We start from the raw sequence: 222,143 nt of genomic DNA, 5'->3' as shown, positions 1-222,143 counted from the left end.
GGAGCCCGGAGCCCGGAGCCCGGAGCCCGGAGCCCGGAGCCCGGAGCCCGGAGCCCGGAGCCCGGAGCCCGGAGCCCGGAGCCCGGAGCCCGGAGCCCGGAGCCCGGAGCCCGGAGCCCGGAGCCCGGAGCCCGCTTATGCCGTTACTCGGCGCGCCCCGGCGGTAGTTCGGGATGACCGTGGGCGCTAGGACGGCTCGGCCGCTCCGCGCGGTGGTCGGCGCGGAAGCGGCCCGGTGGAGAACGTTCCCCCAGGAGCGCACGATCGCCGTGGTCGCGCGGACGGTCACCTCGGTCGTCCGTGTCCTGGAGACGCTGCCGGCGGTGGTGCGCGGGGATCCGCGGATCGCGGTGGTCTTCGCCCACGATCCGGCTTCCGCCTTCCAGGACGGCGTGTTGCGGCTGCTGGAGGAGAACGACTGCCGTGTGCTGCCCGCCTCCCGGTTGGCGGAGATCCGCCCCGATCTGATCCTCTCGGCCAGCGAGAACGTCCCCGCCGAGACGGGCTCCTGCCCCGTGTTGGTCCTGCCCCACGGCGTCGGCTTCCAGAAGCTCGTGCCCGCACGGCGGGGCTCCGGTGTCAGGGTCTCGGGCGTCGTCTCGGACCGGCTGCTGGAGTCCGGGCGGGCGTGGCTGGCCCTCTCGCATCCGGACCAGCGCGCGCAGTTGGAGGAGAGCCACCCCGCCTCCAGGAACAGAACGCTGCTGCTCGGCGACCCGTGTTTCGACGAGTTGAGGGCGAGCCTCCCCCGGGCCTCGGCCTTCCGGCGGAGGCTGGGGGTGCCGGACGGCAAGCGGCTGGTGGTCCTGAGTTCGACGTGGGGTCGCGCTTCGCTGCTGGGCGACGACCCGCGCCTGCCAGGGCGGGTGCTGGCACGGCTGCCCTTCGACGAGTACCGGGTGGCGGCCATACTGCACCCCAACGTGTGGGCCGCGCATGGAAGTTGGCAGATACGTGCCCTGCTGGCGCCGGCGTTGGACGCCGGGCTGCTGTTGATGCCGACCGTGCACGCCTGGCGGGCCGCGTTGGTCGCGGCGGACGTGGTGGTCGGCGACCACGGCTCCGTCACCCTCTACGGCGCCGCGCTCGGCAAGCCGACGCTGCTCGGGGCGTTCGGCGCCGGCGAGGTCGTGCCGGGAACGGCCGTGGACCTGCTCGGCCGCGCGGCTCCCCGGCTGGACGGCCGTCGGGACCTCATCGCCCAGCTCGAACTCGCCCTGCGCGAGCAGGGTCCCGAGCACTACGCCGAGGTGCGGGACGCCGCGTTCGCCGAGCCGGGGAGCGCCGTGTCACGCCTGCGTTCGGCGGTCTACCGCCTCCTGGACCTCGCCGAACCACCCTCGCCACCGCCCCGGGGGACCGTGTCGGTGAGCGGACCACGCGCCACCGAGGTCAGGTCGTGGCTGGTCACCACCTCGCTGTCGACGCGGGAGGGCCACACCGTGGTGACCACGCGCCGCCACCCGGCACCGGCCGTCGAGGCGCACGAAGAGGCGTACGAAGGGGTCGTGCCCGAGCACGGCCCGGTCCGGCACCTGGCCAGCCGGGAGGACGAGCCGGACGAGCGCCTCGTCGAGAGCGCGTCCGTCGTGCTCGGCGAGGAAGCCGCCCGGGACGAGCGGGCGGCCGGCGACTGGATCGCCGCCACTCTCCGACGGCTGCCGGGCAGCCTGGCCGCAGCCGTGGCGCTCGCCTCCCCCGGCCGTCACCTGGTGGGCCTGCGCGACGGCCGGCTCGTCGAGGCGTCCGGCGACCTCGGCCCCGAGGAGACCGGTCTCGTGGCCGCGCTCGTCTACGCCCTGCTGCGGGCCGAGGCAACGCCTGACGGCCCGTTCCTCCTCCGGTCCACGCCGCGCCGCGTCCGCCCCGTGCGGCTGCGGATAAGCCCGCCGGCCCGGGCGCCGCGCTAGCCGTTCACGCCGCCGCCGTCCAGCCGGTCCCGCCACCGAGCGAGACGCCCGGCCTCCGGGTGACCCGTCTCCTCCCAAAGCCCCGCCGCGCGGGCCACGTACTCCCGCACGGTCGCCTGGTCTCCCCCGGTCCGTTCCACCAGCCGGGCCAGGCGCACCAGCGTCTCGGCCTCGTAGTGTCCGGCCTCGGCCGCCCGAAGCGCGTCAGCCGCCCGGCGCAGCACGGCGACCGCCAGGGCGTCGTCGCCGAGATGCCCGTGCACGGCGCCGATCGCCGCCTCGGCCCGGGCCGCCATGCGGAGGTCGTCCAGCGCGAGCAGCTCGGCGTGGGCCCTCTCCAAGGTGGCCTGGGCGGCGAGGTGTTCACCGGCGGCGTCCTGGGCGCACCCCAGGAAGAACGCCGCGATCGCCGCTCCCCGCTCCTCGCCGGCCTCCTCGTTCAGGGTGAGGGAACGCCGGTAGGCGTCGATGGCGCGAGGCGGCTCGTGCCGGTCCCAGTACCGTCCGAAGAACTCCGCGACGGAGGCGCGCAGAACGGTGTGACCCGACAACTCGGCGCAGCGCTCCGCCCGTTCGAGTTCCGTCCGTGCCCGCTCGTCCTCGTCGAGGTCCAGCAGCGGGCGGGAGAGCAGGCTGCGCAGCCTCGCCTCGGCCGCCACCTCTCCGGCCTCGGCCGCCGAGTCCGCGCCGAGCAGCAGGGTTTCCCGCCAGGCGCGCACGTCCCGGCGGTGCAGGAAGAGCGCGGTGAACGCCTCGGCCAGTGGCCACACCCACGCGTGGAGTCCGGCCCGGTTGGCCTCCCGCAACACGGCCAGCACCGTGTCGCGCTCCGCCACCAGCCAGGCCAGCGGGGGCGGGGCGGAGGGGCCCGTGAACGGATCGACGGACGCGTCCAGCAACTCGGTCAGCCGCGCGATCCGCAGCCGGTCGGCGCGGATCGCCCGGTCGGCGAAAGCGGTCAACGCCAGAAAGTGCGTGGTGACCCGCTCGACCAGGACCCGGCGCGCGCCCTCCGGTTCCTCGGCCTCGGCCCGCTCACGGGCGTGGAGACGCACCAGGTCGTGGAAGCCGTAGCGCCCCTCCTCCGTCACGTTCAGCAGGCCCGCCCGCGTCAGCGCGTCGAGCAGCCCGAGGGCCTCCTCCGCGTTGGTGCCGAGCGCGGCGGCGGCCGTGCCCCCGTCGAACGTGCGCGTCGGCAGCCAGCCCAGGACCCGGTAGGCGTGCGCCTGCTCGGGCGCGAGCTCACGGTAGGCCGTCGCTAAGACCACGGACACGGAGTTGCCCCTTCCGTCGGACAGACCTGCCAGTCGTTGGTTCTCGTCCTCCAGCTCCGCCGCCAGCGCGCCCCAGGTCAACCGCCTGTTGCGCCGCAGCCGGGCCCCGAGCACCCGCAGCGCGACCGGCATCCCGGCGCCCAGCTCCACCAACCGCACGGCCGCGTCCCGTTCCCCCTCCGGGACGGGACGGCCGGAGAAGTCGGACAGCAGCTGCACCCCGACCTCCGCGTCCAGCGGCTCAAGCGCGAGCAGCTCCGCGCCGTCCAGGGCCAGCTCCTCCATGTCCTGGTTGCTCGTCACCAGAAGCAGGCTCCCCGCGTCCCTGGGCAGCAACGCGCGGACGTGCGCGGGCTGTTGCACGTCGTCCAGCAGGATCAGCAACCGCTTGCCCGCCGTGCGCGAACGCAGCTCGTTCGCGCGCTCCGCCAGCGTGTGCGGCATGTACGCGTCCGCGACGCCCAGCGCGCGCAGACACATCGCCAGCGCCTCGGAGACATCGGCCCCCAACCCGTCCCGGAGACGGGCGAAGTCGACGAAGATCTGGCCGTCGGGAAAGGCGTCTCCCACCGACCGGGCCCAGTGGCACGCCAGCGCGGTCTTCCCCATCCCGGGCAAGGCCCTGAGCACCACCGGACGCGGCGACGCCCCCTCATCCCGACGCTCGTCCAAGAGCTCGTTCAGCCGACCGGTCTCGGTCCGACGGTTCCTGAAACGGCCCGAGAACGACGGCACCTGATCGGGGCGCACCCCCGGTGCCCGTGGCTCCTCACGCACCTGGAACGTGACCCCGCCGTGGATCTGCCCCACCTGGAACGCCGGCCCGTTGACCACCCCGGACAGATCGTTCCGCACGGACGGCGCCCCCGCCCCGCTCTCCGACCCACCACCCGCCACGGTGCCCCCTCAGCTCACGACTCGTCAGCAACGACGCACACGCCAGTATCGCCCATCCCCACGGCGTCCCCGGCCGAACCCGCGCGGGCGGGGCGGACATCGCGGCCCGGGCAGGGGATGGCGAGGACGGCGTCGACGCCTTCCCGGCGAACCCCACGCCCGCGCGTCTCGACGGCGTACCCGGCCGGGACACACGCCCGGCCGCCACGTGCCGCGCGGCCCCCTTCGGTGGCTGTCGTTCGCGGGCGTCAGGAGCTACCGTTCCTGCGGTCGTAGGCCTCACGCGCGGCCACTATGCGTTTCCGGTTGCCCGCCGCCCAGGCGGCAAGCGCGGCCAGCGGCTCGTGCAGCTCCCTGACCATGTCGGTCGCGGCGTACTCCACCCGCGGTGGCACCGTGGGGTAGACGGTGCGTTCGATGAGGCCGTCACGCTCCAGATTGCGCAGAGTCAGCGTCAGCATCCGCCTGCTGATGCCCTCGATGGACCGCTCCAACTCGGTGAAACGGACCGGGCCGTCGACGACCGCGACGATGATCTGGACGCTCCACTTCCCGCCGACACGATCGATGATCTCCCGAATAGGGCATGCCTCACTCCCGTTGACCTGCTCGGACACACGCATGTGACTCTGTGACATGAAAGTGCCTCCTTCCGTGACACTCCATAGTCACAGACCATGTCCTCTGTAACAAGACGTGCGCCAGGGGTGACCTGGCCCTAAGGAGGCAACGCGAATGTCCGCATCGGAATCGGCGACCACGCCGCCAGGCAGCGGTCCCCCCGCCTCGCCGGGGTTGCGGCGAGGATGGGTGCTCGCCCTCGCGGTCGTCTCGGGCTTCATGCTCATGCTCGACGTCACGGCGGTGAACGTCGCGCTGCCCAGCCTGCGTGACGATCTGGACGGCAGCTTCACCGACATGCAGTGGGTCATCGACAGCTACACGCTGACCCTCGCCGTCTTCCTGCTCACCGCAGGGTCGCTCGCGGACCGACTCGGCCGCAAGCGCGTCTTCCTCGTTGGCTTCCTCCTCTTCACCCTGGCCTCCCTGCTGTGCGGCCTGGCCTGGGACATGACGAGCCTGAACGTCGCGCGGGCGTTCCAGGGAATCGGTGGCGCCGTCCTGTTCGCGGTCGGGCCGATCCTCATCGGCCAGGAGTACCACGGTCTCGAACGCGGCAAGGCTCTCGGCATCTTCGCCGGGGGCTCCGGCATGGGCATCGCCCTCGGTCCGATGATCGGCGGCGCCATCACCGACAGCACGAGCTGGCGGTGGATCTTCCTGGTGAACGTGCCGCTCGGCATCGCCGCCGTCCTGCTGGGCAACCGTTACGCCAGGGAGTGGCGCGACACCAGGGCCCGCAGCATCGACTGGCTCGGGCTCGTCGTCTTCTCGGCCGCGCTCGCGATGCTCGTCTTCGCCATCTTGCGTGGCGAGTCGGATGGTTGGGGCAGCGCCCGCATCATCGGCCTCTTCGCCGGCTCCGTGATTCTGCTGGCCGTCTTCGCCCGCATCGAGGCCGTGCGCAAGGACCGGGCGATGCTGGACCTGTCGCTCTTCCGGGTCCGAAGCTTCAACGGCCTCGCCACGGTGAGCCTGTTGCTGACGGCCGCGGCGATGGGCGCCATCTTCCTCATGCTCGCCTACATGCAGAACGAGCTGGGGCACTCGGCCTGGGACACCGGACTGCGCTCGATGCCGCTCTACGTGGCGATGTTGATCACCGGCGGGGTCGCGGGCGTGCTGACGGCCAGGACGTCACCGCGTCACCTCATGGTGTGCGCGGGCGTCGGCGTCTCGGCCGGCCTGCTGCTGATGGCGCCGTTCCTTGAGGGGGACAGCGACTGGACGGCGCTGATCATTCCGATGACCGTCCTCGGACTCGGGTTCGGCTTCTACAACCCGACGCGTGCCGCGATGGCCATCAGCGTGGTCGAGCCGAGGAAGACCGGCATGTCCAACGGCATGAGCGAGACCTTCCAGCAGGTGGGCATGGTACTCGGCATCGCGGTCATGGGTGCCGTCTACGAGGCCCGGGTGAGCGAGCACTTCGGCCAGTCGGCGGTGGCCGAGCGACTCGGTGAGTCCGCCCACGACTTGGGCGAGCTGGTCGCCGTCGGCCAGGCCGGTACGGTGTTCGAGTCTCTGCCCGGCGGCACCGCCGCTGCCGCGTCGGAGGCCGCGAGCGCGGCGGTCGCCTCGGGGCTCGGCGACGTGATGGCCGTGGGCGGGATCGCTGCGGCCGTCGGCACGTTGGCGGCCATCGTCCTCATCCGCCGCAGGGACATGTACGAAAGTACACCGGAGGACCTGGCGCTGTTCGAGGACCAACGCGCCACCCCCGCCCCCGACTCGTCCCTGGCCTCCTGACCCGGGTGCGGCACTCCGTACAGGCCGAGCCGCCGACGGTGCGGGGGGCGCGCTCCGCCGCGACCGCGGGCGGAGGCTTCGGCGGCGCCTCAGCCGCGGCGGGGTTTGCGGCGCTTGGCGGCGCCCCGGCCGGCCGCCTTGGGGGCGCCCGCGCCGCGGCGAGGCCGGCCCCGGCCGGCTGTTCCGCCCTGGGCGCCACCGGCGGCGCCCTTCGCCTTCGGCTTCGGCTTCGGCTTCGCCTTCGGCTGGGGCGGGGTGGGGCGGCCTCGGGAGCTGTTGACCGTTCGGCCGCGGACGATGCCGATGAACTGCTCCATCAGCTCGGTGGTCCGGTCCTCCCGCCAGCACAGCCCGACGCCCGAGACGGGCACCTCGGTCAACGGGCGGTAGGTGAGATCCTTGCGATGGTGCAGGCGGGCGAGCGACTGGGGGACGACGAGCAGCCCCACCCCGGCCGCCACCAGCTCGACCGCGTCGGCCGTCGTCGCGGGCCGCTCGAACGCGGGGCGGCCCGGGGGCCGCTCCCAGGCGAGGGTGTCGTCGAGCGGGTGGAGAACGATCTCGTCGGCGAGCTCCTCGGCCGTCACCTCGTCGACCGCCGCCACCACGTGGTCCTTGGGGACGACGACCACCGTCGTCTCGGTGTAGAGCGGGATCACGCTCAGGCCGGTGCGGTCCAGGGGGGAACGGGCGAAGGCGGCGTCGAAGCGGCCTTCCCGCAGCAGGTCGGACGCCTCCGCGTCGGGCACGCCCGTGAGGACGAGGGGAACGTCCGGCATCCGCTCGTTCCAGATCCGCACCCACTTGGTGGGCGTCACGCCCGGAACGTAGGCGAGCCGGAACGAAGGGGACTCTTCGGCGCCTGTCACCTCGCAAGGCTATCCGGTGGCGTTCGAGGGTGTCGCACCCGCTCGTTACCCTGGTCGGCATGACGTCGCAACAAAGCACCCAGACCATGAAGCCCGCGACCGCGGCGAAGAAGTTGGGTGTGTACCTTCCGGCCACACCCGTCGAGTTCCAGGAGGGCGTGGTCTCGCGCGACGCGTTGCGGACCCTTCAGACCGACCCGCCCGAGTGGCTCAGGGACCTGCGCCGCGACGGGCCGCACCCCAGGCCGGTGGTGGCCTCGAAGCTGGGCGTCTCCATCGCGGGCCTCGCGCGCGGCGGTGTCACCGAGCCCCTGACCACGGAGCAGATCGACGCGCTGAAGCGGGACGAGCCGGAGTGGCTGGTCCGGGAGCGCGCCACGCAGGCCGATGTCCGCAGGGAGGCGGCGCGCCTCAAGGAGCGGCAGGCGGAGCGGGAAGAGCGGCAGAGCTGACCGCCCTCCCCGCCCCCGGCCAGCCCCGGCCGGGGGCGCGGCTCAGCGCAGCGGCCTGACGAGCACGCGTTCCCCGCTCATCCGGTGGGCCGGCGGCTCCCCCGGCGCCTCGGCCGGAACGAAGCCGTGGCGCCGGTAGAGGGCGAGCGCGGCCTCGTTGCCCGGGATCACCGCGAGCCGCAGCGTGGTGGAGCCCGCCCGGAGGGCCCACGTCGTCACCGCCTCGATCAGCCGGTCCCCGATCCCCTGGCCCCGGGCCTCGGACGCGACCCACAGCGACCTGAGCTCGCTCGTCCCGCCGTCGCCGGGAACGCCCCTGACCACGCCGACGGGGCGGCCGTCCCGCAGCGCGACGACGGGGTGCGTGCCCGGTGCGGTCAGCCGGGCGCGCCACTGTTCCCGCCCGCCGCTCTCCCAGTCGGCGAGCCGGGCCCGGAACGCGTGCGGCGCCTCGGTCAGCGCGGCGACGCGCAGGTCCCGCCACAGCGGCCAGTCGTCGGAGGTGGCGACGCGCAGGCTCACCCGGTTTCCCCTCACCGCCCCAGTCTGCCGCACGGGCCCGTGCGGGCGAGGGCGGGCACGGGCGGGCACGGGCGGGCACGGGCGGGGCGCGGGCGGGCACGGGCGCTCCGCTCAACGCCCCTGGCCTGTCCGATGGTTGGCCCGGTTCCGGTCCGGGCAGGATCCGTCCGACACTCGCGAGGGCGGTATGGGGCGATATCAGTTCTTCGGCGCCGGCGTTGCCCGGGCCCGCCTCCGCGAGAACACACCGGCGGCGACGCCCGGAGGCCGTTCAGGGCACCCGCGCCCGGTCCCGGGGCGCCCGCGTCGGGGCAACGCCCGGGCCGCCGCTCCCCCGCCGCTCCGTTCCCCTGTGCCGCGCCGATTTGGCCGCGCCGATCGCCGGCGACGGCGTGGGGACCGCCCCGCCCTCGCTCACACCGGCCCCGTCCGGAGGAGGTACCCGTGTGCTCGAATCCGCCCACCCCGACAGAGGGGGTGTCCCGTGGCGACCCCGCTGTCCGCTGACCGACTGGTCGCCGCGCTGAAGGCCGAGGGTGTCCGCGTGGTCGAGTACCGCAGCTGGCGCACCCACAACCGCAACCACGTCGGGGCGTGGGGTCCGGTGCACGGGGTGATGGTGCATCACACCGTGACCACCGGCACCGACGCCTCCGTCCGCCTGTGCTACGACGGGCACTCGACGCTGCCGGGACCGCTGTGCCACGGCGTCATCGCCAAGGACGGCGCGGTGCATCTCGTCGGGCACGGCCGGGCCAACCACGCCGGTTCCGGCGACGGCGACGTGCTCCAGGCCGTCATCGAGGAACGTCCGCTGCCGCCCGACAACCAGGCCAACACCGACGGCAACGCCCGTTTCTACGGTTTCGAGTGCGTCAACCTCGGTGACAACAAGGACCCGTGGCCCGCCGCCCAGGTGGAGGCGATCGTCCGCGCCTCGGCGGCGATCTGCCGCGCCCACGGCTGGGGCAAGAAGGGCCCGACCTCGGTCATCGGCCACCTGGAGTGGCAGCCGGGGAAGATCGACCCGCGCGGGCCCGGAGTCTCCATCGGCGACATCCGCTCGCGGGTCGCCGAACGACTGAAGCATCCGGCCGGCTGGAGCCCGGGAGGCTCGAACCCAGAGGAGACCCCAGTGCACACCTACTTCGAACGGAAGTCCGGCGTCACGCTGACGCCGGGCGAGTGGTACACGATCACCTGGGACCGCGTGTGGGCACCGGGGAAGGGCTGGTCCGACCGGGACAGGGAACAGACGCTGCTGAAGGGCGAGCACCTGTTCAGCCTGGACTTCGCCGTCCGCGCCGAGGGGCTGGCCCGCGGCCAGGAGATCCAGCTCCGCGTCGCGCGCAACCACAAGAAGCCGGGTCAGGAGTGGGCCCGCGCCAAGTCGTGGCCGATCTCCTCGCCCGTGCACGACGGCGGACGGCTCCACGCGGCACACCACTGGCAGGGCCATCTGCCCGGGTCCGACGACAACAGGCTGGTCGCCGAGGTGCTGGTCAACGGGGATTCCCCGGTGCCGATCGACGAGCTGACCGCCAGCCTGCTGGCCTGGCCCGTCTGACCTCCGAAAGCGACTCGGTCCCCTCCCGGCGCCGCCGGGTCGCCGGGAGGGGCCGCCGTCGCGGAACGGCTCAGCGCCGCTGCGGATAGGGCGTGAGCAGCTGGTCGACCGGCGCGAAGTCGTCGGTCAGCGTCGTCGCCTCACCGATCCACTCGGTCAGTTCGGCGCCCTCCACGACCCGCCAACCGCTGCCGCGTTCGGCGATCCGCTCGGCCCAGGCCGCCGTGTCGATCGGCGTCCCGGCGGCGGTCGCCACGAAGTTGCCGCCGCCGGCGCCCTCGAAGGCGCCCGGCTCCGCCGCCACCGCGACGTGCGTGAACTCCTCCCGCAGCGTGTGCACCGCGGCGCGGACGAAGGCGAGTTCGCCGTGGTCGACCATGTTCACCGTGTAGAGGCCGTCCTCGCGCAGCACCCGCCCGATGTCGGCGACCGCCTCCCTGGTGGTCAGGTGCCACGGGACGCTGACGCCGCCGAAGGCGTCGCCCACGACGAGGTCGCGGGAGTCGTCGTCGAGCGCGCGCAGGCCGAGCCGCGCGTCCTCGACCCGCACCCGGAGGTGGTCGCCGGTCTCCACGCCGAGCAGCTCGCGGTCGACCTCGACGACTCCGGGGTCGATCTCGGAGACCACGCTGGTGGACCCGGGGCGCACCGCTTCCAGATAGGTCGGCACGGAGAGCCCGCCGGCACCCAGATGGTAGGTGTCGAGCGGCTCCCCGGCGGGGTAGGCGGTGTCGACGACGGAGGCGATCGCTTGGACGTAGGCGAACTCCAGGTGTTCGGGGTCGTCCACGTCGACGTAGGAGTGCCGCAGCCCGTCGAGGACAAGGGTGCGCCCGCCCTCCCGTTCGGGGTCCTTCTCGACCACGGCGCAGTGGTAGCGGGTCTCCACGTCGCAGCCGTCGGGCACCGCGACGCCCGCGGCGACGCTGCCGCCGACCGCGACGCCCGCGAGCAGGACGCTCCGCCCGCGCCGCCGCCGTTCCCTGAGCGAGGCGTCGACGAGGACGCCGGCCAGCAGCAGGACCACGCCGAGGGCGATCAGGATGACGCTGACGGGCACGACCGAGACCAGCACGAACCCGGTCAGCACGGTGCCGGCGATACCGCCGGCGGTGCCGATCCCGGAGAGTCGGCCGACGACGGTGCCGGTCGCCTCCAGGTCGACCAGCAGCAGCTTCGTGACCATGGGGGTGACCGCCGTCAGCAGCGCGGCCGGCAGAAACAGGCAGAGGCCGCCGACGAGCAGCGCCAACGCCCCCTCGGACAGGCCGGCCAGCCGCACCAGGCCCGGCGTCAGCCCCACGACCAGGCCCGAGAGCGCCAGCAGCGGGCCGAGCGCCCGGCGCGGCGCCACGACGTCGGCGGCCCGCCCGCCGGCCCACGCGCCGAGCGCGATCGCCGTGAGGGCGATGCCGATCACCGTGGTGTTCATCTCCATGGTCAGCCCGACGTACGGCGCCAGCAGCCGCAGCGCGACCAACTCGACGACCAGCACCGCCGCCGACGACCCGAAGACCAGAACGGCCCCCGTGCGGGCCCCGATTCCCGTGGCCGGCCTCCCCCCACCGTCGTCCGCCGCGGGCGCGCGGCCCGCCGTTTCCGCTGACTGACCACTCATGTCGACCTACGCTCAGCTGTCGTGTGCACCGTCTCCCCGCGCCCCTCATCCTGCCAGCCGCCGGCGGGGGTGACGGCCGGGGAGGGGAGCGTTCAGGCGCTCGGCGCCGGGGTCCAGTGGGTGCCGTAGCGGGCGGCGAGCGCGGACGCCTCCGACGGGGTGAGGACGCGGTGCGGGTGCTGGCCGAGGAGCAGCAGGAGACGGCTGGTCTCCTCCAGTTCCACCGCGGCGGCCACCGCGGCGGCCATGTCGCCTCCGGAGGTGACCGGGCCGTGGTTCTGGAGGAGCGCGGCACGGAAGGGGAAGTCGAGGTCGGCCAGGGCGCGGGCCTGGTCGACGTCGCCCGGGGGCGCGTAGGGGATCAGCGGGGCCTGGCCGACCCGCATCACGAAGTACGGGGTGAGCGGCGGCAGCGCGCTCCGCGCCGACCAGGCGGGCAGGCAGGAACGCGCGGCGGCGTGCGCGCTGTGCAGGTGGACGACGGCGGTGGCCTCGGGGTCGCGCTGGTAGAGCGCCAGGTGCAGGGGGAACTCCTTGGACGGCGGCGGCCCCGCCCGGTGGGCCAGCGCCGCCGGCGTGCCGGGGGCGGCGTGGGCGTCCAGGACGGACAGTTCCTCGACGTCCAGGGCGTCCAGCGCGCTGCCCGTGGGCGTGAGGTACATGCGGTCGCCGATCCGCACGCTGAGGTTGCCCGAGGACCCCGGGCTCAGGCCGGCCTCGGTGAGCCGGCGGCCCGCGGTCACGAGGTCGGTGCGCGGGTCGGTCATGGTCGAACTCCTCGGTGGGGGCTGCGGGACGGGGCGGGGACCTCAGGCAAGGGCGTTCCAGCCGTCGGTGAAGATGTCGGTGGCGCCGAAGTTGCCTGACTTCAGGGCGAGGTTGTAGGCGTGCCCTTCGCCGGAGACTCCGTGGGCCCAGCTGACGCCGGGCGAGAGCTGTGGGCCGAGCTCCAGGCGGCGGATACCGAGGGCACGCACCACGCTGCCTGAGGTCTCGCCGCCTGCGACGATCAGCCGGCGCGCGCCGGCGGCGGCCAGCCGGCGGGCGCAGTCGGCCAGGGCGCGTTCGACCAGTTCCCCGGCGGGCGGCCCGTCGGCGGGGTCGTCCTCGCGGACGTCGTCGCGGCTCTCCACGGCGTGGATCAGGAACGGGGTGCGCGGCGCCTCCGCCCAGTGGGCGGTGACTTCGGCGACCAGCGCGTCGACGGCGGCGGCCGGGTCGGCGCGCAGCGCGTCGATGTCCAGCTTGCGGGCGGGGACGCCGGCGCGGCGGGCGTGGGCGATCTGTCCCTGGGTGGCGGTCGAGGCGCTGCCGGCCAGGATCAGCGGGTGGCCCTCCTCGACCGGCATCGCGGCGTGGGCGGGGGCGGTGGCCGCGGGCAGGCCGAGGGCGAGCCCCGAGCCGCCGGTAACCAGCGGGTGATCGGCGGTGGCCCGGGCGATCACCGCGAGGTCCGCCTCCTCCACGGCGTCGACCACGACCAGCGCGGGCGCTTCGGCCCGGCGCAGCCGGTCCAGCTCGGCGCGGAGCGCCGCCGCGCCCGCCCGCACCACGGGCAGCGGCACCGAGGCGACGCGGTGTGCCGTCTGCGGGCGCAGCAGCGCGGGCACGTCGGAGCTGGTCATCGGGGTGAGCGGATGGTGGCGCATCGAGCTGTCGGAGAGCAGCCGGTCGCCGACGAACAGGTGCCCCCGGTAGACGGTGCGCCCGGTGGCGGGGAACGAGGGCACGACGACGGCCAGACCGGTGTCCAACGCGCCCAGCAGGGCGTCGGCGACCGGGCCGATGTTGCCGGCCGGCGTGGAGTCGAACGTGGAGCAGTACTTTTGGTAGAAGCGGACGCACCCGAGGGCGCGGAGGGCTTCGAGCGCGGCCAGCGAGTCGCGGACGGCCTCCTCGACCGGCGCGGTGCGGGACTTGAGGGCCACCACCACGGCGTCGGCCTCGGCCAGGCGTGCCCGGTCGGCCGCGCCGGGGACGCCGAGCGTCACCACGGTGCGCAGTCCGCGGGCGACCCAGTTGCCGGCCAGATCCGTGGCACCGGTGAAGTCGTCGGCGATCCCGCCCCATGTGGCCATGCGTCACCCGTTTCCGTCGCGAAGGTCGTCTTCAGGTCGTTCAACGTCGTTCTCGGTCTTCCGAGGTCTTGCGAGGTCTTTCGAGGCCGTTCCAGGCGGTGCGTCACGGTCGCCTCGTGCCCGCCCCGTGGGGCCGGGAGACGGCGGGCGTCCCCGGAACCACCAGGCTGTGAATTTATGTTACTACAGTTGACGCAAGTGTTAATCGGAGTTACGTTCCCGCTTCAAGAGCGTGATGGTCCCGCTCAGCCGAGTCCGTCGAAAGGCACCCGATGACCCCGTCCCCCACCGGTACCGCGCCGCAGGCCCGCACGGTCGGCTACGCGCTCACCGGCGCGTGCGGCGGCTTCGCCCGCACGCTGCTCGCCACCACCCGCCGCACGGACGGGGTGCGCCCCACCGTGCTGTGCGACCGGGACACCGAGGGCGTGCACGCGCTGGCGCGCTCCCTCGGCCACGGCGCGGACGAGCTGGTCACCGCCCGCACCCCCGAGGAGGTGACCGAGATCACCGGGTCCGGGCGGATCGCGGTGGTCGGGGAGATCGACCTGCTCGCCGGCGCCGAGTACGACATCCTCGTCGAAGCCACCGGAAGCCCCGCGGCCGGCCATCGCGCCGCCCGCCGGGCCCTGCTGGACGGCCGCCACGTGGCCATGGTCAGCAAGGAGGTGGACTCCGTCGCCGGCGTGAGCCTCGCCGCGCTCGCCGCCGACCGGGGGCTGGTCTACACCCCGGCCGAGGGCGACCAGCCGGCCAACCTCATCCTCTGGTACGAGCGGCTGGCCGGGCTGGGGCTTGAGATCCTGGCGCTCGGCAAGTCCAGCGAGTACGACCTGGTCTACGACCCGGAGTCCGGCACCGTCACCCAGCTCGGCACCACGCTCCCCGCGCCCGCCCTCGGCGGGCTGCTGCGGCTCGGCGACGACGTGCCGGCCACCCTCGCCGCCCGCGCCGAGGCGGTCGCCGGGCTCAAGCGTTCCGCCGCCGCCGACCACTGCGAGATGGCGGTGGTCGCCTCCGCCACCGGCTTCACCGCCGACACCCCCGCGCTGCACTACCCCGTCGCCCGCGTCTCCGAACTGGCCGACGTCTACGCCCACCGCGACCACGGCGGCATCCGCGCCCGCGACGGCGTGCTCGACGTCTTCAGCGTCCTGCGCCTGCCGGAGGAGGCCAGCTTCGCCGGCGGCGTCTTCGCCGTGGTGCGCACCCACGACGACGAGACCTGGGAGACGTTGCGCGCCAAGGGCCACCTCGTCAGCCGCGACGGCCGCTACGGCTGCCTCTACCTGCCGTTCCACGCCATGGGCGTCGAGACCCCCGCCACGCTGCGCCGCGCGGTGCTCGAAGGCGCCGGCGTCTCCCCGCGCCCGCCCCGCCAGCACGCGGTGCTCGCCGGACGCGCCGCCACCGACCTGCCCGCCGGCGCGGAACTGACCCTGCACGGCCACCACCACGAGGTGACGGGCGTCGCCCCCGTGCTCTGCGCCCTCGACGAGGTGCCGGCGGACGCCGCCCCCTTCTACCTCGTGGCGGGCAGCCGCCTGGCCAGGAACGTCACCGAGGGAACGCTGCTCACCCTCGACGACCTCGACCAGCCCGACCCCGAGCTGCTGGCCGCCTGGCGCGCCGGCCGTTCGCTGCCCCGCGCCTGACGCGCCCCCGCGCCCGTCACACCGGCGCGCCGCCCCGTCCCCCCGCTCGCCCCCACCCCGTCCCCCGGTCCGCACCCCGTGGTCCCGGCCGCCGAGAGGTTCGCCATGTCCGACGTCTACACACTCACCGCCTTCGCGGTGGCGATCGCGGTGCTTGTGCTGCTGATCGCCCGATACAAGGTCCATCCGGTCGCCACACTCTTCATGGTCGTGGTCGTCCTCGGGCTGGCCCTGGGCACCGGCGGGGTGCGCACCGTCGACCTGGTCACCGAGGCGTTCGGCAGCACCCTGGCGAAAGTGGGGCTGCTGATCATCTTCGGCTGTGTGCTCGGCAAGATGCTGGAGCTGAGCAGGGCCGCCGAACGCATCACCCTCAGCGCGCTGCGTCTCTTCCCCGGCAAGCGCGTCCCGTGGGCGGTGGCCATCGCCTCCGTGGTGCTGGGCATCCCGCTGATCGCCGACACCGCCGTGGTCATGCTGATCCCCGTGGTCTCCGCGCTGGCGCACCGCACCGGCACGTCGATGATGCGGCTGGGCCCGATCCTCTACATCGGCGCCTACGTGATGACCTCGCTGGTGCCGCCAGGGCCCGGCCCGCTCGCGGCCACCAGCCTGCTCGGCGTCGACTTCGGCGAGGCGATGCTGTGGGGCACCCTCGTCGCGCTGCCCGGCATCATCGTCGCCACGCTGTACCTGCTGACCATCAAGACCCACGTGGAGCCGCTGCCCGAGCTGGTCGCCCACCTCGGCAAGCCGGGCACCGGCAGCGGCGGGGCCGGCACCGGCGACGGCACGGAGGACGACGGCCTGCCGCCCCTGATCCCCTCGCTGCTGCCCGTCCTGCTGCCGCTGCTCCTGATCGTCGTCAGCTCCTACGCGATCGACCTGTGGGAGCTGGACAACGCCGTCGGCGGCGTCATCGCCTTCCTCGGCAACCCGACCATCGCCCTCTTCCTCGGCTGCCTCTCCGCCCTGCCCCTCTTCCGCGGGAAGTGGCGCGACAAGGAGACCGTCAACGACCTCTTCGAGGCCGGACTGCGGCTGGCCGCCCTGCCCGTCGCGCTGACCGGTGTCGGCGGCGCGCTGGCCGCGATCATCCGCGACACCGAGGTCGCCGAGTCCGTCGCGGACATGATCCGCGACTGGGGCCTCTCCCCCATCCTGGTGCCCTTCCTGGTGGCCGCCGCGATCTGCACGATCACCGGCTCCAACATCCTGGGCGTCATGACGGCGGCTGCCATCATGGAACCGCTCGCCGAGGGGCTCGGCATCTCGATGCTCGCCATCTACCTCGCGTGCGGGACGGGTGCCCAGATCATGAAGCACGCCAACTCGTCGGGCTTCTGGACCACCGTCACCCTCTCCAACCTGACCGTGGGCCAGGGCATCCGGTCCGTCGGCGTGGCCTCGGCGCTCTCCGGGGTCACCGGATTCGCCGTCGTCTACCTGCTGTACGGTTTCGGCCTGATATGACGAAGCCCGTGTCCGCCGCCCCCGGGGCGGCGGACACCGAGGCGCTGACCCACCCCCGCCCGGCGTTCGTGACTGGAGGCACCATGCCGCCCGAGGAGGGCCGCGACACCCCGCTGATCCCCGACCAGCGCCGCGAGTTGCTGATCACCCTGCTCCGGGAGCACGCGGTGCTGAGCGTGCACCAGCTGACGGAGCTGCTGGCCGTCTCGCACATGACGGTCCGTCGGGACATCGCCGCGTTGGAACGCCAGGGGCGCGCGGTGTCCGTCCCCGGCGGGGTGCGGATCGCGGGCCAGCTCCACCAGGAGCCGAGCTTCGTCGACAAGAGCACCATGGACACCCCGGCCAAGCTCGCCATCGCCGAGCTGGCCGCGTCCTTCCTGCACGACGACACCACCGTCTACCTCGACGCCGGGACCACCTGCCAGGCGCTCGTCCCGCACCTGGCCAAGCGGCGCGGCATGACCGTGGTGACCAACGACTTCACCTCCGCCAACTCCCTGATGGCGACCCCCGGCGTCGAGGTCATCCACACCGGCGGCCGGGTCGAGCCCGCCAACCGCTCCGCCGTGGGCCAGCTCGCCGCCGCCACCCTCGGTCAACTCGCCCTGGACATCGCCTTCGTCTCCACCAGCTCCTGGGACCTGCGGCACGGCGTCACCACGCCGTCGGCCGCCAAGGTCGAGGTCAAGCGCGCCGCGATGGCCGTCGCCGCCCGCACGGTGCTGGTCGGCGGCAGCGCCAAGTACGGCTCCTTCGGCTCCTACCGGGTGGCCGGCCTGGAGGACTTCGACGCGATCGTCACCGACGCCGGACTGCCCGCCTCGGCCCGCGAGGCGCTGGCCGCCCAGGACGTGGACACGCTGATCGCCCCGGTCCTGGACCGGGGAGTGCCGGCGACGCGCCCCTGACGGGCGTAGGGGGGTGCCCCTCCGCCCGCCGTGCGGCGGGCCGTCGGGAGGCGGGAGTTGACGGAGCGGAGTGGGCCGTCAGGGGAGGTCTCCCCGGCGGTCGCCTGGGGGCTGTTGGCCGCGTTCGCGGTACATGATCTGGAGGAGCTGGCCACGATGCCCGGCTGGGCGGCGGCCCAGGTCGAGCGGCTGCGCGCGCGGCATCCCGACGTTCCCGAACAGGTGTGGTCCGCGCTGCGCGTGACGCCGGCGCACACGGCCACCGCGATCGGGCTGATGGGGCTCGTGGTCGGCGCCGCCGCGGCCGAAGGGGCCAGGACCGGGGGCCGTTCGCCGTTCTTCCAGACCGTGGTCGCCGGGTTCGGGCTGCACGCCGCCTCCCATGTCGCCCAGAGCGCGGCCCTGCGTCGCTACACGCCGGGCGTGGTCACCGCACCGCTGATCGTCGCCCCTTATGCGGCCTGGGCCTGGCGCGCGTCGCGCCGTGCGGGGGTGCTCCGCGAGGTCGACGCGCGCGGGGCCCTGACCAGCGCCCTGGCGTTCCCGCTGGCCATCGCCGGTGTGCACGCGGCGGCTTTCGGGATCGGGCGACTGGCCCGGGCCCGCCGCGGGTGGCGTCAGGCGACCGGTCGCACGGCCACGCTCCCCGCCCCTCCGGGGGGCGGGTAGAGCCGGGAGCGCGCGGCCAGCAGGGTGACCAGCGCCAGCAGCACGCCGATCATCGGCACGAGGAACCCGGCGCCGTCCCACAGCCGGTCCTCGAACTGCCCCGCCACGGTGGCCGCCCCGGCCTGGCCGAGGGCGACCGCGCCCGACAGCCAGGTGAACGCCTCGGTGCGCGCGCCGAGGACCATGTCGCCGACCAGCGTGAAGCCCGTGACGATGACGGGCGCGACGCACACCCCGACCACCAGGCCCAGCGCGCCGAGCAGGAACGCCGAGTCCGCCGCCCACAGCGCGGAGGCGGTGAGGCCGAGCGCCGCGTAGCCGGTCAGCAGGCGGGCTTGTGGGGCGGCGCGCCAGGCGATCGCGCCGCAGGCCAGGCCGGAGAGCATGTTGCCGGCGGCGAAGATCCCGTAGAGGACGCCGTTGAGTCCCGGCCGGTCGATCGCCTCGGTGAACGCCGCGAGCGAGACCTGCATCCCGCCGAAGACGAACCCGACTCCGAGGAAGGCGACGACCAGCACCCGCACGCCGGGGACGCGCAGCGCGGACGCCCGCTTCCCGCGGCTCCCTCCCGCCCGCTCCACCGGTGGCTGGCTGCGGCGCTGCGCGGCGAACAGCAGCCCGCCGACCAGGGTCAACGTCGCCTCCGCCACCAGCCCGGCGGCGGGTGTCACCGCGGTGCACAGGGCGGTCGCCAGCAGCGGTCCGATGACGAAGGTGGCTTCGTCGGTCACGGACTCGAACGCGGCGGCGGTGGAGGCCAGCGGCGAGTCCTTCAACGCGACGCCCCAGCGGGCGCGCACCATCGGCCCGATCTGCGGAACGGTGGCGCCGGTCGGCACGGCCACCGCGAACAGCGCCCACAGCGGCGCGTGCGAGAGGGCGAGCACCAGCAGCAGCGCCGCCGAGGCGGCGTGGGCGAGCACGGAGGGCACCACCACGGCGCGCTGCCCGTAGCGGTCGGTCAACCGGCCGGCCAGCGGCGCGGCCAGCGCCATCGACGTCCCGGTGACGGCCGCCACGGCGCCGGCGGCGCCGTAGGAGCCGGTGGTGTGCTGGACCAGCAGCACGAGGGAGAGGGTGAGCATCCCGAACGGCTGCCGGGCGGCGAAGCCGGGGAGGAGGAACGTCCAGGCTCCCGGGGTGCGGAGCAGTTGCCCGTATCCGGGCCGACGTCCTTCCGGCCGAGGTGCCGGACGCGGGGTGACCGTGGACGCCACGGCCTTGCCTTTCTGCCGCTTGGTAGCGCGCCGCCGCGGGCCCGCCGAGAGCTGTCCACGTGCGCTGGACTGCGGTAGATACCGGAACTCGCGGAGGGGAGTATCCGGCCGCCTTACGGTCGCGCCAGCCCTGCGTCAAGCAGAGAAGAAGTTCGATCGGTGGTCGAGAGGGTGGGGCGTCACGCGCCCGGCGTTATCATACACAGCTTGTACCGCCAGCCGTCCCCCCGCATCATGGGCCGATGACCTTGAACATCGAGGGCGATGCCGCGTAGGCCGCCCGGCGCCTCGCGCGCCCGACAGCGGCGCACGCCCCGGGGCGGCGCCCCCCGGCGTTTCAGCGAACTCCCCGGGCTCGGGGGCCCGGCCAGGGCCGCGGTGCACCGGCTGGAGGCCGAACGGTTCTGGCCCGGCTGCCTCCAGGACTCCCTCGCCCGGTTCGCCCGGCCGCTGCGGGCGCCGGGCCGGGTGCTCTACCCGCACGTGGCGAACTGCCCCTGCGACGACGCCCTCGACGGCCGCGACACCGTCGAGGCGCTGCTGCGGGCGCTGGCGCCCCGCCCGCGCCGCGAGGTGCGGGCGCTCGTCGCCCGCCTGGACGAGGAGTTCGCCGGCCGCACCCTCCCCGACCCGGGTGCCCCTCTGGAGCCGGGCGCCGGCTGGTGGAACCGGCGGCTGTCCGAGCCGTAGGGCGTTTCCGGCGGTCCCCCGGGGGTCGGCGCGCGGCGTCCGGCGGGCTATCGCTTCGTGACCATCGAGATGCCGCCGGTCGCCAGCACGAAGACGCGGGCGAGGGCCGCCCGGACATCCGGGTCCCGGTCGAGGCGGTCCAGCGCCGCGAGCCGCGAGGGGTGGACGTCCAACGTGGCGACGCCGCCTGAGCCCCCGCCGCCGGCCGAGGAGAAGAGCACGAGGCAGCGCACGGCGTGCGGGACCCCGTCGCGTTCCTCACGCAGCAGCGTCCGCAGGAGGATGCCTCCGCTCTCCGCCACCTGACCGCGGAGGGCCTCCACGGACGTCCAGCGGGTGGCGTACCCGCGTTCCTCCGCGTCCCGCTGCAGGGCCGTCAGCGCGCCGAGGCCGAGACGGCTCACGAGGAAGTCGGGGTCGGTGGGGCGTACCAGGCTCACGGCGGTCTCCTTCCGCGCCGGGGTGCGGCACCGGCGGCGACACCAGTCTGAGGTGCGGGCGCCGGCCTCAGACGTGGAAGGGGACCGTCGTGACGACGACCTTCGGGAGGGCGCGCAGGGAGCGGCGCAGCCGGCCGGCGACGCGGCTGTGCAGGAGCCGGTAGCGGCGGCGCCGGGGGACGATCTCGGGGAGGATCACCGTCATCGTCAGGTCGGGGCGCTGGCGGTGCAGCGCCTCGATGTAGTGGATCATCGGCGCGATGATCGCGCGGTACGGGGTGACGACGACCTCCAGGGGCAGATGGTCGCCCCACTGGTGCCAGTTGTCGCGGAAGCGGTCCGCCTCCTCGTCGCTGGGGCTGACGTGCAGGGCGAGGACCGGCTGGCGCAGGGCGGCGGCGTAGGCCAGGGCGCGCATTCCCGCCAGGTCGAGGACGGCGACCGGCACGATGGACAGATGGTGGATCTGCTCGGGCGCCTCCTCCCGTTCCGCCTCGTCGGTGTCCCCCCGGTCGTCCGCCTGCCGGCCCCCGCCCTCCGCCTCGGGGGCCGGGCCGGAGGCCGCGGGCACCGAGCAGGCGGTGGCGGGGAGTTCGAGGGCACCCGGGTGGAGCCGCAGCGCCTCGCCGACGCGGTCGTAGTGGCGCCGGATGCGGGTGGTCAGCAGCAGGAAGCCCCCGATGGCGAGGATCGCCACCCAGGCACCGGCCGCGAACTTGGTGACCACGGCGGCCACGAAGACGACGCCGGCCAGCACGCAGCCGGTCGCGTTCAGCAGCAGGCTGCGCCTCCGGTGGGGGTCGCGCGTGCGGTGCCAGTGCACCACCATCCCGGCCTGGGAGAGGGTGAACGCGAGGAAGACACCGACGGCGTACAGCGGGATGAGCGCGGAGGTCCGGCCGCCGAAGGCGACGAAGAGCAGCAGCGCCGCCCCGGTCAGCAGGATGATCCCGTGGCTGAAGGCGAGCCGGTCGCCGAGGCGCAGGAAGACCCGGGGCGCGTACCAGTCGCGGGCCAGCAGGAACAGCACCCGGGGGAAGTCGTTGTACGCCGTGTTCGCCGCCAGCAGCAGGACGGCGGCGGTGGCCAGTTGCACGAATACGTACCAGGGCCCCGAGCCGAAGACGTGGTGCGCGAGTTGGGAGAGCAGCGTCTCCTGGTGGTTCGGGGTGACGCCGGTGAGGTGGACCAGCGTCATGATGCCGGCGAAGAGGGTGATCAGCATCAGGATCATGCAGGTCAGCGTCGTGCGGGCGTTGCGCCACTCCGTCGGTCGGAAGATCGGCACGGCGTTGGAGATGGCCTCGATGCCGGTCATCGCCGTGGAGCCGGAGGCGAAGGCGCGCAGCACCAGGTAGAGGGTGACGGCCTCGGTGGCGTGTGAGGGGGCGGGGGCCTCGGCGGTGAAGCCGTTCCCGGCGGCCTGGTAGAGCCCGACGCCGATCAGCAGGGCCACGGCGAGCACGAAGGCGTAGGTGGGCACGGCGAAGAGCCGGCCCGCCTGGCGCACGCCGCGGAGGTTGCCGGCGAGCAGCAGCAGGATCACGACGACACCGAGCGGCACGGGAGAGCGCGCGGCGAGCGGGAGAACGGGGCCGATCGCCGCGACCCCGGCGGCGATGGAGACGGAGACGGTGAGCACGTAGTCCGTCATCAGCCCGGCGGCGGCCAACAGCCCCGGCGTGCGGCCGAGGTTGGCGCTGGCGACGAGGTAGGAGCCGCCGCCGTGCGGGTAGGCGCGGATGGTCTGCCGGTAGGAGAGCCCGACGAACACCATCAGCACGACGATGAGCGCCGCGAGCGGCGCCGCGTAGGCGAGGCCGGCGGTTCCGGCGAGGACGAGGACCGCGAGCAGCGCCTCGGGTCCGTAGGCGACGGAGGAGAGGGCGTCGGCGGAGAGCACGGGCAGCGCGACGCGCTTGCGCAGCCGTTCCCTGGCGATGGCGCTGCTGCGCAGCGGCATCCCCAGCACCGTGCGGCGCAGCAGGTGTGCGGCGCGGGCGCGGCGTGTGCCGCCGGCTCCCTGCTCCTCGTCCCACTCGATGGCGTCCGGCTGGCGGGGGTCGGACGCGTCGCCGAGCGAGGAGACGCGGACGTGCCGGCCATACGCGGCGGGCCGGATCTCGGCCGGGGCGGGGAAGCCGCCGAGGTTCGGCTCCACGGGCAGCGCGCGGCGCCACGCGGCCGGGTCGCCGGCCGCCTCGCCCCACTCCCGGCCCACCCGGCGCAGCACCTCGACCTGTTCCTCGTCGAGGGGCGGCAGCCCGGCCGAGGGGCTGGGCATCCCGCCGACGGCCGCGTCGTCCGGCGGCTTTCTCTCCCGCGACACCATGCGACCCAGTGTCATCGCGTGAACGCCCAACGCAACGAAGCGCGGCGCGGGCGCCGTCGACCGGTCGCGCCGCCGGGGCGCCCGCCCACGCGACGGCCGGGGTGCCTCAGCCGGGGGCGAGCCCGCCCAGCCGGCGCAGCGTCTCGTCCAGGCGCGCGGCGAGCGCGGCGTCCACCAGCGCCACCTCCGACAGCAGCGCCCGCGTGGTCACCGCGAACGCGCGGCGCAGCTCGTCCGGGGCGAGGGAGCGCGCCAGCGTCTCGGCGAACGGTCCGGTGACCTCCCCGGGCAGGTCGTCCACGCCCCGACCCTGGACGGCCGGCAGGCCGTGGCGCAGGCAGGCGAGGGCGAGCACCTGCTCACGCATCCCGTCGATCATGTGCGCGGCCTGCCAGACGCGCCCGCGCGCGAGGCTCGACCTGACATGCAGCGCGTGGAGCCAGGCCCGGCCGACAAGGTCGCGTGCCCGGGGCGGGCGGACGTGCGGCAGCTCCTCGTTGGCGGCGCCGAAAAGCAGCCGCCACTTCGGCCCCGTGGCCCCGAACTCGGCGGCCGGCCAGAAGGAGAGGTCCACCTGAAGGGTGTCGCGGAGCAGGAAGACGCGGAAGAGCGTGGCGCCGAGAGGGAGGTCCAGCCGGTCGACCACGCCGTGGGCCGCCATCCACGCGGTCCAGTCGGCGACCACCCGCCCAATGTCCGCGTCGGGAGCGACGGCCAGCGCCAGGTCGATGTCCGACCACCGGTCCTCCCGGCCGACGGCGGCGGAACCGACGAGCGCGGCGGCGGTGACACGCGGGTCCCCCTCCGCCGCGGCCACCAGCGCGTCCCGCAGTCCCGTCCGTCGCGCCTCGGTGAACACGCGCCGGACGCTAGCAGACCCCCGGGAGCCGCCCGAACGTGACGAGCGCCGGGTCGCCGGGCCCGCCGCCCCGGGCCGCGCCGGCGGTGTTCCGGCCACCCGTGGGGCGTCGACACGGAGCGCGACGAACAGTGGGGGGCGGCGCGCTCACGTCCAGTTGGCGCCGCCCGCGATGTCACACGCTGTCACCAAACGTCTCTCTGGCGTCGAGTGACATATTGTTGGTTGGTACGGTAGTCGACAAAGCATCATCTGTTCGCCGAACACGGGCGGGTGTTCGATCGCCCCGCCCGGCCGGTCCCTCCCGGAGGGCGGCCGGCGTCCTCGCTCCGAGGGGACGACGGGCGTGAGGGACCCGGCCGGAGGGCGCGGCGGACGGTGACACCCGTCGGAAGGGCACACGCCGAGAAGGGGAGGGACCCGCACGACCGTCTTCCAGGACGTGACACCCCACGCAGGTCAGCCCGACCGACCCGTTGACCGGACAAGGGAGTCCCAGGCCAACTCGCCCGCCGCCGTGGGCAGGAGACACCATGCGAGGCGCGCCCGGACACGCGCCCCGTGAAAGGAAGACATGTCCCAGACAGTTCGGTTCGCCACGCTGGGCCCCGTGGGAGCCTCGCGGGGGGAGCAGAGCATCAGCGTCGGCTCACCGCAGCAACAGGCGATGCTCGCGGTGCTGCTGCTGCGTGCCGGGCGGGCCGCCTCGCTCCAGGAACTCATCGACGCGGTGTGGGGCCCCACCTCGCCCAACTCCGCGCCGGCCACGATCAGAACCTACGCCTGGCGACTGCGGCAGGCGCTCGCGGAGAGCCGGACGAAGCCGAGAACCCTGATCTCCGTGGGCGACGGCTACCGGCTGGCCCTGGCCCGCAGGGACGTGGACGCGCTCTGGGCCGAGCAGCTGGCCTCCCAGGCCGTGGAGCACCGGTCGGCGGGGCGTCTGGCCAAGGCCGGCGAGCAGATCGGGCAGGCCCTCGCGCTGTGGCGCGGCGAACCGTTAGCGGGGGTGCCGGGACCCCATGCCGAGCAGCAGCGCCAGCGCCTCGGGGAGCTGCGGCTGACGCTGCTGGAGGAGCACTTCGAGGTACTCCTGCGCCAGGGCGCGCCGGCGCTCGCCGTGCCGGAGCTGGGGGCGCTGGCGAGCGCGCACCCGTTGCGCGAGCGGTTCCACGCGCTCCACATGCGGGCCCTGCACTCCACCGGCCGGCTCGCCGACGCACTGGCCGCCTACCACCGGCTGCGGGAGCGGCTGGTCGAGGAGTTGGGCGTGGAGCCCAGCCTGGAGCTGCGCGACCTGTACCAGCGGCTGCTCGTCGACGACGACCCGGCGACGCCGCAGCCCGCGGCGCGCGGGCGCGAGCAGAGCGCCCTCGCGCCGGCGGACCCCAGGTCCGCGCTCCCCGCCGAGGAGCCGCCCGAACCGTGGCGGGCGATCGCCCCCGAACCGGTCACCGCCGAGAACGGGGAGCGTGCCGCCCACGCCCCGGACGGCGACGAGGCGCCCGCCTTCGCGGTCGGCGCCCCGGTCCCCGCCCAACTGCCGAACGGCGCCGTCGACTTCACCGGACGGGTCACCGCGCTCGGCACGTTGACCCGGGCGCTGGTCACCCACCGCTACGACGCCCCGCCGGTGGTGCTGATCACCGGGATGGGCGGCGTCGGCAAGACCACCCTGGCGGTGCGCGCCGCGCACGAGGTGCGGCGGCGCTTCCCCGACGGCCAGCTCTACGCGGACATGCGCGGCACCCAACACGACGCGACGGCGCCCGGCCTGGTGTTGAGCGGCTTCCTCACCGCGCTGGGCGTGGCCGCGCGCTCCGTGCCGGAGAGCGTGGACGACCGCGCCGGGCTGCTGCGTTCGCTGCTGAACGGCAAGCGGGTGCTGATCGTGCTGGACAACGTCCGGGACACCGCGCAGATCAACCAGATACTTCCGGGCACGGCGAGCTGCGCGGTGCTGATGACCAGCAGGGCGCGGCTGTGGGGCCTGCCGACCTCGGCCCGGGTCGACCTGACGGGCTTCCGCACGGACGAGGCGGTCGCGCTGGTGGAACGGGTCGCGGGCCCCGCCAGCGTCAACCGGGACCTCTCCGCCGTGGTGGAGCTGGTCCACCGGTGCGGGCTGCTGCCGCTCGCGGTGCGGATCGCGGCCTCCCGGCTGGCGTCCCGGCCGCACTGGGGCGCGGCGGCGCTGAGCGCCCGGCTGGCCGACGAACGCCGCCGGCTCTCCGAGCTGCGCGCGGGCGACCTGGCCGTGGAGGCGGTCTTCGCCATCGGCTACCAGCAGCTGAGCGCGGAGCAGGCCAGGGCGTTCCGGCTGATCGCGACCGTCTGCGACCCGGAGATCGGACTGCCGGCGGCCTCCGCCGTGTTGGGGCTCGACGAGGACGAGACGGAGGCGCAGCTGGAGTCGCTGGTCGACGCCTCGCTGCTGGAGACCTCCCAGCCGGGGCGGTACCGCTGTCACGGGCTGCTGCGCGCGTTCGGCCAGCAGCAGACGTCGGCCGCCGAGCGGCTGTGCGCACTGGACCGGTTGATCGACTTCCTGGTGGCGACGACGGCACACGCCTTCCGACACGTGGTGCCTGGCGACCAGATCAGCCACGCGATCGGGCCGAACCGCAGCAGCGGGATGCGTTTCGACGGCGCGTGCGCGGCGCGCGAGTGGGTGACCGCCGAGGCGAAGGGCGCGTTCACCGCCGTGCTGGAGGTGACCCGCGAGGCGCGCGCCGCGCTGGCCGCCGCGTCGGAGCCGGTCGGCGCCGACACGGTGCGCAAGGCCGTCGGGCTGCTGATCGCGCTCACCGCCTTCGGCCCCAACGTGCAGCGGGAACGGCTGGCGCAGGCCGCGTCCGCGCTCGCCGAGGCGGCGGAGGCGCTGGACGACAAGCACACGGTGGGCCGGGCGCACTTCCTGTGCGGCAACATCGCGGTGCAGCGCACGCTGCTCGCCGAGGCCAAGGAGCATCTGCGGATCGCGGAGATCAACTGCCGCGCGACGGAGGATCTGCTGATCCTCTGCCAGGTGTTGAACGATCTCGGGCTGATCGCGCTCTTCGAGCACCACTACGAGGAGGCCGCCGAGCATCTGGAGGAGGCGGCGCCACTCGCCCGCCGGCTGGGACAGCGTTCGGGCGAGCTGGTGGCGACGTTGAACGCGGCGCTGGCCAGGCTACGAAGCGGCCGGGCGGAGGAGGCCAGGGCGGTGTGCGAGGAGGCGGTCACGACGCTGCGCGCCTCCTCCGACGGGCAGGGACTCGCGTACGCGCTGGTCGTGCTGGGGCTCTCGCTGCACGAGCTGGGGCGGTACGAGGAGGCCGTCGAGCGGTACACGGAGGGCCTGCGGCTCAGCCGCAAACTGGGACTGCGGGAACGGGAGGCGCAGGCGCACCATCTGCTCGCTGACACGCTCCGGGCCCTGGGGCGCCCGGCGGAGGCGGCGGACACGGCTGCGCGGGGCGTCGCGCGGGCGGCGGACGGCTGCTCGGAACGGGTGCGCGGCCACGCGCTGGTCGCCCTCGGCCGTGCGCTGGGCGATCTGGGGCAGGACGGCGAGGCCGCGGTCCATCTGACGGAGGCGGAGGAGATCTTCACCCGCCTCGGCCTTCCGGAGGCGAGGGCGCTGCGCGGCGCGGCGGACTGACGCGGCTCACCTCGCCGGTGCGGCATCGTGGTCGTCTGCGGCCCGCCACCCAGCACGCGCGCCGTTCCCAGCGCCCCAAGCCGCCCACCGGCAGTACAGGGGCGCGGGGAACTGCGCGAGCAACCCATCACCGGGCTCACGCCGACAACCCACCCAAGCCACGCACGTGAGTAGTCGACCAACCCCCGCCACACAGCACGCGCGTGACTGGTCAGTGACCGGGCGATGGCCGGGCGGTGCGCGGAAGTGGCTAGTTTCCGAGGGGAAAGCCCGGATATCCACGGGCTCAACCGGTTCGGAGGGACGCATGACTGATCGTCAGGAGACGGCAGAGGTTCTGGACCTGGTCCGCGCCGCTGTGCCCGTGATCGCGGCGCACGGCGCGGAGGCCGAGGAACGTGGCCAGGTGCCACGGGAGACGGTCAGGCTGCTCGACCAGGCCGGGGTGTTCCGCATGGCGGTGCCCGAGCGTTTCGGCGGCCTCGGCCGTCCGTTGGCCGAGCACGCCGAGGTGGTGAGCGAGGTGGCCGGTGCCTGCCCTTCGTCCGGCTGGAACATGACCATCTGGCTCACCGGCGCCGTCATGGCCGGCCTCTACCCGGACGAGACGCAGAAGGAGGTGTTCGACGGGGGCTCGGTCCGGGTGTCGCTCGGGTTCGCGCCGACCGGTCGCCTGCGGCCCGTCGACGGCGGCTATGTGCTCGACGGCCGCTGGAGCTACAACTCCGGTTGCCACCACGCCGACTGGAACTGTCTGGCCTCCGTCATCGAGCACGAGGACGGCAGCGAGGAGGAGGTCTTCGCGCTGGTCCCGATGCGGGAGCTGTCCATCGTCGACGACTGGGACGTCTCCGCCGGGCGTGGCACGGGCAGCGCGACGACCGTCGCCGAGGGGGTCTTCGTGCCGGTGCGGCGGACCGTCTCCTACGGCGGGGCCACCGTCGGGGAGACCGGTGAGCGCTGGAACGCGGGGCTGCCGGGACGCGAGTACGGGCTGGTCTCGTTCATCATGGCGCTGTACGCCTCGATGGCCACGGGCATCGCGCGCGGCGCCTACCAGCACTTCCTGGAGCGGATTCCGGGGCGCGGCATCACCTACACGTCGTGGGACGACCAGCGCCAGCACCCGCTGACGCAGCAGCAGGTGGCGGCGGCGGCCAACCGCATCGACGCGGGGGCGGCGCTCAACGGGCGGGTCATCGCGCTGGTGCAGGAGCGCACCGACGCCGGGGGGCAGCCGACCGACGCGGAGAAGGCGCAGGTCCGTGGGCAGACAGCGTTCGCCGCGGAGATGGCGAAGGAGGCCGTGGAGCTGCTGTACGCGCTCAGCGGCGCTTCGGTGATCAAGCGGAGCGTGCCGTTCCAGCGGTACCACCGCGACATTCTCGGCTTCACGCTGCACGCGCTGGCGCAGGTGCACACCAACCTGGAGGTGCAGGGCCGGGTGCTGCTGGGTCTTGACCCCGGCACCGAGATCCTCTGACCCACGGGGCCCTCTGGTCCACGCCGTGTGGAACGGGCCGCCGGCCGCCCCCGAGGGGGTGGCCGGCGGCCCGTTCCGTGGTGCCGTCAGTCCCGCGCGGGGGCGGGCGGGAAGTGGCCCTCCTCGACGAAGAACTCGACGTACCTGGCGAAGAGTTCACCGGTCAGCGGCGGGCAGACGATGCCGGTGCCCTCCAGCGCGGCCTCCGTCTCGCCGGTGTCCAGGACGGGGTAGAAGGCGTCGGTTTCGGTGGTCATCAGCTCGAACGCGTGCAGCAGCGGCAGCAGCGCGTTGTCCTTGTCGGCGCGCACCGCCTCGCGCCAGCGCCCGGGCTCCGCCTCGTCGAGGGGGTAGCCGAGCCGCCGCAGCTCGCGCACGCAGTCGGCGAGGGTCAACGAGCTGTCGTTGAACAGCTGGTAGGTGCCGCCGGCGCCGGCGGGGCGGGTGGAGATGCCCAGGATCGCGGCGCTGACGTAGTCCACGGGCAGCAGATGGAACCGGCCGCCGGGGTCCGCGGGCACCGACCCGGCCTGGATGAGGCCCTTGAGGCTGAGCCAGACGAAGTCGCGGGTCTGGCAGGCGCCGTTCTCCCGGTCGCCGGAGATGACGTCGACGCGGTAGACGGAGACCGGCAGGCCGCGTTCCCTGGCCAGCTCGATGACCTGCTCGGCGACCCACTTGCTGCGGAGATAGCCGCTGGGCAGCGCCTCGGCCGGGCCGGTCGGGTCGGTCACCCGCAGCGGCACGCCCGGGGTGACGGGCCCCTCGAAGACGCCGACGGTGGAGACGTGGTGGACGGGAACGGTGCGGTGCCTGGCGGCGAGCCGCAGGATCTCGCGGGTGCCGCGCACGTTGGCGTCGCGCAGCGCCTGGTAGGGCTTGAGCCAGTGGACGGAGGCGCCGGCGTGGTAGACGACGTCGACGGTGCGGGCCAGTGCGTCGAACCGCTCCTCGTCGAGCCCCAGTCGTTCCTCCGCGAGGTCGCCGACGACGACGGTGAGCCGCTCCTCCTCGATGTCCTCCAGGACGCGGTACCACTCCAGGCTGTCGCGCAGCCGCGCGCGGGCGGCGGCCTCGTCGGCGCCGCGCACCAGGCAGTGGACGCGGGCGGTGGTGGTGCGCATCAGGTCGCGCAGCAGGAACGCGCCGAGGAAGCCGCTGGCGCCGGTGAGCAGGATCTCCCGCGGGTCCTCGACGGTGCGGACCACGTCGGCGGCGGGTCGGATGTCGTCGTCGAGGCGGATGTCGGCCGCGTGGTCGACGGTGTCGGCGGCCGGCTCGGCCGCCTCGTCGGGGGCCAGCGCGGCCAGGAGGTGGTCGGTGAGGTCCCGCGGGGTGGGGTGGTCGAAGACCAGGGTGGCCGGGAGGGTGAGGCCGGTGAGGGCCGAGACCCGGTTGTGGAGTTCGACGGAGGTGAGCGAGTCCAGGCCCAGCTCGGGGAAGAGCCGGTCGGGCGCGATGCCCTCGGGCCCGGGGCGGCCCAGCACCCGGGCGGTCTCCTCCAGCAGGGCGGCGAGGAGCGTCTCCCGGCGTTCCCCGGCGTCGTGCGACGCGGCCAACCGGTCGGCGAGCGAGGCCCCTTCGGCGCCCGCGCCGTGGGCGGCGCTCCGCCGGGGGGCGGGGACCAGGGCGCGGAGCAGGGCGGGGACCCGGGGCTGCGCGCGGAGCGCCGCCAGGTCCAGCGGGCTGGCGACCGCGTCGGGCCGGCCGCCGCGCAGGGCGAGGTCGAAGAGGGCCAGGCCCTGGTCGGTGGCGACCGGGGGGAAGCCGCTCCGGGCCATCCGCGCGAGATCGGTCTCGGTGAGGTCGCCGGTGAGCTCCGACGCCTGCGCCCACAGGCCCCAGGCGAGTGAGGTGGCGGCCGTGGAGCGGGCGGCCCGGTGGTGGGCCAGCGCGTCGAGGAAGCCGTTGGCCGCGGCGTAGGTCGACTGCCCGGGCCCACCGACGGCGGCGGCGACCGAGGAGAAGACCACGAAAGCCGTCAGGTCGCACCCCCTGGTCAGGTCGTGCAGGTGCCAGGCGGCGTCGGCCTTGGGCCGCAGCACCCGAGCCAGCCGCTCGGGGGTCTGGGCGCCGAGGACGCCGTCGTCCAGGGTGCCGGCGGTGTGCACCACGCCGCGCAGCGGGTGTGCCTCGGGTATCGAGGCGAGCACCCCGGCGAGGGCCTCCCGGTCGGCGACGTCGCAGGCGGTGACGGTCACCGAGGCGCCCAGGGCGGCGAGTTCGGCGCGCAGCTCGGCGGCGCCCGGGGCCTTCGGGCCGCGCCGGCTGAGCAGCAGCAGGTGGCGGGCGCCGTGGGCCCGCACCAGGTGCCGGGCGAACAGCCCGCCCAGGGTGCCGGTGCCGCCGGTGATCAGCACGGTGCCCTCGGGGTCCCAGACGGGTGCCCCGGCGGCGGTCGGCCGTTCCTGGCGCACCAGCCGGGGCACCAGCAGCCGCGCCGACTCCCGTACCGCGCCCTGCGGTTCGCCGGAGGCGACCAGGGCGGAGAGGGCGGCCTCCAGGCCGGGCGCCGTCGGGTCGGGGGCGTCGGCGAGGACGATGCGGCCCGGCGCCTCGGACTGCGCGGAGCGCAACAGGCCCCAGGCCGCGGCGGCGCCGAGATCCCCGATGTCCTCCCCGTCGGCGGTGGAGACGGCGCCGCTGGTGAGCACGGTCAACGGGATGCCGTTGAGCGTGTCCTCGGCGAGCCAGCGCCGCGCCAGCTCCAGGGCCCGCCCCACGGTGGCGTGCGTGGACTCGGGGGGCGCGGCGCCGGCCGGGGAGGCGAGCCGGACCCGGACGGCGTCGACGCCGGCGCCGGACGCGACGGCGGCGGCGAGCGCCGCCAGCTCCGACTCGCCGCAGTCCGGGGCGAGTTCGGCCCAGCGCAGCGTCGCGGGCGGGAGCGGCGCCGGGGCCCAGGCGACGCGGAAGAGCGCGTCGTGGTCGCGGGTCCTGGCGGCGGTCAGCGCCCCGGGGGCGAGCGCGCCGAGGGTCACGGACTCGATGTCGGCGACCGGCCCGCCGGCCGGGTCGGCCAGCCGCAGCGTGTAACTCCCGGGCTCGGGGCGCGGGGTGAGCGTGGCGCGCACCTCGCGCGCGCCGGTGGCGTGCAGCCGCACGCCGGCCCAGCGGGTGGTGGCGGGCAGCGGGCCGAGCACCGGGCGCAGGGCCCCGTCGAGCAGCGCGGGGTGGATGCCGAACGCGTCGGCGCCCTCCGCCGCCTCGTCCGTCAGCCGGACCTCGGCGGCGAATCCGTCGCCGAGGCGCCAGGCGCCGGTCAGCACGGCCGTGCCCTCGGCGGCGGGCCGTTCCGGCGGCGCGTCCGCGTCGAACGGCTCGGCGCCGGCGGGCGGCCAGTCGGGGGCGGCGGGCGGCTCGGCGGTGAGGGGGCCCGCGGCAAGGCGGCCGTGGGCGTGGCGCAGCCACGAGGCCCCGGCCTCGCCGATCCTGGAGTGCGCGGTCAGCGCGCGCCGGCCCTCCGCGTCGGCGGCGCCCACCCTGAGCTGGAGCGTCAGCGCGCCCCTGGCGGGGAGCACCAGCGGCTCGTCCAGGGTCAGCTCCTCCACGACGGGGCAGCCGGTCTCGTCGCCGGCGCGGATCGCCAGCTCGGCGAGGACCGCGCCGGGCACGACGGGCTCGCCGCCCACCGTGTGCGCGGCGAGCCAGGGGTGGGTGCGGGCGGAGAGGGTGCCGGTGAACAGCGTCTCGTCGCTGTCGCCGAGCGGCGACGCCGTGCCGAGCAGCGGGTGTGCGACGTGGTCGAGGCCGAGCCCGGTGGCGTCGACGGCCGCCGCCGGCGCGTCCACCCAGTACCGGCGGTGCTGGAAGGCGTAGGAGGGCAACGGGACCCGGCGGGCGCCGGTGCCGGCGAAGAACGCCTCCCAGTCGACGTCCGCGCCGCTCAGCCGGAGTGCGGCCAACCCCTCGACGAGGGCGCGCTCCTCGGGGCGGTCGGCCCGTTGCAGGGTGACGGCGTCCGGGGCGCGCACGATGCGGGGGACCAGTGAGGTGAGGACGGCGTCGGGGCCGATCTCCACGAAGGTCCGCACCCCCTGCTCCTCCATCACCGACACCGCGTCCGCGAAACGCACCGACTCCCGCACCTGACGCACCCAGTAGTCCACCCCCGAGAACTCCTCACCCACCACCCCGCCCGTCAACGTCGACACCACGGGAACCCGCGCCGCACCGAACTCCACCCCCTTCAACACCGTCCGAAACTCCTCCAACATCGGGTCCATCAGCGCCGAGTGGAACGCGTGGGAGACCGACAACCGCCGCACCCGGCGGCCCAACCCGCCGAAGAACGCCGCCGCCTCCTCCACCGCACCGGCGTCCCCCGACACCACCACCGACGAGGGACCGTTCACCACACCCACCCCCACCTCACCCACACCCGAGAAGGAACCCAGCCACTCCCCCACCTCGCCCTCCGAAGCCTCCACCGCCACCATCGCGCCGCCCTCGGGCAGCGCCTCCATCAGCAGCGCCCGCGCCGCCACCACCCGACACGCGTCCTCCAACGACAACACCCCCACCACATGCGCCGCGGCCAACTCCCCCACCGAATGACCCGACACCCACCCCGGCCTCACACCCCACGACTCCACCAACCGAAACAACGCCACCTCAAAAGCGAACAACGCCGGCTGAGTCCACCCCGTACGACCCAAGTCCTCAGCCCCACCGAACATCACCCCACGCAGATCCCCACCCAACAACCCGTCCAGCACCCCGCACACCTCACCCAACGCCTCCGCGAACACCGGAAACGCCCGAACCAACCCCGACCCCATCCCCACCCGCTGCGCACCCTGACCGGTGAACAGGAACCCGATCCGGTCCGTGGGAACGGTCCCGTTCGCGGTCAGCGCCCGGGAGGGGTCGGCGGCCAACTCGCCCAGCGCGGCCTCCAGTTCCGGCCGGTCGGCGCCGGTCACCGCGGCCCGGTACTCGTGCGTGGTGCGGGTGGTGGCCAGGGAGAGCCCCACGTCGGCCGCGGTCAGCCCCGGGTGCTCGGCGAGATGGGAGAGCAGCCGCCGCGCCTGGTCGGCGAGGGCGCGTTCGCCACGTGCGGAGAGCATCCAGGGAACGGCGGGAAGGGCGGCCGTGGCCTCGGGGACACGCGCCGGCTCCTCGGGCGGCGCCTCCAGGATGACGTGCGCGTTGGTGCCGCTGACGCCGAACGAGGAGACCGCGGCCCGGCGCGGCCGGTCGGCGGCGGCCGGCCAGTCGCGTTCCTCGGTCAGCAGCTCGACGGAGCCGCTCGACCAGTCGACCATCGGGGAGGGCTCGTCCACGTGCAGGGTGCGCGGCAGGGTGCCGTGGCGCATCGCCTGCACCATCTTGATGACCCCGCCGACGCCGGCAGCGGCGACGGTGTGGCCGATGTTGGACTTCAACGAGCCCAGCAGCAGGGGACGTTCGGGGTCCCGGTCCCGGCCGTAGGTGGCCAGCAGCGCCCCCGCCTCGATCGGGTCCCCGAGCCGGGTACCGGTGCCATGCGCCTCCACCGCGTCCACCTCGCCGGGGGCGAGGCCCGCGTCCGCCAGCGCGGCGCGGATGACGCGCTCCTGGGAGGGACCGTTCGGCGCCGTCAGCCCGTTGGACGCCCCGTCCTGGTTCACGGCGGAGCCGCGCACCACGGCGAGTACCCGGTGCCCGTTGCGGCGGGCGTCGGAGAGCCGTTCGACGACGAGCAGGCCGACGCCCTCCGACCAGGAGGTGCCGTCGGCCGCCGCCGCGAACGACTTGATCCGCCCGTCGGGCGCCAGACCGCGCTGGCGGCTGAAGTCGACAAAGCCACCGGGCGTGCCGGTGACGGTGACGCCGCCGGCCAGCGCCAGCTCGGACTCGCCGCGCCGCACCGAGTCGACGGCCAGGTGGAGGGCGACCAGGGAAGAGGAGCAGGCGGTGTCCACCGAGAGCGCCGGGCCCTCAAGGCCGAAGGTGTAGGAGACGCGGCCGGAGGCGACGCTGCCGAGCTTGCCGGTCATCAGATAGCCCTCAAGCTCCTCGGGCCCCGAAAGGCCGAGATAGCTCTGCTCGATCACGCCGGCGAAGACGCCGGTGCGCGAGCCGCGCAGCGCCGCCGGGTCGATCCCGGCGTCCTCCAGCGCCTCCCAGGCGGTCTCCAGCAGCAGCCGCTGCTGGGGGTCCATCGCCAGCGCCTCGCGGGGGGAGATGCCGAAGAAGTCGGCGTCGAAGAGCGCCGCCCCTTCCAGGAATCCGGCCTCCCTGGTGTAGGAGGTGCCGAGGTGGTCGGGGTCCGGGTCGTAGAGCGCGTCCAGGTCCCAGCCGCGGTCCTCGGGGAACGGGCCGATCCCGTCCCCGCCCTCGGCGACCAGCCGCCACAGGTCGTCGGCTGAGGCGACGCCGCCGGGGAACCGGCAGGCCATGCCGACGATCACGACCGGCTCCTCGGCGGCCGACTCCAGCTCGGTGATCCGCTCCCGCGCCTTCTGGAGGTCGGCGGTCACCCACTTGAGGTAGTCGACCAGCTTCTCCTCCCTGCTGGGCGTGGACTGCGGCGAGGCGGTCGGAGCGGGCTTGTCAGCGGACATGCGAAGCAGCCTTTCGTGGATGCCGGGGCGCACGGTCCCCGGTCGCCGGGCGTGGCGCGCGGCTGAACGAACGAAGGGAGCGAGGGAAGGGCGCGGCGGGTCGGGTCAGTCGGCCGCCCGGCCGAGCCGGGAGTCGATGAAGTCGAAGATCTCGTCCGCGGAGGCGACCGCGATCAGCTCCTGTGCCTCGGCACCGTGGGAGCCGTGGGAGCCGGCAGCACCGTCGGAGCCGTCAGCACCGTGGGAGCCGTTGGCCGTGGAACCCCGCGCCGTGGAGCCGTGGGCGCCGCCGCCGAGCCGGGCGAGCAGGCCGCGCAGCCGGGTGCCGGCCTCGTCGCGGGCGCCGTGCTCCGACGGCAACGCCTCCAGCGCCGCCTCCAGTTGGTCGAGGCCGGCGAGCGCCTCGCGCGCCGGGTCGGCCGGCTCGGGCCTGGCGGCCCGCTCCACGAAGGCGGCGAGCGCGGCCGGGGTCGGGTGGTCGAAGACCACGGTCGGGGGCAGGCTGACGCCGGTGGTCCTGGTGAGCCGGTCGCGGAGCTCGACGGCGGTCATGGAGTCGAACCCCAGCTCCTGGAAGGCCCGGTCGGGGGCGATGCTCCCCGGGTCCGGGTGCTTGGTGACGGCGGCGACCAGACCGGTCACCAACTCCCTCACGTGCCGCTCCCGCTGTGTCCCGGTCAGCCCGCTCAGCTGCTCGGCGAGCGTCTCGGGCGCGGCGGGGGCCGGCTCGCCGGGGCCGGGGGCCGCGCCGGGGGCCGCGCCGGGCGCCGGGGCGGGGGCCGTTCCGGCGAGCGGGTCCAGCCAGTGGCGGGTGCGTTGGAAGGCGTAGGAGGGCAGCGGGACCCGGCGGGCACCGGTGCCGGCGAAGAACGCCTCCCAGTCCACGGGAACGCCCCGGCCGTGGAGTGCGCCGAGGGCCCGCACCACGGACTCGGGCTCCGGCTGGCGGGAGCGCACCGGAGCGAGCGCGGTGACGGCGTCCGGGCCGCGCACGATGCGGGGCACCAGTGAGGTGAGGACGGCGTCGGGGCCGATCTCCACGAAGACCCGCACCCCCTGCTCCTCCATCACCGACACCGCGTCCGCGAAACGCACCGACTCCCGCACCTGACGCACCCAGTAGTCCACCCCCGAGAACTCCTCACCCACCACCCCGCCCGTCAGCGTCGACACCACGGGAACCCGCGCCGCACCGAACTCCACCCCCTTCAGCACCGTCCGGAACTCCTCCAACATCGGGTCCATCAGAGGCGAGTGGAAGGCGTGGGAGACCCGGAGGCGGGTCTTCTTCCCCTCGAAGCGGTCGGCGATCCCGGTCACCGTGCCTTCGGCGCCGGAGACGACCACCGAGCGGGCGTCGTTGACCGCCGCGATCGCCACGTCGTCCCGGTCCCCGATCAGCGCGCGTGCGGTGGCCTCGTCGGTGGCCAACGCCACCATCGCGCCGCCCTCGGGCAGCGCCTCCATCAGCAGCGCCCGCGCCGCCACCACCCGGCACGCGTCCTCCAACGACAACACCCCCACCACATGCGCCGCGGCCAACTCCCCCACCGAATGACCCGACACCCACCCCGGCCTCACACCCCACGACTCCACCAACCGAAACAACGCCACCTCAAAAGCGAACAACGCCGGCTGAGTCCACCCCGTACGACCCAAATCCCCAACCCCACCGAACATCACCCCACGCAGATCCCCACCCAACAACCCGTCCAACACCCCGCACACCTCACCCAACGCCTCCGCGAACACCGGAAACGCCCGAACCAACTCCGACCCCATCCCCACCCGCTGCGCACCCTGACCCGAGAAGACGAACCCCAGCGCGCCGTCGCCCCGGGTGCGCGGGTCGAGAACGTTCAGCTCGTCGAGCAGCGCGGCACGGTCGCCGCCCACGGCCACGGCGCTGTGGTCGAGGGCGGCGCGGCCGGTGGCGAGGGTGTACGCCACGTCGAGGGGGGCGAGCGCCGGGTTCCGTTCCAGATGGGTGCGGAGCCGTTCCGCCTGGGCGGCCAGGGCGGCGGGCGTGCGGCCACTCAACAGCCAGGGCAGCGCCGCCAGTTCACGAGGGAGGGGCGGGGCGTCGGGCGCCGGCTCCTCGGCGGGGGTCTCGGCGGTCGGCTCCTCGATCACGACGTGCGCGTTGGTGCCGCCGAAGCCGAACGAGGAGACCGCGGCCCGGCGCGGCCGGTCGGCGGCGGCCGGCCAGTCGCGTTCCTCGGTCAGCAGCTCGACGGAGCCGTCCGACCAGTCGACCATCGGCGAGGGCTCGTCCACGTGCAGGGTGCGCGGCAGGGTGCCGTGGCGCATCGCCTCCACCATCTTGATGACCCCGCCGACGCCCGCCGCGGCCTGGGCGTGCCCGATGTTCGACTTCAACGACCCCAGGTACAGCGGCGCGTCCTCCCTCTCCCGGCCGTAGGTGGCCAGCAGCGCCCCCGCCTCGATCGGGTCCCCGAGCCGGGTACCGGTGCCATGCGCCTCCACCGCGTCCACCTCAGCCGCCCGCAACCCCGCATCCGCCAGCGCGGCACGGATAACCCTCTCCTGCGAGGGACCGTTCGGCGCCGTCAGCCCGTTGGACGCCCCGTCCTGGTTCACGGCCGAACCACGCACCACCGCCAACACCCGGTGCCCGTTGCGCCGCGCGTCGGAGAGCCGCTCGACCAGCAGCAGCCCCACGCCCTCCGACCAGCCGACGCCGTCCGCGTCCGCGCCGAAGGACTTGCAGCGGCCGTCGGGCGCGAGACCGCGCAGTCGGGAGAACTCGACGAAGGCGACCGGCGTGGACATCACCGTGGCGCCTCCGGCCAGGGCCAGGTCGCACTCGCCGTTGCGCAGGGCGCTCACCGCCAGGTGCAGGGCGACCAGCGACGAGGAGCAGGCGGTGTCGACGCTGACCGAGGGGCCCTCGAAGCCGAGGGTGTAGGAGAGCCGGCCGGCCGCGATGCTGCCGGCGCTGCCGCTGAAGAGATAGCCCTCGGAGTCCTCGGGGGGCAGGCCGGGCCGGGAGCCGTAGTCGCTGTACATCAGCCCGGTGAAGACGCCGGTGCGGGAGCCGTGCAGGGCGTCGGCGTCGAGGCCCGCGTGCTCGAACGCCTCCCACGCCGTCTCCAGCAGCAGCCGCTGCTGGGGGTCGACGGCCGCGGCCTCGCGGGCGGACATCCCGAAGAACTCGTGGTCGAAGAGGGCCGCGTCGCGCAGGAAGCCGCCCTCCCTCGCGTAGGAGGTGCCGGCGTGCTCCGGGTCCGGGTCGTAGAGCGCCTCCACGTCCCAGCCGCGGTCCTCGGGCAGCGGGCCGACGGCGTCCGTGCCGTCGGCGACCAGCCGCCACAGCTCCTCGGGCGAGGAGACCCCGCCCGGGTAGCGGCAGGCCATGCCGACGATCGCGATCGGCTCGTAGCGCCGCTCCTTCAGCTCGCGCAGCTGCCGGCGCGCGTCCCGCGCGTCGGCGACGGCCTTCCTGAGGTAGTCGCGCAGCTTCTCCTCGCCCGCCATGGTCGTTCAACTCCCGTTGTCGTGAGGTGTGTTCGGGTGTCCGGGTGCTTCGGGGATCAGGGAAGGGCCGGGTCAGTCGCGTTCGTCCACGAGGGCGAAGAGCTCCTCGTCGGTGGCCGCCTCCAGGTCGTCGTCGGCGCTCTCGGCGGCGCCGGCGGCGGAGTCGGCCGTGGCGAGCAGTTCGCGCAGCCGCGCGGTGATCCGGTCGCGGGCCTCGCCGTCGGCCGAGACCGAGGCGATGACGGTCCGCAACCGGGACAGCTCGGCGAGCACGGGCTCGTCGGGGGTGGTCTCCCCGATGTCGAGGTGCCCGGCGAGATGGGCGGCGACAGCCCTGGGGGTCGGATGGTCGAAGACCAGCGTGCTGGGCAGCCGCAGCCCGGTCTCGGCGTTGAGCTGGTTGCGCAGCTCCAGGGCGGTCAGCGAGTCGAAGCCGAGTTCCTGGACGGGACGTTCGGGGTCGACGGCGGAGTGGTCGGCGTGGCCGAGCACGGCGGCGACCCTCGCCCGCACCAGGTCCGTGAGCACGCGGTCCCGTTCGGCGGGCGGCAGCGGCGCCAGCCGCTCGGCCAGCGGGGGGCCGCCGGCCTGGGCGGCGCCGGCGGTCGCCCGGTTCCGCCTGGCGGGGGAACGGACCAGGCCGCGCAGCACGGCGGGGAGTTGGTCCCTTCCGGCGGCTTCCCGCAGGGCGCGGGGGTCGAGCCGGGTGACGGCCAGCACGCTCTCCTCCAGCGCGGGCGCGGCGTCGAGCAGGGCCAGCGCGTCGTCGGTCGCCAGCGGGAGCAGGCCCGAGCGGGCGAGTCGGCGCAGGTCGGTGTCGGCGAGATGCCCGGAGAGTTCGCTGGACTGCTCCCACAGCCCCCAGGCGAGGGAGAGTCCGGGCAGCCCGGAGGCCCTGCGGTGCGCGGCCAACGCGTCGAGGAACGCGTTCGCCGCCGCGTAGTTGCCCTGGCCCGCCGTCCCCAGCAACCCGGCCATGGACGAGTAGAGGACGAACGCCGACAGTCCCAGACCCCGCGTCAGCTCGTGCAGATGCCACGCCGCCTCGGCCTTGGGCCGGGCGACCGCCGCCAGGCGCTCGGGCGTCAGCCCCTCCACCGTGGCGTCGTCGAGCACGCCGGCGGTGTGCACCACCGCCGACAGGCCGTCACCGACGCGGCCGAGCAGCGCCTCGACCTGGTCGCGCTCCCCCACGTCACATGCCTCCACGCGCACCCGGGCCCCCGCGTGCGCGAGGTCGGCGACCAACTGCTCGGCGCCCGGCGCGGCCGAGCCGCGCCGGCTCACCAGCACCACCTCCCGCACCCCGTGCACCGCCACCACATGGCGCGCCACCCACGCGCCCAGCCCACCCGTGCCGCCCGTCACCAGGACCGCGCCGTCCCCGAAGGGCGCGGCGCCCCCGGCGGCGGAAGCGGCGGGTGCCGTGGTGGCCAGCCGGGGGACGAGGAGCGCGTCGCCGCGCACCGCGCACTGCGGCTCGCCCTCGGCGACGAGCCGGGGCAGCGCCTCGGCGGCCTTCGCCGGGTCGTCGAGGTCGACGAGCTGGACGCGTCCCGGGTGTTCGGAGGCGACGGAGCGCAGCAGCCCCCAGAGCGGGGCGTGCACGAGGTCGGTGACGTCCTCGTCCGGCGCGGCGGCGACGGCGCGGCGGGTGAGGGCGACCAGCCGGGTGGTGGCGAGCCGCTCGTCGGCGAGCCAGCCCTGGACGTCGGCCAGCGCGCCGGCGAGCGCGGCGTGCGCGGCCTCGGGCACGGCGGTGCCGGTGTCCCCCTCGTCGAGGTACGGCAGCAGCAGCACGCCGGGCGCGGGCGCGCCCTCGTCGAGCGCGCCCAGCAGCGCCGCGCGGTCGGCGTACACCGGGGTGCCGGCGGGGACCGTGGTCTCGGTGGCGCCGAGCACGGCCCAACCGTCGGTGCCGGCCGCTTCGCCGGCCTCGGGCAGCGGCGTCCAGTCGATCCGCAGCAGCCCGTCGGCGCGGGCGCCCGCGGTGGCCAGGACGTCGGCGGCCAGCGGACGCAAGGCCAACTCCTCGACGGTGGCCAGCGTCGCGCCGTTCTCGTCGGCGACGGTCAGGGCGACCACCGGGGAATCGGCCTCGCCGGAGCGGACCAGCCGCACCCGCAGGGCCGAGGCGCCGCCGGCGTCGACCCGGACGCCCGCCCAGGAGAAGGGCAGCAGCGCCGGCCCGGCGTCGGCCGCGACCCCGGGGAGCAGGGTGTGCAACGCGGCGTCGAGCAGCGCCGGGTGGAGCGCGAACCGGGCGGCGGCGGCGCGGTGTTCGGCGTCGAGCGCCACCTCCGCGTACAGCTCGTCGATGCCCTCGCCCGCGGTCCAGAGCCGGCGCAGGTTGCGGAAGGCCGGGCCGTAGGCGTAGCCGAGTTCGGCGATCCTGGCGTAGGCGCCCTCCAGGTCGGTCTCGGTGGCGCCGGGCGGCGGCCAGGCGGCCAACGGCGCGTCGGCGGCCGGCACTTCGGCGGGGCGAAGCGTGCCGTGCGCGTGCGGGGTCCACTCGTCCCCGTCGAGGGCGTCCTCGGGCCTGGAGTGGACCCGCACCGGGCGGGCGCCTCCGTCGTCGGCGGCGCCGACGGTCACCTGGAGCCGGACGCCGCCGCGTTCGGGCAGCGTCAGCGGGACGGCGAGGGTCAGCTCGTCGACGGTGGGCGTCCCGGCGCGTTCGCCGGCGGCCAGCGCGATCTCCAGCAGCCCTGTGCCGGGCACGAGCACGGTGCCGGCGACGGCGTGGTCCACCAGCCAGGGGTGGGTGTGGCGGGAGATCCGGCCGGTGAAGACGTGCTCGTCGCGGTCGGCGAGCGCGGTGCCGGCGCCGAGCAGCGGGTGGTCGGCAGCGGTCAGCCCGAAGCCGCCCGCGTCGCCGGCCGTGTCGGGGGCGTCCAGCCAGTAGCGCTGCCGCTGGAAGGCGTAGGAGGGCAGCTCGGTGGGCCGCCCGCCGGGGAAGAACGTCTCCCAGCGCGGCGTGGCACCGCGTGCCGCGAGCAGCCCGACGGCCGCGGTGAACGTCGCGCCCTCGGGCCGGCCCCGGCGCAGGGCGGGGGCGACCGCGCCCGGCTCGGCGGTGAGCGAGGCCTGGACCAGCGCGGTCAGCACGCCGTCGGGGCCGAGCTCCAGCCACTCGGTGACGCCCCGCTCCTCCAGCAGGCGGACGCCGTCGAGGAAGCGGACGGGACGGCGGATGTGGCGCGCCCAGTAGTCGGGCGAGGCGAGTTCCTCGGGGGTGGCGAGCGCGCCGGTGACGTTGGAGACGATCGGGACGCGGGGCGCCCGGTAGGTGAGGCCGGCGGCCAGCGCGCGGAACTCGTCGAGCACGCCGTCCATGTGCGGCGAGTGGAACGCGTGGCTGACCGGCAGGCGGCGGACGCGTCCGCCGCGTTCCCTGAAGTGGCCGGCCAGCTCGTCGACGGCGTCGTCGTCTCCGGAGACGACGGTGGAGGTGGGCGAGTTGACGGCGGCGATCGCGACCCGGTCGCCGTAGGGCGCGAGGGCCTCCCGCACCTGCTCCTCGGTGGCCTCCAGCGCCGCCATGGCGCCGCCCTCGCGGGCGGACTGCATCAGCCGGCCGCGCCCCGCGACCAGGGCGGCGGCGTCGGTCAGGTCCAGCACGCCCGCGAGATGGGCGGCGGTCACCTCGCCCACGGAGTGGCCGAGCAGGTAGTCGGGGGTGATCCCGTGGTGCTCGACCAGCCGGAACAGCGCGGTCTCCACGGCGAAGAGCGCGGCCTGGGTGTAGGCGGTCTGGTCCAGCAGCGCCGAGTCCGCGGAGTCCTCGGGCGCGAAGAGCACGGACTCCAGCGGCCGGACCAGCGCCCGGTTCAGCTCCGCGCACACCGCGTCGAGCGCGGCGGCGAACACCGGGGAGGCGGCGTACAGTTCGCGGCCCATCCCGAGCCGCTGGGCGCCCTGGCCGGTCAGCAGGAACGCGGTCCCGCCGCGGGCGCCGGCGGGGACGCGCGGCGCGTGGGGGGCGTTCTCGCCCCGGGCGAGAACGGCGAGCCCGTCGAGGAGTTCCTCGCGGTCGGCGGCCACGACCAGCGCGCGGTGTGCGTGCGGGGTGCGGGTGGTGGCCAGGGAGTGGCCGACGTCGGCCAGCGGCGTCTCGGGGTGCGCGACCAGGTGGGCGCGCAGCCGTTCGGCCTGGGCGGCCAGGGCCTCGGCGCTGTGCGCGCTGAGCGGCCAGGGGGCTCCGGTGGCGGGCGGCGCGGCGCCGGGCTCACCGTCGGGCTCGGGCTCGGGCTCCTCGATGACGACATGGGCGTTGGTGCCGCTGATGCCGAACGAGGAGATCCCGGCGCGGCGCGGCCGGTCGGCGGTGGCGGGCCAGTCGCGTTCCTCGGTCAGCAGCTCGACGGAGCCGTCCGACCAGTCGACCATCGGGGAGGGCCGCTCGGCGTGGAGGGTGCGCGGGAGGGTGCCGTGGCGCATCGCCTCGACCATCTTGATGATGCCGCCGACGCCCGCCGCGGCCTGGGCGTGCCCGATGTTGGACTTCAACGAGCCCAGCAGCAGGGGGCGTTCGGGGTCCCGGTCCTGGCCGTAGGTGGCCAGCAGCGCCTGGGCCTCGATCGGGTCGCCCAGCCGGGTGCCGGTGCCGTGCGCCTCGACCGCGTCGATCTCGGCGGGGGCGAGCCCCGCGTTGCCGAGGGCCTGGCGGATGACCCGTTCCTGGGAGGGGCCGTTGGGCGCCGTCAGCCCGTTGGACGCCCCGTCCTGGTTGACGGCGGAGCCGCGCACCACCGCCAGCACCCGGTGCCCGTTGCGGCGGGCGTCGGAGAGCCGTTCGACCAGCAGCAGGCCGACGCCCTCCGACCAGCCGACGCCGTCCGCGTCCGCGCCGAAGGACCGGCAGCGGCCGTCGGGCGAGAGTCCGCGCTGCCGGGAGAACTCGACGAAGACGTTCGGGCCCGCCATCACGGTGACCCCGCCGGCCAGCGCGAGGTCGCACTCGCCGTTGCGCAGGGCGTTGGCCGCGAGGTGCAGGGCGACCAGCGAGGAGGAGCAGGCGGTGTCGACGGTGACGGCGGGGCCCTCGAAGCCGTAGGTGTAGGAGAGCCGTCCCGAGACGACGCTGGAGAGGTTGCCGGCCAGCAGGAAGCCCTCGTACTCCTCCGGGCTGGCGGCCAGCCGCGAGACGTAGTCGTCGTACATGGCGCCGACGAAGACGCCGGTGCCGGAGCCGCGCAGGGCGGCGGGGTCCAGCCTCGCGTTCTCGAACGTCTCCCAGGCGGTCTCCAGCAGCAGCCGGTGCTGCGGGTCCATCGCGACGGCCTCGCGGGGGCTGATGCCGAAGAAAGCCGGGTCGAACCGGTCGGCCTCGTGCAGGAAGCCGCCGTGCCGCACATAGGAGGTGCCGGTGTGCTCGGGGTCCGGGTCGTAGAGGGCGTCCAGGTCCCAGCCCCGGTTCTCGGGGAACGGGCCGACGGCGTCCGTGCCGTCGGCGACCAGCCGCCACAGCTCCTCGGGCGAGGAGACCCCGCCCGGGTAGCGGCAGGCCATGCCGACGATCGCGATCGGCTCGTCGGTGGGGGTCGGGACCGGCCGGCGCGTGGCGGTGGCCGCGCCGGCGGTGGCGCCCGTCAGCCGGGACAGCAGGAAGTCGGTGACGGCCCGCGGTGACGGGTGGTCGAAGACGACGGTGGTGGGCAGCCGCAGTCCGGTGGCGGCGTTGAGCCGGTTGCGCAGCTCGACGCCGGCCAGCGAGTCGAAGCCCATCTCCTTGAACGCCCGACCGGCGTCCAGCCGGCGCGGGTCGGCGTGGCCGAGGACGCCGGCGACGGTGGTGCGCACCAGGTCGAGCACGGTCTCGGCGCGCTCGTCCTCGGCGAGTGCGGCCATCCGCTCGGCCCAGTCGGCGCCGCCCGCCGCCCCGGCGGCGGCGCGGCGGGGCCTGCCGCGCACCAGGGCGCGCAGCAGGGGCGCGGGTTCGCGGTCGGCGGCGCGCCGCGCGGAGAGGTCGAACGCGGCGGGGACGCGCAGGGCGTGCGGGCCGGCGAGGGAGGCGTCGAGCAGCGCGAGGCCGTGTTCGGCGGCCAGCGGGCGGAGGCCGGAACGGTTCCAGCGGGCCAGCTCGGTCTCGTCGAGGGTGGCGCCCATGCCCCGCTCACCGCCCCACAGGCCCCAGGCGAGGGAGAGCCCCGGCAGCCCGGAGGCCGCGCGGTGCGCCGCCAACGCGTCCAGGAACGCGTTCGCCGCCGCGTAGTTCCCCTGCCCGCCCGTCCCCAGCAGCCCCGCCACCGAGGAGAAGAGGACGAACGCCGACAGTTCCCGATCGCGCGTCAGCTCGTGCAGATGCCACGCCGCCTCGGCCTTCGGCCGGGCGACCGCGGCCAACCGCTCGGGCGTCAGGCCCTCGACCGTCGCGTCGTCCAGCACCCCCGCCGTGTGCACCACCGCCGACACCCCGTCGCCCACCCGGCCCCACAACGCGGCCAGCTGCTCCCGGTCACCCACGTCGCACGCCTCCACCCGCACGCGCGCGCCCGCCTCCTCAAGGTCCGCCACCAGCTCCCCCGCACCCGGCGCGGAAGCCCCGCGGCGGCTCACCAGCACCACCTCCCGCACCCCGTGCACCGCCACCACGTGGCGCGCCACCCACGCGCCCAGCCCACCGGTGCCGCCCGTCACCAGGACCGCGCCGTCCCCGAGGGGCGCGGCGTCGTCGGGGTCGGGGGCGGTGGCGCGGACGAGCCGGGGCGCGCGGAGTTCGCCGTCGCGGAGCGCGAGCTGCGGCTCGCCGGCGACGAGCGCGGCGGCGAGGTGCCGGTCGCCGGCGGCGAGTTCGCGGTCGGTGTCGAGGAGGATCAGGCGGTCCGGGTGCTCGGACTGCGCCGAGCGCGACAGGCCCCAGACGGGGGCCGCCGCCAGGTCCCCGACGTCCTCGCCGGGGACCGCCGCGACCGCGCCCTCGGTGACGACCAGCAGCTTCGCGCCGTCCAGGCGCGGGTCGGCGAGGAGGCTCTGGAGCAGCTCCAGGAAGGCCGTGGTCGTCCGGTGCGCGGCGGCGGGCGGCGCCTCCGGCCCGCCGGCCGGGTCGGTGAGCGCGGAGACGCGGACCACCAGGGCGTCCGCGGCGGGCGGTTCGGCCGGCGGCCCGGCCCGGTCGATCTCGACGAGTCGGGACTCGGCCCCCTCCGGTGCCGGCGTCGCGACCGGCGTCCACACGAGGTCGTACAGCCCCTCGGGGCGGCGGGCGGTGACGGCGGCGAGCCGTTCGGGGTCGATGGGCCGCAGGGTGAGCTCGTCCAGGGAGAGCACGGGCCGCCCGGCCGGGTCGAACGCGGCCAGCGCGTAGCTGTCGGGCCCGGTCGGGGTGACGCGGGCACGCAGCGCCGTGGCGCCGGTGGCGTGCAGCGTCGCGCCGGTCCAGGCGAACGGCAGCCGGACGCCGTCGGTCTCCCCGCCGGCGGCGGCGTGCAGCACGACCGGGTGCAGCAGCGCGTCGAAGAGCGCGGGGTGCAGCCCGAACCGCTCGGCGGCGGCGTGCTGTCGCTCCGGCAGCGCCACCTCGACCCACAGCTCCTCACCGGACCGCCACAGCGCGGTCAGTCCCTGGAACGCGGGGCCGTAGCCGTAGCCCAGCTCGGCGAGCCGGTCGTAGGCGTCGTCGACGGGCCGCGGTGTCGCGCCGGCCGGCGGCCACTGCGCGGGGGCGGCGGGCGTCTGGTCGGTGGCGGCGCCGCCGAGCACGCCGGAGGCGTGCCGGGTCCACGGCTCCTGGGCGCCGGCGTCGGTGTCGGGCCTGGCGTGGACGGCGAAGGCGCGTCCGCCGTCCGGCTCGGGGGAGCCGACGGACACCTGCACGCGCACGGCGCCGCGTTCCGGCAGCGTCAGCGGCGCCTCAAGCGTCAGCTCCGCTATCCGGTCGGTCTCGGTGGGGAGGCCGGCGGCGAAGGCGAGTTCGAGGAAGGCGGTGGCGGGCACGAGGACGGTGCCGCCGACGGCGTGGTCGGCGAGCCAGGGGTGGGTGTCGACGGAGAGCCGCCCGGTGAGCAGCACGTCGTCCCGGCCGGCCACCTCCAGCGTGGTGTGCAGCAGCGGGTGGTCGGCCGGGTCGAGGCCGAGCCCGCGCGCGTCGGAGCGGCCGGCGGGTGCCAGCCAGTGGTGCGCGCGTTGGAAGGCGTAGGTCGGCAGGTCGACGCGGCGCCCGCCCGGGTGGAGCGTGGCGCCGTCCAGCGGCGCGCCGTTGGCCCAGGCGAGGGTGAGCCCGGCGGTCAGCGTCTCCGGCTCGGGGCGCCCGGCGCGCAGCAGCGGCACGGTGGCGGCGCCGTCGCCGAGGGCGGTGCCGGCGAGCGAGGTGAGCACGGCGTCGGGCCCCATCTCGACGTGGACGGTGGCGCCCTGGCGGGAGAGTTCGCGGACCGCGTCGAGGAACCTGACGGGGCGGCGGATCTGCCGCGTCCAGTAGCCGGGGTCGGTCAGCTCCTCGGGGGTGGCGAGCGCGCCGGTGACGGTGGAGACCAGCGGGATGCGGGGGGCGCGCAGGTCGAGCCCGTCGACGACCTCGCGGAACTCGTCGAGCACGTCGTCCATGTGCGGCGAGTGGAACGCGTGGCTGACGCGCAGCCGGCGGGTCCTGCGTCCCCGGGCGCGCCAGCGTTCGGCGAGCGCGTCGACGGCGTCCGCGTCGCCCGAGACGACGACGGCGGTGGGGCCGTTGACGGCGGCCAGCGCGAGCCGGTCGCCGAACTCGTCGAGGTCGTCGGCGAGTTCGGCCTCCTCGGCCTCGACGGCCGCCATCGCGCCGCCGTCGCGGGCCGACTGCATCAGCCGGCCGCGCGCGGTGACCAGGCGGGCGGCGTCGGCCAGGTCGAGCACGTCGGCGGCGTGCGCGGCGGCGATCTCGCCGATCGAGTGGCCGGCCAGCAGGTCGGGGACCGTGCCGTGGTGCTCGGCGAGGCGGAAGAGCGCGGTCTCCACGGCGAAGAGCGCGGGCTGCGTGTAGGCGGTCAGGTCCAGCGCCGCCGCCTCGGCGGTGCCCTCCTCGGCGAACATCACCTCGCGCAGCGGCATGTCCAGGTGCGGGTCGAACGCGGCGCACACCTCGTCGAGCGCGGCGGCGAACACCGGGGAGGACTCGTACAGTTCACGGCCCATCCCGGGGCGCTGGGCGCCCTGCCCGGCGAAGAGGAAGGCGGTGCGGCCGGCTCCGGCGGCGCCGCCGGAGCGGACGGCCGGCGAGGGCGCGCCGGTGGCGAGGGCGTCCAGCGCGGCGCGCAGTTCCTCGGGGGTGGCGCCGGTGAGGACGGCGCGCTCGGGCAGCGCGGTCCTGGTGGCGGCCAGCGACCAGCCGACGTCGACGGGCCGCGTCCCCGGGTGGGCGTCCAGGTGGGCGCGCAGCCGTTCGGCCTGGGCGGCCAGGGCCTCGGCGCTGTGCGCGCTGAGCAGCCAGGGGCCGGGGGGTTCGGGGGCGGTCTCGGGCTCGGGCGTCGCGGGCTCCGTCTCCGGGGCCGCCTCGATGACGACATGGGCGTTGGTGCCGCTGATGCCGAACGAGGAGACCCCGGCGCGGCGCGGCCGGTCGGCGGCGGCGGCGGGCCAGTCGCGTTCCTCGGTCAGCAGCTCGACGGAGCCGTCCGACCAGTCGACCATCGGGGAGGGCTCGTCCACGTGCAGGGTGCGCGGCAGGGTGCCGTGGCGCATCGCCTCCACCATCTTGATGACCCCGCCGACGCCTGCCGCGGCCTGGGCGTGCCCGATGTTCGACTTCAACGAGCCCAGCAGCAGGGGGCGTTCGGGGTCCCGGTCCCGGCCGTAGGTGGCCAGCAGCGCCCCCGCCTCGATCGGGTCCCCGAGCCGGGTACCGGTGCCGTGCGCCTCCACCGCGTCCACCTCGCCGGGAGCGAGGCCCGCATCCGCCAGCGCGGCACGGATCACCCGCTCCTGCGAGGGACCGTTCGGCGCCGTCAGCCCGTTGGACGCCCCGTCCTGGTTCACGGCCGAACCACGCACCACCGCCAACACCCGGTGCCCGTTGCGCCGCGCGTCGGAGAGCCGCTCGACCAGCAGCAGCCCCACGCCCTCCGACCAGGAGGTGCCGTCGGCCGCCGCCGCGAAGGACTTGACCCGCCCGTCGGGCGCCAGACCGCGCTGGCGGGAGAACTCGACGAACATGCCGGGCGAGGACATCACGGTGGCGCCGCCGGCGAGGGCGAGCGTCGTCTCGCCGGAACGCAGCGAACGCAGCGCCATGTGGAGGGCGACCAGCGAGGAGGAGCAGGCGGTGTCGACGGTCACGGCCGGCCCGACCAGGCCCAGCTGGTAGGCGATGCGGCCGGAGAGCACGCTCGGCGTGGTGCCGGTGAGGACATGGCCCTCGACGGTCTCGGCCGCCTCGTGCATCCGGGGGCCGTACTCCAGGGCGGTGGCCCCGACGAAGACGCCGGTGCGGCTGCCCCTGAGCGCCGAGGTGTCCAGCCCGGCGCGTTCCACCGCCTCCCAGGCGGTCTCCAGCAGCAGCCGCTGCTGCGGGTCCATGGCCAGCGCCTCGCGGGGCGAGATGCCGAAGAACTCGTTGTCGAACAGGGCCGCGTCGTCGAGGAATCCCCCCGCGCGGACCGCGCCCCGGCCGTCCTCGCCGTCCAGCGGCGCGAGGTCCCAGCCCCGGTCGTCGGGGAGGCCGGAGATGGCGTCGCCGCCCTCGGCGACGATCCGCCACAGCTCCTCGGGCGAGGAGACCCCGCCCGGGTAGCGGCAGGCCATGCCGACGATCGCGATCGGCTCGTCGGCGGCGACGGCGGCGATGTCCTCCGTCCCGTCCTCGGCGGCGCCGGCCAGCATCGTGTCCAGGCGGGCGATCAGGGCGGCGGGCGTCGGATGGTCGAAGAGCAGCCCGCCGGGCAGCCGCAGGCCGGTGGCCGCGGCGAGCGCGTCGCGCAGCTCGACGGACATCAGCGAGTCGAGGCCCAGTTCCTTGAACGTGGCGTGCGTCTCCACCCGGCGGCCCTCGGGGTAGCCGAGGACGGCGGCGACCCGCTCCAGCACGACGGCGGTGGCGTCGGCCCCGACCATCCGCCGCCGCGCGGGCCGCGCGGGCCCGCCGGGCGCGGCGGGTCCCGCCTCGGTCAGGGTGGCGGCGCGGGCGGTGCCGTCGATCCAGTAGCGGTCCCGCTGGAACGCGTAGGTGGGCAGCGCCAGGCGCGGCGCCGGGCCTTCGTCGTCGTCGGCGTGCACGGCGGCCCAGTCCAGGTGGGTGCCCCGGACGAAGGCGGCGGCGAGGGCGGCGAGCAGGCGTTCCCGTTCGGGCTTGCCGGTGCGCAGCACGCCGAACGCCTTGACCGTGTCGGGGTCGCGCACCGAGTTGTTGGCCATGGTGGCGCAGACGGTGTCCGGCCCCAGCTCCACCATGGTGGTGGCGCCCTGGGCCTCCAGCGTCCGGACGGTCTCCAGGAAGCGGACCGGGCGGCGCACCTCCTCCACCCAGTAGTCGGGGTCGGTCCACTGGCCGGGGACGACGGGTTCGCCGGTGACGGTGGAGACGGCGGCGATCCGCGGCTCGTGGTACTCCAACTCGTGGGCGACGCGGCCGAACTCCTCCAGCATGGGAACGATCAGCGGCGAGTGGGAGGCCATCGGAATGGGCAGCCTGCGCACCCGGCGGCCCCAGGCGGCGACCTGCTCGGCGACGACGGTGACCCGTGCGTCCGCGCCGGAGAGCACTAGGGCGAGCGGGCCGTTGATGGCGGCGACGGCGGCCTCGTCCTCGTGGCCCTCCAGCAGCGGCAGCACCTCCTCCTCGCTGGCCTCGACGGCGACCATGACGCCGCCGGGCGGCAGCGCCCGCATCAGCCGGCCGCGGGCGGCGACCAGCTTGGCGGCGTCGGGCAGCGACAGCACGCCGGCGACGTGCGCGGCGGAGATCTCGCCGATGGAGTGGCCGGCGACCAGGTCGGCGGTCACGCCCCAGGAGGCGACCAGCCGGTAGAGCGCGACCTCGATCGCGAAGAGCGCCGGCTGGGCGTACGCGGTGTTGTCGATGCCGTCGCCGGTGGCGACGACCTCGGCCAGCGGCCGGTCGAGCAGCGGGGTGAAGGCGTCGCAGATCTCCCGGTAGGCGGCGGCGAACTCCGGGAAGGCGGCGCTCAGTTCGCCGCCCATGCCGGTGCGCTGGGAGCCCTGGCCCGAGAAGAGCCAGGCGGTGCGCCCCGGCCTCGCCTCGCCGGTGACGACGTGGCCGGCGAAGCCGCCGGCGGCCAGCGCGTCGAGCCCGTCGAGCATCCCGCGCCGGTTCTCGCCGAGGATGACGGCGCGGTGCTCGAAGACGGTGCGGGTGGCGGCGAGCGCGCGGCCGACGGCGGCGGGGCGCGGGGCGCCCTCGCCGTCGAGGGCGTCCCGCAGCCGTTCCGCCTGGGCCTGGAGAGCCTCCTCGCCACGGGCGGAGACCACCCAGGGCAGCGGGGCGCCCTCGTCGTCCCGGGGCCCGGTGGGCTCGGCCGCGGTCGGCGCGTCGGGGCTCTCGGCGAGCACGACGTGCGCGTTGGTGCCGCCCATGCCGAACGAGGAGACGCCCGCCACCAGGGGCCGCTCGGGCGCGGGCCAGTCGGAGTGGGTGTCCTGGACGGCCAGGCCCAGCTCGTCGAGCGGGATGTCGGGGTGGGGCGTGGCGAAGTTGAGGCTCGCCGGCAGGGCGCGGTGGCGCAGCGCCAGCACGGTCTTGACCAGCCCGGTGATGCCGGCGGCGCCCTCCAGGTGGCCGATGTTGGTCTTCACCGAGCCGACGCGCAGCGGCCGGCCGTCGGCGCGGGCGGCGCCGAGGGCCGCGCCGAGCGCGGCGGCCTCGATCGGGTCGCCGACGGGGGTGCCGGTGCCGTGCAGTTCGACGTACTGCACCAGCGCCGGGTCGACGCCGGCCCGTTCGTACGCCGCGCGCAGCACCCGCTCCTGGGCGTCGCGGCCGGGAACGGTCAGGCCCGGGGTGGAGCCGTCGTTGTTGACGGCGCTGCCGCGGATGACGGCGAGGACGGTGTCCCCGTCGGCGCGGGCCGTACTCAGCGGCTTGAGGACGACGGCGGCTCCGCCCTCGCCCCGGACGAAGCCGTTGGCGCGGGCGTCGAAGGTGTAGGTGGTGCCGTCGGGCGAGAGTCCGCCGAACCGCTCCTCGGTGACGGCGCCCTCGGCGAGGATGTTCAGGTTGACGCCGGCGACGATGGCGGCCTCCGCCTCGCCGGAGCGCAGCGACTCGCAGGCCAGGTGGACGGCGACGAGCGAGGACGACTGGGCGGAGTCCACGGTGAGGCTGGGGCCGTGCAGCCCCAGGTGGTAGGAGACCCGGTTGGCGATGACGCCCCGGTTGACGCCGGCCATGCTGTGCTGGGTGATGGCGGCGGCGCCGTACTGGTAGAGCAGGGCCGCGTAGTCCTCGCGGAGCGTGCCGACGAAGACGGCGGTGCGGCTGCCGCGCAGCGCGGCGGGCACGACACCGGCGTCCTCCAGCGCCTCCCAGGCGAGTTCGAGGACGAGCCGCTGCTGCGGGTCCATCGTGACGGCCTCGCGGGGCGCGACGCCGAAGAAGCCCGCGTCGAAGGTGTCGACCGAGTCGAGGAAGCCGCCGCGCCGCATCCCCGGGAGCGTGCCCTCCGGCTCGGGCTCGCCGGTCGCCGAACGCCAACGGCCCTCCGGCACGGGGGTGATGGCGTCCGTGCCGGCGCTCAGCAGGTGCCAGAACGCCTCGGGGCCATCCGCCCCCGGCAGGCGGCAGGCCAGCCCGACGACCGCGATCGTCTCGTCCTCGTCGCCGTGCCGCGCGGTGGTTGCCGACTCGTGCTGATTCGTCATCTCGCTCGACTGCCTTTCCGGCCGAATTGCCAGGACCTCTGAGCAACCGCTGAGCAGCGGACGCAACTCGCTGGCCGATCGTAGGCAGGGCGTTCTCTCCTTTCCGTCAGTGGCCGACCTCGAACGACTCATCGCTTTCAGGAAAGGCCGGAGGATTACCGGGCGATGAGTGGTCGGCAGAGCGGGGCGGGCTAACTTCCGTAGCGAAAGCCCCAACGCCGACTACCGAGAAGGCAGGTCGACTCCGCCATGTCCGATCACGTGGAAACCATGAAGAAGCATCTCGCGCGGTACGCCGACGCGTTCAACTCGGGCGACTTCGAGACCATGGACGCCTTCTACACGGAGGAGGCCGTTGCCGTCTGGGAGCCGGGGAAGCCCCTCACCGGCCAGGCGCGGCGTGACTTCCAGCGGGAGTACCTCCGGCGCGAGCCGAAGATGACGGCGACGCTGCGGGAGAGCTTCGTCACCGACGACACGGCGCTGCTGATCGTCGACTGGGTCATCGAGATCCCCACCGACGGCGCGCCCGAGCGGGAGCAGGGCGTCGGCGTCGACGTGCTGCGCCTGGGCGACGACGGCGTCTGGCGCTACGCGGTCGACGAGCCCTTCGGTCAGGAGTCCTGAGCCCCGGACCTCGGTCAGCACGGCGTCGCACCGCACCGTCCACAGCCCACAGTCACCTGCGCAGAGAGGCGGGCCAGCCCCGATGATCTACAACCTCGAAACCGACTTCGACCGTTCGAACCCGGACCTCACCGACGACCAGTACATCCAGAACGAGATCTTCATGCAGGCGTTCAACTCCGGTGAGGGCGCGCTGTTCGACAGCCTGTACCGCGAGGACTCGATCTCGAACTTCTCCGGCAAGCAGCTGACCGGCGAGGCCAGGCTGGCGTTCTTCAACGAGTACCTGGCCACCAAGCCGGTGAGCCTGGCGACGCTGACCAAGTGGTACGTCGCCGGCGACGTGGCCCTGATCAAGGTCGAGTACATCATCGACAACCAGGGCCCCGACGGCCGCTCGCGCGTCGAGGGCTACTGCACGGACGTGCTGCGGCGCGGCGAGGACGGCCGCTGGCTCATGGCCATCGACCGCCCGGTGGCCACCACCGGCCGCCCGCCGTCCCAGTAACGGGCCACGCTCCGTCGCGCCGGCCCGTCGACGCCCCCCTGGTTCTCCCCCAGGGGGGCGTTCGCGCTGCCCGCCCCGCGCCGGGTCACCGGCCGCCCACCGCCCGGTCATCGCGCGCCCGCCGGGGCCCCGGGACCGGGCCGGTCACCGGGGTCGGAGGCGATTACCGGGGCAAGACCGCGAGTTTCCCGGGCGAAGAATCGGCCCGCATAGCGTGACGGGCACATCGCAGGTCCCGTATGACGAGGGGAAGCCCCATATGGCCACCGAAGCAGAATTCGCCTCCGTTCTCGAAGGGGTGCGCGCCGCAGTGCCGGCACTGCGCCGGAACGGGCAGGAGAGCGAACGGCAGCGCTGGATCGTGGAGGAGAACCTCCAACTCCTGGAGAAGGCCGGCGTCTTCCGCGCCGCGGTACCCGGGAGGTTCGGCGGTCTCGACCTCGACGTGGCGCGGCAGTCGCGGCTGATCTCCGAGGTCGCGCGCGGTTGCCCCTCCACGGGCTGGCTCACCATGGTGTGGCTGACCAGCACGTGGGCCGTCACGCTCTACCCGGACCGGGCGCAGGAGGAGGTCTTCGCCGGCGGCGACACCCGGGTGTCGATCGTCTTCGCCCCGACCGGGACCCTCACGCCGGCCGAGGGCGGCTACCGGCTCAGCGGGACCTGGCGCTACAACTCCGGGGTGGGCGGGGCCGACTGGGACCTGCTGGCCGCGATGGTCGAGACGCCCGACGGCTCGCACCAGGAGCTGGTCGCGCTCGTGCCCACCGGGGAACTGGCCGTGGAGGACGACTGGCACGTCACCTCGGGCGCCGCCACCGGCAGCCGCACGGTGCGGGCGGACGACCTGTTCGTTCCGGCGCACCGCACGGTGCCGCTGGAGGAGGCGATGGTCGCCGCCACCGGCGACCGCGCCAACACCGGGGCGACCGGCCGCAACTACGGGCTGCTGGGCTACATCCTCTCCGGGGTGGCGGCCACGCTGACCGGCATCGCGCAGGGCTCCTACGAGCTGTTCCTCGAACGGCTCCCGGGACGCGGCATCACCTACACCGACTGGACCGACCAGCGGCAGCACCCGGTGACCCAGCAGCGGCTGGCCGTCGCCGCCAACAAGATCGAGGCGGCCCGCGCGCTCGCGGACCGCTGGCACGAGGTGCTCCAGCGGGCGGCCGACGCCGGCGAGCAGCCGACCGACGAGGAGAAGGCCGTGATCCGCGGCCAGACGGCCTACGCCGGGCAGCTGTCCAAGGAGGTCGTGGAGCTGCTGTACGCGGAGAGCGGCGGCTCGGTGATCCGCGCCGATGTGGACCTCCAGCGTTTCCACCGGGACATCCAGGGCTTCTCGCTGCACGCCCTGGTCCAGCTGGGCGCGAACCTGGAGGTGCAGGGCCGGGTCCTGCTCGGTCTCGACCCCGGCACGTACTTCCTGTGACCGGCCGGGGGCGTCGCACGGAACCCGGACCCTCGCCGGCCGTTCCGCGCGGCGCCCCCGCGCCCAAGGGCAGGGGCCCGGGACGCGGTGAACGCGTCCCGGGCCCCTGCCCCTTCCGTACGGCCGGCTACGCGCGGCGGTCGGCACCCCGGAACACCTCGAACATGCTGGCGAAGCTGTGCGCGCCATGGCCTCCGGCCACGGTGCGGCCCATCAGCTCGTGCAGGAAACGCGGCAGTTCGGCGTTGACGCCCTGCGACTCGCTCTCGTGCAGCACGTGACCGATCGCGCCGAGGTTGACCTCCATCGTCGCGTCGTTGGCCGGGTAGGCGCGGTCGCCCGCGTCGATCTGGCCGGCGTAGTCCGTGGCGAAGAGCTTGACGGTGTCCACCCACGCGGTCGCCCACGGCAGGAACTCGGACGCCTTGACGCCGGCAGTGTCCAACAGCGCCGCGCCCTGGACGAAGCTGCTGAGCAGCCCGTACATCACGCCGAGCAGCGCCACGTCGTAGAGCGCGGCCAGCCCGTGGTCGGCGCCCAGGTAGGTGGTGCCGCCGCCCAGCACGCCGAGCGCGTCGGCGTGGCGCCGGTAGACGTCCTCGGGCCCGGCGTAGAAGAACACCGCCTGGGGGCCGCCCACCCCGGCGGGGACGGCCATGATCGCGCCGTCGAGATAGCCGAAGCCGTGGCGCTCGGCCCACGCCGCGTTGGCCCTCGCCTGGTCGGAGGAACCGGACGACAGGTTGACCACCACCCGGCCCTTGAGCTGGTCGGCGACCGGGTCGAGCACGGCGTGCAGCACGTCGTTGTCGGTCACGCAGACGACGACCAACTCGGCGGCGGCGACCGCCTCCGCCGGGCCGGGGGCGACGACCGCGCCCCGGGCGGCGAGGTCGTCCGCCTTGCCCGCCGAACGGTTCCACACCGTCGTCGGGTGTCCCGCTTCGAGGAACGTGGCGGCCAGCGCCTTGCCCATCAGTCCCAGACCGATGGCCGTCACCGGTGAACGGTCCTTGTCCGCCATGAGCTACTCCGTTTCGCAGGGGTGGTGAAGAATGCCGGGTCAGCAAAGCAAGGGCGGAGAACCGGACGGTCACCGCCCGGTCACCGCCGGGTCCGCGGGCGGCGCCGACCCGCGCACCGCCCGCGACGGGCGCGCTCAGCCGGGCGCCGACTCCGGGGTGCCGAAGCGGCCGTCGACGAAGAGCAGGCCCTTGCCGCCCGTGAACCGGCCGGCGCCCAGCACGGTGCCGACGAAGATGGTGTGGTCGCCGAAGGAGTGCGAGGTCGTCAGCTCGCACTCCAGCCAGGCCAGCGAGCCGCCCAGCAGCGGCGCGCCCGTCGCCGCGCCCGCCGTCCAGGGGACGCCGTCGAACTGGGCGGCGCCCAGGGTCCGCTTGTTGTCGGCGAAGTGCCGGGCCAGCTGCTCCTGTTCCGCACCGAGGATGTTCACGGCGAAGCGCCCGGCCGAGGTCAGCGCCCCGTGCATCACCGCGCCGTGCCCCACGCCGCACAGCACGGACGGCGGGTCGAGGGAGACGGAGCTGAACGCGTTGGCCGTCATGGCGTGCGGGTTCTCCCCGCCCACCGTGATCACCGTGACGCCGGTCGCGAAGCGGGCCAGCACGGCGCGGAGCACCGAAGGGGTCAGCTCGTCGTGGGCGGGCGGGCAGGCGGAAGCGGCGTCGAGGTCAGCGGGCGCGGAATTCATACCGGATTCTCCGATCCTTTTCGCGGGGCAGCTCAGGCCCTGCCACTGGCGAAACGAGGGCCCGCGCCCGCCAACGTACCGACGGGCGAACGGCGTTCTCTCATCCCCCGGTAATCGCCCGCTCCCCCGGCGGAAGGACCCGGGGAAAAGATTCCGCGATGACCGGCCGCTGACCCGGATGACTCAATCTGATGCCATGGAAACGACGCACTCAGAAAGCGGCACGCCAGAACTCGCCGAACCCCATCTGCGGCAGTTGCTGGGCGCGGCGGGACTGGCCGTCGAGTATGTGCGGGCCGAGGGCAACACCCTCTATCTGCGCGGCGATGACGGCGAGGAGATTCCCGTCGCCGATTTCGCCGGCGGCTACGGCTCCGTGCTGCTCGGCCACCACCACCCCGACATCGTCCGGTGCGCCAGGGAACTGCTCGACGCGGGCACGCCCGTGCACGCCCAGTTCTCCCGGCACCCCTACGCCAACCGGCTGGCCGCCGAGCTGAACCAGATCGTGCACCGCGAACTCGGCACCGACGAGCCGTACTTCGCGATCTTCGCCAACACCGGCGCGGAGGCCGTGGAGGCCGCGGTCAAGCACGCGGAGATGGACCGGGTGATGCGGCTGGCCGACCTCAGGGGGGAGCTGGCCGCGGCGGTCGAGTCGACGCGGCGGGCCGTGGACGCCGGCGACGCGGTCGTGCCCGAGCGGCTCCGCGCCAGGTTCGGCATCATGGGCACCCTTGACGACGCCGCCGCGTTCCGCGAACTGGCCGCGCACATCGAACCGTTGAACGGCGCCAGGCTCGACCGGCGCCCGCTCTTCCTCGCGTTGGAGGGCGGCTTCCACGGAAAGCTCGGGCTGAGCGTGCAGCTCACCCACAACGAGAGCTACCGCGCGCCGTTCCGGGGCCTGGCGGCGCAGGCCAGGTTCGTTCCCCGGGAGAGCCCCGAGGCGCTGCGGGAGATCCACGAGCGGGAGCGCGGCGTGGTCCTGGCGTTCACCGTGTCGGGCGGTCAGGTGGACGTCGTGGAACGGGAGTTCCCCGTCTTCTGCGCGTTCCTGGTGGAGCCGATCCAGGGCGAGGGCGGCGTCCACGTGCTGAGCCCGGAGTTCGCCGGGGAGATCCAGCGCTTCTGCGCGGAGATCGACTGCCCGATCGTCGTCGACGAGATCCAGAGCGGGATGGGGCGCACCGGCACCCTGCTCGCCTCCTCCCCGCTGGGGCTGCGCGGCGACTACTACACGCTGGCCAAGACGCTCGGCGGCGGCATCGCCAAGACGTCGGCGATGCTGGTGCGGCAGGCGCGGTACCGGCCGGAGTTCGAGATCGTGCACAGCTCGACGTTCGCCAAGGACAGCTTCTCCTGCGTGATCGCGCTGAAGGTGCTGGAGCTGCTGGAGGCGGACGACGGCGCCGTCTACCGCACGGCGCGGGAACGCGGCGCGGCGCTGCGGGCCGTGCTCGACGGCGTGCGCGCGGACTTCCCCGAGCAGGTGCGGGAGATACGCGGCGAGGGGCTGATGCTCGGCATGGAGTTCCACGACCAGTCGGGCGCCGCCTCCGCCTCGGTGCGGGAACTGGCGGCGACCGGACTGTTCGGCTACTTCCTGGCCGGGCATCTGCTGCGGGAGCACCGGGTGCGCACGTTCCCCACCGCGAGCGCCCTCAACACGCTGCGCTTCGAACCCTCGGTGCGACTGACCGACGCCGAACTGGCGCTGCTGGACGACGGGCTGCGCGACCTGTGCCGGGCGCTGGCCGCCGGCGACGGCGAGCGGCTGGTCGGCCGGGCGGCCGTCGCCGGCTGACGCGCCGCGCGCACGACGCGCGCACGACGCCGGGGCGGCGTTCCCCGGCGACCAGCGGCTGAGCACCGCGCCCCGCGTCGGGAGACCCGGGCGGCGTGGAGACGGGAGATGAGCATGGAGTTCCGACTTCTGGGGCCACTTGAGGTGGACGGGGCGGCCGGCCCGGTGCCGTTGGGCGGCACCCGGCAGCGCGCGGCGTTGGCGTATCTGCTTCTCCACGCCGGCCAGGTCGTCTCGACCCGGCGACTGCTGTCCGCGGTCTGGGCCACCGACCGGGCGCCGGACACCGCGCGGAAGATCCTCCAGAACACCATCTGGCGGCTGCGCCGCGCGCTGGCCGTCCCGGACGACGGGCAGACGCCGCAGCTGCTCACGCGGGCGCCCGGCTATGTGGTGCGGGTGGCGCCCGAGCGGATCGACCTGGTGCGCTTCGAACGGCTGGCGACCCGGGGCAGATCGGCGCTCCTCGCCGGCGACACCGGTCAGGCCAGGGACGCGCTGCGCGAGGCGCTGGCGCTGTGGCGCGGGCCGGCCGTCGCCGACCTCGTGGAGGAGGGCACGGACTGGCCGGAGCTGGCCGCGTTGGAACAGAAGCGCCTGGACGCCATGGAGGACCGCTTCGAGGTGGAGCTGCGCTCCGGCCAACCCCGTTCCGTGCTGCGCGAGATGGACGCCTACACCCGGGCGGAACCACTGCGGGAACGGGCGGCCGGCCAGCTGATGCTGGCCCTGTACCGCTGCGGCCGGCGGGCCGACGCCCTCGACGTCTACGCCCGCACCCGCTGCGCACTGTCGGAGGGGCTGGGCCTCGAACCGGGCCACGAGCTGCGGCGGTTGCAGCGGGACATTCTCGCGCAGGACGCCTCGCTCGACGCCTCGCTGGACGCTCCGGCGGCTTCGGTGGGCCCGGCGGTGGGGGTGGGTCCGGCGGCGGGGGGTCCTGCGGCGGGGTGTCCGGCGGCGGAACGCGACAGCGGTGTGCTGCTGTTGCGGTTCACGCTCGGGCCCGGGGCCGAGCCGCTGCCCACCGGAGAGGTGGACCGGGCGCTGGACGCGGCGTGCGAGCTGGCGCGCGAGGAGATCGTGCGCGCCGGGGGCAACGTGGCGACGGCGATCGGTTCTGAGGTGCTGGGCCTCTTCCAGGACGGCCCCGGGCGGGGCGACTGCGCGGAACGCGCCGACGCCGCGGCGCGCGCGGTCCGCGAACGGCTGCTCCGGAGCGGTCCGGCCGGCCTCGCGGTGCGGGCGGCCGTGGCGACCGGCGCCGCGTCCGTGCGCCGCTGGCCGCCGACGGCGGCGGGGGGCCGCGCGCCGTGGATCGGCGGCGACCTCGTCGACCGCGCCGAGGCGGCGCTGGCCGACACCGGCCCCGGGGAGATCCGGTGGACGACGCCCCGCCCAAACCGCGCAGGTGAGTAGTCGGCCACCCCCCGCCACCCAGCATTCGCGCAGTTCCCCGCGCCCACCGGCCGAGAAGGGGCGCGGGGAACTGCGCGAGCAACCACCCACCGGGCTCACGCCGACAACCCACCCAAGCCACGAAGCTCCGTAGTCGACCGGCCCCCGCCACAAATGCACCGCGCAGTTCCCCGCGCCCCCAAGCAGGCCGTCACCTGCCGAAGCTGAACCCACACCTGACCGACCACGCCCACCACAACCAGGGGCGCGAGGAACTGCGCGAGCAACCACACACCGGGCTCACGCCGACAACCCACCCAAGCCACGCACGTGAATAGTCGACCAAACCCCCGCCACCCAGCATTCGCGCAGTTCCCCGCGCCCCCAAGCCGCCCACCGGCCGAGAAGGGGCGCGGGGAACTGCGCGAGCAACCACACACCGGGGCGAGGACGACAACCCACCCAAGCCACGCACGTGAGTAGTCGACCAAACCCCCGCCACCCACACGGCTGCGGGAGTCACCCGTCGTGGCAGACCGCACCCCGGTGGCCCCGGGCGCGGCGCACCAACCGGGTGGTGGCGCGCACCACCTCGGGGGTGCTGTCGACGTCCGGTAGCCGTTCCAGCGTGAGCGTCCCGCTGTGGCGCAGGCCGCTGCCCCAGAACGGTCGGCGCCTCAGCAGCTCCGCCGGGCGCGCGCCGACCATGAGGAAGAGCGGGACGTCCCGCGAGACCGAGGCGAGGCGTTCCACCAGGTTCAGCACGGAGTCGTCCGCGACATGGGCGTCGTCGAGGCTCAGCACCAGCGGCCGTTCCCTGGCCAGCAGCACCAGCAGGTCGCACCAGGCGTCCAGCGCGTCGGCCTCCGCGTCCGGGCACTCGCGTTCGCGCAGCATCCGCCACAGCAGCCGTTCCGCGGTGTCGCCCCGGCCGGCGACCCGGTGGACCAGTTCGGTGAGGGCGCTGTCGGCGAGGTCGGCTTCGCGGCCGAGCCCGCAGCAGGCGCGCAGCACGTCGCAGACCGACCAGCGGGCGCTGCCGCCGGCGCGGACCCTCACGACGCGCACCACGTCGTCCTGGATGCCGCCGATGAAGTCGGCGAGCAGTTCGGTCTTGCCGGCGCCCCGTTCCCCGAGGACCGTCACCAGGTGCGGGGCGTCGTGGTGGCGGGCGCGGGTCAACAGGCTTCGAAGGATGCCCAGTTCGGCCTCGTAGCCGCCGGCGGGGTCGGGCAGCCCGGTGGCGGCCGGCGGCGGGGTGGCGCGGGGTTCGGCGACGGCCCGCACGTGCGGACGGTCCGTGGGGCGCTGCGGCACCAGACCCGCGGTGTCCTCGACCGCCTCGCCGCTGAGGTGGATCTCGCCGTTGGGCACGCCGGCGAGCAGCAGCCGCGCCTGGTCGACGAGGCGGCCCACCACCAGCACGGGCGCCGCCGGGTCGTGCGGGTCGCGGCGTACCAGGGCCTCGCCGGCCGACACCACCGCGCGCCAGGACGCCCCGGGCACGCCGAGCGGGCCGCGCAGCGCGAGGGCGGCCCGCACCGCGTCGGCGGAGGCCCCCTCGGGGGCGGCGGGGCCGTCCTCCGCGTCGGGCCGCAGCCCGAAGACCGCGACGGAGACCCGGCCGAGCGCGCCGGCGACCACGCCGCCGAACTCCTCGGCGTACTCGGCGACCGTCGTCGCCGCGTGGTAGAGGGTGCGGGAGGAACGCGGGTCGGCTCCCTCGGGGAGGTCCGCGCCGACCAACAGGACGGCGACCGACCTGCGTTCGGTGCGCGGCGGCACCCGCTCGGGCTCGCGGACCGTCTCCGGCACGGTGGCCGCGGGAGCGGGCGCCGCCGGTGCGGCGGGAGCCACCGGGGCGGTGCGGGTCGGGGGCCGGAGCGAAGGGTCGTGGGTGAGGATGTTCTGCTGCAGCACCTGGAGTTCACGGGAGGGTTCGAGCCCGTGCTCCTCGACCAGCGCGCGCCGCACCCGGCTGAAGACGTCCAGGGCCTGGGCCTGCCGGCCGCAGCGGTAGAGGGCCAGCATCAGCTGGCCGCAGAGCCGTTCGCGCAGCGGCTCCTCCTCGGCGAGGGCCACCAGTTCGCCGAGGACCGCGTGGTCGTGGCCGCTGCGCAGCTCGGCCTCGAAGCGGTCCTCCATCACGTCCAGGCGCAGCCGGCTCAGCGCGGTCAGCTCGGGCCAGTCCGTGCCGGCCTCGACGAGGTCGGCCAGCGCGGGGCCGTGCCATTCCGCGAGCCCGGCGCTCAGCAGCCGCGCGGCCTCCTCGGGGCGCCCCGACGCCAGGGCGGCCCTGCCCTCGGAGACCCTGCGGTTGAACCGGTGGAGATCGACCTGGTCGGCCGGGACGCGCAGCACATAGCCGGGCGCCCTGGTGACGAGTTCGGGGCCGACGCCCTGGTGGTCGCCGTTCTCCCCGGTGAACAGGGCGCGCAGCCCCCACACCGCGTTCTGCACGATCTTGCGGGCCGTCGTCGGCCGGTTCTCCTCGGGCCACAGCGCGCTCAGCAGTTCGCTGGTCGCCACCACTCTGTTCGCCCGCAGCAGCAGCAGTCCGAGGACCGCGCGCTGCTTGTGTCCTCCCAGCGTCAGCTTGCGTGCCCCTGCGGACGCTTCCAACGGTCCCAGTACCCGGAATTCCACTGCCTCTTCCCGTCTGTCAGTTCGAGCGGTCGGCGATGGCGTGTCGTGTGTGTCGTCCCTGTGCCGTCGGGCCGGGACGGGTGGTGTCTCCTGTGTGCGGACCGCCCGGGGGCGGGACGCGGTCTTCTGCGGCGGACCGGCTCTGGCGTTCGTCGGCGTCTCCGGGGCGTCGGTGTCGTCGCGGCCGGACGGGGGTCTCGGGCGCTCGGGGAGGGCGCCCCGCGCACCGGCGACACACCGCCGACCACGTTTCCTGACGTCAGGATGCGGCACCCCGATCTACGCCGGATCCACGCTCGGTGTACGGGCGAACACCGCTGGCGCGGCCCGCCGTTCGGGGGGTGCGGCGTCCCGCGGGAGCGGCGTCGGGGCCGCGCCCGGTAGTCGGCCCCGAGGGGCCGGGTGAACCGTAGATTCCGCATAGATCGCCGGCTGACACGATCTTGACGACCGAGAGAACACGCACAGCGACGAGGAGAGGCACCATGCACGCCACCCGAGCCCACCGACGCGGACGTCGTCACCCGGCCGCGCCGGGCGGGCGACCATGCGCGGTCGCCGCGCTGGTTCTGACCGCCGTGATCTGCGGCGCCGTCCTGCTCCCCCACGGGGCGGGGGCGGAGCACACGGCGCTCAGCGCCGCGGGGACCGCCCGGGACTGGAACAACACCGGCTGAGCGGCCCCCCGTTGAGCGACTCCGGCCCCTTCGGGGGAGCCCGCGCCCCGGCGGGCTCCCCCGAAGGGGCCGGTCGTCCAGGTGGGCACGCGTGAGAGGCGGGTCCGGCCGACGGGCACCCTTGCGGCGGTCGTCGCGCGGCCGGACGGCCGGGGCTGACGGGTCTCCGAGGATGTCCGGATCGGCGACGAGGTCCTCGCCACCGCCCCCGAGACCGGCGAAACCAAAGCCCTCACCGCCACCGACGAACACACCTCTGGAACCAGGCCACCCAAACCTGGACCGGCGCCACCGACCTCCCACTCGGCGCGGAACTCACCAGCTCCGTCGGCAGTACGCCTCGCCTTACCGCCGCGCCCCAGCACACCCGAACCACCACCGTCCACAACCTCACCATCGAAGGCCTCCACGCGCACGATGTGCTGGCGGGCCAGGCTCCGGTGCTCGTTCACCATGCGCATTGTGGATCTCAACTGTGGGACCCGCAGAAGAAGCGTCCCCGGCGAGGGGGATCAGTTGCGGGTGATCTCGCCACGCAGGACTGAGAAATCCAGGGGACTTCCTGACCGACTGAGCCCGAAACTAATCGGTGGCCGGTTCAGGTGGATCGGCCACCGATTCGTGTTTCACCATTACCAGGGCAGTGGTTCATCGGTTGTGAAGTCCTGAACGCGGGAGTATGTGCGCCACTTGACTCCCGGCATGTCCTCCGCCCAGGAGAGAGCACCTGGCGCCCTCGCTGCGAGGGTGATGTCATGGCCGGCGTCGGGATTGTCGCTCGGGTGTACGAGAGCCAGCCAGCTCTCGCCGAGGAGGATCCGCGAATCGCGGGCCGGCCAGTTGCACGGAGGGAAGGGGAGCTCATGGCTTCCTTCTCCGGACCAGAGCCAATCTGGCGGGACTCCTTGCGCCACTTTCGCCGCAGGAGCCCCGAGGGTTGCCTCCAGGATGGTGGCGTGAATCAAGAAATCCGAGAGCCGCTCGCCAGCGCGTCGCCACGGGGTCGGTTCGTCGGATGGCTCTCGCTCATACACGGAGCTGTCTTCGCTCTTCGGGTCGAATGCCCAAACCCAGGTTCCTTGCTTCTCGACCCAGAACGGAATCTTTCCGTCTTCTTCCGCGAGTTCCGCCAGGGGGATGGCGTAGTTGTGTGAAGTGATCTCTCCGCCCCACTGGGCAGAGATTTCATGCCACTCGACAAGCTCTCTGGGCACGCCAGACGGTTCCCTCAGTCTCGCACCGGGTGATTTCTGGGCGCCGTACCACCTCCGCAGAAACCGCAGCAGGCTCGGGCTGTCCAAAGGGGCGATCGATGGATCGCCGTAGCAAACGAGAACCCCGGGGTAGGCGTGATGCGTGCTCGGATGCTGGGCGGAGGGCCGGGTGAACGTCGAAGGGCGCGCCTCCCCTCGCTGCTGGACGCGGTCCGCACCATCACCGATCCACGCGCAGCGCCCTGGCCACCCACCCCCTGCCGATGCCTCTCGGCCTGGTCGCCTGCGCCCTGCGGCTACTTGGTGTAGCGAGTGGCGAGGGTCGGGGACTGGCTGTTGAAGGCAGCGAGGTCGGCGGCGAACACGTCCTTCAGGAGCTGGGGGTCCTCGACGCCGGGGGCGCTGACGGTCTCGCCGAGTTCCAGGCCGCGCAGGGCACCGGTGACGAGGTCGTCGGCGCTCATGCGGGGTACGGCGCTCATGTCCAGGCCCTGGGAGGAGTGGAACTCGGTGGCCACCACGCCGGGGCAGACGACGCCGACCGTGACGCCGGAGTCCGCGACTTCGGCGGCCAGGGTCTGGGTCATGGCGACCAGGTAGGCCAGGGTCCCCGCGTATACGGCCCGGTGCGGCACGACCTCGGGTCCCGCCGGTCCGGAGAAGGCGATCATGCCTGCGACGTTGAGGATGGTGCCCGTTCCGCGCTGCTGCATGGGACCCACCGCGGCGCGCATGAGCTGGGTGGGGGCGAGGACCTTGACGTTGACGAGTTCGCGGGCCCTGTCGGCGGGCAGGTCGGCCAGCGGCATGTAGTGGGAGACGCCGGCGTTGTTGACGAGCACGTCCAGCGGCTCGGTGGCGCAGATCGCAGCGAGGGTGTCGATGCCTTCTTCAGTGGAGAGGTCGGCGGTGACGGTGCGGACCTTGGCCTCGGGGTGGGCGGAGGCATATTCGGCGAGGCGCTCCTGGCGGCGACCGACGACGATCAGGTCGTAGCCGTCGGCGGCGAAGCGCTCGGCGAACGTCTTGCCGATGCCGGAGGTCGCGCCGGTGACGAGGGCAAGCTTGCTCATGGGAGTGTTTCCTTTCGGGGCCTGGCTCAGGCCGCCGGTCGGTGGAGGCGCGGTGCGGCCGGGTGAACTCGCCGCGGTACCGCTCGGCGACGGGTCCGGGCCAGCCGCAGCCTGCCGGTCGGAGTCAGCGGGGCGTTACGGTGGGACACGAGGGCCTCCTGGCGGTCGGCGGTAGATGTTCGCAATCCACACCGAGCCCAGAAGGCCCTCACCCGTTCAAGGCCCCAACACGCGTGTCACCAACGTCCCGGGGCAACGCACCTGGGCGGGACAGCAGGGCGGGCAGACCGCGGGCCCTGGACAGGCCCCGCTCGGTGAGGTCGCCCGGGTCGGTGCCCGCGTCTCGTACGGCCCGGTCGAACAGTTCCCTCCTCCGGCACACCGGTCAGCGCTTCGAGGGAGGCCGGGCGGCGGGCCCACACATGCGGAAGAAACTCGGCCCCGGCGACCGCCCGGGCCCTCGGCAGGCCTGATCGCCCAGCCCGATGAACCCGACGAAGGGAGTGCCCTGGGGTGTTCGTGTTTGGCTCATGCAGTCAGCATGCGCACCATTCAGATCATTAGGCAGTAGACCCATCGTCCTGGGACTATCAGTACCAGGAAAGGTAATGACAACCTTCGCCACAATGACGGCATGTCGTCAACTGAACTCGGCGAAGCCCTGCGCGCCTGGCGCGACCGCGTCACCCCCGAGCAGGCCGGCCTTCCCACGGGTGGCCGCAGACGCGCCCCGGGGCTGCGGCGCGAAGAACTCTCCCACCTTGCCGGGATCTCCGCCGACTACATCGTCCGCCTCGAACAGGGGCGCGCCACCAACCCCTCGTCCCAGGTCATCGAAGCCCTCGCCCGCGCTCTGCGCCTGGGGAGCGGCGAACGTGAACACCTCTTCCGCCTCGCCGGACTCGCCGTCCCCGGCCCCGGCATGGTCCCCCGCCACATCACCCCCGGCGTCCACCGCATCCTCGACCGCCTGCGAGACACCCCCGTCGCTGTCTACGACGCCACCTGGACCCAGCTCCTCTCCAACCCCCTCCACACCGCCCTCATAGGAGAGTGGACCGGCCCCGACCTCAACGCGGCCTGGCGAGCCTTCGTCACCTCCACCACCCGCGTACGCCACACCCCTGAATCCAACGGTGCCCTCCAACAGGCCCTCGCCGCCGACCTCCGCCGCACCGGCGCCCTCTACCCGGACGACGCCGCGCTCACCGACCTGATCGCCCAGCTCCGACGGCGAAGCGCCCGCTTCGCCGACCTCTGGGACACCGGCACCACCGCCGAGCACCAGTCGAGCCGCAAAACCATCGACCATCCCAGCGTCGGCACCCTCACCCTGGACTGCGACATCCTCCACGTCGCGGGCAACCACCTGCGCATCATGGCCTACACGGCCGAACCCGCCACCGAAGACGCCCAACGCCTCGCCCTGCTCTCCGTCCTGGGGTCTCAGACACTCAGCGGCTGAGACCCGCACGGCACCACATGCTCACCCGAAACCGCCCCGCCTGTCGGCAAACGAACGAATGACGACAGGCACGGTCAGATGTACCGGGATTCGCAGAGTCCCTGATGTGCGGAAGCCTTCTCGCTCCCCAGCGCTGCCACACCGCGCCGACACCGCGCGTGTGGGGCACCCGGCCCGAAGGCCGAGTGCCCCACGCGTGGCGACGGTCGGACGATTCAGGCGCCGCGCCCCGGGCGGGTCAGGCGGTAGCCGCCGAGCGCGGCCAGCGCGCCGAGCAGCCCGCCGCCGGCGGTCCACAGCCAACGGTCGTTCCACCAGCCGCCGTTCCAGCCGTCCTCCGGCTCGGGCAGGACGGCCAGGTAGGCGGCGTCGCCCCAGCCCCCGTCCCGCTCCTCCTCGCGGACGATGTCGTCCGCCTCGGCGCTCACCGTGCCGGCGGCGCCCACCGGGAGCAGCGGGTCGGCCAGGTCGCCGCCGACCGCGACGGAGCCGTTCGCGTCCTCCGCTGTCACCTCGACCGAGACGGAGACCGGCAGGCCCAGGTCGCGTTCGGGCAGTTCGGCGACCGACAGCCGCAGGTAGTACGCGCCGGGCAACGGGGTGTCCGACCAGGGGTCGGCCCACGAGCGGACCGCGCGCGGGGCGCACTTCAGGGTGAGTTCGGCGTCCGTCTCCTCCGCGGTGGCGTTCGGCCGGCCGGAGGCGCACGACTGGTGGCGCCGCAGCCCGTCGTAGACGTCGAGCCGCCAGGTGACCGGGCCCGTGCGGGTGTCGGACCCGGGCAGTGTCACCGTCGCCTCGGCGGTCACCCGCTGCCCGGCGCCCGCGGGGAAGACCCAGTACAGGTAGTCGCCGGTCGAGGCGGAGGCGGTGGCCGGCTTCCCCTGGTCGATCACGGTGGCCGTGCGGAACGCGGTGCCGGCCTCGGTGGCCTCCGTCTCCCCCGAGTCGTCGGCGTGCGCCGCGCCCGCTCCGGTCAGCGCGACCGCCGCCGTCAGCAGCGCCACCGCGGCCCAGCGGGCCGCGCGGGCGGTGGTGCGGTCTGCGAAGTTCCTCATGCCGTTCCCCTCAACGCCGTGACCGCGCGCCTCAGCACGCCGCCCAGAAGTCCCGCCAGCAGACCGACGCCGGCCAGGAAGAGCACCGGCGCCCATCCCCTGGCCAGGCCGAACGCCGCCGCGTCCGGTGACTCGTCGGCCGCCGAGACCACGTCCACGGCCAGTTCGACCGGCAGCCCCGGCGTGCGCACCACGGAGTCGGGCGCGGAGAACGAGTGGCTGAGCACCAGGCAGACCGTGCGCCGGTCCTCGCCCGCGTCCCCGGAGTCGTCCGCGTCGTCGCCGGGCTCCTGGACCGGCCAGCGAAGCCCGGTGGAGAGCACGTCGGTGCGTCCGGTGCCGGCGCCCGTCCCGCGCGTCAGCTCGCGTCCGTCCTCGTCGAGTGCGCGCAGCAGCACGCCGTAGTCCCGGTTGACCTGGCGGTCCGCGGCCACGCTGGCCGCCACCCGCAGCTCCTGCCCGGCCCGCACCGGCACCCGGTAGGCGCGGTGTTCGCCGAACTCCTCGCGGTCCTCGTAGACGCCGACGCCCAGCCAGGGCGCGTCCCGGCACTCCTCCGCGCCGTCGACGGCCGTGGGGTTCTCCACCGGCAGATCGGCGCGGCGCACCAACTGTTCGACCTTCTCGGCGAGTTGGTCCGCGTCCTGCACGGCGGTGTAGGTGCCGCCGGTGGCCTCGGCGATGCAGCTGAGCTGCTCGCGCACCGCGTCGTCCCGCGTCAGCCCGAGGGTGTCCACCACCAGGTCGGTGCCGCTGGCGGCGAGTTCGTGGGCCACCAGGCAGGGGTCGGGGTCGCCGCAGGAGTCCTCGCCGTCGGTGATCAGCACCACCCGGCGGCTGCCGCCGCCCTCGCCCAGGTCCTCGTTGGCGCCGCGCAGCGCGTAGCCGATCGGGGTCCACCCGGTGGGACGCAACGTGGCGACGGCCGTCTTGGCCTCGGTCCGGTCGATGGACTCCACCGGGTAGAGCTGCTCGCTGTCCCGGCAGCCGACCTCCAGGTCCTCGCCCGGGTAGGTGGCGCCCAGCGTGCGGATGCCCAGGTGGGTCTCCTCGGGAACGGCGTCGATCACCTCGTTGAAGGCGCGCTGCGCCGCGGCTATGCGGGACTCGCCGCCGCCCATGTCGCGTTCGTTCATCGAACCGCTCACGTCCAGCACCAGGTTCACCCGGGGTGGCTCGGGCTCCCCGCGCGACTCGGCCACGGCGTGCGGCGCGAGGCCGCCCGTGACGGAAACGACGAGCAGCCCACCGAGGGCCGCCGTCACACATCTTCTCAAGATCATCCACCGATGCTATTGATCGGGGCCTCCGTTGACGAACTGACCATCAGTTCGCCGCCTCACGGGTTGAGTTGACGCCGCCGGTCGCCGCGCGGCAGGGCGCCGCCGGTCGCATTGTCGTGACCATGATCTGCTGCTACGTTGCCCTCGCGTGGGAGCGCTCCCCCGGGGCCGTGTGCCGTCCGCGGGTCGCAGGAGCAGCCCCTTGTTCCTCACCGCTTCGACTGTTCCTCCTCGTTCCCGTTCGGCGCGAGGGCGCTCCGCGCTGTCCCCTCCCATGACGAAGGAGCCGTCATGCACCTCCGAAGACCGTTCAGCCCGCGGAGCCTCGGCGCCGCCGCACTGGTCGTGGTGTTGGCCGCGATCTCCCTGGTCGCGCTGCCGGCGTCCGGGGCCAGGGCCGCCTCGATCGACACCAACTCCTGGTACGTGCTGGTCAACCGGCACAGCGGCAAGGCACTGGACGTCTACGACCTGGCCACCGACGACGGGGCACCGTTGGTGCAGTGGTCCCGCAACGACGGGGCGTGGCAGCAGTGGCAGTTCGTCGACTCGGGCGACGGCAGCTACCGGCTGCGCTCCCGGCACAGTGGCAAGGTGATCGAGATCGCCGGCGCCTCCACCGCGGACGGCGCGAACGTCCAGCAGTGGGCCGACACCAACGGCGCCCACCAGCGCTTCTCCGTGGCCGACTCCGGTGACGGCTATGTGCGGCTGCTCAACCGCAACAGCGGCAAGGCGCTGGAGGTCTGGGAGTGGTCGGCCGCCGACGGCGGGCGGCTCTCGCAGTTCGGCGACCTCGGCGGCGCCAACCAGCAGTGGTCGCTGGTCCCGGTGGCCGCGAACTGCGGCACCGGGACCTACCACGCGGAGGTCACGCAGAGCGGCGGCACCTGGACCGCCCGCCGGGGCGGCGGCACCGTCTACACCGGCGGCAGTATGCGGGACGCCGCGCAGGCGGCGGTCAACGCGCTCACGCCGAACCGTTCGACGCGGGAACGCGTGGTGGTGCGCGGCTCGGGCACCTTCCCGGCCAACACCCGTGTCTCGCTGCCGAGTCACACCGCGATCGACGTGTGCGGCACCATCAACGTCACGGGCACGACGGCGACCGACCACGCGCCGATCTACTCCCGTGGCACCACCGACATCGAGGTCGGCCACCTCACCCTCACCGGGGCCCCGCTCTACGGGATCTTCCTGCGCAACGCGAGCGACGTGGTCCTCGGCGAGATCGACATGCGGCTGACCGGCGGCCTCGGCGTACGCGTCGACAACCACGGCAACCGCGCGGAACGTTCGACCAACGTGCGCGTCAACAACCTCTATGTCTCCGGATCCGGCAGCCACGCGCTGGAGACCTACGGGGTCGACGGGCTGAGCGTCGGCACGGTCACCGCGCGGAACGTCGGGGAGTCCGGGGTGCTGCTCAACGACACGATCAACGCCTCCGTCGCCCGCGTGGACGCCGAGAACGCTGGCAGCGGCACCGGCTACGCCGCGTTCCGGATGGCCAACCGCAACGGCCGGATCGCCGACGGCTATCCCACCAACATCCGCGTCGGCGAGGTGATCGCGCGCGGCGGCGGGCGCGGCGTCTTCTGCGTCTCGGAGAGCGGCGGCGCCGTCATCGACCGGATCACGCTGACCGGCACGGGCAACAACGCGATCCTCATCGAGAACTGCTACAACGTCGACATCGCCGCCCAGGGCGGCACGGTCACCGGCGGCGGCGAGGTCCGCCTCGCGGCCCGCTCCGAGTTCCCCAACAACCGCGACATCACCCTGCGGAACCTGACGCTCAACGACACGGCGCTGCGCGAGAGTCCGTGCGGGCAGAACATCAGCTACCAGAACCTGACCCTCAACAACACCAGCCGCAGCACCTGCTGAGGCGGCCCCGCGCGGCGCCGGGGCCACCGCCCGCCCCGGCGCCGCGCGGTCCGGCCCGGCGTTGTCAGTGGGGGCTGAGAGCATCCTGGGCATGAGACTCGTGCGCACCACCCCGCCGCGGCCGGTCGACGTAGCGGCGCTCTTTCCCCGACTGGCCCCGCTGGCCCGCGAGGCGACCCGGCTGCATCCCCGTCCCGGGGCCCCGTCGGCGCGCGACAGCTCGGTCGGCGGGCCGCTGCTGTGGCCGGCCGACGAGCCGTGGCCACACTGCGCCATACCGCACCCGGAGGCGAACGAGGTGTTGCGGCACGTACGGCCGGAGCGGCGCGCCCGGAGGGTCGCCGCGGGTGGAGAGGTGCGGGAGCCGGCGGCGCCCGAGGAGGACGACGGGGACATCGGGTGGCCGGAGGGACCGGTCCCCCTGCTGCCCGTCGCGCAGTTGTTCCTGCGGGACGTCCCCTTCCCGCGTCCGCACGGGCGGGCCGAGGCCGATCTGCTCCAGGTGCTGTGGTGCCCCTTCGAGCACCCGGACACGTACCTGCCGGCGACCGCGCTGTTCTGGCGGTCCTCGGCCGCCGTCACCGACGTCCTGGTCGCGCCGCCGGAGCCGACGCTGGTGGAGTTCGACTTCCTCGTGCCGGAGCCGTGCGTGCTCGCGCCGGAGCGGGTGGTCGAGTACCCCGGCCCGCTGGAGTTGGACCGGGAGCTTCGGGAGTCGCTCGCTGACCCGGGCGCGTGGCGGGCGGGCGGCGCCGAAGCGGACGCCGCCGGGGTGGACGGCGCCTACGGCTCCCTTCCGGAGTCGTTCTACCACCGTCAGCTGTCCGTCGCCCCCGGCTGGAAGGCCGGCGGCTGGCCCTCGTGGGGGTACACCGATCCGGTCCCCCGGCTCTGCGCCGCCTGCGGTGCGGACATGGACCCGCTGCTGACCATCGCCACGTTCGAGTGGGACGGCGACCAGCACGGCTGGATCCCGTTCGAGGACCAGGCCGCCGCTTCCGCCCCTCGGAGAGCGGGCCTCGATCCCCGGCAGCCGACGGCGGTGCGGATCGGCAGCGGCTACAAGCAGCAGCTCTATGTCTGCCCGGTCGCGCCGGAGCACCCGCACATCGAGCTGATGCAGTAGCCGACCGGGGCGGCTGCCGTCCGCACGGTCCCCCGGCGCCGCGGTCAGTTGCCGACGCCGAGTCCGGCCATGAACGCGGACGGGTAGCGGTCGCCGCGGGCGGTGCCGCGCGGGACGGCCTGTTCGATGGCGGCGAGGTCCTCGGGGGTGAGCGTCAACTCGGCCGCCGGGAGGGCCTCGTTCAGCCGTTCGCGGCTGCGGGCGCCGACCAGGGGGACGATGTTCTCGCCCCGGGAGGCGACCCAGGCGATGGCGAGTTGGGCGACGGTGCGGCCCTTCGCCGCGGCGACGGCGCGCAGCGCCTCGACGAGCGCGAGGTTGTGCTCGACGTTCCCCTCGGCGAACCGGGGCACATGGACGCGGGAGTCGCCGGGTCCGGCGCTGTGGCCGGCGGCCCAGTGGCCGGAGATCAGGCCCCGGCCCAGGACCCCGTAGGCGGTCATGCCGATGCCCAACTCCCGCAGCGTCGGCAGCACTTCGGGCTCGACCGCGCGGGAGATCAGCGAGTACTCGATCTGGAGGTCGGCGACCGGGTGCACGGCGTGGGCGCGGCGGACGGTGGCGGCGTCCACCTCGGAGAGGCCGAGGTGGCGGACGTGGCCGGCGTCGATCAGTTCCTTGACGGCGCCGACGGTCTCCTCGAACGGCACGTTCGGGTCGACCCTGGCGGGGCGGTAGATGTCCACGTGGTCGGTGCCCAGCCGCGTCAGGGTGTGGGCGAGCGCGTTGCGGACCGCCTCCGGGCGGCCGTCCTGGCCGGCGAACCGCCCGTCGGGCGCCATCAGCACGCCGAACTTGACGCTCAGCACGTAGTCCTCGCGCTTCCGGCCGCGCAGCGCCTCGGCCAGCAGCAGCTCGTTGTGTCCGGTGCCGTAGAAGTCGCCGGTGTCGACCAGGGTGACGCCTGCGTCCAGCGCGGCGTGGACGGTGGCGACGCTCTCCGCGCGGTCGCTCGGTCCGTAGGCGCCGGACATGGCCATGGCGCCCAGGCCGAGCGTCGCGACGGTCGGGCCACTGCCCAGGGTTCGGGTCCGCATGGTGGTTCCCTCTCGATGGTGGTGCGGGGCTCGCCCGCCGTTCCGCTCGCCACCCTGCCCGGGGCGCGGGGCGGGCGGGAGCGGAGCGTCGATCGTGGGAGCGGCGCTCCCTGGCTGGGCGCGCGCGGGGCGCGAGAGGATGGGGGCATGGAACGTGAGCAGCTGGCCGACTTCCTGCGCCGGCGTCGGGAGGCGATCCGCCCGGCCGACGTCGGGGTGGCCGAGGGGCCCAGACGGCGGACCCGTGGCCTGCGACGCGAGGAGGTCGCGATGCTGGCGGGGATGTCGGTGGACTACGTGGTGCGCCTGGAGCAGGGCCGCAGCAGCCAGCCGTCGACGCAGCTGCTGGGGGCGTTGGCCAGGGCGTTGCGGCTGTCGGACGACGAGCGGGCGCATCTGTTCCATCTGGCGGGGCATCGGCCGCCGACGGCCGAGGGGGTGGCGCGGCTGGCGCGGGCGGGGCTGGTGCGGATGCTGGATCTGCTGGACACCCCGGCGATGGTCCTCTCCGACCTGGGCGAGGTGCTGGCGCAGAACCGGATGTCGGTGCTGTTGACGGGTGAGCTGACGGGGTTCGAGGGCGAGCGGCGGTATCTGGCGTACCGGTGGTTCACGGAGGGGCCGGGGGACGGTCTCCCGCCGGCCGAGCGGGAGCGGCACACCAGGGACCTGGTGGCGGATCTGCGGGCGGCGGCGGGGCGGCGGGCGGGTGATCCGGAGGTGGGGCGGCTGGTGGCGCGGCTGCGCGAGGTGAGCGGGGAGTTCCGGCGGCGTTGGGCCGAGCACGAGGTCGCGGTGCGGCGGGCCGACCGCAAGACGGTCGACCATCCGGAGGTGGGGCGGGTGGTGATGGACTGCGAGACGCTGGTCACGCCCGACCTGCGGCAGACGCTGCTGGTGTTGACGCCGGCGGACGACGAGGCGCGGGAGCGTCTTGAGCTGCTGCGGGTGGTGGGCGTCGAGGAGTTCCCCTCGTCGGCCCCGTGATCTGTGCCTCGGCCGGGGCGTCGGGGGTCAGCGCGGTGGCCGTTCCGGTGGAGCGCCCGGGGCGGGTGTCCGGGGCAGGGTGAGGGTGAACGCCGCTCCGCCGCCGGGGCGGTTGGCGGCGGTGAGGGTGCCGCCGTGGAGGTGGGCGTTCTCGACGGCGATGGAGAGGCCGAGGCCGCTGCCTTCGCTGCGGGGTCTGGCGGCGTCTCCCTTGGCGAACCGGTCGAAGACGTGCGGCAGCGTCTCGGGGGCGATGCCGGGGCCGTCGTCGGTGACGGTGACGGTCAGCCGGTCGGCGTCGGTGCGGGCCCGCACCTCGACGGCCGGGTGGGGGCCGCCGTGGCGCAGGGCGTTGCCGACGAGGTTGGCGAGCACGACGTCGAAGCGCCGGGCGTCCAGCCGGGCCGTGGTGGCGTCGTCCACGTCGACGCGGACGAGGTGGTGCCAGTGGCGGGCGGCGAGGGTTCTGACGACGAGTCCGCCGATGTCGCACGTGTCGAGGTCCAGCTGGGCGGCGCCGGCGTCGAAGCGGGAGATCTCCATCAGGTCCTCGACCATCCGGGCCAGCTTGCGGGTCTCGTCGGCGACGAGGGAGACGGCCTCGGCGGTCTCGGGGTCGAGCGCGTCGGAGGTGGCGTCCTCGTCGAGTACCTCGGTGACGGCGGTCATGGCGGCCAGCGGGGTGCGCAGTTCGTGGGAGACGTCGGCGGCGAACCGGCTGGCCTTGGCCTCCATGGCGCGCAGGGTGCGGGTCTCGGACCGGAGCGCGCCGGCCATGGTGTCGAACGTGCGGCCGAGGTCGGCGAGTTCGTCGTCGCCCGTGGCCTCGATGCGGGTGTCGAGGTCGCCGCCGGCCATCCGTTCGGCGGCGGTGCGCAGCCGGCGGACCGGGCGGAGCACCCGGCGGGCGGCGAACAGCGCGGCGACCGCGGCGAGCAGCACGGCGGGCACGGCGCCGGCGCGGGCGGCGGGGACCAGGGTGGCGATGTCGGCCTCCTGATCGGCCAGGGAGAACGAGGCGTGGACGACGACGCCCGTCGGCCGTTCCCCGTCGGCGGAGGGGGAGGCGACGGGCAGCGCGAGGGCGAGCCACATCTCCTCACCGTGTCGGAAGCGCTGGGTCAGCGCGGTGGTCGCGGTGGGTGCCCGTTCGCGCAGCTCCTCGGGGAGGACGGGTGGCGCGCCGTCGCCGGTGACGGGGGCGCCGTCGTGGTGGGTGACGGCGCTGCGCCACCGCGGGGCGCCGGCGCCCTGGTCGAGTTGGGCTGCCAGGGCCCGCAGGTCGGCCTCGTCGGGAGCGGCCGGGAGGTCGGGCGCGAGGGCCTCGACGCGTGCGCGCAGGTCGGTCACGGCGCTGTCCTGGGCGCGGTCGAGGATGGCGGCGCGCGCCTGGCGGTAGGTGACGGCGGCCGTGGTCAGCGCGCTGAGGACGGCGACCAGCAGAAAGGCGGCGACGATCCGCGCGCCGAGGCCGCGGGGCAGCGCGCGGCGCCACGCGGCACGGGGGGCCGCGCGGCTCACAGCGGGCCGAACCGGTAGCCGAAGCCGCGCACGGTCTGCACGTAGCGGGGGGTGCGCGGGTCGTCCTCGGTCCCGGCGCGCAGCCGCATCACGCAGGCGTCGACGAGGCGGACGTCGCCGTAGTAGCTGTGTTCCCAGACCTCTTCCAGGAGTTGCCGCCGGCTGAAGGTGGTGTCGGGTGAGGCGGAGAGGAAGAGCAGCAGCTTGAGTTCGGAGGGGGCGAGCGTCAGGACGCGCCCGTTCTTGGTGACGCGCAGCGCGGCGCGGTCGATCTCTAGGTCGCCGTGGACGGTGCGGGTCGGTCCCCCGGGCGCGGGCTGGGTGGGGGCGACGCGGCGCAGCACCGCGCGCATCCGGGCCTCGATGACGGCGACGGCTGCGGGTTTGACGACGTAGTCGTCGGCGCCGGCCTCCAGGCCGACGACCACGTCGATGTCGTCGCCGCGCGCGGAGAGGATCACGATCGGCACCTGGCTGGTCTCCCGGACCCGGTGGCAGACCTCCAGGCCGCTGATGCCGGGGAGCATCAGGTCGAGCAGCACCAGTTCGGGCGGCGCGGCGTGCAGGGCCTCGACGCCGTCCTCCCCGGTGGCGACGGCCTCGACGAGGTGGCCGCGGCGTCGCAGGCCGAGCGACATGCCGCGCCGCACGGCCGGGTCGTCCTCGATCAGCAGGACGCGGGTCATGGCGAACGCCTCCCTTTCGGCGGGGTTCCGGCGGGTGTTCCGGCGGGTGTTCCGGTCTCGCCCGTGGTGGTGGGCGGGTGTTCAGGGGAGCGCGCCGTCGGCGGCGCGGGGGGTGACGGTGCCGTCGTCGGCGCAGACGACCTCCCAGGGGGTGGGGCCGTCCCGCTCGTGGACGCGGACCACCACGCCGTGGGCGCGGCCCCCCGGCGCTGCGGCCACGGTGCAGACGAGTTGGCTGACGGCGACGCTGTCCAACTCCGCGATCGGCCACGGCAGATGGAGTTCGACGGCGCCGTCGCCTGGTTCGGCGGTGGCCCGTTGGCCGTCGGCGGGCACCCGGGTGGTCAGGCCCCTGGCGCGCTCGGCCGCGTCCGGTCCTTCGAGCAGCGCGTCCAGGGCCGTCTGCGGGTCGGTGTCGCCGCCGTGCGGGCGGGTGGCGGGCCAGACGCCCTGCCGGTGGGCGAAGTAGAGCCGGGTCACCTCGGGACCCTCGACGCCGGGCCCTCCTCTGGCGGGCGGCCCCGCCTCGGTCGGCCCGGTCTCGGACACCCCGCAGCCGGCGAGCGCGGCGAGGGCCAGAGCGCCGGCGGCGCGGCACGCGGCCCACGGCCGGCGCGTTCCCCGGCGGGGCGCGGCGTCAACGGGCATGGGACGTCTCCTCGTCGCTCTGTCGGGCGGGCGAGTACCGGCCGCGGGGCGGTCGGGTGGTTCACGGGGTGGTCAACCGTTCCACGTCGACCGTTCCCGCGCCGGCCTCGGGGCGGGGAACGGCCAGCCACAGGGCGGTGGCGGCCAACGCGGCGAGGCCGAGCGCCAGCCAGCCGCGCCGTCCCCTGGCCCAGCGGGCGCGGTATCGGACGGGGTCCTCCACCCAGCGTCTGGACAGTATCGCGGCGGTCAGCGACAGTCCGAGCGCCAGGGTGGTGCGCCCCCACCCGCCGGGGCCGGCGAGCGTCGTGGGCAGCAGCGCGTAGACGGGCCAGTGCCACAGGTAGAGGCCGTAGGACAACTCCCCCAGCCGTCGGGGGACGCGGGCGCCGAGGAGCCGGCCGACGCCCCGGGCGGGGGCGGCGGCGAGGAGCGCGATCAGCAGCGCGGCGGCGAGGGAGTGGAGGAACATCCCGCCCCGGTAGAGGCCGGGCGCGTCGTGGCCGTCGACCAGCGGCCAGCTGAGCAGCAGCCCGCCGGCCAGCGCCGCGCTGAGCGCCCGCGCGGCCAGGGGCGGCACGCGGCCGACGAGGTCGCGCACGGGCGCGGTGGCGGCGGCGGAGCCGAGCAGCAGCGCGAACGCCCTGGTGTCGGTGCCCTCGTAGGCGCGGGTGGTGTCGACGGCGTGCACGAGGTGGGCCATCAGCGCCAGGGAGAGCAGGGCGCCGGCCGCGGCGACGGCGGCGACGGCGCGTTCCCCGTGGCGGCGGGCGAGGAGGGCCGCGAGCGGGGGCCACAGCAGATAGAACTGCCACTCGACGGCGATGCTCCACAGCGGGGCGAAGAGCCGGGTCTCGGAGGAACCCCAGTAGTCGAGCCGCTGGCCGATGTAGTGCCAGTTGACGCTCTGCCCGGCGACCCAGGGCGCGTCCTGGAGTGCGAACCGCAGCTGAGCGGTGGAGCCGAACGCCCAGGCCAGCAGCGGGATCGCGAGCAGCACGAGGGCGAGCGCCGGCAGCAGGCGCCTGGCGCGGCGGCCCCAGAACGCGGGCAGGTCGATCCGGCCGTGGCGCGCGGACTCGCCCAGCAGGAGGCCGGTGATGAGGAAGCCGGAGAGCGCGAAGAAGAGGTCGACCCCGAGGAAGCCGCCGCCGAGGTGGCCGGCGTGGAAGAGCACGACGGCGACGACGGCGAAGCCGCGCAGCCCGTCGAGTGCGGCGATGTGCGGGCGGGCGCGGGGCGGGGGGCGTTCGGCCGGCTCCTGAGGGCCGGGTGGGGCGGGCGCGGGCGGCGCGGTCATGGTGCTGTCCTCCGGGGTGCGGGTGGGGCCGCCCTTCCCCGCCGCCCCGGGTGGGCGGCGGGGAGAGGCGCGGAACGCGGCTCACTCACAGCCGAGTTGGGAGAAGCGTTCGTCGGCGGTCCAGGAGCCGGTGGCCCACTCCTCGGGGGCGGCGGGGGTCAGGTCCAGCAGCGTGGCGAGATGGGCGACGAACCAGGTGGCGAAGGCCGCCGAGCCCTGCTGGCAGGAGTGGACGCCGTCGGCGGAGCGCAGCGCCGCGTCGGCGTTCTCGTCCGTTCCCCAGAGGTCGGCGGCGTCCAGGAAGCGCACGCCGTCCCCGGCTTCGGCGGCCACCTCCTCGGCGGCCCCGGGGGCGGTGGCCATCTCCTCGGCGTGCGGCGCGAGGAAGTCGTCGAGGGCCACGGGCGGCGCGGTGACGAGCAGCAGTTCGGCGGAGGACTCGCGCGCGAGGTCGGCCAGCCGGGTGTAGGCGTCGCGCTGCTGCTCGGGGGTGCCCCAGTCGTAGGTGGTGATCTGGTAGGCGATGACGTCGGGCGCGAGGGTGTCGACGCGGGATCGGAGCGACTCCCAGGTGGAGTCGGCGAGTTCGGCGATCTCCTCGGCCTCGACGACGGTGCCGCCGCCCGTGGAGGACAGGTCGTCGAAGGCGACGCCCGAGGCGTGCGCCGCGGCCTCCAGTGCGGGGGCCTGGACGCCGGCGATGGAGTCGCCCAGCCACAGCAGGCGGGGTTCGGCGCGCTCGTCCCCGGGGGCGGCGGAGGCGCCGCCGTTCCCCTCGTCGCTCGCCCCCTCGGAGCCGCAGGCGGCGAGCAGCGCCCCGGTGAGGGCCGCGGTCAGGGCGAGCGCGACGCGGGGGCGGCGCGAACGGGGCGGGCGTGGGGTGCGGGCGCGGTGCGCGGGGTGAAGGTGCATGGCTTCACCGAAACAGCGCCGGGGGCGCGGAAGGCCCGTCGTCACGGTCTCGTCATGGAACGCGGGAACGGCCGTCACGGGGGCGGGGTGACGGGTCAGTCGCCGCCGGCGGGGCCGGAGGCACCGAGCACCCCGCGCGGCGCCAGCACCGCCACGGCGACCAGCGCCACCGCCACCAGCGCCCCGCCCGCCCACAGCGGTCCGACGTCACCCAGCGCGGTGCCGAGCGTGGGCGCGGCCAGCGACGGGCCGACGGCCGCGCCCACGTTGAGCGACGCCGTCGCGTAGGCGCCGGCCATGGTGGGCGCGCCGGCCGCCGCGTAGAGCACCCGCGTGATCAACGTGGCCCCCACCGCGAACGACAACGCGCCCTGCACCAGCACCAGCAGGCACAGCGCCCACGGCCGTTCGGCCAGCAGCGCCGTCGCCGGCCAGCCGAGCAGCAGCGGCGGGCCGGCGCACGCCAGCACCGCGACGGGCCGCCGGTCGGCGAACCGGCCGGCGGCGTTGACCCCCGCGAACGCGCCGACGCCGAAGAGCACCAGCGCGACCGGGACCCACAGCTCACCGAGCCCCGCCGTCTCGGTCACCACGGGCGCGAGGAAGGTGAGAACGCCGAACGTCGCGGCGTTGACCAGCGCGCCCAGCGCCGCGCCGCCGGGGGCGCCCGCGACGGTGGCGACCGTGGTGCCGGAGAGCAGCACGGCCAGCGCGCGCCCCTTGCGCTCCGGCGGGACCAGCGCGGCTGCCGCCGTCAACGCGACGGCGAGGAAGCCCGCGTTGGCGAGCGCGGCGAGGAACCGGGTGGCGAGCAGCACCGGGAAGCTCGTGGTGACCGCGCCCAGCAGGTGGGCCGCGGCGAAGACGAGCACGAAGGACAGCAGGCTCGCGCGCCGGGGCCAGCGGCGGGCCGACGCCGCGACCAGCGGGGCGCCGACCACCATGCCGACCGCGAAGCCGGAGGTGAGCAGCCCGGCGCGGCCGACGGTGACGTTCAGGTCCGAGGCGATGTCCGGCAGCAGGCCGGCGAGCATGAACTCGGAGGTGCCCATGGCGAAGACGGCCAGGGCGAGCAGGTAGAGAGGAAGAGGCATCGGGTGGGCTCCGAGGTGAGGAGAGAAACGGGAGACGTCTTCTCGTCACCGCGGCCAGCCCCCTGGGGGATGCGGTGGTTCAGCGGGGCAGGGGGCTGACGGCGTGACCGAAAGCCCCCGGCCTGTCCGACTCGGGACTCGACATACCCGCACGCTACCCCACCCCGCGACCGAGGCCCGGCGGGCCGGCGCGGAAGCGCTGACCGCCGGAGACGCCGTGGCGCCGCGCCTCCCCGGGAGTCGAACGGGGTGACGCGGCGCCTCGGCGGGGCGGGGGTCAGCCGCCGGTGACGCCCGTGATCTCGTTGGGCGCCTGGGAGAGTTCACCCGTGGTGAGGATCTCGCCGGACTCGATGTCGACGGCGTGGATCTCGTTCGCCTCCGGGTCGGTCACGTAGGCCGTGTGGTCGCGGACGAAGAGCGCGGGGCGCGGCTGCTGCCACTCCAGCGGCTCCTGCCACTCGTCCAGCACCTCGACCTGGTCGGTGACCTCGCCCGACTCGGGGTCGATCACGTGTATCCGGCCGTCCGTGCCCAGCACCAGCGCCTCGCCGTGCGGGCCGCGCGCCAGGGAGCGGAAGGTGTAGCTGGTGCCGAGGTCGACCAGCTCCAGCTCGCCGGAGGCGGTGTCGATCAGGGAGACCCGCTCGGGCCGCTCCAGTTCGGCGTCGGGGTCCTGCTTGTAGTCGCCGAGGACCACGGCGGACTCCTCGCTGCCGGCGACGTTGCCGATCCTGCCGTACGCGTCCGGCGCGTCGATCTTGGTGAACGCGCCGTCGCCGAAGACCAGGGCGCCGTTCTCGCAGCCGACCAGGACGGCCTCGTCCCTCGCGACGGTCTCGCCGTGGACGCCCGGGCAGTTCTCGTCGCGGGCGACCTCCTCGCGGTTCTCGTCGAGGACGGCGGCACCGCTGCGCGACTCCTCGGTGCCGAGGGTGACGAGCAGTTCGCCGGACTCCAGCTCGACGGCCACCCCGTGGTGGGCCTCGGGCGTGGTGTAGCTCTCGGTCTCGGGCAGGCCCTCGCCGAGCTCAGCGGGGTCGAAGACGGTGACCTCGCCCGTTCCGTCGGCGAAGAGCACGGTCTTGCCCGCGTGGCGCACCACGTGGCCCGGCTGCTCGCCGGGGAACTCCTCGTCGGTGAGCCGGGCCTCGGCGGCGTTCAGCACGCGGAAGCCGGTGGAGGTGGAGACCAGCACGTGGTCGGCGTCGCCGGCGGGGTTGACCCGGTTGAAGCCCTCCAGCGGGATGTCCTCGACGACCTCAAGCGTCTGCCCGTCGAGCACCTGGAGGCCGCCGTCGTAGGTCAGGACCAGCGGGTCGGTGACGGAGTGCTCGGCGGCGGTGTCCTCGGCGGGCGCCGCGCTGTCGGAGCTCTCCGCGTCGTCGTCGGAGGAGCCGCAGGCGGTCAGGGTCAGCGCGAGCGCGGTCAGCGGGGCGAGCGCGCCGCGGAGTCGGCGGGGGCGGTGGGACATGGCTTTCTTCCTTGTCTGGTGCGGGCCGGTGGACCGGGGGTCCGGGCCGTCGGCGGACTGCGGGGGGTTCAGAGGTCGGCGCCGAGCGCGGAGACGATCGCCTCGGTGTTGGCGCGCGTCATCTCCAGATAGGTGGCGGCGCCCCCGCCCTCGTGGGTGAGGGACTCGGAGTGCAGCGGGACGACCTGGACGTCGAGCCCCGCCTCCTCGGCGAGCACCTGGGCGAGCCGGTCGGGGTGCGAGGAGTCGGCGAAGATCGCCGGCACCTCGTTCTCCCGCACGGCTTCGGCCAGGGACTCCAGGTCGGAGGCGCTGGGCGAGGCCAGGGTGGTGCCGCTGGGTATCACGGCGCCGACCACGCGGAAGTCGTGGCGGTCGGCGAGATAGCCGAAGACGTGGTGGTTGGTCACCAGGGCGCGGCGTTCGGCGGGGAGGGTGGCGAACTGTTCGGTCATCCACGTCTCCAGGTCGTCCAACTCGCCGGCGTACGCCTCGGCGTTGGCCCGCACCCGGTCGGCGTCCACCCCGTCGACGTGCTCGATCACGCTCTCGGAGATCAGCTCCACGGCGGTGCGCATCCGCCCGGGGTCGGTCCAGAAGTGCGGGTCGAGCTCGCCCTCGGAGGCGTCGGAGGCGTAGGGCAGCGGGTCGGTCCCCTCCGCGACGGCGAGGGTGGCCACACCCGCCTCCTCGGCTGCGGCGACGTTGCGGGCGACGCCCTCCTCCAGGCCGAGCCCGTTGTGCACGACCAGCCCGGCGCGTTCCAACTCGGCGGCCTGGCGCGCGGAGACGCCGAACGAGTGCGGGTCGGCGTCGGGCTTCATCAGCACCGTCACCTCCGCCTCGTCGCCGACGATCTCGCGGGTGACGTCGCCGAGGATGTTGGTGGTGACCACCACCCCCTCGCCGTCCCCGCCGGAGCCGGAGCAGGCGGGGAGCGCGGCGAGCGCCAGCAGCCCGGCGGCGGCCGTCGCGAGCGTGCGCCGCCTCACCGGCCCGTCTCCACCATCAGGTCCGGCGCGAAGTCGAGGGCGAGGGTCCTGGCCAGGCGCAGGTCGTCCTGGTGGTCGATCTCGTACACGACGCCGGCCGACGGGTCGTTGACGTAGGCCCGCGCGGTGTCGACCTCGATGACGGGGGCCGGTTCGCCCTCGCCCGGGGGCCGCTCCAGCAGCGGGGTGCTCGCCGTGACCTCGCCGTCGGCCAGGTCGTGGGCGCGCAGCTCGCCGTCCTCGGTGAGGGCGAGCAGCGTCGCGCCGTCGCCGACCGCGTTGACCGCGAGCAGGGGGCCGGTGTCGACGCGGGTCCAGGAGCGCGCGGCTAGGTCGAGCGCCCAGGCACCGTCGTCCCCCGCCCTGGCCGCGAGGGTGTCGCTGCCGGGGCGGTGGGTGAACGCGGTAGCGCGCGCGGCCGGTTCGGTGTCCTCCGGGTAGTCGATCTTCTCCCCGGTGAACGTGTCGCCCTCGGCGGAGACCAGCAGGGCGCCGTCGGCGCAGGCGAAGGCGACGCCACGCCGGGTGGCCGCGGCGCCGCCGGCCTCGGGGCAGTTCTCGTCGAGGGTGGCGACGGTCGCGCCTTCGGCGTCCCTGACGTCGATCCGCCCGTCGGCGACGGGGACCAGCAGACGGCCCTCGTGGGGCACGGCGACGCCGGCCGCCCCCTCGGTCTCCCGTTGGCTCGGCTCGCCCACGGCGCCCTCGTCCTCCAGCGGCGCCCGGTCCAGCAGCCGCGCGGTGCCGTCGTCCAGGCTCAGCGCGGTGCGCGTGGTGTCGGCGTGCACGGCCGTGAGTCCGGGCGCCTCGACCGTTCCGACGGCCCGGGCCTCGGTCCTGTAGTGGTGGACGTGGTCGCCGTGGTCGACGGTCCAGCCGCCGCTGTCCACGACGTGCACCCGTCCTTCCGCGCCGGCGAGGTAGGCGAACCTGCCGTCGCCCAGGGCGCGTTCGACTCCGGGCAGCGGTTCGAGCGCGGTGGTCTCCTCGGTCGCGAGGTCGAGGACGGCGGCCTCGCCGCTCTCGGCGTCGGCCAGGACGAGACGGGTCTGCGTGTCGGCCGTCTCCTCGGCGCCCTCGACATAGCCGTGCGGGGTCTGATCGGCGGCGGGCTCGGGGTCGGTCTCCGTCCCGCCGTCCCCGCAGGCGGCGGTGAGGAGGAGAAGCGCGCCTATGGTGGCGGCCGTTCTCGTGCGGTGGGGTGCCTTCACTGCTCGTTTCCTGTTCGCGTGGTGGTCGGGTGCGTGGGGGCGGTGGCGGGGGCGCGCGGTCGGTTGACGACGGCCGAGCAGACGGCGGAGACGAGGAACGCGGCGACCGCGACGGCCGCGATCGTCGCGCCGGCGGCCGTGCCCGCGTGCCAGGAGACCAGCAGCCCCAGCACCGTCGAGCCGGCCCCGACGAGCGCGGCCCCGAGCATGACCAGCGGGATCCTGGCGGCCCACAGGGAGGCGGTGGCCGGCGGCGCGATGAGCAGGCCGAAGACCAGGAGCGTGCCGACCACGTGGAAGGACGAGACGACCGCCAGCGTCATCAGCCCCAGCAGCACGGCGTGCGCCAACCCGGGCCGCAGGCCCAGCGTGTGGGCCTTGCGCGGGTCGAAGGCCAGCGCGACGAAGGAGCGGTGCCCGGCCGCGGCCACCGCGGCGGTGATCCCGAAGGCGGCGCCCAGCAGCCACAGGTCCGCGTCGCGGACGGCCAGCACGTCGCCGAAGAGGAAGCCGGTGAGGTCGACCGCGAAGGACTCCGAGTGCGACACGATGATCACGCCGGTCGCCAGCATCCCGGCGAAGAGCAGCCCGATCCCGGTGTCCCCCGAGAGCCTCGGCAGCCGCCGCAGCGACGTCACCCCGAGCGCCATCGTTCCCGCGCTGGCCGCGGCGCCCAGCAGCGGGCTCAGCCCGGCCATCGAGGCCAACGCCACCCCCGGCAGCATCCCGTGCGCCATGGCGTCCCCGAGGAACGCCAGCCCGCGCAGCACGACCCACGTGCCGACCACGGCACAGATCGCGGACACCAGAAGCCCACCCCACAGCGCCCGTTGCACGAAGGACACCGTGAAGGGGTCGAAGAACCACTCCATGACGAGCACCCTACAATGAAAACGATTATCAGAAGCAAGGAGTTCTCGACGTGACCTACACCTCTCCGGCCGACCGGCCCCACGACGTCGCCGTGCACCGGATATCCGCCGGCTACGGCGACCGCCCGGCGCTCACCGAGGTCACCGCCCGGCTGCCGGGCGGCCGGGTCACCTCGCTCGTCGGCGCCAACGGGGCCGGCAAGTCCTCGCTGCTGGCCGTACTCGCCGGGGTGCTGCGCCCGACCACGGGCGAGGTCACCGGACTCGGCCACCGCCGCCCCGCGCTGGTCGCCCAACGCAGCGCCGTCTCCGACGCGTTGCCCCTGACCGTGCGCGAGACGGTCGCGATGGGCCGCTGGGCCGACCTCGGGCCGTGGCGCCGCGCCCGCCGGGCGGACCGGCGGCTCGTCGAGGAGTGCATGGAGCGGCTGGGCATCGCGGACCTCGCGCGGCGGCAGTTGGGCTCCCTCTCGGGCGGGCAGCGGCAGCGCGCCCTGGTGGCGCAGGGACTCGCCCAGCGCCCCGAGGTGCTGCTCCTCGACGAGCCGACGGCGGGCCTGGACGCCGAGGCGCGCGAACGGATCACCGCCGTCCTCGCCGAGGCCGGCGAGGCGGGGACGACCGTCGTGCACGCCACCCATGACCTGCGCCTCGCGCTCGACGCCCACCACTGCCTGCTGCTGGCCGACGGCCGCCCGCTCGCCGAGGGCCCGCCGGCCGAGGCGCTGACGCCCGAGGCCCTGCGCCGCGCGTGGGGAACGCCCGAACTCCCCGCCGCCCGCACCGCCGCCCACGCCGTCGAACGGGCCTGACCCCGCGGACACCCGATCGGCGGGCGACTCACGCGGTCGATGAACGGGGCTCCGCGCCATGTCGGACCTAGGGTGACAAAGAGTCAGCAAAGGGACTTCCGCCGGCCTTTTGCGCCTTCCGCCCGTTCCGGCGGCCTCGTTGCCCGCCCCTCCGCCCGGGGTACCCGGCGCGAACGGGACGGGCCGGCCGTCGGTCGGTGCCGTCCGCCACCCTGCGCCGGCCACGGCCGGCCGACGCGAAGGAACCACGACGATGGACGACAGCAACCCGCTCAAGCGCGCGGCCGACCGGATCAGCGAGGCCCTGCGGCCGGCCACGGGCCCCGAGGACGGCGTCCCCGGCAAGCCGGGCCCCGAGTCACCCCCGGTCGACGAGCCGACCTCGCCGCGCGGCCCGTTGCCGCCCAAGTCCGACCAGACCGGCCCGAAGCCCGTCTCCCCCACCGGCCAGTCCACCCGGCTGGAGCACGCGCAGGTCGCGCAGGGCGGCGACCGGCTCACCGACGCGCAGGGCACCCGGCTGCCCGACTCCGACCACTCGCTGAAGGCCGGCGCCCGGGGCCCGGTGCTGCTGCGGGACCACCATCTGCGCGAGAAGGTCATGCACTTCGACCACGAGCGGATCCCCGAGCGCGTGGTGCACGCCAGGGGCGCGGCGGCGCACGGCGTCTTCCGCGGCTACGGGACCGCCAGCGGGATCAGCCGCGCCGCGTTCCTCGGCAAGGACGTGGAGACCCCGGTCTTCGTGCGCTTCTCCACGGTGCTGGGCTCGCGCGGCTCCGCCGACACGGTGCGCGACACCCGTGGCTTCGCCACCAAGTTCTACACCTCGGAGGGCGTCTTCGACCTGGTGGGCAACAACATGCCCGTCTTCTTCATCCAGGACGCCATCAAGTTCCCCGACGTGATCCACGCCGGCAAGCCCCACCCCGACCGCGAGATCCCGCAGGCCCAGAGCGCCCACGACACGTTCTGGGACTTCGTCACCCTGCACACCGAGGCGACCCACCACACGCTGTGGAACATGTCCGACCGGGGCATCCCGCGCTCCTACCGGATGATGGAGGGCTTCGGCGTCCACACCTTCCGGCTGGTCGACGCGGAGGGCGGCACCACGCTGGTGAAGTTCCACTGGAAGCCGAGGCTGGGCGCGCACTCGCTGGTCTGGGAGGAGGCCCAGCTGCTGGGCGGCGTCGACCCCGACTTCCACCGCCGCGACCTCGCCGACGCGATCGAGGCCGGCGCCTACCCGCGGTGGGAACTGGGCATCCAGACGTTCCCCGACACCCCGGAGCAGACCTTCGAGGGCATCGACCTGCTGGACTCGACCAACCTGGTCCCCGAGGAGCTGGCGCCCGTCCAGCCCATCGGCCTGCTGACGCTCGACGCCAACCCGTCCAACTACTTCGCCGAGACCGAGCAGGTGGCCTTCCACGTCGGGCACCTGGTGCCCGGCATCGACCTCACCGACGACCCGCTGCTGGCCGGCCGGCTCTTCTCCTATCTGGACACCCAGATCAGCAGGCTCGGCGGCCCCAACTTCCCCCAGCTGCCCATCAACCGGCCGCACAGCCCGGTCAACGACATGCTCCGCGACGGGATGCACCAGACGGCGGTGCACCGGGGCGTCGCCCCCTACCGGCCCAACTCGCTCGACGGCGGCTGCCCCTTCCTCTCCGGCGCGGAGGAAGGCGGCTACGTGGAGGCGCCGGTGCGGGTCGAGGCGGCGCGGAAGGTCCGCGAGGCCCCCGAGTCGTTCGCCGACCACTTCAGCCAGCCCCGCCGCTTCTGGCTCAGCATGTCGCCGGTGGAGCGCGAGCACATCATCGGCGCCTACACCTTCGAACTCGGCAAGTGCTACGAACAGGCCGTCCGGGAGCGCGCGCTGCGGGTGCTGGTCACCGTCGACGCCGAGCTGGGCGCCCAGGTCGCGGCGGGCCTGGGGCTGCCGGTCCCCGACCCGATCGCCGACGTGCCCGAGGTCTCCCCCAGCCCGGCCCTCTCCCAGGTGGGCGGCGACTGGCCGGTGGACGGCCGGGTCGTCGGCGTCGTGACGGACGGGACGGGCGGGCTCGACGACGTGCGCGCGGTACGGCAGGCCGTGCTGGAGGCGGGCATGGTGCCGCTGGTGATCGCCCCCACCGGCGGGCGGCTCGGCTCGGGTGAGGACGCGCTCACTGTCCAGCGCACCTATGTGACGGCGCGCTCCGTCGAGTTCGACGCCGTCCTCGTCGCGGGGACGCCGGGCACCGGCGACGACGCCGGCGGCGCCAGGGACGCCAAGGCGGCTGCCGGCAGGGGCGGCACCACCGACCCGCGCGTCGGGCTGCTGCTGGCCGAGGCCTACCGCCACGGCAAGGCCCTCGGCGGCTGGGCCGGCGCCGACGCCGCACTCACCGCGGCCGGCGTCCCGACCGACGCCCCCGGCGTGGTCCTCGGCCCCGACGGCCCCGGCACCCTCCGCGACGTCGTCACCCTCCTGGGCACCCACCGCGTCTGGTCCCGCTTCGAGGCGACTGCCTGACACCACCCGGCCGGGGCGGGCCGCGTGGCCCGCCCCGGTCTCACCGCGTCGTGGCGACGAGGGCGTAGCGCTCGTCAGCGACTGGTCCGCCCCACAGCTCTCGCTCGACGGTGAGGTCGACCACCCGACACTCACGGACCAACGGGCGGACCGCCGCCGACAGTTCGGCGGCGGAGACGCCGTGGGACCAGGGCAGTCCCCCGGCGCCCGCCACATACAGGGTGACGGACCGACCGGACTCGTACCATCGGCCCTCGACCAGCACCAGCGTGCCGCCGGGGCGCAGTCGCGCGACCCAGGCGGCGAGGGCCGCCTCCGGATCGGGGAGCGTCCACACCAGGTGCCGGGCGAGCAGCACGTCGAACAGCCGCTCCCCCCGTGGGCGGCCGGGCGGCGTCCCCGACCAGGAAGTCCGCCTCGTGCCCCGCGGCAGCGCACTTGGCGTGCGCCGCCGCCACCATGCGCGGCGCGAGATCGACGCCGACGACTCGGTGGCCGGCCTCCGCCAACAGCAGGCTGAGTGACCCCGTGCCGCAGCCGACGTCCAACACCCTGGCGGGCGCGGGCCCCTCCGGTATCCAGTCGGCGAGCCGCCGCGCCCAGGCCGCGCGGGTGCGTGGCGCGCGCAGCCCGTGGTCCGGCTCGTCGTCGAACGCGCCGGCGGCGTCGTCCCAGTAGGCGGCGATGGCCTGCCTCAGTTCCTCCATGCCGCCGCATCCTGCCAGCGACCACTGACAACGGGCCCCGGCCCGGGTCGGCTCAGAGGGGGACGGCCATGCCCTCGTCCGCGGCCAGGATCTCCCCGTCATAGGCGGCGGTGGCCTCCGCGACGGAGACGCCGCGTGCGGCGCCTGGCCAGAAGTGGGTCAGCAGCAGACGCTTCACCCCGCAGCGGGCCGCCCAGCGGCCGGCCTCGGCCGCGCTCAGCAGGTGCGGGTCGGTGCGCATGCCCTGAAGGGTCGCTCCCGCCACCCACAGGTCGGCACCGGCGGCCAGTTCACCGAGCGTCGGGGCCGGGCCGGCGTCGCCGCTGTAGGCCAGCGCCAGCCCGGGTGCCGTCAACCGCACCCCGGCGTGCGGCACATGGTGCGGAAGCGTGCGCCCTTCCAGAAGGAACGGCCCCACCTCGTGGCGGCCCGGGAGCGGGTGCGCGGCGAAGACGTCGTCGAGCGGCTCGGTCGGCTCCATGGCCTCCACCCGTGCGAGCACCCCGGGAGCGCAGTACAACGGCACCCTCCCGGCGCGCCGCCCGCCGAAGCGCAGCGCCCGGCAGAGCGCGCTCAGATCCGCGCAGTGGTCCGGGTGCGCGTGGGTGACGACCACCGCGTCGAGGGCGTCGGCCGGACACCGCGCCAGCAGCCGGGGCAGCGTCGCGTAGCCGAGATCCAGCACCACGCGGAAGCCTTCGTACTCCAGGAGGAACCCGCTCGCCGCCCGCCCGGCCTCCGGCCAGGCGCCGCAGCTTCCCAGCACCGTCAGCGCGCGCACCGGTACATGCTCGCACGCCGACGGACCGCGCGCCCCGGGCGCGGTCGGTCAGCGAGGCGTTCGGCCACGCCGACCACGACCTGACCGAGCCGCCTCCCCGCCGAACGCGCGCCCGCGCCCGCGCGCGGGTCAGCGGGTCAGAGGTCGAACTCCGCGGGCGGGAGGTCCAGCGAGTAGCACGCCTCCCGCACGACGGCCTTCTCGGTGTCGTCGAAGTCGCCGTCGGCGCCGCCGATGACGATGCCGATCTGGACCACGGCGCGCGCCTCGGCCGGCTTCTTCTTGGCCTTGGCGACGTCCTGGAGCAGGCCGACGCGGCCGAACTCGAAGTCGGCCTCCAGCTTGTCGACATACTCCTCGAAGCGCCGACGCAGGTCGTCCGCCGGGAAGTTGCGCAGCACCTCGTTGGTGGTGATCAGCTGCGCGACGCGCTGACGCTCGGCCGGCTCGACGGAGCCGTCGGCGGCGGCGACGAGGGCGCACATCGCCATGCTGGCGTCCCGGAACGCCCCGCTCTTGAGGTCGTTCTTCTTCGCGTTGAGCTGCTCCTGCATCGAGGCGGCCGACTCTTTGACGCGGTCCCACAGGGCCATAGGAAAACTCCGGTGTCCTCGAAAACGGATCGACTGCGGTGGCGGGACGAGGCCCGCCACCGCACATGTTCTACAGCAATGTAGAACTTCCTGTCTCAGCAGGGTGGTTGATCCGCGCGTCGGAGAAGACCTGCCGGAAGGTCACTCCTCGTCCCCGCCCTCCTCCTCCGCCGCCTCGGCCTCGCCGCCGTCACCGCCGCCGTCGTCGTCGAACATCTCCGAGACCGCGTAGCCGGCCACCGCGCCCACCGCGAGGCCGGCCGCGCCCGCGGCGACCGCGGTGCCGATGCCGGGGCCCGAGGAGTGGCCGTGGCCGTGGTGCTCGCCGTAGGTGTCGTCCTTGTGGGCGTGCCCACCGCCGTAGGGCGCGCCGTACCCGGGCTGGCCGTAACCCGGCTGCCCGTAACCGGGTTGGCCGTAACCGGGCTGTCCGTAGCCCGGCTGGGCGAATCCGGGGTGGCCGCCCTGGTGGGGCAGCTGGGCCATGCGGCCGGCGTGGTGGTCGAGCAACTGCCGCACCCAGGCGTCGACCTGGGCGTTCCAGTCGGTCTGGCCGACGCTGTCGTGGCCGACGGCATGGCGGTTGACCGTGTCGTACCCCTCGCTGAAGAAGCCTCCGCGCCGGTCGGCCTCCCAGACGACCTCGACGCCGGCGGGCGAGGCCAGGAAGGTCAGCTCGATCTCGCGGGCGGCCCCGGCGTAGGCCGGTGCCGGTGACATCTCGATCTCCTGGTAGAACGGCAGCTGTTGGCCGCTGCCGTGGATGTGGCCCAGCTCCAGGTCGGCGGTGGTGAAGCCGAAGCCCAGCTGCCCCAGCGCCTCCAGGACGGCCTCCTGCACGGGCAGCGGCCGGACGGCGAGCGGGTCCAGGTCGCCCTTGTCCTTGGCCCCGGCGACGCCCAGCTCGGTGCGGACGCCGAGGACGATGCCCAGCGGCTGCCCGTGGAGCTCGGTGACGGGCGTCTCCCACGGCAGCGGAACGGCGAACGGCACGCTGCGCCGCTCCTCCTGTCCCAGCCGGAACCCGCCACCGACGGTGAAGCGCTCGAAGACCACGAAGCCCTCGGCCTCCCCGCCCTCGTGCTCGGCCTCGACCCTGGCCACCAGCTCCAGGCTGATGTGGTCGATGTCCACATCGGACTGGCCGCCCTCCAGGTGCACCTGGCCCCGCAGCGGGCCGCCGGGGAGGGCCGCACCGTTCTCCAGAACGGTGTCGACCGAGGGGCCTCCCACGCCCAGGGCTCCCAGCAGACGTTTGAACACCATCGCGGTGCTCACTTCCTCTCGTGACGATGATCCGATGACCCGCCGTACCGCACACGGTCACTCACGGGTCGTCACCGCAACTCGTCACCGGACCGAAGAGTTCCGCGCCCCGCCGCCACCCGCGTGAATCCGGCCGTTCTCGACCGGCGGCCACCGCCGCCGTCGGAACACGAACTTCGCATCCACGATCGTCGCGTGACGGTCCGCCACCGCGAGTGCACGCGGCGCACGGAGGGGTGAACGGCCCGTGTTTTGCTGGTGTGAAGCCCCGCACGTGCGGGCAAGGCTTGACCGAGTCGGCAGGTACTCATGTGATCCGATGAACGTATCGGTGCGGAGGGGACGTCGGGCGAAGGGCCCGGCGAGGGAGCGGGGAGGGTACGGCGGTGGTGCACGCGCGCTTCCCTCATGGTCACAGAAAGGGTCGTGCGTGAAGCACTTCCGGCTGCTCGTACTGGGTAACGGCATATCCGCCTACGGCAGTTACCTCAACATGGTGGCGCTGAACGTCTTCGTCTACGACGTCACCGACAGCGCGCTGGCCGCGGGGCTCTTCATGGCCGTGCGGCTGGCCGTCAGCGTGGCCGCCGGCTTCGTGGCCGGACGGCTGGTCAGTAGGTACGACCGTAAACGGCTCATCATCTTCGCCGACCTCTGCCAGGCCTCCGCGCTGCTGGCGCTGCTGCTCACCCCGGAGGCAGGCCGGATCACGCTGCTCTACGGGCTGGCGGTGGTGACGGGTAGTTGCGCGACGCTCTCCCAGGTGGCGCTGCGCAGCAGCATCCCGGAGATCGTGGGCGCGGAGCACCGCACCCGGGCCAACAGCTGGCTGGTGACGGGGCGTTCGTTCGCGATGATCGCCGGCTTCTCGTCGGCGGGCGTCCTGGTGGCGCAGCTCGGCTACACGGCCGCCTTCGGGCTGGGCGTGAGCACCTTTCTGATCTCCGCCTCGATCCTGGCGGCGCTGCCGATCCGCACCCGGGCCGCCGTCGGCGACGGCGGGGAGGACCCGGACGGCGCGGCGCGCTGGTCGGTGCGGGTGCTGATGGCCACGGCGCCGGTGCTGATGGCGATGATCGCGCTGCGGGCCGTGGACGGCCTCGGCTCCTCCTCGCACAACGTGGCGCTTCCGGTCTACTCCGACCTGCTGGACCCCGACCATCCGGCGACGTTCATCAGCCAGTTCTGGGCGACCTGGGCGGTCGGTGTGATCATCGCCCAGCAGGTGCTCACCCGGTACACCGCGCGCGGGCGGCGCACGCTGGGCGAGCGGGCGTTCGCGATCAGCGCCTGTGTGATGTCGGCGGCGTTCATCGTGGTCTTCAGCGGGCTGCCGACCGTGCCCACGCTCGCCGTCGCGCTGGTGGCGGGCGCGGCGGACGGGGTCTCCGAGGTGGTCTACGTCTCCCGGCTCCAGTCCGTCCCCGACGAGCGGCGCGGCCGGGTCTTCGGGCTCTCCGCCTCGGCGGAGAACGCCGGGTTCGGGCTGGGGATGCTGGTCAGCGGCTCGCTGCTGGAGGCGTTCTCGCCGCTGACCGTGGTCGCCTCGCTGCACGGGCTGGCCATCGTGCTCTGCCTCGCGCTGCTGGTCGTGCTGGTGGTGCGCGCCCGCGGGGAACGACCGCCGGAGGCGGACCCCGGGGCGGGAGCGGAGGCGGCCCCGGAGCCGGGACTGGGACCTGCGCTGGGATCGGGACTGGAAACAGCCCCGGCGACGGGACCGGACGAGGAAGGAACGCAGCCGGGGACCTCGCGGCGGGGCGGCGGCGACGCCGTCCGGGAAGGACAGGATTGATGGGCGGCGACACGTGGGACCCGAGGGTCGCGGTCATCGGGACGGCGTTCCGGCTGCCGGGCGCGGACACCCCCGAGGAGCTGTGGCGGGTGATCCGCGACGGCGAGGACCGGTTCACCCGTTTCACCGACGAGGAGCTGCGCGCGGCGGGCGTGCCCGAGGCGCTGTACGGGCGCGAGGACTTCGTGGGCGCCTCGGCGATCCTGGAGGGCATCGACGGGTTCGACGCGCGTCACTTCGGGATGAGCGCCCGCGAGGCGGCGATCACCGACCCGCAGCACCGGATGTTCCTGGAGTGCGCCCAGCACGCGCTGGAGAACGCCGGCTATCCGAGGGAGCGCGACGGCGACCGCACCGGCGTCTTCGCCTCCACCGGCTTCCACCTCTACCAGTTGCAGACGTATCTCCAGAACAACGTGCTGCCGAACGAGGACATCGCCGACTGGCTGGCCGGGCTCCAGGTGCTGGTGGGCAACACCGCGGACTTCCAGGCCACCCGAGTCGCCCACCGGCTGAACCTGACCGGTCCCGCCGTCAACGTGCAGACGGCGTGCTCCAGTTCGCTGGTCGGGGTCCAGCTGGCAGCCCAGTCGCTGCTGGTCGGCGACTGCGATCTCGCGCTGGCCGGCGCCGCGGCCGTCCATGTGCCGCAGGTGCTCGGCTACCACTACGTCAAGGGCTCGATCCTCTCCCCCACCGGCCGGCTGCGGGCCTTCGACGCGGGCGCCGACGGGACCGTCGGCGGCACGGGCGTGATCGCCGTGGTGCTGAAGCGGCTGGAACGCGCGCTGGCGGACGGCGACACCATCCACGGCGTGATCAGGGGCTGGGGCATCGGCAACGACGGCGCCGACAAGAAGGCGTACGCCGCGCCCAGCGCGCGCGGGCAACAGGACGCGATCCGGCGCGCGTTGCGGCACGCGCGGGTGGACGCCGGGACCATCGGCTATCTGGAGTCCCACGGCACCGGCACGCTCAAGGGCGACCCCATCGAGCTGGCGGGCGCCGGCGCCGCCTACCGGGAGGACACCGACCGCACCGGCTACTGCGCGCTGGGCGCGGTCAAGGCCAACATCGGGCACCTGGACGTGGCCTCGGGGCTGGCCGGCCTGGTCAAGGCGCTGCTGGTGCTGGACCGCGGGGTGATACCGCCGATCGCCGGGTTCCGCGAGCCCAACCCGCGACTGGGGCTCGCGGAGAGCCCGTTCTACGTGCCGCGCTCGGCCGAGCCCTGGCCGGAGACGGGCACGCCCCGGCGGGCAGGGCTGACCTCGTTGGGGATCGGCGGCACCAACGTGCACCTGGTCCTGGAGCAGGCGCCCGAGCCGCCGCCGCGCGCCGGCGCGTTGCCGGCGCCCGACGTGCTGCTGGTGTCGGGAAGCAGCCGGGAGGCGCTCGTCGACAACGCGCGCGCCCTGCGGGACGCGCTGCGCGCCCGGCCCGAGCTGTCGCGGGCCGACGTGGTGACCACCGCCTCGGTGGGGCGTTCCCACGGGCGGCACCGGCTCGCGGTGCGCGGGTCCTCCACGGCGGGGCTGGCCGAGGCGCTGGACGCCCGGCTGGCCCAGGCCCTTCCCGAACCTGTGGGCGAGGAGGAGCCGCGGGTCGTCTTCCAGTTCACCGGGCAGGGCGCGCTGCGGGCCGGCGCGGCGACCGAGCTGTACGAACAGTTCCCCGTCGTGCGGGAGGTGCTGGACGCCGGCGAGGAGACGCAGACGCGGATCACCGGCACACCGTTTCTGCCCCACCTGCTCGCCGGGGCGGGCGGGCCGGCGGACGCGGCCTGGCCGGCGGAGACGGCGCAGGTGGCGCTCTTCGCCCTCCAGTGCGCGCTGGTGGGCCTGTGGGAGGAGGCCGGCGTGACCCCGCACGCCGTGGCGGGACACAGCGTCGGGGAGTACGCCGCGCTGTACGCGGCCGGCGCGCTCTCCCTCACCGACGGGTTCGAACTGCTGGCCCACCGGGGCCGGTTGACCCGTGACGCCTGCCCGCGTGGCGCCATGGTGGCGGTGGTGCTGACCCGGGAGGAGGCGCTGGCGGAGGCCGCCTCGCACCCCGGGGTCGAGCTGGCGGTCTCCAACGGGGAGCGTTCCCAGGTGCTGGCGGGCCCCGTGGCGGAGGTCGCCGCGCTGCGCGCCCGGCTCGCGGAGCGGAACGTCCCGCACGAGCGGCTGGCGGTGGACCGGGCCTTCCACACCGCCCTGACCGAGCCGATGCTCGAACCGTTCGCCACGGTGCTGGAGAAGACCCCGTTCACGCCGGCGCGCACCACGTTCGTCAGCGCCCTCGACGGTCACCCGCGCGCCCCCGGGTGGGTGCCGGACCGCGACTACCTGCTGCGGCACGCCCGCGAACCGGTCCGCTACGACGCGGCGCTGCGCGCCGTCGCCGACACCGGACCCGGGGTGCTGCTGGAGATCGGTCCGCACACCACGCTCAGCGGCCTGGCCCGCCGCGTGCGGGCGGGTGTGCGGGCCGTTCCCTCCCTGCGTCGGGGTGCCGGCCTCGGCGCTCTCCACGACGCGGCCACCGCACTGCACTGCGCGGGGGCCGACGTCCACTGGGAGGTGTTCCTCGCCGGTAGCGGGGGGCGGCGCGTGCCGCTGCCCGGCTACCGCTTCCAGCGCCGGTCCCACTGGATCGGCTCACCGCCCAGGCCCCCCGCACCGCCGGCGCCCCAGGTCCCGGCGAGAGAGGAAAGCACGATGACAACGGACAGCACGAGGACCGCGCCGCCGGGACCGACCGCCTCGGCGGCGGTCGGCGGGCCGATACTGGAGGGCATCCTGGCGGTGCTCGCCCGCAGCCTCGGCGAGGACCCCGCCTCGGTGCCCGTGGACGCCACCTTCTTCGACCTGGGCGCCGATTCCCTGCTGATGATCAACGTCCTGCGGGAGATCGAGCAGGAGCACGGGGTGCGGGTGACGATGCGCGAGTTGTTCGAGGAGACCGGCACGCCCCGGCTGCTCGCGGAACTCATCACCACCCGGCTGCCCGCCGCCGCGTCCGTCACGCCGCCCCCGCCGGCCGCGCCGCCCACCGCCGACGCGCCCCCACCGCTGTCGCCGCTGCCCGCCGCCCCGGCCCCGGCTCTTCCGGCGCCACAGGCCCCGGCTCCGCACGTGCCCGCCCCGCCTGCCGCGCCCGCGCCGCCGCCGGCCGCCGGCGAGTTCGTCACCCGGCGCGAGCTGGAGGAACTGTCGCTGCGCGTCCAGCAGATGTCCCAGATCCAGCTCCAGATGCTGACCCAGCTCACCCAGCTGCTGACCCTCCAGAACGCGGCGAGCCCGGCGAACGCCGCCCACGGTGCCCCCGCCGCCCGGACGGACGACGGGGAGTCCAGGTGAACGACCAGGGCAGCCGCATCCGGGACCTCGACCAGGACCTGGCGGCCATGACCGCGCTGGCGCGACGCGTCACCGAGCAGATGAACGCCGTCACCGGCGCGGGAACTGAGACCGCGGCCGGAAGCGGGGCGGCGCGACCGCGGGAGCACGGCCCCCGCGTGGAGGTCGCGCGGAACAGCGGGATGGTCCGCGCGGGCGCCCCCCGCGCGCAACAGGAGCACCTGGACGACCTCGTGCGCCGCTACACCGCCAGGACCGCCGCCTCCAAGCGGCTGACGCAGCGCCACCGGCGCCGGCTCGCCGACAGCCGGGCCGTCGTCGGCTTCCGCCGCTCGACCAAGGAGATGCTGTACCCGGTGGCGGCCTCGCGCGCGGCCGGGTCCCGGATCGAGGACATCGACGGCAACGTCTACACCGACATCACCATGGGCTTCGGGGTGCTGCTATTCGGCCACGAGCCGGAGTTCGTCCGGGAGGCCGTCCACGCCCATCTCTCCCGTGGCATCCGGCTCGGCCCGCGCAGCGCCGAGACCGGCGAGACGGCCGAACTCCTCGCGGAGATCACCGGGTTGGAGCGCGTCGCGTTCGCCAACTCCGGCACGGAGGCCAACGCCGCCGCCATCCGGCTCGCCCGCGCCGCCACCGGCAGGGACCGGATCGTCACGTTCCAGGGCGCCTACCACGGCCACGCCGACCAGGTGCTCGGCCGGGTCGCCGGCCGGGACGCCTCGGCACGCACCGTCCCCGTCTCGCGCGGCATCCCGGACAGCGCGGTCGCCGAGCTGAGCGTGCTGACCTACGGCAGCGAGGAGGCGCTGGCGACGATCGAACGGGACGCCGCGCGGATCGCCGCCGTCGTCGTCGAGCCCGTGCAGAGCCGCAACCCGGCGCTCCAGCCGGTGGAGTTCGTGCGCCGGCTGCGCGAACTGACCGCGCGCCACGGCATCGTGCTGCTCTTCGACGAGATGCTGACCGGCTTCCGCCCCGCGCTGCGCGGCGCGCAGGAGCTGTACGGCGTCACCCCCGACCTCGCCACCTACGGCAAGCTGCTCGGCGGCGGCTTCCCCGTCGGGGCGATCGCCGGCCGTGCCGACATCATGGACGGGGTCGACGGCGGGTGGTGGAGTTACGGCGACGACAGCGTGCCGCCCGCCGACACCACGTTCTTCGGCGGCACCTATCTCCAGCACCCGGTGTCGATGACGGCCGCCCGCGCCGTGCTCACCCATCTGAAGGAGCAGGGCCCCGGGCTCCAGCGGCGGCTGAACGACCGCACCGCCGCGCTGGCCACCGGGCTCAACGCGTTCTTCGAGGAGGAGGAGTTCCCGCTGCGGCTGCGGTGGTTCGGCTCGCAGTTCCGCTTCGAGCACCACGCGGACATGGAACTCCTCTACTACCACCTGATGTTGCGCGGGGTGCACGTCTGGGAGTGGCGGAACTTCTTCCTCTCCACCGCCCACACCGACGAGGACGTGGCGCGGGTGGACGAGGCGGTGCGCGGCGCGCTGCGCGAGCTGCGCGCCGGCGGGTTCTTCCCCACCGACCGCCCGCGCCCGGCCGCGGCACCGGCCGAACCCACCACGACGGCCGCCACCGTCCCCGCCCCCGTCCCCGCCCCCGCACCCGTTGCCGCGAAGCGGCCCGCGCCCGTCGACGCGCCCGCCGCGAAGCCCGTGGGTTCGCCCGGGCGGCGCGCCGACTTCGGGCTGTACTTCTTCGGCGACTACCCGGAGAACGAGGCGCCGCCGGGACCCGGGGGCGGCCAGGGCCGCTACGAGGTGCTGATGGAGGCGGCCAGGTTCGCCGACCGGCACGACTTCTCCTCGCTGTGGATGCCCGAACGGCACTTCCACTCGTTCGGCGGGCTCTTCCCCAACCCCGCCGTGCTGGCCGCCGCGCTCTCCCGCGAGACCGCGCGGGTGCGGCTCAACGCCGGCTCCGTGGTGCTGCCGTTGCACGACCCGATCCGGGTGGCGGAGGAGTGGTCCATGGCGGACAACCTCTCCGGCGGGCGGATCGGCCTGGGTGTCGCCAGCGGCTGGAACGCCGACGACTTCGTCTTCTTCCCCGAGCGCTTCGGCCGGCACAAGCAGGAGATGTACGAGCGTCTTGAGCAGGTGCGGACGCTGTGGCGCGGCGACGCGCTGCGCCGCGCCACCGGGGACGGGGAGCGCGAGATCCGGCTCTTCCCGCGCCCGGTCCAGGAGATGCCGCCGTGCTACACGGCGGTGGTGGCCAACCCCGAGTCCTACGAGCTGGCAGCCCGGCACGACCTGGGCATCGTCACCAACCTGATGACCCAGGACGTGGCGCAGCTGCGGGAGAACATCGCCCGCTACCGCGCCGCCAGGGCCAGGCACGGGCTGGACCCGGAGGCCGGGCGGGTGGCCGTGCTGCTGCACACCTACATCGGCGAGGACCACGAGACGGCGCGCGCCGAGGCGTTCGAGCCGATGGCGCGCTACATGCGCGCCTCGCTCGCGCTCTTCAGCGGCGTCACCAACAGCCTGGGCTTCCAGGCCGACCTCAGGTCGCTGAGCGAGGACGACCTGGACGTGGTCTTCCGCCGGGCGTACGGCCGCTACTGCGACCAGCGCGCGCTGATCGGCTCCGTGGACTCGGTGCTGCCGGTCGCCGAGGCGGTGGCCGACGCGGGCGCCGACGAGATCGTGGCGCTGGTGGACTTCGGCGTGGCGGACGAGCAACTGCGCGCCGGGCTCCCCCGGTTGGACGCGCTGCGCCGGCGTCACCGGGAGCGTCCCGCGCCCGAGGCGGACGCGCCGCTCTCGCCGGGGCAGGAACGGATCTGGTTCCTGGAGCGGCTGCTGCCGGGGCGCACCGCCTACAACGAGGTGAAGGCGATCCGGCTGAGCGGCCCGCTGGACACCGGCGCGCTCCACGCGGCGCTGCGCCGGCTGGTGGAACGCCACGAGATGCTGCGCACCGTCTTCCACCCGGCGGGTGAGTCGGCGGTGCAGCGGGTCCGGGAGGAGGCGACCCCCGACTTCGAGGTGGTCGACGGCGGCGCGCGCCCCGAGGAGGCCGTCCGGGAGGCGTTGGCGGCGGAGAGCGCCCGCCGCTTCGACCTGGAGCGCGGGCCGCTGTTCGTCAGCCGGCTGGTGCGCACGGCGGCGGACGCGCACGTACTGGTGATGTCGTTCCACCACATCGTCGTCGACGCGGCGTCGGCGACCGTGCTGAGCCGGGACCTGTCCGCGTTCTACCGCGCCGAGCGCGACGGGACGCGGGCCGAGCTGCCGGCGCTGGAGCACCGTTACGCCGACCACGCGCGACGGGTGCGGGCGGCGGAGAACGGGCCGGAGGCGGCGCGTGACCTGGAGTACTGGCGTGGGGCCCTCGGCGGCGAGCTGCCCGTGCTGGAGCTGCCGACGGACCGGCCGAGGCCGGAGCGGATGACCTCGGCCGGCCGCGCGGTCTTCCACTCCCTCGAACCCGAACTCTCCCGTCGGGTCCGGGCGTTGGGCCAGTCGCGGCGGGCCACTCCGTTCATGGCGCTGCTGGCGGGCTGGGCGGCGATGCTGCACCGGGTCACCGGGCAGGAGGACGTGATCGTGGGCGTCCCGGTCTCGGAACGGCCCCGGGACGCCGAGGAGTTGGTCGGCTTCTTCGTCAACACCCTCGCGGTGCGGGTCGATCTGAGCGGCGACCCCGCGTTCGGCGCGCTGCTGGACCGGGTGCGGGGCGTGGCGCTGGACGCCTACGACCACGCGGGGACGCCGTTCGAGCGGGTGGTGCGGGAGTTGGCGCCGCCGCGAGGGACGGACCGGACGCCGGTCTTCCAGGTGTGCGCGGAGTTCCAGTCGGCCGAGCCGTTCCGCTTCGACCTGCCGGATGTCGAGGCCGTGGCGCTGGACGCGGGCCCCGACAAGGCGCTGACCGACCTGACGGTGTACTTCACCGACGGTCCCGAGGGAGTGCGCTGCCATCTGGAGTACAACGCCGACCTGTTCGACGCGGAGACCGTCGACGGCTTCTTCGCCGTCTTCCGCGACGTGCTGGCCGCCGCGACGGCAGCCCCGGAGACGCCGCTGTCGCGGCTGGCGCCGCCGGCGGCCGAGGGCGAGCCGGTGCCGGAGAGCTGGGAGCGCGGCCCCGCGCGGCCGGTCGAGGAGACCACGGTTCACGCGTGGGTGGCGCGGCGCGCGGCGGAACGCCCCGGGCACCCGGCGGTGGTGGCGGGCGAGACGGTGCTGAGCTACGGGGAGTTGGAGGCGCGTGCCGAGCGGCTGGCCGGCGCGCTGCGCGCCCTCTCCCCCGGCGGCGGGCCCGGCGGGGTGGTCGCGGTGTGGCTGCCGCGCTCGGCCGACCTGGTGGTGGCGCAGCTCGCGATATGGAGGGCGGGCGGCGCCTGTCTGCCGCTCGACCCCTCGCTCGGCGCGGCGCGCGCCGCCGACGTGATCGCCGAGAGCCGGGCGTACGCGGTGGTGAGCGCGGAGACCGGGGTGCCGCCGCTGCGGCTGCCGGACGCGGTGGCCGTGGTGGCGCCGGACGCCGCCGCGCCCGGGGGCGGCGTGCCGCCGGCGTCGGCCGTCGGCGGCGGGGCGTCGCCGGCCTGCGTGATCTACACCTCGGGCAGCACCGGCGTTCCCAAGGGCGTGGTGCTCACCCACCGGGGCGTGGTGGACCTGTGCGGGTGGCACCACGGTCGGTTCGGGTTCACCGCCGAGGACAGGTCGGCGGCGGTGTGCGGGCAGAGCTTCGACGCCTCGCTGCTGGAGATCTGGCCCGCGCTGACGGCGGGCGGCACGGTGGTGGTGGCGGACGAGGCGGTCCGCACCGACCCTCTGGCGCTGGCCCGCTGGTACGGGGAGCGGGGCATCGCGTTCAGCATCCTGCCCACGGCTCTCGGCGAGCAGCTGATGCGGCTGCCGGCCGTCGAGCAACCGCCGTTGCGCCACCTGCTGTTGGGGGGCGAGCAGCTGCGGGTGCGGCCCAGGCCGGAGGCCCGGTACGAGGCGGTGAACGTCTACGGCCCGACGGAGACCACCGTGCTGTGCCTCGCCGAGTCGGTGCCGCCTCGGGACGACGGCGCGGACGACGGGCCGATCCCGATCGGCCGACCGGTCGACAACGTGCGGCTGCGGGTGGTCGACGACGCGGGCGGGCCGGTGCCGGTCGGCGCGGTCGGGGAGCTGCTGGTGTCGGGCCCCGGGGTGGCCGACGGCTATCTCCACCGGACCGACCTGACCGGTGAGCGCTTCCGCGGGGACCCGTCGCCGCGCCACTACCGGACCGGCGACCTGGTGCGCTGGACCCCGGAGGGGCGGCTGTCGTTCGTGGGCCGCGCCGACGACCAGGTGAAGATCCGCGGCTTCCGGGTGGAGCCGGAGGAGGTGGCGCTGGTGCTGGGCCGGCTGGCCGGCGTGCGGCGGGCCGCCGTCGTGGGCCGGGTCAGGGACAACGGCGAGACCGTGCTCGACGCCCATGTGGTGCCGGTGGCGCCGGCGGCGGACGACGCCGGGAGGCGCGCCTGGGCCGAGCTGCTGGCGCGCGAACTGGCCGACCGGCTCCCGGAGTACATGGTGCCGCGCGCCTGGAACGTGCTGGCGGAGCTGCCGCTGTCGGCCAACGGAAAGCTGGACCGGGCGCGGCTCGCGCCCGCCGGGCTGCGGCTCGGCGTGGGTGGACCGCGGGCGGAGGGCGAGGGGCCGGGGCCGGCCCCGGCGAGGGGTGCGCGGCTGCGGGAGATCTGGGCCGCCGAGTTCGACCTGGCCCCGGAGGCGGTCGACCCCGATGTCTCGCTCTTCGACCTGGGCGGCCACTCGCTGACCGCGATGCGGCTGGTCAACCGCTTCCGCGAGGAGTGGGGTGTGGAGTACCCGCTCTCCCGGCTCTACGAGGAGCCGACGCCACGGGCCGTCGCCGCGTTCCTGGACGGCGGCGCGGACGGCGGCACGGACGGGGGCGGCGGCAGGGGCGGTGACGAGGGCGGTGCCCCCGCCGGGGGCGCGGCGGCCGGCAGCGAGCGCCGGGTGGTGCGCGCCGGCCCGTCCACCGAGCAGCAGGCGAGGTTCGCCACCCGGCACGGGCAGCACGCCAGGCCGCAGGTCTACAACGTGGCCCTGCGGATCGACCTCTCCGGCACCTTGGACGAGGGGGCGTTGGCCTCCGCGCTGCGGACGGTGGTGGAGCGCCACGAGTCGCTGCGCACCCGGCTGGTGCGGGCGGCGGACGGGAGCTGGCGCCAGGAGGTGCTGGAACCGGTGCCGGTCGCGCTGCCGGTCGACGACCTCACCGACCGTCCTGAGGCGGAACGCGAGGCGCTGGTCGGGGAGATCGCCAGGCGCGCGGCGGAGACCCCGCTCGACCCGTTCACCGGTGACGTGCTGGCGCACCGGCTGGTGCGGGCCGGCGCGGACGCCTGGACGCTGGTGCTGGTGCTGCACCACTGCACCTGTGACGGGTGGGCGGTCACCGTGCTGCTGAAGGAGGTCGCGGCGCTCTACCGGGCGGCGCTGACCGGGGCCGACGACGGCCTGTCGGCCGAGCCGCCGCAGCAGGTGGAGTACGCGCGCTGGCAGGCGGAGCTGTACAGGACCACAGGCGAACGCCGACTGGACTACTGGCTCAAGGAGTTGGCCGACGCGCCGTTCCGCGCCGAGCTGCCGTTGGACCGGCCCCGGCCGGAGACGTTGAGCGGCGCGGGCGGCGTGGTGCCGTTCACCGTGCCGGCCGACGTGTGGAAGGCGGTGGAGCGGTGGGCGGCGTGGCGCGGCACCACGCCGTTCGTGGTGACGGCCGCCGCGCTCGGCCGGCTGCTCGGGAGCAAGGCTGAGCGGGCCGACGTGCTGCTCAACATCTCCTACGCGGGGCGGGAGAGCCGCGCGTTCGAGTCGCTGGTCGGCTGCACGGCCACCGGCTTCACGCTGCGGGTCCGCGACGGCGAGGGCGGCTCGTTCGCCGCGCTGGTCGACCAGGTCGCCGGCTCCGTCGTGCGCGGCATGGAGCTGGCGATGCCGGCGCGCCGGGTGGCTCCGGTGATGCGGGAACGCACGGGCGTGCCGATGCCGGACGGGCTGGCGCTCGGGCTGGCATACGAGAGTTCGCTGGACACCGGGATGGACCTGCCGGGGCTGACCGCCGCGGTGGAGGACGTGCCGGCGGACGCCTCGCGCTCGGAGTTCATCATGGTGCTCGACCCGGCCGGCGGGGAGCTGGGCGGCGTCGTGGAGTACTCGGCCGACCTGTGGGACCGGGAGACCGTCCGCGCGTGGACCGAGGAGTACGTGGCGCTGCTGCGCGAGAGCGTCGAGGAGCCGGGCGGTGAGGCGACCGGCTGAGCCACGGGAGCGGGGGCGGGGCGCGCGGGCCGGTGCGGCCGGCGCGCCCCGCGCGTTCACAGGAACGCGCGGCCCTCGCCCCGGTAGGTGGGCACCTCGGCGGCGATCCGGTCGCCGTCGACCAGGTGGAACGCGTCGACGCGCTCGGCGAGTTCACCCGCCTTGGCGTGGCGGAACCACACCCGGTCCCCGACCCGCAGCCGGTCGGCCGCCGGGCCGAGCAGCGGGGACTGCACCTCCCCCGCGCCCTCCATGCCCCGGTAGCGCAGCCCCGGCGGGAAGACGGGCCGGGGCTGCCGGTCGGCGCCCGGCGGTCCCGAGGCGATCCAGCCGCCGCCGAGCACCGTGGCGACCCCGGGGGCCGGGCGGCGCACCACGGGCAGCGCGAAGTAGGCCGCGGGGCGCGGCCGGAACGCCCGGTAGCCGTCGAAGAGCAGCGGCCCGTAGAGGCCGGAGCCGGCGGCCACCTCGGTGACGGCGGGCTCGGCGGCGGTCCGTTCGACGCTGCCGGTGCCGCCGCCGTTGACGAACTCCAGGTCGGCACGGGAGCGCACGGCGGCGACGGCGGCGGCCCTGCGTTCGGCCAGCTCGGCGGCGGAGGCCCGCTGCATTGCCCGCACGGCCAGGCCACGCAGCGGCGAGCCGGCCGGGGCGTCGCCGACGCCGGCGGTCTGCGACTCGTAGGACATCATCCCGACCAGCCGGAACTCGGGCCGGTCGGCCACCGCGCCGGCCAGCGCCAGCGCCGCCTCGGGGGTGCGCACGGGCGAGCGGCGGGCGCCGATGTGCAGCCGGTCGCCGAACAACCGCAGCGAGGCGTCGAGTTCGAGGCAGAGCCGCAGCGGGCGGTCCGCGGAGGGACGGGCGGCCTCCCGCACGAAGTCCAGGTGGTCGACGGAGTCCACCATCAGCGTGACGCGCCGCGCCAGCCGCTCGTCGGCCGCCAGCCGGCGCAGCGCCGCGCGGTCGGCCGTGGGGTAGCCGACCACCACGTCCTCGATCCCCGGGGCGCCGTCCCCGTCGGGGGCGCCCTCGTCCGCGGCCAGCCACAGCGCCTCCGGCAGGGTGAAGGCGAGCACGCCGGCGAAGCCGCGCCGCGCCAGGACCCGCCGGGTCAGCTCCCGGCAGCGCAGCGACTTGCTGGCCACCCGGATCGGCTTGCCGAGCGCGCGGCGCGCGAGGTCGCCGGCGTTGGCGTCGTAGGCGTCCAGGTCGACCACGGCGAACGGCGGGTCCAGGGCGGCGGTGGCCCGTTCCAGCCGTGCACGGGTCTCGCCGTCCAGGGTCCCCTGCGGCATAGTGACGGGTGCGCTCACTCTGACCCCCAGTCTCGTCCGTGCCACCGACCGAACCCGGTCGGCCGGGTGTCGACCACGGTAACGGCGCCACCGCGCGGGGCAACCCCCTCGCGGGGCACGGAAAACGCGCGCACCACCCCCCGGGGTCCCCACGGGCGCGACGGCGCGAGGAGAAGGGGACGGCCGATGACCATCGCCCATACCGGGGCCGGCTGGCGAAACTGGTCGGGCACCGCGAGCGCGCGCCCGGTCCGGGTCGAACGGCCCCGCACCGTGGACGAGTTGCGCGCGGTCGTGCGGCGGGCGGCGGCAGAGGGGCTGCGGGTGAAGGCCGTCGGCAGCGGCCACTCGTTCACCGGCATCGCGGTCGCCGAGGGGGTGCTGGTGCGGATGGACGCGCTGGACGCGCCGCTGCGGATCGACCCGCGCTCGGGGCTGGTCACCGTCGAGGCGGGCATCCCGCTGCACCGGCTGAACGCGGTGCTGGCCGCGCACGGCCTGGCGATGACCAACCTCGGCGACATCGACCGGCAGACCCTCTCCGGCGCCGTCTCCACCGGCACCCACGGCACCGGCGCCCGTTCCGGCGGGTTGGCCGCGCAGGTGCGGGCGCTGGAACTGGTGCTGGCCGACGGCTCGTTGGTGCGCTGCTCGGCCGAGGAGCGGCCCGAGCTGTTCGCCGCCGCCCGCGTCGGCCTCGGCGCGCTGGGGGTGCTCGCCACCGTCACGCTCCAGTGCGAGCCGGCGTTCGCGCTGTGGGCCCGCGAGGGGCCGATGGGGCTGCCGGACGTGCTCGGCGGACTCGACGAACTGCGTGCCGCCAACGAGCACTTCGAGTTCTACTGGTTCCCGCACACCGACCGGACGCTCACCAAGCGCAACAACCGGCTGGGCCCCGACGAGCGGCCGTGCCCGCTGGGAAGGACGCGCGCCTGGTTCGACGACGAGTTTCTCTCCAACACCCTGCTCGAAGGCGTCAGTCGGCTGGGCACCGCGGTGCCGGGCGCGATCCCCGGGCTCAACGCGCTGAGCAGCCGCGCCCTTTCGGCCCGCGCCTACAGCGACGCCTCGCACCGGGTCTTCACCTCGGCGCGGCGGGTGGTCTTCCGCGAGATGGAGTACGCGGTGCCCGGGGAGTCGGTGGCCGGAGTGGTGCGGGCGATCCGCCGCTGGGTGGCGGAGAGCGGCGAACGGGTCGCCTTCCCCGTCGAGGTGCGGTTCGCGCCGGCCGACGACGTGTGGCTCTCCACCGCCTACCGGCGGGACAGCGCCTACGTGGCGGTGCACCAGTACCACCGGCTGCCGCACGAGCGGTACTTCCGCGCCGTGGCGGCGATCGCCGACGCGGTGGGCGGCCGTCCGCACTGGGGCAAGCTGCACTGGCTGGACGCGGCGGCGCTGCGCGACCGCTACCCGCGGTTCGACGACTTCCTGGCCGTCCGGGACCGGGTCGACCCCGGCGGGGTCTTCGCCAACCCCTATCTGGACCGGGTGCTGGGCCCCGCCCCCGCCGCCGGCTGAGCGCCGCCGGCGGGGGCCGGCGCGAGGATGTCCGGCAGCGACTCGGCCGGGTCGTGGCCGGCGGCGAGGTCCCCGGCGCGCTTCCGCGCCAGGCGGGCGCCTGGCCCGAGCGCCCACGCCCACCAGTGCCCCAGCCGTTCCTCGTCCAGCCGCTCGCCCGGGATCACCGCGGGCCAGCGCAGGGCCCGGGCCTGGGCGGTCATCTTGGCGCCGGCGCTCACCGGGTCGATCGCCACCGCCGGGACGCCGACGCGCAGCGCCAGCACCAGCCCGTGCAGACGGTCGGTGACGACGACGTCGAGACGTTCCAGCAGCGACAGCAGCTCCTCGGGCGTGCCGGGGAGCGTGCCGTCGCGCGCGTCGAGCCGGGTGTCGAACGGCACGGGCGCGCAGCGCGTGCCGTTGAGCCAGCCCGTGACGGTCTCCGCGACCCGGCCGTGGAGGCGGCGCGCGCCGTACTCCCGCTGGCCGTCGGTGAGCAGCAGCCCGGCCACGGGGACGGCGGGGCGCGCGGGTGCGTGGGCCGCGAGGTCCTCGGTGGGCGGGCCGGCGCCGTCACGGGCGAGGATCCGGTGGAAACCGGCGGCGGCCGGGTCCTCGGGGTCGAGCACCGAGGTGCCGACGGCCACGCGCAGGCAGTGGCCGAACCGCTCGTGCAGCCACGCGATCCCCGGTCCGTGGAGCGGCCCGCAGACGAAGACCAGCCGGGTGTAGTCGGCGGGGTCGACGTCCGTGAGGGAGAGCGCGCCGGGCCGGAAGCCCGGGCTCCAGGCGACGTCGTGGGGCCGGCCCGCCCGGTCGAGCACGTCCTGGACCCGGTGCAGGGCCAGGACGTCGCCGGCGGTCGCCTCGCCGTGGACGAAGCTGAACCATCCGGTCACCAGGGTCCGTTCCATCGCGGCCGGGTTTCCCGCATCCGGCGGCCGAAACCGGCCCCCGGCGTCAGCGCGCGTCAGATCCGGCCGTGGGTCAGATCCGGCCGTGGGTCAGCCGGGTCAGCGGGCCGGCGTCGCTCCGGAACGAGCGGCGGCCCAGCGCGAAGGCGCCCGCGGTCAGGCACACGACGCCGAGGACGGTGGCGGCCGAGACGCCCTTGTGGTGCCGGGCCGTCGTCCAGGCGCTGGTGGCGCCGGAGGCCGCGTGGTGCGCCGCGGAGGCGACGGCCTGCCGGCCGCTGGCCAGTCCGGCGGCGGTCGCGCGGCCGGCGCGGCCGGCGCTCTCGCCCGCCGCGTGGGCCGCTTCCTCGGCGGACTCCTCGGCCCCCTTCACCCGCGCGACCGCTTCCTCGGCCTTCGCCTTGGCCACCGCCAGACGGGTGCCGGCCTTGGCGCGGTTGTCGTCCGTGTTGTTCTTCCTGGCTTCGCTCTTCGCAGTCATGACGCTCGGCTAACCGCGCAAATCAGTCTGAAACGTGGCCCGTTGACCCGCCCCCGGGTCGCTCGGGGCTTCTTCTGGGCAACTCCCCTGCTCCCGGGGGCCGTTGCCGCCTCGCCGACCGCGCGGGAGTCACGGCGAAGAGGCGCGGGGAACCGCGCGGGCGGTCGACCGCGCCCCGTCGCCGACCCCCTGGCGTCGCGCGTCACTTACTGCCATAATGCCACTTAATGCATTGCGCGGAACCGAAACCGGAGCCCCCATGACGACGACCAGACGCCGCGGCGGTGCGATGAGCGAGGTGCGGCGGCGCCGCCTGCGGCTGGAGATCTCCAGGGAGGCCTCCCGCCTCTTCTGGGAGCAGGGCGTCGACGCCACCAGCGGCGACCAGATCGCCGAGGCCGTCGGCCTGTCCACCCGCACCATCTGGCGCCACTTCCGCACCAAGGAGAGCTGCGCCGAACCCCTCGTGGCCAGAGGCGTGGAGTGGGGGATGCTGATCCTCCGCGCCTGGCCCCCGCACCTCTCCCTGGAGGAGCACGCCGCGGCCGAGCGGATCCGCCATGTCGAGGAGGCCACCGCCGACAGCGTCATCGACGACCGGCTGGCCCTCGGCATCGTCGCCCTCGGCGACCGGGAGCCGGCCCTGCGGACCGCGTGGCTGATGGCGTGCGACAAGGTCGAACGGGAGCTGGCACCCGTCATCGCCAGGCGCCTCGGCCTCCCTGCCGACGACCACCGCGTGCTGCCGCACGCCGCGGCGACCGGCGCCGCGCTGCGGGCGTACAACGAGCATGTCGCCCGCACGCTCCTGTCCGGCGGGGACACCCAGGGGCTTCTTCACGCCCCCGCGCACCTCGCACGGGCGGTGCGCGGCGCGACCGGCGGGGCGGTCGGGGACGCGATCGCCGGCTGAGCCGGGGTAAACGACGCGCGAAGCGGCGCCCCCCGGCGCCATAATCCCCCGATGGCCACCTCCCCCGCACCGCGACCGAGCTCCGCCTCCCCCGACTGGCCCCGCGCCGAACGCCTCGACGCCGAACGGATGGTCGAGGCCCTTCGCGAGCGGACCGGAGCCCGACTGACCGTGGAGGGCCCCTGCCCGGGCGGGCAGGTGGGCGCGGCCTATGTGCGCTGGCCGGACGGCCGCCGTTCCGTGCTCAAGTGGCGCCCGCGCGCCCGCGCCGCCGACCTGGAGAACGGCCCGATCGCCGTCTCCGAGGCGCTGCGCGCGGCCGGCTGCCCGGTCCCGGCGACCGAGCTGGTCGAGCAGGTCGACCACGCCGTCGTCACGGTCCAGGAGCTGCTGCCCGGCGCGACGCTCGACCGCCTGGACGCGCGCGGCCTGGAGCAGGCGCTCGCGTTCAACCAGGCGCTCGCCGGACGGTTGGCCGACCGCCGCGACATCCCCGCGACCGCCCTTCATCTGCGGGAGGACGGGCCCGGGTTCTGCCTGCACGAACCGCTGCGCCGGCACGGGGCGCGCGCCGCCGCGCTGGAGCGCTGGGCCGCCGCCGTCGGTGCCGCGCATCCGGCGAGGCTGGAGGGCGACGACGCCGTCCACCTGGACTTCCACCCGGGCAACATGCTGGCGGTGGACGGCACCCTCACCGGGGTCATCGACTGGGACGGCGCCGGGCGCGGGGACCGCCGGCTGGACCTGGTCACGCTGCGGTTCGGCGTCCACGCCGAGGGAACGGGGCCGGGCGTGGAGGAGCGCCTGGACGAGGTGTTGGACGCGATGCCCGAGGAGGTGCTGCGGCCGGCCTGGGCGCACATGAGCCTGCGGATGGTCGACTGGTCGATCCGCCACCACACGCCGGCCGACGTGGAGCACTGGCTGGACCTGGCCGCGCGTCGGACGGACTGAGCGCGCCGCCCGAGGACCGGAAGCGGTCGGGCGGCGCGTTGAGTGACAGCCGACGCAAGCCCCGGGCCGGGCCCTGTCACGTCGCGACGGCCACCCGCGAGGCCAGCTCCCGCGCCGCCTCGCGCCCCGCGCGGTTGGCGCCGACGGTGGACTGCGAGGGGCCGAAGCCGATCAGCCACACCCGCGGCTCGTCCACGACACGCGTCCCGCGCAGCGTGATGCCACCCCGCGCGTTGCGCAGTCCCAACGGGTCGAGATGGCCGAGCGCCGCCTTGAAGCCCGTGGCCCACAGCAGGGTGTCGACGGCGGTGAACGAGCCGTCGGCCTCGCGGACCCCCAGCGGCTCGACGGCCGTGAACATCGGACGCCGCACCAGCGCCCCACGCTCCTGGGCCGCGCGGGCGTACGGGGTCCAGGCCAGGCCGGTGTAGGAGACGACGCTGCCGGTCGGGCGCCCCGACGTCACGTCGGCCGTCACCCTGGCGATGACCTCCCGGCCCTCCACCTCGGGGCGGAAGGCGCCCTCGCGGAAGACCGGCTCGCGGCGCGTGTACCAGAAGGTGGTCGCCACCCGGGAGACCTCCTCCAGCAGCTGCACGGCCGAGATCCCGCCGCCGACGACCGCCACCCGCCGCCCCGCCAGCTCCTCGGCGGAGACGTAGTCCCTGGTGTGCAACTGCCTGCCGGCGAAGGTCTCCTGGCCGGGGTAGCGCGGCCGTACCGGGTTGTTCCAGGTGCCGGTCGCGTTGACCAGCGCCCGGGTGCGCCACCGGCCGGCGCTGGACTCCACCAGCAGCTCGCCCTCCGGGTCCGCGTCGGCCCTGGTGACGGCGGTGACGGTGACCGGGCGGAGGATCGGCGGGCGGGTGGCGTGTTCGAACGCGGCGAAGTAGCGGGGAACGGCGTCCCGGCTCGGCTCGGCGGGGTCGATCGGCGGCTGGGGGAAGTCCGGCAGGTCGAAGATGCCGTTGACCGTCTCCATCCGCAGCGACTCCCAGCGGTGCCGCCAGGCGCCGCCCGCGCCGGACTCGGCGTCGAGCACCACCACGGTGCGCTCCGCCTCCGGATCGGTCAGCGCGCTCGCGAAGCCGCGCCGCCCCAGGTGGTAGGCGGCCGACAGGCCGGCCTGCCCGCCGCCGACGACGACCACGGTGGCGCGGCGCTCGGCGCCCGCCTCGGCAGGGGTACCCATCAGCCGAACTGTACCGAGCGCTTGGCCAGCCCCATCCAGAAGCCGTCGATCACGCTGCGCTGCTCGGTCAGCTCGCCCACGGCGTCCGCCGCTCCCATGGTGACGAAGAGCGGCGCGAAGTGCTCGGTGCGCGGATGGGCCAGGGCGCCGGCCGGCGAGGCGTGGACGAAGTCGAGCAGCGCGTCCGCGTCGCCCGCCTCCAGCGCCTCGTGGCCCCAGTCGTCGAACTCGGCCGACCAGGCCGGCACGCCCCCCTCGCGGAGCGCGGAAAGGTTGTGGGTGAAGAAGCCCGAGCCGACGATCAGCACCCCCTGGTCCCGCAGCGGCGCCAACCGCCGACCGACCTCCATCAGCCGCACCGGGTCGAGGGTCGGCAGCGAGATCTGGAGCACGGGTATGTCGGCGTCCGGGTACATCTCCACCAGCGGCACATAGGCGCCGTGGTCCAGCCCCCGCTCCGGCACGTCCGCCACCGGCGTGCCGGCGGAACGGAGCAACGCGCGGACGTCTGCCGCCAGTTCGGGGGCGCCCGGCGCGGGGTAGCGCACCTGGTAGTAGCGCTCGGGGAAGCCCCAGAAGTCGTACTCCAGCGGCACGGACGTGGTGGCGCCGATCGCCAGCGGGGCCTCCTCCCAGTGCGCCGAGACCATGAGGACGGCCTTCGGCCTCGGCAGCTCGGCCGACCAGGCGGCGAGCTGCCCCGGCCACAGGGCGTCGTCGGCCAGCGGCGGGGCGCCGTGCGAGAGGTAGAGCGCGGGCATGCGGGCGGACGCGGGTGCGGCGGTCACGGGAGCCCTCCGACGGTCTCATTGAAGCTTCAACTTCTTACCGTCAGAGTACTCCACCCGCCCCCCGTCGCGTCGACGGCGCGGTCGGCGCGACGGGGGCGAGGAGCGAGGGGCGAGGGGACCTCAGCAGGTGCCGTCGGGGAACCGCAGACCGTTGTCCGCGCCCGCGATCTCGCGCACCACGTCGGGGACGCAGTCGGCGCCGTCCAGAGGGAAGGAGTAGGGGATGTCCACCGTGGTGTTGGACTCCGGGTCCGGCCCCGCCGGGTTGGTCTCGTCGCCGGGCTCGGACCAGGTCACGTTCTCGAAGACGTTGCCGTCGACCTGCCAGTAGCCGGCCTCGTCCGTGTAGAAGGTGCCGAGGACGTCCTTGGAGTCCTGGAAGTAGTTGTTGTCCACCCGCACCCGCGCGCCGGCACGGGAGTTGATGCCCGACTCGTGGATGTCCACGAAGTGGTTGTTGAAGACGTGCCCGACGCCGCCGCGCAGCAGCGGGGTGCGGGAGTCGATGTTCTCGTACAGGTTGTGGTGGTAGGTCACATAGCCGTTGGAGGTGTCGCTCTCGCTGGAGCCGACGAGCCCGCCGCGGCCCGAGTCGCGCAGGACGCTGTGGGAGAGCGTGACGTACTGGGTGTTGTTCTTCATGTCGAAGAGCCCGTCGAAGCCCTCGTCCTCGCCGCCGGACGCCTCCAGCGTGACGTGGTCGACCCAGACGTTGCGCACGTCCTTCTCCATGCCGATGGCGTCGCCGCCGTTGGAGGTGGGCGAACCGGACTTCTTGACGTTCCGCACCGTCACGTTCTGAATGATGATGTTGCTGGACTCCCGGACATGGATGCCCAGTTCGTCGAAGACCGCGCCGTCGCCGACGCCGACGAGGGTCACGTTGCTGATCTGCTTCAGCTCGATGACGTCGTCGGCGGTGTTGCAGCTGTCACCGGAGACCTTGCTGGTGTTGCCGTGGTTGACGGTCCCCTCGACCTCGATGGTGATCGGGGTGTCGTCGGCGGCCCGCGAGCAGAGCGCCTCGTGGATCCCGGTGCCGGTGCCGACCCGGACGGTCTCGCCGCCCTCGCCGCCGGTGGTGCCGCCGTTCTGGCTGGCGAAGCCGCTGGCCGTGCCCGTCGCCGAGGTGGACGGCTCGGCCGACGCCCCGGCTGTCGACAGCGCGACGCCGCTCGCGGCCACCACGGCCAGCAGCGTCGTGGCCACGCCGGCCCGCGGTAGTACTCGTTTCCTCATGGTGGGTCCGCCTTTCAGCGTTGTGGGGGGTGTGGCGGGTGCCGCTCAGTCCGTGACCCGGACGCCGCCGAAGGTCACCACGAGGCTGCCGTCCTCGGCGAAGGACCAGTCGGGGGCGCCCGCGTAGGCGCCGCAGGAGGCGCCGTTCTCGCCCGACCAGAACTCGTTGGAGGCGTCGACATCGCCGATCGTCCGGTCGTTGGAGCCGCTGTCGCACGAGACGTTGTCGCGGAAGACGGAGGAACCGCCGTCGAAGTTGAAGTTGCGCTCCTCGCTGCCGATGCTCACGTTGCCCGAGACCGTCATGGAACCGGTGTTGCGGTTGTAGGTGAACCCGTGCTTGCCGTTGCCGTGGGCGATGTTGCCCCGCAGCACGTGGTCGACGCCGATGTCCTCGCCGCCCAGCTTGTAGCCGTTGCGGTCGCCGTCGCCGGACTGGGAGCCGTCGGAGAGCTTGCCGTTGGCGTAGGCGAGCGAGTCCTCGATGGTGACCGCGCCGATCGCGCCGGTGTCCGACTTGGTGTACAGGTCGTAGCCGTCGTCGATGTTGTGGTGCGCGACGGTGTAGCGGAAGACGTTGCCCGGCCCGACGGTCAGCTTGGGCGCGAAGCCGTCGGCGTCCTCCCCGTCGGAGTCGACGTTGTCGTGCGAGACCGCGCTGAGCACCAGGTTGTTGGCGGGCCACTCGCTCTCCGGGGTGTCGGAGGTGGCGCGGGAGAGCTGGAGCCCGGAGTCGCGGTTGTGGCGGGTGACGGTGCGCTCGATGACGTTGTCGCTGCCGCTGACGAAGATGCCGTTGTCCCCGGCGTGCTCGACGGTGATGCCGTAGAGATGCCAGTAGGAGGCGTTGAGCGCCAGACCGCGGTTGGCCGGGTCCTCCTCCTGGGCGGAGAAGTCCAGCACCGGGGTCTCCCCCGGGTAGGCCGACAGCGTGGTGCGCGCGTCGGCCGTGCCGTCGCCGCCCGCGATGGTGACCGTCTCCTCCAACGCGTAGCCGCCGTCGCGCAGATAGACCGTCCCGCCGGCGGTGACCCGTTCCAACGCGGCGGTGAGCGTGGTCGGGTCGTCCTCCGTCCCGGCGGCGTCGGCGTCGCCGTCCGGCGCGGCGTAGAGCGCGTCGGCCGCGAGGCCGGGGGCGCCGGGCTCGTCGGCGCCGGCGCCGACGGCCGCGCCCAGCAGCCACGCCGCCATCACGCCGGCGAGCGGGACCGCGAGGGCGACGCGACGGCGGCGGGCGGGAACACGGACCAGAGACATGGGCTCATCTCCTCAGAACCGGGGTGGGGGGTGCCTCGGCGAGGTCGACGCACTTCTCGAAACGGGGAAGGGGTGGGGCCAGCCACCCGCGGCTCCCCGGTCCGCCTCGCGTCGGCCACGCGAGTTCTCGTCGCCGGGACGGACGGCACGTGCCGCGCCGCCCGGCGTTGACCGGTGGTGTGGAACGGCGGGGACCGAGCGGCTCCCTGGTGGGTTTCGGCCTCGCCGCGCAAGCGCTTGCCCTCGGGGCCGGGGGTTCCCGACCTGGTCAGGGGCGTCTGGGGGAACAGCGTAGGAGCGGGAGGCCGAACAATTCCGGGGTGCGCGTGGACAATAACGATCCCCGCGCCCCTCCCCCGCCGGGTGCCCCGCGTCAACACCCCCCGGATGAGCGCCCCGCCGCGCCCCCGCGGTCGCTCAGTCCCGGTGGCCGTAGGCCGGGTAGGTCAGATAGCCGTCGTCGCCGCCCTGGTAGAAGTCCCGCGCGTCCTCGGGGCTCAACGGCAGTGCGGCGCGCAGCCGTTCCACCAGGTCCGGGTTGGCGATGAACGCGCGCCCGAAGCTGACCAGTTCGGCGCCGAGGCCCAGCCAGTGGTCGGCGTCGGCGCGGCTGGTCCGCTTCGGGCCCCCCGGCGGGACCGGGTTCATGATCAACGTGCCGGGCCAGGCCGCGCGCAGCCCGAGCAGCACCTCCTCCTCGCTGGTCGCGACGAGATGGACATAGGCCAGGTCGAGCCGGGCCAACTCGGCGAGCAGCGTGCCGTACAGCCGGGGCACGTCCTCGTCCGCGACGCCCCAGGTCGTCGAGCCGGGCGAGAGCCGGATGCCGGTCCTGGCCGCGCCGACCGCGTCGACGGTGGCCTCCGCCGCCTCGACGGCGAACCGGACACGGCCGGCCACCGAGCCGCCGTAGCGGTCGGAGCGCAGGTTGGCGTTGCTCGACAGGAACTGCGAGATCAGATAGCCGTTGGCGCCGTGCAGCTCCACCCCGTCGAAGCCGGCCGCCACCGCGCCGCTGGCCGCCTCCGCGTACGAGGCGGCGTGCTCGGGGACCTCGGCGGTCTCCAGCGCCCGGGGAACGGGCGCCGGGCGGGGGCCGTTCGGGGTGAAGACCTCGCCGACGGCGGGCACGGCCGAGGGGCCGACGGGCCGGAAGCCCGTCGTGTCGGGGTGCGAGACCCTGCCGCCGTGCATGAGCTGCGCGAAGATCCGGCCGCCGTTGGCACGCACGGCCTCGGTGACCGGCCGCCAGGAGGCGACCTGCGCCGGGGTGTGCAGCCCGGGCGTGCCGGGGTTGGACTGGCCGACCAGGCTGGGCTGCACGCCCTCGGAGACGATCAGCCCGGCGCTGGCCCGCTGCGCGTAGTAGCGGGCCATCGACGGCGTCGCCAGGCCCCCCTCGGCGGCCCGGACCCGGGTCATCGGGGCCATGACGACGCGGTTGGGGAGCGCCAGCTCGCCGAGCCGGTAAGGGGAGAAGAGGGATGAGGGGGATGAGGGGGATGGCATCGTGCGGACTCCTCGCGATTCACGGCGTTTCCCAGATCTTGGGCGCGCGGTTACGCTAAAACCTCACATCCATGTGAGAGGCAAGCCCGGAGGGCGGAACGTTGCGGATCGGGGAGCTGGCCGCGCGCACCGGCGTGAGCGTGCGGTCGCTGCGGTACTACGAGGAGCAGGGGCTGGTGACCAGCGCCCGGAGCGCCAGCGGCCAGCGGCACTACACGGAGAGCGCCGTCGACCGGGTGGCGCTCATCCAGCGGCTCTACACCGCGGGGCTGTCCAGCCGGACCGTCGCCGCGCTGCTGCCGTGCGTGGACGCGCCCAGCCACCGGGCGACGGACGCCGCGCTGGAGAAGATGGCGCGTGAACGGGACCGGATCTCCGCGCACATCGACCAGCTGGCCGCGACCAGGGACGCCCTCGACGCGGTGATGGAGACGGCGCGCTCCTACCGCGCGGGACAGCGGTCGCCGGAGTGCGTGGGCGACCGGGCGGCGGAGCGGCGCGCGGGATGATTCCGGGCCGCCGGGTGGGGTCCCGGCGGGTGCGGGGTTGACTGGCGGCATGAGGATGCGCAGCAGTTCCACCGCCGCCGTGGTCGTCGCCGTCTTCGCCTGGGGGGTGCTCACGTCGTGTTCCTCGGACGGGGACTCCGCCGCGGACCCCGGCGCCGGGGAGGCGTCGGGCGCCGAGTCGTCGGCGCCCGACGGCGACGACGAGGCCGGTGCCGGTGAGGAGGAGCGGGAGGAGGAGCCGGAGGAGGCCGCTCCCCCGCCCTCCGGGCCCTGCGCGGAGGGCAGTTGCGAGGTCGAGGTGGTCGTCGGGGACGTGGTCGAGGTGCCGACCGCCTACGGGCTGGGGCCGATCGAGGTCACCGGCATCGCCGGCGACACCGTCGAGATGGTCGCGCCGCTGACGGGCCCGGGCTACAGCATGGCCGGCTGTTCCGGGGGCGGCGGGGTGAGCTCGAACGGCGGCGGTGGCGTGGGGATGAGCTGCGAGGTGGGGACGGTCGCCACCGTCAACGAGGCGATGAGCCTGGAGGTCGTCGAGATCGTCGACGCCGGCGCGGTGCTGCGGATCGAGCCGGCCGGCTGAGGGCGGGACGGGTCGGGGCGCGGCGCGTCGGGGAGGCGCGGGTCGGGTCGGGGCACGGGTCGGGTCGGGTCGGGGCACGGGTCAGGAGAAGAAGACCAGGTTGACGATCGCGACCGTCCCGATGGCCACGATCAGCCCGCGCATCAGCCCCGGCGGCAGCCGACGGCCGACGCGGGCGCCGACGATGCCGCCGAGGGTGGCGCCCACGGCGATCAGCGCGACGGCGAGCCAGTCGATCGAGTCCCAGGCGACCGCCATGAAGACCACGGCCGCGACCAGGTTGACGCCGGTGACCAGCAGGTTCTTCACCGCGTTGACGGACTGGAGCGACTCGCTGGTCAGGATGGACAGCAGCCCGACGACCAGGATGCCCTGCGCGGCGCCGAAGTAGCCGCCGTAGACGCCGACCACCAGCGTGCCGCCGAGCAGCGCCGCGCGCCGGCCGAACGAGGGGCCGGTGTCGGCGCCCTCCGGGTCCTCGGCGGCGCGGCGGGCGGCGGCGCGTTGCACGAACGGTCCGGCGACGACCATCACCAGGCCGGCGGCGATCAGCACCGGGACGATGGTGCGGAACGCGTCGTCGGGCAGCACCAGCAGCAGCGTCGCGCCGACGACCCCGCCGAGCAGCGAGGCGGGCAGCAGCACCCGGGCGAGGCCGGCGTTCTGGCGCAGCTCGTGCCGGTAGCCGAGGGTGCCGGAGAGACCGCCGCCGACCAGGCCGATGTTGTTGGAGATGTTGGCGACCAGCGGCGGGTAGCCGCAGAGGACCAGCACCGGGAACGAGACCAGCGTGCCGGAGCCGACGACCACGTTGATCATCCCGGCCCAGAAGCCGGCCCCCAGGATGGCGGCCCACTTGCCTCCGACGGCCGCCGCCTCGACCAGCCCGGCGTCGGCGATCACCACCGGTCGGCCCGCCCCTCCGCCGCGACTCCCGCGCCCCGCCCGTGACCGTCCGTTGAGTTCATGGCCCCAGGCTAGAACCCGAGGCCGGCGGCCCCGCGGCCAGCCCGGCGCCCGGCGTCGGGGAGCCGGGGTGTGGCGCACCCGGGTGGCGAACGGCCTGGCTCGGGCGCCCGGCAGGCCCAAGACTCGGTGCCGGCGGGGAGCACACCACCCGCCGCGCGCCGCCCGCCGGGTGGCGCGCCCATGTGTGCGGGGGGAAGGAGTCCCGATGACGGAACAGGACGGCGGACGACGCGCCCTGGAAGCGCGGCTGCGGCAGTTGGAGGACAGGGAGGCCCTGCGCGGGCTGCTGATGCGCGGCTGGCGGGCGTTGGACCGCAAGGACTGGGACAGCTGGATCGCGCACTGGGCCGAGGACGCGGTCCTCGATTTCGGTCCGTGGGGGGAGACGCGCGGCCGGCGGGCGATCAGGGAGCGGGTCGAGGCGGCGGAGGCCGCCTACCCGGCGATGCAGCACCACATCCTCAACCTGCATCTGGAGGTGGAGGGCGACCGGGCGACCGGCACCGGCTACATGTGGTTCGTCGCGGTCACCGAGCCCGAGCGGGCGGACTCCCCGTACGCGATGGGCGGCCCCTACGACTGGGAGTTCCGCCGGGGCGCGGACGGCCGTTGGCTGATGACCCGCCAGCGGCTGGGGCTGTGGTGGACGACCGGCGAGGACGCGGGCGACCGCTTCGCCGCACCACGGGGGTGAGGCGGGCCGTGCGCGGGGCGCGTCGCCCTCGCCCCGGCCGCGTGGGGGCCGGCTACTCCGGGCCGCCCGCCGCCCCGCCCTCGCCCTCGGACCAGCTCCCCGCGGGCGAGGTCCCCGCGGGCCGGCCGTCCACGACCTTCGTGAGGAGGGTGCGGATGCGGTCGGGGTCGGCGTCGCGGTCGTCGAGGAGGATCGCGGCGCAGAGGCCGTCGCACAGGGCGACGAACGCCTCGACCGCGCCCGGGTCGTCGGTCCGGGTGCGGGCCAGTGCCGCGACGCTGTCGCGCCAGCCGCGCGCCGCCGGGCGCAGCGCCGGGCGGCGGGCGGCCAGCGTCGACAACTCGCGTTCGGCCAGGGCCCGTTCGCGTCCGGGGCCGGCCGAGTCGGCGATGAGCCTGGCGAGTCCGCCGACCGGGTCGTCGTCGGCGTCGACGAGCCGGCGGATGTGTCCCGTGTACGCGTCGGCGACGCTGGTCAGCGCGGCGACCAGCAGGTCGTCGAGGGTGGCGAAGTAGTAGAGCGTGAGGCTGGTGGTGATCCCCGCTTCCTTGGCGACGGCTCGGTGGGTCACCCCGGCGGCGCCGTCCCGGCGGACGACGGTGAGCGTCGCCTCGATGATCTGGGCCCGACGGCGTTGGCCGCGCAGCCTGCGCCCGTCGACCGTGCCCTGTTCGTCCGCCATCGGCCCTCACCGCTCGTCGACACCCGCCAGGGTCGAGGCTATCCGCTCGGCTGCGGGGGCGGGTTGGCCGATCGGGCGGATGTGGCGCAGCGCGCGGAGGCAGACGAGCGCGGCGGCGGCGACGGCGGCCCCGGCGACGAGCGCGGCGGTGTGGAGACCGCCGGTGAACGCGTCCCGCGCGTGCGCCAGGGCGCCGGGCGGCAGCCGGTCCGCCACGGACACCGCCCCGGAGAGGCTGTCCCCGTAGGAGTCGGCCACGGGCCCGGCCGGCACGGGCCGTTCCCCGGCCGACGACCGGTAGAGGGCCGTCGCGAGGCTGCCGAGGAGCGCGACCCCGACCGCGATGCCCAGCTCCTGGACGGTCTCCGACATCGCGGCGGCCGACCCGGCCCGCTCCGGCGGCGCCGCGCCGACGACGATGTCGGTGCCCAGCGAGGCGATCGTGCCGAGGCCGAGGTAGAGGAAACCGAAGCCGACGACCACGCTGATCCGGCTGTCGTCGCCGGCGAGGGCGAGCAGGGCGTAGCCGACCAGGGAGAAGGCCAGGGCCGCGGCCATCACGTTCCCGGGCGGGACGCGGGTGGCGAGCAGCGGCGCGCCGATGCCGCCGAGCAGCATGGCCAGCGCGGGCGGCCCCATCCACAGGCCGGCGGCCGTGGGCGGAAGCCCCTCGACGAGCTGGAGGTACTGGGTGATCAGGAACATCATGCCGCCGAACCCGGCCAGGCCGACCAGCAGCACGCCCAGCGCGGCGGAGAACGCGCGGTCGGCGAAGAGCCGCACGTCCAACAGCGGTTCTTCGAGGCGGAGTTGGCGGCGCACGAAGGCGAGGGCCGAGGCGCAGGCGAGCAGGGCGGCGACGAGCGCCTGCCCGTCGGGACCCTCGGCGGCGACGTGCTTGACGGCGTAGACGGCCGGCAGCATCGCCGCCAGCGAGAGGGCGACGCTCCACGGGTCGAGCCGTCCCGCGGCCGGCCGGCGCTCCGGCAGCAGCGCGGGCGCGGCGACCAGCACCAGCACGGCGACGGGCACCGCGAGCAGGAAGACCGCGCCCCACCACAGGTGGGCGGAGAGCACGCCGCCCACCACCGGTCCGGCCGCCATGCCGAGCGCGAACATCGTGGCCCAACCGCCGATCGCCAGCGCCCGCTGCCTGGCGTCCCGGAACATGTCGCTGATCAGGGAGAGCGTGGAGGGCATCAGCGTCGCCCCCGCCACCCCCAGCAGCGCCCTGGCAAGGATCAGCCAGAGCGCTCCGGGGGCGAACGCGGCGAGCACCGAGGCCGCGCCGAACGCGGCCATGCCGATCCTCAGCAGCCGCCGGCGTCCGACCCGGTCGCCGAGGGTGCCCATGGTGATCAGGAACCCCGCGATGAGGAACCCGTAGGAGTCCATGATCCACAGGGTCTCCGTCGCGCTCGGCCGCAGCTCCGCGGCGAGGCTCGGGACGACCAGGTAGAGCGCGGTGACGTCCAGCCCCAGCAGCGCGGTCGGCAGCGCCAGCACCGCGAAGCCGGCCCACTCCCGCCTTCCGGCGCGCGGTGACGGTTCGGTCCCCATCTCACCCTCCCACTTAGTTGAACTCGGGTACTAGTTGTACCATCGTTCAACAATGAGCGCGCGGGGGTACCGGGAGAGTGGCCGGGGCGCGGAGCCGGAGCCTCGGGGCGGGGCTAACGTGCCGTGGATTCGCTCAGCAGCCGCAACGCCAGGTCCTTCAGCTCCTGGTCGGCCTCGCTGGCGTCGCCGGAGTCGAACGGCGGCGCGGGGTCGTACTCGATGATCAGCTGGATGGCGCGGGCCGTCCGCTCGTCGGCGAGTTCGGACGCCAGCAGCAACGCCATGTCGATGCCGGCCGAGACGCCGGCGCCGGTCAGGATCTTCCCGGAGCGCACATGGCGTTCGGGGACATAGGTGACCCCGTAGGTGGCCTCGATGTACTCCGCGGACGCCCAGTGGGTGGTCGCCCGCCGGCCCGTCAGCAGCCCGGCTGCGGCGAGGATCACCGAGCCGGTGCAGACGGAGGTGGTCCACCGGGTGTGGCGGTGGACGCGGCGGATCCACTGCCGCAGTCGCGGGTTCTCGATGGCGCCGACCGTTCCCTCCAGGCCGCCGCCGGGGACGAGCAGCACGTCGAGGCGGTCGACCTCGTCGAGGGAGGCGTCGGCGAGAACGGCGACGTCGCGGGTGTCGGTGCGGACGGGACCGGCGCGCTCGCCGAGCAGGGTGACGGTGGCGCCGGGCAGCCGGGAGAGGACCTCGGCGGGGCCGGTGGCGTCCAGCAACGTGAACCCCTCGTAGAGCAGCACGCCGATGCGGGGGCCGCGCTCCCCCGGGAGCCCCGGGGCCGGCTCGGCCGCTGGGAGCGGGGCGTCGGCGCCGGCCGGGGCGGCACCGGCGAGAACGGAAACCGCCGCGGTGGCGGCGGTCGCGCCGAGCAGGGTGCGGCGGTCGGTGAGGCGGGTCGCCCCGTTGTTCCTGTTGGTCATGGGACGGAAGCCTGGCGCGGCGGCGGCTTCCGTGGGAGCGGCGTGTCCTTCATCCTGCGGAGCGTGTCCCCCGTCGCACCGTAGTGGTCGAGCAGCGCCTGGCGCAGCACCGTCTCCGAGCCGAAGCCGCAGCGGCGCGCGACGGCGGCCAGCGGCAGCGCGCTGGTGCGCAGCAGATGGACGGCGGCCTCGGCGCGGGCGGCGCGGACCGCCCGGGCGGGGGTGGTCCCGAGATGGGTCGTGAAGAGTCGGGTGAGATGGCGCGGGCTGACCCCGGCCCTGGCGGCGAGGGCCCGCGGGCTCAGGTCGTCGGCGATATGCCCCGCGACATGGCGCAGCAGGTCGGCGACGGCGCGGTCCCTCGGCGGCGGGGCGGCGAGAAACGCGCTCAACTGCGCCTGGTCCGCCGGCCGGTGGACCCAGGTGACCAGTTCACGGGCGACCGCGCGGGCGAGGACCGGGCCGTGGTCGTCCTCCACGAGCGCCAACGCCAGGTCGAGGCCGCTGATCACGCCGGCCGAGGTGAAGACGTGGCCGTCCCTGACGTAGAGCGGCGTGGGATCGACGGCCACCGCCGGGTGGCGCTCGGCGAGCGCGCGTCCGAACCGCCAGTGGGTGGTGACCCGCCGGTTGTCCAACAGGCCGGCCGCGGCGAGCACGTCGGTGCCGGTGCAGACCGAGGCGACCCGGCGCGCGTCCCGCGCCAGCCGCCGCACCTGCGCGACGAGCGCCCCGTCGCGCGCCGCCGCCTCGCTGCCGGCGCCGCCGCTGACCAGCAGCGTGTCCAACCGCCCCGTGACCTCGGCCAGGGCACGCGGCGCGCCGACCCGCAGCCCGCTGGAGGTGCGGGCGGCACGACCGCCGAGGGTGGCGACCTCGACGGCGTAGGGCGGGGTGGCCCGGTGCGCGTTGGCGATCTCGAAGGCGCCGGCCGGGCAGGCGATGTCCAGGATCTGGGCGTCGTCGTAGGCCACGATCAACACCCGGCGTTCCGCCGCCCGTTCGTCCACCACGGCCTCCTCACCCGGGCGGGCCCGTCCCGCCGCTGGTCGTGGAGCGTAGACCGGCGGCGGGCACGGGCGCCGGTCAGGGGCCGAGGAGCGGCGCCAGGGGCGCGTCGGGGTCGGTGACGACCTGGCGCAGCAGCGCGGTCAGCTCGTCCGCCCAGGCGGCGACGGTGGCCGGCTCGAAGAGGTCGGTGGCGTACTCGAAGGTCACCTCCAGCCCGGACTCGTGCGGCACGAGGACGACGTAGAGCGCGTTTCTGGACACGCCGGGGAGAGGCAACGGGCGGACGTCGGCGGTCAGTTCGGGCAGGTCCAGGGCGGGGGGCGGGGTGGTGACCACGGTGAAGAGCACGTCGGGGAAGGCGCCGTCGGAGGCGCCGGGGGCGACGAGCTCGGCCACCTCGGCCAGCGGCAGCTCCTGGTGGTCGAGCGCGGCGAAGAGGCCGGAGCCCAGCTGCCGCGCCAGGTCGGCGACGGTCCCGGCGTCCGAGAGACGGGCGCGCAGCGCCACCGCGTCGCCCAACAGCCCGACGACATCGGCGCGTTCGGGGACCAGCCGGTTGGCGCTCGACGCGTTGAGCACCACGTCGTCCCGGTGTCCGGTACGACGGGCGGCCCACACGGCGAACGCGGCGGCGAGCACCGCGTAGGGCGTGGTGCCCAGCCGGGTCGCGGTCCCCGGCAGCGCGCGGGAGAGCGTCACCTCCAGCGTGCGGGTGTGCAGGGCACCCCGGCCGGAGAGCACCGGCGGACGCGGCCGGTCCGTCGGCAGCGCCAGGTCGAGCGGGGCCCCGGCCAACTCGTCGCGCCAGAAGCGCTCCAGCTCCGCCCTGCGCTCCCCCGCCAGGGCGGCCTCGGCGCGCGCGACCGCGGGGAACTGCCCGCCGGGCGGCGGGAGTTCCGGGGCGCCCCGGCCCTCGGCCGCGTGTGCGAGCGCACCGAGGTCGCGCCAGAGCACGCCGAGCGACCAGCCGTCGCAGACCGCGTGGTGAAAGACCGTCAGCAGGCTCCAGCGGTCGGGCCCCGTCCTGGCCAGCCGGAAGCGGAAGAGCGGCGCGTGCTCCAGGTCGAACGGGCGGCCGGCGTGGCGCAGGCACCACCGTTCCACGTCGGCGTCGGCGACCGGCGCCCCCGAGTCCAGTTCGTCCACGGGCAGTTCGACCGCCACCCGGTCCAGAACCTCCACCAGCCGCCGCCCGCCGCGCACCACCAGGCGGGTACGCAGCGCCTCGTGGCGTTCGACCAACGCGGCCAGCCAGGCGCCCAGTCGCTCCGGCCGCACCGGGCCGCGCAGGTCGACGCGGTGGGTGACGTGGTAACAGCCGGCGTCGGCGCGCTCGTGGTGACGGCGCCACAGGCGGCGTTGGACGGCGTTCATCGGCACGGTCGCCGTCACCTCGGACGGCTGGGCCGAGCCGCGCGCGGCGACGCCCCTGACGGTGGGGGTGCGGAAGAACTCGGCCATCGACAGGGTGAGTTCCAGCTCCCTGGCCACGCGGTGCAGGAGTCGCACGGCGCTCAGCGAGTGCCCGCCGAGGGCGAAGAACGAGCGGGTCACCGGCACGTGCGCCACGCCCAGCTCCTCCGCCCACAGCTCCCGTAGGGCCTTCTCCAGCGGGGTGGCGGGCTCGTCGTCGTCGACGCCGGGCACCGGCTCGGCCTCGGGCTCGGGGAGCGCCTTCCGGTCGAGCTTGCCGGAGGCGTTGACCGGCAGCCGGCTGAGCCGCGCCCAGCGGCGCGGCACCAGCGGGTCCGGCAGGAGCACGGCCAGCGCCTCGCGGGAACGGGCCAGCGGGTCCCCGCCGTCCGCGCCGGGCGCGGGGACCACGCAGGCGAACAGCTCGCGTTCCCCGTGCCGGTCGCGGCGCGCCACCACGGCGGCGTCGGCCACCCAGGGCAGCGCGGTCAACGCGGCCCTGACCTCGCCGGGTTCGACCCGGTGGCCGCGGATCTTGGTCTGGTCGTCGATCCGGCCCCGGTACTGGAGGGACCCGTCGGCGCGCCAGCGCGCCAGGTCCCCCGTGCGGTAGGTCGCCGCGCCGGTGCCGTCGTCGAGGAAGGCGGCGGCGGTCTCCTCGGGGCGGCCCAGATAGCCGGCGGCCACGGGCACGCCGCCGACATGGAGTTCGCCGACGGCCCCCAGCGGCACCGGCCGGCCCGCCGGGTCCAGCAGGCGGAGGCGGGCGCCGGGCACCGGGGTGCCGATCGGCGGCCACGGGTCGTCGGCCCCGGGGTCGACCCGTTGGGAGGTGACGATCACGGACGCCTCGGTCGGCCCGTACTGGTGGTACAGCGTGCAGCCCGGGTGCCGGTCGAGGAACCCGCGCACGCCGTCCGTGAGTTGGAGCGCCTCACCGGCGGTGAACAGCTCCCGCAGGGTGGGCAGCCGGGGCTCGGTGTCCAGCAGGTGCCGCAGCGGCGTGCTGGGCAGGAACATCCGCTCCACGGCGTGGCGGCGGACCGTCTCGGCGACCTCCACCGGGTCGCGGCGCGCGGCGTCGTCGATCAGCACCAGCGTGGCGCCGGCCGCGAGGGTGGTGAAGACCTCCTGGACGTGCACGTCGAAGACCGGCGCCGTCCACTGGAGGGTGCGCAGCGCGGGGTGTGCTTCGAGATGGGCGAGGACCAGGTTGACCGGGCCCCTGTGGGGCACCACCACCGCCTTGGGGCGGCCGGTCGACCCCGAGGTGTGCAGGCAGTAGGCGGGGTCGTCCGGGCCGGCCGGGTCGGGGGCGCCCCGCGCCTCGACGGGCTCGTCCCCGTCCGCTTCGAGGGGCACCAGCGGCACGGTCCCGGCGAGCGCGGGGTGCGCTTCGAGGGTCGCGGCGTCGCAGAGCAGCGCGCACGGCTCGCCGTCCGCCAGCAGCTCGGCGAGCCGGGGCGTGGGCGCCGACGGGTCCAGCGGAACGTAGGCGGCGCCGCTGGTGAGCACCCCGAGCAGCGCGGTGATCAGCTCGGGCCCACGCGGCAGCAGCACGGCGACGCGCCGGCCCCGACCGGCGCCCGCGGCCCGCAGCCGGGCCGCGAGCCGTTCGACCCGGTCGGCCAACTCGCCGTAGCTGACGTGGTGTTCGCCGTGGACCAGGGCGGTCGCGCCGGGAGCGCGGCGGGCCTGGCGGGCGAAGAGCCCGTGCAGGGTGTCCTCGACGACGGGCGCCGGCTCGTCCAGCCGCCCGAGCCTGGCGAGCGCGGCGCGCTCGGCGTCGGGGACGGCGGTCAGCGCGGCGAGCGGGGCGGCGGGGTCGGCCAGGGCGCGGCGCAGCAGCGCCTCGACCCGGTCCAGCAGCCGCCGCACCGTGGCCGCCTCCAGCAGCGCGGTGTCGTACTCGACGGCGACCCGCACCCCGCCCGGGTGGTGCGTCAGATAGAAGGCGAGGTCGAACGGGGCGCGGTCGCTGGGCACATCGAGCAGCGTCACGCGCGGGCCCCCCGGGTCGGAGGCGACGGTGCCCTCGTTCTCGTACTCCACCAGGACCTGGAAGAGGGGGTTGCGGCCGGGGTCGCGGGTGGGGTTGAGCGCGCCGACCAGCTCGTCGAACGGCACGCCCCTGTGGTCCAGCGCCTCGGTGCCGCGTTCCCGCACCCGCCGGAGCAGGGTGGGCAGGTCGGGGTCGCCCGTGAGGTCGAGCCGGAGCGGCACGGTGTCGAGGAAGAACCCGACGTGCCCCTCGGCCCCCTCGGGGCGCGCGCTGACGGCGGTGCCGACGACGATCTCCGACTGTCCGGCGTGCCGGGCGAGCACCGCGGAGAGGGCTCCGGTCAGCGCCATGAAGAGGGTGGCGCCGTGGGAGGCGGCGAACTCCCGCACGTGCGCGATGAGTTCGGCGTCCCATGCGTGGCTCACGCTGGCGCCGACGCCGGTGCGCACCGGCGGCCTGGGGCGGTCGGTGGGCAGCGTCAACTCGGGTGCGCCGGCGAGCCGACGCACCCAGTGGTCGAGTGCGGCGGCGCGCTCGGCCGCGCTCGGCTCCGCCGGCCGCGGCACCTCGGGCAGCGGCGGCAGCGGCACGGCGCCGGGGGAGGTCCCGGTCTCGGCACGGTAGTAGGCGACCAGGTCGGAGACGAGGACGGGCGTCGAGGCGGAGTCGAAGACCAGGTGATGGGCCATCAGGAAGAGCAGATGGCTCTCCTCGGAGAGCCGCAGCAGCCGCGCCGTGACCAGCGGCCCCTCGGCCGTGTCCAGCACCCGGCCGCGCTCGGCGGCCAGCGCGGCGGTGACGGCCCGGGCCACGTCGAGCCCGGGATGCTCCTCCACCGGAACGTCGAACGGCATCCGGGCGCGCACCTCGCGGTGCGGCACGCCGTTCTCCTCGCCGAAGACGGTCCGCAGCGCGGGCTGCCGCGCGGCGACGCGGTCCAGCGCCCTGCGGAGCGCGGGCACGTCCAGCGGTCCTTCGAGGTGGACGGCCTTGGGCTCGTGGTACATGTGGGTGCCCGGGTGCAGCCGTTCGAGGAACCACAGCCGACGCTGCGCGGGCGTCAACGGCAGCCGCTCCGGCGGCCGTTCGGCGGGCGGGGCGGCAGGCGCGGGCACGGCGCTGGCGGGCGGGGCCTTCGGGGGCGCGGTCCCCGCGGGCGCGCCGCGGGTGGGCGCGGGCTCGGCGGCCAGGTCGCGGCGGAGCCCGTCGACCAGTGGCAGCGCCGCCAGCACCTTCTCCTTGTCGACCCCGAAGTCCACGAAGCAGGCGATCTCGTCCGCCCCGGCCGCCAGCAGCCGACGGGCGGTGGCCAGCGCCGCCTCCCGGTCGCCGATCAGCGCGCGCGAGTCGCAGTAGTCGGCGTAGGCCCTGCCGAGCAGGAACTCCACGTCCTCCTCGGGCGAGTTGGCCAGGTCCACCTCGAATCCGAGGCTGTTGGTCACCTGGTTCAGCAGCGAGAGCGAGGAACGCAGATAGTTCAGGAACGGGCGGCGAGCCTCCGCCCTGGCGTCGGCGTCGTCCTCGGCCAGATAGGTGTGCATGAGCACGACCACCCGCCCGCCGGCGGGGTCGAGCCCGTGCTCGGCGCGGGCGGCGCGGTAGCGGGCGATGTTCTCGGCCAGCCGCTCCACCGTCTGCGTCATCAGGTTGGTGACCACGCCCAGGCCCTCGGCGGCGGCCCTGCGGTAGCTGTCCGGGTTGCCGACCACGGCCGCGTACATCGGCGGGTCCGACTGGACGGGCGCCGGGTGGAGCCGCACGTCGACGGGTTGGCCGTCGCCCGAAGCCGTGGTCACCGCCTCGCCGGCCCACAGGCTCCGCACGGTCGCCAGATGCTCGTACATCACCTCGCGGTGGCGCCCGAAGTTCTCCGGCGCGAGCGCGAAGTCGGTGGCGTGCCAGCCGCTGGCGAAGCAGAGGCCGACGCGCCCGCCGGAGACGTTGTCGACGACCGACCACTCCTCGGCGACCCGCACGGGGTGGTGCAGCGGCAGCACGACGGAACCGGCGTGCAGCCGGACCCGGCTGGTCCTGGCCGCCAGCGCGGCGGCCAGGACGGAGGGGTTGGGGAAGAGCGCGCCGAACGAGGCGAAGTGCCGCTCGGGGAACCACAGCGCGTGGAACCCGTTGCGGTCGGCGAACTCGGCCGCCTCCATGATCAGCGCGTACTTGTCGTGCGCGTCGTCCTCGGGATAGTCGCCGAAGAAGTAGAGGCTGACGTCACAGGCGCCGGGCGGCGTGGGCACCTGGGCAACGGGCGCGGGCGCGCGCTCCGTCACGGGCGCGGACGCGGGCACGGGCACGCTAGCGGGGGCGGGCGCGGGCACGCTCGCGGGGGCGGGCGCCGTCGACGCGCCGCCGAGCACGTCGAGTTGACGGCCGATCACCTCGCCGACCTGGTCGGCCAGCCGCTCCATCAGCCGCAGCTGCCGCGCCATCAGCGCGTGCGGGCCCTCCTCGGGAACGGGAGCGGGAACGGGAACGGACGCCGGAACGGGAACGGGCGGCTCGGCCGGGACCCGCGCGGACGGCCCCGCCGGGGCGGGCGCGGTGCGGGGCTCGGGGGCCTTGGCGGTAACGGGCGTGACGGCGGTCGGCGCGGCGGGGCGTCGCCCCTCCGGGGCCAGCCGGGCGGCCAGCGCACGTGGCGTGTCGACGGAGTCGAAGAGTTCCCGCACCGGCACACGCACGCCGTGCCGCCGTTCCAGCGCGGCCGTCAGGCCCATCAGCGAGAGGGAGTCGGCGCCCAGCGCGAGGAAGGAGTCGTCCGGGGCGATCTCCGCCTCCGGTCTGCCCAGCTTGTCGGCGGTCAACTCGCGTACCGAGGCGAGCAGTTCCTCGGGTACGGGGGCCGGCGCGGACTCGGGGTCCGTTGCCGGCGCGGACTCGGGCGCGGGGGCCGGCGCGGACTCCGGGTCCGTTGCCGGCGCGGGCGCGGCGGCCCGGCGGCGTGTCGCCGCGAACGGCACCGCCGTGCGGCGCTGCGGATGGCCGGGCAGCGGGACGCGGCCGACGTCCGGGACGAGCGCCGGCCAGTTCAGCTCGGCGCCCGCGCGGTGGAGCGCGCCGAGCGAGGCCAGCAGCCCGGCCGCCTGCTCGGCAGCCGTGTCACCGGCGCCCTGCCCCCGCAGCCAACGGCTCTCCGGGGTGGCGGCGCGGCCGAGCCCGGTGAGGGCGTCACCGGCGCCGGCCTCGACGAAGTCGCGGTACCCCAGCCGCGCCGCCGTGGCCAACACCAGGTCGAAGCGGACCGGTTGGCGTCCCTGTCGGCACAGGTGGTCGAGGTCGACGCGCCAGCCGGCCGGCCGGTGGACGCCGTCCGTCGCGGTCAGCGACGGCAGCCGCAGCGGCCGGAGTTCGACCCCGGCGGCGAGCGCGCGGAAGGCGCGCAGCGCCAGTTCCATGGCGGCTGAGTGAAAGGCCCGGTCGACGGGGAGCGCGCGGTGCGGCACCCGCTCGTCGGCGCAGCGGCGCGTCAACTCCCCCAGCGCCTCCGGGTCTCCGGCGACGACCTGCACCCCGGGGCCGTTGTGCGCCGCCACCGTCGTGCCCGTCGCCTCGGCGAGCCGAAGGGCGGTGGACGGGTCGGTGAGCAGCACCAGCATCCCGCCCGGCGGCGCGTGCTCCCGCGTCGCCCGGCCGCGCCAGGCGGTGAGCCGCAGCCCGTCCTCCAGGGTGAGGGCGCCGGCGGCGTGCAGCGCGGCGAACTCGCCCACGCTGTGGCCGAACACCAGCGCCGGCTCGATCCCGGCGGCACGCCAGGCGGCGGTCAGCGCGGCCTGGTGGGCGTAGAGCGCGGCCTGGGCCGAGGCGGCGGGCAGCGGCTCGTCGGCGTCGCCGTGCAGCAGCGGTGCGAGCAGCTCGCCGTCGAACTCCCGCGCGTACAGCGCGCCGCAGCGCTCCAGCGTCCGGCGGGCCGCCGGGTGCGCGGCCCACAGCCCGGCGGCCATGCCGCGCCGGGCGCCGCCCTGCCCCGGGTAGGCGAACGCGAGCCTCCCCGTCTCCCGACCGGCCTCCGGCGCCGGCGCGCCGAGGGAACGGGCCAGCTCCTCGGCGGTGCGGCCGACGGCCACCGCGCGGGCGGCCCGGTGCGGCCTGCCGTGGGCGAGGGTGGCCGCGACCTCGGCCGCCGCGGGCGCGGGCCGCGCGGTCAGCCGCTCGGCGAGCCGGTCCACCAACTCGCCGAGCGCCGCCGGGTCGTTCGCCGAGACCGGCACCAGCAGCGGCAGCGCGGTCTCCGGCGCGGGGGAGCGCGCGGGCGCCTCCTCCAGCACCAGGTGGGCGTTGGTGCCGCCGACGCCCAGCGCGCTGACCCCGGCGCGGCGCGGCGTCCCCTCGGGGACGGACCAGGGCCGCACCGTGTCCACCAGGGTCAAAGGCCCTTCGTTCAGCGGCAGTTCCGGGTTGGGCGTGGCGAGTCCCACGGTGGGGGCCAGCGTGCGGTGGCGCAGCATCAGCACGGTCTTCAGCAACCCGGCCATGCCGGCGCAGCTGTCGAGATGGCCCACGTTGGGCTTGACCGAGCCGACGGCGACCGTCCCCGCAGGCACGCCCCGTCTGGTCAACGCCTCGCGGAGCGCGGTGAGTTCGATCGGGTCACCGAGGGCGGTCCCGGTGCCGTGGGCCTCGACGTAGCTCAGGGCCGACGGCGGCACGTCGGCGCGGCGCAGCGCCTCGCGGACGACGTCGACCTGGCCGGCGACGCCCGGCGCGGCGAAGCCGGCCTTGGCGGCGCCGTCGTTGTTGACCGCCGAGCCCCTGATGACGGCGTGCACGGTGTCGCCGTCGGCGAGCGCCAGGTCGAGGCGTTTGAGGAGGACGACGGCCACGCCGTTGCCCCCGACGGTGCCGTCGGCCTCCGCGTCGAAGCTGCGGCACCGTCCGCTGGGCGAGAGGATCGAGCCCGGGTGCCCCAGATAGCCGGTGTGCTGCGGCAGGTGAACGGCGGCGGCGCCGGCGAGCGCCAGGTCGACCTCGCCGTCGAGCACGGCGCGCGCGGCGAGGTGGACGGCGACCAGCGCGGTGGAGCAGGCGGTGCGCACCCCGATCGCGGGGCCGGTGAGGCCGAGCCGGTAGGCGACGCGGGTGGCCAGGAAGTCCGGTTCGCGGCCGATGGCGTCGGTCATGCCGGCGCCCGGGTCGTCCGGGTCGGGTTCGGGGCCGGCCGGGGGCCGCTGGTGGTCGTAGAGGTGCATCCCCGAGCCGGCGAAGACGCCGACCCGGGTGCCGGCGGGGGCGCCCGCGTGTCCGGCGTCCTCCAGCGCGCGGTGGCAGCACTCCAGGAAGAGGCGGTGGGCGGGGTGGGTCGCCTCGGCCTCGGCCGGCGTCATGCCGAAGAACGCGGGGTCGAACTCCTCGACGCCGTCGATCACCCCGCCCACCGGCACCCGCGCGGGGTCCGCGCGTTCCTCGGGGGTGAGCCCGGCGGCGGCCAGCTCCGCGTCGTCGAAGACGCGCAGCGCGCTGCGCCCCTCGCGCAGCAGCTCCCAGAACTCCTCGGGCGTCGCCGCCCCGGGGAAGCGCAGCGCCGTCCCGACGACGGCGACCCGCCGCGCGGCGTCGTCCCCGGGACGGCCGGCGGGCGCGGCGGCCGTCTCCCCCGGCGCCGGGGCGGGGGTCGCGCCGTCCGCGCCGTCCGCGCCGTCCGCGAGATGCGCGGCGAGGGAGGCGACGGTGGGGTGGGCGAAGAACGCGGCGGACGGCGGCGCGGCGCCGAGCCGTTCGGCGAGCCGGGCCCGCAGCCTGGCCAACCGCACGGAGTTCAGGCCCAGTTCGTAGAACGGCGCGGTGTCGTCGACCGGCCCGTCCAGCAGCGCGGCCAGTTCCTCGCGCAGGAGGTCGGCGACGGTTCCGGGCTCGGGCGTGGGCTCGGTGTCGAAGTCGCCGGCGAGCAGCCGTTCCCTCAGCTCTCCCCGGCGGACCTTGCCCGCCGGGGTCCTGGGGAACTCCGCCGGCGCGACCGGCACCACGCGGGCCGCGGTCAGCCGCAGCCCGGCGTAGAGCGCAGCCGCCGTCTCGCGGGCGATCCGCTTGTCGTCGGCGCCCCGGCTGGCGAAGAAGACGGCCAGCTCCTCGGTGCCGGTCTCGGCCCGGGGGATCCCGCAGGCCGCCACCGTGTCGCGGGGCAGCCCGAGGGCGGCGGCGACGGCCTCCTCGACCTCGTGGCTGTAGACGTTGTGGCCGTTGATGATGATCAGGTCCTTGCGGCGGCCGGTGATCACCAGCTGGTCGTCGGCGAGGAACGCGAGGTCGCCGGTGTCCAGCCAGTCGCGCCCCCGGGGGAAGGCGGCGGCGTCGGCCGCCGGGTCGTCGACGTAGCCGGGGGTGACCCTGGCGGGGGCACGCACCTGGAGCCGGCCGACCCGGCCCGGCCTGGTCGGCTCGTCGGCGTCGTCGACCAGCCGCAGGGTGACGCCGTGGGCGGGCCGGCCGCAGGCGACGAAGGTGACGGTCTCCTCGTCAGGGGTGTCGGGACCCGCGGCGACCAGGTCGCCGGCGAGGCTGTCCTTGCGCAGCCGGTGCACGGAGCCCGGCCGGTCCAGCCGTCCGTAGGTGACTCCGGTGACGGTCTCGGCCATGCCCCAGGCGGGCACCACATGGCGCTCGGTGACGCCGAACGGTGCGGTGGCGTCGAGGAATCGGCGCATCACCGGCCACGTGACGCGTTCCCCGCCGCAGACCAGGGTCCTGAGCGCGGAGAGGTCCCAGTGGGCGTCGGGCCGTTGGGCCAGCGCGTCGGCGAGGAGCTGGAAGCCGAAGGTGGGCGCCCAGCCGTGGGCGGCGCGGTGCTCGTGGAGCAGGTCGAACCAGCGTGTCGGCTCGGCGAGCACCCACTCGGTGGGGGCGTGCACGTTGGTGGAGCCGGTGAAGACGGCCAGCAGGTGGTAGAGGAGGAAGGCGCCGCTGTGGTCGACGGGCAGCCAGTTGACCAGGGTGTCCTCGGGGCGGACGTCGAGGACGCGGCGGGAGCTGGCGGCGAAGTCGGCGAGCCCGGCGTGGGTGAGGCGGGCGGCCTTCGGGGCGCCGGTGCTGCCGGAGGAGAGCATCAGCAGGGCGGTGGCGGCGGGGTCGGGCGCCGGTTCCCCCTCGACGGGGCGGGCGGAGAGCAGGTCGCGCGCGGCGACCGCCCTCAGCTCCGGGTCGGTGCCGGCGAGCGCCTCGGTGTCGGCGGGGTCGAGCAGGATCAGCGGGCGGTCGAGCAGCCGGTCGACGTGGCGCAGCCGCTCCCGCGCGGGCGAGTCCCGGGTGGGGCGGTCCGCGATGGCGACGGGCCGGGCGCCGTGCAGGAGGCAGCCCCAGAACGCGGGGAAGAACGCGGCGAGCGGCAGCCCGCACAGCACCACCGCGTCGCCCGGCCGCACCTCGGCCTCGCGCAGCCCGCCGGCCAGTCGGCGGGCCGCGTCGAGGAGTTCGGGATAGGTGAGGCTGGTGCACGTCCCGTCGTCGGCGTAGGTGACGACGCGTCCGGGTCTGGTCTCGGCGGCTCTTAACAGGGCGCGCACGGCGTCCGGCGCGTCCTCGGTCGTCCGCTCGGGTTCGGGTCCCCGGCTCTGTGCCTGCCCTTGGACGCGTTCCATCGGTGTTTCCCCATCTCTGTGCTCGCGGTGGTCTCTCGCGAAGTCGGTGGTCGTGCGCCGGTCAGGCGCGGGCGGTGGCGGGCTCCGGAGGGGCGGAGGCGCGCCGGCGGGTGGCGACGAGCAGCAGGGCCAGCGCCCCGCAGAACGCGGCGCCGTGGAAGAGGCCGACCACGGTCACCGCCGGCCACACCTCCAGCGCGCCGGCGGCGGCCACGGTGCCCAGGGCGAACCCGGACTGCTCGGCGGTGGCCGAGAGGCCGAAGAGGCGGCTCCGCTCCCGGTCGGGAACGGCCTGGAGGCGTGAGGTGTAGACGATCTCGGTCCAGCCGTCGGCGAAGCCGGCGCAGGCGGCGGCCAGCACCAGGCCCACGGCCGGCAGCCCGAGGAAGGCGGTGACGAACGCGACCGACATGGCGCAGGTGCCCAGCGTGAACGCCCGCGTGCTCCAGGCGCCCTCGCCGGCGCGGCGGCGCAGCACCAGGTGGGCGAGGACGGTGCCGACCGCCCAGGCGGCCCAGAACTGGGTCATGAAGACCGCCGGCGCCGCGGCGTGTTCGGCGTTGGCCACGACGGGCAGCGCCACGTTGTGCGAGGACGAGGCGAGGGCGTCGAGGCCGCGCAGCAGCACGAGGCCGAGCAGCAGCGCGGGCAGCCCGGCGAGCGCGCGGAAGCGGCCGGCCCGCGGGGCGCGCCCCGCCGGCTTTCCCGGTTCCTCGGTGCCCGGCGGCAGGTCGGTGCGGGGCCGCAGCAGGAGCAGGGCGACGGCGGAGACGGCGAAGCTGGCGGCGTTGAGCGCGAACGCCAGCGGGTAGCCGCCCCAGCCGATCACCGCGGCGGCGGAGGCGAAGCCGAGCACGGTGGCCAGCGAACGGGCGGTCACCAGCAGGCCGTTGACCCGTCCCCTGGCCTCCTGTCCGACCATCACGGGGACGGCGCTGCGCAGCGCCACGTTGAAGCAGGTGTTGCCGGCGCCCAGCACCACCACGGCGCAGGCGACCAGCGCCAGCGGGGTGGCCTCGCCGCCGAGTGCCAGCGCCGCCATGGCGGTGGCCTGGGTGAGGTCGGCGCCGATCATGGTGGTCCGCCGGCCGATCCGGGCGGTCAGCGCGCCGGCCGCGAGCCCGGCGGCGAAGCCGGCGCAGAGCCGCAGCGCCATCAGCAGGCCGACGCCGAGGGCGGTGCCGGTGATCTCGTAGGAGAAGAGGGAGAGCGCGATCAGGTTCAGATAGTTGCCGTAGGACGAGACCGCGTAGGCGCACGCGAGCAGCCTCAAGCGCTGGTCCAGTGCCGCCACCGTGCCCCCATGTCACCCGAACGCGTCATTCCGCTTTCCCCCGGCCCGACCTTAACCAGCCGCACACCGCCGAAGTCCAGCGCGACATGAACGCAATGCGACTTCTCTCGTGGCGAGTTGACGCCACGTGCCTCCCACGGGGCGCCGGGGGCGTGCGGCGGGCGGAACGCGCCCCTCCTCTTCCGGCCGTTCCGGGAACTCGCGCCGGGCGGACGACGTTTTCCGGAAACGTGAGGCGCTACCACACCGGTAGGCGGCCGGACAGAGAGTCGGGAGCACGCCGATGGCGATGTGGGACAAGATCAAGGACCAGCCCTGAGTCAGGCCAAGAACCTCCAGCAGTCCAAGGGCGGCGGCAAGACCTCCTCCCCCGGCGCGAGCGGGAGCGGCGGCTCGAAGGCCAAGCTGGTGAGCGCGCTCAAGGCGCAGCTGACCTCGCTGAAGGGCGAGCTGAAGTCGGGCGGATTCCGGGACGCCAGCGTCGCGCTCTGCGCGCTGGTCGCCGCCGCCGACGGGCGGGTGGACCCGGCGGAGCGGCAGCAGGTGGAGCACCTGATCCTGACCAACGACGTCCTCCAGAACTTCCCGGCCGACCAGCTGCGCGCCCAGTTCGCCAAGCACGTGGACGCCCTCGGCTCCCGGTTCGCGGACGGCAGGTCGGCGGCGATGGCCGACGTGGCCAAGGCGGCGAAGAAGCCGCAGGAGGCGCGGGCCGTGGTGCAGATCGGCATCGTGGTCGCCGGCGCCGACGGGTATGTGGCGCCCGCCGAGGCGGCGGTGCTCCGTGAGGCGTGCGTCGCGCTGGGCCTCTCCCCCGCCGAGTTCGAGCTCTGAGCGCACCGGCTGCCGGCCCGCCGCGCGGCCGTGGCGCCCCACCGACCGCGCCCACCCGCCCAAGGGGCGCGGGGAACTGCGCGAGCAACCCACCACCGGGCTCACGCCGACAACCCACCCAGCCACGAAGCTCCATAGTCGACCAACCCCCGCCACCAATGCACCGCGCAGTTCCCCGCGCCCCCAAGCAGGCCGCCACCTACCGAAGACGAAACCCGCACCTGACCGACCACGCCCACCACAACCAGGGGCGCGGGGAACTGCGCGAGCAACCACACACCGGGCCGCAGACGACAACCCGCCCAGGCCGGCAAGGCCCCCGCGTCCCACCAGTCGGGCAGCGACTTCCGCCCCTCGGGACGTTGTGGCACACTGCCCGACAAGGTCACGAGTGACAGCGTCAATGGGCCCCGGCCCGCTGTCCGGCAACCCTCCGTCGCGGCGGGGTGCCCCGGGTGATGACCGGGCCGTGGACAGCAGGGTCCATGGCAAGTGCGGCCCCCGGGAGTTTCTCGTGCGTCAGCGAATGCGGTAGGAGCCTTCGGCTCCGCCTCCGCCCGTTTCCCCTCGCGGCGCGCTCCGCCGCGACCTCCACCCGTCGAGTCCCGCCGGAGACATCGTCATGCCCACGCACACCGCGCCCCGCCCTGCCGTCACGCCCGTCCCCCCGCGCCCCCTCCGTTCCGTGCCCGACAGCGCGGCCGACCCGCACGCCGTCCTCAGCGAGGCGGTGACCGCCCCGCTCGCCGGCGGCGGCGAGATCGGCTACGCGGCGCTCGACTACGCCGCGAGCGCCCCCGTGCTGCGCCGGGTGTGGGACGAGGTCGCCGCCTACGCCCCCTACTACGGCAGCGTGCACCGGGGAACGGGCCATCTCTCCCGGCTCTCCACCGAGCTGTTCGAGCGCGCACGGGAGACGGTGGCCGCCTTCCTCGGCTGTCGGGCCGACGACCGGCTGCTCTTCACCCGTTCCACCACCGACTCGCTCAACCTGCTGGCCGCCGCGCTGCCCGCCGGCACCCGGGTCTTCGTCTTCGAGACGGAGCACCACGCGGCGCTGCTGCCCTGGGCGCACCACGGCCACCGGGTCCACCACCTGCCGGCGCCCACCGCCCCCGAGGAGGCGGTCCGCGTCGCCGAGGAGGCGCTCGCCGGGGCCCCCGAGGGCCCCAAGCTGCTGTGCGTCACGGGCGCCTCCAACGTGACCGGCGAGCTGTGGCCGGTGCGCCGGCTGGCCGCCGCCGCGCACCGGCACGGCGCCCGGATCGTGCTGGACGCGGCGCAGCTGGTGCCCCACCGGGAGGTGAACGTCGGCGAACTGGGCGTGGACTGGGTCGCGTTCTCCGGCCACAAGCTGTACGCGCCGTTCGGCGCCGGCGTCCTCGCCGGCCGCGCCGACTGGCTGGACGCGGCCGAGCCCTATCTGGCCGGCGGCGGGGCGACCCGCGTCGTCGCGCGCGACGGAGACGGCGGGCTGCGGGTGAGCTGGGCCGAGGGCGAGGCCCGCCACGAGGCGGGCTCGCCCAACGTCGTCGGGGCGCTGGCCGTCGCCGCCGCCTGCCGGGCACTGACCGACGGCGGCGGGTACCCCGCGCTCCGCGCGCGGGAGGCGGAGCTGCTGACCCGGCTGCGCACGGGGCTCGCCGCACTGCCTGCGGTCACCGAACTCTCCCTGTTCGGCGCGGAGTCGGAACGGGTGGCCGTCGTCTCCTTCACCGTCGACGGCTGGGAGAGCGGGGAGTTGGCGACGGTGCTCTCCGAGCGGTACGGGATCGGGGTGCGGTCCGGGATGTTCTGCGCGCAGCCGCTGGTGCGGCGGCTGCTCGACGCGGACGGCGACTCGGAGGACTGCGGCGGCACGCTGCGGGCGCTGCGCGCCAGCTTCGGAGCCGGCACTCCGGGGGAGCACGTCGACCGCCTGATCGGCGCGCTCGCCGCCCTCACGGCAGGGTAGGGCCGCTCCTTCGGGTCTTCGCGGGCTCGCGCGCCCCCGTCCTCCCTACCGGTGTTCGACCGTCAGCTCGTGGATCTCGACCTCGCCGTAGTTGTCGTCGTCGCAGGGCGAGGAGTTCCCGCAGTTGGCCTGCGTGTAGGCGCCGGCCTTGAAGTAGTTGGTGGGGTCGGAGTGGTCGAGCGTCGTGGCCAGTTCACCGTTGTAGTGGACCTCGATCTCCCCGTCGGAGACCACGTAGGTGATCTCGAAGACGGTGCCCAACTCGTACTCGTCCGTGAGCAGATGGTGGTGGCGGGTGTCCCCCTCGGTGACCCACAGCTCGTCGTCCTCCAGGCGCACCACCGTCACGTCGTCGTCGCCGCCGTGTATCTGCGCGCCGACCACCCAGGGCCGCTCCTCGGGGAGGTGGGTGAACGCCTCCCGCACCGTCATGGTGTGGGTGCCGGAGGTGGAGGACCACTCGGTCTCGTCCTCCCCTCCGGGCTCCATCTCCCGCAGCTCGGAGCGGGGGTAGCTGGAGCCGCCGGTGGTGACGCCGTTGACGGGCGCGCGGAAGCGCACCGCCTCGCCCGAGGGGGCGACCTCGAAGTACGGGTCGTGGGAGTAGCCGTCCAGCTCCGGCTGGTAGATCTCGGTGGGGTCCTCGTCGTCGCCTACCGGCAGCGTCACCTTCCAGTCGCTCAGGTCCAGGACGTCGGACGGCAGTTCGGCGTTCCCCTCCACCGGTCCGCCCGCCGGTCCGTTCACCGGTCCGTTCACCGGTCCGCTCGCCGGTCCCGCCGCCGGGGAGGCATCGTCGGCCGCCCACACGGTGGTGGAGGCGACCGGCGCCGCGGCCAGCGCCGTGAGGGCGGCGAGCGCCAGCGGCAGCCTGCGGCGGCGACCGGTGGCGCGGGCGGGGTGGGCGGGGCGGCTGGGCCTCACGGGGTTCTCCCTCTGGTCCGGGTGCGGTGCGGGCGCGGTGTCCCGGGGGGAAGAATAGGAACGGTGCCCGGGAGGGGGCACGGGCGCGTCCGTGATCCGGTTGTGGCCACGTCGTGAAGACCGCCGGGTAGTCGGCTCCGGGCGCCGCGCGACCGCAGTAGGTTCTTCCCGTGCGCGCGAGGAGTGCGCACCGGTGCGCGGGGTGAGGGGGAAGGGTGCGTCCGGGAGACGAGTTAGCCGGCAAGTACGTCCTTCAGGAAGTCATCGGAACGGGGCGCGGCGGTGACGTGTGGCGGGCACAGGACCGGTGGGCCGGCGGTGATGTCGCGCTCAAACCCGGCCAGTCGCCCGTCGGTGGCGCGGTTCCCTTCGAGGCGACGCTGAGGGAACCACGCACCATGTCGAGGTTCCGCGACCATCCTCACGTGGTGACGTTGCTGAACGTCCTGGAGGCGCCGCCCGACGCGCCGGCGGGAGCGGGCCACTGGCTGGTGCTGGAGTACGTGCCGGGGGGCGGGCTCGACCGCGGGCGGCCGATGACGCCGGGCGACGCGGCCCGGGTCGGCGCCCAACTCGCGGACGCGCTGGCCGCGTTGCACGAGAGCGGCATCGTGCACTGCGACGTGAAGCCGGCCAACGTGGGCCGCGATCACCGGGGCGCCGCGAAGCTGCTGGACTTCGGCGCCGCCTACCGCTTCCGCGACACCCAGACCGTGACCGTCAACGGGCCGTTCAGCTTCACCCCCGACTACGCGGCCCCCGAGATGGCCAGGGGGCACATCCCCCGGCCGGCCTCCGACGTCTTCAGCCTGGCGGCGACGGTGCACGCGCTGGTGACCGGCAGCCGCACGGAGGAGGCCGGCGAGTCGCTGCGGCGGTGGCGCGCCGAGCGGGGCGTGATTCAGGTGGACACCGAGCGTGTCGGGCCGTTGGCGCCGGTGCTGGAGGAGATGCTGCGCCACGACCCGGGCGCCAGGCCGGACGCGGCCGAGGCCAGCCGGCTGCTGGCGGCGGTCGCCGACGGGGAGCCGGCGTCCGGGCCGCGCACGGCCGGCCTGTCGCGCCCCGGCTCCGGCCCGGGCCCGGACGCGACGACCGGCGGGGTGCCCCGTTCCCCGCGCGGCCGGTGGCCGTTGGCGGTCGGGGCCGTCGGCGCCGCCGCGCTGCTCTCCGGCCTGCTGGTGATGGTGGCGGTCAACGGCGCGGATGATGGCGACGAGGGGCCGTCGGGCCCGGCCGCGGGCGAGCGGGGCGTCGTCGGCGAGGAGGGCGTCGTCGGCGACCCGCGCACCGCCGACCTGTGCGCGCTGCTCGACGTGCGGGAGCTCAGCCAGTTCGGCGACACCCGGGTGGACACGGACTTCGGCAACTTCGACCAGTGCGAGGTCATCCTCAACGGCGAGGGAGAGGGCCGGTCGCGGGTCGACGTCTCGCTCCAGGTGCGGCCCGGAGCGCCGCCGGAGACGAGCGGGACCACGCGCACCATCGGCGAGTTGGCGGTGGTGCCGGGCGAACCGGCGGCCGACGAGTGCCGGATGACGCTGGTACCGCCCGGCGCGGAGACCGAGCAGAGGGTGCTTCTGCTGCGCGCCACCGAGGAGGGCGACCCGGTGGCCGGCGGAGGGACGGCGCTGTGCAACGTCGCGGAGGCGGCGGCCAGGGGGGTGGCCGCCGTGCTCGCCGAGGGCGCGGTGCCGCGCCTGCCGGCAGAGCGCGCCGAGGAGTCGCTGGTGTGGGAGAGCGCCTGCGGGCTGGTCGAACGCGAGGCGCTGGCGACCGTTCCGGAGCTGGTCGGGGACGAGCCCGAGGTCGGGCTCATGGAGTGGTCGTGCGAGTGGGCCGACGACGACAGCGGCATGGAGGCGAAGGTCTCCTTCCACCGCGACCAGCCCGACTCCCTCCCCGACGGCGAGTGGGGGCCGCTGAACGGCTACGAGACGCTGATAGCGCCGGAGAACGATCCGGAGACCTGCACCGCGTTCGTCGCGTACCGCGAGTACGGCGGGCGGGACGCCGACACCTACGCGGAGATGGTGCGGCTCTACGTCAAGGGGCCGCGCGCGATGGACGAGTTGTGCGACGGGGTGACCGAGCTGGCCACCCGGGTGAGCGGACGGCTGCCGCCGGCCGGCTGACCGGGAGGGGTCCCGGGGAGGCCGGGCGAGACTGGCACTCACGACGTGACGAGACGTGAGGAAGGGAGCGCCACGATGCGCCATGACCGTGCCCCGAGCCTGGCCTGGCTCGCCTCGGGCCAGGAAGCGGCCGGCTCCCCCGCCGGGCCCGTCGTCCCCGGGACCCTGCACGCCAGAAGCCTGGCGGGCCATCTGCGCGTCGCCCCCGACATCGGCCGCACCATCAGCTTCGGGCGGTCCCGCGGCCCGGAGAACGAACTGACGGTGGGCCGCGAGGACACCGGGGTCAGTCGCCGCCACGGCGAGGTCAGCTACCACGACCGGAGCTGGTGGCTGCGGAACACCGGCCAGCGGCTGATGCGGCTGCCGCGCGGGCAGTTGGTCCACACCTCGACCGACCCGGTGCCGCTGGCGCCCGGGTACACCCCGGTCTTCGTGCGCGGCTTCGGCTACCGCGAGCACCTCGTCGAGCTGTACGTCACCGACCACGGCGACACCGGGCCCCGCGCGCGGGACTCGGCGGAGACCGTTCCCCCGCGCCGCTGGCCGCTGTCGGACGCGGAGCGGCTGGCGCTGGTCGTGCTCGGGCAGGAGTACCTGCGCTACGACCTGGAGCCGAGGCCGTTGGTCTACCGCCGCGCCGTGGAGCAGCTCAGGGCCGTGCAGCCGGAGTACGGGTGGACCGAGCGCCGGGTGCAGGAGCGGGTGAGCGCGGTCCGCCGCCGGCTGGACCACAGCGGGCTGGTGGAGGCGAAGCTGCTGCGGGACGCGGACGACGACGCCAGCGACGCCACCCTGACGCACAACCTGCTGCGGGAGCTCGTGGACTCCACGACGCTGGTGCCGCCCGACCTCGCGGCCCTGGAGCTGGCCCTGGACGCGCTCGACGGGGAGGCGTGAGCCGGCCCCGGACTCAGCCGGAGGCGCGCGGCGCCGCCGGCACCCCCGGGGGCGCGGGCGAGCGCGGGGCGCCGGCGAACTCCTCGTCCAGCAGCGCGGCGAGCGCGCGCAGCGCGGGAACGGCCCGGTCCGCGCGCCAGACCAGGCCGAGTTGGGAGGAGTGCCCCTCCCCCCACCCCTCGACGGGCAGACAGCGGACGTCGCCCCGGGCGGCGCGGTCGGCGAGCGGGCGGCAGACGAGCTGGACGTGCTCCCCGGCGGCCACCAGGGCCAGGCCCTCCTGCACGGTGCTGATGCCCATCGTCGAGCGGATCGGCGCGCCGGCCGGCGTGGTGCGCGGCACCCGGGCCGCGCGCCAGTAGTCCGGCGCGTCGCCGCGCGGGTGGAGCACGTCGAGGCCGGCGAGCGCCTCCACGTGCACCGCTTCCGCCCGGGCCAGCGGGTGCCAGGAGGCGACGGCCAGCAGCCTGTCCTGCGGCGGGAAGCGGAAACCGACGGTCAGCTCCGGTTCGGAGGCGGGCAGTTCGACCATCGCGGCGTCGAGTTCCCCGGCCAGCACCGCCGAGAACGGGGAGCCGAGCGGGATCTCGCTGAGCGCGATGCCGACCCCGTGCTCGGCGCGCAGTCGCCGGAACGCCTCGGTGACCTCCTCGTAGACGCTGCCGTGGAAGCCGACGCGCAGCCGGCGCAACGCCCCGCGCCTGGCGCGCTCGTGGGCGCCGGCGATCACGGAGGTGAGCGTCTCGTAGGCGGGCCGCACCTCGTCGACGAACTGGCCCCCGAAGCGCGTGAGCGCCACCCGCCGGCTGGTGCGATCCACCAGCCGCACGCCCATCCTGCGTTCCAGGGCCGCGACCAGTTGGCTGACCCGGCTCTGGGAACACCCGAGGCGCTCGGCGGTCCGCCCGAAGTGCAGCTCGTCGGCGAGCGTGAGCAGGCACTCGATCTGCTGGACATGCACCGGGTTCATCGCCGCACCTTCCCCGCCGGGCCATCGGTCTCCGCCGGATCATCGATCAGCCTAGCTCATCGATCAGTTGAGAACTTCGGCGTTGTTCCCGGTCACGGGCGCTGTTTGGCTGGCGTCATGGGTTCGCACACGCCGGCGGAGAACGCCGGCCAGGACGCGACGCGCACCACCCGCCGGCAGTGGAGCGCGGTCGCCGTGTTGTCGTCGAGCACCTTCGTGGTGGTCACCTCCGAGATGCTTCCCGTCGGCGTGCTGACGCCGATGGCCGAGGGGCTGGGCACCGGCACCGGCGCGGCCGGCCTCAGCCTGACGATCACCGGGCTGGTCACCGCCGTCACCGCGCCGGCCGTGCCGCGCCTGCTGGGCCGCCTCGACCGGCGCGTGGTGCTGGCGGTCGCGATGGTGGTCCTCGCGGTGGGCAACGCGCTGACCGCCGTCGCCGGGGGCTTCGGCGCGCTGGTGGCCTCCCGGGTCGTGCTCGGGCTCGGGATGGGGGCGGTGTGGGGGCTGGCCTCGGCCATCGCCGTCCGGCTGGTCGCCGCGCGGGACGCGGCCCTCGCCGTCTCCTTCGCGGTCGGCGGCGTCGCGGCGGCCTCCGTGGTGGGGGTGCCGTTGGGCACGCTGGTGGGCAACGCCTTCGGCTGGCGCGCCGCGTTCGCCTCTCTCGCCGGCGCGGCGCTGCTGCTGGCCGGCGCGCTGCTCGCCGCCCTCCCCGGGCTGCCGCGTCCGGCGTCACCGGCCGAAGCGGGGGCGCGTGAGGCGCCCGCGCCGCTGTGGCGCCATCCGGCGGTGGCCGTCGGCCTGGTGCTGATCGCCCTCCTGGTCACCGCGCACTTCGCCGCCTACACCTATGTGCGGCCGGTGTTGGAGGAGGAGACCGGCCTCTCCCCCACCCCGATCGCCCTGGTGCTGATGGTCTACGGGGTCTTCGGGCTGGTCGGCAACTTCGTGGCCGGGGCGTGGGCGGCCCGCGGGGCGCGCGCCGCGCTGCTGACGCTGACCGCCGGAATCGCCTTCTCCGTCGGCCTGCTGGCGCTCTTCGGCACGGTGACGGCCGTGACCGGTATCGCTGTCGCGCTGTGGGGACTGGCCTACGGCGGCCTGTCGGTGGCCGGACAGATCTGGATGACGCGGGCGGCGCCCGCGCGGACGGAGCAGGTCACGGGGGTCTATGTCGGGGTGTTCACCGCCGCCATCGCGCTGGGCGCGTTCCTGGGCGGGCTGGTCGTCGAGGCGGCCTCCCTCACCTTCCTGCTCGGCGGCGCGGCGGCACTCGCGGCCGTGGCGCTGGCGGTGGGACTGCTCGGGCCCGGGCCCCGCGCCCGGTCGGGCGGCGCGGTGGCCACGCCGGATGAGGAATCTCTCATCTCCCGCTCATGACACGGTGACCCCGCCGACCGCAGGCTGAGGCCATGGCCTTCTCCCACCGGCTGGCGGTGCTCGCCGCCGTCGTCCTGATCCCCGTGACGATCGCGGGGGCGAGCCACGTGCTCGGCGACGACACGTCGTCGCCGGACGTCGCCCCCGACGTCCGGCTGCGGGAACCGTCGGAGCCGGCGCCGTCGGCGTCGACGCCCCCGTCGGAGCCGCCCCGGGAGGATGTCGCGCCCCGTCCCCGAGCCTCCGAGACCTCCCTCCATGACGACGAACGACCGCCGGGGCAGGACGCCCCGGACGACGACGACCGCTGGGACGACGACGGGGACGACGGGGACGACGACTGAGGAGGCGCCGGGGAGGAACGCGCGGCGCCCGCTCCGGATCGGGGCCAGGTTCCGCATCCTGCTGTGGCTGGTGTTCCTCATGGCGGTGTCGCTGGTCACGGTCGTGGTCATCGTCCGCTCCGTGCTGTGGGGCGACATGAACGAACGGGTCCACCAGATACTCGGCCAGGAGACCGCCGAGTTCGGCAACTTCGTGGAGCACGGGCGGGACGTCCGCACCGGCGAGCCCTTCTCCGATCCCCGGACGCTCCTCAACGACTATCTGGAGCGGCAGTTCCCCGAGCCCGCCGAGGAGTTGCTGGGCTTCGTCCCGGGCGAGGAGCGCGACACCCTGATCCGGCAGCCGCGCGAGATCAGCGCGCGGCTGCCGCTGCACGAGGACCCGGCCTCGGTGGAGCGGATCATCGCCGAGGAGGGGCGCTCCGGCACGCTGCGCAGGCCGCAGGGCGACGTCCGCTGGGCCAAGGTGGACATCGACCACGCCGGCTCCGACCGGCCGGCCGCGTTCCTGGTCACCTACCACCCGGCGAGCGCCGAGGACTCGGTGCGGAACGTGGTGGGGACCCTCGTCCTGGTCTCCGGGATCGCGCTGCTGATGACCTGCGTCGTCGGCTGGTGGGTCGCCGGCGGCATCCTGGCGCCGGTGCGGCTGGTGCGCAACACCGCCGCGCGACTGACCGAGCAGGACCTCGCGCGGCGCATCCCGGTGCGCGGCTCGGACGACGTCTCCGCGCTCGCCGAGACGTTCAACGCGATGCTGGACCGGCTGGAGCGGGCCTTCGCCACCCAGCGCCGGTTCGTCGACGACGCCGGGCACGAACTGCGCACGCCGATCACCATCGTCCGCGGCCATCTGGAGCTGATGAGCCAGGACGAGGGGCCCGAGGCCGAGGCCGAGCGGCGCGAGACGGTGCGGCTGGTCAGCGACGAGCTGGACCGGATGAGCCGCATCGTGGAGGACCTGCTGACGCTGGCGACCTCCGAGCAGCCGGACTTCACGCGCCCCGAGCCGGTGGAGCTGGCCGAACTGACGGCCGATGTCTTCGTCAAGGCACGGGCGTTGGGCGAGCGGAGCTGGGAGCTGGCCGAGGTCGCCGAGGGGGAGGCGGTGCTCGACCCCCAGCGGGTCACCCAGGCCATGGTGCAGCTGGCGCAGAACGCGGTGCGCCACACCGGCCCGGGCGACGTGGTGCGCGTCGGCTCGCGGTGGCGGGAGGGCCGGGTGGAGCTGTATGTCGCCGACACCGGGCACGGGGTCGCCGACGACGAGGCGCCGTTCGTCTTCGACCGTTTCTGGCGCGGCGCCGACCGTCGGGGCGGCGGGGCGGGCCTCGGGCTGTCCCTCGTCCGCGCCATCGCCGAGGGCCACCGCGGGCGGGCCGTGCTGAGCCCGACGCCCGGCGGGGGCGCCACCTTCACGCTGACACTGGAGAGTTCATGAGCCGGGTGCTGATCGCCGAGGACGAGGAGCGCATCGCCTCCTTCGTCCAGAAGGGGCTGCGGGCCAGCGGGTTCACCACGACGGTGGCGACCGACGGGGACACGGCGCTGGACCACGCGCTGAGCGGCGGGTTCGACCTGCTGCTGCTCGACATAGGGCTGCCGGGCCTGGACGGGTTCTCGGTGCTGCGGCAGATGAGGGAGGCCCGCGTCGGGACGCCGGTGATCGTGCTGACCGCGCGGGACTCGCTGCGGGACACCGTCGCCGGTCTTGAGGGCGGCGCCGACGACTGGATGACCAAGCCGTTCCGCTTCGAGGAGCTGCTGGCCAGGGTACGGCTGCGGATCCGGACGGCGGCCGGCGCCCCGGAGGCGACCGTGCTGCGCAGCGGCGACCTCAGCCTGGACCTGCGGACCCGGCGCGCGCGGATCGGCGGCACGGGGGTGGACCTGACGGCCAGGGAGTTCACCCTGCTCGAACTCTTCCTGCGCCACCCGGGGCAGGTGCTGTCGCGGGAGCAGATCCTCTCCCGGGTGTGGGGCTACGACTTCGACCCTGGCTCCAACATCGTGGACGTCTATGTCCGGGCGCTGCGCCGCAAGTTGGGTGTCGGCTGCGTGGAGACGCTGCGCGGCATGGGGTACCGGCTGCCGACGCCGGGTCCCTGAGGGACCGCTGGCCTTGAGGCGCCGGCCTTGAGGCGCCGCCGGAGTGAGGGGTCCCGGCGCGCCGCCGGATGAAGCCCCTCTCATCCGGGGTTCACCCAGCCCTCAGCGGCCGTTCCCAGACTGGCCCGGTGTCCACCCTCACCGTTCACCCCGCGTTCTCCGTCCGCCGCTCCCTTCTGCTCGGCCTGTCCCTGGGCCTGGTCGGGCTGTTGGCGCTGCCGATGAACTTTCCCGGGCTCGGCGCCGACGCGCGGCTGACGCTGGCGGTCTTCACGCTGGCCACCTGCGCGTGGGTCGCCACCCCGCTCGACGACACCCAGGTGGCGCTCGGCGCCGGCCTGCTGCTGACGGTGGGCGGGGTGACCGGGGCCGAGGCGTTCTTCGCCACCCTGGGCGACCCGACGATCTGGCTGCTGATCTGCGCGTTCGTGCTGGCCGCAGCCGTCGCGGAGAGCGGTCTCGCCGGGCGGCTGGCCGCCTTTCTGGTGGGGGGCGCCCGCACGGTGCGGCAGTTGGCGCATCTGACGACGGCCGCGCTGGTCGTCTCGGCGTTCGCGGTGCCGGCGACCTCGGGGCGGGCGGCGCTGGCGCTGCCGGTGTTCGTGGCGCTGGCGCGGGCGTTGGCCGGGAGGCGCCGGGTGGTGGTGGCGCTCGCGCTGCTCTTCCCCACGGTCGTCCTGCTGTCCGCGGTGGCCACCCTGATCGGTGCCGGCGCCCATCTGATCACCGTCTCGGTGCTGTGGGAGGCCACCGGGGAACGGATCGGCTTCCACCAGTGGCTGCTGCTGGGGCTGCCGTTGGCCGTGGTCTCCTCCCATCTGGCGGCCGAGGTCGTGCTGGCGCTGACCACCCGCCGGGAGGACCGGCGGCTGCCGGTGCGGATCGCGCCGGCCGACATCGAGCGGTACGGGGAACGGCCGGTGACCGGGCCGCTGACGCCCGTCGAGCGGCGGTGCGCGGCGCTGCTGGGCGCGGTGGTGGTGCTCTGGTCGGCCGAGCCGCTGCACGGGATGTCGCCCGCGCTGGTGGCGTTGGCCGGCGCGGTCGCCGTCACGGCGCCGGGCGTCGGGGCCGTGACGCTGCGGGCGGCGCTGGCGACGGTGCCCTGGTCGCTGCTGCTGTTCATGGCGGCGACGATGGGGATGGGGGTGGCGCTGCTGCACTCGGGTGCGGCCGTGTGGCTGCTGGGCTGGCTGCCGGAGGGCGCCGTCGCGCCGTGGCTCTTCCTGGGTGGGGTCGTGGTCCTGAGCACGGCGGCCCACCTGGTGCTCCAGTCCCGTTCCGCGCGTTCCGCCGTGCTGGTGCCGCTGGTGGTGGCGGGGGCGGTCGGTGCCGGGGTCGGCCCGGTGTCGGCGGCGTTGGCCTCGACGGCGGCGGCCGGCTTCTGCCACACGTTGCCCGCCTCGGCGAAGCCGGTGGCGCTCTTCGGTGACGTCCCGGACGTCCCGACCTACACCCCGCGCGACCTGCTGCGGCTCTCGGCGGTGCTGGCACCGCTGACGGCCGCGCTGGTCCTGCTGTTCGCCCTGGCCGTCTGGCCGTTGTTCGGCGTCGCCCCGTGAGCGGGCGGTTCTTCGAGGAGAGTCCCATGGTGTTTCCCTACCGGATCGTGGTCGCCCCCAGCGGGTTCAAGGAGTCGCTGTCGGCGGCCGACGCCGCCGAGGCGATCGCCGCCGGGCTGCGCAGGGCGGCGCCGGGCGCCGAGATCGACCTGGTGCCGCTGGTGGACGGCGGCGAGGGCACGGCCAGGGCGCTGGCGTCCGCGGCCGGCGGGCGGCTGGTGCCGGTGGACGCCAGCGGGCCGACGGGCGAGCCGCTCCGTGCCGAACTGGCGCTGCTGGGCGGGACGGCGGTGGTGGAGATGGCGTCCGTCGCCGGCCTCTCGCTGGTGCCGCCGGGGCTGCGCGACCCGGGGCTGACCACGACGCGCGGGGTGGGCGAGCTGCTGCGCGGCGCGCTGGACCTTGGGGCGCGCCGGGTGCTGGTCGGCTGCGGCGACTCGGGTACGTCCGACGGCGGCGCGGGGGCGCTCCAGGCGCTGGGGGCGCGCCTGCTGGACGCCGGGGGGCGTGAACTGCCACCGGGGGGCGCGGCGTTGCGCCAGCTGGCGCGCGTCGACCCGACGGGGCTCGATCCGCGGCTGGCAGGCACGGAGCTGGTGGTGGCGTGCAACCCGTTCAACGTGCTGTGCGGGCCGCGCGGGGTCGCGCGGGTCTTCGGGCCGCAGAAGGGGGCGGGCCCCGAGCGGGTCGAGGAGCTGTCCTCGGCGCTGGAACGGTGGGCCTCGGTGCTGGCCAGGGACGTGGCGCCGGCCGGCCTCGACCTGCGGACGGGGGCGGGCACCGGGGCGTCGGGCGGGCTCGGCGCCGGGCTGGCCGCGCTGGGGGCGCGGTTGCGGCCCCGGTTCGAGGTGCTGCTGGACCACGTCGGTCTGGACGCCAGGCTGGCGGCGGCGGACCTGGTGGTCACGGCGGAGGGGGCGCTGGACCGGGAGTCCTCCCGGGGCAAGGTGCCCGGCGAGGTGGCGCGCCGGGCGAAGGCGTTCGGGGTGCCGGTGCTGGTGCTGGCCGGCACCATCGGGGAGGGCGCGCGGGAGGCCGCGCGGGTGGGCGTCGACGCCTGGAGCGGCATCCTGCCGGCGCCGGTCGGGCTGCCGGAGGCGCTGGCGCGCGGCGGGGAGTTCCTGGCGGACGCGGCGGAACGGGCGCTGCGGATGGTGCTGTTGGGCGGTCGGCTGGCGGAGCGCGCCGTGCGCTCCTGAGCGCGGGCCGGTCGGGGCGCGAACGGGGGGCGTTCGGACGGCGACTGTCGGTGCGGGCTGCTACGGTCCGAACCGGTGCACTTCCCGGGCGCGCGCGGCGCCGCCCGGTCGGTGGGTGCCGGGGCCGGGCGGCTTTCGGCGCGGGGTGCGGGCAGGGAGGGGCGGCGCGGGGCGTATGAGCAGTCAGTTACGGGTGAGGGCCGCCGAGCTGGTCGGTCGTGACGCGGAGTTGGCCGCCGTGGCGGCGACGCTCCGGGACGCCGCCGGAGGCCGGGGCGGCACGGTCTTCGTCTCCGGGGAGCCTGGCATCGGGAAGACCCGGCTGGCCGCCGGGGCGCTGGAGCTGGCGTGCGGCGCGGGCATGGCGGTGCTGCGCGGCCGGTGCACCACGGTCGGTCCCGCCGTGCCGTTCCGTCCGCTGACCGAGGCGCTGCTGGCGCTGGCCAGGACGGGCGAGGCTCCGCCGGCCGAGGTGTTGGGCCCCTATCTGCCGGTGCTGGGACGGCTGGTGCCCGAGTGGTCGACGGGCGGGGACTGCGACGACTCGCCGGTGGTGCTGGCCGAGGCGGTGCTGCGGCTGGCGTCGGCGCGGGGCCGGGGGCGGGGCTGTCTGCTGGTGGTGGACGACCTTCAGGACGCGGACCCGGAGACCCTGGCGGTCATGGAGTACCTGGCGGCGAACGTCGCGGCGGCGCCGGTGGCGCTGCTGTCGACGGTCCGCTCCACGCCCTCGGCGGCGCGGGAGTTGACGGAGGCGGTGGCGCGGCGCGGGGAGGCGCTCTCGCTGCCGCTGGGCCGGCTGGGCGAGGCGGAGGTGCACGCGTTCACGGCCGGCTGCCTCGGAGTTCCGGCGGTCTCGCTGCCGCGGGAGGTGTCGGCCGAGGTCTTCGCCGACAGCCACGGCATACCGTTCGTCGCCGAGGAGCTGGTCCGCTCGATGATCGCGGGCGGGCGGCTGGCCGCCGACGGCGACGGCGACGGCTGGCGGCTGGTGCCGACCGAACGCCCTGGCGTGCCGGTGTCGTGGGTGCGGGTGGTCGCCGAGCGCGCCGAGCGGCTGGGCCCCGGCGGGGTGCGGGCGCTGTCGGTGGCGGCGGTGCTGGGACGCGCCTTTCCGCTGTCGGTGCTGCGGCGGTGCGCGGGGCTGCCGGAGGAGACGCTGCTCACGGCGGTGCGTGCGGCGCTGGCCGAGGGGCTGCTCCAGCCGGACGAGGAGCACGGCCACGACTGGTACGCGTTCGCGCATCCGCTGGCCGAGGAGGCGCTGCTGTCGCTGCTCGGCCCGGCGGACAGGACCGCGCTGTCGGCGCTGGCGGCCGAGGCGGTGGCGGAGCTGTACCCGGGGCTGCCCGGCACCTGGTGCCTGCTGGCGGCGCGGTTGCGTCGGCACGCGGGCGAGCCGGGGGCGGCGGCCGGCCACTATCTGGAGGTGGCGCGCCGGGCGTTGGCCGGCAGTGGCCCGGGGACGGCGATCACCGTGGTCGACGAGGCGTTGGCGATGTTGGGCGACGCGCCGTTCGCGCCGGTGGGGCCCGGCGTACACCGGCCGCTGCTGGAGACGCTGCTGCTGGCGCTGGCCGACGACGGGCGGTTCGACCGCGCGGTCGAGGTCGCCGAGCGGCTGCGCAGGGCCGACCTGGCCGCGCCGCCCGGCGCGGACGCGGCCCGCCGGGTGGAGCTGCATGTGCGGCTGGCCTGGGCGGCGGAGGTGGCGGGCCGTTGGCAGGAGGGCCTGGCGCAGGTCGCCGAGGCCAGGGCGCTGCTGCCGCCGGACGCGGGTGGGGCGGAGACGGCGGGGATCGACGCGGTGGAGGCGTATCTGACGGTCTCCGACACCCGCCCGGGGCACATCGCGCACAGCGCGCGGCTGGCCCGCCGCGCCATCGACGGCGCGTGGCTCCGGGAGGACCCGGCGTTGGCCTGCCAGGCGTGGTACGCGGTGGGCGCGGCGGGGCGGGGCCGTTCGTTGGCCGCCTCCGACCGGTGTTTCCGGGAGACGCTGCGGATCGCCACCACCCACGAGTTGAACGGCTGGCGCGCGCACGGGCTGTGGGGGCTGGGGGGCAACGCCTGGCTGGCGGAGGCCGGTACGGACGCCCTGACCTACGCGTGGCACGAGGCGCTGCGCACCGGCTGTGTGGGTCTGGCGCACCACGCGGGCGCGCTGCTGGCGCTGGACGCGGCGCTGCGTTCGGACTTCGCGCGCGCCGAGCGGCTGGTCGACGGCGCGTTGGACGAGACGCGGCGGCTGAAGCTGCGCTCGGTGACGCGCTATCTGCTGATGGTGCGGGCCGTGGTCGCCGCGCACCGGGGGCGGCGGGCGGGGATGCGTGCGGCGCTGGCGGAGTTCAGGGCCGGCGGCGGCGAGGGGTCGATGGAGGCGCCGCTGGCGCGGGGGCTCGGGGAGCTGTTCTGCGCGCTGCTGGAGGAGGACCGGCCGCGGGCGACGCGGCTGGCCGCCTCGGTGACGGCGGTGGTCAGGGCCGACGAGGAGGAGTTCTTCCATCTGACGGGGCCGCACGGCCTGGTGCTGCTGCTCGACGTGCTGGACGGCCGCGCGGGTCGCGCGGAGTGGGAGCGGGTCACGGCGGGGCAGGCCGGCAGGCTGCGGTGGAACCGCCAGTTCGGCGGGCTGGCGCTCGCCGTGCTGGAGGGCAGGGAGGGGCACGCGGAGCGCGCCGAGGCGGCGTTGCGTGAGGCGTGGTCCGACGCGGAGCCGTTCCCCGTGGCGCGGTGGCTGGGGACCCGGCTGGTGGCTCAGGCGGCGCTGGCCGACGGCTGGGGCGAGCCCAGGCTGTGGCTGGCCGAGGCCGAGGAGTACTTCCACCGGGCCGGGGTGATCGCGGTGGCCGGCGCCTGCCGTTCGCTGCTGCGGGGCGTCGGGGTCGTGGTGCGGCAGCGCCGCGCCGGCACCGACCGCATACCGGAGCCGCTGCGGGCGATGGGGCTGACCGCGCGCGAGTACGACGTCTTTCGGCTGCTGGTGGACCGCCTGGGGAACAAGGCGCTGGCGGCCCGGCTGCATCTGTCGGCGCGCACCGTGGAGAAGCATGTGGCGAGCCTGCTGTCCAAGACGGGCACGGGCGACCGCGACAGGCTGTGCGACTTCGCGGCGGACTTCCTGTCCTCGCGGGCCCGCGCCGAGGAGCGGAGCGAAGCGGGCTCCCCGTAGCGGCGCGGCGCCGCGCGGGGGCGGACCTGGCCGGGCCGCCCCCGGCCGGTCAGCCGATGCCGACGTTGACGCTGACCGAGGTGGTCCCCGGTTCGTTGTTGAGCACGACGGTGACGACGGCGGCGCCGACGGTGGCCCCCGTGAGGATCGCCAGCCGCACCCGCGCCCGCCGCGCCGAGCGGGCCTCCGAGGACTCGTCGGCCTCCTCCGTCGCCGCCTCCTCGTCCCGCGGCTCGTTCGACTGTTCGTGCGCCACCTGGTCACGCTCCTTCCGCTGTCGGGGTTCCGGTTCTCGGTGTTCTGGTCGCCGGGGTTTCGGTTGTCGGGGTTTCCGTCTTGGGGGTCCTCGTCGCGGGGGTCTTCGTCGCACGGTCGTGGCGCCCCGTGCCGCGCCGGGTTTCGGGGCGGTCGCCCGCGCGGTGGGGGGCGCTGCCGTCGCTCCCCGTGCGCAGGCCGAGCACCGAGGGGACCCGGGAGCCGAGGGCCAGCCGCAGCAGGCCGTGGCCGACGCCCGCGAGGCCGTTGAGCAGGCCGGGCGTCGGCACGCCGTCGGGCGTGCCGCAGCGGGGGCCTTCCCGTTCGATGTCGTGCAGCAGCCGGCTCACCGCCGGGTGCGCGGGCGGGCCCTGGCCCCCGGTGTCCTCCATCAGCGGTTCCCACAGGCCGAGTTCGCCGTGGCAGGGCGAGTGGTCGGGCCCTGGCGCCCGGGCGGCGAGCCGCTCGCGGTGCGCGGCGAGCGCGGCGGCCGGGGCGCCGGTCAGCAGCGTGCCGGCGTGACCGGCGCACCAGCCGAGGTCGGCGGCGGCCGGCGCCGCGGCGGCCGGGCGGCCGGCGTGACCGGCGCACCAGCCGAGGTCGGCGGCGGATGGCGCCGCGGCGGCCGGGCGGCCGAGGGCGAGGTCGATGCCGGCGCTTCCCCACAGCAGGCCGGTCGCGGCCGGGGGCGTGGCGCGCTCCAGGCGCGCGGTGAGCCGGTCGGCGAGCGCGTCGGCTCCCGGCGTGCCCGAGGCGCCCAGGGCCTCGGCGCCGAGCAGGGCGCCGGCGAGGCCGTCGGCGAGGTCGGCAGACGCGGCGCCGGCGGAGGCCGAGGCCAGCGCGGTCAGCGCGTCGGGCAGCGCGGCGGTCAGCTCCTCGCTGCCCAGCAGCCGGGCCAGCCGGGCGGTGGCGTAGGCGAGGCCGCCGACGCCGTGGAACCCGCCGGGCCCGACGGCGTCCGCGAGTTCGGGGTGGGCGGCCAGCAGCCGCAGGGTGGCGGGCAGCGGGTGGGTGACGGCCTCGGCCGCCGCCGTCAGATAGCGGCCCCGGCCGGTGGCGCGGCCCAACTCGGCCAGGAACAGGGCCGTTCCCGGGTAGCCGTCGGCGAGCGCGGCGCCCTGCGGATGGAGGAACCAGCGGCGTTCGCCCAGCAGATGGAGACCGACCCAGTTGACGCGCGTCCCTCCGGTCCTGGCCAGCGCGAGCAGCCGGTCGCCCACGTTCTCGGCGAGCGCGCTCGCCCATCCGGCCTCGGGCGGCACGCCCACGGCGTCGCCCGGCGGGACGGGCGGCGGAACGCGCGGAACGGGCCGCGTTCCGGGGTCGGCGCGGTGGCCGGCGAACGGGCGCGTGGTGGCGAGGGAGGCGCGCACCACCCAGTCCTGGAAGCCGCGTTCGGCCTCGTCCCAGCCGCGCAGCGCGGCGACCGCCGCGGCCAGGCCGGGGTCGGCGAGGGCGCCGGGCAGGGAGTGACCGGCCGCGGTGCGCACGTCGGATGAGCCGGGGGCGGTGGTCAGCAGCGGGATGTCGCCATCGAGCAGCTCGGCCAGCTCGTGGTCGGCGAACGCGGCGAGGCGGGGGCGGCCGGTCTCCTCGTGGAGCGCGGCGAGGGCGCGGCACCTGGCGGGCAGGTCCCGCAGCGCCCCGGGCTCGGTGGCCTCGGCGAGCAGGTCGGCGTACTCCTGGCTCGGGCGCACGACCAGCCGGGTGCGTTCCGCCGCGAAACGCGTCAACGGGCCGCCCTCTGCGGTGAGTTCGTCAAGGTGCGCGGCCAGCAGGCGATGCGCCGCGCGGAAGCCCTCGCGCAGCGCGCCGGCGTGGTCGGCCGGGACGGGCGGGGCGTACGGCGGCGGGAGGGTGGGGCGGTTGGGGCCGCCTGGCCAGGGCAGACGGCGGCGGACCAGCCGCATCCGGTCGGTGCCCGGCTCCTCCCAGGCGGGGAGGAGGCCGGGGGTGCGCTGGCCGGCGTGGGCGCCGACGGCCGAGCTGTCGATGGCGCCGGCCTCGCCGAGGAGCGGCTGCGGCAGCACGGCGGTGCGGTGCGCCGACTCGGCGAGGGCGTCCGCCGCCGGGTCGGGGCCGCCGTCGGTCGAGGGCGGGGCCGAGGGGTGGAAGAGGGTCTCCACGTCGACCACCACGGGGTGGCCGCCGGAGGCGATGACGTTCTCGGCGTGGATGTCGACGGCGCGGACGGCGTGGAGCAGCGCGAGTTGCGCTCCGGTGCGCGCGTAGAAGGCCGCGACCTCGGCCTCGTCGGCGCAGGGCGCCTGGGCGACGAAGCCGGCCCAGCCGTAGCCCTCGCGCGGCAGCAGGGCGACGGCGCGCGGCGCCAGGTCCGGGCGCCGGCGGGCGAACCACTCCAGCAGCGCGTTCCAACGGGCGTGCGCCGCGAGGGGCCTGGGCTTGTACACCAGCCGGCGGCCGTCCGCGAACTCCAGCAGCGCGACGGTTCTGCCGCCCGCGTGCGGGTCGCCGAGGCCGAGCCGCACGCGGGCCGGCGCGCCGGGCGCGGCGCCGGCCAGCAGGGTCGCGGCCAGGGCCGCGCGGTCGGCGCGCCATCGCCCGAGCAGTTCGACGGCGGCGTCGACGGCGGCCAGGCAGCGCCCGCCCCACAGCCGCCCCAACACGGGGTAACGGCCGAGCAGTTCGGTGAGCGCGGGGCGGGTGGCGAGGGCGCGCAGCGCCTCGTCGAACCGCTCCCCGGGCGTGGCCGCGGTCAACTCCCCTGCCGCCCGCGCCTCCCGGACGCGGCCGACCAGGGTGCGCGCGGCGGCCGTGGCGAGTTGGGCGGCGAGCCAGCCGCGGGCGCCGGCCCACACCGCGCGGGCGTCGGCTTCCCGGGCGGCGGGCGCCGCGGCGGCGAAGGCGGCGTCGGCCGCCGCCAGCAGCGGCGCCAACGGCGGCGCCAGCAGCCCCGCGAGGTCGGCGGCCGGACGCGGCGCGGGGGCCGGCGGCCCCGCGGGCGCCGCCGCGAGGGCGCGCTCGACCGGCGCGGCCCAGCGCGGCGGGCCGCCGGCGGCCCGCTCCCCGTCGTCGCTGGCCGGCAGCCACCAGGGGGGGTCGCCCCGCGTCGGGCGACGGGCGGTCGGCTCGGCGGCGACTGGGTGCATGGGACGACTCTTTCAGAACGGCGGGGGCCGGTCATGGGGGAAAGTCCCCCAGTTTCTCCGCCGGTTTCCCCGCACCGGAACGCGTCGGCGCCCCTCCCCCACTCCCGCGTGTCCGGCCCCGAAGGGCGGCACGACCGCCGGCCGGCGCCGACGCCGCCGCGACGGGAACGAGAATCCGAACGGAGCCGAACTCCCGCGCGCCACAAGCCCGTTCACGCCAGGGCCACGCCATGGAACTGGCACACGGAGGGGCCCCGGCACCTCGCACCGCCACCCCTGCGGGGGACGCGTCGGCGCCCCGGCCCCGGCTACGGTTCCCGGGTCGCGCACCGGTGCACCAGGCGACGTCCCGGCCCGCGCCGCCCGTCGGCGGCGTGGCGCGAATGTCCGTACGAGAAGGGAAGAACTGTGCCCATGGTGTTCGAGAACGGCGGTCCCGCGGACCGCATCAGCGGTGTCACGTGGGTCAAGAGCGCCGCGAGCGCGGGCGACGGCAACTGCGTCGAGCTGGCAGCGCTTCCGAACGGCGAGGTAGCGGTCCGCAACTCCCGCTTCCCCCAGGGCCCGGCGCTGGTGTACACGCCCGCGGAGATGCGGGCCTTTGTCTCCGGGGTGCGGTCGGGCGATTTCGATTCGCTGCTGTGAGGGCCGTGTGAGGACCTGAACCGCCCTGCCCGTCAGGGCGGTTGCGCGGACAGCCGCACCTGCGTCGGGGATACTGAACGTTGATATCCCTACCACGGAGCGTGCCCATGTCCGTTAGCGGTCCCAGCAGCCGACTCTCCGTCGCCGCCTCCGGCGACCCGCGCGCCACGCGCTGGGGCTCGCCGGAGGCGGCGCAGCGGGTGCTGGGCGAGAGCCTGCGCCAGCTGCGCCACGACGCCGGGTTGACGTTGCGGGAGGTCGCCGAGCCGCTGCGGGGCTCGGAGGCCAAGGTGAGCCGGCTGGAGCGGGGCGCGGGCTCCCCCAAGGAGCGTGACATCGAGGACCTGATCGTCTTCTTCCGGGTCCCGGACGAGAAGGCCAGGGAGATCCGGGCGCTGCTGCGGCAGGCCAGGGAGAGCCCGTGGTGGTCCCAGTTCAGCGACGTGACACCGAACTACCTGCGCCGGCTGATAGGTCTTGAGGGGTCGGCCGCCGGCATCCACACCTACGAGAACCACGTGGTGCCCGGCCTTCTCCAGACCGAGGAGTACGCCAGGGCCGTGATCAGGGCGGCCCTGCCGCAGGCCGGCATCAAGACCGTGGAGCGGAAGGTGAGGCTGCGGGTCTCCCGGCAGGAGGTGCTCCAGTCGGCGCAGCCCCCGATGGTCCGCGCCCTGCTGGACGAGGCGATCCTGCGCCGCCCCGTCGGCGACTACGGCGTGATGTGGCGGCAGTTGACCCATCTGAGGGAGGTCGCGCGGCGGCCCTCGGTGCGGCTGCGGGTGGTGGAGTTCGAGCAGGGCACCGGTCGCGTGCCGCACTACCCCATCACTCGGCTGCACTTCGGGGACGGCGGGCCGTCCGAACTGGTCTACGTGGAGCATCTGGAGAGCGCCACCTATGTGACGCGCCCCAGCGAACTGGAGCGCTACCGCGCCCTGTTGGAGGAGGTCGGCGAGGCGGCCTCGGGCTGGGAGCGGACCGAGGAGCTGCTGACCGGGGCCATCGAGGAGTACCGCCGCAAGGACCCGGGGGACCGACGCGCCCGCGCCACCGCCAGGTGAGTCCCGGTCAGATAGCCGCGACCCCGCACCAGCCGGTCCACTCGTGGGTGCGCTGCGGCGGCTGGAGCCGGTCGTCGGGACGCCAGTGGCGCACGTCGGTCAGCCCGGGCTCCAGCAGCCGGGTCCCGGCGAAGTACCGTGCCACGTCGGCCCGTTGACGCACCCGTCCCCAGCGGTCCCCGGTCAGCTCGGCCATCAGCGCCGTGACCCGGCGGCGCACCATCGGGTCGTCGCTGACCAGGTGCGAGATCGCGACGAAGCTGTCCGGCGGCAGCCGGGCGCGGATGTCGGCGACCAGCTCGGTGGGAGCCTGGGCGTCCGTCAGGCAGTGCAGCACGGAGCCGAAGAGCGCCGCCGTGGGCTCGGCGGCGAGCAGCCGGCGGACGCCGGGGTCGGCGAAGAGGCGCTCGGGGCGGGTGATGTCGGCCCGCACCACCAGGGTGCCGGCGTCCTCCTCCAGGACCAGCCGGCCGTGGGCGACGGCCATCGGGTCGACGTCCACATAGACCACCCGCGCGCCCGGCACGTGTTCCCTGGCGATCTGGTGGACGTTCTCCCTGGCGGGCAGCCCGACGCCGAAGTCGATGTACTGGGCGACTCCGTGGTCCCTGGCCAACACGCGCACCGCGCGCTCCAGGAAGGCCCGGCAGTTGCGGATCACCGCCCCACTGCTGGGGGCGAGGGCCAGCAGCCGGGCGACGGCCTCCCGGTCGGCCCGGTAGTGCTCGGAGCCGCCCAGCAGGTAGTCGTGCATTCGCGCGACGCTTGGCGTGGTGGTGTCGATCCGCGCGCTGATTCCCCGCCTCCCGTTCCCTCACCGCTCTCACCTGGGCAGGCGCACCGAGGGCGCCGTGGGGGCCGACTGTAGTGCACCCTCCCGCCCGATCTCAGGTGTTCACGGAGGGAGTTGCCGGGCACACGCCCGGGGCGCGCGGCACGGCGGGGGCGCCCTTCGGCGGCCCGGGGCCGGCAACGCGCCCCGACGCGCCCCCTCCGGGCGTTCGCCGAGAACTCTTCCGCGCCGGAGTTCGGGCCACCCGGGGTGTGCGCGCGAGAGGCGCGGCCGGGGAAGGCGAACGAACGGGCGCACGGGACGGGTTCGGGGGCTCGACGTCCCGTGCGCCCGCGGCCGGGTCAGCCCGCGTAGGGGGCGGCGACGTCGAGCGTCCAGGTGACGCCGTAGCGGTCCCTGAGCATCCCGTAGAGCGGCGCCCATCCGGACGGGGCGAGGTCGGCCATGATCGTGGCGCCCTCGGACAGGCCCTTCCAGTAGCCGGTGATCTCCTCGGTGTCCTCGCCGCGCACCGAGACGAAGAACGGCCGGTCACCCGCGTCGTGCGTCTCGTTCTCGCGCACGTCGTAGGCCATGACGTGGAAGCCGTTCTCGGCACGCACCTCTCCCCACGAGATCCGGTCGGTGTCCGCCGGGTGCTCCACCGCCCCGGCCTCGCCGTTGGTGAACGCGACGACCTGCCCGCCGAACACCGACTGGTAGAACTCCAACGCCTCGCGGGCCTTGTCCCGGAAGTTCAGATGCACTGTGGTGGTGACGCTCATGGTCCTGCTCCTACTCGAACGGTGTCGTGCCAACGGGAACAAGACTCCCAGCGGAGGGTGACAGGATGTGTCACCCACTCACGGGAGAATCGCACCATGCCCAAGACCTCCGCGCGCCTGCTGGCCCTGTTGTCGCTGCTGGGAACCCGCCGCGACTGGCCGGGCGCCCTGCTGGCAGAGCGTCTCGACATCAGCCTGCGCACCGTTCGCCGCGACGTAGACCGGCTGCGCGAACTCGGCTACCCCATCGCCGCCGCCAAGGGCCCGGACGGCGGCTACCGGCTCGCGGCCGGCACCGAACTGCCCCCGCTGCTCTTCGACGACGAGCAGGCCATCGCCCTCACCCTGGCCCTCCAGGTCGCCGCCACCACCGAGAACGGTGGCCTCGCCGAACCGGCCACCCGAGCCCTGCACACCGTCCGCCAGGTCCTGCCCTCCCGGCTGCGCCACCGCGTCGACGCCCTGCGGGTCACCGCCGTCGAACGGCCCGCCACAAGGCCGGCCGCGCCCGTCGACGGCGACCTGCTGCTCACGCTCAGCGCCGCCACCCACGCCCACGAGATCCTGCGCTTCGACTACGGCACCGAGGACCCCGACCGCCCCCCGCGACGCGTCGAACCCCACCACGTCGTCACCTGGGAAGGCCGCTGGTACCTCGTCGCCTTCGACCTCGACCGCCAGGACTGGCGCACCTTCCGGATCGACCGGATCGCCCCGCGCACCCCGAACGGGCCCCGTTTCAGCCCGCGCCGACTGCCGGGAGGCGACGTGGCCACGTTCGTCACCGGCCGGTTCCGCGGCTCCACCGACGCCACCGGCGACTGGCCGTGCACCGGCACCGTCATCCTCGCCGTGAACGCCGCCACCCTGGCGCCCTACGTGGGCGACGGCGTCCTTGAGGAGATCGGGCCCGACCGGTGCGCGCTCACCCTCGGGTCCTGGTCCTGGACCAGCCTCGCCGCCTCCGTCGCCCGCTTCGACGCCGACACCACGGTCGTCGGCCCACCCGAACTCACCCACGCCTTCGCACGCCTGGCCCGCCGATGCGCCGACACGACCGGCCCCACCGCGTAGCGGAAGCCACGCGCCCCCGCGTCCGCTTCGGCGCCCGGGAGGAGAGGGGCGCCGTGGAGGGCCGGAGCCACGCCCCGCCGAGACCCCGCCGGAAGTACGGGACAGGACAGGACAGGAGGTGACCGCTATCCCGGGCAGGATGTCCCACCATGGCTCCCCCTCCCGCACCGGTCCCCTCCGCCTCCCCGCACGGGAGGCCGCGCGGCGACCGCCCCACCTCCGTCGTCCGCCATGTGACCGACGCGGAACGCCGCGCGCGGCTCGCCACGCGGCACGCGCTGGCCCCGGCCTGGCGGGTCGACTCGCCGCCGGACGCCGCACGGGCGATGACCGTGCTGCACGCGACGGAACCGGCCACCGTTTCGCTGTCCTGCCACGCCCGGATGCGCTCGCTGACGACCCGGCGGATGGACCACGCCCTCTTCACCGACCGCTCCCTCGTGAAGCAGCTCGCCATGCGCCGCACCCTGTTCGTCTTCCCGCGCGACCTGCTCCCCGCCGCCTGGGCGGGAGCGTCCGCCCGCGTCGCCGCCACCGAACGCGCCCGCATCACGCGCGACGTGGTCGCGGCGGGCCTCGCGTCCGACGGGGACGACTGGCTCGACCGCGCCCGCGAAGAGGTCCTCGCCCTTCTCGCCGACCACCCCGAGGGGCTGACCGCCCGCGAGATCCGCGGCGCCGTACCGATGATCGACGTGCGCGTCGCGGTGCGGCCGGGCGACCCCTGGACGGCCTCCCGCGTCCTCACCCAGCTGGGCGCCACGGCCGACCTCGTCCGTGGCACCAACACCGGCGGCTGGCACTCCTCCCGCCCCCGGTGGACGCTCATGCGCTCCTGGCTCGGCGCCGTCCCCGCGCCGATGACCGCGGCCGAGGGGTACCGGGAGATCACCCGACGCTGGCTGTACAGCTTCGGCCCGGGAACGGAGGACGACCTCGTGTGGTGGCTCGGCGCCACCAGGACGATCGTCCGCGGGGCGCTCGCCGACGTCGGCGCGGTGCCCGTGTCGCTGGACGACGGAACGAACGGCTGGCTGCTGGCGGACGACGTGGACGAGGTCGCCGATCCCGGCCCGTGGGCGGCCCTGCTGCCGGTCCTGGACCCGACCGTGATGGGCTGGCGGGCCCGCGACTTCTATCTCGGCCCGCACCGTGACCTGCTCTTCGAACGTCGCGGCAACGCCGGCACGACCGCCTGGGTCAACGGCCGGACGGTGGGCTGCTGGACACAGGACGAGTCAGGCCGGGTGCGCACCCGCCTGCTGGAGCGGGTGTCGGCGGACGAGCGGCGCCTGCTCGAAGCGGAGGCGGAGCGGCTGACCGCCTGGCTCGCGGGCTTCCGTGTCCCCACCGTCTACACGTCGCCCGCGATGAGGACCTGAGCACCGCGCCCCTCGGGCCGGCGCGGGGGATCGCCCCGCTGAGCCGCCCGTCAGGGCCGCCGCGGCCGGGGTACCGGCGGCGCCTTCCCCGGGCCCCGGTCGCGGACCAGCACCCCGACGGCGACCAGCGCCACCACCCCCACCACCCCGACCAGGGTGAGCGGGGAGAACCGCAGCCGCCCGTCGCCGAGTTGGAGCAGCAGCGCGAAGAGGGGCGAGAGGCAGAGCAGCAGGGAGGTGGTGATGGGCTCGGTGTGCCGCACCCCGGCCTGGAGGACGCAGAGCGGGACGCCGACCCCTATCACCGCGACGACGACGCCCGGCACCAGCGCGGCGTGCAACCCCGGGGCGCCCTCCAGCGCGACCAGCGCCCAGGAGACCACCCCGATCAGCACGAAGCGGGTGGCGAGCACCGACCCGGGGTCGCACCCGGCGTCGTTCAGCCGCTTCATGTACAGGATGTTGGCGGCCGAACCCGCCGCGCAGGAGAGCGTGAAGGCGAGGCCCCTGGCCACGTCGCCGGCGGCGATCTCGCCGAGGCCGCTGCGCCCGCTGAACGAGCCCCACACCAGCACGCCCAGCAGCCCGCACAGGCCGACCGAGACCGCGACCTCCGTGCCCAGCACCCGGCTCCGCCGGCGCAGCAACGGGCCGGCGAGCACGGTGATGACCGGCCCCAGCGCCAGGCTGACGACGTTGACGACCGCCGGCTCCAGGTGGTCGAGGGCGTAGAAGGTGCTCAGCCAGGTGACCGCCGTCGTGACGTTGAGCGCGATCAGGTCGGGGCGGTGCCGCGTCAGCGCGCCGGGAGCGGCGGGGCGCAGCCTGCGGCGGGCGCCGTCGGCCGCGGCGAAGACGGCCACCGCCAGGGTGAAGGCGACGGCGGCGATCGCCGCGGGGCTGACCACCTCGAAGCGGTTGCCCACGTAGACGTCCATGGCGGCGGCGAGCACGGCGTACGCCAGCAGCGGCGGCACCCCCCGCCGCAGCGTGGCGCCGGCGAGGTCGGGAACGCCGGGGGCGGGGAGCGCGGGAGGGGAAGCGGTCACACGGCACCGTCGCCTCGGAAGGTGGCGACGATCCCCCGGGCGGTGAGGAACGTCAGCCAGCGGCGGACGGCCTCGGGGTCGTCGGTGGCCTGGTGGAGCCCCGGCGGCACCCGGCCGGCGGCGACCTCCAGCACGGCGCAGGCCAGCGGAACGGAGACCAGCCGCGCGGTGGCGGACTCCCGGGCGTCGCCCACCGTGTCCAGGCTCCACTCCCCCGCCCAGTCGGTGCCGTCGTCGGTGTGGACGCCCAGCCGCACGGACATCACGACCCGGTCCCGGTCGGCGTCGTGCGCGGGGTGAACGGCCGCCAGCCGCTCGGCGAGGGCGGCCACCCCCGCCGCGTCGGCCTCGGCCAGCTCGGCGAGCACCGGCTTCCATGCCGCGTTCCAGCCGCTCGGCCGCAGCGTGCCGCGCGCGAAGCTCTCCAGCCGCCAGGTGGCCGGCAGCCCGTAGGTGGTGACGAACGGCAGGCTGTCCCCGGCGGGATGGGCCTCGAACGTCTCACCGCCGACGGTCAGTCGGCGCACTTCCTCCCAGGGGCGGGCGACCCGTCTCGGCAGCCCCTCGGCGATCACGCGGGCCGGGGTGAGCAGCGCGGTGAGCGCCTCGTGCGGCGCGCGGTCGAAGTGGTGGCGGAACGCGTCGGGCCGGTCCTTACCGCTTCCGTGGTGGGAGGCGAAGTGCGCCACCGCTGGGCGGTCGCCGAGAGCGGCCCGGGCCGCGCCGACCAGGTCGTGGGCGAACAGGTGGTCGACGCCGGGAGCGAGGCCGACCTCGGTGAGCAGCACGGAGCCGCGCTCGGCCGCCCGTCGCGCGTGGGGACTGAGCCCGGGGGCCGCGTAGCCGGGGCAGACCAGGTGGGCCTCGCCGGCCAGCGCGACCTCGGCGAGCGCCGGGTGCCCGGCGGCGGGCAGCATCGCGACGACCACGTCGCCGGGAACGAGCTCCCGGGCGAGGGCCCCGGGGGCGAGGGCGCGCGGCTCGGCGCCGCCGGCGAGGCCGAGCTCCTCCAGGCGGGCCTCGGCCCTCGCGACCGTGCGTCCCCACAGCACCGTGGCGGCCTCGTCGCAGACGAGGCCCAGGCCGCTGCCGGTCGCACGGCCGACGCCGACCCAGTGCACGCGGCCGGTCGGGGGGATCAGGTCAGCCATCGGCCCTCGCTCACGGGATCGCGCGGCGGCGCGGAGTGGGGGCGTTCCCCGGGGCAACGGCCGGGCGAACTCACCTCGGGGCGCGACGAATTCCCTTCGACGCCCGCGGGCGGGACAGCGCGCCCCCTCGTTTCCCCGCCGTGGTCGCTCCGCTGTCCGCGCATCGGTCACCGCCCCTTCGTGCGCCCTTCACCAGCGGGAATCCCGCCGGGTAACGGACGTTCGGCAGAATGCGCCCGGCCGCGAAAGGGTGTCAAGGAATACCGGGGCCAAGCCCCGGCGCGGAGAGAGGAATTGACTGTTGCCGACCGGATGGGGATTCGCTCTTTCGGGAGTGAATCGACCAACCGATCGAGATCATCAGCACTCCGACCGTCGCCCCCACAAAAGGGAACTCGCCGTGTGATCTGACTCACCGCCTCCCGGGGAACGGCGGGGACCACACACCGCGGAACGCGGCGCCACCTCAGGAAGCACCCGCACCAACCGCCCCACCCTCGCCCGGGGCCCGCGTTTTCACTTTCGAAAGCATCCGAAACCAGCGGAAAGCGCCGCGTTTCGCCGCCGCCCCGCACCCCGCGCGACGCGTCCGCCCACTCCCCCGCCCGCACACGCCCGAGGGGCCCGTGGGCGGGGTCGTTCCCCCTGCCCACGGACCCCTCGGGTCGGTGCGGCGCGCCCCGCTCAGGCGGTGGCCGGCGACGGGTCGGCGGCCGGGGGCTCCTGGCCCCCGCCGTCGCGGTCGCGACCGCGCAGCTCGCGCCAGACGGCGAGCACCACCAGAACGGCGGCGACGATCCCCAGCCCCAACGGGATGGCCATCCGCACCAGCCAGAGCATCTGGGAGTTGGAGTCCGCGTCGTCGGCCCGCTCCTTGGCGCCCTCCTCGGTCCCCTCGACCGCGAGGGCGTTGACCGGCGCCAGGTCGACCGGCCCCTCGGGGCCCTGGATCTGGGCGACGACGGCCTGGTCAAGCGCGCCGTTGAGTACCGCGCCGGTCTCGGAGTCGACCCACGCCACCCGCGAGACGCTGGCGGCGTAGGTCAGCGGCACCTCGTCGGGCAGCTGCCCCAGCAGCTCGGGCGCCGGCCGCTGCTCGGCGGGGAGCGTCTCGGCTATGCCCGCCAGCACGTCCCTGGGCAGCGCGGCGGGGAAGCGCTCCACCATGGCCGGGTCGGCGAGCGGGCCCGCGGCCTCCATGGTGTAGACGTAGACGGTGCGCCCCTCCACGTCCTCGGTCCGGTCGTAGACGGCCGGCACCTCGGTGGCGGTGGTCGGGTCCCAGAAGGTGTAGTCCTTCTCCTCGGGGTCCAGCGGCCAGGAGATGACGAGCCCCTGGTGCTCCTCGGCCTCCGAGCCCTCCGGCGGGTCGACGTTGACCAGGTCCTTCCGGTCGACGGCCCAACGGTGGCTGGTGGTGGACAGTTCGGTGCCGTCCTCGCCGGCCACCGAGACGTCGTCGGTGACGACGGCGGTCGAGCCGTCGGTCTCCACGACCTTGACGTGGCGGTCGAGGGTGATCGGGACATCGCGGAGGAAGGCGTTGGCCAGGTCCCCGCTCTCGATGGCAGCCGCGTTGAGCAGCGTCGCCGATCCGGTGTACTCGAAGGTGGTGTCCGTGTCGTCCGGAAGCTGGTGGACGGACGGGTAGACCACGAGGCGGGTCACGACCGAGGCGGCCACCAGCACGGCGGCCGATCCGGACAGGACCCAGGTGCTTCTGCGCATGGCATCTCCCGGTTACGCGCACACGACATTGTGCGACGGCTGGGTCAACCTATGGTCGGCATCAGTGCGGGTCAATAAACTTCCGACAACAGGTGAACGACTGTTCACTCCGGCACGCGGCCCGGCTCGCACCCCCGCACGCGCCTCCCCGCGCCCCCACGCCCGCCGTGTCCGAAACGCGCCGTCCCGTTGACGCCCCTCCGGGGCCGTGCCAGCATCCCCGACTGAGAGCGCTCTCTGGCCCCAACTCGCCCCCCGCGGAAGGCACGTTGCCCGCGCGGGTGCGAGCCCCTTCACGGGCTTCCCGCCCCGTCCCCCACCGGAAGGTCCAGGCGATGTCCCTCGTACCCCGCGTGTTGACCGGCGTGATCGCGTTCGTGCTGGGCGTCGGCGCCCCGGCCCTGGCCGGCGCCGCGCCCGCGGAAACGCCCGCGCCGACGCCCACCGCCTCCGCCAAGAAGGGCGTCAGCGCGACGCCGGTCGCCGGAGCCTCGGAGGCGCTCGCCGACGTCGACGTCTCCTGGCACTACGGCTGGGCCTCGGGGCCGCAGGGCGTCACGACGCCCGAGGGCGCCGAGTTCGTCCCGATGATCTGGGGCGCTGACTCCGTCACGGACGAGGCGCTGGCCGAGGCGGTGCGCGAGGGCGAGCAGCTGCTGGGCTTCAACGAGCCCGACCTCCCCGAGCAGGCCGACATGTCGGTGGAGCAGGCGCTCGACCTGTGGCCACGGCTGGAGTCCACCGGGCTGCGCCTGGGCGCGCCCGCGGTCGCCTACGGCGGGGACACCCCCGGCGGCTGGCTGGACCGCTTCATGGCGGGCGCCGAGGAGCGGGGGCTGCGCGTCGACTTCATCCCGGTGCACTGGTACGGCTCGGACTTCGGCCCCGACGCGACGGAGCATCTGCGGGGCTATCTCCAGGCGGTGGCCGACCGGTACGGCAAGCCGGTGTGGCTGACCGAGTACGCGCTGATCGACTTCTCCGGCGCGACGCCCCGCTACCCCAGCGCCCAGGAGCAGGCGGACTTCGTGCGGAGTTCGACGGCGATGCTGGAGGACCAGCCGTATGTCGAGCGCTACGCCTGGTTCACGCTCTCCACCGGCACCCACGCGACGGGGCTCTACGACGGGACGACCCCCAACGCGAGCGGGCTCGCTTACCGGGAGGCCGGTTCCTGAGGCGTCGCCCCCGCGAACGCTCCTCCCCGGGGGGCGCCGGCGCCCCGGCGCGTGCGGCCGGTCCGACGCCCCGCGCGTGGCCCGCGCCCCGCGCCCCCGCGCCGCGAAGTGGGGCCGGTCCGGGCCGAGTTCACGGTGTGCGGCGCCCGGCCTCCTCGTTCTCCCCCGTCAGTGCCCGCGCTGCGGCCAACAGCGCCTCGGGGTGGTCGATCAGGTCGGTGTTGTCGGCCCACTGGTCGACGGCGCCGGTCAACGGCCAGGCGCGGACCGCCGGATCGGTCAGCGTGCCGGCCAGGGCTCCCGCGAGGCGCTCGGCGTGCAGCACCCGGAAGGGCCGGTCGTGGTAGTCGCGCGGCGTGGGGTCGACGTGCGGCGCGAGGCCGGTGGCGTTCTGGAGGCGGGCGACCCGTTCCCAGGCACGGCCCAGCGCCGCCTCGCGCTCCGGGTAGGCGGCGGCGCGCTGCGCGGCCCTCAGGTCGGGCGTCAGTTCGGCGGCCACCGGCAGCCGGGCGAAGGCGCTGCCCAGCCACTTGCCGTAGGGGGCGTAGCGGCGGGCCAGCAGCAGACACAGCCGCATCAGGTCGCGGACCAGCCGGCCGGCCACCGTCGCCGAGCCCAGCTCGTCGCCGACCTCGGCGCAGCGGCCGACGAACGCCTCCTCCTGGGAGATCCGCTGCCACTGGCAGGCGAGTTGGTAGCGCCAGATCTCCTCCGGATACCAGGCCAGACGGCGGCGCGCCGCCGTCAGCGTGCCGAGCCCGTCGTGGAAGACCTCCCCGCCGGTGGCCTCGGCGAGCCGCTGCTGCGGCATCGCCAGCCACTCCACCGGGGTGGGCGGGTCGCTCACCCCGCCGGGGCCGAGCCGCCGGCGCAGCCAGTCGTCCACGGTGGTGACCGTCACCCGGTGGTCCACCGGCCCCTCGGTGGGCGTCATCAGGCCGACGGGGTCGGAGTCGGCCCGTTCGAAGTGGGTGGGCCAGCCTCTGATGTGCTTGGGCAGCCGCTGGGCGAACAGCTCGACCAGCTCGGGCGCGAGTCCGGCGTCCGCCGGCGCGAGGAAGAGTTCGAGGCGCGGGCCCCACTCGTGGTCGGCGGAGCGGGCGGTGTCGAAGCCCAGCACCTCCGAGCCCGCGCCCACGCGGGCGGCGGCGTGCGGCAGCCCGGGCCGCGTTTCGGCAAGCAGGGGGGCGACGGCCTCGCGGTAGAGGATGGCGGAGAGTTCGAGGCCGGGGAGGAAGGCGGCCCGGGGTGTGGTCATGGCGCCACTCTCGCCCGAAGCGCGGGCCCAGGCCAGCGAATACCGCCGTGCCGGGCCCGCGCCGCCACCCCCTCACCCCACGACCGCGCTCACCCGGCGAGCACGCCCGCCAGTGCCTCGGCCGTCGCCGGGTGCGCCGCCACCAGCGCGCCCGCGGGTCCCGCCGACGGCGCCGCCCGCGCCCACTCCACCGGCAGGTCGAGCACCGCGGTCCACGCCTCGCAGGCGGCGGGGTGCGCCGCCAGCAGCCCGCCTGCGGGACCGGCCACGGGCGTGGCCCGCGCCGGCGCGGTCGCCGGCGGCGCCTCCCACGGCGGCACCAGTGCGTCCAGCGCCGGTAGCGCCCCGGGGAAGGTCCGCCCCGCCTCCCTGACGAGCACCGGCAGCAGCTCGGCCGCCTCCCGGCGCAGCGTCATGATCAACCGCGGCAGCCAGGGCAGCAGCACCGCGTCCGGCAGCCGGCCGAACGCCCCCGACAACTGCTCCACCACGAACGGCGCGAGCGAGGGCACCGGCTCCAACGCCTGCACGAAACCGCTGACATAGCGGGGGAACGCCCGCACCACCAGCGGGTTGGCCAGCAGCTCGGCGCAGCGCTCCCGCAGCGCGGGCAGCGGCAGCAGGTCCAGCCGGTGCTCGGCCGCCCACAGCAGCGCCGTCCGGTCCGGCTCCACCGGGTGGCACTGCCGCACCGCCAGCTCCAGCTGCGCCCGGTCGCACCCCAGGGCCAGCGCGAAGCCCTCAAGCCCGAAGAGGAAGCCCAGCATCGCGGCGACCTGCCTGGCCCCGACCTCCTCGTCCGTGAACGCGGTGGGCAGCAGCGTGCAGTAGTGCGCGTATCCCGTGGTCACGAACGTCTCGGCCCAGTGCGGCGGCCCCGCCTCCGTGGTGCGGTAGTACGCCAGCAGCCGGCGTATCCGGCGGAGCACCAACGGCGCCTGGTCCACCGTCCGTTCAGCCGCCAGCAGCGCCACAGCGCGGCTGCCGAGGTCGTCGACCAGCCGACCGGGGCCGAGGTAGAGCAGCGCCTCCTCGACGGCCTTCAGCGCGGTCGCCGCGGTCGCGTCCGGCTCCCGCACGGCGCGCCGCAGCCGCTGCTCCAGCACCTGCTCGACGGTGACGCCCTCGTAGCCGAGCTGCACCAGCGCCCGCTGCTCGCGGCCGAGCGCCAGATCCCAACTCTCCTGGATGGCGCGCCCTCCCAGGGCGCGGTCGCCCATCACCGGACGTACCACGTCGCCCAGCAGGCGGCGCAACATCCACAGCAGGTCGGAACAGGGCCGCAGCTCAGGCCTGTTGGCCAGGTCGAGCAGCGCGCGCTGCTGGGTGCGGGCCGTGAGGTTGAGCCCCAGCGGCTCCAGCCGGTCCAGCACGTCGCGCGCCAGCGGGGGCAGCGCGTCGTAGCCGACCGTGCCGATCCGGTCGCCGCCCAGCAGCATCCCGCACAGCCGCCGCACGTCCCGCTTCCCGGGAACGGTGTCCTTCTCGATACAGGTGACCGCCGCGTCCTCGAAGTCGTACGGCGTGGGCCTGGCCCGGCCGCGCAAGCCCGCCAGCAGCACCGAGGTCTCGAAGACGGCGATGGCGTCGGCGGTGCTGGCCAGGTAGCCGTTGCGGCGGGCGAGCCGGACCAGGTCCACGCACCAGCCGCGCAGCTCGTCCTCGTCGAGCGCGCCCGGCACGGGCGGCCGGTCGAGGAACGGCGTCAGCCGGTCGCCTCCCGCCTCGCCCGCGCCGCCCGCCGGCGGGGCGGCGGCGCGCTTCGCGGCCTTCGGCTTCTTCCGCCCGGTCCGCTGACCGGCCAGCCGGAACGGGGTCAGCCGCTCCGCCGTCAGGGTGCGCGACCAGGTGGCCGCCGCCAGCGAGACGGCGCCGGGGGCGAGGCCGAACTGCGCCTCGATCGCCGAGTGGCTGGAGGGGATCAGCCCGTACCGCCAGGCGGTCCCCGTGCGCTCCGGTATCGGGAACGGCTCCGCCTCGGAGGCGAGGCCGAACTGCTCGACGCGGCTGGCCGCGTGGAACGCGCCGCAGACGTGCAGCGCGGTCGCCGGGTCGGTGCCGGAGGAGGCCAGATGCTCCCTGATCCGGGTCCACATGTACCGCTCGCGGTCCTCGTCGACCGCCAGCCTGGCCCCCCGCTCGGGCCGCAGCCGGCGGAAGAGGCTGCCGATCATCACCATGGCCTGGCGGTACGTCCGGTAGTCGGCGCCGGCCAGCGGCTGCTCCACGTACTGGTCCCACCACTCGGACCAGTGCCGCACCTTCCCGTGGTGCAGCAGATGGGCCTCCAACTCGGCGAAGCCGGGCCTCAGTCGGCCGACTCCGACGCCGAAGGCGTCGCCGTGCAGCCCCGCCGCCTCCTCGGACTCCCGTCCCTCGCCGTCCGCCGCCGGGTCGGCGTCCGGGGCGTCCTCCCTCTCGCGCCACTGGAGGACGTGGTCGGCCGAGCGGTCCACCAGCACCAGCTCGACGTCGGGGGTGTCCAGGGCGTAGGCGATGGCCTGGTACTCGGCGGAGGCCTCGGTCAGCGGCGCCACCACGCTCAGCGGCGCCCAGTCGGCGGGGAAGCCGTCCAGCTCGGTGGCGAACGCCTGGAGCGCGACGGGCAGTCGGCAGTTGCGCAGCTCCTCCAGCAGCGGGGCCAGGTCCTCCGGCAGCTCCAGGTAGATCACCCGGGGCCGCTTCTCCGCCAGCCGCCTGGCCATGGCCAGCGCGGAGGCCGGCGAGTGGTGGCAGACCGGGAAGATCTCCAGCTCCTCTGCCAGCGCCCGGTCGACGTCCTCGACCATGCCGGACAGGATCTCGGGCAGCGCGTCGTCGGGCCCGGCGAACTCCTCGGCCGCCGCCCGCAGCCGCTCGCGCAGCGGCCCGAGGCCCCCGGCGGGCCCGGCGACCGGGCCCGCCACGACGGGGGCGCTCACGACAGCGTCGCGATCGCCTCGCGGCCACCGTCCAGGAAGTCCCGCCAGGGGCCGCCCTGTTCACCCTCGCTGCGGGGCTCGACGACGCCGTGCCAGAACTTGTTGAGGATCGCCAGGTCCTCGGGGGTGCGCCGGGCGAGCGAGCCGACCAGCGAGCTGGCGAGCGTGTGGGCACCCAGCTCCTTCTCCCCGAAGAACTGGCTGTGCAGCACCGCGTCCTCCAGGACGCCGATCTGCTCGGCGGTGGAGAGCGCGGACTCCAGGCGCTCGTCGTCGCTGGCCGCGTTGGCCGCCGAGGCGCGCAGGTCGGCGAAGCTCTGGAGCAGGATGTCCAGCAGCGTCGGCGGCACCTCCACCTCGATCCGGTGGCGGCGCAGCAGCTCGGCCGTGCGGAAGCGGACGATCTCCGCCTCGCTGCGCTTGTTGGTCACCACCGGCACCCGGACGAAGTTGAACCGGCGTTTCAACGCGGACGACAGGTCGTTGACGCCCCGGTCCCTGCTGTTGGCCGTGGCGATCAGGGAGAACCCGGGCTTGGCGAAGACCGTGTTCTCCCCGTCGGCGCCGTCGAGTTCGGGGATGGAGACGTACTTCTCCGAGAGAATCGAGATCAGCGCGTCCTGCACGTCGCTGGTGGAGCGCGTCAGCTCCTCGAAGCGGCCGATCACGCCGTTCTCCATCGCCGTCATGATCGGCGAGGGGATCATCGCCTCGCGGGACTGGCCCTGGGCGATGACCTGGGCGACGTTCCACGAGTACTTGATCTGGTCCTCGGTGGTGCCGGCCGTGCCCTGGACCACCAGCGTCGAGTTGCGGCAGATCGCGGCGGACAGCAGCTCCGCCAGCCAGCTCTTGCCGGTGCCGGGGTCGCCGATCAGCAGCAGGCCCCGGTCGGAGGCGAGGGTGACGACGGAGCGCTCCACGAACGCGCGGTCGCCGAACCACTTCTGCGAGATCTCGCGGTCCAGCCCGTCGGCGCGCTCGGAGCCCAGGATGAACAGGCGCACCATCTTCGGGCTCAGCCGCCAGGAGAACGGCTTGGGCCCGTCGTCGACGGACTCCAGCCAGTCCAGCTCCTCGGCGTACTTCACCTCGGCGGGCGCGCGCAGCAGATTGTCGGTCATGGGTCGTTCTCCTAGGCGAGGAAGTTCTTGAGTTCGAAGACGAGCTTGCGGATGTGGCCGGAGATCACCGGCGTGCCCAGCTCCTTGAGGTGCTGGCGGAACGTCGGGTTGACGCTGCCGCGCCCCGAGCTGTTGACGGAGCCGACCGGTATGAGGCGGGCGCCCGAGCGGTGCACCGCCCGGAAGTCGTCCATCAGCGCCGGGTTGTCGTAGAAGTCGGAGATCCACACCAGCACCGTGTTGTCCGGGTCGGCGATCTTCGGCCTGGCCAGCGCCATGGCGGCCGTGCCGTCGGTGCCGCCCCCGAGCCGGGTGCGCAGCAGCACCTCGAACGGGTCGTGCACCCAGGGCGTGAGGTCCAGCGCGCGGGTGTCGTAGGCGACGAGATGGACGTCGACCTTGGGCAGTCCGGCGAAGATCGACGCCAGGATGGTGCAGTTGACCATCGAGTCCACCATCGAGCCCGACTGGTCGACGACGACCACCAGCCGCGCCGGCGTCGTCCGGCGCGCCGTGTGCCGGTAGTAGAGCCGGTCGACGTAGAGCCGGCGCCGCTCGGGGTCGTAGTTGGTCAGGTTCTTCCAGACGGTGCGCTGGACGTCCAGGTTGCGGAAGACCCGCTTGGGCGGCACCGAGCGGTCGATGACGCCGGCGCTGGTCTTCTCCACCTGGGTGCGCAGCACCTCGGCCACCTCGTCGACGAAGCGTCGGATCAGTGCCTTGGCGCTGGCCAGCGCGGTGCCCGAGAGGTTGTCCTTGTCGTGGAGCAGCTGCTCGATCAGCGACATGCTCGGGGTGAGCGCCCGGGCGCGCGCCGGGTCGGCGAGCACCTCGCGCAGCCGCATCCGCTTGACCAGGTCGCCCTCCAGGGCCGACAGATAGCCGGACAGCTCGCCTCTCCCGCCCTCGTCGCCGTCCAGCGCCTGACGGCACCGGGCGGCGTCCCGCTGCCAGTCGTTGAACTGGGCGGCGGAGACCGGGCCCGTGCCGGTCGCGAACGTGTTGAGCAGCAGCTTGGTGGCCAGCGCCGCGCGGCGCACCGCGCGCTCGGGGTCCTCCTCCGCGCCGTCCGCCTCCCGCCCGCCGCTCAGGGCGGCGAACTCGTCGGCCAGCTCGGGGAACCGCTGCACCAGGTTGTCCACCGAGACGCCCGGGTCCAGCAGCGCGGCCGGCAGGCCCAGCTCCTCGGTGACGGCGACACCGGCGCTCTCCAGCGAGGGCTGCTCCTCGCCGTCGAAGAGGCGGGCGAGCAGCCGCCAGTACAGCACCTGCCGGCGGTTGCCCATGGCCCGCACGTGCGCCGGGTCGTCGGCCGGCCGTGCGCTCGTCTCGTGCTCGGTGTCGGTCATGCGCGCAGCAACCGTCCCGCGCGCTCGCGCAGCACCGCGACGGGATCGCCCCACTTCGCCTCGGACTTGGCGGCCTTCGGGTCGGTCGGCCCCTCCGCCCAGTCCCCGACGTGCACCTCGACCTCCTGCCGGCGCACGGTCGCCCGCACCCCCAGCGGTCGCAGGGTCCAGCCGTCGGCCTCCCAGCACAGCAGCCCCACGCAGGCGGTGGAGGCGCCCACCAGCTGCGGAGTCAGGGGGCCGGCGGCCGGCAGGTGCTCGACGTCCAGGCGCAGTTGGTGGCCGTCGAGCGTCAGCACGTCCTTCCTCACCCGGTACCCCTCCAGCCACACCGGCTCGGCGAGCTGCACCGGGTGGCGCCGCAGCGGCGGCAACGGCGCGGCGACCGCGCCCGCCAGCTGGGTGCGGGCGGTGACGAACGGGTCCGCCGGCTCGCCGAGCGTCACCGCTGACTCGTCCCACAGCAGCTCGCCGCCCTCCAGCGGGGACAGCCCGGTGACGCTCAGCGCCCGCCGCTCGGCCAACGCCCGCAGCAGCACGGGGAACCCGGTCAGCAGCCGCCACACCGTCGGCCCGGTCAGCGTCTCGACCTTGGCCGCGCCGACCGCGAACCGCACCAGCCGCGCCGGCCGGTCGCCGCCCTCCTCCAGCAGCGCGTGCACCACGAGCTGAACGGCGGTGGGATGCTCGTGCAGCTCGGTGCCCAACGGCAGCAGCCGGCCGCTCACCTCGGCCGCCGGCGCCTCCTCGGCGCGCAGGACACCCGGCTGGCACAGCAGCAGCGCCGCCGCCCACATGTCGGCCCAGCGCCGCACCGGCAGCCGCTCCCAGGTGGCCAGCGGCAGGCAGGCGCGCAGCTCGCCGGCGAGCCCGTCGAGCAGCACCGCGAGCCGCCGCGCCGCCGGCTCCGCCCACAGCGCCGTCAGCGCCTGGTCGACGCCCCGCAGCGAGTCGTCCGTGAGGCCGCGCCAGCCGACCAGCGCCAGCTCCCGCAGCCAGGAACGCGCGCCGTCCAGCAGCCGGTCCGGCGGCGGCTCGCCGCCGCCCGGCGCCGGCCACTCCTCGCGCCGACGCCCCACCGCCGCGTCCAGCGCCGCCAGTTGGGCGTCGTGCACCGCGCCGAGCAGCGCGGCGCGGGAGGCGGCCAGCGTCACCAGCCGCTCGTCGGAGACGGAACCGGCGACGACCTTCTCGGCGGCCTCGGTGGCCGCCGCGCCCAGCGGCGAGGCGGAGACCGCGGCGGCCAGCGCCGTCACCGCCGCGGCCTCCTCCGGGACGAGCCGGCCGAGCCCGCCGACCAGCGTGCGGTCGAAGCCGTCCACCGCCTCCAGCGCCTCGGGCACGCCGACCGGCTCGTTCGCCAGCAGCTCCGCGAGCTGAATGCCCAGCATCAGCGCACCGCCCCCGTCGCCGGGAACCACCGCAGCTCCGGCAGCGGCGCCGCGCTCTCCGGCACCTCCAGATAGGCGAGGTGCCGCAGGAAGCGGCTGAACACCTCGGCCGCGGGGCGGTCGGGGCTGATCCCGCCGCCGCGCAGCCGCGACGCCAGCTCGCCCTCCCCCGGCTCGGCCCGCAGGTAGCGGCCGACGCGCTCCTCCCCGTACTGGAGGACGGCCTCCTTCACCAGCGCGTCGACGTGCTTGCAGCCGCCCGGTCGCGCGCCCCCGCAGGGCCGGTTGTTGTTGGTGCCGCAGCTGACGTCGTGGCTGCCGGCCTCGACCGCCGACACATAGACCCGCGCGATGTCCGAGCCGCTGGACACCACCCCCTGCAACCTGCCGTCGGCCAGCTCGACGAACGGCACCTTCACCACCTTGCGGGGCCTGGCCCCCGGAACGACGCGCGCCGTCGCGCGCCGCTCCCAGCGGATCGTCTCCGCGTTCTCCACCATCGTCTCTCCCCTGACTGTGCGCCGGGGCCGGGCGTTTCCGCGCAGGCTCCCGCAGCCCTCACGGGCAGCCGGAACCAGAGGAACCCCCAGCCCAGAGGGCCGTTGCGACCCTCCGTGGCGATCTGGGGAACAGCATGGCCCACGCCACTGACAATCGCCGAACGGCCGGTCCCCGTCGGCCTCCGCCGCCGTCCGGGACATGGCCGCGGCAGGCTCCCCGCGCCAACTCCCCGACCCGGCGGCCCCGCTGCTCCCCCCTCACCGGGTCGCCGACGTCGCCTCCGCGCCGCTGACCGCCGACGCACCGTCCCCACGGGCGTGTGCGTCTCCACCGGCTCGGCACCGGCTCGTCACCGGCTTCCGCCCAGTGCGACTCCCGGCACTCCTCCGGCGCCAGCGCGCCGTGACGCGTCAACGCCCGTGCGCAACGGCGTCGTTCGGCCAGTGGACGGGCGGAGTACTCCGCCTCGCTCCGTGTCGTCTCCGCGCCCTCAGACGGGCGTTCCCCCACGCACCGGCCCCGCCGGGACGTCCTCCGTCGCGGTGTGCAGGACCAGGTCGTTGATCCCCGGTGTGCCCAGGGAGATCCGCAGGCCGTCCTCGCCCAGCAGGCGCGTCGTCAGGCCGTTGGCGCGCAGCCGCGCGGCCAGCTCGCGGGTGCGGGGGCCGGGCGGCAGCCAGACGAAGTTGGCCTGGCTGGGCGGGACCGGCCAGCCCGCCGCCCGCAGCCCGGCGACGAGCCTGTCCCGTTCGCAGCGGGCGCGCGCCACGCGGTCGGCCAGCTCCCGCTCGGCCCGCAGGGAGACCACCGCCGCCGCCTCGGCGAGCGCGGTCACGCCGAACGCGGGACGCAGCCTGGTCAGGGCGTCGACCATCGTCGGATGCGTCAGGGCGTAGCCGACCCGCAGCCCGGCGAGCCCGTGCGCCTTGGAGAACGTCCGAACGACGGTCAACCGCGGGTGCTGTGCGACGAGTTCCACGGAACGGGGCGCCGCCGGATCGTCGACGTACTCGACATACGCCTCGTCCAGCACGACGTGCACCCGCTCGGGGACCCGCTCAAGAAACGCGGCCAGCTGGTCGTGGGTGACGGTCGTGCCGGTCGGGTTGTTGGGTGAGCACACGAAAACCAGCCGCGTGCGCGGCGTGATCGCCGCCGCCATCGCCGGCAGGTCGAGGGCGGCCCGGCGCAGCGGCACGGTGACGGGGCGGGCGCCGTTGGCGCGGATCGCCAGCGGGTAGCCCTCGAAGGAGGGCCAGCCCGTCACGACCTCCTCGTCGGGCGCGGTGGTGAGCCGCACCAGCTGGTCCAGGAGCGGGGTCGCGCCAGGGCTGACGAACAACCGCTCGCGCGGCGCCGGCAGTCGGCGGGCCAACGCGTCGACCAGCGCGGAGTTTCCCAGGTCGGGATAGCGGTTGATCCGGCCGGCGGCCTCGGCGAGCGCGGCGCCGACGGCCGGCAGCGGCGGCTCCGGGTTCTCGTTGGAGGAGAGCTTGTGCGTGACGGCGAGCGAGGCGGGCTCGCCCGCGACATAGGCGGGAAGGGTCAGGAAGTGCTCGCGCACCGTGGGTGGTGGGGAAGGCACGGGGGCTCCCTCCGCTCGGCGCGCCCCGGCCCGCGTCGGGCGGTGAGGGGTCGGGGCGCGGCCTGGCGTGCTCAGGCGTAGTAGCTGAACTTCTTCGTCAGCGCGCGGACGGCCGGGTCGGGCCCGGTCACCCCGGTGGCGATGATCTCCAACTGGGCGGCCTCCGAAGCGGCCACCTCCGCGCGGTACTTCTCGAACTCGTTGCTCCAGCTCCGGCCGCGGTCGGAGAAGACGGCGTGGAGCAGCCCCTCCTCCCTGGCCGCGGCGGCGAGCTTCTCCACCTGGGCGGGCCGCCCGGTGAGCACGACGACGTTGTCGCGGATGGTGGCGTGCTCGTTGCCCGACTGGTCCTCCAGCCGCTCGGCGTCGTAGAGGGCGGGCCGCCGGGTCGCGAGATGGCCCATGATCACGGCCGTGGCGTTGGCGACGACGCCGGGCGGCAGGTGCTTGGCGAGGACGATGGCCGTGCGAAGTCCGGTGTCCTGCGGGGTCACTCGGGTTTCCTCTCGAAGACGATGAAGGCCATGGGCGTCCCGCGCGCGAGAACCTGGATCACGTCGAGCCCGTGGTGCTCGGCGACCAGCCTGTTGGTCACCGCGAGCGTGTCGGGACGGCCCTGGACGATATCGCGCACGGCCGTCGTGTTGGACGTCGCCGGGAGGACCTCGTCGAAGGACTTGTCGATCTGGTCGAGGAGCCGGAGCGTCGCCGGCTGGTGGCACAGCCTGCGGTAGGAGTCGGCCCTGCCGCCGTCGGAGGCCACCAGGACCATGTCGGGCAGTCGGCTGAGGAACGCGCCGACCGCGACCAGCTCCGGGTCGAAGAAGAACCCGCGCACCTCGGCATAGGCGCCGGGGACCAGCAACGCGTCCTCGCGCCCCTCCCTCACGCTGTCTGCGGCGAGTTCGAAGGAGGGATAGCCGGAGAGCCGCTCGGCCAGCCCGGCGAAGTACTCGGTGCCGACGGCGACGCTGCACGTCAGCCCGTCCGGCTCGTCGGCCAGTGTCGCGACCGACCGATATCGATAACGCGGCAGAAGCCTCGTGTGATAGGCCGCACGCACCGCTGTCTCGGTCATCGTTTCTCAGTTCTCCTGACGGTTTCGAGAGGAAAGACGACACGGGGGAGAGCGAAAGGCGGAACGAAAGGGGTCCCGTGCGCTCAGGGCGCCTCGCACGCGACCCTGATTCCCAGGGCAAGCAGCACGCCGCCGGTGACGCACTCCAGCCGGGTGCGCACCCGGGGCCGGGTCAGCCAGCCGTGCAGCAGCCCGACCAGCGAGGAGGTCAGCCGCCACCAGACCAGCGCCACCGCGACGAAGGCGAACGTGAGCACGAACGAGGTGCGCACGCGCGGCTCCTCGGGGCCGATGAACTGCGGGAGGAGGGTCAGGAAGAGGACGGCGATCTTCGGGTTCAGCAGGTCGTTGAGCACGCCCTGCCGGAAGGCGACGGCCCGGGTGAGCGGCGCCCGGACCGTACCGACCGAGGTCAACGGCTCGGCGGCCTCGGGGAACGAGCGCCGCCTCCGCCGCCGCCAGACACCCCACAGGGTGCCGGCGCCGAGCCACAGCAGATAGAGCGCGCCGGCCAGCTTCAGCCCCGCGTAGGCGGTCGCTGAGGCGGCGAACACGGCGGAGAGCCCGAGCGTCGAGACGGTGGCGTGCACCAGCAGCCCGCTGCACACCCCCAGCCCGGTCCACCACATGGCCGAACTGCCGCCCCGCAGGCTGTTACGCAGCCCGAGCGCGGTATCCGGACCGGGAATGATCGTCAGCACGATCACGACGAACAGAAACGGGATCAGTTGTTCCGGCAATGCCACAGCCCATTCGAATCACTGCGCCCCCCTTTGGGCTACCGCGGCGGACCGGCCCACACGTGCACGGGAACGAAAAGCACCCCACCCCGAGCCTCACGGCAGCCCACCCTTCTCCCCCAAACCGTAGAGGGCGCCGCATATCGCGACAATTACCCGAACGGGTGAAGCCTTTCCGCTCCACGGGGACGCGCCGAAAAGTCGAAGAAAGACAAAGAAAGGCGAAGGAAAGAGCGAGGGCCGGGCACACAATGCGGCGACGCCCCGCCACATCGCCTTCGTCCGCGCCGCGTTGGCGGGCGACGCGGTCAACGCCGGGAACGCCGGGGGACGCCGCGTCCGGAGGCCAGTGCCCCCAACGCGGCGTCCCCCGGCGGGCCTATGCCGCGCGGCCGTGGGCGACGCGGGAGCGGCGGGCCACGGAGTCGAGGGTGACGGCGAGGGCCAGGACGAGGCCGGTGATGATGAACCGGAAGGAGGAGTCCAGGTCCAGCAGCGTCAGCCCGTTGGAGATGGACTGGATCACCAGGATCCCGAGCAGCGCGGAGAACGCGCTCCCCCGGCCGCCGAAGAGGCTCGTGCCGCCGATGACAGCCGCCGCGATGGCGTTGAGGTTGACGTCCCCCGCCCCGGTGGCCTGGTTGGCGGCGGCGAGGCGGGCCGCCGCGATCATGCCGCCGAGGGCGGCCAGCGTCGAACACAGCACGAAGACCGAGGTGTAGACCCGGCGCACGTTGATGCCCGCGCGCCTGGCGGCCTCCGCGTTGCCCCCGACGGCGAAGACCGAACGCCCCCAGCCGGTCCTGGTCAGCGCGTAGTGCAGCACCAGCACGAGGGCCACGAAGCTGACGAAGAGCCAGCCGACCCCGCGCGCCCGGTTGAGGTACCAGACGGCGAAGCCGAGCCCGAGGAGCACGGCGGTGCTGCGGGCCACCAGCAGGGACGTGGAACGGGCCGAGAGCCCGGCGGCGCGGCGGGTCCTGGCCAGTCCGTAGCCGGTGGCGAAGAGCCAGCCCGCGGCCACCACCACCAGCACATAGGACAACCACTCGGGGAGGAAGGCGAGTTGGGCGAAGTGCACCAGGTCGGACTCGAAGGGCAGGTTGATCGCCCCGGTGTCGCCGAGCAGCCACAGCTGGATGCCGAGAAAGCTGAGCAGGCCGGCGAGGGTGGCGACGAAGCTGGGCACGCCGAGCCGGGTCACCATCTGCGCGTAGACCACGCCGACCAGCGCGCCCGCGCCGAGCGCGGCGGCCATGGACAGGAGCAACGGCCAGCCGTGGGTGACGAAGGTGACGGCGGTCAGCGCGGCCGAGAGCCCGCTGACGGAGCCGACCGACAGGTCGATCTGCCCGACGAGCAGCACACAGACCACGCCGAGCGCGATGATGCCGACGGAGGCGGACTCCATCAGCAGGTTGACCAGGTTGGCGCTGGAGAGGAAGACGGAGTTCAGCGACTGGAAGACGGTCCAGATGACGACCAGTCCGAGGACGATCGGCAGCGCCCCGAGGTCGCCGGAGCGCACGCGCTGCCAGAGCCCGCCGGCCACGGCCCTCCAGCCGTCGCCGCGTCGCAGTCGTTCGTCCAGCAGGTCGAGCGGGGCCGGCGTCTCGGCCGCCCTGACATCGGCCATCAGGCTTCTCCCTTCACGGAACGGGCGCGCCCCGCGCGGCGGGAGACCACGTTGTCGCTGGCGCCGATCATCGCGGCGACGATCTCCTCGGTGGGCGCCTCGGCGTCGAAGACGCCGTTGTTGCGGCCCAGGCGCAGCACCACGACGCGGTCGGCGACGGCCCGGACGTCCTCCATGTTGTGGCTGATCATGATCACGCCCAGACCGCGTTCCCTGAGGCGTTCGATCAGGTTCAGCACCTCGGCGGTCTGCGCCACCCCCAGCGCGGCCGTCGGTTCGTCGAGCACGATCACCCGGGGGTCGCCCAGCAGCGTGCGGGCGATCGCGACCGTCTGGCGCTGGCCGCCGGAGAGGGAGGCGACGGGCACCCGGACGGTGGGGATCTTCGCCGACAGCTGGCGCAGCAGCTCCCACGACCTGATCTCCATGGTGACCTCGTCCAGCCGGGCGCGGCGCAACTCGCGGCCGAGGAAGAGGTTCTGGACCACGTTGAGGTTCTCGCAGAGCGCCAGGTCCTGGAAGACGGTGGCGATGCCGAGGGCGTGCGCGTCGGCCGGGCTGGTGACGGTCACCTCGCGGTCGGCGAAGGTGAGGGTGCCGGCGTCCGGGCGGTGGACGCCGGCGAGCACCTTGACCAGCGTGGACTTGCCGGCGCCGTTGTCGCCGACGACCGCCACCACCTCGCCGGGTGCGACGTCGAGGTCCACCTCGGTGAGCGCGGCGACCGCGCCGAAGTTCTTGCTGACGCCGCGCAGCGACAGGATGGGCCGCCCTTCGGGGACCGCGGCCTGGTCCTTGACCGGGTCGTTCATCTCACCCCTCCCACTCGATGCCGGCCTCGGCGCAGGCGTCGGCGTACTCGGGGGTGCAGACGTCGGCCGCGTCGACCTGGTCGGACTCGGCCAGCACCTCGGGGAGGTTGTCCAGGGTGACGACGGTCGGCTCGAAGAGCTGGGCCGGGGTGTCGAAGAGTTCCAGCTCGCCCTCGGGGGTCTCGCCCTGGGCGAAGCGGTAGGAGACCTCGGCCGCGGCCTCGGCGACGATCTCGATGGGCTTGGAGATGGTGTTGTACTGCTGCCCGGCGACGATGCGTTGGGCGGCGGCCACCTCGAAGTCGTTGCCGGTGACCGGCGGGATCGGGACGCCGGCGGCCTGGAACGCGGCGATCGCGCCGCCCCCGGTGCCGTCGTTGGCGGCGACGACGCCCGCGATGTCGTCGTCGAAGCGGTTGATCTGGCCGGCGACCCAGTCCTGCGCGTCGGACGGCTGCCAGCCCGGGGTGTCGAACTCGGCGAGCAGTTCGTAGCCGCTGTCGTCGACCGCCTGGTGGATGCCCTGCTTGATCAGCCCGGCGGCGGCGTCCGTGGGCGAGCCGTTGACCTGGAGGATTCCGCCCTCGGCTCCGGTCTCGTCGAGATGGTCGACGAGGGACTGGCCGATGGACTCGCCGATCGCCTCGTTGTCGAAGGATATGTAGTAGTCGGCCGGGGTGCTGGATATCGGCCGGTCGTAGGCGATGACGGGGACGCCCTGGGAACGGGAGGCGTTGACGACGCTGGCGGCGGCGTCGGAGTCGACCGGGTCGATGACCAGCACGTCGGCGCCCTGCGCCAGCGCGGAGTTGGCCTGCTCCTGCTGGCGGGAGGCGTCGGCGTTGGCGTTCTGGTAGATGACCGAGCAGTCCGCGCACAGCTCCTCGATCTTCGCCTCGAAGAGCGGGGCGTCCCACAGTTCGTAGCGTGGCGAGGCGATGTCCGGCATGAGGAAGGCGATGGTGGCGCTGTCCCCGCCGCCTTCGCCGTCGGAGGTCTCCTCCTCCGAGGCGCAGGCGGACGCCGAGGCGGCGAGGGCGAGGGTCAGGGCGAGTGCGAGGGTGCGTCGGCTCACGGTGCTTTCCCTTCGGGCGGGTCAGGCTTGCAGGGGGCGGTTCAGCGACAGCAGGGCGGCCGGGTGGGCGGGGTCGTCGGGCAGCCGGATCTCGGTGACCGCGACGTTCTCCACCCGGGGGAAGAGCCGCCGGTAGTGGGCGTGGGGCAGTCCCAGCAGCGCGCACAGCCCCAGGCGGAGCGAGGTGCTGTGCGCGACGACCAGCACGGTGCGCCCGGGGTGGCGCGCGCCGATCGCGGTGAGCGCGGCGCTCACCCGGGCGGCGACCTCGTCCGGCGGTTCGGCGCCGGGGAACGGGTGGGCGACCGGGTCGGCGACGAACCGGCGCACGGTCTCGGGGTCGGCCTCGGCCCTGGTGCGTCCCTCCAGTTCGCCGAAGTCGGCCTCGCGCAGGCCGGGTTCGCGCAGCGGTTCGACGCCGAGCGCCTCGGCGGCGGGGGCCGCGGTGCGCACGGCGCGGCCCAACGGCGAGCTGACGACGGTGTCGACGCCGGCGGCGACGGCGCCGCGGGCGAGCGCCTCAGCCTGGCGCAGGCCGTTTTCGGTCAGGTCGGGGTCGGTGCGGGCGCCGGCGTAGCGGTTCTCGGCGTGCCAGACGGTCTCGGCGTGCCGGGCGAGCAGCAGCCGCGCGGGGGTCGGGGTGCTCATCGGGACTCCAGGACCTGGGGGTTGGCGCAGTGCAGCGGCGCGTCGCCGCGCAGCCAACGGCCGGCCTCGGCGGCGACCATGGTGGCGGCGCGGCGGGCGGTGGCGCGGCTCGCGCCGGCCAGATGCGGGCTGAGCACCGCGTTGGACGCCGAGCGCAGCGGGTGGTCGGCGGCCAGCGGCTCCTCGTCGAAGACGTCGAGCCCGGCGGCGAAGAGGTGGCCTTCGGCGAGCGCGGCGGTCAGCGCCTCGTAGTCGAGGAGGCCACCGCGCGCGCAGTTGACCAGCACGGAGCCGCGCGGCATGGCGGCCAGCGCGGCGGCGTCGATCAACCCGGCGGTCTCCTCGGTGAGTCGGGCGTGCAGCGAGACGACCGAGGAGGAGGCCAGCAGCTCGGGCAGCGAGACCAGCCGCGCGCCGGGCGGCAGCGTGGCCGGGTCGGTGTAGGGGTCGGCGACCAGCACCTCGGCGCCCAGCGCGTGCAGCGCCCTGGCGACGCGCGCGCCGACCGCGCCGCAGCCGACCAGGCCGACGACGGAGCCCGCGATCTCCAGCCCGGTGGCGTCGTAGGCGTAGAACCCGCTGTCCCAGCGACCGGCCCGCATGCTGTCCTGGGCGTGCGGGAGGCGGCGCATCGCGGCCAGCATCAGGGCGAGGGTGTGCTCGGCGGTGGACTCGGCGTTGCGGCCGGGGGCGAACGTGACGCGCACCCCGCGGGCGGTGGCGGCGGCGAGGTCGGCGTTGACGGGGCCGCCCCGGGAGACGGCGAACAGTTCGAGGTCGGGGCAGGCGTCCAGCACCCGTGCGGTCAGCGGCGCCATCTGGGTGAGGCAGACCCGCGCGCCGGCCAGCGCCTCGATCATCTCCTGCTCGCTCCCCGACGCCTCGTCGACCTCGGCGACGGGCCCGAACGGCACGTGCGGCCACGGGAGTTCGAGGGTGCGCACGTCCCAGGCAGAGGGGCCGCTCTGGGCGTGCAGTGCCTCGACGAGCAGGCTGTTGAGCACGAAGTCGTCGCCGGCGAGCAGGACGGGGACCGGTCGGCCTGCGGCCTCGTCGCGGGGGTGGCTCACGGTGGGTCCGTCTCCTTTCGGCCCGTCGGGGGGCGCGGTGGGTGGGGTGGTGGTCATCGGGGGCGTTCCTCGGCGAGGCGGGGGTCGAGCCAGCCGCGTGCGGCGATGGCTTCCAGAAAGGCGCGGTAGCCGGGGAGCAGGGACGCGGTGCGGGCGGGGTCGGGGGTCAGCGTGCGGCGGACGCGGACCAGTCGGCGGGCGGCGGCGCCGAGGTCGCCGCTGACGGAGCCGGCGGCCAACACGGCCATGCCCAGGGCGGGTTCGGGGTTCTCGGGGAGCCGGACGGGGAGGCCGAGCATGTCGCAGCGGAGCTGGTTCCACCAGTCGTTGCGCGCGGCGCCTCCGGTGAAGGCGACGGGCCCTTCGACGGCGCAGCCGGCGGCGGCCAGCAGCGCGAAGGAGAGCCGTTCGACGTGGGCGACGCCGGTGAGGACGGCGGCGAACGCGGTCCCCTGGTCCTCGCCCACGGCCAGCGGTCCTTCCCCGAGGAAGCCCTCCGCGTCGGGGGCGACGAACGGGAACCGTTCGCCCCGCCCCACCAGCGGATAGCAGACCGGAACGGTCTCGACGCGGGCGGCGGAGGCGGTCAGCGCGGCGAGCGCCGGCTGGTCGGCGTCGGGGAAGAGGTGGCGCACGGCGGCGGCGCCGGTGGAGGAGGCCCCGCCGGGCAGCCACAGGTCGCCCCGCGGGGCGCGATGGGAGTAGACGGCGCCGGTGGGGTCGGCTGGCAGTCGGGCCTGGACGCCCTTGAGCGCGAGGGTGGTACCGAGCACGGCGTTCCACTGGCCGATGTCCAGGGCGCCGGCGGAGAGTTGGGCGGCGCAGGAGTCGGTCATCCCGGCGACCACGGGGGTGCCGGCGGGCAGCCCCGTGGCGCGGGCGGCGGCCGGGTCGACGGTGCCGAGGACGGTGCCGGGGCGGACGACCTCGGGCAGCGCGGCGGGGTCGACGCGCAGCCGGCGCAGCGTCTTCTCCGGCCAGCGCAGGGCGAGCAGGTCGTAGCCGGTCTTCAGGGCGTGGCTGGTGTCGCTGGCCACGGGGTGGCCCACGAGGGCGGCGGTGACCACGTCCGGCTGGTGGGCGAGGCGCGCCTCGCCGTCGAGCAGGCCGAGGTCGCGCCACCACAGCAGCTTGGGCAGCGCCCAGGCCGGCTGCATCCGGTAGCCGAGGGCGGCCCAGAGGTCGGCGCCGGCCTCCTGGGCGGTGGCGGCGAGCGCGGCGGCGCGGGTGTCGTCGTACATGACGCCGGGGGTGCGCGGGGTGCCGTCGGGGTCGGTGAGCAGGACGGTGCCGGAGGTGGCGCAGACGGCGAGCGCGCCGACGGGGCGGCCGGCCAGCGCCTCGGTGACCTCGGCCAGCGTCTCGAAGGCCAGCCGCCGCCAGTCGGCCGGGTCCTGTTCGTGTCGGACGCCGTCCCGGTGGCTGGTCAACGGGCGGGTGGCGACGGCGAGTTGGTGGCCCGTGCCGTCGACGGCCAGGGCGCGGACGCTCTGGGTGCCGACGTCGACGCCGATCCATGCGGGCTCAGCCATGGTCCCGCCATCCCGCCCAGCGGGTGGCCGCCAGCGCTCTGGTGGCGAGGAACTCGGCGTGCTCCGCGTCGTGGAACGCCCTCATGTCCGGGTCGGGTTCGCACCGGGCGCTGGGCCGGACGAGGGCGCGGGCGGCGGCGGTCAGGTCGGGGTGGTCGCCGAGGGCGGTGCCGGCGAAGAGCAGCGCGCCCTTGGCGCCGACCTGGGTGTCCTCGGTGCGGACGGCCGGCACGCCGGTGATGTCGGCGATCAGCTGGCACCACAGGTCGCTGGCGGCGCCGCCGCCGCACAGGCCCAGTTCGACCGGGCGCCCGGGGGCGGCGTCCAGGCAGTCCCTGATGACGTGGGCGAGCCCCTCCAGCACGGCTCTGGCGAGGTGTTCGCGGCCGTGGGACAGGAGCGCGCCGGTGACCAGCCCGCTGGCGGCGGGGTCGAGGAACGGGGCGCGCTCCCCCGCCGGCGAGAGGTAGGGCAGCACCCGCAGCCCCTCGGCGCCGGGCGCCGCGCGGGCGGCGAGCGCGGTCAGCTCGGTGTGGTCGTGCAGGCCGAGCAGCGCGACGAGCCAGTCGAGTACGCCGGTGCCGGCGAGCGTGGGGAAGGCCCGCATCAGCCGGCCGGGGACGCCGAAGTCAAGGGTGAGGCCGCCGGGTTGGCCGTCGGTGTCGGGCGCGTCGACCAGCGTCTCGGTGCACAGGGTGGTGCCCAGCACGCAGGTCGCCCGGCCGGGTTCGGTGGTGCCGACGCCGAGGGCGGTGGAGACGATGTCGTAGGGGGCGAGGACGACGGGGGTGGTGGGCGGCAGGCCCAGTGCCTCGGCGGCCTCGCCGGTCAGCTCGGCGATCTGCCGTTCGCCGGTGAGCAACGGGGGCAGCAGCCGGCGGTGTTCGGTCAGCCCGTAGGCGTCGAGCAGGGTGTCCGTGTAGGCGCCGGCGCGGATGTCGAGCCAGGGGGCGGACGCCTCGGACGGCTCCAGTCCCAGGACGCCGGTCAGCCGGAGGAAGAGCCAGCCGCCACAGGTGAGCACGGAGTGCGCGGCGTCCAGCGTCTCGGGCTCCTCCTCGGCGAGGTGGCGCAGCACGGCGTTGGGCAGCCCGGCGTTGGTCAGCGAGGCGTTGACGCGGAACGCGCGTTCCAGCACGCCGTCCTCGGCCCAGCGGCGGACGATGTCGGCGGCGCGGCCGTCGTTCCACAGCACGGCGGGGCGGACCGGGCGGTGGTCGGGGCCGACCAGCCAGGCCCCGTCGCCCTGCGCGGTCAGCGCCAGGAACCGCACGGGCCGGCCGGCGCGGGCGACGGCCTCCCGGACGGTGGCGACGACCGCGTCCCAGACCTCGTCCATGTCCTGTTCGGCGCGGTTCCCGCGCGGATGGTGAACGGCGGTGTCGCGCCGGGTCACCACGCGTTCCCTTCCCTCGGAGTCGAAGACCACCGCCTTGATCACGGTGGTGCCGGCGTCCACGCACACAGCGACCGGTCCGTCCCATGTCACCGTCGGGTACCCCTTCCTGGTGATCGTCCTGGCCGAGCCCGAAGTGAGGCGTATTACAGGCAGGGCCTCCAAGATTTCGCAACTTTTCACATCGATCTTGATGGCACGTCATCGCCCGAATGATGAACGTCCAGGTGGGACGGCGTGGTGGGAGATCTACCCCGATGGGCCAACCGAATTAACTTCACATGACTTAGCAGTGAGGGGTTTCGCGGCGGGGAGTCAGCCGCGCACGACGTCGACGCGGGCGCCGCGCGCCCGCAGCCCCCGGACCGTCAGCGCGGGGGTGCCGTCGTCGACGACGACCCGGTCCAGGTCGGCTATGCCGACGAGCCGGTGCTGGGCGCGGCGTTCGAACTTGGTGTGGTCGATCATCGCGACCGTGCGCGCCGCCGAGGCCAGCAGCGCCCGGCGGGTGATCACCGTGCCGAGCGACTGGAGATAGCAGAAGCCGTCGGCGACCGCGGTGGTGGAGAGGAAGAGCACGTCGGGCCGCAGCTCCGAGGCGGCCTCGGCCGTGGCCCGCCCCAGGAACGAGTCGTAGGAGGCGTCGTAGCGCCCGCCCAGGCCGATCAGCTCGATCCCGGGCTGGGCGGCCAACGCCCGCACGACCGGCAGGAAGTGGGTGACCACGGTCAGCGGCGCGCGTGCGGGAAGGAGTCTGGCCAGCACCAGCGAGGTGGTGGAGTCGTCCAGGGCGACGACCTGCCCGGACTCGACCTCCGTGGCCAACACCTCATGCGCGATGGCCGACTTGGCCTCGACCTGGGCCTGCATCCGGTGTTCCAGGTCGCCGTGGAAGGTGGTGGTCGGCGCGCTGGTCGCCCCGCCGCGCACCTTGTGGAGGAAGCCGCGCCTCTCCAGCTCGTCCAGGTCGCGGTGGACGGTCATGATGCTGACGGCGAACTCCCTGGCCAACTCGTCCACCCGGACGAACCCGGCCTCCGCGACCCGCCGCCGCATCGCCACCCGCCGCAGCTCGGGGTTGCGACGGGCACCCTCGGCGGCGAAGGGATCGTTGACCACCTCCCCAGCATCGCACGCGGGCAGGAACGCACCGGCCGCCACCAGCCGTTGAACACCATGAGTGACACCGCCATGACTTACAGTGTCCGCCATGGTGTCGATCGGCACCGTTCGGACGGATTGTGAGGGGGCGTCATGCGCGCGGTGGTCATGGAGAGGTTCGGGGGCCCCGAGGTGCTGCGGGTCGTCCGGGTGCCCGAGCCCAGCCCCGGCCCCGAGGAGCTGCTGATCGACGTCGTCCGCGCGGGGGTGAACTGGACGGACGTGCACGCCCGCACCAACTCCTCGTGGGCCCCCGTGGAGTTGCCGCACGTCCCGGGCGCCGAGGTGGTCGGCAGGACGGCCGACGGGCGCCGGGTCGTCGGGCTCACCCTGGCCGGCGGCTACGCGGAACGGGCGGTGGTCGACCGGCGGATGGCCTGGGAGGTGCCGGAGGACATCGGCGACGACGAGGCGATGCCGCTGCCGCTCCAGGGCCAGGCGGCCTGGCATCTGCTCTTCACCGTGGCCAGGATCCGGCCGGGGCAGCGGGTGTTGGTGCCGGCGGCGGCCGGCGCGCTGGGCTCGATGGCGGTGCAGCTGGCGGCGGAGGCGGGCGCCCGCGTCGTCGCGCTGGGCAGCACCGAGGAGCGGCGCCAGCTGGCACTCGCCCTGGGGGCCGAGATCGCGGTGGACTCGGCGCCCGACGGCCTGGCCGAGCGGGTGCGCGAGACGGCGGGCGGCCCGGTGGAGGTGGCGCTGGAGATGACGGGCGGCGCCGTGCTGCACGAAACCATCGCCGCGCTGGCGCCGCGCGGCCGGCTGGTGATCTACGGCTGCGTGGGCGGGGCGCCGACGGACCTGCCGACGCGGGCGCTGATGGAGCGTTCGGTCACGGTCTCCACGTTCTGGCTGCCGCATCTGAGGGAGGCCGGCGCGGCCCTGCCGACCAGCATGGCCGCGCTCTACGACGCGATCCGCCGGGGCACCCTGCGCCCGATGAACGGCGGGGTCTACCCGCTGGGCGAGGCACCGGCAGCGCACCGGGCGCTGACGGCCCGCACCCACCTCGGCAAGTTGGCTCTCGATCCGTCGCGGTGACGCCCGACCCCTGTGGGGGTGGCGCGAATTCGGCTATGACTTACCGGCGTAGACCATTTCCCAGCCGAAGGGTCAGCCCATGCGACACCGGAGACTCGCGTACGTGGGGGTGGTGGCGGCGCTCGGCGCGCTGCTGTCGTCCTCCCCCGCCGCCGGGACCTCGACCACCGCGCCCGACGAGGAGGTTTCGGCCGCCGCCGTCGCCCCACGCCTCGCCATCGACGACGACTTCCCCGACCCCGACGTCATCCAGGTCGGCGACACCTACCACGCCTACTCGACCAGTTCACGCCACGGCCGGGTGCCGCACGCGACCGCCCCCGGTCCCGACGGGCCGTGGACGATACGCGGCGACGTGCTGCCGGAGAAGCCCGCGTGGACCGGGTCCGGCGGCTTCTGGGCGCCGGATGTCTCGCAACGGGCCGACGGCCGCTATCTGATGTACTTCACCGGCCCCGACACCGCGTCGGGACGGATGTGCCTGGGCGCCGCGCTCGCCGACAGCCCCGAGGGGCCGTTCACCGCGACCTCCGACCGTCCGCTGGTGTGCGACGCGGGCGAGGGCGGCGACATCGACCCGTCGAGCTTCGTCGACGAGGACGGCACCCGCTATCTGCTGTACAAGAACGACGGCAACGCGATCGGCCAGCCGACCATCATCTGGCTCCAGCGCGTCGAGGCCGACGGCCTCACCTTCGTCGGCTCCCGCACCGAACTGCTGCGCAACGACCTCCCCTCGGAGGACGGCGTGATCGAGGCGCCGGTGCTGGTCAAGCGCGCCTCGCAGTACGTGCTGTTCTACTCGGCCGGCGTGTACTCCACGCCCAACTACCAGACCAGCTACGCCGTCTCGTCCTCCCTCACCGGCCCCTACACCCGCGCCTACCGCCCGCTGATGACCACGGGCAGCCTGGACGGCGCGGTCTCCGGCCCGGGCGGCGCGGACATCGGCGACGGCCGGATCTTCTTCCACGGCGCCCTTCCGGCAGGCGGGCGCGGTCTGTACGTGGCCGCCCTGGGCTGGGACAACGACTACCCGGTGGTGCGCGGCAGCCGCGTCCGCCACGAGGCGGAGCGCGGGACGCTGACCAACGCCGGCGTGCGCGAGACGCCCGGCGCCTCCCAGGGCGCGGTCGCCGCCGGCATCGACCACGCCGACAGCGCGGTCGACCTCCGCGTCTTCGCCGCGAGCGCCGGCACCCACACCCTGCACATCGGCTACGCGGCCGGCTACGGCGAGGCCCAGCACACCCTCGCGGTCAACGGCGCCGACGCCGGCGCGGTGACCTACCCGGACCGGGGCTGGGAGAACTGGACGGAGGTCGCCGTCGACGTCGAACTGAACGCGGGCGCCAACACCGTCCGCCTCGGACACCTCAGCCGCTGGGCCGAGTTGGACTACGTCGAGGTCTCCTAGAGCCCGGTGTCGCTGACGTCCTGCCGGGGGCCCCGGCCCCCGGCCGGGCGCCAGCCGTCCGCCAGCCCGCGGACCTCGGCGGTGACGCGCGCCCAGGACGGCTCGGGAAGGTCGTGCCCGACCCCGGGCAGCAGGACGAGACGCGCGTGCGGGATCCGGGAGGCGATCTCCTTCGCCGCCCTCGGCTTGATCAGCGGGTCGTCCGCCCCGTGCAGCACCAGCGTGGGCAGGTCGACGGCTCCGATCGCCGGGCCGTGCCACTGGGCGCCGATCTGCCGGCTCTGCGCCTGCTGGTCGTGGACCCCGCTGTCGGCGTTGCGCTCCGCCGCCTCGCGCGCGGCCCGCTCGTCGAAGGGCCGGTGCGGGGAGGCGAGGAGCCGGGAGACCGCGACGCCGGCCTCGACGGCTCCCTCCCTGGTGTCGGGGAACCTCAGCCGGGCGAAGCGGGCCAGGGTCCGCTTCCGGATGTAGCGCGCGGCCCGCAGGCCGGCGACGTCTCCGGGGACGGCCGCCATGGTGGTGAGCGTCCGCACCCGGTCGGGGTGCCGGAGCGCCACCCGCTGGACGACCGCCCCGCCGAGCGAGACGCCCAGCAGATGGGCCGAACGCCACCCCAGGGCATCCAGGACGGCGACGGCGTCGTCGGTCATGTCCTCCGCCGTGTACGCCTCGCCGCGTCCGCGCAGGAGCGCGGAGATCGGGCCGCGCGCGGCGGTGGGCGGCAGATGGGTCGACTCGCCGCCGTCGCGCTGGTCGTAGCGGGCCACGGCGAAGCCCTCGGCCGCCAGCATCCGGCAGAGGCCGTCGGGGACCCAGTGCCGGTTGGCGCCCAGGCCGGTCGCCAACAGCAGCGGCTCGCTTTCCGCTCCCTCGGTCAGCGCGTCGAAAGCGAGCCGCACCGCGCCGTTCTCGGCCCAGCGCACCGGGCCCCAGGGACCCGTCGGGGTTGTGGACATGAAGACCTCCCATAACTGCGATCGATGTTCGCAGTTTCTAGGGTAGGCGATGCTGTGGAGGAACCGAGCGACGGGTGGAGCGGTGGACGAGGAACACGTGGTCGTCTGGGAACGGCCGGAGCGCGGCGCACGGGGACCCGCCGCCGTGCACAGCAGGGCGGAGCTGGCCGCCGTCGCCGTCACGCTCGCGGACCGGGACGGCCTCGCCGCGCTGTCGATGCGCCGGCTGGCCACGGCACTGGGCACGGGGCCGGCGTCTCTCTACCGCTATGTCGCCGGCCGCGAGGACCTGCTCGACCTGATGACGGACGCGGTGACGGGCGAGATCGACCTCGACGCCCCGCTCGGCGGCGACCCCGTCGCCGACCTCACGGCCCTGGCGCTCAGGACGAGGGCCGTCCATCTGCGCCACCCCTGGCTCTCCGACGTCCCGCCGGAGCCGCTGCGGCTGGGGCCCAGAGGGCTGGACTACCTGGAGTACGCGATACGGGCGATGGCGGACGTGGAGCTGCCGGGGCGCGCCAAGACAGAGGCCGTGGCGCTGGTGAACGCCCTGGTCGCACAGTTCGCGCGGGTGGAGCCACGGGACGGCGACGGGGGCGATGACCGGCGGGCGGCACGGGCGGGCTACCTGGTCCGCGCCGCCACCGCGGGAAACCATCCGCACCTCGCCGCCGCGCTCGCCGACGACGCCGACGTGAGCCCGCGGGAGACCACGGAGGAGCTGTTCGAACGGACGATGCGCCGGGTGATCGGCGGCCTGCTGTCCGACACCCGCTGAGCGCCCACGCCCCGGCCGGGGCGTGGGCGCCGCGTTCAGCCCTTGACCGTGAAGCCGGCGCGCAGCAGCGTCTCGTCGCGGGAGGAGGGGCCGACCAGCAGCTCGAACGCGCCGGGCTCGACGATCCGGTTGCCCGCGGCGTCGACCAGGGTGCAGTCGGCGGCCGGGAGTTCGAGCGCGACGGTGGTCGACTCGCCGGGCTCCAGGCGGAGTTGGCGGTAGCCCTTCAGCTCCTTGGCCGCCCAGGTCACCGAGGTCACCGTGTCGCTCACATACAGCTGCACGGTCTCCAGCGCCGGCCGGTCACCGGTGTTGGTCAGGGTCACCCGGGCCCGCACGGTGTCCTCGGCCTCCAGGACCGGGGTGAGCACCTCCAGGTCCCGGTACTCGACGGTGGTGTAGCTCAGCCCCTCGCCGAAGGCGAAGGCCGGGCTCTGGGTGAGGTCGGCGTAGCGGGTGCCGTGCTGGCCGCGCAGCTGGTTGTAGTAGGTGGGCTGCTGCCCCACGTGCCGGGCGAACGAGACGGGCAGCCGGCCGCTGGGCTCGACGAGCCCCAGCAGCGTCTCGGCCAGCGCGCGCCCGCCGCGCATCCCCGGGTTGGCCGCGTAGACCACGGCGGCGGCGTTCAGCGCGGAGGGCGGCAGCACCAGCGGCTTGGAGCTGAGCAGCACCACCACCAGCGGCTTGCCGGTGGCGGCCAGCGCGTCCAGCAACGCGACCTGGCCGCCGACCAGTTCGAGCGTCGCGGTGGAGCGGCTCTCGCCGACCAGCTCGATCCGGTCGCCGACGACGGCCACCACGTGGTCGGCCGCCTCGGCGGCGGCGACCGCCTCGGCGATCAGCGCCTCGTCGGGCTCGGCGGGCAGCACCACGTCGGGGCGCGGCTGCCCGTCGGGGAAGAACGCGCCCTCGGGGTCGCGCCCGACGGTCAGGATGTCGGCGCCCCTGGCGTGGGTGACGGTCCAGCCCTCGGGCGCCACGGCGCGGAAGCCGTCGAGCACGGTCTGCGTCATCTCGCGCGGATGGCCGTCCGGCATCAGCCAGTCGATCTGGCCCGAGGCGCCGGCCCAGTCGCCGAGCTGGGTGTGCGGGTCGTCGGCGTTGGGCCCGATCACCGCGACGGTGCGGGGCGCGGCGCCGGCCGGGGCCACGGCGCGGCCGTCCCCGTCGGCGGCGAAGCCGCCGTCCAGCGGCAGCGTCCCGTCGTTGCGCAGCAGCACCAGGGAGCGGCGGGCGATCTCCAGGTTCAGCTCGGCGTGGGCGGCGGAGCCGATGACGGCGGCCTGGCGCTCGGGGTCGGGGTGGCGCGGGTTCTCGAAGAGCCCCAGCTCGAACTTGAGGGTGAGGACGCGGCGCACGGCGGCGTCGATGTCCGCCTCCGCCAGCGTGCCCTCGGCCACCGCGCGCAGCGCGCCCTCGTGGAACTGCGCGGTGGTCATCACCATGTCGTTCCCCGCGCGCACCGCCTTGGCCGCCGCCTCGGTGTGGTCGGCGCAGATCAGCTGCTCCCACACCATCCGGCCGACGTTGTCCCAGTCGGTGACGAGGGTGCCGGTGTAGCCCCACTCGCCGCGCAGCACCTCGTTGAGCAGCCAGTCGTTGATGGTGATCGGCACGCCGTCGATGGACTGGTAGCCCAGCATGAACGTGCGGCAGCCCTCGCGCGCGACCCGCTCGAAGGGCGGCAGGAACCAGGAGCGCAACTTCCGTCTGCTGAGGTCCGCCTCGCTGGCGTCCCGCCCGCCCTGGGTCTCGGAGTAGCCGGCGAAGTGCTTGGCGGTGGCCAGGATCGCGGTGGGGTCCGTCAGCCCCTCGCCCTGGTAGCCGCGGACCATCGCGGAGGCGAACTCGCCGATGAGGAACGGGTCCTCGCCGAAGGTCTCGGAGACCCGGCCCCAACGCAGGTCCCTGGTGACGCAGAGCACCGGTGAGAACGTCCAGTGGATGCCGGTGGCCGCCGTCTCCACGGCGGTCGCGCGCGCGACCCGCTCGATCAGCGCCGGGTCCCAACTCGCCGCCATCCCCAGCTGCGTGGGGTAGATGGTGGCGCCCTTCCAGAACGAGTGCCCGTGGATGCAGTCCTCGGCGACCAGCAGCGGGATGCCGAGCCGGGTGCGGGCGGCCAACGCGTTGGCCTCGACGACGCGTTCCGGCGGGGTGTGCAGAATGGAGCCCACGTGCAGGTCGCGCACCAGGTGCTCGACGCCTTCCATGCCGGACAGCTGGAGCATCTGCCCGACCTTCTCCGGCAGGGTCATCCGACCGATCAGGTCGTCGACGCGCTCGGCGACGGGCAACGCGGGGTCGCGGTAGGGCGCAGGGGAGTTCACGGGGATCCTTTCCCGAGGTGTCGCGGGCGGGGTGCGCTTCGGAGCCCGCGCCCCGGGCCCGCACCCCGTCGTGCGGGCGCCGCGCGCGGCGTTGTGCACGGGGGTGGCCGTGACCCCCGGGGCGAGCGGTGCGGACAACCGCGCTGGTGAGGCGCTGCGACGACGCTAGCACTGAAAACCTCCGGATGGAGGTTTTGCTGGTTCCGGGACTCCTTCCGGTACTACTGTGCCCCCCATGACGAAGCCCCCCGCGCCCGCCGACCCAGCGCCGCGCCGCGGCCCCTACGCCAAGGGAGTCGAGCGGCGCAGGGAGATCCTGGACCGGGCGATCGAGGTCTTCGCCGAGCGCGGCTCCGAGGGCACCTCGCTGCGCGCGATCGGCGACGCGCTCGGCGTCTCGCACGCGGCGCTGCGGCACTACTTCTCCTCGCGCGAGGAGCTGCTGCTTGAGGTCTACCGGTACGCCGAGGAGCGTTCCTCCGAGCGGGACCCCGAGGCGCCGGGCGGCTCGGCGGTGGGGATGATGACGCACGCGGCCCGCCGCAACCGCCGGGTGCCGGGGCTGGTGCAGCTGTACTCGACGCTGCTGGCCCACGCGTTGGACGACGACCACGAGGAGTCGCGGGAGTTCTTCGCGGCCCGCTTCGCCGGGCTGCGCGCGACGCTCGCCGCGCGCGTGGCCGCCGGGCAGGCGCGCGGGGAGATCCGGGGCGACGTGGCGCCGGCGGCCGTGGCGGCGCTGGCCATCGCGGCCTCGGACGGGCTCCAGGCCCAGTGGTTGCTCGATCCGGCGGTCGACGTGGAGGAGACCCTGGGCCTGCTGGAGTCGCTGCTGACGCCGGGCGGCGCTGGCGCGCCGGGTCCGGGGTGCCCGGGGGCCGGCGTTCCGGGGACCGGGTCGGCGGCATGATCTACCATGCGCGCATGGCCGTCCGCATCGACGCTCCCCCCGTGTCCGCCTCGACGGGTCGCTCGTCGTGAGCCCGCCGGCGCCGCCCGAGCCCGACGACTACGTCCGGGGCGTGCGGGAGGGCTCGCGCGCCTGGATCGCCCGGACCGTCACCCTGCTGGAGTCCCGCAGGGCCGACCACCAACAGCGCGCGCAGGAAGTGCTGTTGCGGCTGCTGCCGCACGCGGGGCGCTCGCACAGGATCGGGATCACCGGCGTTCCCGGGGTCGGCAAGTCGACGTTCATCGACGCGTTCGGCTCGTTGCTGACCTCCACCGGGCACCGGGTCGCGGTGCTGGCCGTCGACCCGTCGTCGACCAGGACCGGTGGTTCCATCCTCGGCGACAAGACCCGGATGGAGCGGCTGGCCACCGACGAGCGGGCGTTCGTGCGCCCCTCCCCCAGCGCGGGCACGCTCGGCGGGGTGGCCAAGGCCACCCGGGAGGCCGTGGTGGTGATGGAGGCGGCCGGCCACGACGTGGTGCTGATCGAGACGGTCGGCGTGGGCCAGTCGGAGACCACGGTCGCCGACATGGTGGACACCTTCCTGGTCCTGGCGCTGGCCAGGACCGGGGACCAGCTCCAGGGCATCAAGAAGGGGGTGCTGGAGCTGGCCGACGTGATCGCCGTCAACAAGGCCGACGGCCCGCACGAGCGGGAGGCGCGCGGCGCGGCGCGTGAACTGCGCGGCGCGCTGCGGATGATGCAGCCCGTCGACCCCGACTGGACGCCCCCGGTGCTCACGTGCAGCGCGCGCGAGGAGTCCGGGCTGGACGAGGTGTGGGAACGGGTGCGGCGCCACCGCGGCACGCTGGAGGCCTCCGGCCGGCTGAAGCGGCGCCGCGACGACCAACTGGTGCGCTGGACCTGGTCCATGGTGACGGACGCGGTGCTCTCCCGGCTGCACGGGCATCCGGCGGTGCGCGAGCTGGCACCGCGGGTGGAGGCCGAGGTGCGGGACGGCTCGCTGACCGCGGCGCTCGCGGCGCGGCGCCTGGTGGCCGCGTTCACCGGGGCGGAGACGGGCGTGGAGAGGACGTCCCCGGAGCCGCGCGGCTGATCCGGCCGTTTCCGGAAAACGTCCTCAAACGTCAACTCTCTTCCCCGACGCGGCAGTTGGCAGGATGCTGTGCTCTGCACCTTCCGAACCATCCGTCACGACGAGGGAGTTGACCGATGCCCCCACCACCGGTTACCCGACGCACCGCGCTGACGCTGTTCGCGGCGGCGGCCGGCGCCTGGCCGTTGGCCGCCTCGGCGGCCTCGGCCACCTCGGCCACCCGGGCCGCACCGGCGGCGCGCGCCAACCCGGCACGCTGCTACCTCGGTTCGACGCTGCACGAGATCGGGGTGGCCACCGCCGACCCCGCGACGGGCGCGCTGACGCTGGACGCGACGGTGGCGGAGAGCCGTTCGTCGTTCCTGGCGCTCTCCCCCTCCGCCGAGGTGCTGTACTCCGTGATCGACCAGGACGGCGGCCGGGTGGACGCGTTCGCGCTCGACGCCGAGGGATCGGTGACGGCGCCGCTGGGCTCCGCCGGGGGCCTGGGCGCGGGCCCGTGCCACGTGGCGGTCCACCCGGACGGCGGCCATGTCTTCTCGGCCAACTACAACGACGGGACCGTGGCCGTCGTCGCACTGCGGGAGGACGGCACCCCCGAAGCGGTGACCCAGGTCGTCCAGCACACCGGCTCGGGCCCCGACCCCGACCGGCAGGACGGCCCGCACGCGCACATGGTGCTCACCGACCAGGGCGGCGCGCGGCTGCTCGCCGTCGACCTGGGCAACGACTCGGTGTACGCCTACGCCTTCGACGCCGAGCGGGGCGAGCTGACCGAGGAGCACAGGTCGTCGATGCCGCCGGGCTCGGGGCCCCGCCATCTGGCGCTCCACCCGGACGGCGGGACCGCCTACGTGCTCGGCGAGTTGGACTCCACGCTCACCGTCTGCGCCTACGCGGCGGAGACCGGGGAGCTGACGCCCGGCACGGTGGTCTCGCTGCTGCCGGAGGGCGCCGACCCGGCCGGGAACACCGCCGCCGAGATCGTCGTCACCGCCGACGGCCGCTTCGTCTACGCCTCCAACCGGGGCGACGACAGCGTCGCGATCTTCTCCGTGGCCGGGGACGACCAGGCCGCGCCCCGGCTGGTCGGGCACGTCGACAGCGGCGGGGCGACGCCGCGTCACATCAGCCTGGGCGAGGGCGACGGGCACCTGTTCGTCGCCAACCAGACGGCGGGCAGCGTCGTCGTCTTCGCCAGGGACGCGGAGAGCGGCGAGTTGACCCCGGTGGGAGAGCCGCTGTCGCTGCCGGGCGTGGAGTGCGTCCTGCCGGCCGTTTCCGTGCTGGGCTGACCGGCGCGCGCCCCGGCGGGTCCGCGCCGGGGCGCGCGTGGCAGGCGCGTGCGCCGTGTCAGCGCGGCGTGAGGACGTAGGAGACGCCGGCGTGCGCCGGGAGCGCGACGGCACCGTCCGGGTCGGCGGCGAGCACGGTGGTGCCGCCCCGCGCGTCGGTGACGCGGCAGCCGCCGGCGACCAGCGCGCCGCGCACCCTGACCTCGCCGTCCCGTCCCGCCGTCAGCACCGCCCTGACCGGCCGGCCGTCGGCCCAGCCGAGGTCGACGGTGAGGTCGCCGGCAGCCCGCAGTCCCGTGACCGAGCCGTCGGGCCAGGCGGCGGGCAGCGCCGGCAGCAGCTCCACCTCGTCGCGGTGGCTCTGGAGCAGCATCTCGGCGATGCCGGAGGTGGCGCCGAAGTTGCCGTCGATCTGGAACGGCGGATGGGTGTCCCACAGGTTGGGCAACGTCGACTCCCGCAACTGCTGGGCCAGCATCACGTGCGCGTGGTCGCCGTCGCGCAGCCGCGCCCAGAAGTTGATCTTCCACGCCTTGCTCCACCCGGTGCCGCCGTCGCCACGGGCCCGCAGCGTGACCTCGGCCGCCGCCGCCTCGGGCGTGCCGGGCGCGATCTGGTGGGACGGGTGCAGCGCGTACAGGTGGGAGACGTGGCGGTGGTCGTCCTCCGGGTCGTCCAGGTCGGCCTTCCACTCCTGGAGCTGCCCCCAGGAGCCGATCCGCAGCCCGGGGTCCAACCGCGCCAGCGCGTCGGCCAGCCGACCGCGCATCTCGGGGTCGACGTCCAGGATCTCGGCGGCGGCGAGGGTGTGGGTGAGGACCTCGCGGACGATCTGCTGGGACATCGAGGCGCCGGCGGTGAAGTCGCCGTGCTCGGGCGAGTAGCTGGGGCTGACGACGAGCAGCCCGTCGCGCGGGTCGGTGTGCAGGGTGTCCAGCCAGAACGCGCTGACCTCACTGAGGACCGGATACGCCGTGGCGGCGAGGAACTCCTCGTCCAGGGTGAAACGGTAGTGGTCCCACAGGTGCCGCGTCAGCCAGGCGCCGGCCTCGGGGAACCAGAACGCGGTCGCCCAGTCGTGGACCCCCGTGAAGCCGTACGGGTTGGTCTCGTTGCCGACCACCCAGCCCCGCGCACCGAAGAGCAGGGTCGCCGACTCGCGGCCGGGGGCGCGCAGCGCGTCGACGAAGGTGTGGAGCGGCTCGACGGTCTCCGCGAGATGGGTGGCGTGCGCCGGCCAGTAGTTCATCTGAAGATTGATGTTGACGTGGTAGTCCGCTCCCCACGGCGGCGCCGTCGAGTCGTTCCAGACGCCCTGGAGGTTGGCGGGCAGCGATCCGGGGCGGGACGAGGCGATCAGCAGGTAGCGGCCGTAGGCGAAGTACAGCGTCTCCAGCGCGCGGTCGGCGGCCGAGCCGTCCCCCGCGTAGCCGGCCAGCAGCACGTCGGTCGGCACCTCGGCCGGCATCCGGCCGCCGAGGTCGAGCGCGACCCGGTCGAAGAGCGCGCGGTGGTCGGCGACATGGTCGGCGCGCAGCGCACCGTGGCCGCGCGCCACGGCGGCGTCCACGGCGGCGGTGACCGAGGCGTGCGGGTCCTCGCCCCGGTAGTCGGGGTGGAGTTCGGCGTAGTCCGTCCCCGCGCCGAGCACGAACCACGCGGCGTCGGCGCCGGCGACGGTCACCGTCCCGCCCTCGTCGTGGCGGCTCCCGCCCTCGGTGACCAGCTGGATCTGCGCCTCGAACCGGAGCCCGTTGTCGGCGAGCGCGCCCCGCACGGTGATCCGCCCCTCGGCCACGGTGACCTCGGTGCCCTGGTGCGGCCCCTCGTAGCCGAGGGTGAACGCCACCTTCCCGCCCCGGTCGGCGGAGATCCGGCCCACGATCACCCGCGCGGGAGCGGAGGCGAAGTACTCGCGCAGATGCGTGACTTCGCCCACGCGGTAGCCCACCCGGGAGACGGCCTCGTCCAGGGCCAGCTCGCGCCGGTAGCCGTCGGGGTCCCCCGGCGTGTCGGGGAAGTCCAGGGTCAGCTCGCCGAAGGTCTGGTAGGCGCCGTATCCGGTCTTCGGCTGGCCGAGCCGGGCGGCGACCTCCTCGGGGTCGGCGCGCCCCTCCGCGTCCAGCAGGGCCCGCACCTCCTCCAGGGCGCCGGGCCTGGGCTCGCGCCAGTTCCCGAAGTCGTAGCCGGGGGTGCCGGGCCCGCCGGTCCACAGCGTCTTCTCGTTGAACGGGAGGCGTTCGCGGGCGACGGTGCCGTAGACGGTGGCGCCCATCGCGCCGTTGCCGATCGGCAGCGTCTCGCTCTCCCAGTCGCCCGCCGGGCGGTCGTACCAGAGCGTCAGCTCCGGGGCGGCGGCGGACGACCGCGCGGCGGCGCCGGCAGGGGTGGCGCCGGTCGGGGAGACGCCGACGACGCCGAGCGCCGCCGCGCCTCCCATCGCCGTCCTGATGACCGTCCTGCGGTTGATCCCGTGCTGCATGAAGGGCCTCCTGGGGCCGACGCGAGCATCGCGGTGCCGGGCCCCGGACAGGCTAGACATCCCATCCCTGGGCGACAAGACCGGCGACGGAAACCAACCACGCACCCCTGGGCGCCGTCCAACGGGCAACCCCGGCCGACGACATGGGATGTGTCAGGACCCCCGGGCGCCAGGTAGGCACCCGGGGCCGCTACGCGGCGGCGACCAGCCGCGTCGCGGTGCGGACGCCGGGGCTCGCCTCGGTCAACGCCTCCACCAGCGCGTCGCCGGCGGCGGCCAGCGCCGCGTCGTCCATCGCGCCGAGCGCGTCCAGCACGAAGAACGCGCGGGTCGTGTCCAGCGTGAGCTGGGTGCGGGTGCACTGCCGCCAGTTCCAGCGGCGGCAGGTGACGCCCAGGTCGTCGCGCCAGACCGGCTCGCCCGGGCTCGGCGACTCGACCACCGGCTCGCCACCCGCGCTGGTCACGAACTCCTCGTCACCGACGGCGCGTTCCAGCCGGGGCGCGCCCCGGTAGTGGTCGAGGTCCTCGCCACCGACCGGGACGGCGTGGGCGATCGAGACCGCGTTGTAGAGGTCGGTGAGCCGGTTGATCCTGGGAAGCCCCGCGGGGACACGGCGCAACAGGGCGTCGGCGCTGGGGCGGGTGCGCCGCGGCTTCATCCCGGCGGCGCGGAACGCCTCGTGCCAGGCGACGACATGGGGATCGTCCTCGTACGAGCCGTCCGCGTAGCGCTCGGTGACGACGCGTTCCGCCTCGGCGAGCAGCCGCTCGCTGACCTCGTCGCTCGGGCCGGGCCGCAGCCCGTCGGCGACGATCAGCAGCGCGCGGTAGTCGGGGCGCAGGGCGGTGATCTCGGGCGCCACCGCGGCCCGCGCCAGCCAGTCGTCGAGGGTGGTACCGGGGTGGGGGGCGGAAGGGGACACATCACTCCTGGTGCGTGGGACGCTGACGGCACAGCCTCTCACGCCGGTCGGACATCCCTCGCGGGGACGACCACCGCCCGGTACCGGTCCCGAAACGGGAACCGCGGCCGTGGAGCCCCGCTCAGCCCTGCGGCCAGGCGGCGGGGAAGAGCCGTCGACGGGCCGCGCCCCACAGGTAGTTGGCGCCCTCCGAGCCCGCCGTCCCCGGCGCGCCCCCCAGGAACCGCTCGGCCAGCGCCGCGTGGCGCGCCCGCCACAGCGCGGCCGACTCGTCGAAGGTCAGCAGCGCGGCGCGCACCCGTTCCACCAGCGCGGACGGCTGGCCGCCCGCACGGAAGGCGTCGAAGGCGTCGGCCACCGACGGCCCCTCCAGCCGGGCACGCAGCCGGGCGCGGTCGGCCTCCGTGAAGCCGTGGGTGCGCAGCAGCCGCTCGTCCCGCAGCCCGCACAGGAACTCGACCTCGCGCCACTGCACCGACTGGAAGCCACTGGTGTCGCCCAACTCCACCCGGATCCGCCCGAACGCCTCGGGCGCCATCGCGGCCAGGGCGTCGAACTGGTCGCTGAGCACCCGCATCGCCGACGGCAGCGGCGCGATCCGGCGCAGCGCCGCCTCGCCGTCCCCCTCCCGCAACGCCCGCCCGGCCTCCTCCAGATGGCGCAGCATGATCGCGAACCAGATCTCGCACGACTGGTGGGTCGCGAGGAACAGCGTGCGATCCACGTCGTCCTCGTGGACCCTCGCCACCTGGAGCAGCTGGTCCAGGCGCAGGATCTGGCCGTAGGTGAGCGGGGGTTGGTCGAGCAGGTCGGCGCCGCCGCCGCTGTCGTTGACTGTCATACCCTCCAGCATCGCAGCTGGGGCCGTCGGGGCGGCCGATCGCGTGAGCGGGTGCCCGGTTGATGCAACAGGTGTTGAGCCCGGGCCCGCGCGATGCTCGGGCGCGGGGACGTCCGCGCGGGTAGGGGGCGTTCAGGCGGGCTCGGGGCGTCCCTCGGTCAGCGCGTGCTCGACGTTCCTGGCCATGACCGCGAGGGTGCGGACGACATCCGTGTACTGGTCGGGGCTGACGCCGGTCAGCAGCTGCGCGCGGGTGCGCTGGACCTGCCGCGTCAACTCGCCGTGGACGGCGCGCCCCTGCTCCGTCAGCGCGAACGGACCGCCGCCGCGCCCCTGCGCGACCCACCCGCGCCCGGTGAGCTCGCCCAGCAACGTCCCGAGCGCGGGCACGCCCTCGTCCCAGAAGGGGGCCAGCGCGGCGCTCAGCGCGGCCTCGTCGTGCGGCTCCCTCGCCAGCGAGTTGAGCACCTGCCAGTGCCGGCGGCTCACCGAGTGCTCGGCGAGCGTGGTCTCCAGCTGGTCCTCCAGCAGGTTGTGCAGGTGTTTGAGCCAGTAGCCGATCGGCCTTTCCCTCTCCACGTTTCCCCTCCGTTTCCCGAACCCCCGACACATGTCACCTTACATGTAAGAACACATGGAACGGGTATCCTCTTCACCGCTCACACGTCGGCGCGACGGATGGGGCGACCGGCGGTCCGGGACGGGACGGAAGGGACGGGACGTGGCGATGGCTCCGGAGCGGGGCGGCGCGGAGGAAGGCGCGGGCGAGCGGGAGTTGACGGCGATCGAGGGCGCGATGCTCGCGCTCTCCCGCGCCCGCTCGCGCCGCGCGCTGGCGCGGCTCGGCCGCCGAAGGAACGCGCCCCCCGGACGCCGCCCCGACCTGCCGAACGCCGTGTTCGAGCTGCTCGACACGGTGGCCGCCGCGACAGGACACGGGGAGGCTCCCACGGTCGGCGAGCTGGCCCCGCTCCTGGGGGTGGACCAGCCGCGCGCCAGCCGACTGGTGAGCCAGGCGGTCGCGGCGGGAGTGCTGCGCCGGGGCGCCGACCCGCGCGACGCGCGGCGCTCACCGGTGGCGCTGACGCCCGAGGGACGCCGGACGCTGGCGGGCGTCAGCGCCTTCCGGCGGCAGGTGCTGGCCGAGGCGACGGCCGACTGGCCCGCCGCCGACCGGCGGGCGTTGGCGCGGCTGCTGCCCCGGCTGGTCCGGGACATGGCGGCGGTGACCGAGGCCGACCCCGTGGGGCGCGCGGGCGGCTGACCCGGACGCCGACGCGCGCCCTGGGCGCGCGTTCAAGGCGTTCGCGCCGTCTGACAGTTGGCTTGATGCGGACCACGAGGAACGCCCCACCACCACCGCCCCGCCCGTCGCGCGCGCGGAGGCTCCCCCGCTGATCGCGCGCCGGACGGCGAGCCTCCCGGAAGGAAAGGTCGAATACCGGCCAACGCCTCTTGGCGCGCGCCGGATTCTCGGGCGACGAGTGTCAGACCTCGACTCTAGGGTGGCCACACGTTACCGAGAGTGACGGTCGGTTCGTTCGAGAGAGGCCATGCCATGCGTCCGTTCTCCCTTCTCCTCCCCCGCCGCCCACGCCGACCCGCCGGGCGCCACGCCGCCGAGCACGGCCCGGAGGTCGAGGTGTCCGCCTCCGAACGCGAGCTGTTCGGCGGCCAGTTGGTCTACGACACCTCCTGGAGCCAGCACGAGGGCTCCCGCTACCAGCTGGATCTGCGCACGATGGTCCGCGGGATGCCCAGGCTCGTCGGGCGCGCCGTCGCGCTCGCCTGGCAGGCGGACCGCCGCGCGACCGCGCGGGTCGCCGTCGCCGAGGTGGTGAGCGGGATCAGCCAGGCTCTCGGCCTCCTCGGCGTCAACTGGCTGCTGACCACGCTGCTCGCGGGCGGCGAGATGACCGACCGGCTGCGGGACGCGGTGCCGGTGGCGGCGCTGCTCGGCGCCGTCGCCGCGCTCGGCGCGCTGTGCACCGCGCTCTCCACGATGGCGATCGGCCCGCTGGAGCCCAAGGTGGAACGGCTGGCGAGGGAGCGCTATCTGGAGCGGGCCTACGAGGTGGAGATGGCCGCCATGGAGGACGAGGACTTCCACCGGCTGCTGGAGTCCGCGCAGTACGGCGCCTCGTCCGCGCGCAGCATGATCCGCCACGCCGTCTCGGTGATCGCCGCGCTGCTCTCCCTTGCCGCGGCCGGCGCGGTGCTGACGACGCTGCACTGGACGCTCCTGCCGATGCTGCTGGTGATCGTGCTGCCCCGCGCCCTGGCCACCCTGACCGTCGCGCGCCGGCGGTACCGCAGCTTTCACCGCTGGGTACAGCACAGCAGGGGCGCGGGGATGCTCGCCCGGCTGATGACGGACACCGAGGCGGCGGCCGAGGTCAGGGTGCACGGGGTGGGCCCGTTCATCCTGCGGCACTTCCGCGGCATGTCGGCGAGCCAGGAGGGCGAGCAGGCCCGGCTGGCCAGACTCGCGGCCCGCACCGACCTGTTGGCGGCGTTCTGTGCGGGCTTGGCGGCGCTGGCGACCTATCTGCTGCTGGCCGGGCTGTTGTGGACCGGCTCCATGGCCCTGGCTGCGGCGGGCACGGCCGTGTTGGCCATCCGAAGCGGCACCGCCAACCTGGACGGGCTGATCCGCCAGATCAACTACCTGCACGAGGAGTCGCTGTACGTGGGCGACCTCGACCGGCTGATCGCCGAGTCGGAGCAGCACCGGATCCCCGGGGGCGGCGCACCGCTGCCGAGCCCGGTGCGCGCCGTCGAGTTCGACGCGGTCTCCTTCAGCTACCCGGGCGGGGGCTCCGGCGAGCCGGTGCTGCGCGACATCTCGCTGACGCTGCCCGCCGACCGCGGCGCGGTGGTGGCCCTCGTCGGGGAGAACGGCTCGGGCAAGAGCACCCTGGCCAAGTTGCTGTGCGGGCTCTACCTCCCCGGCTCCGGCACCATCCGGTGGAACGGCGTGGACGTGCGGGAGCTGGACCGCCGGGAGGTCTTCGGCCACTGCGCGATCGTGCACCAGGACCACTTCCGATGGCCGATGACCGCCCGGGTCAACACGGTGATCTCGCGCACCGACCGGCCGGTGGACGAGGCGCGGCTGGCCGAGTCGGCGGCGCACGCGGGGCTGGGCGACCTGGTGTCGGAGCTTCCGAGAGGTTGGGAGACCCTGCTCTCCCGCACCTTCCGCGGCGGGCACCAACTCTCCGGCGGGCAGTGGCAGCGCCTCGGCATCGCCAGGGCGCACTACCGGGACGCGCCGCTGCTGGTGGTGGACGAGCCGACGGCGGCGCTGGACGCCAGAGCCGAGGCGCGGGTGTTCGAGCAGATCAGGTCGCTCGCCGACCGGGGGCAGACGGTCGTGCTGATCACCCACCGGATGGCGTCCGTGCGCCACGCGGACCTGGTGCACGTGCTGCACCGGGGGCGGCTGGTGGAGTCCGGGACCCCGGAGGAGCTGCTGGCCGACGAGGACGGGCACTACCGGGCGCTCCACGACCTCCAGGCCGCCCAGTTCCGGCCCGTGCCCGGGCAGGCGAAGGAGCGGTTGCCGTGACGGCGGTCCAGGGGACGAGGGGGACGCGGGTCGCCCGGCCGCGCGTCCCCCTCGGGGGCCGGGGGCCCGGGGCGGTGCTGGTGCCGCGTCAGAGACCGGTGCCGTGGCAGACGCTGGTGTCGCGTCAGACGCTGGTGTCGTGGCCGACGACGTCCGCGCGGTGGCGAGGCTCCCTGGCGCGTGCGACCGCGGGGCCGCCGGGAGCCGCGTGTGCCTGTCCCCGCTTGGGCTTTCGGCCCAAGCGGGGAGCGTGCGGACCGGGGCGGCGAGCGGGGCGAGCGTTCCCCGGCACTAGATCCCGAGGAGGTCGACCAGATCGTCGGCGTGCTCTTCCTCCTCCTCCAGGATCGACTCCAGGAGCCGCCTGGTGGTGGGGTCGTCGTTGCCGAGCCAGCGGATGATCTCCTGGTAGGTGGAGATGACGATGCGCTCGGCCAGCAGGTTGTCCTTGAGCATCCCCTTGAGGTCGCCGTCCTTGGGGGTGGTGTAGTCGGTGGTGGCGCGCTGGGCCAGCGTCTGCGGGTCGAAGTCCGGGTCGCCACCGAGCTGGGAGATGCGCTCGGCGGCGCGCAGCGCGTGGTCCAGCTCCTCCTTCGCGTGCTCGGTGAACTCGGCCGACACCTGGGCCCGGTCGATGCCGGTGGCGGCGATGGCGTGGCGGGTGTAGCGCAGCCAGCACACGACTTCGGTGGCTACCACGTCGTTGAGCACCCCGATGACCCGGTCGTGGTTGAGCCCGTAGGTGTCGGTGACCGGCCCTGCCTCCATCCGCGCCCTGGCCTCGTCGCGGATCCGGGTCACGTCGAGGACGAAGTCGTCGGTCATGCGGGAGTCTCCTTCGTGCGGCGGGTGAGCCCCGGCGCCAGCGGTCAGCGCGGCGTTCTCCGTCCGGACAGTAGGCAGCGGCCCGGGATCGTGACGGTCGGCACACGCGGAGCGCCACCGGCCGCTACCCCAATGGCCCAGCCGCCCGGGCGCCGCTGCCCGCGGCCGTCAGCGCCGCTCGGCCGGCTGGTCGCGCGGGCACCAGACGGTGCCGCGTCCGGCGACCCGGCCGTGGGCGAGGGTGGTCCCGCACCGGGGACAGGTGCCGGAGGGTTCGTCGCGGTGTCCGGTCAGCCAGGAGCGGCGCGGCGGCACCCGCCCGGCCTTCACCGAAGCGCGCAGCACCTGACGCAACGACCGGGCGAGCCGGCCGTGTTCGGCGTGGTCGAGCCGGTCGGTGCGGCGGGCGGGGTGGATGCGGGCGTGCCAGAGGATCTCGTCGGTGAGGAGGTTTCCGAGTCCGGCGACGCGGGACTGATCCAGCAGGGTCGCCTTCAGCCGGCGTGGTCGTCCGTCCAGCGCCTCCTCCAGCTGCTCGCGTGTCAGGGAGAGCGCGTCGGGGCCCTGGTCGGCGAGGAGCCGGTCCACCGCGCCGGGGTCGGGGGCGAGCCAGAGTCCCTTGAGCTTGCGCTGGTCGCGGAAGCGCAGCTGCCCGCCGTCGTCCAGGCACAGCAGCACCCGGTCGTGGGCGGCGACCGGCTCCTCGGGGCCGACGTGGAGCAGCCGGCCGGTCATCCCGAAGTGGAAGAGCACCGCCGTCCCCCCGGCGTACATGATCAGCCACTTGCCGTGCCGCTCCGGCGGGTCGATCCTGGCGTCGGTCAGGCTCCTCCGGAGTCGCCCGGTGGTCAGCCCGCCGCGCAGCACCCCGGCGTCGGTCACCTCGACCCCGGTGATCCGCCGCCCGGTCGCGCTCTCCTCCAGCACCCGCCGGTACGCCTCGACATCCGCCAACTCCGGCATGTCCCCGACGCTAAAGCCGACGCGGCGCGCCGGCACCACGAGCGGGTCCGGACGGGTGCCGGGTCCGGGCGCCGACGGCACCGCCCCGCGTCGGGAAAATCGCTGCCGCCATGGACGTCCCCTGCCCCACAATGGCGCGATGGGCGAGGATCTCGGGTGGGACGAGGACGGGTACGCGGAGCTGGTCTCCGAGGGGTTGACCGCACCGTTCGAGGGGTGGGACTTCAGCCCCTGGGAGGGGCGTCTGACGGAGCCGGAAAGCCGACTCCCCTGGAGCTATCGGGAGTTGGTGAGCGATCGACTCTCCGGCGCCGGTGCGCTGCTCGATCTCGGCACGGGCGGCGGGGAGTTCCTCTCCTCGCTGGCGCCGCTGCCGGCGCGGACGGCGGCCACGGAGTCCTACCCGCCGAACGTCCCGGTGGCCAGGCGGCGGCTCGCCCCCCTGGGCGTCGAGGTCGCCGTCCCCGAAGACGACGACGCGCTGCCGTTCCCCGACTCCTCGTTCGACCTGGTACTCAGCCGGCACACGTCCTACGCGCCGGACGAGCTGCGCCGGGTCATGACCGACGACGGGGTACTGGTCACCCAGCAGGTGGGCGGCCGGGACCTGGAGGAGATCAACGCGGCCCTGGGCTCTCCCCCGCACGCCTACCGCGACTTCTGCCTGGACTCGGCGGCCGAGGAGCTGACCGGGGCCGGTTGGGCCGTCGAGTGGGGAGCGGAGGCACGGGTGGCGGAGCGGCTGCCGGACATCGGCGCCCTGGTGCTCTTTCTGCGGCTGACGCCTTGGCATGTGCCGGACTTCGACGTCGAGCGGCACGACACCGCGCTGCGGGCGCTCCACCGCGAGATGCGGGCGGGGCGACCGCTGGAGGTGAGCTGTCACCGCTTCGCCCTGGTGGCCAGGCCGAACCGGGCAGCGGAAGGCGACACCCGACGGTCGGATTCCGCGAAAACCCCACGCCGCCCCACCCCCGAACGCTAGGCTTGCCCCAGCAGACGAGGAGCGACGCCCCAACTCGCCCCCCTTGCGCGCCAACTGATCATGTTGGCGGACAACCAACACCGGATGGCGGCGAACCACCCGGCATGTCCGCCACCTTCCGATCCTGGCACGCCCACTTTGGGCCCCGATCACCGGCTCCCGCGTTCTCTCCGACGGTCGACCTCCACATACGACGCAGGGACGGACATGGCACGCGACATCACCCGCCACCTCCGCGAAGGCGTCGACGCGTGGCAGCGCGCCCGCGACCTCGCGGCGCGCGGGAGGACCGCCCGCGCGGGGCTCGCCTACCAGCGGGGCGCCAACGCGCTGCTGCTCTACCGGACGTCGCTGCGCCGCGCGGAGGTCGACGGCGGCCGGCCGCGCGGGGCCGAGGGGGACGCGGCACTCTTCGCGCTGGGCGCCCTCACCCGCGAGGGGGTCCCGGTGATGGCACAGGCCAGGGCACCGAGGTTCGCCACCCTGCACGCCAGGGCCGGGCTGGCAGCCGCCCACCTGGTGGATCCGAGCGGTGGCTCCCCGGAGGCCGTCGCCGCGACACTCGCCGTCGCCCCCGAGCCGCTCCCCCGCCTGGCGCCCGAGGAGGAGCCACCGGTGGGTGCCGCGGAGCGGATCGCCGGCGCCGCCTCCTCCCGGCTGCTGATGGCCGGGTTGACCGCCGATCACCCGGCGGTGTTGGCCAGGGAGCGGCACCGCTGGGCGGTGGCGGACGAGGATCCGCTGTCGTTCGCCAGGGAGCGGCGCCGCTTCCGGGGTGCGCTGCTGCCCGGCTGCGCCGGCCTCGGCCTGCGGGCGGAGGCGCGGCGGCTGGCGAGCGAGGGCGCGCGTTCACATCGGGAGCTGAGCCGCGTGCTGCCCGCGCACACGGGGGAGCTCGCCCGGGTCGAGCGGGAGTTGGCGGCGGTCCTCTCCCGTCTCGGCGAGTACTGAACCCGCCACCCGGTGCCGACGGGCGGCGCCGGGCCGCCGTTCGGCGTTCGCGCGGGCGGCTCGTTCCCCTGACGCGAGGTCAACGCTCGCCCCCAGCGGTCAACAGAACGTCGCGGAAAGGACACGCGGGGCAAACCCACCCGGAGACCGGCTCCGTTTCGGCGGAACGGCATTAAAGAAGCGTTAAGATTGCCGGATCCTGGCAATGAAAATGGCACCTCCAGAGTGCCATCATTGAGTCACCAGCAGGAAGCGGTGGTCAAAGGGACCAGGCACCCGAGGATGGTTGCCCGATGTCGGCATGACGGCATCAGGAGCCGACCACGGCGGGGTCTCCCGGCAGGGTGTGCGACGGCGACGTCGTGTCCGGGAGGCGGCACTCGCCGTCACCGCAGGTGGGCCCGGCGCGCGCTGGGGGGCCGAGCCGGGCCCACCGCTGGTGCCGCCCAGGGGGTGTGGGCGGTGAGGGGGATGGGCGCGGCCCCGCGAGGGGCCGGCCCGGCCGGGTCGGACGCCCGGCGTGACCGGACTCGGGCCGGGAGGGGCGAGCGGGGAAGTCTCCCGCCCCCGGGCCGGGTGGGGTCCGAGTGACGCGGGCGTCCGACGGCGGCGGCGATCGGTGGGGGCCGAACGCCGCGCGTGGCCGGGGCGGGGGCGCGTCGAGCGCGCCTGGGCGGGCGGGAGTTGAGCGGCTCCCGCCCGCCGGGTCGGGAGGGTGTCCCGGCGGCCACGGTCGCCGTGACACCCGGGCGCACGGACACCCGGGCACACGGGCACACGGAGGCACGGGGAGGGGAAGGCGCGGAGGTGGGGGACGGCGGTGTTTCGAGGCGTCGGGGCCCGGATCAGGGGGTGCGGGGCGCGGACGTCACAGCTCCTGCTCCGGCCATCCGAGGAGCCGCGCGCCGATCACCGCCGTCTGGAGGGTGTAGCGCTGGAACGAGTCGGAGGGATCGACGCCCGTGAGCTTCTCTATCCGCTCCAGCCGATAGGTGAACGCGCGGACGCTGAGCGAGAGCCGACGGGCCGCCTCGGCGGAGACGCAGCCGGAGTCGAAGTAGGCGTTCAGGGTGCGGACCAGCTCCCCCGCGCCGCCGCGCGCCCCGCGCAGCGGGCCGAGCACGGTGCGCACCAGGTCGGACATGGCGTGCCGGTCCCGGGTGAGCACCGGGAAGACCAGCAGCTCGGAGGCGCGTAGCACCACCGGCTCCAGGTGGAGCCGGTCGCCCAGTTCCAGCGCGCTCAGCGCCTCCTCGTAGGACTGCACCACCCCGCCGGGCCCCGAGTGCGCCCTGCCGATGGCGACACGGCAACCGTGCTCGGTGGTCCCCTCCATGGCCAGCGCCACCCTGGCCTGCTCGGCGAAGTACTCCACCACGTCGGGCTGGTGACCGGGTGCCACGCAGACAAGCCGGGCGTCCTTGGTGGTCAGCAGCACCCGGCGCGGGCCGAATCGGGTGGTCAGGGCGGTCTCCACCCGGCGGGTCAACGGGTCGGTGTCGTCGTGCGGTTGGTCGCCTCTGGCCACGGCGACGGTGTGGGTGTGGGCGAGCTGGAGCCCGAAGCGTTCGGCGCGCGCCGAGAGGTCGCCCAGGTCGCTGCGCCCGTGCAGCAGGTCGTCGATGAACTCGCGACGCGCCGCCTCGTCCCGGCGCACGGCGACCAGTTGGGCACGCTCGTACCCCTCGGCCAACGCGTCCACGGCCTGCTCGGCCGCGGCCAGCACGCACGCCGCGGCCACGCGCACCTGGCGCACGCCCGAGGCGTCACCCGCCGCCGGCAGGTCGGGCCAGACGGTGCGCGCCGCGGCGAGATGGGCGCGGATGACCTGGCGGAGCCCCAGCCCCTCGCGCGCCGCCCGCTCCCCCAGCTCCCGCAGCTCGTGCACCTCGCCCCTGGTCAACCGGCGGCCCGTGGTCGCCACTTCGGCCAGAATCTCGGCATAGCCGTCCAGATAGTGTTCCGGCACCGCGCGATTCCCCATGACATCCCCCGTCCCGACCCTCGCGCCCGAGGGGGCGCGACGGCGCGCCCAGCCTAGTCCGCCTGCCGGTTCCGGTGCCCAGGGACGCCCGAGGGGCGTGCGCCACTCCGCGCGCGCCCTACCTCACCACGGGTGAATGGCCCGACACTCGTCCGGGGCGGAACGTCCGGAACGTCCGACGCGTCACCCCGATCTGGACAACCATGCGGGACAACCATGCGGAGCACCCCGGGGCCCGACCGCGCGAGGCGTCGCGCGGAAAGCGGGCCCCGGACGATCGACCCCGGGCAGGAGCACCGGTGACCGAGAGACAGGGAAGAGGCGAGGCGATGCGGGTGCGCACGGACAGGCACGGTGGCCGCGACGACCAGTGGGGGACCGAGGGCTGCGGGCGGCGGACGATGTCCGTGACCCGCGCCTGGGTGCGGGCGGCGCACCCCGTCCCGGTGATGGTGGTCACCGCGTGGACGGCCTGCCTGGCCGTCAGCGTGGGGCACTCCGCGGCCTCCGGCGCGCTGGTCACCCTCGCGGTGCTGACCGGGCAACTCTCCGTGGGCTGGCTCAACGACCTGGTCGACGCGGCCAGGGACGCGCGGGCGGGCCGGGCGTGCAAGCCGGTGGCGCAGGGGCGGTTGGCCCGGGCGACGGTCGCCGCGATGGTGCTCGGCTCGGCGGTGTCGGCGGCGGCGCTGACCGCGCTCTGCGGACGCGCCGCCGCGCTCGCCCATCTGCTCGCGCTGCTCTCCGCCTGGGTCTACGACCTGGGCGTCAAGGCCACCGCCTGGTCGGTGCTCCCCTACCTGGTGTCCTTCGGGCTGCTGCCGGGCGTGGTCACCTTCGCGCTGCCGGGGGCGCCGGCGCCCCCGGTGTGGCTGGTCGTCTCGGGGGCGTTGCTCGGTTGCGCCGCGCACTTCGTCAACACCCTGCCCGACCTGGCCGACGACGCCAGGGTCGGGGTGCGGGGACTGCCGCACCGGCTGGGGGCCGCGGGCAGCAGCGTCGCCGCCGCGTTGACGCTGCTCGGTTCGGCGCTGGCGCTGGCCGCCGCGCCCCGGCTCGGGGGCGAGCTGCGGCTGCTCGCGCTCGCCGCACTGTTGACCGCCGCCCTCGCTGCCGTCGTCGGGCTGCTGTGGCTGGGCGTGCGGGGCGGCGGCGCGCGGCTGGCGTTCCCGACGGTGCTGCTGGTCGCCGCGCTGGAGATGGGGCTGCTGCTGACCGCGGGCACCTCGGTGGGCGCCGCCGGCTGAGGTGCCACCGGCCGACGCCCACCGGGCCGTTCATCCCCCGACGGCTCCGCTCCGCGCGTTCACCCCTTGACGGCACCCTGCATGATGCCGCCGACGATCTGCCGGCCGAAGACGATGAACATCACCAGCAGCGGCAGGGTTCCGAGCAGCGCGCCCGCCATGATCACCGACTGGTCCCGCACATAGCCGGCGCTCAGCCGGGTCAGCGCGACCGGAACGGTCAGGTTGGCGTCGTCCAGGGCGATGTACGGCCAGAAGAAGTCGTTCCAGGCGTGCACGAAGGTGATCATGAACAGCACCGCCATGGCCGGCCGCGCCACGGGGAGCACCACGCTCCAGAAGATCCGCAACGCGTGGGCTCCGTCCACCCGCGCGGCCTCCACCAGCTCGTCCGGGAGCGCGTCGGCGAGGTACTGCCGCATGAAGAACACGCCCACGGCGCTGACCAGCGTCGGGAAGATGACCGACGGCAGCGAGCCGCCGAGACCCAGGTCGCTCATCAGCATGAACAGTGGCACCACGCCGAGTTGGGGCGGGACCATCATGGTGCCGATCACCAGCAGCAGCAGGATGTTCCTGCCCCGGAACCGCAGCTTGGCGAAGGCGAAGCCGGCCAGCGTGGCGAACAGCACGGTGGAGGTGGCGATGACCGTCGCGACCACCAGGCTGTTGGCCATCGCCGCGCCGAGGCCGGCGTCCTGCCAGGCGGCCTTGAGGTTGGTGAAGAGGTTCGGCCCCGGCAGGAACGGGGGCGGGCTCTGGGTGACCCGGGTGTTGTCGGTGGACGCCGCCACCATGGTCCAGTACAGCGGGAAGAGCGAGAGCAGCGCGGCGAAGCCCAGCAGCACGTAGGCCAGCGGCCCCCCGTGGTGCTGCCGCCCGGCGCCCTGCCGCAGGCGCGAGCGCCGGCGCGTGCCCCCGCTGGCGGTCGCGCTCTCCATCTCCTTGACGATCGTGGTCATCTCGTGGCGCTCCAGTCAGGCTCGGCGGGACAGCACGCGCCGAAGCACGCGGTGCAGCACGAAGAGAAGGATCAGCAGCAGGAACATCGCCCACGCCACGGTGGCGGCCCGGCCCATCTGGTAGTTGCGCCAGCCCTCCTCGTAGAGGAGCAGGCCCAGCGTCTGGTACTGGTTGTCCGCCCCGCCCGTCACGCCGTTGACGCCCTGGCCGAAAATCAGCGGCTCGCCGAAGAGCTGGGTCGCGCCGATGGTGGACAGCACGATGGTGAAGACGATGGTCGGCCTGATCCCGGGGATGGTCACCCGCAGGAACTGCTGCCAGCGGGACGCACCGTCGATCGCGGCGGCCTCGTACCGCTCGGCGGGGATGGCCTGCATCGCGGCCAGGTAGAGCAGGGCGTTGTAGCCGGTCCAACGCCAGATCACCATGCAGGAGATGGCGATCTGGGCGGGCCACTTCTCGCTCTCCCAGTCGATGTTGTCGAAACCGAACAGGCCAAGACCCCAGTTGATCATCCCGAAGTCACGCTCGAAGAGCATGGTGAAGACCAGCGCCGCCGCGCCGACCGAGGTGGCGTAGGGCGTCAGCGCGGCCACCCGGAAGAACGCCGAGCCGCGCAGCCGGTAGTTGAGGAGATGGGCCAGACCCATGGCCATCAGCAGCTGGGGAACGGTGGAGAGCACGCCGATGGTGATCGTGTTGGCCAGGGCGTTCCAGAACCGGTCGTCGCTCCACAGCGCGGTGTAGTTGTCGAGCGACAGCCACTCCATCTTGTCCATGGTGGCCAGCTCGACGCGGTGCAGGGAGACCCAGAAGGTGTAGATCAGCGGGTAGGCGCTGAAGGCGGCGAAGATGACGAAGAACGGGGCGATGAACGCGTAGGGCGCGACGCGGAAGTCGAGGCGGTGCGGCAGGTCGCGCCAGCGACGCCGCTTCCCGGCCCCGCGCTCGGACGTGGTGGTGGCCACGGCAGGGCAGGTCCTTTCCTAGGTGGCGCGGGTTTCCCCGGGGGCCGGCGTGCGGCCCCCGGGGCGGGCGCGGGCGAGGCGCCCTGACCGTCCGTCGGGACGGGGGGTCCCGACGGGAGGTGTCCCGGCGGACGGTTCCGGAGTGGTCGTCCTAGCCGATGGCGCGGGCGATGTTGTCCTCGGTGGCGCTCCAGGCGTCGTCGGGGCTGCGGCCCTGGGACTCGATCAGCTGGAGCCCCTGGGTGAAGGCGTCCTTGATCGTGCCGTCCTTGCGGCCGAGCACCTGCTCGTCCGGGATCTCCTGCGCGGCGGCGCCGAAGATCTGCCCGATCGGGGCGTCGTTGAAGTACTCGGAGGTCGTGCCCGTCACGCCGTCCGAGTCGATGGCCTCGTTGGAGGACGGGAAGTTGCCCAGCTCCTGGAAGATGTACTCCTGCTGCTCGGGCGCGGTCAGCCAGGCCACCAGCTCCATGGCCTCCTCGCGCACCGGGCTGTCCTCCACCACGGAGAGGAACGAGCCGCCCCAGTTGGCGCCGACGGGGGCCCTGGCGATGTCCCAGTTCCCCGCGTTGTCCGGACCGGCCTTCTCGCTGATGTGGGCCAGCATCCAGGCCGGGCAGACGGCGGTGGCGAACGTGCCGTTGGCCAGGCCCGGGTCCCACTCGGGCTGGTACTGCCGCAGCGCCGCGGTCATGCCGGAGGTCGCGGCCTCCGTCGACAGGTCCCAGGCGTCGAGGACCGCCGGGTTCTCGTCGTAGATCAGCTCGCCCTCGGTGTCGTAGAACTGCTCGGAGCTGCCGTAGACCATCGCGTTGAAGAGCCCGGACGAGCTGTCCATGTAGGAGAGGTCGGGGTCCGGGGTGTTGGCCATGAACTCCTCGCCGACCTCGACGTAACGCGCCCAGTCACCCTCCCAGAGCGCCGCCACCTCCTCCCGGTCGGTGGGCAGCCCGGCCGCCTCGAACATGTCCTTGCGGTAGCAGACCGCCATCGGCCCGATGTCGGTGCCCAGCCCCAGCACCCGGCCGTCGGGGGTGGTCATCTGGTTGAGCTTCCAGGGCAGGAAGTGGTCGGTGCCGGCGGTCTCGGAGAAGTCGGCGAAGCTGTCGGCCCGGGTGTCGACGATCTCCTTGGCGCGGCCGATCTCGATGCCCTGGATGTCCTTCAGCCCGCTGTCCGCGGCGAGGTGGGTCTGGAGCGCGGTGTAGTAGGTCTGCTCGTCGCCGGCGACCTCGGCCTCGATGGTGACGCCGGGGTTCTCCTCCTCGTAGCGGTCGAGGATGCCGGTCTCCTCGAAGCCCATGACCCCGAAGAGCCCCATGGAGATGGTGACGTCACCGTCGTCGGACCGGCCGCCCCCTCCGCCGCTGCTGGTCGAGCACCCCGCGACCAGCACGAGTGGAAGGGCCGCGGCGACGGCGACCCCCCAGCGGGAACGGAAGCGCTTACGGTTACTGGCCATGCGGTCCTCCTCGCGCCGGGGCCCTCGCCTCGGACGCCGTGACAAGCCCGTGCCGGGTGGTGGGGAATCGACTCCCGAGACGGGTGGGAGCGGTCCCATAGCTGTGGAGCCTGACGCCCGAGCCCAGCCGGTGTCAAGAAGTGAACGGAAGAACTCCCGCATAATTCAGCAGTGTTGACGCCCCTGCTGACGGGCCGTCGGCGACCGGGAAACGACGGGTGACCGGAAGGCTTTCGGGAAGGGGGCCCGGAACCCGTCGGCGGACCGGAACCTGACCTACTCGGTGGGCAGCGCCGGCTCGCCCGGAGGGCGGTGCGGGAGGACCCGGGTGACGTAGTCCTCGGTGGCGACGTCCATGCCGACGTCGCGCTGGGCGCGTTCGGAGAGTGTCAGCCGGTGCTCCAGCAGCTCGTGGTAGATCTGCGCGGTGTCGATGCCCTCGCGCAGTTCGCGCGGCACCCCGCGCACGGCCGGGCGGAAGACGTCGCGCACCCAGCGGTGGGCGAGCACCTCGGGCCGGGCGCCCAACGGGTCACCGGGGGCGTAGTCGTCCTGGCCGGCCATCCAGGTCTCCAGGTCGTTGAGGAGGCTGCGGGCCTGGTTCTCCTCGGCGTCCAGACCGGTCAGCCGCAGCAGCTGCCGCTGGTGGTGGCCGGCGTCCACGACCTTGGGCAGAAAGGTGACGTGGTCGCCGTCGGGTGAGCGTTGGATCTGCATCTCGGCCACGTCGAAGCCGAGGGCGTTCAGCCGCCTGATCCGGCGGTCGATGTAGTGCTTCTTGTCGCGGGGGTAGACCGAGGTGCGGGTCAGCTCGTGCCACAGCTCGCCGTAGCGGGTGACGATCTCCTCGCCGAAGAGCACCGGGTCCACCGACGGGTGCAGGGAGCCTCCGGCCTCCAGGTCCATCAGCTCGCCGGCGATGTTGACCCGGGCGACCTCCAGGTCGTACTCCCGCTGCCCCCGGGTCAGCCGTGGCTGGATCTGCCCGGTCTCGGCGTCCACCAGATAGGCGGCATAGGCGCCGGCGTCCCTGCGGAAGAGCGTGTTGGACAGCGAGCAGTCGCCCCACGCGAAGCCGTCCAGGTGGAGCCGGACCAGCAGCACGGCGAGGGCGTCCAGCAGCCGCTTGATGGTGGTCGGCCGCATGGTGGTCTCGAACATGGAACGGTACGGCAGCGAGCCCTTCAACTGCCGGGTGATCAGCACCGGTTCCAGCGGGCCGCCCAGCGCGTCCGTCCGGCCGGTGACGACGGCGACCGGGTCGACCGCGGGCACCGCGAGGCGGTCGAGGTCGCGCAGCAGCGCGTACTCCCTGACCGCCGCCCACTCACCGACCTCCTTGACCGCGAACACCTCTCCCCCGGCGCGCGCGAAGCGCACCACGTGCCGGGAGATGCCGCGCGGCAGGGAGACCAGATGCTCCTCGGGCCAGTCCACCAGGGAGACGTCCCACGGCAGGTCGAGCAGCGTCGTGGGGTGCTCCGGGTCGGTGGCGGTGATCTGGAGTTCCATGCCCCCAGTCTGCTCCATGCGCGCCCCGCGCCATGGAGTGGCCGCGCCACCGACACCGGAGTCGGCGTTCAGCCCGGGCGGGTCACCAGATCTCGGCGACCCACTCCGGGTGGTCGACGAACGGGTTGCGGTTGCCCTGGAAGTCCTCGAAGACCGTGTCGTTGCGGGCCTGCTCCTCGGCGCTCGGCGGGTCCTGCTCGTGCCACTCCAGCAGGGTGCTCACCCGGCCGAGATAGGGAACGGAGCCGTTGCCCGCGGTGTCGTTGACCTCCAGGTCGGCGAAGCCCTCGCCGCCCTCCCAGCGCACCGCCATGTAGAACGCCATGCGGGCGATGTCGCCCTTGACCTCGTCCCTGGGCTCCCAGGAGTCCTCGTCGGTGTAGTTGCCGGGGGCGCGGGGGGACTCGGTGCCGCCGGCGTCGAAGTCCTTGTTGCCCCGGTCGCTGTTGACCTGGACGTCGCTGGGCCGCAGGTGGTGCAGGTCGGTGCCGGGGCCGGGCGAGGTGCCGAAGTCGCCGTGCGACTGGGGCCAGACGTGCTCGCGGTTCCACTGACCGACGTTGCCGCCGTTGGCGTCGGCGGCGCGGGATTCGCCGGTGTAGAGCAGGGTCACGCTGTCCGGGTCGGCCGGGTCCTGGTCGGTGACCTTGAGGGCGTCCCACACCTCGGAGTAGGTCAGGGTGGTGACGTCGGAGCTGATGATGCCGTGCAGGGCGTCCTTCAGCGGTTCTCCGCTGAGCCCTTCGGCGTCCGCGTAGTAGGCGTCGTCGAAGTCGGCGGCGCCCGGCGTGGAGGGCGCGGCCGGGTCCGCGGTGGCGGAGGCGGCGGTGAGCAGCGGAACGGTGAGGGCGGCGGCCAGGGCCGAGACGGCCAGCGCGCGGCCGGCGGGGATGGGACGCATGTGGGGGGACTCTCCTCGGTGCGGTGGGCCGCCGGTGGGGCGGCGATCCCGTGGTGTGGTGCGGTGGTTCGGACGAAAGGATTCTTCTCCGCCCGTGCCCGGTTGACGCGCGTCACCATCATTTCGTCATGTTCTTGTCACCACCGCGCGGGGTCGCGGCCTTCTCCGGTCACCGCCGGGCCCGGGCCGGCGGGCCGCGGGCCGCTCCCCGGTCCCGGTCGGTGGCGTGCCGGTGCCGTTCGCCCTTCCGCGCGGCCGAACCCGGGGCATGGCGAGCCCCCCGCGCGGCGCCCGCTGGCTACGCTGGCACGACATGATCGCGCCGTGACCGCCCCCAGAGCGGGCCACGGGAGGATCGGTCCACCAACCGCAGGAGGAGCAGTGCCGGCCGCCCCCCATCACACCCTCAACGACGACCACCCGCTGCCCGCCGTGGGCTTCGGCACCTACCCGCTGGACGACGCGGAGGCCGAACGCTCGGTCGCGGACGCGATCGGCCAGGGATACCGACTGATCGACACAGCGGTCAACTACCGCAACGAGACCGGCGTCGGGCGCGGCATCGCCGCCGCCGGGGTGCCGCGCGAGGAGCTGGTCGTCACGACCAAGCTGCCGGGGCGTCACCACGGGTACGAGGAGACGCTGGCCTCGTTCGAGGAGTCCAGGACCAGGCTCGGCCTGGAGTACGTGGACCTCTATCTGATCCACTGGCCCAACCCGAGCGTGGATCGCTATGTCGACTCCTGGCGGGCGATGGCCAAGCTCAGGGAGGACGGCCTGGTCCGTTCGATCGGCGTCTCCAACTTCACCCCCGCGCAGCTGACGCGGCTGCGCGAGGAGACCGGGGTGGTGCCCGCGGTCAACCAGATCGAGCTGCACCCGCTCCTCCCCCAGGAGGAGGCGCGGGCGTTCCACGCGCGGCAGGGCATCGTCACCGAGAGCTGGAGCCCGCTGGGGCGGGGCAGCACGCTGCTTCAGGACGCGCGGATCGGGGAGATCGCGCGGGCGCACGAGGTGGGCCCGGCCCAGGTGATCCTGCGCTGGCACCTCCAGCTGGCGGCGGTGCCGATTCCCAAGTCCGCCGATCCCGAGCGTCGGCGCACCAACATCGATATCTTCGGCTTCTCGCTCGACGCCGAGGAGATGGCCGCGGTCGCCGACCGCCCGCACCGACGGCTGGGCGGCGATCCCGACCACCACGAGGAGATGTGAGCCGGCCGGTACCGGACCCCGGAGACCCACGCGCGCGGCGGCCACGGCGCCGCGCCGCCCGGGGGTTTCGTCGAGCGTTCCGTCCCGGCCGGAGCTGTCCGGTCGGGGCCATTCAACAGGGGAGTTGAACCGAGATGACTGGTCAGGCGCAGATCGGGGTCACCGGGCTGGCGGTGATGGGCCGCAACCTCGCCCGCAACCTCGCCCGGCACGGCCACACCGTCGCCGTGCACAACAGGACGGCGTCCCGGACGCGGGAGCTGGTGAAGGAGTTCGGCGACGAGGGCGCGTTCGTTCCCGCCGAGTCGGCCGAGGAGTTCGTCGCCTCGCTGGAGCGACCGCGCCGGATCGTGGTGATGGTCAAGGCGGGTGCCCCCACCGACGCGGTGATCGACGAGTTCGTGCCGCTGCTGGAGCCCGGCGACATGATCATGGACGGGGGCAACGCGCACTACGAGGACACCCGCCGCCGCGAGGCCGCGCTCAGGGAGCGCGGCCTGCACTTCGTGGGGTGCGGGATCTCCGGTGGCGAGGAGGGCGCGCTGCACGGGCCGAGCATCATGCCGGGCGGCTCGCGGGAGTCCTACGAGGCGCTGGGCCCGCTGCTGGAGAGCATCGCGGCCCAGGTCGACGGCGAGCCGTGCTGCGCCCACATCGGGCCGGACGGCGCCGGACACTTCGTCAAGATGGTGCACAACGGCATCGAGTACGCCGACATGCAGCTGATCGCCGAGGCGTACGACCTGCTGCGCCGGGTCGCCGGCTACGAGCCGGCCCGGATCGCGGAGATCTTCCGCGGCTGGAACGAGGGGCGGCTGGACTCGTACCTGATCGAGATCACCGCGCAGGTGCTGGCGCACACGGACGCCGACACCGGCAAGCCGTTCGTCGACGTGGTGCTGGACCAGGCGGAGCAGAAGGGCACGGGGCGGTGGACCGTCCAGTCGGCGCTCGACCTGGGCGTCCCGGTCTCCGGGATCGCCGAGGCGGTCTTCGCGCGCGGGCTCTCGGGGCACGCGCGGCTGCGCGAGGCGGCCCGCGCGCTGCCCGGGCCCGAACGCCCCGAGCTGCACCCCGACGACGCGGCGCGCTTCGCCGACCAGGTCGAACAGGCGCTGTACGCCTCGAAGATCGTGGCCTACGCGCAGGGCTGGCAGCTGATCCAGGCCGGCAGCGAGGAGTACGGCTGGGACATCGACCTGGCGTCGGTGGCCGCGATCTGGCGCGGGGGCTGCATCATCAGGGCGCGGTTCCTCAACGGCATCCGTCGCGCCTTCGGCGAGGGCGAGGCGCCGGTGACGCTGCTGACCGACGAGCTGTTCGCCGACGACCTGCGGTCGGCGCAGAACGCGTGGCGCCACGTGGTCGCCCGGGCCACCGAGTTGGGCGTTCCGGCGCCCGGCTTCTCGGCGGCGCTGGCGTACTACGACGCGCTGCGCGCCGAGCGGCTGCCGGCGGCGCTGATCCAGGGGCAGCGCGACTTCTTCGGGGCGCACACCTACCGGCGGGTCGACCGGGAGGGCGACTTCCACACGCTCTGGGGCGAGGACCGCTCGGAGCGGCGGGGCTGAACGCGGAACGGGGGCGCCTTCCGGGTCCGGTCGGACCGGGAAGGCGCCCCCGTCGGGCGGGAACGGGGCACGGTGCCCGTCGGGCCAGGGTGCCGTGTCGGGCACTAGCCTCCGCGGGTGAGCCGCACGGTGTCCCGGTACCAGGCGCCGCTCTCCTTGACGGTGCGCCGCTGGGTGTCGTAGTCC

General features: G+C 74.8%; 148 protein-coding genes, 4 pseudogenes and 1 riboswitch. Of the genes and pseudogenes, 61 read left to right on the top strand and 91 right to left on the bottom strand.

Annotated elements, in window-relative coordinates; genetic code table 11:
• The first annotated feature begins 173 nt into the window (after positions 1 to 173).
• Positions 174 to 1,910 carry a hypothetical protein gene (locus tag FH715_RS17445; protein ID WP_139646314.1) on the top strand — a complete coding sequence of 579 codons (1,737 nt, stop codon included), beginning with the start codon at positions 174 to 176 and terminating at the stop codon, positions 1,908 to 1,910.
• Here FH715_RS17445 and FH715_RS17440 read toward each other — a convergent pair.
• Both FH715_RS17440 and FH715_RS17435 read right to left on the bottom strand, forming a co-directional pair.
• Positions 1,907 to 4,039 carry an NB-ARC domain-containing protein gene (locus FH715_RS17440; protein ID WP_246108810.1) on the bottom strand — a complete coding sequence of 711 codons (2,133 nt, stop codon included), beginning with the start codon at positions 4,037 to 4,039 and terminating at the stop codon, positions 1,907 to 1,909. The two genes, FH715_RS17445 and FH715_RS17440, sit on opposite strands and share 4 nt — an antisense overlap.
• 290 nt (positions 4,040 to 4,329) lie before the next feature.
• A complete protein-coding gene (locus tag FH715_RS17435) occupies positions 4,330 to 4,719 on the bottom strand; it encodes a winged helix-turn-helix transcriptional regulator (RefSeq protein ID WP_139646311.1) in 390 nt (129 codons plus the stop codon).
• Positions 4,720 to 4,816: 97 nt separating this feature from the next.
• Between FH715_RS17435 and FH715_RS17430 the strand changes: the two genes are divergently transcribed.
• Entirely contained in the window at positions 4,817 to 6,451 is a 1,635-nt protein-coding gene (locus tag FH715_RS17430) for an MFS transporter (protein WP_139646310.1), read from the top strand.
• An 89-nt stretch (positions 6,452 to 6,540) separates the two neighbouring features.
• On the opposite strand, the gene FH715_RS17425 is transcribed toward FH715_RS17430, so the two are convergent.
• Positions 6,541 to 7,320, bottom strand: coding sequence for a LysR family transcriptional regulator substrate-binding protein (locus FH715_RS17425; RefSeq protein ID WP_139646308.1), 780 nt, complete (start codon positions 7,318 to 7,320; stop codon positions 6,541 to 6,543).
• 59 nt (positions 7,321 to 7,379) lie between these two features.
• Here FH715_RS17425 and FH715_RS17420 point away from each other — a divergent pair, with 59 nt between their 5' ends.
• Entirely contained in the window at positions 7,380 to 7,772 is a 393-nt protein-coding gene (locus FH715_RS17420; RefSeq protein ID WP_139646306.1) for a DUF5997 family protein, read from the top strand.
• A gap of 42 nt (positions 7,773 to 7,814) precedes the next feature.
• On the opposite strand, the gene FH715_RS17415 is transcribed toward FH715_RS17420, so the two are convergent.
• Positions 7,815 to 8,294 (bottom strand): GNAT family N-acetyltransferase, encoded by a 480-nt coding sequence (locus FH715_RS17415; RefSeq protein WP_139646304.1) that lies wholly within the window; start codon positions 8,292 to 8,294, stop codon positions 7,815 to 7,817.
• A 484-nt stretch (positions 8,295 to 8,778) separates the two neighbouring features.
• On the opposite strand from FH715_RS17415, the gene FH715_RS29550 reads away from it, so the two are divergent.
• The gene (locus FH715_RS29550; RefSeq protein WP_139646303.1) at positions 8,779 to 9,861 is read left to right on the top strand and encodes an N-acetylmuramoyl-L-alanine amidase; all 1,083 of its coding nucleotides are present in this window, start codon (positions 8,779 to 8,781) and stop codon (positions 9,859 to 9,861) included.
• A gap of 70 nt (positions 9,862 to 9,931) precedes the next feature.
• On the opposite strand, the gene FH715_RS17405 is transcribed toward FH715_RS29550, so the two are convergent.
• The 3 genes from FH715_RS17405 to otnK form a co-directional block, all read right to left on the bottom strand.
• The gene (locus FH715_RS17405; protein ID WP_139646300.1) at positions 9,932 to 11,479 is read right to left on the bottom strand and encodes a fused MFS/spermidine synthase; all 1,548 of its coding nucleotides are present in this window, start codon (positions 11,477 to 11,479) and stop codon (positions 9,932 to 9,934) included.
• Between the two features lie 92 nt (positions 11,480 to 11,571).
• Positions 11,572 to 12,246, bottom strand: coding sequence for a class II aldolase/adducin family protein (locus FH715_RS17400; RefSeq protein WP_139646298.1), 675 nt, complete (start codon positions 12,244 to 12,246; stop codon positions 11,572 to 11,574).
• Positions 12,247 to 12,288: 42 nt separating this feature from the next.
• A complete protein-coding gene (otnK, locus tag FH715_RS17395) occupies positions 12,289 to 13,557 on the bottom strand; it encodes a 3-oxo-tetronate kinase (RefSeq protein ID WP_139646296.1) in 1,269 nt (422 codons plus the stop codon).
• 272 nt (positions 13,558 to 13,829) lie between these two features.
• Here otnK and FH715_RS17390 point away from each other — a divergent pair, with 272 nt between their 5' ends.
• The 4 genes from FH715_RS17390 (at position 13,830) to FH715_RS17375 (ending at position 18,265) form a co-directional block, all read left to right on the top strand.
• Positions 13,830 to 15,212 carry a homoserine dehydrogenase gene (locus FH715_RS17390; RefSeq protein ID WP_139646294.1) on the top strand — a complete coding sequence of 461 codons (1,383 nt, stop codon included), beginning with the start codon at positions 13,830 to 13,832 and terminating at the stop codon, positions 15,210 to 15,212.
• A 105-nt stretch (positions 15,213 to 15,317) separates the two neighbouring features.
• Positions 15,318 to 16,685 carry a GntP family permease gene (locus FH715_RS17385; RefSeq protein ID WP_139646292.1) on the top strand — a complete coding sequence of 456 codons (1,368 nt, stop codon included), beginning with the start codon at positions 15,318 to 15,320 and terminating at the stop codon, positions 16,683 to 16,685.
• Positions 16,686 to 16,768: 83 nt separating this feature from the next.
• Positions 16,769 to 17,596, top strand: coding sequence for a DeoR/GlpR family DNA-binding transcription regulator (locus FH715_RS17380; protein WP_139646350.1), 828 nt, complete (start codon positions 16,769 to 16,771; stop codon positions 17,594 to 17,596).
• A gap of 57 nt (positions 17,597 to 17,653) precedes the next feature.
• The gene (locus tag FH715_RS17375; RefSeq protein ID WP_139646290.1) at positions 17,654 to 18,265 is read left to right on the top strand and encodes an HXXEE domain-containing protein; all 612 of its coding nucleotides are present in this window, start codon (positions 17,654 to 17,656) and stop codon (positions 18,263 to 18,265) included.
• On the opposite strand, the gene FH715_RS17370 is transcribed toward FH715_RS17375, so the two are convergent.
• On the bottom strand, positions 18,214 to 19,482 hold the full coding sequence (locus FH715_RS17370; protein ID WP_170184753.1) for an MFS transporter: 1,269 nt from the start codon (positions 19,480 to 19,482) through the stop codon (positions 18,214 to 18,216). The genes FH715_RS17375 and FH715_RS17370 overlap by 52 nt on opposite strands.
• A gap of 264 nt (positions 19,483 to 19,746) precedes the next feature.
• Here FH715_RS17370 and FH715_RS17365 point away from each other — a divergent pair, with 264 nt between their 5' ends.
• Positions 19,747 to 20,172 carry a hypothetical protein gene (locus FH715_RS17365; protein WP_139646288.1) on the top strand — a complete coding sequence of 142 codons (426 nt, stop codon included), beginning with the start codon at positions 19,747 to 19,749 and terminating at the stop codon, positions 20,170 to 20,172.
• A gap of 47 nt (positions 20,173 to 20,219) precedes the next feature.
• Here the strand turns inward: FH715_RS17365 and FH715_RS17360 are convergent, their stop codons facing one another.
• The 3 genes from FH715_RS17360 to FH715_RS17350 form a co-directional block, all read right to left on the bottom strand.
• Positions 20,220 to 20,612, bottom strand: coding sequence for a hypothetical protein (locus FH715_RS17360; RefSeq protein ID WP_139646286.1), 393 nt, complete (start codon positions 20,610 to 20,612; stop codon positions 20,220 to 20,222).
• A 67-nt stretch (positions 20,613 to 20,679) separates the two neighbouring features.
• On the bottom strand, positions 20,680 to 22,944 hold the full coding sequence (locus FH715_RS17355; protein WP_139646284.1) for an APC family permease: 2,265 nt from the start codon (positions 22,942 to 22,944) through the stop codon (positions 20,680 to 20,682).
• A 106-nt stretch (positions 22,945 to 23,050) separates the two neighbouring features.
• Positions 23,051 to 23,803: a nucleotidyltransferase family protein gene (locus tag FH715_RS17350; protein ID WP_139646282.1), complete on the bottom strand. Its 753-nt coding sequence runs from the start codon at positions 23,801 to 23,803 to the stop codon at positions 23,051 to 23,053.
• 574 nt (positions 23,804 to 24,377) lie between these two features.
• On the opposite strand from FH715_RS17350, the gene FH715_RS17345 reads away from it, so the two are divergent.
• Both FH715_RS17345 and FH715_RS17340 read left to right on the top strand, forming a co-directional pair.
• Entirely contained in the window at positions 24,378 to 27,449 is a 3,072-nt protein-coding gene (locus FH715_RS17345; protein ID WP_139646280.1) for an AfsR/SARP family transcriptional regulator, read from the top strand.
• A gap of 307 nt (positions 27,450 to 27,756) precedes the next feature.
• Positions 27,757 to 28,932 carry an acyl-CoA dehydrogenase family protein gene (locus FH715_RS17340; protein WP_139646278.1) on the top strand — a complete coding sequence of 392 codons (1,176 nt, stop codon included), beginning with the start codon at positions 27,757 to 27,759 and terminating at the stop codon, positions 28,930 to 28,932.
• 86 nt (positions 28,933 to 29,018) lie between these two features.
• Here the strand turns inward: FH715_RS17340 and FH715_RS17335 are convergent, their stop codons facing one another.
• The 3 genes and pseudogenes from FH715_RS17335 to FH715_RS17325 all read right to left on the bottom strand — a co-directional run bounded on the left by FH715_RS17335 (position 29,019) and on the right by FH715_RS17325 (position 52,763).
• The gene (locus FH715_RS17335; protein ID WP_139646276.1) at positions 29,019 to 35,480 is read right to left on the bottom strand and encodes a type I polyketide synthase; all 6,462 of its coding nucleotides are present in this window, start codon (positions 35,478 to 35,480) and stop codon (positions 29,019 to 29,021) included.
• A 105-nt stretch (positions 35,481 to 35,585) separates the two neighbouring features.
• Positions 35,586 to 38,960 (bottom strand): annotated as a pseudogene (locus FH715_RS17330) (type I polyketide synthase); the annotation flags it as partial.
• 90 nt (positions 38,961 to 39,050) lie between these two features.
• Positions 39,051 to 52,763, bottom strand: coding sequence for a type I polyketide synthase (locus tag FH715_RS17325; RefSeq protein ID WP_139646271.1), 13,713 nt, complete (start codon positions 52,761 to 52,763; stop codon positions 39,051 to 39,053).
• 270 nt (positions 52,764 to 53,033) lie between these two features.
• On the opposite strand from FH715_RS17325, the gene FH715_RS17320 reads away from it, so the two are divergent.
• From FH715_RS17320 to FH715_RS17310, 3 genes are all read left to right on the top strand, one after another.
• Positions 53,034 to 53,390 (top strand): YybH family protein, encoded by a 357-nt coding sequence (locus FH715_RS17320; protein WP_246108809.1) that lies wholly within the window; start codon positions 53,034 to 53,036, stop codon positions 53,388 to 53,390.
• Between the two features lie 82 nt (positions 53,391 to 53,472).
• Positions 53,473 to 53,898, top strand: coding sequence for a YybH family protein (locus FH715_RS17315; RefSeq protein ID WP_139646268.1), 426 nt, complete (start codon positions 53,473 to 53,475; stop codon positions 53,896 to 53,898).
• Between the two features lie 259 nt (positions 53,899 to 54,157).
• Positions 54,158 to 55,333, top strand: coding sequence for an acyl-CoA dehydrogenase family protein (locus FH715_RS17310; RefSeq protein WP_139646266.1), 1,176 nt, complete (start codon positions 54,158 to 54,160; stop codon positions 55,331 to 55,333).
• Between the two features lie 127 nt (positions 55,334 to 55,460).
• Here FH715_RS17310 and FH715_RS17305 read toward each other — a convergent pair whose 3' ends face one another.
• Both FH715_RS17305 and FH715_RS17300 read right to left on the bottom strand, forming a co-directional pair.
• On the bottom strand, positions 55,461 to 56,357 hold the full coding sequence (locus FH715_RS17305; protein WP_139646264.1) for an NAD(P)-dependent oxidoreductase: 897 nt from the start codon (positions 56,355 to 56,357) through the stop codon (positions 55,461 to 55,463).
• Between the two features lie 135 nt (positions 56,358 to 56,492).
• Entirely contained in the window at positions 56,493 to 57,044 is a 552-nt protein-coding gene (locus FH715_RS17300) for a flavin reductase family protein (protein WP_139646262.1), read from the bottom strand.
• Positions 57,045 to 57,240: 196 nt separating this feature from the next.
• On the opposite strand from FH715_RS17300, the gene FH715_RS17295 reads away from it, so the two are divergent.
• Positions 57,241 to 58,851, top strand: a complete 1,611-nt coding sequence (locus FH715_RS17295) for an aspartate aminotransferase family protein (protein ID WP_139646260.1) — start codon at positions 57,241 to 57,243, stop codon at positions 58,849 to 58,851.
• Positions 58,852 to 58,959: 108 nt separating this feature from the next.
• The gene (locus tag FH715_RS17290) at positions 58,960 to 60,270 is read left to right on the top strand and encodes an AfsR/SARP family transcriptional regulator (RefSeq protein ID WP_139646258.1); all 1,311 of its coding nucleotides are present in this window, start codon (positions 58,960 to 58,962) and stop codon (positions 60,268 to 60,270) included.
• 498 nt (positions 60,271 to 60,768) lie between these two features.
• Here the strand turns inward: FH715_RS17290 and FH715_RS17285 are convergent, their stop codons facing one another.
• Complete coding sequence (locus tag FH715_RS17285; protein WP_139646256.1) at positions 60,769 to 62,871, bottom strand: ATP-binding protein; 2,103 nt, start codon at positions 62,869 to 62,871, stop codon at positions 60,769 to 60,771.
• Positions 62,872 to 63,380: 509 nt separating this feature from the next.
• Here FH715_RS17285 and FH715_RS17280 point away from each other — a divergent pair.
• Positions 63,381 to 63,572, top strand: coding sequence for a hypothetical protein (locus FH715_RS17280; protein WP_139646254.1), 192 nt, complete (start codon positions 63,381 to 63,383; stop codon positions 63,570 to 63,572).
• Between the two features lie 1,510 nt (positions 63,573 to 65,082).
• On the opposite strand, the gene FH715_RS17275 is transcribed toward FH715_RS17280, so the two are convergent.
• Positions 65,083 to 65,859, bottom strand: a complete 777-nt coding sequence (locus FH715_RS17275) for an SDR family NAD(P)-dependent oxidoreductase (RefSeq protein WP_139646252.1) — start codon at positions 65,857 to 65,859, stop codon at positions 65,083 to 65,085.
• Between the two features lie 634 nt (positions 65,860 to 66,493).
• Here FH715_RS17275 and FH715_RS17265 point away from each other — a divergent pair.
• Positions 66,494 to 67,324, top strand: a complete 831-nt coding sequence (locus FH715_RS17265; RefSeq protein WP_139646247.1) for a helix-turn-helix transcriptional regulator — start codon at positions 66,494 to 66,496, stop codon at positions 67,322 to 67,324.
• 215 nt (positions 67,325 to 67,539) lie between these two features.
• Here the strand turns inward: FH715_RS17265 and FH715_RS17260 are convergent, their stop codons facing one another.
• Together FH715_RS17260 and FH715_RS17255 are read right to left on the bottom strand one after the other, a co-directional pair.
• Positions 67,540 to 68,382 (bottom strand): hypothetical protein, encoded by an 843-nt coding sequence (locus FH715_RS17260; RefSeq protein WP_139646245.1) that lies wholly within the window; start codon positions 68,380 to 68,382, stop codon positions 67,540 to 67,542.
• A complete protein-coding gene (locus tag FH715_RS17255; protein WP_139646242.1) occupies positions 68,379 to 69,665 on the bottom strand; it encodes a VWA domain-containing protein in 1,287 nt (428 codons plus the stop codon). The genes FH715_RS17260 and FH715_RS17255 overlap by 4 nt, the downstream gene beginning before the upstream one ends.
• A gap of 291 nt (positions 69,666 to 69,956) precedes the next feature.
• On the opposite strand from FH715_RS17255, the gene FH715_RS17250 reads away from it, so the two are divergent.
• Entirely contained in the window at positions 69,957 to 71,555 is a 1,599-nt protein-coding gene (locus FH715_RS17250) for an RICIN domain-containing protein (protein ID WP_139646241.1), read from the top strand.
• 91 nt (positions 71,556 to 71,646) lie between these two features.
• Positions 71,647 to 72,681, top strand: a complete 1,035-nt coding sequence (locus FH715_RS17245; RefSeq protein ID WP_139646239.1) for a hypothetical protein — start codon at positions 71,647 to 71,649, stop codon at positions 72,679 to 72,681.
• Positions 72,682 to 72,725: 44 nt separating this feature from the next.
• Here FH715_RS17245 and FH715_RS17240 read toward each other — a convergent pair whose 3' ends face one another.
• Positions 72,726 to 73,718, bottom strand: a complete 993-nt coding sequence (locus FH715_RS17240) for an aldo/keto reductase (protein ID WP_139646237.1) — start codon at positions 73,716 to 73,718, stop codon at positions 72,726 to 72,728.
• Between the two features lie 147 nt (positions 73,719 to 73,865).
• Between FH715_RS17240 and FH715_RS17235 the strand changes: the two genes are divergently transcribed.
• Complete coding sequence (locus FH715_RS17235; protein ID WP_139646235.1) at positions 73,866 to 74,705, top strand: helix-turn-helix transcriptional regulator; 840 nt, start codon at positions 73,866 to 73,868, stop codon at positions 74,703 to 74,705.
• Positions 74,706 to 74,732: 27 nt separating this feature from the next.
• Here the strand turns inward: FH715_RS17235 and FH715_RS17230 are convergent, their stop codons facing one another.
• The 10 genes from FH715_RS17230 to aztB all read right to left on the bottom strand — a co-directional run bounded on the left by FH715_RS17230 (position 74,733) and on the right by aztB (position 85,415).
• On the bottom strand, positions 74,733 to 76,226 hold the full coding sequence (locus FH715_RS17230) for a sensor histidine kinase (protein ID WP_139646233.1): 1,494 nt from the start codon (positions 76,224 to 76,226) through the stop codon (positions 74,733 to 74,735).
• Positions 76,223 to 76,912, bottom strand: a complete 690-nt coding sequence (locus FH715_RS17225) for a response regulator transcription factor (protein ID WP_139646231.1) — start codon at positions 76,910 to 76,912, stop codon at positions 76,223 to 76,225. Before FH715_RS17225 ends, FH715_RS17230 begins: the two co-directional genes overlap by 4 nt.
• An 81-nt stretch (positions 76,913 to 76,993) precedes the next feature.
• Positions 76,994 to 77,560 carry a hypothetical protein gene (locus FH715_RS17220; protein WP_139646229.1) on the bottom strand — a complete coding sequence of 189 codons (567 nt, stop codon included), beginning with the start codon at positions 77,558 to 77,560 and terminating at the stop codon, positions 76,994 to 76,996.
• Between the two features lie 61 nt (positions 77,561 to 77,621).
• Positions 77,622 to 78,860 (bottom strand): acyltransferase family protein, encoded by a 1,239-nt coding sequence (locus FH715_RS17215; protein ID WP_139646227.1) that lies wholly within the window; start codon positions 78,858 to 78,860, stop codon positions 77,622 to 77,624.
• 81 nt (positions 78,861 to 78,941) lie between these two features.
• Positions 78,942 to 79,772 carry an SGNH/GDSL hydrolase family protein gene (locus FH715_RS17210; protein ID WP_139646225.1) on the bottom strand — a complete coding sequence of 277 codons (831 nt, stop codon included), beginning with the start codon at positions 79,770 to 79,772 and terminating at the stop codon, positions 78,942 to 78,944.
• Positions 79,773 to 79,867: 95 nt separating this feature from the next.
• Positions 79,868 to 80,866 carry an MFS transporter gene (locus tag FH715_RS17205; protein WP_139646223.1) on the bottom strand — a complete coding sequence of 333 codons (999 nt, stop codon included), beginning with the start codon at positions 80,864 to 80,866 and terminating at the stop codon, positions 79,868 to 79,870.
• Positions 80,867 to 81,143: 277 nt separating this feature from the next.
• Positions 81,144 to 82,340 carry a zinc metallochaperone AztD gene (gene aztD / locus FH715_RS17200; RefSeq protein ID WP_139646222.1) on the bottom strand — a complete coding sequence of 399 codons (1,197 nt, stop codon included), beginning with the start codon at positions 82,338 to 82,340 and terminating at the stop codon, positions 81,144 to 81,146.
• A gap of 68 nt (positions 82,341 to 82,408) precedes the next feature.
• Positions 82,409 to 83,332, bottom strand: a complete 924-nt coding sequence (gene aztC / locus FH715_RS17195; protein ID WP_139646220.1) for a zinc ABC transporter substrate-binding protein AztC — start codon at positions 83,330 to 83,332, stop codon at positions 82,409 to 82,411.
• Positions 83,329 to 84,543 (bottom strand): WD40 repeat domain-containing protein, encoded by a 1,215-nt coding sequence (locus FH715_RS17190; protein WP_211367689.1) that lies wholly within the window; start codon positions 84,541 to 84,543, stop codon positions 83,329 to 83,331. The genes aztC and FH715_RS17190 overlap by 4 nt, the downstream gene beginning before the upstream one ends.
• On the bottom strand, positions 84,540 to 85,415 hold the full coding sequence (gene aztB, locus FH715_RS17185; protein WP_139646218.1) for a zinc ABC transporter permease AztB: 876 nt from the start codon (positions 85,413 to 85,415) through the stop codon (positions 84,540 to 84,542). The genes FH715_RS17190 and aztB overlap by 4 nt, the downstream gene beginning before the upstream one ends.
• A gap of 50 nt (positions 85,416 to 85,465) precedes the next feature.
• Here aztB and aztA point away from each other — a divergent pair, with 50 nt between their 5' ends.
• Entirely contained in the window at positions 85,466 to 86,227 is a 762-nt protein-coding gene (gene aztA, locus FH715_RS17180; RefSeq protein ID WP_139646216.1) for a zinc ABC transporter ATP-binding protein AztA, read from the top strand.
• 253 nt (positions 86,228 to 86,480) lie between these two features.
• Positions 86,481 to 88,751, top strand: coding sequence for a catalase (locus FH715_RS17175; protein WP_139646214.1), 2,271 nt, complete (start codon positions 86,481 to 86,483; stop codon positions 88,749 to 88,751).
• 40 nt (positions 88,752 to 88,791) lie between these two features.
• Here the strand turns inward: FH715_RS17175 and FH715_RS17170 are convergent.
• The 4 genes and pseudogenes from FH715_RS17170 to FH715_RS17155 all read right to left on the bottom strand — a co-directional run bounded on the left by FH715_RS17170 (position 88,792) and on the right by FH715_RS17155 (position 92,098).
• Positions 88,792 to 89,458 (bottom strand): annotated as a pseudogene (locus tag FH715_RS17170) (class I SAM-dependent methyltransferase).
• Positions 89,459 to 89,510: 52 nt separating this feature from the next.
• A complete protein-coding gene (locus FH715_RS17165) occupies positions 89,511 to 90,239 on the bottom strand; it encodes an MBL fold metallo-hydrolase (RefSeq protein ID WP_139646213.1) in 729 nt (242 codons plus the stop codon).
• Positions 90,240 to 90,376: 137 nt separating this feature from the next.
• Positions 90,377 to 90,832 carry a tellurite resistance TerB family protein gene (locus FH715_RS17160; protein WP_139646210.1) on the bottom strand — a complete coding sequence of 152 codons (456 nt, stop codon included), beginning with the start codon at positions 90,830 to 90,832 and terminating at the stop codon, positions 90,377 to 90,379.
• 141 nt (positions 90,833 to 90,973) lie between these two features.
• Positions 90,974 to 92,098 (bottom strand): sporulation protein, encoded by a 1,125-nt coding sequence (locus FH715_RS17155; protein ID WP_139646208.1) that lies wholly within the window; start codon positions 92,096 to 92,098, stop codon positions 90,974 to 90,976.
• A 430-nt stretch (positions 92,099 to 92,528) separates the two neighbouring features.
• Here FH715_RS17155 and FH715_RS17150 point away from each other — a divergent pair, with 430 nt between their 5' ends.
• From FH715_RS17150 to FH715_RS17140, 3 genes are read left to right on the top strand one after another with little or no spacing between them, the layout of a single operon-like run.
• Positions 92,529 to 93,893: an MFS transporter gene (locus FH715_RS17150; protein ID WP_246108808.1), complete on the top strand. Its 1,365-nt coding sequence runs from the start codon at positions 92,529 to 92,531 to the stop codon at positions 93,891 to 93,893.
• A complete protein-coding gene (locus FH715_RS17145) occupies positions 93,893 to 97,240 on the top strand; it encodes a type I polyketide synthase (RefSeq protein ID WP_139646206.1) in 3,348 nt (1,115 codons plus the stop codon). The genes FH715_RS17150 and FH715_RS17145 overlap by 1 nt, the downstream gene beginning before the upstream one ends.
• The gene (locus FH715_RS17140) at positions 97,237 to 104,541 is read left to right on the top strand and encodes a MupA/Atu3671 family FMN-dependent luciferase-like monooxygenase (RefSeq protein WP_246108807.1); all 7,305 of its coding nucleotides are present in this window, start codon (positions 97,237 to 97,239) and stop codon (positions 104,539 to 104,541) included. The genes FH715_RS17145 and FH715_RS17140 overlap by 4 nt, the downstream gene beginning before the upstream one ends.
• A gap of 56 nt (positions 104,542 to 104,597) precedes the next feature.
• On the opposite strand, the gene FH715_RS17135 is transcribed toward FH715_RS17140, so the two are convergent.
• Positions 104,598 to 105,839 (bottom strand): amino acid deaminase/aldolase, encoded by a 1,242-nt coding sequence (locus FH715_RS17135; RefSeq protein ID WP_139646204.1) that lies wholly within the window; start codon positions 105,837 to 105,839, stop codon positions 104,598 to 104,600.
• Between the two features lie 186 nt (positions 105,840 to 106,025).
• Here FH715_RS17135 and FH715_RS17130 point away from each other — a divergent pair, with 186 nt between their 5' ends.
• Positions 106,026 to 107,360: a D-arabinono-1,4-lactone oxidase gene (locus tag FH715_RS17130; protein WP_139646202.1), complete on the top strand. Its 1,335-nt coding sequence runs from the start codon at positions 106,026 to 106,028 to the stop codon at positions 107,358 to 107,360.
• Here FH715_RS17130 and FH715_RS17125 read toward each other — a convergent pair.
• Together FH715_RS17125 and FH715_RS17120 are read right to left on the bottom strand one after the other, a co-directional pair.
• Entirely contained in the window at positions 107,318 to 108,256 is a 939-nt protein-coding gene (locus tag FH715_RS17125) for a polysaccharide pyruvyl transferase family protein (RefSeq protein ID WP_139646200.1), read from the bottom strand. The two genes, FH715_RS17130 and FH715_RS17125, sit on opposite strands and share 43 nt — an antisense overlap.
• A 73-nt stretch (positions 108,257 to 108,329) precedes the next feature.
• On the bottom strand, positions 108,330 to 108,737 hold the full coding sequence (locus FH715_RS17120) for a hypothetical protein (RefSeq protein WP_139646198.1): 408 nt from the start codon (positions 108,735 to 108,737) through the stop codon (positions 108,330 to 108,332).
• 259 nt (positions 108,738 to 108,996) lie between these two features.
• Here FH715_RS17120 and FH715_RS17115 point away from each other — a divergent pair, with 259 nt between their 5' ends.
• Together FH715_RS17115 and FH715_RS17110 are read left to right on the top strand one after the other, a co-directional pair.
• Positions 108,997 to 109,650: a TetR/AcrR family transcriptional regulator gene (locus tag FH715_RS17115; protein WP_139646196.1), complete on the top strand. Its 654-nt coding sequence runs from the start codon at positions 108,997 to 108,999 to the stop codon at positions 109,648 to 109,650.
• A gap of 51 nt (positions 109,651 to 109,701) precedes the next feature.
• Positions 109,702 to 110,604, top strand: coding sequence for a phosphotransferase family protein (locus FH715_RS17110; protein WP_139646194.1), 903 nt, complete (start codon positions 109,702 to 109,704; stop codon positions 110,602 to 110,604).
• Between the two features lie 76 nt (positions 110,605 to 110,680).
• Here FH715_RS17110 and FH715_RS17105 read toward each other — a convergent pair whose 3' ends face one another.
• The 5 genes and pseudogenes from FH715_RS17105 to FH715_RS17085 form a co-directional block, all read right to left on the bottom strand.
• Positions 110,681 to 111,796, bottom strand: a complete 1,116-nt coding sequence (locus tag FH715_RS17105; RefSeq protein ID WP_139646192.1) for an FAD-dependent oxidoreductase — start codon at positions 111,794 to 111,796, stop codon at positions 110,681 to 110,683.
• A complete protein-coding gene (locus FH715_RS17100) occupies positions 111,796 to 112,557 on the bottom strand; it encodes a dioxygenase family protein (protein WP_139646342.1) in 762 nt (253 codons plus the stop codon). The genes FH715_RS17105 and FH715_RS17100 overlap by 1 nt, the downstream gene beginning before the upstream one ends.
• A 153-nt stretch (positions 112,558 to 112,710) precedes the next feature.
• Positions 112,711 to 113,826: pseudogene (locus tag FH715_RS17095) on the bottom strand (pectate lyase family protein); the annotation flags it as partial.
• A gap of 45 nt (positions 113,827 to 113,871) precedes the next feature.
• Complete coding sequence (locus tag FH715_RS17090; protein WP_139646188.1) at positions 113,872 to 115,083, bottom strand: right-handed parallel beta-helix repeat-containing protein; 1,212 nt, start codon at positions 115,081 to 115,083, stop codon at positions 113,872 to 113,874.
• A gap of 417 nt (positions 115,084 to 115,500) precedes the next feature.
• Positions 115,501 to 116,592, bottom strand: coding sequence for an alkene reductase (locus FH715_RS17085; protein WP_139646186.1), 1,092 nt, complete (start codon positions 116,590 to 116,592; stop codon positions 115,501 to 115,503).
• A 101-nt stretch (positions 116,593 to 116,693) separates the two neighbouring features.
• On the opposite strand from FH715_RS17085, the gene FH715_RS17080 reads away from it, so the two are divergent.
• Both FH715_RS17080 and FH715_RS28975 read left to right on the top strand, forming a co-directional pair.
• The gene (locus FH715_RS17080) at positions 116,694 to 117,101 is read left to right on the top strand and encodes a MerR family transcriptional regulator (RefSeq protein ID WP_139646184.1); all 408 of its coding nucleotides are present in this window, start codon (positions 116,694 to 116,696) and stop codon (positions 117,099 to 117,101) included.
• Positions 117,102 to 117,150: 49 nt separating this feature from the next.
• A complete protein-coding gene (locus FH715_RS28975) occupies positions 117,151 to 117,684 on the top strand; it encodes a hypothetical protein (RefSeq protein ID WP_246108806.1) in 534 nt (177 codons plus the stop codon).
• Between the two features lie 81 nt (positions 117,685 to 117,765).
• Here FH715_RS28975 and FH715_RS17070 read toward each other — a convergent pair whose 3' ends face one another.
• A complete protein-coding gene (locus tag FH715_RS17070; protein ID WP_246108805.1) occupies positions 117,766 to 118,590 on the bottom strand; it encodes a sulfite exporter TauE/SafE family protein in 825 nt (274 codons plus the stop codon).
• Positions 118,591 to 118,858: 268 nt separating this feature from the next.
• On the opposite strand from FH715_RS17070, the gene FH715_RS17065 reads away from it, so the two are divergent.
• Complete coding sequence (locus FH715_RS17065) at positions 118,859 to 119,347, top strand: nuclear transport factor 2 family protein (RefSeq protein ID WP_139646182.1); 489 nt, start codon at positions 118,859 to 118,861, stop codon at positions 119,345 to 119,347.
• Between the two features lie 52 nt (positions 119,348 to 119,399).
• On the opposite strand, the gene FH715_RS17060 is transcribed toward FH715_RS17065, so the two are convergent.
• From FH715_RS17060 to FH715_RS17035, 6 genes are all read right to left on the bottom strand, one after another.
• Positions 119,400 to 120,029 (bottom strand): TetR/AcrR family transcriptional regulator, encoded by a 630-nt coding sequence (locus FH715_RS17060; RefSeq protein WP_139646180.1) that lies wholly within the window; start codon positions 120,027 to 120,029, stop codon positions 119,400 to 119,402.
• A gap of 6 nt (positions 120,030 to 120,035) precedes the next feature.
• Positions 120,036 to 121,589, bottom strand: a complete 1,554-nt coding sequence (locus tag FH715_RS17055) for an MFS transporter (RefSeq protein WP_139646178.1) — start codon at positions 121,587 to 121,589, stop codon at positions 120,036 to 120,038.
• Positions 121,590 to 121,702: 113 nt separating this feature from the next.
• Positions 121,703 to 122,518: a DJ-1/PfpI family protein gene (locus tag FH715_RS17050; RefSeq protein ID WP_139646176.1), complete on the bottom strand. Its 816-nt coding sequence runs from the start codon at positions 122,516 to 122,518 to the stop codon at positions 121,703 to 121,705.
• Positions 122,515 to 123,501 (bottom strand): GlxA family transcriptional regulator, encoded by a 987-nt coding sequence (locus tag FH715_RS17045; RefSeq protein ID WP_139646336.1) that lies wholly within the window; start codon positions 123,499 to 123,501, stop codon positions 122,515 to 122,517. Before FH715_RS17045 ends, FH715_RS17050 begins: the two co-directional genes overlap by 4 nt.
• 103 nt (positions 123,502 to 123,604) lie before the next feature.
• Positions 123,605 to 134,521 carry a non-ribosomal peptide synthetase/type I polyketide synthase gene (locus FH715_RS17040; RefSeq protein WP_139646174.1) on the bottom strand — a complete coding sequence of 3,639 codons (10,917 nt, stop codon included), beginning with the start codon at positions 134,519 to 134,521 and terminating at the stop codon, positions 123,605 to 123,607.
• 61 nt (positions 134,522 to 134,582) lie between these two features.
• Positions 134,583 to 135,794: an MFS transporter gene (locus FH715_RS17035; protein WP_246108803.1), complete on the bottom strand. Its 1,212-nt coding sequence runs from the start codon at positions 135,792 to 135,794 to the stop codon at positions 134,583 to 134,585.
• A 304-nt stretch (positions 135,795 to 136,098) separates the two neighbouring features.
• On the opposite strand from FH715_RS17035, the pseudogene FH715_RS17030 reads away from it, so the two are divergent.
• Both FH715_RS17030 and FH715_RS17025 read left to right on the top strand, forming a co-directional pair.
• Positions 136,099 to 136,649: pseudogene (locus FH715_RS17030) on the top strand (tellurite resistance TerB family protein).
• 383 nt (positions 136,650 to 137,032) lie between these two features.
• A riboswitch (SAM riboswitch) is annotated at positions 137,033 to 137,150 on the top strand.
• Positions 137,151 to 137,271: 121 nt separating this feature from the next.
• Positions 137,272 to 138,603 (top strand): aminotransferase class V-fold PLP-dependent enzyme, encoded by a 1,332-nt coding sequence (locus tag FH715_RS17025; RefSeq protein ID WP_139646173.1) that lies wholly within the window; start codon positions 137,272 to 137,274, stop codon positions 138,601 to 138,603.
• A 45-nt stretch (positions 138,604 to 138,648) separates the two neighbouring features.
• Here FH715_RS17025 and FH715_RS17020 read toward each other — a convergent pair whose 3' ends face one another.
• The gene (locus FH715_RS17020; protein WP_246108801.1) at positions 138,649 to 139,527 is read right to left on the bottom strand and encodes a polysaccharide lyase family 7 protein; all 879 of its coding nucleotides are present in this window, start codon (positions 139,525 to 139,527) and stop codon (positions 138,649 to 138,651) included.
• A gap of 215 nt (positions 139,528 to 139,742) precedes the next feature.
• Here FH715_RS17020 and FH715_RS17015 point away from each other — a divergent pair, with 215 nt between their 5' ends.
• Entirely contained in the window at positions 139,743 to 141,662 is a 1,920-nt protein-coding gene (locus FH715_RS17015; RefSeq protein WP_139646171.1) for a serine/threonine-protein kinase, read from the top strand.
• Between the two features lie 75 nt (positions 141,663 to 141,737).
• The gene (locus FH715_RS17010) at positions 141,738 to 142,562 is read left to right on the top strand and encodes an FHA domain-containing protein (protein ID WP_246108800.1); all 825 of its coding nucleotides are present in this window, start codon (positions 141,738 to 141,740) and stop codon (positions 142,560 to 142,562) included.
• Positions 142,563 to 142,575: 13 nt separating this feature from the next.
• Here FH715_RS17010 and FH715_RS17005 read toward each other — a convergent pair whose 3' ends face one another.
• Positions 142,576 to 143,532 carry a LysR family transcriptional regulator gene (locus FH715_RS17005; RefSeq protein ID WP_139646168.1) on the bottom strand — a complete coding sequence of 319 codons (957 nt, stop codon included), beginning with the start codon at positions 143,530 to 143,532 and terminating at the stop codon, positions 142,576 to 142,578.
• 117 nt (positions 143,533 to 143,649) lie between these two features.
• Between FH715_RS17005 and FH715_RS17000 the strand changes: the two genes are divergently transcribed.
• The 7 genes from FH715_RS17000 (at position 143,650) to FH715_RS16970 (ending at position 153,298) form a co-directional block, all read left to right on the top strand.
• A complete protein-coding gene (locus FH715_RS17000) occupies positions 143,650 to 144,912 on the top strand; it encodes an MFS transporter (protein WP_139646166.1) in 1,263 nt (420 codons plus the stop codon).
• Positions 144,913 to 144,944: 32 nt separating this feature from the next.
• Positions 144,945 to 145,256, top strand: a complete 312-nt coding sequence (locus FH715_RS16995) for a small hydrophilic protein (RefSeq protein WP_139646164.1) — start codon at positions 144,945 to 144,947, stop codon at positions 145,254 to 145,256.
• Positions 145,171 to 146,697, top strand: coding sequence for a sensor histidine kinase (locus FH715_RS16990; RefSeq protein WP_139646162.1), 1,527 nt, complete (start codon positions 145,171 to 145,173; stop codon positions 146,695 to 146,697). Before FH715_RS16995 ends, FH715_RS16990 begins: the two co-directional genes overlap by 86 nt.
• Positions 146,694 to 147,365: a response regulator transcription factor gene (locus tag FH715_RS16985; RefSeq protein ID WP_139646160.1), complete on the top strand. Its 672-nt coding sequence runs from the start codon at positions 146,694 to 146,696 to the stop codon at positions 147,363 to 147,365. Before FH715_RS16990 ends, FH715_RS16985 begins: the two co-directional genes overlap by 4 nt.
• Before the next feature lie 176 nt (positions 147,366 to 147,541).
• Positions 147,542 to 148,927, top strand: coding sequence for an SLC13 family permease (locus FH715_RS16980; RefSeq protein ID WP_425472733.1), 1,386 nt, complete (start codon positions 147,542 to 147,544; stop codon positions 148,925 to 148,927).
• A 26-nt stretch (positions 148,928 to 148,953) separates the two neighbouring features.
• Positions 148,954 to 150,126, top strand: a complete 1,173-nt coding sequence (locus FH715_RS16975) for a glycerate kinase family protein (RefSeq protein ID WP_139646156.1) — start codon at positions 148,954 to 148,956, stop codon at positions 150,124 to 150,126.
• 175 nt (positions 150,127 to 150,301) lie between these two features.
• Entirely contained in the window at positions 150,302 to 153,298 is a 2,997-nt protein-coding gene (locus FH715_RS16970; protein WP_139646154.1) for an ATP-binding protein, read from the top strand.
• Positions 153,299 to 153,347: 49 nt separating this feature from the next.
• Here the strand turns inward: FH715_RS16970 and FH715_RS16965 are convergent, their stop codons facing one another.
• Entirely contained in the window at positions 153,348 to 153,554 is a 207-nt protein-coding gene (locus FH715_RS16965; RefSeq protein ID WP_139646152.1) for a hypothetical protein, read from the bottom strand.
• A gap of 4 nt (positions 153,555 to 153,558) precedes the next feature.
• The gene (locus tag FH715_RS16960; protein ID WP_139646150.1) at positions 153,559 to 156,663 is read right to left on the bottom strand and encodes a type 2 lanthipeptide synthetase LanM family protein; all 3,105 of its coding nucleotides are present in this window, start codon (positions 156,661 to 156,663) and stop codon (positions 153,559 to 153,561) included.
• A gap of 414 nt (positions 156,664 to 157,077) precedes the next feature.
• On the opposite strand from FH715_RS16960, the gene FH715_RS16955 reads away from it, so the two are divergent.
• Together FH715_RS16955 and FH715_RS16950 are read left to right on the top strand one after the other, a co-directional pair.
• Positions 157,078 to 157,308, top strand: a complete 231-nt coding sequence (locus FH715_RS16955) for a DUF397 domain-containing protein (protein ID WP_139646148.1) — start codon at positions 157,078 to 157,080, stop codon at positions 157,306 to 157,308.
• 107 nt (positions 157,309 to 157,415) lie between these two features.
• On the top strand, positions 157,416 to 158,372 hold the full coding sequence (locus tag FH715_RS16950) for a helix-turn-helix domain-containing protein (protein WP_139646146.1): 957 nt from the start codon (positions 157,416 to 157,418) through the stop codon (positions 158,370 to 158,372).
• Between the two features lie 7 nt (positions 158,373 to 158,379).
• On the opposite strand, the gene FH715_RS16945 is transcribed toward FH715_RS16950, so the two are convergent.
• Together FH715_RS16945 and FH715_RS16940 are read right to left on the bottom strand one after the other, a co-directional pair.
• Positions 158,380 to 159,156: an SAM-dependent methyltransferase gene (locus tag FH715_RS16945; protein WP_281290761.1), complete on the bottom strand. Its 777-nt coding sequence runs from the start codon at positions 159,154 to 159,156 to the stop codon at positions 158,380 to 158,382.
• Positions 159,157 to 159,506: 350 nt separating this feature from the next.
• Positions 159,507 to 159,929 (bottom strand): VOC family protein, encoded by a 423-nt coding sequence (locus FH715_RS16940; RefSeq protein WP_139646141.1) that lies wholly within the window; start codon positions 159,927 to 159,929, stop codon positions 159,507 to 159,509.
• Positions 159,930 to 160,025: 96 nt separating this feature from the next.
• Here FH715_RS16940 and FH715_RS16935 point away from each other — a divergent pair, with 96 nt between their 5' ends.
• Together FH715_RS16935 and FH715_RS16930 are read left to right on the top strand one after the other, a co-directional pair.
• On the top strand, positions 160,026 to 161,003 hold the full coding sequence (locus FH715_RS16935; RefSeq protein WP_139646140.1) for a helix-turn-helix transcriptional regulator: 978 nt from the start codon (positions 160,026 to 160,028) through the stop codon (positions 161,001 to 161,003).
• Between the two features lie 149 nt (positions 161,004 to 161,152).
• Complete coding sequence (locus FH715_RS16930; RefSeq protein WP_139646138.1) at positions 161,153 to 162,385, top strand: winged helix DNA-binding domain-containing protein; 1,233 nt, start codon at positions 161,153 to 161,155, stop codon at positions 162,383 to 162,385.
• Positions 162,386 to 162,435: 50 nt separating this feature from the next.
• On the opposite strand, the gene FH715_RS16925 is transcribed toward FH715_RS16930, so the two are convergent.
• From FH715_RS16925 to FH715_RS16915, 3 genes are all read right to left on the bottom strand, one after another.
• Entirely contained in the window at positions 162,436 to 163,434 is a 999-nt protein-coding gene (locus FH715_RS16925) for a DMT family transporter (RefSeq protein WP_211367688.1), read from the bottom strand.
• On the bottom strand, positions 163,431 to 164,585 hold the full coding sequence (locus FH715_RS16920; RefSeq protein WP_139646136.1) for a saccharopine dehydrogenase C-terminal domain-containing protein: 1,155 nt from the start codon (positions 164,583 to 164,585) through the stop codon (positions 163,431 to 163,433). Before FH715_RS16920 ends, FH715_RS16925 begins: the two co-directional genes overlap by 4 nt.
• 684 nt (positions 164,586 to 165,269) lie before the next feature.
• Entirely contained in the window at positions 165,270 to 166,313 is a 1,044-nt protein-coding gene (locus FH715_RS16915) for a porin PorA family protein (protein WP_139646135.1), read from the bottom strand.
• Positions 166,314 to 166,648: 335 nt separating this feature from the next.
• On the opposite strand from FH715_RS16915, the gene FH715_RS16910 reads away from it, so the two are divergent.
• Positions 166,649 to 167,491 (top strand): glycoside hydrolase family protein, encoded by an 843-nt coding sequence (locus tag FH715_RS16910; RefSeq protein ID WP_139646133.1) that lies wholly within the window; start codon positions 166,649 to 166,651, stop codon positions 167,489 to 167,491.
• Positions 167,492 to 167,621: 130 nt separating this feature from the next.
• Here the strand turns inward: FH715_RS16910 and FH715_RS16905 are convergent, their stop codons facing one another.
• From FH715_RS16905 to FH715_RS16825, 18 genes are all read right to left on the bottom strand, one after another.
• Positions 167,622 to 168,749: a DUF4037 domain-containing protein gene (locus FH715_RS16905; protein WP_139646131.1), complete on the bottom strand. Its 1,128-nt coding sequence runs from the start codon at positions 168,747 to 168,749 to the stop codon at positions 167,622 to 167,624.
• 89 nt (positions 168,750 to 168,838) lie between these two features.
• The gene (locus FH715_RS16900; RefSeq protein ID WP_425472730.1) at positions 168,839 to 171,670 is read right to left on the bottom strand and encodes a DUF5682 family protein; all 2,832 of its coding nucleotides are present in this window, start codon (positions 171,668 to 171,670) and stop codon (positions 168,839 to 168,841) included.
• A complete protein-coding gene (locus tag FH715_RS16895; RefSeq protein WP_139646129.1) occupies positions 171,667 to 172,794 on the bottom strand; it encodes an ATP-binding protein in 1,128 nt (375 codons plus the stop codon). The genes FH715_RS16900 and FH715_RS16895 overlap by 4 nt, the downstream gene beginning before the upstream one ends.
• Positions 172,795 to 172,805: 11 nt before the next feature.
• On the bottom strand, positions 172,806 to 174,143 hold the full coding sequence (locus FH715_RS16890; RefSeq protein ID WP_139646127.1) for a VWA domain-containing protein: 1,338 nt from the start codon (positions 174,141 to 174,143) through the stop codon (positions 172,806 to 172,808).
• On the bottom strand, positions 174,140 to 175,534 hold the full coding sequence (locus FH715_RS16885; RefSeq protein WP_139646126.1) for a hypothetical protein: 1,395 nt from the start codon (positions 175,532 to 175,534) through the stop codon (positions 174,140 to 174,142). Before FH715_RS16885 ends, FH715_RS16890 begins: the two co-directional genes overlap by 4 nt.
• Positions 175,534 to 176,034, bottom strand: coding sequence for a hypothetical protein (locus FH715_RS16880; RefSeq protein ID WP_139646124.1), 501 nt, complete (start codon positions 176,032 to 176,034; stop codon positions 175,534 to 175,536). Before FH715_RS16880 ends, FH715_RS16885 begins: the two co-directional genes overlap by 1 nt.
• A 491-nt stretch (positions 176,035 to 176,525) precedes the next feature.
• A complete protein-coding gene (locus tag FH715_RS16875; RefSeq protein ID WP_139646122.1) occupies positions 176,526 to 177,620 on the bottom strand; it encodes a histidinol-phosphate transaminase in 1,095 nt (364 codons plus the stop codon).
• A 71-nt stretch (positions 177,621 to 177,691) separates the two neighbouring features.
• Positions 177,692 to 178,114 carry a DUF2000 family protein gene (locus FH715_RS28285; protein ID WP_170184751.1) on the bottom strand — a complete coding sequence of 141 codons (423 nt, stop codon included), beginning with the start codon at positions 178,112 to 178,114 and terminating at the stop codon, positions 177,692 to 177,694.
• On the bottom strand, positions 178,111 to 178,698 hold the full coding sequence (locus tag FH715_RS28280) for a type 2 periplasmic-binding domain-containing protein (RefSeq protein ID WP_170184750.1): 588 nt from the start codon (positions 178,696 to 178,698) through the stop codon (positions 178,111 to 178,113). The genes FH715_RS28285 and FH715_RS28280 overlap by 4 nt, the downstream gene beginning before the upstream one ends.
• Positions 178,699 to 178,781: 83 nt before the next feature.
• A complete protein-coding gene (locus FH715_RS16865) occupies positions 178,782 to 179,444 on the bottom strand; it encodes a LysE family translocator (RefSeq protein ID WP_211367687.1) in 663 nt (220 codons plus the stop codon).
• A gap of 373 nt (positions 179,445 to 179,817) precedes the next feature.
• Positions 179,818 to 181,074 carry a sugar ABC transporter permease gene (locus FH715_RS16860; protein WP_139646119.1) on the bottom strand — a complete coding sequence of 419 codons (1,257 nt, stop codon included), beginning with the start codon at positions 181,072 to 181,074 and terminating at the stop codon, positions 179,818 to 179,820.
• Positions 181,074 to 181,886, bottom strand: coding sequence for an ATP-binding cassette domain-containing protein (locus tag FH715_RS16855; RefSeq protein WP_139646117.1), 813 nt, complete (start codon positions 181,884 to 181,886; stop codon positions 181,074 to 181,076). Before FH715_RS16855 ends, FH715_RS16860 begins: the two co-directional genes overlap by 1 nt.
• 1 nt (position 181,887) lies before the next feature.
• On the bottom strand, positions 181,888 to 182,961 hold the full coding sequence (locus FH715_RS16850; protein ID WP_246108799.1) for an ABC transporter substrate-binding protein: 1,074 nt from the start codon (positions 182,959 to 182,961) through the stop codon (positions 181,888 to 181,890).
• Between the two features lie 21 nt (positions 182,962 to 182,982).
• Positions 182,983 to 183,609 (bottom strand): histidine phosphatase family protein, encoded by a 627-nt coding sequence (locus FH715_RS16845; RefSeq protein ID WP_139646115.1) that lies wholly within the window; start codon positions 183,607 to 183,609, stop codon positions 182,983 to 182,985.
• On the bottom strand, positions 183,606 to 184,679 hold the full coding sequence (locus FH715_RS16840) for a 2-hydroxyacid dehydrogenase (protein ID WP_246108798.1): 1,074 nt from the start codon (positions 184,677 to 184,679) through the stop codon (positions 183,606 to 183,608). The genes FH715_RS16845 and FH715_RS16840 overlap by 4 nt, the downstream gene beginning before the upstream one ends.
• A gap of 53 nt (positions 184,680 to 184,732) precedes the next feature.
• Complete coding sequence (locus FH715_RS16835) at positions 184,733 to 186,211, bottom strand: FGGY-family carbohydrate kinase (RefSeq protein ID WP_139646111.1); 1,479 nt, start codon at positions 186,209 to 186,211, stop codon at positions 184,733 to 184,735.
• Positions 186,204 to 187,670, bottom strand: a complete 1,467-nt coding sequence (locus FH715_RS16830; protein WP_246108797.1) for an FGGY-family carbohydrate kinase — start codon at positions 187,668 to 187,670, stop codon at positions 186,204 to 186,206. Before FH715_RS16830 ends, FH715_RS16835 begins: the two co-directional genes overlap by 8 nt.
• A 252-nt stretch (positions 187,671 to 187,922) precedes the next feature.
• Positions 187,923 to 188,726: a DeoR/GlpR family DNA-binding transcription regulator gene (locus FH715_RS16825; protein WP_211367686.1), complete on the bottom strand. Its 804-nt coding sequence runs from the start codon at positions 188,724 to 188,726 to the stop codon at positions 187,923 to 187,925.
• Between the two features lie 135 nt (positions 188,727 to 188,861).
• On the opposite strand from FH715_RS16825, the gene FH715_RS16820 reads away from it, so the two are divergent.
• On the top strand, positions 188,862 to 189,806 hold the full coding sequence (locus tag FH715_RS16820) for a quinone oxidoreductase family protein (protein ID WP_139646107.1): 945 nt from the start codon (positions 188,862 to 188,864) through the stop codon (positions 189,804 to 189,806).
• A 79-nt stretch (positions 189,807 to 189,885) separates the two neighbouring features.
• On the top strand, positions 189,886 to 191,223 hold the full coding sequence (locus FH715_RS16815) for a family 43 glycosylhydrolase (RefSeq protein WP_139646105.1): 1,338 nt from the start codon (positions 189,886 to 189,888) through the stop codon (positions 191,221 to 191,223).
• Here FH715_RS16815 and FH715_RS16810 read toward each other — a convergent pair.
• Positions 191,220 to 192,179 carry an alpha/beta fold hydrolase gene (locus tag FH715_RS16810; protein WP_139646104.1) on the bottom strand — a complete coding sequence of 320 codons (960 nt, stop codon included), beginning with the start codon at positions 192,177 to 192,179 and terminating at the stop codon, positions 191,220 to 191,222. The two genes, FH715_RS16815 and FH715_RS16810, sit on opposite strands and share 4 nt — an antisense overlap.
• Positions 192,180 to 192,228: 49 nt before the next feature.
• Here FH715_RS16810 and FH715_RS16805 point away from each other — a divergent pair, with 49 nt between their 5' ends.
• Positions 192,229 to 192,960, top strand: coding sequence for a TetR/AcrR family transcriptional regulator (locus tag FH715_RS16805; RefSeq protein WP_139646103.1), 732 nt, complete (start codon positions 192,229 to 192,231; stop codon positions 192,958 to 192,960).
• Positions 192,961 to 192,995: 35 nt separating this feature from the next.
• Here the strand turns inward: FH715_RS16805 and FH715_RS16800 are convergent, their stop codons facing one another.
• Positions 192,996 to 195,290: an exo-beta-d-1,3/1,6-glucosidase gene (locus FH715_RS16800; RefSeq protein WP_139646102.1), complete on the bottom strand. Its 2,295-nt coding sequence runs from the start codon at positions 195,288 to 195,290 to the stop codon at positions 192,996 to 192,998.
• 235 nt (positions 195,291 to 195,525) lie between these two features.
• Here FH715_RS16800 and FH715_RS16795 point away from each other — a divergent pair, with 235 nt between their 5' ends.
• The 3 genes from FH715_RS16795 (at position 195,526) to FH715_RS16785 (ending at position 198,594) form a co-directional block, all read left to right on the top strand.
• The gene (locus tag FH715_RS16795; RefSeq protein WP_139646101.1) at positions 195,526 to 196,200 is read left to right on the top strand and encodes a TetR/AcrR family transcriptional regulator; all 675 of its coding nucleotides are present in this window, start codon (positions 195,526 to 195,528) and stop codon (positions 196,198 to 196,200) included.
• A 67-nt stretch (positions 196,201 to 196,267) separates the two neighbouring features.
• On the top strand, positions 196,268 to 197,299 hold the full coding sequence (gene meaB / locus FH715_RS16790; protein WP_139646100.1) for a methylmalonyl Co-A mutase-associated GTPase MeaB: 1,032 nt from the start codon (positions 196,268 to 196,270) through the stop codon (positions 197,297 to 197,299).
• 116 nt (positions 197,300 to 197,415) lie between these two features.
• The gene (locus tag FH715_RS16785) at positions 197,416 to 198,594 is read left to right on the top strand and encodes a lactonase family protein (RefSeq protein WP_139646099.1); all 1,179 of its coding nucleotides are present in this window, start codon (positions 197,416 to 197,418) and stop codon (positions 198,592 to 198,594) included.
• A gap of 58 nt (positions 198,595 to 198,652) precedes the next feature.
• Here FH715_RS16785 and FH715_RS16780 read toward each other — a convergent pair whose 3' ends face one another.
• From FH715_RS16780 to FH715_RS16765, 4 genes are all read right to left on the bottom strand, one after another.
• Entirely contained in the window at positions 198,653 to 201,076 is a 2,424-nt protein-coding gene (locus FH715_RS16780; protein WP_139646097.1) for a glycoside hydrolase family 95 protein, read from the bottom strand.
• A 190-nt stretch (positions 201,077 to 201,266) separates the two neighbouring features.
• Positions 201,267 to 202,001 (bottom strand): B3/B4 domain-containing protein, encoded by a 735-nt coding sequence (locus tag FH715_RS16775; RefSeq protein ID WP_139646095.1) that lies wholly within the window; start codon positions 201,999 to 202,001, stop codon positions 201,267 to 201,269.
• Positions 202,002 to 202,122: 121 nt separating this feature from the next.
• On the bottom strand, positions 202,123 to 202,842 hold the full coding sequence (locus FH715_RS16770; RefSeq protein ID WP_170184749.1) for a tryptophan 2,3-dioxygenase family protein: 720 nt from the start codon (positions 202,840 to 202,842) through the stop codon (positions 202,123 to 202,125).
• 132 nt (positions 202,843 to 202,974) lie between these two features.
• Positions 202,975 to 203,421, bottom strand: a complete 447-nt coding sequence (locus tag FH715_RS16765) for a MarR family winged helix-turn-helix transcriptional regulator (protein WP_211367685.1) — start codon at positions 203,419 to 203,421, stop codon at positions 202,975 to 202,977.
• Between the two features lie 148 nt (positions 203,422 to 203,569).
• Between FH715_RS16765 and FH715_RS16760 the strand changes: the two genes are divergently transcribed.
• Both FH715_RS16760 and FH715_RS16755 read left to right on the top strand, forming a co-directional pair.
• The gene (locus tag FH715_RS16760; RefSeq protein WP_139646318.1) at positions 203,570 to 204,106 is read left to right on the top strand and encodes a MarR family winged helix-turn-helix transcriptional regulator; all 537 of its coding nucleotides are present in this window, start codon (positions 203,570 to 203,572) and stop codon (positions 204,104 to 204,106) included.
• A 294-nt stretch (positions 204,107 to 204,400) separates the two neighbouring features.
• Complete coding sequence (locus FH715_RS16755) at positions 204,401 to 206,413, top strand: ABC transporter ATP-binding protein (RefSeq protein WP_139646089.1); 2,013 nt, start codon at positions 204,401 to 204,403, stop codon at positions 206,411 to 206,413.
• A gap of 291 nt (positions 206,414 to 206,704) precedes the next feature.
• Here the strand turns inward: FH715_RS16755 and FH715_RS16750 are convergent, their stop codons facing one another.
• Both FH715_RS16750 and FH715_RS16745 read right to left on the bottom strand, forming a co-directional pair.
• Positions 206,705 to 207,238 carry a ferritin-like domain-containing protein gene (locus tag FH715_RS16750; protein WP_097230804.1) on the bottom strand — a complete coding sequence of 178 codons (534 nt, stop codon included), beginning with the start codon at positions 207,236 to 207,238 and terminating at the stop codon, positions 206,705 to 206,707.
• A 168-nt stretch (positions 207,239 to 207,406) separates the two neighbouring features.
• Positions 207,407 to 208,201, bottom strand: coding sequence for an Fpg/Nei family DNA glycosylase (locus tag FH715_RS16745; RefSeq protein WP_139646087.1), 795 nt, complete (start codon positions 208,199 to 208,201; stop codon positions 207,407 to 207,409).
• Positions 208,202 to 208,340: 139 nt separating this feature from the next.
• Between FH715_RS16745 and FH715_RS16740 the strand changes: the two genes are divergently transcribed.
• Entirely contained in the window at positions 208,341 to 209,186 is an 846-nt protein-coding gene (locus tag FH715_RS16740; protein ID WP_139646085.1) for a class I SAM-dependent methyltransferase, read from the top strand.
• A 207-nt stretch (positions 209,187 to 209,393) separates the two neighbouring features.
• Positions 209,394 to 210,137: a hypothetical protein gene (locus tag FH715_RS16735; protein ID WP_139646083.1), complete on the top strand. Its 744-nt coding sequence runs from the start codon at positions 209,394 to 209,396 to the stop codon at positions 210,135 to 210,137.
• Between the two features lie 868 nt (positions 210,138 to 211,005).
• Here FH715_RS16735 and FH715_RS16730 read toward each other — a convergent pair.
• Positions 211,006 to 212,121 (bottom strand): PucR family transcriptional regulator, encoded by a 1,116-nt coding sequence (locus FH715_RS16730; RefSeq protein ID WP_139646081.1) that lies wholly within the window; start codon positions 212,119 to 212,121, stop codon positions 211,006 to 211,008.
• A gap of 299 nt (positions 212,122 to 212,420) precedes the next feature.
• Here FH715_RS16730 and FH715_RS16725 point away from each other — a divergent pair, with 299 nt between their 5' ends.
• Positions 212,421 to 213,368, top strand: a complete 948-nt coding sequence (locus FH715_RS16725; RefSeq protein WP_211367684.1) for a UbiA family prenyltransferase — start codon at positions 212,421 to 212,423, stop codon at positions 213,366 to 213,368.
• 59 nt (positions 213,369 to 213,427) lie between these two features.
• On the opposite strand, the gene FH715_RS16720 is transcribed toward FH715_RS16725, so the two are convergent.
• From FH715_RS16720 to FH715_RS16700, 5 genes are all read right to left on the bottom strand, one after another.
• Positions 213,428 to 214,309, bottom strand: a complete 882-nt coding sequence (locus FH715_RS16720) for a carbohydrate ABC transporter permease (protein ID WP_246108811.1) — start codon at positions 214,307 to 214,309, stop codon at positions 213,428 to 213,430.
• Positions 214,310 to 214,345: 36 nt separating this feature from the next.
• A complete protein-coding gene (locus tag FH715_RS16715; RefSeq protein ID WP_139646077.1) occupies positions 214,346 to 215,299 on the bottom strand; it encodes a carbohydrate ABC transporter permease in 954 nt (317 codons plus the stop codon).
• Between the two features lie 151 nt (positions 215,300 to 215,450).
• Positions 215,451 to 216,761 carry an ABC transporter substrate-binding protein gene (locus FH715_RS16710; RefSeq protein WP_139646075.1) on the bottom strand — a complete coding sequence of 437 codons (1,311 nt, stop codon included), beginning with the start codon at positions 216,759 to 216,761 and terminating at the stop codon, positions 215,451 to 215,453.
• Positions 216,762 to 217,037: 276 nt separating this feature from the next.
• Positions 217,038 to 218,273, bottom strand: coding sequence for a DUF4032 domain-containing protein (locus tag FH715_RS16705; protein WP_139646073.1), 1,236 nt, complete (start codon positions 218,271 to 218,273; stop codon positions 217,038 to 217,040).
• 82 nt (positions 218,274 to 218,355) lie between these two features.
• Positions 218,356 to 219,174, bottom strand: coding sequence for an endonuclease I family protein (locus FH715_RS16700; RefSeq protein ID WP_139646071.1), 819 nt, complete (start codon positions 219,172 to 219,174; stop codon positions 218,356 to 218,358).
• A gap of 381 nt (positions 219,175 to 219,555) precedes the next feature.
• Here FH715_RS16700 and FH715_RS16695 point away from each other — a divergent pair, with 381 nt between their 5' ends.
• Both FH715_RS16695 and gndA read left to right on the top strand, forming a co-directional pair.
• Positions 219,556 to 220,386, top strand: a complete 831-nt coding sequence (locus FH715_RS16695) for an aldo/keto reductase (protein ID WP_139646069.1) — start codon at positions 219,556 to 219,558, stop codon at positions 220,384 to 220,386.
• Between the two features lie 134 nt (positions 220,387 to 220,520).
• The gene (gene gndA, locus FH715_RS16690) at positions 220,521 to 221,957 is read left to right on the top strand and encodes an NADP-dependent phosphogluconate dehydrogenase (protein WP_139646067.1); all 1,437 of its coding nucleotides are present in this window, start codon (positions 220,521 to 220,523) and stop codon (positions 221,955 to 221,957) included.
• Positions 221,958 to 222,143: the final 186 nt, after the last annotated feature.

It is taken from the genome of Streptomyces sedi (genome assembly GCF_006335015.1).
Classification (GTDB): domain Bacteria; phylum Actinomycetota; class Actinomycetes; order Streptomycetales; family Streptomycetaceae; genus Streptomyces; species Streptomyces sedi.
The sequence above is the reverse complement of the archived record's forward strand: the minus strand, read 5'-3'. Positions and strand labels throughout refer to the sequence as shown.

What these genes read in the sequence shown, in the direction of transcription:
- FH715_RS17430 (WP_139646310.1), top strand. Translation starts at nt 4,817, where the DNA reads ATGTCCGCATCGGAATCGGCGACCACGCCGCCAGGCAGCGGTCCCCCC.
- FH715_RS17335 (WP_139646276.1), bottom strand. Translation starts at nt 35,480, where the DNA reads ATGTCCGCTGACAAGCCCGCTCCGACCGCCTCGCCGCAGTCCACGCCC.
- FH715_RS16730 (WP_139646081.1), bottom strand. Translation starts at nt 212,121, where the DNA reads ATGGGGAATCGCGCGGTGCCGGAACACTATCTGGACGGCTATGCCGAG.
- FH715_RS17280 (WP_139646254.1), top strand. Translation starts at nt 63,381, where the DNA reads ATGCACGCCACCCGAGCCCACCGACGCGGACGTCGTCACCCGGCCGCG.
- FH715_RS17010 (WP_246108800.1), top strand. Translation starts at nt 141,738, where the DNA reads ATGCGCCATGACCGTGCCCCGAGCCTGGCCTGGCTCGCCTCGGGCCAG.
- FH715_RS17400 (WP_139646298.1), bottom strand. Translation starts at nt 12,246, where the DNA reads ATGACCGACCCGCGCACCGACCTCGTGACCGCGGGCCGCCGGCTCACC.
- FH715_RS16745 (WP_139646087.1), bottom strand. Translation starts at nt 208,201, where the DNA reads ATGCCGGAGTTGGCGGATGTCGAGGCGTACCGGCGGGTGCTGGAGGAG.
- FH715_RS17090 (WP_139646188.1), bottom strand. Translation starts at nt 115,083, where the DNA reads ATGTCTCTGGTCCGTGTTCCCGCCCGCCGCCGTCGCGTCGCCCTCGCG.
- FH715_RS17340 (WP_139646278.1), top strand. Translation starts at nt 27,757, where the DNA reads ATGACTGATCGTCAGGAGACGGCAGAGGTTCTGGACCTGGTCCGCGCC.
- FH715_RS16930 (WP_139646138.1), top strand. Translation starts at nt 161,153, where the DNA reads ATGGCTCCCCCTCCCGCACCGGTCCCCTCCGCCTCCCCGCACGGGAGG.
- FH715_RS16895 (WP_139646129.1), bottom strand. Translation starts at nt 172,794, where the DNA reads ATGACCGACAATCTGCTGCGCGCGCCCGCCGAGGTGAAGTACGCCGAG.
- FH715_RS17220 (WP_139646229.1), bottom strand. Translation starts at nt 77,560, where the DNA reads ATGCCCGTTGACGCCGCGCCCCGCCGGGGAACGCGCCGGCCGTGGGCC.
- FH715_RS17130 (WP_139646202.1), top strand. Translation starts at nt 106,026, where the DNA reads ATGACCATCGCCCATACCGGGGCCGGCTGGCGAAACTGGTCGGGCACC.
- FH715_RS17055 (WP_139646178.1), bottom strand. Translation starts at nt 121,589, where the DNA reads ATGGGGACCGAACCGTCACCGCGCGCCGGAAGGCGGGAGTGGGCCGGC.
- FH715_RS16985 (WP_139646160.1), top strand. Translation starts at nt 146,694, where the DNA reads ATGAGCCGGGTGCTGATCGCCGAGGACGAGGAGCGCATCGCCTCCTTC.
- aztB (WP_139646218.1), bottom strand. Translation starts at nt 85,415, where the DNA reads ATGGAGTGGTTCTTCGACCCCTTCACGGTGTCCTTCGTGCAACGGGCG.
- FH715_RS16975 (WP_139646156.1), top strand. Translation starts at nt 148,954, where the DNA reads ATGGTGTTTCCCTACCGGATCGTGGTCGCCCCCAGCGGGTTCAAGGAG.
- FH715_RS17300 (WP_139646262.1), bottom strand. Translation starts at nt 57,044, where the DNA reads ATGAATTCCGCGCCCGCTGACCTCGACGCCGCTTCCGCCTGCCCGCCC.
- FH715_RS16760 (WP_139646318.1), top strand. Translation starts at nt 203,570, where the DNA reads ATGGCTCCGGAGCGGGGCGGCGCGGAGGAAGGCGCGGGCGAGCGGGAG.
- FH715_RS28280 (WP_170184750.1), bottom strand. Translation starts at nt 178,698, where the DNA reads ATGACCGAGACAGCGGTGCGTGCGGCCTATCACACGAGGCTTCTGCCG.
- FH715_RS16705 (WP_139646073.1), bottom strand. Translation starts at nt 218,273, where the DNA reads ATGGAACTCCAGATCACCGCCACCGACCCGGAGCACCCCACGACGCTG.
- FH715_RS17100 (WP_139646342.1), bottom strand. Translation starts at nt 112,557, where the DNA reads ATGCCCGCGCTCTACCTCTCGCACGGCGCCCCGCCGCTGGCCGACGAC.
- FH715_RS16890 (WP_139646127.1), bottom strand. Translation starts at nt 174,143, where the DNA reads ATGACCGACACCGAGCACGAGACGAGCGCACGGCCGGCCGACGACCCG.
- FH715_RS17365 (WP_139646288.1), top strand. Translation starts at nt 19,747, where the DNA reads ATGCCGCGTAGGCCGCCCGGCGCCTCGCGCGCCCGACAGCGGCGCACG.
- gndA (WP_139646067.1), top strand. Translation starts at nt 220,521, where the DNA reads ATGACTGGTCAGGCGCAGATCGGGGTCACCGGGCTGGCGGTGATGGGC.
- FH715_RS16750 (WP_097230804.1), bottom strand. Translation starts at nt 207,238, where the DNA reads ATGACCGACGACTTCGTCCTCGACGTGACCCGGATCCGCGACGAGGCC.
- FH715_RS16960 (WP_139646150.1), bottom strand. Translation starts at nt 156,663, where the DNA reads ATGCACCCAGTCGCCGCCGAGCCGACCGCCCGTCGCCCGACGCGGGGC.
- FH715_RS16835 (WP_139646111.1), bottom strand. Translation starts at nt 186,211, where the DNA reads ATGGCTGAGCCCGCATGGATCGGCGTCGACGTCGGCACCCAGAGCGTC.
- FH715_RS16720 (WP_246108811.1), bottom strand. Translation starts at nt 214,309, where the DNA reads ATGGAGAGCGCGACCGCCAGCGGGGGCACGCGCCGGCGCTCGCGCCTG.
- FH715_RS17385 (WP_139646292.1), top strand. Translation starts at nt 15,318, where the DNA reads ATGTCCGACGTCTACACACTCACCGCCTTCGCGGTGGCGATCGCGGTG.
- FH715_RS16940 (WP_139646141.1), bottom strand. Translation starts at nt 159,929, where the DNA reads ATGAGCGTCACCACCACAGTGCATCTGAACTTCCGGGACAAGGCCCGC.
- FH715_RS16755 (WP_139646089.1), top strand. Translation starts at nt 204,401, where the DNA reads ATGCGTCCGTTCTCCCTTCTCCTCCCCCGCCGCCCACGCCGACCCGCC.
- FH715_RS17305 (WP_139646264.1), bottom strand. Translation starts at nt 56,357, where the DNA reads ATGGCGGACAAGGACCGTTCACCGGTGACGGCCATCGGTCTGGGACTG.
- otnK (WP_139646296.1), bottom strand. Translation starts at nt 13,557, where the DNA reads ATGGCCACATGGGGCGGGATCGCCGACGACTTCACCGGTGCCACGGAT.
- aztD (WP_139646222.1), bottom strand. Translation starts at nt 82,340, where the DNA reads ATGTCCCACCGCCCCCGCCGACTCCGCGGCGCGCTCGCCCCGCTGACC.
- FH715_RS17040 (WP_139646174.1), bottom strand. Translation starts at nt 134,521, where the DNA reads ATGGAACGCGTCCAAGGGCAGGCACAGAGCCGGGGACCCGAACCCGAG.
- FH715_RS16990 (WP_139646162.1), top strand. Translation starts at nt 145,171, where the DNA reads ATGACGACGAACGACCGCCGGGGCAGGACGCCCCGGACGACGACGACC.
- FH715_RS17135 (WP_139646204.1), bottom strand. Translation starts at nt 105,839, where the DNA reads ATGCCGCAGGGGACCCTGGACGGCGAGACCCGTGCACGGCTGGAACGG.
- FH715_RS17260 (WP_139646245.1), bottom strand. Translation starts at nt 68,382, where the DNA reads ATGAGGAACTTCGCAGACCGCACCACCGCCCGCGCGGCCCGCTGGGCC.
- FH715_RS17345 (WP_139646280.1), top strand. Translation starts at nt 24,378, where the DNA reads ATGTCCCAGACAGTTCGGTTCGCCACGCTGGGCCCCGTGGGAGCCTCG.
- FH715_RS17105 (WP_139646192.1), bottom strand. Translation starts at nt 111,796, where the DNA reads ATGGGTACCCCTGCCGAGGCGGGCGCCGAGCGCCGCGCCACCGTGGTC.
- FH715_RS16795 (WP_139646101.1), top strand. Translation starts at nt 195,526, where the DNA reads ATGACGAAGCCCCCCGCGCCCGCCGACCCAGCGCCGCGCCGCGGCCCC.
- FH715_RS16905 (WP_139646131.1), bottom strand. Translation starts at nt 168,749, where the DNA reads ATGACCACACCCCGGGCCGCCTTCCTCCCCGGCCTCGAACTCTCCGCC.
- FH715_RS17155 (WP_139646208.1), bottom strand. Translation starts at nt 92,098, where the DNA reads ATGGTGTTCAAACGTCTGCTGGGAGCCCTGGGCGTGGGAGGCCCCTCG.
- FH715_RS16950 (WP_139646146.1), top strand. Translation starts at nt 157,416, where the DNA reads ATGTCCGTTAGCGGTCCCAGCAGCCGACTCTCCGTCGCCGCCTCCGGC.
- FH715_RS17390 (WP_139646294.1), top strand. Translation starts at nt 13,830, where the DNA reads ATGACCCCGTCCCCCACCGGTACCGCGCCGCAGGCCCGCACGGTCGGC.
- FH715_RS17225 (WP_139646231.1), bottom strand. Translation starts at nt 76,912, where the DNA reads ATGACCCGCGTCCTGCTGATCGAGGACGACCCGGCCGTGCGGCGCGGC.
- FH715_RS17085 (WP_139646186.1), bottom strand. Translation starts at nt 116,592, where the DNA reads ATGCCATCCCCCTCATCCCCCTCATCCCTCTTCTCCCCTTACCGGCTC.
- FH715_RS16955 (WP_139646148.1), top strand. Translation starts at nt 157,078, where the DNA reads ATGGTGTTCGAGAACGGCGGTCCCGCGGACCGCATCAGCGGTGTCACG.
- FH715_RS17005 (WP_139646168.1), bottom strand. Translation starts at nt 143,532, where the DNA reads ATGAACCCGGTGCATGTCCAGCAGATCGAGTGCCTGCTCACGCTCGCC.
- FH715_RS16735 (WP_139646083.1), top strand. Translation starts at nt 209,394, where the DNA reads ATGGCACGCGACATCACCCGCCACCTCCGCGAAGGCGTCGACGCGTGG.
- FH715_RS16885 (WP_139646126.1), bottom strand. Translation starts at nt 175,534, where the DNA reads ATGCTGGGCATTCAGCTCGCGGAGCTGCTGGCGAACGAGCCGGTCGGC.
- FH715_RS17420 (WP_139646306.1), top strand. Translation starts at nt 7,380, where the DNA reads ATGACGTCGCAACAAAGCACCCAGACCATGAAGCCCGCGACCGCGGCG.
- FH715_RS16970 (WP_139646154.1), top strand. Translation starts at nt 150,302, where the DNA reads ATGAGCAGTCAGTTACGGGTGAGGGCCGCCGAGCTGGTCGGTCGTGAC.
- FH715_RS16935 (WP_139646140.1), top strand. Translation starts at nt 160,026, where the DNA reads ATGCCCAAGACCTCCGCGCGCCTGCTGGCCCTGTTGTCGCTGCTGGGA.
- FH715_RS17235 (WP_139646235.1), top strand. Translation starts at nt 73,866, where the DNA reads ATGGAACGTGAGCAGCTGGCCGACTTCCTGCGCCGGCGTCGGGAGGCG.
- FH715_RS17145 (WP_139646206.1), top strand. Translation starts at nt 93,893, where the DNA reads ATGGGCGGCGACACGTGGGACCCGAGGGTCGCGGTCATCGGGACGGCG.
- FH715_RS16780 (WP_139646097.1), bottom strand. Translation starts at nt 201,076, where the DNA reads ATGCAGCACGGGATCAACCGCAGGACGGTCATCAGGACGGCGATGGGA.
- FH715_RS16910 (WP_139646133.1), top strand. Translation starts at nt 166,649, where the DNA reads ATGTCCCTCGTACCCCGCGTGTTGACCGGCGTGATCGCGTTCGTGCTG.
- FH715_RS17320 (WP_246108809.1), top strand. Translation starts at nt 53,034, where the DNA reads ATGAAGAAGCATCTCGCGCGGTACGCCGACGCGTTCAACTCGGGCGAC.
- FH715_RS17240 (WP_139646237.1), bottom strand. Translation starts at nt 73,718, where the DNA reads ATGCGGACCCGAACCCTGGGCAGTGGCCCGACCGTCGCGACGCTCGGC.
- FH715_RS16805 (WP_139646103.1), top strand. Translation starts at nt 192,229, where the DNA reads ATGCTGTGGAGGAACCGAGCGACGGGTGGAGCGGTGGACGAGGAACAC.
- FH715_RS16740 (WP_139646085.1), top strand. Translation starts at nt 208,341, where the DNA reads ATGGGCGAGGATCTCGGGTGGGACGAGGACGGGTACGCGGAGCTGGTC.
- FH715_RS16915 (WP_139646135.1), bottom strand. Translation starts at nt 166,313, where the DNA reads ATGCGCAGAAGCACCTGGGTCCTGTCCGGATCGGCCGCCGTGCTGGTG.
- FH715_RS17295 (WP_139646260.1), top strand. Translation starts at nt 57,241, where the DNA reads ATGGAAACGACGCACTCAGAAAGCGGCACGCCAGAACTCGCCGAACCC.
- FH715_RS17275 (WP_139646252.1), bottom strand. Translation starts at nt 65,859, where the DNA reads ATGAGCAAGCTTGCCCTCGTCACCGGCGCGACCTCCGGCATCGGCAAG.
- FH715_RS17050 (WP_139646176.1), bottom strand. Translation starts at nt 122,518, where the DNA reads ATGACCAACAGGAACAACGGGGCGACCCGCCTCACCGACCGCCGCACC.
- FH715_RS16810 (WP_139646104.1), bottom strand. Translation starts at nt 192,179, where the DNA reads ATGTCCACAACCCCGACGGGTCCCTGGGGCCCGGTGCGCTGGGCCGAG.
- FH715_RS17380 (WP_139646350.1), top strand. Translation starts at nt 16,769, where the DNA reads ATGCCGCCCGAGGAGGGCCGCGACACCCCGCTGATCCCCGACCAGCGC.
- FH715_RS17125 (WP_139646200.1), bottom strand. Translation starts at nt 108,256, where the DNA reads ATGGAACGGACCCTGGTGACCGGATGGTTCAGCTTCGTCCACGGCGAG.
- FH715_RS17215 (WP_139646227.1), bottom strand. Translation starts at nt 78,860, where the DNA reads ATGACCGCGCCGCCCGCGCCCGCCCCACCCGGCCCTCAGGAGCCGGCC.
- FH715_RS17120 (WP_139646198.1), bottom strand. Translation starts at nt 108,737, where the DNA reads ATGACTGCGAAGAGCGAAGCCAGGAAGAACAACACGGACGACAACCGC.
- FH715_RS17265 (WP_139646247.1), top strand. Translation starts at nt 66,494, where the DNA reads ATGTCGTCAACTGAACTCGGCGAAGCCCTGCGCGCCTGGCGCGACCGC.
- FH715_RS17445 (WP_139646314.1), top strand. Translation starts at nt 174, where the DNA reads ATGACCGTGGGCGCTAGGACGGCTCGGCCGCTCCGCGCGGTGGTCGGC.
- FH715_RS17060 (WP_139646180.1), bottom strand. Translation starts at nt 120,029, where the DNA reads ATGGCGGACGAACAGGGCACGGTCGACGGGCGCAGGCTGCGCGGCCAA.
- FH715_RS17115 (WP_139646196.1), top strand. Translation starts at nt 108,997, where the DNA reads ATGACGACGACCAGACGCCGCGGCGGTGCGATGAGCGAGGTGCGGCGG.
- FH715_RS16860 (WP_139646119.1), bottom strand. Translation starts at nt 181,074, where the DNA reads ATGGCCGATGTCAGGGCGGCCGAGACGCCGGCCCCGCTCGACCTGCTG.
- FH715_RS17245 (WP_139646239.1), top strand. Translation starts at nt 71,647, where the DNA reads ATGAGACTCGTGCGCACCACCCCGCCGCGGCCGGTCGACGTAGCGGCG.
- FH715_RS17205 (WP_139646223.1), bottom strand. Translation starts at nt 80,866, where the DNA reads ATGCCTCTTCCTCTCTACCTGCTCGCCCTGGCCGTCTTCGCCATGGGC.
- FH715_RS28975 (WP_246108806.1), top strand. Translation starts at nt 117,151, where the DNA reads ATGAGGATGCGCAGCAGTTCCACCGCCGCCGTGGTCGTCGCCGTCTTC.
- FH715_RS17110 (WP_139646194.1), top strand. Translation starts at nt 109,702, where the DNA reads ATGGCCACCTCCCCCGCACCGCGACCGAGCTCCGCCTCCCCCGACTGG.
- FH715_RS17025 (WP_139646173.1), top strand. Translation starts at nt 137,272, where the DNA reads ATGCCCACGCACACCGCGCCCCGCCCTGCCGTCACGCCCGTCCCCCCG.
- FH715_RS16920 (WP_139646136.1), bottom strand. Translation starts at nt 164,585, where the DNA reads ATGGCTGACCTGATCCCCCCGACCGGCCGCGTGCACTGGGTCGGCGTC.
- FH715_RS17000 (WP_139646166.1), top strand. Translation starts at nt 143,650, where the DNA reads ATGGGTTCGCACACGCCGGCGGAGAACGCCGGCCAGGACGCGACGCGC.
- FH715_RS17290 (WP_139646258.1), top strand. Translation starts at nt 58,960, where the DNA reads ATGAGCATGGAGTTCCGACTTCTGGGGCCACTTGAGGTGGACGGGGCG.
- FH715_RS16880 (WP_139646124.1), bottom strand. Translation starts at nt 176,034, where the DNA reads ATGGTGGAGAACGCGGAGACGATCCGCTGGGAGCGGCGCGCGACGGCG.
- FH715_RS17250 (WP_139646241.1), top strand. Translation starts at nt 69,957, where the DNA reads ATGCACCTCCGAAGACCGTTCAGCCCGCGGAGCCTCGGCGCCGCCGCA.
- FH715_RS17355 (WP_139646284.1), bottom strand. Translation starts at nt 22,944, where the DNA reads ATGGTGTCGCGGGAGAGAAAGCCGCCGGACGACGCGGCCGTCGGCGGG.
- FH715_RS17325 (WP_139646271.1), bottom strand. Translation starts at nt 52,763, where the DNA reads ATGACGAATCAGCACGAGTCGGCAACCACCGCGCGGCACGGCGACGAG.
- FH715_RS17310 (WP_139646266.1), top strand. Translation starts at nt 54,158, where the DNA reads ATGGCCACCGAAGCAGAATTCGCCTCCGTTCTCGAAGGGGTGCGCGCC.
- FH715_RS17435 (WP_139646311.1), bottom strand. Translation starts at nt 4,719, where the DNA reads ATGTCACAGAGTCACATGCGTGTGTCCGAGCAGGTCAACGGGAGTGAG.
- FH715_RS16995 (WP_139646164.1), top strand. Translation starts at nt 144,945, where the DNA reads ATGGCCTTCTCCCACCGGCTGGCGGTGCTCGCCGCCGTCGTCCTGATC.
- FH715_RS17210 (WP_139646225.1), bottom strand. Translation starts at nt 79,772, where the DNA reads ATGCACCTTCACCCCGCGCACCGCGCCCGCACCCCACGCCCGCCCCGT.
- FH715_RS16845 (WP_139646115.1), bottom strand. Translation starts at nt 183,609, where the DNA reads ATGAGCACCCCGACCCCCGCGCGGCTGCTGCTCGCCCGGCACGCCGAG.
- FH715_RS16815 (WP_139646105.1), top strand. Translation starts at nt 189,886, where the DNA reads ATGCGACACCGGAGACTCGCGTACGTGGGGGTGGTGGCGGCGCTCGGC.
- FH715_RS16700 (WP_139646071.1), bottom strand. Translation starts at nt 219,174, where the DNA reads ATGCGTCCCATCCCCGCCGGCCGCGCGCTGGCCGTCTCGGCCCTGGCC.
- FH715_RS17405 (WP_139646300.1), bottom strand. Translation starts at nt 11,479, where the DNA reads ATGAGTGGTCAGTCAGCGGAAACGGCGGGCCGCGCGCCCGCGGCGGAC.
- FH715_RS17255 (WP_139646242.1), bottom strand. Translation starts at nt 69,665, where the DNA reads ATGATCTTGAGAAGATGTGTGACGGCGGCCCTCGGTGGGCTGCTCGTC.
- FH715_RS17315 (WP_139646268.1), top strand. Translation starts at nt 53,473, where the DNA reads ATGATCTACAACCTCGAAACCGACTTCGACCGTTCGAACCCGGACCTC.
- FH715_RS16770 (WP_170184749.1), bottom strand. Translation starts at nt 202,842, where the DNA reads ATGACAGTCAACGACAGCGGCGGCGGCGCCGACCTGCTCGACCAACCC.
- FH715_RS16855 (WP_139646117.1), bottom strand. Translation starts at nt 181,886, where the DNA reads ATGAACGACCCGGTCAAGGACCAGGCCGCGGTCCCCGAAGGGCGGCCC.
- FH715_RS17175 (WP_139646214.1), top strand. Translation starts at nt 86,481, where the DNA reads ATGGACGACAGCAACCCGCTCAAGCGCGCGGCCGACCGGATCAGCGAG.
- FH715_RS16785 (WP_139646099.1), top strand. Translation starts at nt 197,416, where the DNA reads ATGCCCCCACCACCGGTTACCCGACGCACCGCGCTGACGCTGTTCGCG.
- FH715_RS17065 (WP_139646182.1), top strand. Translation starts at nt 118,859, where the DNA reads ATGACGGAACAGGACGGCGGACGACGCGCCCTGGAAGCGCGGCTGCGG.
- FH715_RS16820 (WP_139646107.1), top strand. Translation starts at nt 188,862, where the DNA reads ATGCGCGCGGTGGTCATGGAGAGGTTCGGGGGCCCCGAGGTGCTGCGG.
- FH715_RS17160 (WP_139646210.1), bottom strand. Translation starts at nt 90,832, where the DNA reads ATGGCCCTGTGGGACCGCGTCAAAGAGTCGGCCGCCTCGATGCAGGAG.
- FH715_RS16710 (WP_139646075.1), bottom strand. Translation starts at nt 216,761, where the DNA reads ATGGCCAGTAACCGTAAGCGCTTCCGTTCCCGCTGGGGGGTCGCCGTC.